General features: G+C 69.9%; 204 protein-coding genes, 1 tRNA gene and 1 pseudogene (1 of these 206 only partly in view). 143 read left to right on the top strand and 63 right to left on the bottom strand.

The genetic code is table 11. From position 1 onward, the window contains the following. The first annotated feature begins 112 nt into the window (after positions 1 to 112). On the top strand, positions 113 to 1,612 hold the full coding sequence (locus tag ACQG07_RS12700; protein ID WP_079002802.1) for a sensor histidine kinase: 1,500 nt from the start codon (positions 113 to 115) through the stop codon (positions 1,610 to 1,612). A gap of 77 nt (positions 1,613 to 1,689) precedes the next feature. On the opposite strand, the gene ACQG07_RS12705 is transcribed toward ACQG07_RS12700, so the two are convergent. Then, on the bottom strand, positions 1,690 to 1,938 hold the full coding sequence (locus ACQG07_RS12705) for a WhiB family transcriptional regulator (protein ID WP_056012627.1): 249 nt from the start codon (positions 1,936 to 1,938) through the stop codon (positions 1,690 to 1,692). Between the two features lie 193 nt (positions 1,939 to 2,131). On the opposite strand from ACQG07_RS12705, the gene ACQG07_RS12710 reads away from it, so the two are divergent. Continuing rightward, the gene (locus ACQG07_RS12710; RefSeq protein ID WP_137243338.1) at positions 2,132 to 2,557 is read left to right on the top strand and encodes a hypothetical protein; all 426 of its coding nucleotides are present in this window, start codon (positions 2,132 to 2,134) and stop codon (positions 2,555 to 2,557) included. A gap of 41 nt (positions 2,558 to 2,598) precedes the next feature. Here ACQG07_RS12710 and bcp read toward each other — a convergent pair whose 3' ends face one another. Genes bcp through aroA form a run of 3 tightly spaced genes read right to left on the bottom strand, consistent with a single transcriptional unit; the run spans position 2,599 to position 5,507 of the window. Then, the gene (gene bcp, locus ACQG07_RS12715) at positions 2,599 to 3,078 is read right to left on the bottom strand and encodes a thioredoxin-dependent thiol peroxidase (RefSeq protein WP_192006726.1); all 480 of its coding nucleotides are present in this window, start codon (positions 3,076 to 3,078) and stop codon (positions 2,599 to 2,601) included. 13 nt (positions 3,079 to 3,091) lie between these two features. After that, positions 3,092 to 4,153 carry a ribosome small subunit-dependent GTPase A gene (gene rsgA, locus ACQG07_RS12720; RefSeq protein ID WP_064295360.1) on the bottom strand — a complete coding sequence of 354 codons (1,062 nt, stop codon included), beginning with the start codon at positions 4,151 to 4,153 and terminating at the stop codon, positions 3,092 to 3,094. Between the two features lie 4 nt (positions 4,154 to 4,157). Continuing rightward, complete coding sequence (gene aroA, locus ACQG07_RS12725) at positions 4,158 to 5,507, bottom strand: 3-phosphoshikimate 1-carboxyvinyltransferase (RefSeq protein ID WP_426738462.1); 1,350 nt, start codon at positions 5,505 to 5,507, stop codon at positions 4,158 to 4,160. A 43-nt stretch (positions 5,508 to 5,550) separates the two neighbouring features. Between aroA and ACQG07_RS12730 the strand changes: the two genes are divergently transcribed. Further along, entirely contained in the window at positions 5,551 to 6,240 is a 690-nt protein-coding gene (locus tag ACQG07_RS12730) for a sigma-70 family RNA polymerase sigma factor (RefSeq protein WP_079707243.1), read from the top strand. Then, entirely contained in the window at positions 6,237 to 6,488 is a 252-nt protein-coding gene (locus ACQG07_RS12735) for a zf-HC2 domain-containing protein (protein ID WP_079707242.1), read from the top strand. The genes ACQG07_RS12730 and ACQG07_RS12735 overlap by 4 nt, the downstream gene beginning before the upstream one ends. A 16-nt stretch (positions 6,489 to 6,504) precedes the next feature. Here ACQG07_RS12735 and ACQG07_RS12740 read toward each other — a convergent pair whose 3' ends face one another. Further along, positions 6,505 to 8,208: a cation:proton antiporter gene (locus ACQG07_RS12740; RefSeq protein ID WP_085513347.1), complete on the bottom strand. Its 1,704-nt coding sequence runs from the start codon at positions 8,206 to 8,208 to the stop codon at positions 6,505 to 6,507. A 136-nt stretch (positions 8,209 to 8,344) separates the two neighbouring features. After that, positions 8,345 to 12,112 carry a multifunctional oxoglutarate decarboxylase/oxoglutarate dehydrogenase thiamine pyrophosphate-binding subunit/dihydrolipoyllysine-residue succinyltransferase subunit gene (locus tag ACQG07_RS12745; RefSeq protein WP_426738463.1) on the bottom strand — a complete coding sequence of 1,256 codons (3,768 nt, stop codon included), beginning with the start codon at positions 12,110 to 12,112 and terminating at the stop codon, positions 8,345 to 8,347. A 134-nt stretch (positions 12,113 to 12,246) separates the two neighbouring features. Between ACQG07_RS12745 and ACQG07_RS12750 the strand changes: the two genes are divergently transcribed. Then, positions 12,247 to 13,686, top strand: a complete 1,440-nt coding sequence (locus ACQG07_RS12750) for a GuaB1 family IMP dehydrogenase-related protein (protein WP_159879275.1) — start codon at positions 12,247 to 12,249, stop codon at positions 13,684 to 13,686. A 48-nt stretch (positions 13,687 to 13,734) separates the two neighbouring features. Beyond that, complete coding sequence (locus ACQG07_RS12755; protein WP_426738464.1) at positions 13,735 to 14,034, top strand: hypothetical protein; 300 nt, start codon at positions 13,735 to 13,737, stop codon at positions 14,032 to 14,034. 15 nt (positions 14,035 to 14,049) lie between these two features. Here the strand turns inward: ACQG07_RS12755 and ACQG07_RS12760 are convergent, their stop codons facing one another. Then, positions 14,050 to 14,895: a LysR substrate-binding domain-containing protein gene (locus tag ACQG07_RS12760; protein ID WP_124770211.1), complete on the bottom strand. Its 846-nt coding sequence runs from the start codon at positions 14,893 to 14,895 to the stop codon at positions 14,050 to 14,052. A 203-nt stretch (positions 14,896 to 15,098) separates the two neighbouring features. On the opposite strand from ACQG07_RS12760, the gene ACQG07_RS12765 reads away from it, so the two are divergent. From ACQG07_RS12765 to ACQG07_RS12775, 3 genes are all read left to right on the top strand, one after another. Then, a complete protein-coding gene (locus ACQG07_RS12765; RefSeq protein ID WP_274500958.1) occupies positions 15,099 to 16,412 on the top strand; it encodes an MFS transporter in 1,314 nt (437 codons plus the stop codon). 149 nt (positions 16,413 to 16,561) lie between these two features. After that, positions 16,562 to 17,881: a hemolysin family protein gene (locus ACQG07_RS12770; RefSeq protein ID WP_137243333.1), complete on the top strand. Its 1,320-nt coding sequence runs from the start codon at positions 16,562 to 16,564 to the stop codon at positions 17,879 to 17,881. Next, positions 17,878 to 18,927 (top strand): hemolysin family protein, encoded by a 1,050-nt coding sequence (locus ACQG07_RS12775; RefSeq protein ID WP_064295254.1) that lies wholly within the window; start codon positions 17,878 to 17,880, stop codon positions 18,925 to 18,927. The genes ACQG07_RS12770 and ACQG07_RS12775 overlap by 4 nt, the downstream gene beginning before the upstream one ends. A 77-nt stretch (positions 18,928 to 19,004) precedes the next feature. On the opposite strand, the gene ACQG07_RS12780 is transcribed toward ACQG07_RS12775, so the two are convergent. Beyond that, the gene (locus tag ACQG07_RS12780) at positions 19,005 to 20,081 is read right to left on the bottom strand and encodes an NADH:flavin oxidoreductase/NADH oxidase (protein WP_426738465.1); all 1,077 of its coding nucleotides are present in this window, start codon (positions 20,079 to 20,081) and stop codon (positions 19,005 to 19,007) included. A 140-nt stretch (positions 20,082 to 20,221) separates the two neighbouring features. Here ACQG07_RS12780 and ACQG07_RS12785 point away from each other — a divergent pair, with 140 nt between their 5' ends. The 7 genes from ACQG07_RS12785 (at position 20,222) to ACQG07_RS12815 (ending at position 27,278) form a co-directional block, all read left to right on the top strand. Beyond that, positions 20,222 to 21,085: an ADP-dependent NAD(P)H-hydrate dehydratase gene (locus ACQG07_RS12785; protein WP_426738466.1), complete on the top strand. Its 864-nt coding sequence runs from the start codon at positions 20,222 to 20,224 to the stop codon at positions 21,083 to 21,085. Positions 21,086 to 21,234: 149 nt separating this feature from the next. Next, complete coding sequence (locus ACQG07_RS12790) at positions 21,235 to 21,762, top strand: FMN-binding protein (protein WP_139382578.1); 528 nt, start codon at positions 21,235 to 21,237, stop codon at positions 21,760 to 21,762. 20 nt (positions 21,763 to 21,782) lie between these two features. After that, positions 21,783 to 22,670 carry an FAD:protein FMN transferase gene (locus tag ACQG07_RS12795; RefSeq protein ID WP_426738467.1) on the top strand — a complete coding sequence of 296 codons (888 nt, stop codon included), beginning with the start codon at positions 21,783 to 21,785 and terminating at the stop codon, positions 22,668 to 22,670. 58 nt (positions 22,671 to 22,728) lie between these two features. Continuing rightward, positions 22,729 to 24,270, top strand: coding sequence for an FAD-dependent oxidoreductase (locus ACQG07_RS12800; RefSeq protein ID WP_159879267.1), 1,542 nt, complete (start codon positions 22,729 to 22,731; stop codon positions 24,268 to 24,270). An 89-nt stretch (positions 24,271 to 24,359) separates the two neighbouring features. Beyond that, positions 24,360 to 25,589 carry a glycosyltransferase 87 family protein gene (locus tag ACQG07_RS12805; protein WP_426738468.1) on the top strand — a complete coding sequence of 410 codons (1,230 nt, stop codon included), beginning with the start codon at positions 24,360 to 24,362 and terminating at the stop codon, positions 25,587 to 25,589. Between the two features lie 2 nt (positions 25,590 to 25,591). Next, on the top strand, positions 25,592 to 25,900 hold the full coding sequence (locus tag ACQG07_RS12810; protein WP_079707231.1) for a thiamine-binding protein: 309 nt from the start codon (positions 25,592 to 25,594) through the stop codon (positions 25,898 to 25,900). Between the two features lie 76 nt (positions 25,901 to 25,976). Then, positions 25,977 to 27,278, top strand: a complete 1,302-nt coding sequence (locus ACQG07_RS12815; RefSeq protein WP_426738469.1) for an MFS transporter — start codon at positions 25,977 to 25,979, stop codon at positions 27,276 to 27,278. Positions 27,279 to 27,314: 36 nt separating this feature from the next. On the opposite strand, the gene ACQG07_RS12820 is transcribed toward ACQG07_RS12815, so the two are convergent. From ACQG07_RS12820 to ACQG07_RS12840, 5 genes are all read right to left on the bottom strand, one after another. Beyond that, positions 27,315 to 27,965: a response regulator transcription factor gene (locus tag ACQG07_RS12820; protein ID WP_056012577.1), complete on the bottom strand. Its 651-nt coding sequence runs from the start codon at positions 27,963 to 27,965 to the stop codon at positions 27,315 to 27,317. Next, entirely contained in the window at positions 27,962 to 29,194 is a 1,233-nt protein-coding gene (locus ACQG07_RS12825; RefSeq protein WP_192006704.1) for a hypothetical protein, read from the bottom strand. Before ACQG07_RS12825 ends, ACQG07_RS12820 begins: the two co-directional genes overlap by 4 nt. Next, positions 29,191 to 30,357: a sensor histidine kinase gene (locus ACQG07_RS12830; protein WP_137243324.1), complete on the bottom strand. Its 1,167-nt coding sequence runs from the start codon at positions 30,355 to 30,357 to the stop codon at positions 29,191 to 29,193. Before ACQG07_RS12830 ends, ACQG07_RS12825 begins: the two co-directional genes overlap by 4 nt. 80 nt (positions 30,358 to 30,437) lie before the next feature. Further along, positions 30,438 to 31,643 (bottom strand): homoserine O-acetyltransferase MetX, encoded by a 1,206-nt coding sequence (metX, locus tag ACQG07_RS12835; protein WP_274500778.1) that lies wholly within the window; start codon positions 31,641 to 31,643, stop codon positions 30,438 to 30,440. Positions 31,644 to 31,927: 284 nt separating this feature from the next. Next, positions 31,928 to 33,253, bottom strand: coding sequence for a bifunctional o-acetylhomoserine/o-acetylserine sulfhydrylase (locus ACQG07_RS12840; RefSeq protein WP_079707226.1), 1,326 nt, complete (start codon positions 33,251 to 33,253; stop codon positions 31,928 to 31,930). 204 nt (positions 33,254 to 33,457) lie between these two features. On the opposite strand from ACQG07_RS12840, the gene ACQG07_RS12845 reads away from it, so the two are divergent. Further along, complete coding sequence (locus ACQG07_RS12845) at positions 33,458 to 34,234, top strand: SDR family oxidoreductase (protein ID WP_426738470.1); 777 nt, start codon at positions 33,458 to 33,460, stop codon at positions 34,232 to 34,234. An 88-nt stretch (positions 34,235 to 34,322) separates the two neighbouring features. On the opposite strand, the gene ACQG07_RS12850 is transcribed toward ACQG07_RS12845, so the two are convergent. After that, a complete protein-coding gene (locus ACQG07_RS12850; protein ID WP_079707225.1) occupies positions 34,323 to 35,861 on the bottom strand; it encodes an MFS transporter in 1,539 nt (512 codons plus the stop codon). Between the two features lie 45 nt (positions 35,862 to 35,906). Here ACQG07_RS12850 and ACQG07_RS12855 point away from each other — a divergent pair, with 45 nt between their 5' ends. The 12 genes from ACQG07_RS12855 (at position 35,907) to ACQG07_RS12910 (ending at position 49,055) form a co-directional block, all read left to right on the top strand. Further along, a complete protein-coding gene (locus ACQG07_RS12855) occupies positions 35,907 to 36,404 on the top strand; it encodes a phosphoribosyltransferase (RefSeq protein WP_071262460.1) in 498 nt (165 codons plus the stop codon). A 40-nt stretch (positions 36,405 to 36,444) separates the two neighbouring features. Then, entirely contained in the window at positions 36,445 to 37,182 is a 738-nt protein-coding gene (locus ACQG07_RS12860) for a Type 1 glutamine amidotransferase-like domain-containing protein (RefSeq protein ID WP_064295268.1), read from the top strand. A gap of 3 nt (positions 37,183 to 37,185) precedes the next feature. Then, on the top strand, positions 37,186 to 37,905 hold the full coding sequence (locus tag ACQG07_RS12865; protein ID WP_426738471.1) for a uracil-DNA glycosylase: 720 nt from the start codon (positions 37,186 to 37,188) through the stop codon (positions 37,903 to 37,905). 65 nt (positions 37,906 to 37,970) lie between these two features. Next, entirely contained in the window at positions 37,971 to 38,552 is a 582-nt protein-coding gene (locus tag ACQG07_RS12870; protein WP_079707223.1) for a GNAT family N-acetyltransferase, read from the top strand. 86 nt (positions 38,553 to 38,638) lie between these two features. Beyond that, positions 38,639 to 40,069 (top strand): amidase, encoded by a 1,431-nt coding sequence (locus tag ACQG07_RS12875; RefSeq protein ID WP_137243320.1) that lies wholly within the window; start codon positions 38,639 to 38,641, stop codon positions 40,067 to 40,069. A gap of 73 nt (positions 40,070 to 40,142) precedes the next feature. Then, entirely contained in the window at positions 40,143 to 41,663 is a 1,521-nt protein-coding gene (locus tag ACQG07_RS12880; RefSeq protein WP_426738472.1) for an NtaA/DmoA family FMN-dependent monooxygenase, read from the top strand. A gap of 90 nt (positions 41,664 to 41,753) precedes the next feature. Beyond that, positions 41,754 to 43,376 (top strand): ABC transporter substrate-binding protein, encoded by a 1,623-nt coding sequence (locus ACQG07_RS12885; RefSeq protein WP_426738473.1) that lies wholly within the window; start codon positions 41,754 to 41,756, stop codon positions 43,374 to 43,376. 71 nt (positions 43,377 to 43,447) lie between these two features. Next, a complete protein-coding gene (locus ACQG07_RS12890) occupies positions 43,448 to 44,539 on the top strand; it encodes an ABC transporter permease (protein WP_426738474.1) in 1,092 nt (363 codons plus the stop codon). Next, a complete protein-coding gene (locus ACQG07_RS12895; RefSeq protein WP_124769613.1) occupies positions 44,536 to 45,408 on the top strand; it encodes an ABC transporter permease in 873 nt (290 codons plus the stop codon). The genes ACQG07_RS12890 and ACQG07_RS12895 overlap by 4 nt, the downstream gene beginning before the upstream one ends. After that, positions 45,405 to 47,123 (top strand): dipeptide ABC transporter ATP-binding protein, encoded by a 1,719-nt coding sequence (locus tag ACQG07_RS12900; protein WP_426738475.1) that lies wholly within the window; start codon positions 45,405 to 45,407, stop codon positions 47,121 to 47,123. The genes ACQG07_RS12895 and ACQG07_RS12900 overlap by 4 nt, the downstream gene beginning before the upstream one ends. Before the next feature lie 35 nt (positions 47,124 to 47,158). Beyond that, a complete protein-coding gene (locus ACQG07_RS12905; RefSeq protein WP_274500793.1) occupies positions 47,159 to 47,923 on the top strand; it encodes an SAM-dependent methyltransferase in 765 nt (254 codons plus the stop codon). Between the two features lie 175 nt (positions 47,924 to 48,098). Beyond that, positions 48,099 to 49,055: an oxygenase MpaB family protein gene (locus tag ACQG07_RS12910; protein WP_426738476.1), complete on the top strand. Its 957-nt coding sequence runs from the start codon at positions 48,099 to 48,101 to the stop codon at positions 49,053 to 49,055. Between the two features lie 5 nt (positions 49,056 to 49,060). Here the strand turns inward: ACQG07_RS12910 and ACQG07_RS12915 are convergent, their stop codons facing one another. The 6 genes from ACQG07_RS12915 to ACQG07_RS12940 all read right to left on the bottom strand — a co-directional run bounded on the left by ACQG07_RS12915 (position 49,061) and on the right by ACQG07_RS12940 (position 56,139). Next, the gene (locus ACQG07_RS12915) at positions 49,061 to 51,040 is read right to left on the bottom strand and encodes an invasin domain 3-containing protein (protein ID WP_426738477.1); all 1,980 of its coding nucleotides are present in this window, start codon (positions 51,038 to 51,040) and stop codon (positions 49,061 to 49,063) included. 163 nt (positions 51,041 to 51,203) lie between these two features. Next, complete coding sequence (locus tag ACQG07_RS12920) at positions 51,204 to 51,989, bottom strand: ABC transporter ATP-binding protein (RefSeq protein WP_426738478.1); 786 nt, start codon at positions 51,987 to 51,989, stop codon at positions 51,204 to 51,206. Next, a complete protein-coding gene (locus tag ACQG07_RS12925; protein ID WP_274500799.1) occupies positions 51,982 to 52,770 on the bottom strand; it encodes an ABC transporter ATP-binding protein in 789 nt (262 codons plus the stop codon). Before ACQG07_RS12925 ends, ACQG07_RS12920 begins: the two co-directional genes overlap by 8 nt. After that, on the bottom strand, positions 52,767 to 53,678 hold the full coding sequence (locus ACQG07_RS12930; RefSeq protein ID WP_192006688.1) for an ABC transporter permease: 912 nt from the start codon (positions 53,676 to 53,678) through the stop codon (positions 52,767 to 52,769). The genes ACQG07_RS12925 and ACQG07_RS12930 overlap by 4 nt, the downstream gene beginning before the upstream one ends. Next, on the bottom strand, positions 53,675 to 54,634 hold the full coding sequence (locus tag ACQG07_RS12935) for an ABC transporter permease (RefSeq protein ID WP_079707217.1): 960 nt from the start codon (positions 54,632 to 54,634) through the stop codon (positions 53,675 to 53,677). Before ACQG07_RS12935 ends, ACQG07_RS12930 begins: the two co-directional genes overlap by 4 nt. Continuing rightward, a complete protein-coding gene (locus tag ACQG07_RS12940; RefSeq protein ID WP_274500801.1) occupies positions 54,631 to 56,139 on the bottom strand; it encodes an ABC transporter substrate-binding protein in 1,509 nt (502 codons plus the stop codon). Before ACQG07_RS12940 ends, ACQG07_RS12935 begins: the two co-directional genes overlap by 4 nt. 273 nt (positions 56,140 to 56,412) lie before the next feature. Between ACQG07_RS12940 and ACQG07_RS12945 the strand changes: the two genes are divergently transcribed. Continuing rightward, positions 56,413 to 56,868, top strand: a complete 456-nt coding sequence (locus ACQG07_RS12945; protein ID WP_426738479.1) for an SIP domain-containing protein — start codon at positions 56,413 to 56,415, stop codon at positions 56,866 to 56,868. Between the two features lie 45 nt (positions 56,869 to 56,913). On the opposite strand, the gene ACQG07_RS12950 is transcribed toward ACQG07_RS12945, so the two are convergent. The 5 genes from ACQG07_RS12950 to ACQG07_RS12970 all read right to left on the bottom strand — a co-directional run bounded on the left by ACQG07_RS12950 (position 56,914) and on the right by ACQG07_RS12970 (position 62,563). Continuing rightward, positions 56,914 to 57,324 (bottom strand): Fe-S oxidoreductase, encoded by a 411-nt coding sequence (locus ACQG07_RS12950; protein WP_274500802.1) that lies wholly within the window; start codon positions 57,322 to 57,324, stop codon positions 56,914 to 56,916. Next, complete coding sequence (locus tag ACQG07_RS12955) at positions 57,321 to 58,736, bottom strand: dihydrolipoyl dehydrogenase family protein (RefSeq protein WP_426738480.1); 1,416 nt, start codon at positions 58,734 to 58,736, stop codon at positions 57,321 to 57,323. The genes ACQG07_RS12950 and ACQG07_RS12955 overlap by 4 nt, the downstream gene beginning before the upstream one ends. Continuing rightward, positions 58,733 to 59,593, bottom strand: coding sequence for an arginase family protein (locus tag ACQG07_RS12960; protein WP_064295283.1), 861 nt, complete (start codon positions 59,591 to 59,593; stop codon positions 58,733 to 58,735). Before ACQG07_RS12960 ends, ACQG07_RS12955 begins: the two co-directional genes overlap by 4 nt. A 79-nt stretch (positions 59,594 to 59,672) precedes the next feature. Beyond that, a complete protein-coding gene (locus ACQG07_RS12965) occupies positions 59,673 to 60,446 on the bottom strand; it encodes a PspA/IM30 family protein (RefSeq protein WP_064295284.1) in 774 nt (257 codons plus the stop codon). A 74-nt stretch (positions 60,447 to 60,520) separates the two neighbouring features. Next, on the bottom strand, positions 60,521 to 62,563 hold the full coding sequence (locus ACQG07_RS12970) for a TPM domain-containing protein (RefSeq protein WP_426738481.1): 2,043 nt from the start codon (positions 62,561 to 62,563) through the stop codon (positions 60,521 to 60,523). Between the two features lie 277 nt (positions 62,564 to 62,840). Between ACQG07_RS12970 and ACQG07_RS12975 the strand changes: the two genes are divergently transcribed. Further along, positions 62,841 to 63,587 carry a gamma-glutamyl-gamma-aminobutyrate hydrolase family protein gene (locus ACQG07_RS12975; RefSeq protein ID WP_411558568.1) on the top strand — a complete coding sequence of 249 codons (747 nt, stop codon included), beginning with the start codon at positions 62,841 to 62,843 and terminating at the stop codon, positions 63,585 to 63,587. A 185-nt stretch (positions 63,588 to 63,772) separates the two neighbouring features. Then, on the top strand, positions 63,773 to 64,603 hold the full coding sequence (locus tag ACQG07_RS12980) for a DUF3097 domain-containing protein (protein ID WP_071262446.1): 831 nt from the start codon (positions 63,773 to 63,775) through the stop codon (positions 64,601 to 64,603). A gap of 22 nt (positions 64,604 to 64,625) precedes the next feature. Here ACQG07_RS12980 and ACQG07_RS12985 read toward each other — a convergent pair whose 3' ends face one another. Then, on the bottom strand, positions 64,626 to 65,960 hold the full coding sequence (locus ACQG07_RS12985) for an aminotransferase class III-fold pyridoxal phosphate-dependent enzyme (protein WP_426738482.1): 1,335 nt from the start codon (positions 65,958 to 65,960) through the stop codon (positions 64,626 to 64,628). A gap of 159 nt (positions 65,961 to 66,119) precedes the next feature. Here ACQG07_RS12985 and ACQG07_RS12990 point away from each other — a divergent pair, with 159 nt between their 5' ends. Together ACQG07_RS12990 and ACQG07_RS12995 are read left to right on the top strand one after the other, a co-directional pair. Further along, positions 66,120 to 70,124: a Pls/PosA family non-ribosomal peptide synthetase gene (locus ACQG07_RS12990; RefSeq protein WP_426738483.1), complete on the top strand. Its 4,005-nt coding sequence runs from the start codon at positions 66,120 to 66,122 to the stop codon at positions 70,122 to 70,124. Next, positions 70,124 to 71,458: a M1 family metallopeptidase gene (locus ACQG07_RS12995; RefSeq protein WP_426738484.1), complete on the top strand. Its 1,335-nt coding sequence runs from the start codon at positions 70,124 to 70,126 to the stop codon at positions 71,456 to 71,458. Before ACQG07_RS12990 ends, ACQG07_RS12995 begins: the two co-directional genes overlap by 1 nt. A gap of 6 nt (positions 71,459 to 71,464) precedes the next feature. Here ACQG07_RS12995 and ACQG07_RS13000 read toward each other — a convergent pair whose 3' ends face one another. Further along, entirely contained in the window at positions 71,465 to 72,133 is a 669-nt protein-coding gene (locus tag ACQG07_RS13000) for a 4'-phosphopantetheinyl transferase family protein (protein ID WP_426738485.1), read from the bottom strand. 55 nt (positions 72,134 to 72,188) lie between these two features. After that, a tRNA-Arg gene (locus ACQG07_RS13005) sits at positions 72,189 to 72,263 on the bottom strand. A gap of 90 nt (positions 72,264 to 72,353) precedes the next feature. Here ACQG07_RS13005 and ACQG07_RS13010 point away from each other — a divergent pair. The 8 genes from ACQG07_RS13010 (at position 72,354) to prfA (ending at position 83,496) form a co-directional block, all read left to right on the top strand. Beyond that, positions 72,354 to 73,187 (top strand): transglutaminase-like domain-containing protein, encoded by an 834-nt coding sequence (locus tag ACQG07_RS13010; protein WP_086473968.1) that lies wholly within the window; start codon positions 72,354 to 72,356, stop codon positions 73,185 to 73,187. Between the two features lie 58 nt (positions 73,188 to 73,245). Continuing rightward, positions 73,246 to 74,916 carry an arginine--tRNA ligase gene (locus tag ACQG07_RS13015; RefSeq protein ID WP_064295369.1) on the top strand — a complete coding sequence of 557 codons (1,671 nt, stop codon included), beginning with the start codon at positions 73,246 to 73,248 and terminating at the stop codon, positions 74,914 to 74,916. A 103-nt stretch (positions 74,917 to 75,019) separates the two neighbouring features. Then, a complete protein-coding gene (locus ACQG07_RS13020) occupies positions 75,020 to 75,787 on the top strand; it encodes a DUF2993 domain-containing protein (RefSeq protein WP_426738486.1) in 768 nt (255 codons plus the stop codon). Between the two features lie 323 nt (positions 75,788 to 76,110). After that, the gene (gene lysA / locus ACQG07_RS13025; RefSeq protein ID WP_426738487.1) at positions 76,111 to 77,517 is read left to right on the top strand and encodes a diaminopimelate decarboxylase; all 1,407 of its coding nucleotides are present in this window, start codon (positions 76,111 to 76,113) and stop codon (positions 77,515 to 77,517) included. Further along, positions 77,514 to 78,833: a homoserine dehydrogenase gene (locus tag ACQG07_RS13030; RefSeq protein ID WP_079002763.1), complete on the top strand. Its 1,320-nt coding sequence runs from the start codon at positions 77,514 to 77,516 to the stop codon at positions 78,831 to 78,833. The genes lysA and ACQG07_RS13030 overlap by 4 nt, the downstream gene beginning before the upstream one ends. Positions 78,834 to 78,898: 65 nt before the next feature. Further along, positions 78,899 to 79,855: a homoserine kinase gene (gene thrB, locus ACQG07_RS13035; protein ID WP_124769594.1), complete on the top strand. Its 957-nt coding sequence runs from the start codon at positions 78,899 to 78,901 to the stop codon at positions 79,853 to 79,855. A gap of 232 nt (positions 79,856 to 80,087) precedes the next feature. Then, complete coding sequence (rho, locus tag ACQG07_RS13040; RefSeq protein ID WP_426738488.1) at positions 80,088 to 82,307, top strand: transcription termination factor Rho; 2,220 nt, start codon at positions 80,088 to 80,090, stop codon at positions 82,305 to 82,307. A gap of 109 nt (positions 82,308 to 82,416) precedes the next feature. After that, a complete protein-coding gene (prfA, locus tag ACQG07_RS13045) occupies positions 82,417 to 83,496 on the top strand; it encodes a peptide chain release factor 1 (RefSeq protein ID WP_071262434.1) in 1,080 nt (359 codons plus the stop codon). 65 nt (positions 83,497 to 83,561) lie between these two features. On the opposite strand, the gene ACQG07_RS13050 is transcribed toward prfA, so the two are convergent. The 3 genes from ACQG07_RS13050 to cysK all read right to left on the bottom strand — a co-directional run bounded on the left by ACQG07_RS13050 (position 83,562) and on the right by cysK (position 86,725). After that, entirely contained in the window at positions 83,562 to 85,118 is a 1,557-nt protein-coding gene (locus tag ACQG07_RS13050) for an ABC-F family ATP-binding cassette domain-containing protein (protein WP_191941413.1), read from the bottom strand. A gap of 92 nt (positions 85,119 to 85,210) precedes the next feature. After that, complete coding sequence (epsC, locus tag ACQG07_RS13055) at positions 85,211 to 85,777, bottom strand: serine O-acetyltransferase EpsC (protein ID WP_191941412.1); 567 nt, start codon at positions 85,775 to 85,777, stop codon at positions 85,211 to 85,213. A 9-nt stretch (positions 85,778 to 85,786) separates the two neighbouring features. Continuing rightward, on the bottom strand, positions 85,787 to 86,725 hold the full coding sequence (gene cysK, locus ACQG07_RS13060; protein WP_064295302.1) for a cysteine synthase A: 939 nt from the start codon (positions 86,723 to 86,725) through the stop codon (positions 85,787 to 85,789). A 163-nt stretch (positions 86,726 to 86,888) separates the two neighbouring features. On the opposite strand from cysK, the gene prmC reads away from it, so the two are divergent. Next, positions 86,889 to 87,797, top strand: a complete 909-nt coding sequence (gene prmC, locus ACQG07_RS13065; RefSeq protein WP_426738489.1) for a peptide chain release factor N(5)-glutamine methyltransferase — start codon at positions 86,889 to 86,891, stop codon at positions 87,795 to 87,797. A 185-nt stretch (positions 87,798 to 87,982) separates the two neighbouring features. On the opposite strand, the gene ACQG07_RS13070 is transcribed toward prmC, so the two are convergent. Then, on the bottom strand, positions 87,983 to 88,621 hold the full coding sequence (locus ACQG07_RS13070) for an HAD-IA family hydrolase (RefSeq protein ID WP_426738490.1): 639 nt from the start codon (positions 88,619 to 88,621) through the stop codon (positions 87,983 to 87,985). 125 nt (positions 88,622 to 88,746) lie between these two features. On the opposite strand from ACQG07_RS13070, the gene ACQG07_RS13075 reads away from it, so the two are divergent. The 16 genes from ACQG07_RS13075 (at position 88,747) to ACQG07_RS13150 (ending at position 103,721) form a co-directional block, all read left to right on the top strand. Then, a complete protein-coding gene (locus ACQG07_RS13075; protein WP_229939074.1) occupies positions 88,747 to 89,544 on the top strand; it encodes a glycosyltransferase family 2 protein in 798 nt (265 codons plus the stop codon). Next, the gene (locus tag ACQG07_RS13080; RefSeq protein ID WP_161578602.1) at positions 89,541 to 90,512 is read left to right on the top strand and encodes an NAD-dependent epimerase/dehydratase family protein; all 972 of its coding nucleotides are present in this window, start codon (positions 89,541 to 89,543) and stop codon (positions 90,510 to 90,512) included. Before ACQG07_RS13075 ends, ACQG07_RS13080 begins: the two co-directional genes overlap by 4 nt. A gap of 12 nt (positions 90,513 to 90,524) precedes the next feature. Next, entirely contained in the window at positions 90,525 to 92,345 is a 1,821-nt protein-coding gene (locus ACQG07_RS13085; protein WP_079002758.1) for a polysaccharide biosynthesis protein, read from the top strand. Further along, positions 92,342 to 93,328, top strand: coding sequence for an MraY family glycosyltransferase (locus tag ACQG07_RS13090; protein WP_426738491.1), 987 nt, complete (start codon positions 92,342 to 92,344; stop codon positions 93,326 to 93,328). The genes ACQG07_RS13085 and ACQG07_RS13090 overlap by 4 nt, the downstream gene beginning before the upstream one ends. 73 nt (positions 93,329 to 93,401) lie before the next feature. Beyond that, entirely contained in the window at positions 93,402 to 94,070 is a 669-nt protein-coding gene (locus ACQG07_RS13095; RefSeq protein ID WP_079707193.1) for an L-threonylcarbamoyladenylate synthase, read from the top strand. Next, positions 94,067 to 95,332 carry an MraY family glycosyltransferase gene (locus ACQG07_RS13100; RefSeq protein WP_426738492.1) on the top strand — a complete coding sequence of 422 codons (1,266 nt, stop codon included), beginning with the start codon at positions 94,067 to 94,069 and terminating at the stop codon, positions 95,330 to 95,332. Before ACQG07_RS13095 ends, ACQG07_RS13100 begins: the two co-directional genes overlap by 4 nt. Next, complete coding sequence (locus ACQG07_RS13105; protein WP_426738493.1) at positions 95,329 to 95,814, top strand: hypothetical protein; 486 nt, start codon at positions 95,329 to 95,331, stop codon at positions 95,812 to 95,814. Before ACQG07_RS13100 ends, ACQG07_RS13105 begins: the two co-directional genes overlap by 4 nt. Positions 95,815 to 96,089: 275 nt before the next feature. Further along, on the top strand, positions 96,090 to 96,869 hold the full coding sequence (gene atpB, locus ACQG07_RS13110; RefSeq protein ID WP_175117868.1) for a F0F1 ATP synthase subunit A: 780 nt from the start codon (positions 96,090 to 96,092) through the stop codon (positions 96,867 to 96,869). 46 nt (positions 96,870 to 96,915) lie between these two features. Continuing rightward, positions 96,916 to 97,149 (top strand): ATP synthase F0 subunit C, encoded by a 234-nt coding sequence (gene atpE, locus ACQG07_RS13115; protein ID WP_064295310.1) that lies wholly within the window; start codon positions 96,916 to 96,918, stop codon positions 97,147 to 97,149. Between the two features lie 30 nt (positions 97,150 to 97,179). Further along, the gene (locus ACQG07_RS13120) at positions 97,180 to 97,731 is read left to right on the top strand and encodes a F0F1 ATP synthase subunit B (RefSeq protein ID WP_064295311.1); all 552 of its coding nucleotides are present in this window, start codon (positions 97,180 to 97,182) and stop codon (positions 97,729 to 97,731) included. After that, entirely contained in the window at positions 97,731 to 98,528 is a 798-nt protein-coding gene (locus tag ACQG07_RS13125; RefSeq protein WP_071262369.1) for a F0F1 ATP synthase subunit delta, read from the top strand. Before ACQG07_RS13120 ends, ACQG07_RS13125 begins: the two co-directional genes overlap by 1 nt. Positions 98,529 to 98,637: 109 nt before the next feature. Next, complete coding sequence (atpA, locus tag ACQG07_RS13130) at positions 98,638 to 100,266, top strand: F0F1 ATP synthase subunit alpha (RefSeq protein WP_192006657.1); 1,629 nt, start codon at positions 98,638 to 98,640, stop codon at positions 100,264 to 100,266. Between the two features lie 3 nt (positions 100,267 to 100,269). Beyond that, positions 100,270 to 101,163 carry a F0F1 ATP synthase subunit gamma gene (locus tag ACQG07_RS13135; protein ID WP_064295314.1) on the top strand — a complete coding sequence of 298 codons (894 nt, stop codon included), beginning with the start codon at positions 100,270 to 100,272 and terminating at the stop codon, positions 101,161 to 101,163. 47 nt (positions 101,164 to 101,210) lie between these two features. Next, complete coding sequence (gene atpD, locus ACQG07_RS13140) at positions 101,211 to 102,677, top strand: F0F1 ATP synthase subunit beta (protein ID WP_426738494.1); 1,467 nt, start codon at positions 101,211 to 101,213, stop codon at positions 102,675 to 102,677. Between the two features lie 2 nt (positions 102,678 to 102,679). Then, positions 102,680 to 102,955, top strand: a complete 276-nt coding sequence (locus ACQG07_RS13145; RefSeq protein WP_064295316.1) for a F0F1 ATP synthase subunit epsilon — start codon at positions 102,680 to 102,682, stop codon at positions 102,953 to 102,955. A 4-nt stretch (positions 102,956 to 102,959) separates the two neighbouring features. Then, positions 102,960 to 103,721: a YaaA family protein gene (locus ACQG07_RS13150; RefSeq protein ID WP_426738495.1), complete on the top strand. Its 762-nt coding sequence runs from the start codon at positions 102,960 to 102,962 to the stop codon at positions 103,719 to 103,721. A gap of 10 nt (positions 103,722 to 103,731) precedes the next feature. On the opposite strand, the gene ACQG07_RS13155 is transcribed toward ACQG07_RS13150, so the two are convergent. Beyond that, on the bottom strand, positions 103,732 to 104,319 hold the full coding sequence (locus ACQG07_RS13155; protein ID WP_194645563.1) for a DNA-3-methyladenine glycosylase I: 588 nt from the start codon (positions 104,317 to 104,319) through the stop codon (positions 103,732 to 103,734). Further along, positions 104,316 to 104,864, bottom strand: coding sequence for a methylated-DNA--[protein]-cysteine S-methyltransferase (locus ACQG07_RS13160; RefSeq protein ID WP_228501987.1), 549 nt, complete (start codon positions 104,862 to 104,864; stop codon positions 104,316 to 104,318). The genes ACQG07_RS13155 and ACQG07_RS13160 overlap by 4 nt, the downstream gene beginning before the upstream one ends. Before the next feature lie 108 nt (positions 104,865 to 104,972). Between ACQG07_RS13160 and ACQG07_RS13165 the strand changes: the two genes are divergently transcribed. Continuing rightward, entirely contained in the window at positions 104,973 to 105,941 is a 969-nt protein-coding gene (locus ACQG07_RS13165) for an aldo/keto reductase (protein ID WP_426738496.1), read from the top strand. A gap of 9 nt (positions 105,942 to 105,950) precedes the next feature. Here the strand turns inward: ACQG07_RS13165 and ACQG07_RS13170 are convergent, their stop codons facing one another. Continuing rightward, on the bottom strand, positions 105,951 to 107,765 hold the full coding sequence (locus ACQG07_RS13170; RefSeq protein ID WP_079707184.1) for a BCCT family transporter: 1,815 nt from the start codon (positions 107,763 to 107,765) through the stop codon (positions 105,951 to 105,953). A 215-nt stretch (positions 107,766 to 107,980) separates the two neighbouring features. Here ACQG07_RS13170 and ACQG07_RS13175 point away from each other — a divergent pair, with 215 nt between their 5' ends. Next, on the top strand, positions 107,981 to 109,042 hold the full coding sequence (locus ACQG07_RS13175; protein WP_161578601.1) for a glycoside hydrolase family 6 protein: 1,062 nt from the start codon (positions 107,981 to 107,983) through the stop codon (positions 109,040 to 109,042). A gap of 55 nt (positions 109,043 to 109,097) precedes the next feature. Beyond that, positions 109,098 to 110,036: a response regulator transcription factor gene (locus ACQG07_RS13180; protein WP_371742739.1), complete on the top strand. Its 939-nt coding sequence runs from the start codon at positions 109,098 to 109,100 to the stop codon at positions 110,034 to 110,036. Between the two features lie 64 nt (positions 110,037 to 110,100). Here the strand turns inward: ACQG07_RS13180 and ACQG07_RS13185 are convergent, their stop codons facing one another. Continuing rightward, complete coding sequence (locus tag ACQG07_RS13185; RefSeq protein WP_426738497.1) at positions 110,101 to 110,478, bottom strand: hypothetical protein; 378 nt, start codon at positions 110,476 to 110,478, stop codon at positions 110,101 to 110,103. Continuing rightward, positions 110,475 to 111,971: a glycosyltransferase gene (locus tag ACQG07_RS13190; RefSeq protein WP_426738498.1), complete on the bottom strand. Its 1,497-nt coding sequence runs from the start codon at positions 111,969 to 111,971 to the stop codon at positions 110,475 to 110,477. Before ACQG07_RS13190 ends, ACQG07_RS13185 begins: the two co-directional genes overlap by 4 nt. A 199-nt stretch (positions 111,972 to 112,170) precedes the next feature. Here ACQG07_RS13190 and ACQG07_RS13195 point away from each other — a divergent pair, with 199 nt between their 5' ends. Beyond that, positions 112,171 to 112,809: a hypothetical protein gene (locus ACQG07_RS13195; protein WP_236555493.1), complete on the top strand. Its 639-nt coding sequence runs from the start codon at positions 112,171 to 112,173 to the stop codon at positions 112,807 to 112,809. A 19-nt stretch (positions 112,810 to 112,828) separates the two neighbouring features. Here ACQG07_RS13195 and ACQG07_RS13200 read toward each other — a convergent pair whose 3' ends face one another. The 3 genes from ACQG07_RS13200 to ACQG07_RS13210 all read right to left on the bottom strand — a co-directional run bounded on the left by ACQG07_RS13200 (position 112,829) and on the right by ACQG07_RS13210 (position 116,291). Next, positions 112,829 to 114,001, bottom strand: a complete 1,173-nt coding sequence (locus tag ACQG07_RS13200) for a diguanylate cyclase domain-containing protein (RefSeq protein ID WP_426738499.1) — start codon at positions 113,999 to 114,001, stop codon at positions 112,829 to 112,831. Then, complete coding sequence (locus ACQG07_RS13205; RefSeq protein ID WP_159879183.1) at positions 113,998 to 115,734, bottom strand: sensor histidine kinase; 1,737 nt, start codon at positions 115,732 to 115,734, stop codon at positions 113,998 to 114,000. Before ACQG07_RS13205 ends, ACQG07_RS13200 begins: the two co-directional genes overlap by 4 nt. A gap of 74 nt (positions 115,735 to 115,808) precedes the next feature. Further along, positions 115,809 to 116,291, bottom strand: a complete 483-nt coding sequence (locus ACQG07_RS13210) for an Lrp/AsnC family transcriptional regulator (protein ID WP_064295326.1) — start codon at positions 116,289 to 116,291, stop codon at positions 115,809 to 115,811. Positions 116,292 to 116,484: 193 nt separating this feature from the next. Between ACQG07_RS13210 and ACQG07_RS13215 the strand changes: the two genes are divergently transcribed. Both ACQG07_RS13215 and ACQG07_RS13220 read left to right on the top strand, forming a co-directional pair. After that, a complete protein-coding gene (locus ACQG07_RS13215) occupies positions 116,485 to 117,279 on the top strand; it encodes a PP2C family protein-serine/threonine phosphatase (RefSeq protein WP_229939081.1) in 795 nt (264 codons plus the stop codon). 91 nt (positions 117,280 to 117,370) lie between these two features. Then, entirely contained in the window at positions 117,371 to 120,421 is a 3,051-nt protein-coding gene (locus ACQG07_RS13220; RefSeq protein WP_426738500.1) for an FtsK/SpoIIIE domain-containing protein, read from the top strand. A 31-nt stretch (positions 120,422 to 120,452) separates the two neighbouring features. On the opposite strand, the gene ACQG07_RS13225 is transcribed toward ACQG07_RS13220, so the two are convergent. Continuing rightward, positions 120,453 to 121,457 (bottom strand): asparaginase, encoded by a 1,005-nt coding sequence (locus ACQG07_RS13225; protein ID WP_426738501.1) that lies wholly within the window; start codon positions 121,455 to 121,457, stop codon positions 120,453 to 120,455. Continuing rightward, positions 121,454 to 122,827, bottom strand: coding sequence for a 4-aminobutyrate--2-oxoglutarate transaminase (gene gabT / locus ACQG07_RS13230; RefSeq protein ID WP_426738502.1), 1,374 nt, complete (start codon positions 122,825 to 122,827; stop codon positions 121,454 to 121,456). Before gabT ends, ACQG07_RS13225 begins: the two co-directional genes overlap by 4 nt. An 82-nt stretch (positions 122,828 to 122,909) precedes the next feature. Between gabT and ACQG07_RS13235 the strand changes: the two genes are divergently transcribed. After that, complete coding sequence (locus ACQG07_RS13235; protein WP_086473942.1) at positions 122,910 to 123,392, top strand: OsmC family protein; 483 nt, start codon at positions 122,910 to 122,912, stop codon at positions 123,390 to 123,392. A 21-nt stretch (positions 123,393 to 123,413) separates the two neighbouring features. Here the strand turns inward: ACQG07_RS13235 and ACQG07_RS13240 are convergent, their stop codons facing one another. Next, positions 123,414 to 124,226 (bottom strand): lysophospholipid acyltransferase family protein, encoded by an 813-nt coding sequence (locus ACQG07_RS13240; RefSeq protein WP_159879177.1) that lies wholly within the window; start codon positions 124,224 to 124,226, stop codon positions 123,414 to 123,416. A 146-nt stretch (positions 124,227 to 124,372) separates the two neighbouring features. Between ACQG07_RS13240 and ACQG07_RS13245 the strand changes: the two genes are divergently transcribed. From ACQG07_RS13245 to ispG, 7 genes are all read left to right on the top strand, one after another. Next, positions 124,373 to 125,371: an FKBP-type peptidyl-prolyl cis-trans isomerase gene (locus ACQG07_RS13245; protein ID WP_426738503.1), complete on the top strand. Its 999-nt coding sequence runs from the start codon at positions 124,373 to 124,375 to the stop codon at positions 125,369 to 125,371. A 35-nt stretch (positions 125,372 to 125,406) separates the two neighbouring features. After that, the gene (locus ACQG07_RS13250; protein WP_079707173.1) at positions 125,407 to 126,486 is read left to right on the top strand and encodes a 1-deoxy-D-xylulose-5-phosphate reductoisomerase; all 1,080 of its coding nucleotides are present in this window, start codon (positions 125,407 to 125,409) and stop codon (positions 126,484 to 126,486) included. 85 nt (positions 126,487 to 126,571) lie between these two features. Beyond that, on the top strand, positions 126,572 to 127,906 hold the full coding sequence (locus ACQG07_RS13255; protein ID WP_079707172.1) for a M50 family metallopeptidase: 1,335 nt from the start codon (positions 126,572 to 126,574) through the stop codon (positions 127,904 to 127,906). Between the two features lie 120 nt (positions 127,907 to 128,026). Beyond that, positions 128,027 to 129,235: a sensor histidine kinase gene (locus tag ACQG07_RS13260; RefSeq protein WP_124769576.1), complete on the top strand. Its 1,209-nt coding sequence runs from the start codon at positions 128,027 to 128,029 to the stop codon at positions 129,233 to 129,235. After that, positions 129,232 to 129,891 (top strand): response regulator, encoded by a 660-nt coding sequence (locus ACQG07_RS13265; RefSeq protein ID WP_085513188.1) that lies wholly within the window; start codon positions 129,232 to 129,234, stop codon positions 129,889 to 129,891. The genes ACQG07_RS13260 and ACQG07_RS13265 overlap by 4 nt, the downstream gene beginning before the upstream one ends. 134 nt (positions 129,892 to 130,025) lie before the next feature. After that, positions 130,026 to 130,364, top strand: a complete 339-nt coding sequence (locus ACQG07_RS13270; RefSeq protein WP_274500841.1) for an SHOCT domain-containing protein — start codon at positions 130,026 to 130,028, stop codon at positions 130,362 to 130,364. A 76-nt stretch (positions 130,365 to 130,440) separates the two neighbouring features. Next, positions 130,441 to 131,601 carry a flavodoxin-dependent (E)-4-hydroxy-3-methylbut-2-enyl-diphosphate synthase gene (ispG, locus tag ACQG07_RS13275; RefSeq protein WP_064295337.1) on the top strand — a complete coding sequence of 387 codons (1,161 nt, stop codon included), beginning with the start codon at positions 130,441 to 130,443 and terminating at the stop codon, positions 131,599 to 131,601. A 45-nt stretch (positions 131,602 to 131,646) separates the two neighbouring features. On the opposite strand, the gene ACQG07_RS13280 is transcribed toward ispG, so the two are convergent. Genes ACQG07_RS13280 through ACQG07_RS13290 form a run of 3 tightly spaced genes read right to left on the bottom strand, consistent with a single transcriptional unit; the run spans position 131,647 to position 135,180 of the window. Then, positions 131,647 to 132,954 (bottom strand): DUF6716 putative glycosyltransferase, encoded by a 1,308-nt coding sequence (locus ACQG07_RS13280; RefSeq protein WP_426738504.1) that lies wholly within the window; start codon positions 132,952 to 132,954, stop codon positions 131,647 to 131,649. A 31-nt stretch (positions 132,955 to 132,985) separates the two neighbouring features. After that, positions 132,986 to 133,915 carry an N-acetylneuraminate synthase family protein gene (locus ACQG07_RS13285; RefSeq protein WP_426738505.1) on the bottom strand — a complete coding sequence of 310 codons (930 nt, stop codon included), beginning with the start codon at positions 133,913 to 133,915 and terminating at the stop codon, positions 132,986 to 132,988. Further along, entirely contained in the window at positions 133,912 to 135,180 is a 1,269-nt protein-coding gene (locus ACQG07_RS13290; RefSeq protein ID WP_192018564.1) for an acylneuraminate cytidylyltransferase, read from the bottom strand. Before ACQG07_RS13290 ends, ACQG07_RS13285 begins: the two co-directional genes overlap by 4 nt. A gap of 198 nt (positions 135,181 to 135,378) precedes the next feature. Between ACQG07_RS13290 and ACQG07_RS13295 the strand changes: the two genes are divergently transcribed. The 7 genes from ACQG07_RS13295 to ACQG07_RS13325 are packed head-to-tail and all read left to right on the top strand — an operon-like array spanning position 135,379 to position 142,708. Beyond that, complete coding sequence (locus ACQG07_RS13295) at positions 135,379 to 136,380, top strand: AAA family ATPase (RefSeq protein WP_064295340.1); 1,002 nt, start codon at positions 135,379 to 135,381, stop codon at positions 136,378 to 136,380. Positions 136,381 to 136,384: 4 nt separating this feature from the next. Further along, positions 136,385 to 137,275: a DUF58 domain-containing protein gene (locus ACQG07_RS13300; RefSeq protein WP_426738506.1), complete on the top strand. Its 891-nt coding sequence runs from the start codon at positions 136,385 to 136,387 to the stop codon at positions 137,273 to 137,275. Beyond that, on the top strand, positions 137,262 to 137,729 hold the full coding sequence (locus tag ACQG07_RS13305; RefSeq protein ID WP_079002737.1) for a hypothetical protein: 468 nt from the start codon (positions 137,262 to 137,264) through the stop codon (positions 137,727 to 137,729). The genes ACQG07_RS13300 and ACQG07_RS13305 overlap by 14 nt, the downstream gene beginning before the upstream one ends. Then, on the top strand, positions 137,720 to 138,718 hold the full coding sequence (locus ACQG07_RS13310; protein ID WP_137243278.1) for a vWA domain-containing protein: 999 nt from the start codon (positions 137,720 to 137,722) through the stop codon (positions 138,716 to 138,718). Before ACQG07_RS13305 ends, ACQG07_RS13310 begins: the two co-directional genes overlap by 10 nt. After that, the gene (locus ACQG07_RS13315; protein ID WP_159879161.1) at positions 138,715 to 139,755 is read left to right on the top strand and encodes a VWA domain-containing protein; all 1,041 of its coding nucleotides are present in this window, start codon (positions 138,715 to 138,717) and stop codon (positions 139,753 to 139,755) included. Before ACQG07_RS13310 ends, ACQG07_RS13315 begins: the two co-directional genes overlap by 4 nt. Continuing rightward, complete coding sequence (locus ACQG07_RS13320; protein WP_426738507.1) at positions 139,752 to 140,909, top strand: hypothetical protein; 1,158 nt, start codon at positions 139,752 to 139,754, stop codon at positions 140,907 to 140,909. The genes ACQG07_RS13315 and ACQG07_RS13320 overlap by 4 nt, the downstream gene beginning before the upstream one ends. Before the next feature lie 41 nt (positions 140,910 to 140,950). After that, positions 140,951 to 142,708, top strand: a complete 1,758-nt coding sequence (locus tag ACQG07_RS13325; protein ID WP_274500847.1) for a proline--tRNA ligase — start codon at positions 140,951 to 140,953, stop codon at positions 142,706 to 142,708. 47 nt (positions 142,709 to 142,755) lie between these two features. Here the strand turns inward: ACQG07_RS13325 and ACQG07_RS13330 are convergent, their stop codons facing one another. The 3 genes from ACQG07_RS13330 to ACQG07_RS13340 form a co-directional block, all read right to left on the bottom strand. Then, a complete protein-coding gene (locus tag ACQG07_RS13330; RefSeq protein WP_426738508.1) occupies positions 142,756 to 143,682 on the bottom strand; it encodes a hypothetical protein in 927 nt (308 codons plus the stop codon). A 99-nt stretch (positions 143,683 to 143,781) separates the two neighbouring features. Next, complete coding sequence (locus ACQG07_RS13335) at positions 143,782 to 144,462, bottom strand: response regulator transcription factor (RefSeq protein WP_274500850.1); 681 nt, start codon at positions 144,460 to 144,462, stop codon at positions 143,782 to 143,784. Then, positions 144,459 to 146,126, bottom strand: coding sequence for an ATP-binding protein (locus ACQG07_RS13340; RefSeq protein ID WP_426738509.1), 1,668 nt, complete (start codon positions 146,124 to 146,126; stop codon positions 144,459 to 144,461). Before ACQG07_RS13340 ends, ACQG07_RS13335 begins: the two co-directional genes overlap by 4 nt. Positions 146,127 to 146,375: 249 nt before the next feature. Between ACQG07_RS13340 and nusA the strand changes: the two genes are divergently transcribed. From nusA to rbfA, 4 genes are all read left to right on the top strand, one after another. Further along, entirely contained in the window at positions 146,376 to 147,377 is a 1,002-nt protein-coding gene (nusA, locus tag ACQG07_RS13345; RefSeq protein ID WP_079707160.1) for a transcription termination factor NusA, read from the top strand. Between the two features lie 5 nt (positions 147,378 to 147,382). Next, positions 147,383 to 147,652, top strand: a complete 270-nt coding sequence (locus ACQG07_RS13350; protein WP_137243273.1) for a YlxR family protein — start codon at positions 147,383 to 147,385, stop codon at positions 147,650 to 147,652. Between the two features lie 287 nt (positions 147,653 to 147,939). Then, positions 147,940 to 150,708, top strand: coding sequence for a translation initiation factor IF-2 (gene infB, locus ACQG07_RS13355; protein WP_159879153.1), 2,769 nt, complete (start codon positions 147,940 to 147,942; stop codon positions 150,706 to 150,708). Between the two features lie 118 nt (positions 150,709 to 150,826). Then, positions 150,827 to 151,264, top strand: a complete 438-nt coding sequence (gene rbfA, locus ACQG07_RS13360) for a 30S ribosome-binding factor RbfA (RefSeq protein ID WP_079707157.1) — start codon at positions 150,827 to 150,829, stop codon at positions 151,262 to 151,264. 135 nt (positions 151,265 to 151,399) lie between these two features. Here the strand turns inward: rbfA and ACQG07_RS13365 are convergent, their stop codons facing one another. After that, complete coding sequence (locus ACQG07_RS13365) at positions 151,400 to 152,284, bottom strand: A/G-specific adenine glycosylase (RefSeq protein ID WP_426738510.1); 885 nt, start codon at positions 152,282 to 152,284, stop codon at positions 151,400 to 151,402. 38 nt (positions 152,285 to 152,322) lie between these two features. Here ACQG07_RS13365 and ACQG07_RS13370 point away from each other — a divergent pair, with 38 nt between their 5' ends. The 19 genes from ACQG07_RS13370 to ACQG07_RS13460 all read left to right on the top strand — a co-directional run bounded on the left by ACQG07_RS13370 (position 152,323) and on the right by ACQG07_RS13460 (position 173,525). Then, complete coding sequence (locus tag ACQG07_RS13370; protein WP_071262341.1) at positions 152,323 to 152,997, top strand: uridine kinase; 675 nt, start codon at positions 152,323 to 152,325, stop codon at positions 152,995 to 152,997. A gap of 64 nt (positions 152,998 to 153,061) precedes the next feature. Then, on the top strand, positions 153,062 to 153,997 hold the full coding sequence (gene truB, locus ACQG07_RS13375) for a tRNA pseudouridine(55) synthase TruB (protein ID WP_426738511.1): 936 nt from the start codon (positions 153,062 to 153,064) through the stop codon (positions 153,995 to 153,997). Further along, positions 153,994 to 154,362 (top strand): hypothetical protein, encoded by a 369-nt coding sequence (locus tag ACQG07_RS13380; RefSeq protein ID WP_426738512.1) that lies wholly within the window; start codon positions 153,994 to 153,996, stop codon positions 154,360 to 154,362. The genes truB and ACQG07_RS13380 overlap by 4 nt, the downstream gene beginning before the upstream one ends. Before the next feature lie 91 nt (positions 154,363 to 154,453). Beyond that, on the top strand, positions 154,454 to 154,873 hold the full coding sequence (locus ACQG07_RS13385) for a hypothetical protein (RefSeq protein WP_426738513.1): 420 nt from the start codon (positions 154,454 to 154,456) through the stop codon (positions 154,871 to 154,873). Next, positions 154,870 to 155,802: a bifunctional riboflavin kinase/FAD synthetase gene (locus ACQG07_RS13390; protein WP_274500858.1), complete on the top strand. Its 933-nt coding sequence runs from the start codon at positions 154,870 to 154,872 to the stop codon at positions 155,800 to 155,802. Before ACQG07_RS13385 ends, ACQG07_RS13390 begins: the two co-directional genes overlap by 4 nt. Positions 155,803 to 155,903: 101 nt before the next feature. Further along, positions 155,904 to 156,611: a hypothetical protein gene (locus ACQG07_RS13395; RefSeq protein WP_426738514.1), complete on the top strand. Its 708-nt coding sequence runs from the start codon at positions 155,904 to 155,906 to the stop codon at positions 156,609 to 156,611. Continuing rightward, positions 156,608 to 157,843, top strand: a complete 1,236-nt coding sequence (locus ACQG07_RS13400) for an MFS transporter (protein WP_426738515.1) — start codon at positions 156,608 to 156,610, stop codon at positions 157,841 to 157,843. The genes ACQG07_RS13395 and ACQG07_RS13400 overlap by 4 nt, the downstream gene beginning before the upstream one ends. A 146-nt stretch (positions 157,844 to 157,989) precedes the next feature. Then, positions 157,990 to 158,991, top strand: coding sequence for a sugar-binding transcriptional regulator (locus tag ACQG07_RS13405; RefSeq protein WP_426738516.1), 1,002 nt, complete (start codon positions 157,990 to 157,992; stop codon positions 158,989 to 158,991). Continuing rightward, positions 158,988 to 160,010: a deoxyribose-phosphate aldolase gene (deoC, locus tag ACQG07_RS13410; RefSeq protein ID WP_426738517.1), complete on the top strand. Its 1,023-nt coding sequence runs from the start codon at positions 158,988 to 158,990 to the stop codon at positions 160,008 to 160,010. Before ACQG07_RS13405 ends, deoC begins: the two co-directional genes overlap by 4 nt. A 6-nt stretch (positions 160,011 to 160,016) precedes the next feature. Continuing rightward, entirely contained in the window at positions 160,017 to 161,513 is a 1,497-nt protein-coding gene (locus ACQG07_RS13415; protein WP_124769557.1) for an aldehyde dehydrogenase family protein, read from the top strand. Beyond that, positions 161,510 to 162,370, top strand: coding sequence for an aldehyde dehydrogenase family protein (locus ACQG07_RS13420; protein ID WP_274500859.1), 861 nt, complete (start codon positions 161,510 to 161,512; stop codon positions 162,368 to 162,370). The genes ACQG07_RS13415 and ACQG07_RS13420 overlap by 4 nt, the downstream gene beginning before the upstream one ends. Before the next feature lie 90 nt (positions 162,371 to 162,460). After that, positions 162,461 to 164,059, top strand: coding sequence for an SDR family oxidoreductase (locus ACQG07_RS13425; RefSeq protein WP_426738518.1), 1,599 nt, complete (start codon positions 162,461 to 162,463; stop codon positions 164,057 to 164,059). A gap of 9 nt (positions 164,060 to 164,068) precedes the next feature. Continuing rightward, the gene (locus ACQG07_RS13430) at positions 164,069 to 165,067 is read left to right on the top strand and encodes a malate dehydrogenase (RefSeq protein WP_274500863.1); all 999 of its coding nucleotides are present in this window, start codon (positions 164,069 to 164,071) and stop codon (positions 165,065 to 165,067) included. A gap of 82 nt (positions 165,068 to 165,149) precedes the next feature. After that, the gene (locus ACQG07_RS13435; RefSeq protein ID WP_137243265.1) at positions 165,150 to 165,374 is read left to right on the top strand and encodes a heavy-metal-associated domain-containing protein; all 225 of its coding nucleotides are present in this window, start codon (positions 165,150 to 165,152) and stop codon (positions 165,372 to 165,374) included. Next, positions 165,374 to 167,668, top strand: coding sequence for a heavy metal translocating P-type ATPase (locus ACQG07_RS13440; protein ID WP_426738519.1), 2,295 nt, complete (start codon positions 165,374 to 165,376; stop codon positions 167,666 to 167,668). Before ACQG07_RS13435 ends, ACQG07_RS13440 begins: the two co-directional genes overlap by 1 nt. Before the next feature lie 75 nt (positions 167,669 to 167,743). Next, positions 167,744 to 169,024, top strand: coding sequence for a GAF domain-containing protein (locus ACQG07_RS13445; RefSeq protein WP_426738520.1), 1,281 nt, complete (start codon positions 167,744 to 167,746; stop codon positions 169,022 to 169,024). A 114-nt stretch (positions 169,025 to 169,138) separates the two neighbouring features. After that, entirely contained in the window at positions 169,139 to 170,662 is a 1,524-nt protein-coding gene (exaC, locus tag ACQG07_RS13450) for an acetaldehyde dehydrogenase ExaC (protein ID WP_085513099.1), read from the top strand. Between the two features lie 121 nt (positions 170,663 to 170,783). After that, positions 170,784 to 171,176, top strand: coding sequence for a DUF779 domain-containing protein (locus ACQG07_RS13455; RefSeq protein WP_426738521.1), 393 nt, complete (start codon positions 170,784 to 170,786; stop codon positions 171,174 to 171,176). 165 nt (positions 171,177 to 171,341) lie between these two features. Further along, positions 171,342 to 173,525 carry a DEAD/DEAH box helicase gene (locus ACQG07_RS13460; RefSeq protein WP_426738522.1) on the top strand — a complete coding sequence of 728 codons (2,184 nt, stop codon included), beginning with the start codon at positions 171,342 to 171,344 and terminating at the stop codon, positions 173,523 to 173,525. A 57-nt stretch (positions 173,526 to 173,582) separates the two neighbouring features. Here the strand turns inward: ACQG07_RS13460 and ACQG07_RS13465 are convergent, their stop codons facing one another. Then, positions 173,583 to 173,849: a mycoredoxin gene (locus ACQG07_RS13465; RefSeq protein WP_274500871.1), complete on the bottom strand. Its 267-nt coding sequence runs from the start codon at positions 173,847 to 173,849 to the stop codon at positions 173,583 to 173,585. Positions 173,850 to 173,995: 146 nt separating this feature from the next. Between ACQG07_RS13465 and ACQG07_RS13470 the strand changes: the two genes are divergently transcribed. Continuing rightward, positions 173,996 to 175,024 (top strand): 6-phosphofructokinase, encoded by a 1,029-nt coding sequence (locus ACQG07_RS13470; protein ID WP_064294489.1) that lies wholly within the window; start codon positions 173,996 to 173,998, stop codon positions 175,022 to 175,024. A gap of 60 nt (positions 175,025 to 175,084) precedes the next feature. Here ACQG07_RS13470 and ACQG07_RS13475 read toward each other — a convergent pair whose 3' ends face one another. Then, a complete protein-coding gene (locus ACQG07_RS13475; RefSeq protein WP_426738523.1) occupies positions 175,085 to 177,187 on the bottom strand; it encodes a S9 family peptidase in 2,103 nt (700 codons plus the stop codon). A 76-nt stretch (positions 177,188 to 177,263) separates the two neighbouring features. Here ACQG07_RS13475 and ACQG07_RS13480 point away from each other — a divergent pair, with 76 nt between their 5' ends. From ACQG07_RS13480 to ACQG07_RS13495, 4 genes are all read left to right on the top strand, one after another. Then, positions 177,264 to 178,103, top strand: a complete 840-nt coding sequence (locus ACQG07_RS13480; RefSeq protein ID WP_426738524.1) for an aldo/keto reductase — start codon at positions 177,264 to 177,266, stop codon at positions 178,101 to 178,103. Between the two features lie 53 nt (positions 178,104 to 178,156). Next, positions 178,157 to 180,001: a DUF2207 domain-containing protein gene (locus ACQG07_RS13485; protein WP_426738525.1), complete on the top strand. Its 1,845-nt coding sequence runs from the start codon at positions 178,157 to 178,159 to the stop codon at positions 179,999 to 180,001. A 144-nt stretch (positions 180,002 to 180,145) separates the two neighbouring features. Beyond that, positions 180,146 to 181,324, top strand: coding sequence for an inorganic phosphate transporter (locus tag ACQG07_RS13490; protein ID WP_079707130.1), 1,179 nt, complete (start codon positions 180,146 to 180,148; stop codon positions 181,322 to 181,324). After that, positions 181,321 to 181,656 (top strand): peptidase, encoded by a 336-nt coding sequence (locus ACQG07_RS13495; RefSeq protein WP_079707129.1) that lies wholly within the window; start codon positions 181,321 to 181,323, stop codon positions 181,654 to 181,656. The genes ACQG07_RS13490 and ACQG07_RS13495 overlap by 4 nt, the downstream gene beginning before the upstream one ends. A 158-nt stretch (positions 181,657 to 181,814) precedes the next feature. Here the strand turns inward: ACQG07_RS13495 and ACQG07_RS13500 are convergent, their stop codons facing one another. Further along, on the bottom strand, positions 181,815 to 183,092 hold the full coding sequence (locus ACQG07_RS13500; protein ID WP_079707128.1) for a uracil-xanthine permease family protein: 1,278 nt from the start codon (positions 183,090 to 183,092) through the stop codon (positions 181,815 to 181,817). A gap of 135 nt (positions 183,093 to 183,227) precedes the next feature. On the opposite strand from ACQG07_RS13500, the gene ACQG07_RS13505 reads away from it, so the two are divergent. The 3 genes from ACQG07_RS13505 to ACQG07_RS13515 all read left to right on the top strand — a co-directional run bounded on the left by ACQG07_RS13505 (position 183,228) and on the right by ACQG07_RS13515 (position 187,339). Then, positions 183,228 to 184,679 (top strand): NCS2 family permease, encoded by a 1,452-nt coding sequence (locus ACQG07_RS13505; RefSeq protein WP_124769545.1) that lies wholly within the window; start codon positions 183,228 to 183,230, stop codon positions 184,677 to 184,679. A gap of 73 nt (positions 184,680 to 184,752) precedes the next feature. After that, positions 184,753 to 185,655, top strand: a complete 903-nt coding sequence (locus ACQG07_RS13510; RefSeq protein ID WP_191941368.1) for a phosphodiesterase — start codon at positions 184,753 to 184,755, stop codon at positions 185,653 to 185,655. Positions 185,656 to 185,860: 205 nt separating this feature from the next. Further along, the gene (locus ACQG07_RS13515) at positions 185,861 to 187,339 is read left to right on the top strand and encodes an aspartate ammonia-lyase (protein ID WP_159880323.1); all 1,479 of its coding nucleotides are present in this window, start codon (positions 185,861 to 185,863) and stop codon (positions 187,337 to 187,339) included. Positions 187,340 to 187,413: 74 nt separating this feature from the next. Here ACQG07_RS13515 and ACQG07_RS13520 read toward each other — a convergent pair whose 3' ends face one another. Continuing rightward, positions 187,414 to 188,316, bottom strand: a complete 903-nt coding sequence (locus ACQG07_RS13520) for a fumarylacetoacetate hydrolase family protein (protein WP_370281973.1) — start codon at positions 188,314 to 188,316, stop codon at positions 187,414 to 187,416. A 328-nt stretch (positions 188,317 to 188,644) separates the two neighbouring features. Between ACQG07_RS13520 and ACQG07_RS13525 the strand changes: the two genes are divergently transcribed. Then, positions 188,645 to 189,019 (top strand): FKBP-type peptidyl-prolyl cis-trans isomerase, encoded by a 375-nt coding sequence (locus ACQG07_RS13525; RefSeq protein ID WP_426738526.1) that lies wholly within the window; start codon positions 188,645 to 188,647, stop codon positions 189,017 to 189,019. A gap of 88 nt (positions 189,020 to 189,107) precedes the next feature. Next, positions 189,108 to 189,638: an adenine phosphoribosyltransferase gene (locus ACQG07_RS13530; protein WP_426738527.1), complete on the top strand. Its 531-nt coding sequence runs from the start codon at positions 189,108 to 189,110 to the stop codon at positions 189,636 to 189,638. 3 nt (positions 189,639 to 189,641) lie between these two features. On the opposite strand, the gene ACQG07_RS13535 is transcribed toward ACQG07_RS13530, so the two are convergent. Next, entirely contained in the window at positions 189,642 to 190,958 is a 1,317-nt protein-coding gene (locus ACQG07_RS13535) for an MFS transporter (RefSeq protein WP_426738528.1), read from the bottom strand. Positions 190,959 to 191,089: 131 nt separating this feature from the next. Here ACQG07_RS13535 and ACQG07_RS13540 point away from each other — a divergent pair, with 131 nt between their 5' ends. Both ACQG07_RS13540 and ACQG07_RS13545 read left to right on the top strand, forming a co-directional pair. Then, positions 191,090 to 191,521, top strand: a complete 432-nt coding sequence (locus ACQG07_RS13540; RefSeq protein WP_079707123.1) for a pyrimidine dimer DNA glycosylase/endonuclease V — start codon at positions 191,090 to 191,092, stop codon at positions 191,519 to 191,521. A gap of 84 nt (positions 191,522 to 191,605) precedes the next feature. After that, positions 191,606 to 191,887 (top strand): YdeI/OmpD-associated family protein, encoded by a 282-nt coding sequence (locus tag ACQG07_RS13545; RefSeq protein WP_079707121.1) that lies wholly within the window; start codon positions 191,606 to 191,608, stop codon positions 191,885 to 191,887. A gap of 37 nt (positions 191,888 to 191,924) precedes the next feature. On the opposite strand, the gene ACQG07_RS13550 is transcribed toward ACQG07_RS13545, so the two are convergent. Next, entirely contained in the window at positions 191,925 to 192,569 is a 645-nt protein-coding gene (locus ACQG07_RS13550) for a hypothetical protein (RefSeq protein WP_274500885.1), read from the bottom strand. Between the two features lie 168 nt (positions 192,570 to 192,737). Here ACQG07_RS13550 and ACQG07_RS13555 point away from each other — a divergent pair, with 168 nt between their 5' ends. Next, positions 192,738 to 193,778 carry an LLM class flavin-dependent oxidoreductase gene (locus tag ACQG07_RS13555; protein WP_064294475.1) on the top strand — a complete coding sequence of 347 codons (1,041 nt, stop codon included), beginning with the start codon at positions 192,738 to 192,740 and terminating at the stop codon, positions 193,776 to 193,778. A gap of 33 nt (positions 193,779 to 193,811) precedes the next feature. Here the strand turns inward: ACQG07_RS13555 and ACQG07_RS13560 are convergent, their stop codons facing one another. After that, positions 193,812 to 194,084, bottom strand: coding sequence for a protealysin inhibitor emfourin (locus ACQG07_RS13560; protein WP_064294474.1), 273 nt, complete (start codon positions 194,082 to 194,084; stop codon positions 193,812 to 193,814). 41 nt (positions 194,085 to 194,125) lie between these two features. Further along, on the bottom strand, positions 194,126 to 195,235 hold the full coding sequence (locus ACQG07_RS13565; RefSeq protein WP_426738529.1) for a M4 family metallopeptidase: 1,110 nt from the start codon (positions 195,233 to 195,235) through the stop codon (positions 194,126 to 194,128). 151 nt (positions 195,236 to 195,386) lie between these two features. On the opposite strand from ACQG07_RS13565, the gene ACQG07_RS13570 reads away from it, so the two are divergent. From ACQG07_RS13570 to ACQG07_RS13590, 5 genes are all read left to right on the top strand, one after another. Next, positions 195,387 to 196,550 carry an LLM class flavin-dependent oxidoreductase gene (locus tag ACQG07_RS13570; RefSeq protein ID WP_426738530.1) on the top strand — a complete coding sequence of 388 codons (1,164 nt, stop codon included), beginning with the start codon at positions 195,387 to 195,389 and terminating at the stop codon, positions 196,548 to 196,550. Beyond that, complete coding sequence (locus tag ACQG07_RS13575) at positions 196,547 to 197,176, top strand: FMN reductase (protein ID WP_274500890.1); 630 nt, start codon at positions 196,547 to 196,549, stop codon at positions 197,174 to 197,176. The genes ACQG07_RS13570 and ACQG07_RS13575 overlap by 4 nt, the downstream gene beginning before the upstream one ends. Positions 197,177 to 197,324: 148 nt before the next feature. After that, positions 197,325 to 198,113, top strand: coding sequence for a hypothetical protein (locus ACQG07_RS13580; RefSeq protein WP_426738531.1), 789 nt, complete (start codon positions 197,325 to 197,327; stop codon positions 198,111 to 198,113). A gap of 102 nt (positions 198,114 to 198,215) precedes the next feature. Beyond that, entirely contained in the window at positions 198,216 to 198,485 is a 270-nt protein-coding gene (gene rpsO, locus ACQG07_RS13585; RefSeq protein WP_056012204.1) for a 30S ribosomal protein S15, read from the top strand. A gap of 248 nt (positions 198,486 to 198,733) precedes the next feature. After that, positions 198,734 to 200,221, top strand: a complete 1,488-nt coding sequence (locus ACQG07_RS13590) for an amino acid permease (protein WP_071262327.1) — start codon at positions 198,734 to 198,736, stop codon at positions 200,219 to 200,221. Positions 200,222 to 200,365: 144 nt separating this feature from the next. On the opposite strand, the pseudogene ACQG07_RS13595 reads toward ACQG07_RS13590, so the two are convergent. Continuing rightward, positions 200,366 to 200,851: pseudogene (locus tag ACQG07_RS13595) on the bottom strand (DedA family protein); the annotation flags it as partial. Positions 200,852 to 200,968: 117 nt separating this feature from the next. On the opposite strand from ACQG07_RS13595, the gene ACQG07_RS13600 reads away from it, so the two are divergent. Beyond that, entirely contained in the window at positions 200,969 to 201,889 is a 921-nt protein-coding gene (locus ACQG07_RS13600) for an NADP-dependent oxidoreductase (protein ID WP_426738532.1), read from the top strand. Here the strand turns inward: ACQG07_RS13600 and ACQG07_RS13605 are convergent. Beyond that, positions 201,879 to 202,991 (bottom strand): acyltransferase family protein, encoded by a 1,113-nt coding sequence (locus ACQG07_RS13605; RefSeq protein ID WP_426738533.1) that lies wholly within the window; start codon positions 202,989 to 202,991, stop codon positions 201,879 to 201,881. The genes ACQG07_RS13600 and ACQG07_RS13605 overlap by 11 nt on opposite strands. Before the next feature lie 117 nt (positions 202,992 to 203,108). On the opposite strand from ACQG07_RS13605, the gene ACQG07_RS13610 reads away from it, so the two are divergent. The 6 genes from ACQG07_RS13610 (at position 203,109) to ACQG07_RS13635 (ending at position 211,067) form a co-directional block, all read left to right on the top strand. Beyond that, positions 203,109 to 204,191, top strand: coding sequence for an FUSC family protein (locus ACQG07_RS13610; RefSeq protein WP_426738534.1), 1,083 nt, complete (start codon positions 203,109 to 203,111; stop codon positions 204,189 to 204,191). Positions 204,192 to 204,492: 301 nt separating this feature from the next. Beyond that, the gene (locus tag ACQG07_RS13615; RefSeq protein WP_079707114.1) at positions 204,493 to 206,784 is read left to right on the top strand and encodes a polyribonucleotide nucleotidyltransferase; all 2,292 of its coding nucleotides are present in this window, start codon (positions 204,493 to 204,495) and stop codon (positions 206,782 to 206,784) included. 255 nt (positions 206,785 to 207,039) lie between these two features. Next, positions 207,040 to 208,188 carry a pyruvate dehydrogenase (acetyl-transferring) E1 component subunit alpha gene (pdhA, locus tag ACQG07_RS13620; protein ID WP_274500895.1) on the top strand — a complete coding sequence of 383 codons (1,149 nt, stop codon included), beginning with the start codon at positions 207,040 to 207,042 and terminating at the stop codon, positions 208,186 to 208,188. Then, positions 208,185 to 209,231 carry an alpha-ketoacid dehydrogenase subunit beta gene (locus ACQG07_RS13625; protein ID WP_192006578.1) on the top strand — a complete coding sequence of 349 codons (1,047 nt, stop codon included), beginning with the start codon at positions 208,185 to 208,187 and terminating at the stop codon, positions 209,229 to 209,231. Before pdhA ends, ACQG07_RS13625 begins: the two co-directional genes overlap by 4 nt. Beyond that, a complete protein-coding gene (locus ACQG07_RS13630) occupies positions 209,228 to 210,571 on the top strand; it encodes a dihydrolipoamide acetyltransferase family protein (RefSeq protein WP_274500897.1) in 1,344 nt (447 codons plus the stop codon). The genes ACQG07_RS13625 and ACQG07_RS13630 overlap by 4 nt, the downstream gene beginning before the upstream one ends. 118 nt (positions 210,572 to 210,689) lie before the next feature. Beyond that, a complete protein-coding gene (locus ACQG07_RS13635) occupies positions 210,690 to 211,067 on the top strand; it encodes a VOC family protein (protein WP_086473891.1) in 378 nt (125 codons plus the stop codon). Between the two features lie 15 nt (positions 211,068 to 211,082). Here ACQG07_RS13635 and ACQG07_RS13640 read toward each other — a convergent pair whose 3' ends face one another. Then, entirely contained in the window at positions 211,083 to 211,715 is a 633-nt protein-coding gene (locus ACQG07_RS13640; RefSeq protein ID WP_124769531.1) for a TetR/AcrR family transcriptional regulator, read from the bottom strand. A 72-nt stretch (positions 211,716 to 211,787) separates the two neighbouring features. Here ACQG07_RS13640 and ACQG07_RS13645 point away from each other — a divergent pair, with 72 nt between their 5' ends. The 15 genes from ACQG07_RS13645 to ACQG07_RS13715 all read left to right on the top strand — a co-directional run bounded on the left by ACQG07_RS13645 (position 211,788) and on the right by ACQG07_RS13715 (position 226,359). Continuing rightward, the gene (locus ACQG07_RS13645) at positions 211,788 to 213,428 is read left to right on the top strand and encodes a carboxyl transferase domain-containing protein (protein ID WP_426738535.1); all 1,641 of its coding nucleotides are present in this window, start codon (positions 211,788 to 211,790) and stop codon (positions 213,426 to 213,428) included. 4 nt (positions 213,429 to 213,432) lie between these two features. Further along, positions 213,433 to 215,544, top strand: a complete 2,112-nt coding sequence (locus ACQG07_RS13650) for an acetyl/propionyl/methylcrotonyl-CoA carboxylase subunit alpha (protein WP_426738536.1) — start codon at positions 213,433 to 213,435, stop codon at positions 215,542 to 215,544. Beyond that, positions 215,541 to 216,707: an acyl-CoA dehydrogenase family protein gene (locus tag ACQG07_RS13655; RefSeq protein ID WP_159879087.1), complete on the top strand. Its 1,167-nt coding sequence runs from the start codon at positions 215,541 to 215,543 to the stop codon at positions 216,705 to 216,707. Before ACQG07_RS13650 ends, ACQG07_RS13655 begins: the two co-directional genes overlap by 4 nt. A gap of 7 nt (positions 216,708 to 216,714) precedes the next feature. Beyond that, the gene (locus ACQG07_RS13660; protein ID WP_137243786.1) at positions 216,715 to 217,212 is read left to right on the top strand and encodes a MaoC family dehydratase; all 498 of its coding nucleotides are present in this window, start codon (positions 216,715 to 216,717) and stop codon (positions 217,210 to 217,212) included. Continuing rightward, positions 217,194 to 218,051 carry an HpcH/HpaI aldolase/citrate lyase family protein gene (locus ACQG07_RS13665; RefSeq protein ID WP_426738537.1) on the top strand — a complete coding sequence of 286 codons (858 nt, stop codon included), beginning with the start codon at positions 217,194 to 217,196 and terminating at the stop codon, positions 218,049 to 218,051. The genes ACQG07_RS13660 and ACQG07_RS13665 overlap by 19 nt, the downstream gene beginning before the upstream one ends. A 129-nt stretch (positions 218,052 to 218,180) precedes the next feature. Beyond that, on the top strand, positions 218,181 to 218,441 hold the full coding sequence (locus ACQG07_RS13670) for a hypothetical protein (protein WP_426738538.1): 261 nt from the start codon (positions 218,181 to 218,183) through the stop codon (positions 218,439 to 218,441). Positions 218,442 to 218,472: 31 nt separating this feature from the next. Continuing rightward, positions 218,473 to 219,024, top strand: a complete 552-nt coding sequence (locus tag ACQG07_RS13675; protein ID WP_274500906.1) for a hypothetical protein — start codon at positions 218,473 to 218,475, stop codon at positions 219,022 to 219,024. A gap of 40 nt (positions 219,025 to 219,064) precedes the next feature. Further along, complete coding sequence (locus ACQG07_RS13680; RefSeq protein WP_426738539.1) at positions 219,065 to 220,075, top strand: peptidoglycan-binding domain-containing protein; 1,011 nt, start codon at positions 219,065 to 219,067, stop codon at positions 220,073 to 220,075. Continuing rightward, on the top strand, positions 220,066 to 220,668 hold the full coding sequence (locus tag ACQG07_RS13685) for an ATP-binding cassette domain-containing protein (protein WP_426738540.1): 603 nt from the start codon (positions 220,066 to 220,068) through the stop codon (positions 220,666 to 220,668). Before ACQG07_RS13680 ends, ACQG07_RS13685 begins: the two co-directional genes overlap by 10 nt. Next, positions 220,665 to 221,744: a hypothetical protein gene (locus ACQG07_RS13690; RefSeq protein ID WP_426738541.1), complete on the top strand. Its 1,080-nt coding sequence runs from the start codon at positions 220,665 to 220,667 to the stop codon at positions 221,742 to 221,744. Before ACQG07_RS13685 ends, ACQG07_RS13690 begins: the two co-directional genes overlap by 4 nt. A 194-nt stretch (positions 221,745 to 221,938) precedes the next feature. Next, complete coding sequence (locus tag ACQG07_RS13695; protein WP_079002693.1) at positions 221,939 to 223,018, top strand: aldo/keto reductase; 1,080 nt, start codon at positions 221,939 to 221,941, stop codon at positions 223,016 to 223,018. 70 nt (positions 223,019 to 223,088) lie between these two features. After that, positions 223,089 to 224,456, top strand: coding sequence for a M16 family metallopeptidase (locus ACQG07_RS13700; protein WP_426738542.1), 1,368 nt, complete (start codon positions 223,089 to 223,091; stop codon positions 224,454 to 224,456). Then, positions 224,457 to 225,059, top strand: coding sequence for a histidine phosphatase family protein (locus ACQG07_RS13705; protein WP_071262315.1), 603 nt, complete (start codon positions 224,457 to 224,459; stop codon positions 225,057 to 225,059). It abuts the gene before it with no gap. Between the two features lie 47 nt (positions 225,060 to 225,106). Continuing rightward, a complete protein-coding gene (gene dapB / locus ACQG07_RS13710; RefSeq protein WP_194604657.1) occupies positions 225,107 to 225,925 on the top strand; it encodes a 4-hydroxy-tetrahydrodipicolinate reductase in 819 nt (272 codons plus the stop codon). 11 nt (positions 225,926 to 225,936) lie between these two features. Further along, positions 225,937 to 226,359, top strand: coding sequence for a hypothetical protein (locus ACQG07_RS13715; RefSeq protein ID WP_194718991.1), 423 nt, complete (start codon positions 225,937 to 225,939; stop codon positions 226,357 to 226,359). Positions 226,360 to 226,382: 23 nt separating this feature from the next. Here the strand turns inward: ACQG07_RS13715 and ACQG07_RS13720 are convergent, their stop codons facing one another. Both ACQG07_RS13720 and ACQG07_RS13725 read right to left on the bottom strand, forming a co-directional pair. Further along, positions 226,383 to 227,273 (bottom strand): TIGR01777 family oxidoreductase, encoded by an 891-nt coding sequence (locus ACQG07_RS13720; RefSeq protein WP_426738543.1) that lies wholly within the window; start codon positions 227,271 to 227,273, stop codon positions 226,383 to 226,385. A gap of 39 nt (positions 227,274 to 227,312) precedes the next feature. Then, positions 227,313 to 227,601 carry the 3' portion of an OsmC family peroxiredoxin gene (locus ACQG07_RS13725; protein WP_064294452.1) on the bottom strand. It continues 137 nt past the right edge of the window, so the window shows 289 of its 426 coding nt (coding positions 138-426); the start codon falls outside the window, past its right edge — the gene reads right to left on this strand; its stop codon occupies positions 227,313 to 227,315.

Below are 227,601 nucleotides of genomic sequence, written 5' to 3' on the forward strand. Positions count from 1 at the left end.
TAATTGTCGTCGGCAGCGTCAGATGTGTATAAGAGACAGCGCCTGCCTGACAGTGGTCGTCAGGGCACGCTCGGCGCACTCGGTGTCGGCCGGCCGAGCCTAGACTGGAATCGTGTCGACGCTCAGTGATCTCGTTCTCGCCCAGGGCCGCTCCAGTGCGGCCGACGTGGAGTGGCTGCACATGCTGCTCGCGGACAGCCAACTCCTCGCGGATCTGGCGTTCGCCGATATCGTCATCTGGGTACCGACCGATTCCGGCAGTTTCATAGCGGTCGCGCATTCGCGTCCGTCGAGTGCCGCGACACTCTTCTATCGCGACTTCGTCGGGCAATCCATCAAGCAGGAATGGCGCAAGCAGGTCACCGACTGTTTCGAGAGTGGACGGATCATCGAGTCGTCCGCACCGGACTGGTACGAAGAGACCCCGACCAGGGTTCGTGCCGTACCCGTCGCCCGGCGGATATCTCCGACCGAGACGACCAATGCCGACGGACCGATCGCGGTCATCACCCGCCACACCAATCTCGGTGAGGCTCGGACGCCCAGCCGCCAGGAACTCACGTTCAACGACTGCGCGAGCGACCTGTTCGAGATGATCGCGGTCGGCGACTTCCCGGATCTCGGAGCGCCGACCGGACCGCGCCGGGGCGCGCCGCGCGCGAGCGACGGCCTGATCCGTCTCGATGTCGACGGCACCGTCACGTTCGCCAGCCCCAACGCGCTCTCGGCCTTCAACCGGATCGGATTCGCCGAGGAACTCGAGGGCGAGTCGCTCGCGGACGTCACGACCCATCTGCTCTCCGGGACGGGGACCGTCACCGTCGACGAGTCCCTGCCACTCGTCGTCACCGGTCGGGCGCCGTGGCGGACCGACATCGAGGACAAGGGCGTGACGGTCTCCCTCCGGGCGATCCCGTTGCGGAGCCGCGGCGAGCGGGTCGGCGCGATCGTGCTCTGCCGCGACGTCAGCGAACTGCGTCACCAGGAGCAGGAACTCATCACCAAGGACGCGACGATCCGCGAGATCCACCACCGGGTGAAGAACAACCTCCAGACCGTCGCATCGCTCCTGCGGATCCAGGCCAGGCGGACGCACTCGGAGGACGCCCACGACGCCCTCACGCAGGCCATGCGGCGCGTGGCCGCCATCGCGGTCGTGCACGACACGCTGTCCGAGGGGCTCAATCAGAACGTCGACTTCGACGAGGTCTTCGAGCGCGTACTCCTGCTCATCGCCGAAGTGGCGAGCTCGCACAACACCACGGTCCGCCCGAAGTCCTCCGGCTCGTTCGGCGTGCTCCCGAGCGAGTACGCGACGCCACTCGCCCTCGCGCTCACCGAACTCGTCACCAACGCGGTGGAGCACGGCCTGAACGGCCGCGACGGCGACGTGGAGATCACGGCCGACCGCACGGACGAGCTGCTGAGCGTGCAGGTCCGCGACAACGGCGTGGGGCTCCCGGAGGGGAAGGTCGGGTCCGGTCTCGGCACCCAGATCGTGCGGACGCTCATCCAGGGTGAATTGGGTGGGACCATCGACTGGCACACGCTCATGGGGAGCGGAACCGAGGTCACGATCGCGATCCCGATGCGCTGGGTCGCCAAGAGCTGAGGTCCTGGTCGGTCACGAACGGCCGCAGACATGCGAGAACCCCGGGGCCGTTCGGCACCCGGGGTTCTCGTCTGCGACTAGGAGGCGCGGCGAGCGCGAGCAGCGCGACGCTTGAGGGCGCGACGCTCGTCTTCGCTGAGGCCGCCCCACACGCCGGAGTCCTGGCCGGTCTCGAGCGCGTACTGGAGGCACAGCTCCGTGACACTGCAGGTGGCGCACACGGCCTTCGCCTTGTCGATCTGATCGACCGCCGGACCGGTGTTCCCGACCGGGAAGAACAATTCCGGGTCGACGGTCAGGCAGGCAGCTTTATCGCGCCAATCCATAGGGGAGCTCCTTTTATTGCATGGTGAGATTTCTTCAACCGAGTGAGGGGTCTCGGGAAGCGAAAGCCGAAATGCGAGGGGGATGATCGTCCGGGATTCGGGATCTGTCCACACCCTCGTGGACCTCATGTCGGCCTCAAACATGGTTTCATATCGGTAAGAGCAAATCAATAGTCAAGTTTGGGTGAACCCTGTGAGTACCGATCGAAACGCCGCCTCCGCTCCGAACCCGGAGGAGCGTCGTCGTCCGGCGGTGCTGGCCTTCATCGTCCTGCTCGTCGCCGAGGCGCTGCTCATGATCGGGCTCTCGGCCTGGTTCCTCTTCGAGCTGGTCGCGGCGACGCCGGCCTCGTTCACGAGCGCGCTGGCGATCTTCGTGATCCTGCTCATCGCAACGGCGTTCGTCACGGCGCTCGCGCTCGGCGCGATCCGCGGACGGAGCTGGATCCGCGGGGGAGCGGTCACCTGGCAGCTCGTGCAGATCGCCGTCGCCGTCGGCGCGTTCCAAGGGGTCTTCGCGCAACCCGCGATCGGGTGGTTCCTGCTGCTGCCGTCGCTGGCCGTCCTCGGGCTCCTGTTCACGCCCGCGGTCGCCGCCGTGACCCGACGCGAGATCTGAGCGCAACGCGTCGGTCGTGATGGTCCAGCAGCGACGACGCGTCAGGCGTCGAGGCCGAGGGCCTTGCGGAGGCTCTTCACGTGGCCGGTGGCCTTGACGTTGTACCGGGCGAGGGTGAGGGTGCCCGTCTCGTCGATGACGAACGTCGAGCGGAGGACCCCCGTGACGATACGTCCGTACGAGTTCTTCTCACCGTAGGCTCCGTATGCCTGGTGGACCGTCAGCTCCGGGTCGCTGAGGAGCGGGAACGTGAGCCCGTCCTCCTCCTGGAAGGCCTTGAGCTTCTCGACGGAGTCCTTCGAGACGCCGAGCACCACGTACCCCGCACCGCCGAGCGATGCGAGGTTGTCGCGGAAGTCGCACGCCTGGGTGGTGCAGCCGGGCGTCATCGCGGCGGGGTAGAAGTAGAGGATCACCCGTCGTCCAGCGAAGTCGGACAGGGACACGCTGGCGCCGTCCTGGTCGGTGAGGGTGAACGCGGGGGCCGGGTCGCCGGCGGAGAGACGGAGGGGTTCAGGCATACCCCAAGCCTAGTCAGGAGTACTGGTCGGCTTTGATCGTCGCGAAGGTGCCCAGCAGCCGCTGGAGCGAGTCGAGGCGTGCCGGGCCGTTCTCCCCGAGCCGCCCCTCGGCGACGGCCTCGATGATCGCGCAGTCGGGGGCGTCGGGCAGATGGGTGCAGCCGCGTGGGCACTCGAGCGCGATCTCCGCGAGGTCGGTGAACGACTTCAGGATGTTGGCGGTGTCGACGTGTCCGAGACCGAACGATCGGACGCCCGGGGTGTCGATGACCCACCCGGATCCTCCGGGCGCCTCGATGCGCAGCGAGACGGTCGACGAGGAGGTGTGGCGGCCACGCCCGGTGACGACGTTCACATGCCCTGTGGCGCGCTCAGCGGTCGGGACGAGGGCGTTGACGAGGGTGGACTTGCCGACGCCCGAGTGGCCGACGAAGACCGTGTCGTGGCCGATGAGGGCCTCGGTGATCTCGGCCAGGGGGACGTCGTCCTCCCGGCTGCGGAACACGCGCAGGCCGAGCCCGGCGAAGTTCGCGAGGAACTCGTCGGGGTCCTGGAGGTCCGTCTTCGTGATGCAGAGGATCGGGGTGATCCCCGCGTCGTAGGCGGCGACGAGGTAACGGTCGACGAGTCGGGCCCGTGGTTCGGGGTTCGCCGCAGCCACGACGATGAGCATCTGGTCGGCGTTGGCGACGACGACGCGCTCCATGGCGTCGGTGTCGTCGCCACTGCGGCGGAGCAGCGTCGTGCGCGGCACGATCCGCACGATGCGCGACAGCGTGCCCTCGGCACCCGAGGTGTCGCCGACGACATCGACCCGGTCGCCGGTCACGATGGCCTGCTTACGGAGTTCGCGAGCGCGGGTCGACGTCAGGACGCGCTCCTCGGGCGTGCCTTCGTCGAGGAGCACGGTGTAGCGACCGCGGTCGACCGCGAGGACGCGTGCGGTCAGTGCATCGAGGTGCTCGGGCCGCGTCTTCGTCCGTGGGCGGTTCGCCTTCGGGTTCGGCCGCATCCTGATGCTCGACTCGTCGAGTTCCGGCTCGTCGTCGTCGACGCCGTCGTCCCACCAGCTCATCGGCTCAGCCCCCGAGCATCGCGTGCCACAGTTCGGTGAACTGCGGGAGCGTCTTCGCGGTCGTGGCGACGTTCTCGATGGTGACCCCGGGCACGACGAGACCGAGGATCGCTCCCGTGGTCGCCATGCGGTGGTCATGGTAGCTCGACCACTCGCCGCCGTGGAGGGGGCGCGGCTCGATGCGGAGACCGTCCGGCAGCTCCGTGACGGCGCCACCGAGCTTGTTGATCTCCGTCGCGAGGGCCGCGAGGCGGTCGGTCTCGTGGTGACGGATGTGCCCGATGCCCGTGATGGTCGACCGGCCGTCGGCGAGTGCCGCGAGCGCGGTGAGGGCGGGCGCGAGCTCACCGCCGGTGGTCAGGTCGAGGTCGACCGCGGTGATCCGCTCGCCGCCGGTGACGGTGAGGCGGTCGCCGTCCAGGGTGACCGTCGCGCCGAAGCGGGGCAGGAGGTCCGCCAGGTCGGCACCGACCTGGGTGGTGGAGGTGGGCCAGCCGCGGAGCGTGACGCTTCCGCCGGTGACGAGCGCCGCGGCGAGGAACGGTGCGGCGTTGGAGAGGTCGGGCTCGAGGTCGACGTCGAGCGCGGCGATCGTGCCGGGGGCGACGACCCACTCACCGACGGAGGGCTGTTCCACGGTGACCCCGCGGGCCGCGAGGGCCGCGATGGTCATCTCGATGTGCGGCAGGCTCGGCAGACGCTCGCCCTCGTGGACAAGGTGGAGACCCTGCTCGAAGCGGGCTGCGGCCAGCAGGAGGCCGGAAACGAACTGGCTCGACGACGACGCGTCGATCGTGAGCTTGCCACCCTTCACCGTGCCCGTGCCGTGCACCGTGAAGGGGAGCGCCTTCCGGCCGTCGTCGCTGATGTCGACGCCGAGCGCCTGGAGCGAGCCGATCATGGTGGCCATCGGCCGGTTCCTGGCCGAGGGGTCGGCGTCGAACACGGTCGGCCCGAGGGCGAGGGCGGCCAGCGGAGGAACGAACCGCATGACGGTGCCGGCGAGCCCGCACTCGACGGTCGTGCTGCCGAACAGCTCGCCCGGCGTCACGAGCCAGTCCTTGCCGAACGCGCCCGAGGCCGGGCGCTCGACGATGGTCGTCCCGAGTGCGCGGAGCGCCTCCACCATGTTGGTGCTGTCCATCGAGTGGAGCGGAGCACGGAGCAGCGACGGTCCGTCGGCCAGGGCGGCCAGGACGAGCTCGCGGTTCGTGAGGGATTTCGAGCCCGGGAGGGACACGGTCGCATCGACCGGCCCGTCCGCGACGGGCGCCGGCCAGGCGGCGTCGTCGTGCTCGGGTTCGGCATCGCCGTACACGTCGAAATCGGGTGCGGAATACGGATTGGTCAACATTGGTTCCAACAGTAGTCGGGGTCACGAGCAGAAGGAGGAACGGATGTCCACAGCGGTACTGGAACGACCGGTGACGGAGGCCGATCACGGTCGTCTGGCGCTGGCCGTAGACTGGCCGGTGATGACCTCCGTCGACCCAGAAGCCCTTCCGGCCGAGCCGGACCCCCGATCACTGTTCGAAGCACAGGCACTGCCGTTCATCGATCAGCTGTACGGCGCTGCCATGCGCATGACGAAGAACCCGTCGGATGCTCAGGACCTCGTCCAGGAGACGTTCGTCAAGGCCTTCGCCGCGTTCGCGCAGTTCGAACAGGGCACCAACCTGAAGGCGTGGCTCTACCGCATCCTCACGAACACGTACATCAACACGTATCGGAAGAAGCAGCGCGAGCCCTACCAGGGCACCATCGACGACCTCGAGGACTGGCAGTTGGGCGGCGCCGAGTCGATCAGCGCCACCTCCAGCCGCTCCGCCGAGGCCGAAGCGATCGATCACCTGCCGGACAGCGACGTGAAGAACGCGTTGCAGGCCATCCCGGAGGACTTCCGCCTCGCGGTGTACCTCGCCGACGTGGAGGGCTTCGCCTACCAGGAGATCGCCGACATCATGAAAACGCCCATCGGGACCGTGATGAGTCGTCTGCACCGTGGCCGACGACTCCTCCGCGACCTGTTGGCCGACTACGCCGAGTCGCGGGGGTTCACCGTGACGAAGCAGGGGAGCAAGAAATGAGCGACTGCGGCTGCGACAAGGCCAAGAAGGACCTCGAGGAGTACCTCCGTCACGAGGTGTGCACGACCGAAGCGGCCGACATCCGCGAGCACCTCGCGAACTGCCCGGAGTGTCAGAACGAGGCGCTCGTCGCCCAGACCCTCACGGAGGCCGTCCAGCGGGCGTGCAAGGAGACGGCACCCGAAGACCTGAAGAACCAGGTCCTGGCGTCGCTGCGGGCCACCCAGGCCACCCACGAGAGCGCCTGACGCCGGACCGACCGCATCAGCCTGCGCCGTCGAGTCGTGACTCCTCGACGTCCAGCATCCGCTGCGCCTTCGCCAGCACCTCGGAGGAGTAGCTGCCGGTCGCCCGCGCATCGAGGAGCGCATCGCGTTCGGCGTCGAGCACTCGGCGTCGCAATTGTCGGAACTGCTCGTGCGGGCCCACGCCGGCATCGGTGCGTTCCGCCGCCGACTCGACGCGGATGAGGCTGCTCGTGCGCACCCGGTCGACGACCGCGGAGTCGAACGGCTCCCCGCCGTCCGTGCGCAGCTGCGGGTCGTCGAGGGCGGCCACACCGACGGTCGAGATCTCCTCGACGAGACCGGCCAGCTCCGCCATCGCCGCCTGCTCGTCCGTCCCGCCGACCCGGGTCAGCCGGATGACGAGCGGGAGGGATCCGCCCTGGAGCAGGAGGGTGACGATCGCGACCGTGAAGGCGATGAGCACCAGCTCCGCCCGATACGGGGTGTCGAGTGGCAGCGACTGCGCGGCGGCGATCGTGACGACACCGCGCATCCCCGCCCAGGCGAGCACCGCGCCGCCCCGCCAGCCGAGTCCTTCACGTTGCAGGAAGTCCAGGTCGGCGCTCCGCCGGGCGATCGACCTCGAGAAGGCGGCTTTGCGCTTGGCCGATCGCGCGTTCTCCGTCGGATGCTCCTCGAGGCGTGCGGAGACCTGCTCCAGTCTCGGCCGCCGGGCGAGGGCCTCCCGTTCATCGCGTCGCAACGACCAGACGAGGACGCCGACGAACACGATGCGGACGACGATGAGGGTGATGGCGGTCAGCAACCCGAGGCCGATCGACGACCAGATGCCGAGGTCGTCCTGCTCCACCTGCGAGACGATGGCCTCGAGCTCGAGCCCCATGAGCAGGAACACGCCGTTCTCGAGGAGGAACTGCGTCGTCCGCCAGTTGATGCGCTCGCTGATGCGGTCCTGGGCGGTGAAGTACTTCGCGCTCTGATGCCCGGTGTAGAGCCCGGCGACCACGACCGACAGGACGCCTGAGGCGTGGAAGTGCTCGGCGGGCAGATACGCGATGAACGGCACGGCGAAGGAGATGACCGTCGTCAGGACCGGGTCGCCGAGGCGGGATCGGATCCGGACCGTGATGAACCCGACGACGATCCCGATCGCGATCGCGAGCGCCACGGCATAGGCGAAGTCGCCCAGGACACCCCACAACGAGACCGTCCCGGCGGTCGCGGCGATGGCGGAGCGCAGGAGGACGAGGGCCGAGGCGTCGTTTACGAGGCTCTCGCCCTCGAGGACGCTCACGAGTCGCGACGGCATGCCCAGCCGCTTGCCGATGGAGGTCGCGGCGACCGCGTCGGTCGGGCTGACGACGGCGCCGAGGGCGATGCCGGCGGCCAGGCTCAGGTCGGGGAGGATCGTCGACAGGATCCAGCCGATGAGGACCGACGACACCACGACGAGGACGACCGAGAGCCCGGAGATCGCCTTGAGGTTGCGGCGGAAGTCGACCAGCGGGACGTTGACGGCAGCCGAATAGAGGAGCGGCGGCAGCACGCCGGCGAGGATCCACTCCGGCTTTACCTCGACGTCCGGCACGAACGGCAGATAGCTGAGGGCGAGGCCGACCAGGACGAGGATGAGCGGGGCTGCCACGCGAAGCTTGTTCGCGAAGCGGGCCACCGCGACGATGGTCACCACCGCGACGACGGCGAGGAATGCGAAGTCCATGGCGTCAGCCTATTGGCGGTGGCTCACCGCCCACTCACGGATCGCTGTCGCCGTGCTGACCGCCCGCGTCCGGACGACGACGCAGACGACGACGACCGCCTGTCGGAACAGGCGGTCGTCGGTCGTGCGGCTGAGGTCAGAGCGACAGCGCGGTGCGGAGGAGCTCCGCCTGCTCGGCGGCGTGACGCTTCGCCGAACCCGTGGCGGGGGAGGCGGACGCGGTGCGCGACACGTTGCGGATCGTCCGACCCTCGAGGTGCTTGGCAGCCTCCAGGCAGATGAACGGCCACGCGCCCTGGTTCTCCGGCTCGTCCTGTACCCAGACCAGTTCGGCGTTCGGGTACTGCGCGACCACGGCGTTCAGCTCGGCCACCGGGACCGGGTAGAACTGCTCGACGCGGACGAGGGCGATCTCGTCGTTCGGCTGCTTCTGCAGCTCGCTGAGGAGGTCGTAGTGGATCTTCCCGGAGTGCAGGAGCACCCGCTTGACCGCGGCCTTGTCGGTGATCCGTGCGTCGTCGATCACCGGCTGGAAGCGGCCGGAGGTGAAGTCCGCCACCGGGCTGGTCGCGCCACGCAGACGCAGCATCGCCTTCGGGGTGAAGACGACGAGCGGCCGACGCGGGCGGGCGTACGCCTGGCGACGCAGGAGGTGGAAGTACGACGCGGGGGTCGACGGCCGTGCGACGGTCATGTTGTCCTCGGCGCAGAGCTGCAGGAACCGCTCGATCCGCGCGGACGAGTGGTCGGGGCCCTGGCCTTCGTAGCCGTGGGGGAGGAGGAGCGTGACACTCGACCGCTGCGACCACTTCTGCTCGGCGGAGGAGATGAACTCGTCGATGATCGTCTGCGCGCCGTTGGTGAAGTCGCCGAACTGCGCCTCCCACAGCACGAGCGCGTCGGCACGTTCGACCGAGTAGCCGTACTCGAAGCCCATGACCGCGTACTCGCTGAGGAGCGAGTCGTATATCCAGAAGCGGGCCTGGTTGTCGCTGAGGTTCGCGAGCGGCAGCCACTCCTGGCCGTTGACCCGGTCGTGGAGGACGGCGTGACGCTGCACGAAGGTGCCGCGGCGGGAGTCCTGTCCGGACATCCGCACCGGGGTGCCCTCGATGAGTACCGATCCGAGCGCGAGCAGTTCTCCGAAGCCCCAGTCGATGTTGCCGTTGCGGCTCATGTCGAGTCGCTTCTCGAGGAGCTGCTGCACCTTCGGGTGCACGGTGAACCCGGCCGGCTTGTTGTTGAACGCGTCGCCGATGAGCTGCACGACGCCTTCGGACACGCCGGTCGTCTCGAGTTCGCCGGAGTAGCCGTCCTCGTCGAGGACCTCGGTCGGGATCGGCGTCGGCGAGGTCTGCTCGGCGTGCGTCTCCATGAAGGCGCGTTCGAGGCGGTCCTGGAAGTCGCGGTGCGCGGCCTCGTACTCCTCCTCGGTGATGTCGCCACGGCCGACGAGCGCCTCGGTGTACAGCTTGCGGACGGAGCGCTTCGCCTCGATGAGGCTGTACATGAGCGGCTGCGTCATCGACGGGTCGTCGCCCTCGTTGTGGCCGCGTCGGCGGTAGCACACGAGGTCGATGACGACGTCGCGCTTGAACTCCTGGCGGTACTCGAAGGCGAGCTCCGCGACCCGCACGACGGCCTCGGGGTCGTCGCCGTTCACGTGGAAGATCGGCGCCTGGATGGTCTTCGCGACGTCGGTGTTGTAGATGGAGGAGCGGCCCTCGCCAGGAGGCGTGGTGAAGCCGACCTGGTTGTTGATGACGACGTGGACCGTACCGCCCGTGCGGTAGCCGCGGAGCTGGGACAACTGCATCGTCTCGAGGACGACGCCCTGCCCCGCCATCGCCGCGTCGCCGTGGATGAGGATCGGGAGGGTGCCGAACGCGCCGATCGGCCCGCGGTCCTGCTTCGCGCGGACGATGCCCTCGAGGACGCCGTTGACGGCCTCGAGGTGCGAGGGGTTCGCTGCCAGGTAGACCGGGATCTCGCGGCCGTCCTCGGCCTTGAAGGTGCCCTCGGTGCCGAGGTGGTACTTCACGTCGCCGGAACCGTGGCTCGCAGGGTCCTGCGTTCCCTCGAACTCGCGGAAGATCTGACCGTACGTCTTGCCGGCGATGTTCGTGAGGACGTTGAGGCGGCCGCGGTGGGCCATACCGATCGCGACCTCGTCGAGCTGGGCCTGCGACGCACCCTGGAGGATGGTGTCGAGGAGGGCGATGGTGGACTCGCCGCCCTCGAGGCTGAAGCGCTTCTGGCCGACGTACTTCGTCTGCAGGAAGGTCTCGAAGGCCTCGGCCTCGTTGAGCTTGCCGAGGATGCGCATCTGCTCGTCGTGCGTCGGCTTCTCGTACTTGCGCTCGACCTTGCTCTGGATCCACTTGCGCTGCGCGGGGTCCTGGATGTGCATGTACTCGATGCCCGTGGTGCGGCAGTACGAGTCGCGGAGGACGCCGAGGATGTCGCGCAGCTTGGCCGTGCGGGCCGAGCCGAAGGCGCCCGTGACGAACTCGCGGTCGAGGTCCCAGAAGGTCAAGCCGTGGGTCTCGATCTCGAGGTCGGGGTGCGAGCGCTGCACGTACTCCAGCGGGTCGATGTCGGCCATGAGGTGGCCGCGGACGCGGAACGCGTTGATGAGCTCCTGGACGCGGGCGGTCTTGTCGACGGCGTCGGCGAGGTCGACGCTGATGTCGGGCGACCAGTGGATCGGGTCGTACGGGATGCGGAGCGCGGCGAAGATGTCCTGGTAGAAGCTGCGGCTGCCGATGAGCAACTCGTGGACGACCTTGAGGAACTCGCCCGAGCCGGCACCCTGGATGACGCGGTGGTCGTAGGTGCTCGTGAGCGTGATCGTCTTGCCGATCGCCAGCTCGTTGAGCGTGCGCTCGGAGGCGCCCTGGAACTCGGCCGGGTACTCGAGGGCGCCGGCGCCGATGATGCAGCCCTGGCCCTTCATGAGACGGGGGACCGAGTGCACGGTCCCGATGCCACCGGGGTTCGTGAGCGAGATCGTGACGCCCTGGAAGTCGGCTCCGGTGAGCTTGCCCTTGCGGGCACGGGTCACGAGGTCCTCGTAGGCCGAGAGGTACTCGTTGAAGGTGAGGGTGTCGGCGCGCTTGATGCCCGGCACCATGAGGGCGCGGGAGCCGTCGGGCTTCGGGAGGTCGATGGCGATGCCGAGGTTGATGTGCGCCGGGGCGACGACCGTGGGCTTGCCGTCGGTCTCCTCGTAGTAGACGTTCTGGCTCGGGAAGTCCTTCAACGCCTGGATGAGGGCCCAGCCGATGAGGTGGGTGAAGCTGACCTTGCCGCCTCTTGCGCGCTTCAGGTGGTTGTTGATGACGATGCGGTTGTCGATCATCAGCTTCGCCGGGATGGTGCGCACGCTCGTCGCGGTCGGGACCGTCAGGCTCGCGTCCATGTTGGTGGCGAGCGACTTGGCCATGCCCTTCAGCACGGTGACCTTGTCGACGTCCTCCGGAGCGGGTTCGGTCTGGTCGCTCTTCGGCTGCTGGACCTGGTTCGGGCTCGTCATCGGGGCGTCGGCCGGGATCGGGGCCGGCTTCGCCTGGACCGAGGTGGTGCGGGCGACCGGCTGCGCGCCGATGACCTGGATCGGGGCCGTCGGCGGGTTGACCCGGGCCGCCTCGTCCGCCGCCGCAGGCGCTGGGGCCGACGCCGTGGCGCCGGCAGCTGCCGCACCGTCGTCCGACTGGCCGCCCGTCGTTCCCTGGGCTGCGCCGTTCACCGGCCGGTAGTGCTCGAGGATCGGCCACCAGGAGCGGTCCACGGAATCCTTGTCGACGAGGTACTGCTCGTACATCTCGTCGACGAGCCATTCATTGGCTCCGAATTCGTTCGTTGCGCCGTCATCGGCGCCCACTCCGGTCATCTGGCTCGACACCGTCGATCGCCCACTCTCTCCGTTGAATTCTCACTGTTTGCAGGCAGGGAACATGCCCGCACGATCCAGTCATCAAGCCTAAACCCATTCCGTCGCCGGTGCGGCTCGGACGCCGGTCGGGATACGGTGTTCTCATGCGGTTCATCGGTGAGATTCCCAGCCACGACCTGACGTACTCGGACGTGTTCCTCGTCCCCAGCCGCTCCGGGATCACGAGTCGACTCGACGTCGACCTGGCTCCGGACGACGGCACCGGCGCCACGATCCCGATCGTCTCCGCCAACATGAACTCCGTCACCGGGCCACGCCTCGCGGCGGCACTGGCGCGGCGCGGCGGACTCGGCGTCCTGCCGCAGGACATGCCGCTCCAAGAGCTCGACGCGGCGATCCGCTGGGTCAAGGAGCAGCCGGTCGCCTTCGACACCCCGCTGATCATGCGCGCCGATCAGACCGCGGCCGACGCCCTGCGCCTCATCCCCGCGGTCGCCGGTCACGGCATCGTGCTCCACGACGAGCGCGACGCCTTCGCCGGCTGCATCCCGGCCGCACGTCTCGCCACGGCGCTGCCCGACGCACGGCTCGGCGACCTCGCTCGCGGGTCGCTCGCCTCGATCGACGCCGACGACGTGACCGGTGGCCGGGCCGCGTTCGACCTCATGGTCGCCGCCGACCTCGAGTTCGCGCCCGTGCTGCACCACGGCGCTGTCGTCGGCACCCTCAGCCGGACGAGCGCGCTCCGGTCGACCATCTACACGCCGGCGCTCGACGCGTCGGGCCGACTGCGGGTCGCCGCGGCGATCGGCATCAACGGCGATGTCGCCGTGAAGGCGCGGGCGCTCGCCGCCGCCGGGGTGGACGTCCTCGTGATCGACACCGCCCACGGGCACCAGGAGGGCATGCTCCGGGCGATCGCGGCCGTCCGTGCCCTCGGTCTCGGCCTCCCGATCGTCGCCGGCAACGTCGTGTCCGCCGTCGCGGTGCAGGACCTCGTCGACGCCGGTGCGGACATCCTCAAGGTCGGTGTCGGACCCGGTGCGATGTGCACCACGCGGATGATGACGGCGGTCGGGCGTCCGCAGTTCTCGGCCGTGCTCGAGACGGCCGCGACCGCCCGCGCGCTCGGCGCGAAGGTCTGGGCGGACGGTGGTGTCCGCTACCCCCGCGACGTCGCCCTCGCCCTCGCGGCCGGCGCGTCCTCGGTCATGATCGGTTCCTGGTTCGCCGGCACGATCGAAGCCCCCGGTGAACTGCAGCGCGCCGCCGACGGGTCGCTCTACAAGGAGAGCTGGGGCATGGCGTCGACCAAGGCCGTGCACGAGCGCTTCGGCCGACTCGACCCGTTCGAACTCGCGCGGAAGACGCTCTTCGCCGAGGGCATCTCGTCCTCCCGCATCACGATCGATCCGCTCCGGCCCTCGGTCGAGGACCTCCTCGACATGATCACCGCCGGGGTGCGCTCGTCGTTCACCTACGCGGGTGCCGACTCGGTCCCCGGCTTCCACGAGCGCGCCATCGTCGGCGTCCAGTCGGCCGCCGGGTACGAGGAGGGCAAGGCGCTGCCCGTCTCCTGGTGAGCCGCGGTGCTGGTGCGGCTCGCACGACCGCGGTGGGATGATGGGCCCATGGTGGTGAACGGTGGGACGCACGGGTTCGGTGTCGGCATGCAGGTCCTCGTGCTCGTGGACCCGGGATCCGATCCCTCGACGGGGGAGCGTGCCTCCGGGGTCATCGTCGCACCCGGCCGCCAGCGTGCCGCGGCGTTCGTGTCGGTGTGGACCGAACAGCTGACGACCTGGATCGTCGAGTTCGACGAACCCTTCACGCCGTCCGACGGCAGCGGCCCGCACGAATCGGCCGAGGTCCGCGAGACCTACCTCATCCCCGCACCCTTCGCCGAGGCGTCGGAGTCCGTCGACGCCTGACCGCCGCGTGCTCGTTCAGGCGAGCGACCGGTCCATGATGGCCGAGGAGAGCGCCTCCACCGGGCCGGCCGCCGCCAACGGGTTCGCGAGCAGGGTGAAGTCGACGCCGCCCAGGGTCGGGAGTTCCAGCCGGTTGCTGAGCATGACGAGGTCGCTCGGGATCAGGCTGCGCGGGAAGACCGCGACACCGAGCCCGGCCCGCACCGCCGCGAGCACGCCGTTCACCTCACGGGTGCTGCAGGTGATCCGCCAGGTGCGCCCGGCGTCCTCCAGGGCGTCGATCGCCAGCTGCCGGGAGAGACTCGGGTCCTGATAGGCGATGAGGGGGACGGGCTGGCCCGGCTCGATCGTGGTCTTCTCGAGACCGACCCAGACCATCGAGTCGGTCCGCACGAGCTTGCCCTCGTTCTGGCCGGGGTGCATCTTGATGAAGATGAGGTCGAGGGCGCCCGCCTTCAGCCGACGGTAGAGCGGCCCGCTCTGGTTCACGGTGAGTTCGAGGTTCAGCTGCGGGTGACCCTGACGGAAGTGCCGCAGGATCCGGGGGAGCTGGGTCATCGCGAGGTCGTCGGCGGCCCCGAAGCGGAGGCGACCGCTCATCGCCGAGCCGGTGAAGTAGCTCTCCGCCGAGGCGTGTGCAGCGAGGATGGTGCGCGCGAACCCGGCCATCGCGTCACCGTTGTCGGTCAGGCGGACCGCTCTCGTGTCCCGGACGACGAGCCACCGGCCGGCAGCCTCCTCGAGCCGTCGGATCTGCTGACTGACCGTCGGCTGGCTCAACCCGAGCTGCGCGGCGGCGCGCGTGAAGTTCTTCGTCTCGGCGACGGCCAGGAAGGTGCGCAGCAGGGCGGGGTCGAACATGCGTGAGCCGATCATTCGGGAATCGAATAGGACTGATAGGGATCATCCTGCTCGGAAATGGTCGCGTCGGCAATAGCGTGGAAGGGAGCCGACGGCCTCCGCGGCTCCACCCATACGACACGCACTCGACATACGAAACGCTGGCCCTCTCCGTGACCCCTCCATCCGACACCGCCGTCGCTCCACCACCGCCCACCGCCCCCATGCCGATCGTGGGGGAGCGTCCCGCCTGGCGGGACACCTTCTCCTCGCTCCGCGTCCCGAACTTCCGACTCTTCACGATCGGGCACATCGTCGCGACGACCGCGATCGGGATGCAGCGCATCGCGCAGGACTGGCTCGTCCTCGAGCTCTCCGGCAGCGTCGCCGCCGTCGGGATCACGGTCGCCATGCAGTTCGCGCCCATGCTGCTGTTCGGACTGCTCGGCGGCGTGATCGCGGACCGCTACTCCAAGCGCGTGCTGCTCATGATCACGCAGTCGCTCGCCGCCGTCCTCGCGGTCGCGCTGTCGATCCTGACGCTCAGCGGCGCGGTCGAGGTGTGGCACATCTACGTCATCGCCTTCATGCTCGGTCTCGTCACCGTCGTCGACAACCCGGCGAGGCAGGTGTTCGTGAACGAGCTCGTGGGCCCGGCGAGACTGCGGAACGCCATCAGCCTCAACTCCGCCGTCTTCCAGCTCGGCCAGCTCGTCGGTCCGGCCGTCGGTGGTGTCCTCATCACCGCCGTCGGTTCCGGGTGGTCCTTCGCGATCAACGCCCTCGCCTGCTCCGGCGTCGTGCTCACCCTGGCGCTCATGCGTGTCTCGGAACTCGTCCCGACGCCGGTCGTCGCGAAGGCGAAGGGCCAGCTCAAGGAGGGACTCGGGTACGCCATGCGGAAGCCGGCCATCCGGTGGACGGTCATCATGGTCGCGTTCATGTCGGTGTTCGCGTTCAACCTGCCGGTCCTGCTCGCCGCCTACGCCTCGGACGTCTTCGACATCGGCGCGAGCGGCTACGGGTTCCTCAACGCCCTCGTCGCCGTCGGCGCGCTGACCGGTGCACTCGCGTCGACGCGGCGCGGGGGTGTGGACCTGCGCATCGTGATCGTCGCGGCGGCGGCGGTCGGCGTCCTGCAGGCGGCCGCCGGGGCGATGCCCGTGCTCCTCCCCTTCGCCCTCCTGCTCGTCGCGGGCGGGGTCGCGAACCTCCTCTTCATCACGGCGGCGAACTCACTCGTCCAGCTGTCGTCCAACATGGCGATCCGTGGCCGGGTGATGTCGCTGTACATCCTGGTGCTGCTCGGCGGACAGTCGATCGGCGGTCCGCTCATGGGGTGGCTCGTCGAGGTCGCCGGGGCACACGTGGGCATGATCGTCTCGGGTGGGGTCCCGGCGCTCGCCGCGGCGTGCATCGGCGTGCGGTTCCTCCTCCTGCGGCGTCGGAAGCGTCGCGCGGCCGAGGAGCGCCGGCGTCTCGCGGACGCTGAGAAGAACCCCGGAAATCCGGGGTCCACAGCCGCGGATGTCCGATAGACTCGTCCGCACAATGGACGACCCTCCTTCAGACAGATCCCCCGGCCACCATCCCAGCCCCGTGCTGACCCGATCACGGGCGACGACCGCCCACCCGGGCGACGGAACCCCCACTCCGGCATCGACCGCTCAGCACGGACGGGATCGTCATGTCTGAGTGGATCATGCTCGGCGTCGGCCTCGTACTGACCATCGGGACGGGCTTCTTCGTCGCCTCCGAGTTCGCGCTCGTGAACCTCGACCGCGCCGACCTCGAGGCCCGCCGCGACCGTGGCGAGACCCGCCTGACGATGACGATCGCAGCGCTCAAGATCACCTCGACGCACCTGTCGAGCGCGCAGCTCGGGATCACCCTGACCACGCTCCTCACCGGGTACACCATGGAGCCGGCGCTGTCGTCGATGCTCGCCGGTCCACTCGGCTCCATCGGGATCCCCGAGGGCGTCGTCGCCGTCGTAGCGACGATCGTCGCGATCACCCTCGCCACCCTGCTCAGCATGATCATCGGCGAGCTCGTCCCGAAGAACTTCGCGCTCGCGCTGCCCCGACAGACGGCCAAGTTCGTCGTCCCGTTCCAGACGGCCTTCACCTGGGTGTTCAAGCCCGCCATCGTCGTCCTCAACGGCAGCGCCAACGGCTTGCTGCGGTCGATGGGCATCGAGCCCAAGGAGGAGCTGTCGGGAGCCCGGACGGCCGAGGAGCTGTCGTCCCTCGTGCGTCGATCGGCGCTCGAGGGCACACTCGAGGCCGACACCGCGACCCTGCTCAACCGCACCCTCCGCTTCTCGAGCCACGATGCGTCGGACGTCATGACGCCCAGGCCGCGCATCGCGTCGATCCAGCGCGGCGAACCCGCCCAGGCGGTGCTCGCCCTCGCGAGGTCGACCGGCCACTCGCGCTTCCCGGTCACCGATGCCGACGTCGACGACATCACCGGTGTCGTGCATGTGAAGCAGGCCATCGCGGTCCCGCGCGACCGACGCGGCGAGGTGCCCGTCTCGGCCCTGCAGTCGCCGGCCCTGCGCGTCCCCGAGACGATGAAGCTGGACGTACTGCTCTCGCAGCTGCGCGGACGCGGCTACCAGATGGCCGTCGTGGTCGACGAGTACGGCGGCACCGCCGGCGTGACCACCCTCGAGGACCTCGTCGAGGAACTCGTGGGCGAGGTCGCCGACGAGCACGACCGTTCGCGTGCCGGGGTGGTCCGCGGACGCGACTCCACGACCTTCCCGGGCAGCCTCCGTCCCGACGAGCTCCTCGAGCGCGCCGGCGTGCGTGTCCCCGAAGACGGTCCGTACGAGACGGTCGCGGGCTACGTCATGAGCGAACTCGGACGACTCGCGGTCTCAGGCGACGAGCTCGAGCTCGAGGACGGCACGCTCCGCGTGGAGCGACTCGACGGCCGACGGATCGATCGGATCCGATTCACCCCGAGACCCGTCGTGTCGGAGGACGGTGGTGACGTATGAGCGACTGGGCAGGAATCGCCTGGCTCGTGGTGCTGCTGCTCGCGAACGCCTTCTTCGTCGGCGCCGAGTTCGCGGTCATCTCCGCGCGTCGGTCGCAGATCGAACCCCTCGCCGAGCAGGGGAGCCGGAGCGCCAAGACCGCGCTGTGGGCCATGGAACACGCCACGCTCATGTTGGCGACGAGTCAGTTGGGCATCACCGTCTGCTCGCTGCTCATCCTGAACGTCTCCGAGCCGGCGATCCACCACCTGCTGGAGGTGCCGTTGGCGCTCACCGGCTGGCCCGAGGAGACCATCGGTACGGTGGCGTTCATCATCGCGCTGCTGCTCGTCTCCTACCTCCACGTGGTCTTCGGCGAGATGGTCCCGAAGAACCTCTCCTTCTCGATCCCGGATCGTGCGGTCCTGCTGCTCGCTCCGCCGCTCGTCTTCGTGGCGCGCGTCTTCCGTCCGATCATCGTGTCCCTCAACGCGACCGCGAACGCCGTCCTCCGTCTGTTCCGGGTGGAGCCGAAGAACGAGGCTGCGAGCGCGTTCACGCTGGACGAGGTGGCGACCATCGTCGACCAGTCCACCCGCGAGGGTGTGCTCACCGACTCGACGGGTGCGCTCGTGGCGGCGTTCGAATTCACCGAGAAGAAGGTCCACGACGTTGCCCTGCCGCTCGGGAGCCTCATCACGCTGACGGAGGAGGCCACCCCCTCGGACGTGGAGCGCGCGGTGGCGAAGTACGGCTACTCGCGGTACGTGATCGTCGACGACGAGTCGGTGCCGATCGGCTACCTGCACCTGAAGGACGTCCTGCGGTACGACGACCTCGACGGCAGTGGCGACGAGGAGCGCCCGGTGCCCGCGAAGCACATCAGGCAGCTGGTGTCGGTGTTCGAGGACTCGGACGTCGAGGACGCGCTGACCACGATGCGCCGCTCGGGAGCCCACGTCGCCCGGGTGTTCGACGAAGCGGGCGCCACCACCGGGGTCCTCTTCCTCGAGGACATCATCGAGGAACTCGTCGGAGAGGTCCAGGACGCCACCCGGCGTCGCTGATCGGACGGCTGAGCGCTGACACGACGACGGCCCGCACGCGCGATCGCGTGCGGGCCGTCGTCGTGTCGGGGTCGCGCTCAGGAGCGCGGCTTGGCCCGCTCGTACTGGCCCGGCCAGGCCACCTCCACGCCGAGCTCCGTGGCGGCGCGCAGCGCGAAGTGCGGATCACGGAGCGCCTCGCGGGCGACCATGACCGCCTCCGCCTGCCCGTCGGCGACGATGGCCGCGGCCTGCTGGGCGTCGGTGATGAGCCCGACGGCGCTCGTGTCGACACCCGTCGACCCGATGTGCGCCGCGAACGGGACCTGGTAGCCGGGGGACAGCGGGATGCGGACGCCGCCGACGGCTCCGCCGGTGGAGATGTCGAAGAAGTCGGCGCCGCGCTCGGCGCACCAGGCGGCGACGGTCGCGGTCTGGTGTTCGTCCCATCCGTCGTCCACCCAGTCCGTGGCCGAGAACCGGACGAACAACGGCAGACCGGCCGGGAGGACCTCGCGCACCGCATCGACGACCCGCAGGAGGAGCTTGGCCCGGTTCTCGAGCGAGCCGCCGTAGCCGTCCTCGCGGTGGTTGACGAGCGGGGAGAGGAACTGGTGCAGCAGGTAGCCGTGCGCGGCGTGGAGTTCGATCACCTGGAAGCCGGCGTCGACCGACCGGACGGCCGCCGCCCGGAAGTCGTCGACGACGCGGTCGATGCCCTCATCGTCGAGGGCTTCCGGGACCGCGTAGCCCGGGAAGGCCTCGGGCGACGGGGCGACGGTCGACCAGCCGCCGTCCTCGATCGGGACGCTGCCCTGACCGTCGGTGCCCCAGGGGGCGAACGTGGAGGCCTTCCGGCCGGCGTGCGCGAGCTGGATGCCGGGCACGGAACCCTGCTCGGTGATGAACGCGGTGATCCGTCGCCAGGCGTCGCGCTGTTCGTCGTTCCAGATGCCTGCGTCCTGGGGCGAGATCCGGGCCTCGGGGCTGATCGCAGCCGCCTCCGAGATGACGAGGCCGAAGCCGCCCGCCGCGAACTGGCCGAGGTGCACGAGGTGCCAGTCGGTCGGGACGCCGTCCTGGGCGGCGACGCTGTACTGGCACATCGGGGCGATCCACAGGCGGTTGGGGATGGTGAGGTCGCGGATGGTGATCGGATCGAACAGCTGGGGCACGGAACTCCTCGGGTCTCGGGGCGACGGGAGTCGCCACCCGGCCCAACGTTCCGGAATGCGTTCGGATTCCCGCCTGCAGGATGACCGACGATGGACGGCTCAGCGTCAGTCCGCCGCGACGACTGGCCTAGGGTGATGGCATGGCCGAACCGCGACTCTGGACCCCTGCCGACGCACGCGACTGGATCGCCGTGCCCGACGCCGAATCGGACAAGTACTCCCGGGGCGTCCTCGGCGTCGTGACCGGGTCGGACCGCTACCCGGGTGCCGCCGTGATCGGCGTCGAGGCGGCGATCCGCACCGGCGTCGGCATGGTCCGGTACCTCGGTGCGGACCGACCGGCGAACCTCTTGCTGCAGCGCCGCCCCGAGATCGTGACGGCGGAGGGGCGCGTGCAGGCGTGGCTCATCGGCTCCGGCATGGACCCCGGCAAGCTGACCCGAGAGGAGAGCTCCCTGCTCGACGCCGCCCTGCACGGGGGCGAGCCGGTCGTCGCCGATGCCGGTTCACTCCGTCGCGTCGCCGCAGGTGCCCACCAGCGGGCGTTCGGTGTCGACGAGTCGTGGCGCATCGTGGCCACGCCCCACGTCGGTGAACTGGCGACCATGTTGAGCGGCCTGGGGAGCCCGGCCGAGGTCGAGGCCATCCGTGCCGACCCGGTGTCGTACGCGGCCGACGTCGCCGCCCGCCTCGGCATCGTCGTGGTGCTGAAGGGCGGCACGACCCACGTGGTCGCGCCGGACGGCGACGCCATCACGGTCTCCGGCGGATCGCCCTGGCTCGCGACCGCCGGCACCGGCGACGCCCTGGCCGGGATCATCGGTGCGCTCGTCGCCACGAACGCCGAGCGCGTGCTCGCCGACCCCGGCTGCCTGGCGAGTGTCGCCGCCAGCGGGGTGCTGCTGCACGCGGCTGCCGGGGATACCGCGGCGGCCGAGGGCCCGCTGGCCGCGCTCGACGTGGCCGAAGCGGTGCGCGGTGTCGTCGGTGGTCTCCTGCGCTGAACGATCGTTCATCGGTGGACGAAGGACAACTCCCAGAACGCTCATAGCTCGCCCATAGGGAAGCTCAGGACACTGGTGCCACCGCGGCGGAGACCTCGCCACGGCGGCCGCCGCACCGCGGCCCACACATCGCCCGAGGAGATTGAACGATGCGCAACCCCACCACCACCCAGCCTCCCGTCCGCACGCCACGCCTGTCCGTGGCGGCGAAGAAGACGACCTTCGCAGCCCTGACCGGCCTCACCCTCGTCGGCAGCCTGGCCGGTTGCTCGGCGGCCGACGCCGGCAGCTCGACCACGACCACGTCTCCCGAGACGAAGAGCACGGCGGCGCCGGAGGCGACCACCTCCACCGACGCTGCAGCGGGCTCCGGCGCCACCGACTACCAGGACGGCTCGTACACCGCGGACGGCAGCTACCAGTCGCCGAACGGCACCGAGTCGATCACGGTGACCGTCACCCTCGCCGAGGACAAGGTCACGGCGGTCGACGTCGTCTCGCACGCCGAGAGCGCGAACAGCAAGCGCTACCAGGCGGAGTTCATCTCCGGGATCGCAGCCGAGGTGGTCGGCAAGGACATCGACAGCCTCAAGGTCTCCAAGGTCGCCGGTTCCTCGCTCACGAGCGGCGGCTTCAACGCGGCCATCGACACGATCAAGACCGAAGCGAAGGGCTGAGCCGCGGGGCCGGACCGACGATGAGCGAGACGACACTGCGCTTCGAGGCGATCGGCACCGGATGGGAGCTCGATACGGCGCTCCCGCTCGAGCCTGAGACCGTTGAGGCCGTCGCCGCGTGCATCGACCGGTTCGACCTGACCTGGTCGAGGTTCCGGGACGACGCGTTCATCGCGCGGTTCGCCGCCGGCCCGGTCTCGACCGCCTTCCCCGATGACGCGCGCGAGGATGCGGTCGCACTGCTCGACACGTACCGTCGTCTGCACGATGCCACCGCCGGGGCCGTGACGCCGTTCATCGGCACCTCGCTCGAACGGCTCGGCTACGACGCCTCCTACTCGCTCGTCCCCCAGGGCCCGGCGGTCGCCGCCCCGCACTGGGACGACGTGGCCCGGTGGGACGGCGAGGTGCTCGAGACGAGCCTCCCGCTCGTGATCGACATCGGTGCGGCCGGCAAGGGGCGGCTCGTCGACCTCGTCGCGGACCTCCTCCGCAGCCACGGCCACGAGTCCTTCACGGTCGACGCCTCGGGCGACCTGCGTCACGAGCACGGGTCCCGCGCGGCGGACCCGCTCCGTATCGCGCTCGAGCATCCGTACGATCCCAGTAAGGCCATCGGGGTCGCGACGATCGACGACGGAGCCCTGTGCGCCTCCGCGACCAATCGTCGTGCCTGGGGCGACGGGCTCCACCACGTCATCGACGGCCGGACCGGCGAACCGACGAGGACCGTCGCGGCGACCTGGGTCACCGCCCCGGACGCTATGGTCGCCGACGGACTGGCCACCGCGCTGTTCTTCACCGACCACGAGACCCTGGCGGAGGCGTTCACCTTCGAGAGCGTCCGCCTGTTCACGACCGGTCTCACCGACCGGTCCGTCGGGTTCCCCGGCGAACTCTTCACCTGAGTCACGCGCCACAGGGCCTGAGCCCGGACGGCACCATCTCCCAGAAAGCAGACCGCACATGAACGGCCGCACCGGCTCCTTCTTCGGCACCGTCCTCGGGCGGGTCACCATGTACCGCCTCGTGACGCTGTCACTCGGCACCCTCGCGATCTACGCCTTCGTGCTGTCGCTGTTCGGGCAGGTGTTCTACAAGCCGCTCGAGCTCCTCGCCACCCTGGCAACGCTGCTCGTCGTCGGCTACCTGACGAACCGCCTGTTCGGCGCGCTGTTCCAGGTGCAGCCGCACAGCGAGTCGTCCGTCATCACCTCCCTCCTGCTGTTCTTCATCCTGTGGCCGACGAGCGAGCCCACCGCGCTGGCCTGGATCGCCCTCGCCGCCACGGTCGCCTCGGCGTCGAAGTACCTGCTCGCGATCCGGGGCCGACACGTCCTCAACCCGGCGGCCATCGCCGCACTCGTGATGAGTGTGCTGGCGAGCTACGTCACCCTCCCCGGCGTGTCACCGTCGGTCTGGTGGGTCGCCAACCCGTGGCTGCTGCCCGGTGTCGTCATCCTCGGCGGCCTCGTCCTCATCCGGACGAAGCGACTCACGATGGCACTCGTCTTCATCGTGCTCTCCTGGGCACTCGTCACCGTCCGGCTCGTCACCGGTGGTCAAGAGCTGGGACCGGCACTGCTGGCTCCGCTCACGTCCTACCCGATCCTCTTCCTCGCCGCGTTCATGCTCACCGAGCCGCTCACGCTTCCACCGCGGCGCTGGCAGCAGCTCGCCGAGGCGGCGATCGTCGCGGCGCTGTTCTCCATCCCGTTCACGCTCGGCCAGGTGGCGTCGACCCCCGAGCTCGCGCTCATCGTGGGCAACGTGCTGGCGTTCATCGTCGCCCGTCGTCGGGGGATGCGACTGACGCTCGAAGGCACCCGCGCGCTCACCCCGACGGCGGTCGAGTACCGGTTCAGCTCGAAGCGGTCGATCCCGTTCGCGGCCGGCCAGTACCTCGAGCTGTCGCTGCCGCACCGCGGAGCCGACGTCCGCGGCTCGAGGCGCGTCTTCAGCATCTCCTCGCCACCCGACGACGACCGTACGATCCGCGTGGCCATGCGTGTGCCCGAGCGGGCCAGTAGCTTCAAGCGGGCGCTGAACGCGCTGCCGGTCGGCGCGAGCCTCTCGGCGACCGGCGTGTGGGGCGACTTCGTCCTGCCGAAGGACACGAGCAAGCCGATCCTGCTCCTCGCCGCCGGGATCGGGATCACCCCGTTCGTCAGCCAGCTCTCCCGACTGCACCTCCGTGCCGACCAGCGCGACGTCGTCCTCGTCTACGTCGTGTCCGACCCGCAGGAGCTCGCCTACGCGGCCGAGCTCGAGACCTGGGGGACACCGGTGCTCGTCGTGGGACCGACGGACGACGTCCGGCTGCCGGACGGCTGGCGTGGTCTCGGACCCGGGCGCCTCGACCACGAGCGCCTCGCCGAGGCCGTCCCCGACCTTGCCGAACGAGAGGTCTTCATCTCCGGTCCGCCCGCGATGATCGAGGCCCTGAAGCCAGCCCTGCGCGGGATCGGCGTCGGACACGTCCGTACCGACGCCTTCAGCGGGTACTGATCAGCAGGCTCGCGGACCCGACCCGCTCGGGCGTCGAGCGAGTGGCGGACCGGTTCCATCGGCGGCACGAGCCTAGGATGGTCCACGTGATGCGGCGTTGGCTCCTCTGGTGCGGGTTCGGCCTCGTGCACCTCCTCGTCGGCTGGCTGTGCCTCGTGGCGGAGGGCCTCCCGCTCGGCGACGTGGTCCTCGTGTACCGGCCGTGGGTCGAACAGGCGACGTCCGGCGGCCCGATCCCCGCCATCGACGAGCCCTGGGTCTATCCGATCCTCGCGATCGTGCCGATGCTGATCCCCCTGCTGCTCGGCAGCGCCGGGTACGGCGTCGGCTGGCTCCTGCTGGTGACCGCGATGAACGCCGGGGCGTTCGCGGTCCTCCTCGGCAACGGCCACTCACGCCCACGGTTGATCGCGGCATGGTGGTGGCTCGCGTTCCTCCTCCTGCTCGGACCGATCGCGCTCGCCCGGATCGACTCCGTGACCGTCCCCATCGCGATCGTCGGGCTCCTCTGGGTCGCCGGCCGCCCGCGGGTCGCCGCCGTCCTCCTGACACTCGCCGCCTGGATGAAGATCTGGCCGGCGGCCCTGATCGGCGCGATCGTCCTGGCGCACCGCCATCGCGGACAGGTCCTGGTCGCGGCGGCGGCGACGTCGGTCGTGGTCCTCGGGGTCGGCCTCGTGCTCGGCGGTGCGAACGCCGTCAGCTTCGTGACGGAGCAGACCGGACGTGGTCTCCAGATCGAGTCGCCCATCGGCAACGCCTACCTGTGGCTCGCCGTCCTGGGTGTCCCGCAGAGCTTCGTCTACTACGACCGCGACATCCTGACCTTCCAAGTGACCGGCCCGGGCGTCGACACGGCGATCGCCGTCATGACCCCGCTCCTCGGCCTCGCCGTCGCCGGCGCGGTGCTCCTCGGGGTGCTCGCGGTGCGGTCCGGACGCCCCCTCGTGCAGGTGCTCGCGCCGTTGTCGCTCCTCTTCGTCCTCACGCTCATCATCTTCAACAAGGTCGGGTCACCGCAGTTCGCGATGTGGTTGGCTGCACCGGTGATCCTCGGGATCGTCCTGCAGCGTCGGCGCTTCGTCGCGCCGGCCGTGCTCGCGCTGATGATCGCCGCGCTCACGCAGCTCGTCTACCCCTACCTGTACCTGTGGTTGCTCAACGTCGACCCGGTCCTCGTGACCGTGCTGACGGTCCGCAACCTCGCCTACCTGGTCCTCGCAGGCTGGGCCGTCCACGCGCTGTTCACCCCGTCCCACCCCGACGAGGACGTCTCGTCGGTGTCCATCCCCGTCCCCGCTCGAACCCACAAGGAGTGACCATGCTCGTCGCCTTCTCCGTCGCCCCCAGCGGCTCCGGCAACTCGGACGGTTCCGTCCACGACGCGGTCGCCGCGGCCGTGCGGATCGTCCGCGAGTCCGGCCTGCCCAACCGGACCGACTCCATGTTCACGACCATCGAGGGGGAGTGGGACGAGGTGTTCGCGGTCATCAAGGACGCCACCGAGGCGGTCGGCGCCTACGGCAGCCGGGTCTCGCTCGTCCTCAAGGCCGACATCCGTCCCGGCTACACGGGTGAGCTGACCGCCAAGCTCGACCGCCTCGACGCCGCGCTCGAGAACGACGGCTGAGCCCACCCCCGAGCGGTCGTCCGGTTTCGCCGCTCGGGGACTCGAATCGATTCGAGGATTCCCGTACACTCGATCCATGCCCACCATCCTGGACGGGTCGACGCAGCTGTCGCCGACCCGTGTTCGTCTTGCCATCCTCGCGCTCGCCGTCGGGGCCTTCGGCATCGGTACGACCGAGTTCGTGGCGATGGGTCTGCTGCCGAACATCGCGACCGACCTCCTGCCCGAGCTGGCCGCTCGCAGCCAGGAGCAGGCGAACGCACAGGCCGCCTGGTTGATCACGGCGTACGCGCTCGGCGTCGTGGTCGGTGCGCCGACGATCGCCGCGCTCGTCGCGCGATACCGGCGCAAGACCGTCCTGCTCTGGCTGGGCGTCGCGTTCACCGTCGGCACGTTCGCGTCTGCGGTCCTGCCGAGCTTCGGCCTCGTCCTCCTGGCCCGGTTCGTCGCGGCCCTGCCACACGGCGCCTACTTCGGCATGGCCGCCCTCGTGGCCGCGAGTCTCATGGGGCCGGGGAAGCGCGGCAAGGGCGTCGCGCTCGTCATGACCGGGCTGACGATCGCCAACGTCGTGGGCGTGCCGTTCGCGACCTGGGTGGGCCAGGAGTTCGGGTGGCGCTCCGCCTACCTCATCGTCACCGGCATCTTCGCGCTCGCGACCGTGACCATCTGGTTCGCCGTGCCGGTGCAGGCGGGCAACCCGCAGCAGACGATGCGTCGGGAACTCCGTGTCTTCCGACGCGGCCAGGCGTGGTTCGTGCTCGGGTTCGGGTCCATCGGGTTCGGCGGGCTCTTCGCCGTCTACAGCTATCTCGCGCCCCTGGTGACCGAGGTCGCGGGGGAGTCGGCGACGCTCGTCCCGTGGGCGCTCGCGACCATGGGGGTCGGCATGACGATCGGCAACCTGGTCGGTGGGCATCTCGCGGACCGTGGGGTGAAGCGAGCCCTGATCGTCTTCTTCGCGCTCATGATCGTGGTCCTGACCGCCCTCGCGCTCACCGCGACATGGACCCCGACCATGTTCCTCTTCGTTTTCGCGGTCGGCTTCGCGTCGCAGGGCCTCGGTCCGGCCATCCAGACGAGGCTCATGGACGTCGCCGGCGACAGCCAGTCGCTCGCCGCAGCGCTCAACCACTCGGCGCTCAACATCGGCAACGCGCTCGGCGCCTTCCTCGGCGGTGTGGTCATTGCCGGTGGCCTCGGCTACCTCGCCCCGGTCTGGACCGGTGTGGTGCTGACCGTGATCGGCCTCGCGATCGTCATCACGAGCTTCTCCGTCGAACGCCGGCAGCTCCGGCGCGAACTCCTGCGGGCGAACGACGCCGAGGATCGCCGGATCGCGGACCGCAACCCGCCGACGGCACCGATCCCCGTCTGACCGACACCCGCGCGCTCGGGTCGGCGCACCGCGCTGCTAGTCGACGATGATGCCGTCGAGGATCGCCCGCTTGCGCAGGGCGACCTTCGTGCCGACGTCGATGCCGGCGTTGCGGTACTTCTCGCGGATGCGCTTGAGGTAGCTCTTCGCGGTCTCGTCGGAGATGCCGAGGCTCTCGGCGACCATCTTCACGGGCTCACCGGCGGCGTACAGCGCCATGACGCGACGCTCCTGCGCGCTGAGGCGGGGGCCGGTCCCGGAGGCGCCGCTCGCGAGGGCGAGGTCGAGCTCGGGGGAGATGTAGGACTCACCGCGTGACGCCGCACGGAGGGCGTGCACAATGGTCTCGGCGTCCTCGCTCTTCGCGAGGTAGCCCAGGGCACCGGCGGCCAATGCCTCTCGGACGACCGCCGGGTCGCTGTAGGTGCTCATGAGGACGGTCGTGACGCCCGTGGTCTTCAGCGTCGCGAGCTTCACGGCGACCGGGACGTTGTCCTTGAGGTCGACGTCGAGCAGCAGGACGTCGACGGGGAAGGCGGGGTGCGTCAGCAGCTCCGGCCAGGACGGGGTCACGACGACGAGTTCGATGTCGTCGGCGACGCTCCTGATCCATTCGGTGAGCGCACCGAGCAGCATCCGGTGGTCATCGACGATGCCGACCCTGATGCGAGACTCCTGTGACGTCATTGACGTTCCCCTTTCCGCTGGCCCGCAGCAGGATTGTCGACGGTGCTGTCGATCTCGATCCTGATCCGGGATTTCTGGTACGTGTCCGTGGAGCTGCCCACTCGTCCGAGCGCTTCCCACACCGCGGGATCCACCTTGGCGCGTTGCACTCCGACCGCTTCGAGGACGATCGGGATGACGAGCGCACCAGATCGGCCCGGTCGTTCGGAGCGGTCGACCGGTCCGAGCGTCAGCACAGCTCTGGCACTCTGCGCATCTGCTTCCCCGAGGAGCAACCATACTGCAGAGAGCAGTCCATCCCGCTGATCCGTTGCGAGATACGTCGCAAGTCGCTCGGGGTCGCGCAGGGTCGCGCGGTCCGACAACACGGACGACTCCTGGAACGCGTGCTCGAGCCAGGACTCCTTGCCCTCGGACATCAGATGACGTCGGAGCTCGGTCGCGAGGCGTGAGGCGCGCGCCGCGAGCTCGGGGCTGAGCGGGAGGTCGACCGAACCGTCGGCGACACCGACGAACAGCTCCTCCGCTTCGAGGTCGAGGGTGACGAGTTCCTCCGAGTCGAAGAACCCGAGTGCGTCCCGGACGCTCGCGACCGTGGAGGCGACCATGACCCGGTCGAGTTCGAGGCGGACGATCCGGCGGTACTGGGAGACGATCGCGCAGGCGATGAGCGGGGGGACGACGGCGACCGCGGCGAAGAGCAGCTCAGCCCCGAGCGTCGCGGTCTGGGTCCGCGTGACGGTGAGGATCGACCCCACGAGCATCAGCCCGAGCACCACGGTCGCGGCGGCGATGTCGCGGACCGGGCGGAGGGCGACGACCGCGAGCAGGACGCCGCCGACCGCCGCGGCCGCCGTCGGATAGACGCCAACGGCGTCGCGACTCCAGACGCTCGCCAGGTCGAGCGCGGCGACCACCACCAGCTGGATCAGGAGCGCGACGAACAGCCGGTCCGAGAGGTGGAACGCGGAACGGCGGAGCAGGAGGAAGGTCGACGCGATCGCCGCGGTGAGCAGCAGCCAGGCGACGACGCTGAGCAGTGGTCGCGGGTAGTGGTGGACCGAGCCGACGAAGCGGATCGCGGCGTAGACGACGAGGATGAGGCCGGACACCGACAGCCCGATGCCGAGCTGTGTCGTTCCGAGTGACGAGCGCTGCCGGTCGATGGCGCGCCGATGGCGGTAGCGCCGGGTCGGCCCGGTGGCCTCAACGAGGGCGTCGACACTCATGCTTGCGGGACCTCCAGGATGACGGTCGTCCCGGCCCCCGGGGCGGAGAAGACGCGCGCCTGCCCACCGACCTCCTGGATGCGCGCGACGACCGATTCCGCGACGCCGAGGTGGCCGTCCGGCACGGCCGACGGATCGAACCCGGTGCCGGTGTCGGTGATGAGGAGTCGGGCGGTCAGCTCGTCGATCGAGACCGTGACGTCGGCCGAGTCGACCCCGGAGTGACGCCGGACGTTCTCCAGGCACTCCCCGAGCGCGAGGAGGAACGCCTCCCGCACACGTGGGTCGAGGTTCGCCTGTCCACCGCCGTAGACGTTGACCGTGAGTCCGAGCCCGGCGAACCGGTCCGTCACGGCCTCGATGCCCTCGTCGAGGGTGAAGTCGGCACCGCGCTGGAGGATGTACGAGCCGGAGGAGACGGGGCTGAGCTCCTCGCCGAGGCGGAGGCTGCGGAGCAGATGCGCGTCGTTCCCGGCCTGCGAACGGAGGGCTGCGGCATCGACGCCGCGTCCGGAGTGGGCGAGCATCGTGAGGGTCGCGAGCGCAGTGTCGTGCAGCAGTCGTGCGTCCTGGCGTCGCTGTGATTCGGCCTGGCTCGCGAGCCGCTCGGCGTTGTAGGCGTTGCCGATGGTGTCGACCCGGCGGATGAGCCGCGGGATGCTCGTGTCGAGCCACCCGCCGAAGGCACCGATCGCGACCCACACGACCGCTGTCAGGCCGATGGTCGGGACCGTGAGCGCGGTGGGCCCGGTGACGACGATGATGGTGACCGCCGTCACGACGAACGCGGTCAGGAGCAACGGCCAGGTGCGCCGGAGCGGCACGAGTCGGGCCGCGACGGCGCCCATGCCGAGGGAGGTGATCGCGGCGATCGCGCTCGCGGAGCCGACTTGGCCGGTGTTCCCGTCGGACAGACCGATCACGATGACGACCCCGACACCGACCAGGAACACCAGCACCACCCACCGACGGCCGTCGTACTGCTCGGCGGCCACGTGCGTGAGCGCGAGGGCGGCGACGAGGACGAGGAGGACGGTGTACCGACCTCCCGAGACGACGCCCGGGACGCTGAGGATCATCGCGGCCGTGACGCACCCCGCGAGTCCGAAGAGACGCGTCGTACGCAGCAGCAGCCGTCGCTGGGTCCTCGCCACCCGATCCATGCTCACGCTCCTCTGAGGAGTCACCCTATCGGGTGACACGACCGCCGCGGAACGGGTGTCGGACAGACGGGGCGCGGCTGTCAGACGGCGAGGAGCCGGCTGAGATGCGGGGCGACCAACGCGTTCTCGATGAGGAAGCCGTCGTGCCCGAAATCGGACCGGAGGACCGCCGGCCGGGTGCCGTCGAGGTTCCCGGGGAGATGGAGGGCGATCTCCTCCTGCCCGCTGACCGGGAAGAGTCGGTCGCTGTCGATCCCGAGCACGAGCGACGGACCGGCGTAGGCCCGCAGTGCCGCACCGACGCCGCCGCGATCGCGTCCGACGTCGTGCGAGTTCATCGCCTCGACGAGGGTCACGTAGCTGCCGGCGTCGAAGCGTCGGGTGAACTTGTTGCCGTGGAAGTCGAGGTAGGACTCGACGGCGAAGCGTCCGCCGTGCCCGAGCGGGCTCACGCTCGACTGCCAGCTGCGTTCGAAGCGGGCGTTCAGCTCACCCGGGCTGCGGTAGTTGAGCAGGGCCATCCGGCGGGCGAGCGCGAGACCGCGGTGCGGGCCCTCGCCGTCCGGGGCGTCGTAGTAGTCGCCGCCCTGGAAGTGTGGATCCGTGCGGACCGCTTCGAGCTGCACGAAGTTCAGGGAGATCTGGTCGGCAGTCGTGACCGGGGGCGCGGCGATCACGGCCAGTCGGTCGACGAGCTCGGGGTGGGTGGCGGCCCACTCGAGGGCGTGCATGCCGCCCATCGACCCGCCGATCACCGCGGCCCAGCGGTCGAGTCCGAGGTGTCCGAGCAGTCGGTGCTGGGCCTCGACCTGGTCGCGGATCGAGGTGTACGGGAACCGCGAACCCCACTCGACGCCGTCGGGCGCGAAGGAGGAGGGGCCGGTGCTGCCCTGGCAGCCGCCGATCATGTTCGGCGCGACGACGAACCAGCGGTCCGTGTCGACGGCGAGTCCCGGACCGACGATGCCGGCCCACCACCCGGCGGTCGCATGCCCGTTGCCGGCGCCTCCGAGGACGTGGCTGTCTCCGGTGAGCGCGTGGAGGATGAGGACAGCGTTGCCGCCGTCGTCGTCGAGCGTGCCCCAGGTCTCGTAGGCGAGTCTGGCGTGCGGGATGCTCCCGCCGTGCTCGAAGTCGAGGCGGCCGAGCGGGGCGAAGAGCCGGTCGCCCGGCCGATCGCCGTCGCGCCAGGCGCCGCTCGAGGGCGGGTTCGCGAGCAGGGCGCCGACCTCGGCTTCGGTCACGAAGCGGGAGGGCACGCTGTCTTCCGGGGTCTGCCAGTCCATAGGTCTCCATTGTGGCGTGCCCTGGGGCGTCGACCGGCCGTGTTACGTCACCCGATCGATCGAGGTCGGCGCGGTGCGCTGGCGCGAGTGCGCTCCCCTCGGCTCCGGCGCACCGGAACGGGCTCGAGCGACGGGGAACCGGCCCGAGTGACGCGGGACCGGCCCGAGTGCGCAACGAACGACGCGAGCGCGGGTCTCTGGAGACCCGCGCTCGCGGTTGTGGGGTGCGCTCGCGTCAGCGCACCGCGCTGGCGCAACCCAGGAGGGGACGCCTCGGGACGGACTCAGACCCGGGCGGCCTCGACGACCTGCTTCGCGGCGGTCAGACCGGCCTGGAGGTCGGCCGTGATGTCGTCGATGTTCTCGAGTCCCACCGAGAGCCGCACGAGCCCGGGCGTGACGCCGGCCGTGAGCTGCTGCTCCGGGGTGAGCTGCGAGTGCGTCGTCGACGCCGGGTGGATGACGAGCGAACGGACGTCGCCGATGTTCGCGAGGTGCGAGAACAACTGCAGCGAGTTCACGAAGGCGCGGCCGGCGTCGACCCCGCCCTTCAGCTCGAAGGACAGAACTGCTCCGACACCCTTCGGGGCGTACTGGTTGGCCGCCGCGTACCAGGGGCTCGACGGCAGACCCGAGTAGTTGACGCTCGCGATGTCGGGGTGGGCGTCGAGCCACTCGGCGACCTGCTGGGCGTTCTGCACGTGGCGCTCGATGCGGAGGCTGAGCGTCTCGATGCCCTGGATGAGCTGCCAGGCGCTCGCCGGGGCGATGGCCGCACCCAGGTCGCGCAGGAGCTGCACGCGCGCCTTGATGATGTAGGCGAGCGAGTCGCCCACGGCGTCGGTGTAGACCGCGCCGTGGTACGAGGGGTCCGGCGTCGTGAGGCCCGGGAACTTGTCCGCGTGCCCGGTCCAGGAGAAGGTGCCGCCGTCGACGATGACACCGCCGATGACCGTGCCGTGACCGCCGAGGAACTTCGTCGCCGAGTGGACGATGATGTCCGCTCCGTGCTCGAAGGGACGGATCAGGTACGGCGTGGCGATCGTGTTGTCGACGATCAGCGGGACGCCGGCCTCGTGCGCGACGTCGGCGACGAGGCGGATGTCGAGGATGTTGATCTTCGGGTTGCCGATCGTCTCCGCGAAGAACAGCTTCGTGTTCGGGCGCACCGCACGCCGCCACTCCTCGGCGTCGTCCTGGTTCTCCACGAAGGTGGTCTCGATGCCGAGCTTCGCGAGCGTGTACTTGAAGAGGTTGTACGTGCCGCCGTAGATCGACGAGGACGACACGATGTGGTCGCCCGCCTGCGCGATGTTGAGGACCGCCGAGGCCTCCGCAGCCTGTCCGGAGGCGAGGAGGAGGGCGCCGCTGCCGCCCTCGAGCGCGGTCAGGCGCTCCTCGACGACGGCCTGCGTCGGGTTCTGGATGCGCGTGTAGATGTTGCCGAACTCCGCGAGGGCGAAGAGGTTCTTGGCGTGGTCGGCGTTGTCGAACACGTAGCTCGTCGTCTGGTAGATCGGCGTGGCCCGAGCCTTCGTGACCGGGTCGGGCGCAGCTCCGGAGTGGATCTGCTTCGTCTCGAACTTCCAGTCGTTCGTGGCATCGCTCATGGTGGATGGTCCCCTCTGCTCGGGTGGTCGGTGCTGCTCGGGTGATGGGTGCCGCCGGTGTGGCCGCTCGGTCCGACAGCGATGTCGCCGGGCGTGGCTCCGGGTGGTGCTCCGTCGTGACCCCGAGGCTACCGGCCCCACCTGCACGCGCCAACCACGCGGAAACACGGCGTAACGCCTCGGACCGGTGGCTACCCTGGAGGCATGACGACGAGACGTGTGGTGGTGACCGGTGCGAGTTCAGGGATCGGGGAGGCGACCGCGAGGCGATTCGCCGCCGACGGCTGGGACGTCGTGGCGGTGGCCCGCCGAGCAGAGCGGCTCGAGGCGCTCGTCGCGGACATCGGCGGTACGGCGGTCGTCGCGGACCTGACCGTGCAGGCGGACGTCGACGCGCTCGCCGCCCGGGTGGAGGAGCTCGGCGGCGCCCAGGCGCTCGTCAACAACGCGGGCGGTGCCTTCGGCCTCGCGTCCGTCGAGGACGGCGACGCGGAGGACTGGCGGCGTATGTTCGACATCAACGTCCTCGGCACGAAGCGCGTGGTCCAGGCGCTCCTACCGATCCTCCGCCGGAGCATCCCGGAGGGTGGTGCCGCCACCATCGTCGGTGTCACCTCGATCGCGGGCCACGTCGCCTACGTGGGTGGCGGCGGGTACAACGCGGCGAAGTTCGCCGAGCGGGCGCTCTTCGAGGTGCTCCGGCTCGAGCTCAACGGCGAACCGATCCGGGTGATCGAGGTGGCGCCGGGCATGGTCCACACGGAGGAGTTCTCGCTCGTGCGCTTCGGTGGCGACCAGGACCGCGCCGACGCCGTCTACGAGGACGTGCCGGATCCGCTCTCGGCCGACGACGTCGCCGAGGCCATCGTCCACGCGACCTCGCTGCCGCCGCACGTCAACCTCGACCTCATCACGATCAAGCCGGTCGCCCAGGCCGCCCCGTACCGCCTGGCGAAGGGGCCGTTGCGCGTCGCGGAGTAGACCCTTCGACAGGCTCAGGGACCGGTCGGGAGTTCAGGGACCGGTCGGGAGTTCAGGGACCGGTTGCAGTCAGGGACCGGGCGGGAGGTCAGTGACCGGTCGGGTGCTCAGCAGCGGGATCGATGCGTGGCCCGGGTTCCGCGTCGACCGGGGCCGCGTCCGCGAAGGCGAGTTTCGGGACGAAGCAGAGCAGGACGGCGGCGACGAGCGCGCCCGCCCCGCAGATCGCCCAGACCGTGAGGTAGCCGGACAGGCTCGACGCGCCGGCCGTGACGGCCTGCGCGGCGCCGGCGAACAGCACCACGCCGAAGACAGCCGAGGCGAAGGAGCCACCGATCGTCTTCGTCGTGTTGGTCAGTGCCGACGCGACGCCCGTCTGCCCGCGAGGTGCGGCGGCCGCAGCCGCAGCCGGCATGGCTCCGACGAGGGCACCGGAGCCGAGCCCCGCGATCGCCATGTTCAGGAAGACCTGCCACGTCTCGAGGTGGAACGGGAGGAACAGGAGGTACCCGACCGCGACGAGTGAGGCGGCGATGATGAGCGCGATCCGAGGCGTCGCCCAGCGCGATACGAGTGGGAACAGGAGCGCACCGACGATCATCGAGATCAGGTAGGCGCCGATGAGCGTGGAGATGTCGCCGGCGTCGAGCCCGAGTCCGTACCCGTTCTCCCGGGGTGTCCCCGCATAGGTGCTGAGCGGGGCCTGGGCGCCGAGCAGGCTGATCCCGATGAGCCCGGCGGTCAGTTGCACCGGCCACATGTTGGGTTGCCGGAGCACCCGGAGGTCGATCGCCGGGTCGGGCTGCCGCAGTTCATGTCGCCCGAACGGCAGGAACGCGAGCACGCCGATCGCGATGAGCCCCCACACCCACCACGTCTGCGGACCGTTGAGTCGCAGGAAGGTGAGCCCAGAGGTGATGAGCAGGAGCGCGAGGCTGAGGAGTACGAAGCCCGCGAGGTCCAAAGTCCTGCCCGGCAGGGGTTCGGACTCGGGGACGCCGAACAGGATGGCGAAGAAGACGAGGGTCACCGCGACGGCCGGCAGCATCATCGTGAGTGGAATGTCGCCGCCGAGGGCGGTGAGGATGCGTCCGCTCGACAGCGCACCGATGATGGCGCCGGCCTCGAGCGCCACGACGAGCAGCCCGGCGGCCCGGCGGGTCTGCGAGGCCCCGGTGCCGGAGCGACGGCCCCGCTCGAAGATGAGTGCGATCTCGAGTGGCAGCCACACGACGTAGAAGCCCTGCAGTGCCCAGGCCGCGAGGAACGACCAGAAGTCCCCGGCGACGACGAGCCACCAGCTGGCGCCGGCCGTCAACACGGTGGAGACGAGGAGGACCCGCTTGTGCCCGAACATGTCGCCGAGCTTCGCGAGGATGGGGACGACGAGCGCCGACAACAGCAGTTGCGCGGCCTCGAACCAGTTGAAGTCCGCGTCGTGGATGCCCAGGTGCTCGACGAGGTCCGGGATGAGCGGGACGTAGTAGCCCTGCAGGACGCCGCTCGTGATCTCGACGAGGAACAACCAGCCGATGAGTCCTGCGGTGATGCCGGCCGCCGACCCACGGATCGACGTCCGCCATCCGGTCGCCGAGGCTCCGCCGGTCGTCGTGCTGTCTCGCGCCATGTGGGGATGGTACAGGCGGCCCGGCCGGCAGGATAGCGTTGGAGGATGTCGACCGAGAACCCCAGCGCAGCGTCCCCGGAGCGAGAGGTCCTCGACTGGCCCACGTTCGGTGACGCGGCCCGCGAACTGTCCAGTGCGATCGTCGCGAGCGGGTTCCGGCCCGACTCCGTCGTCGCGATCGCGCGCGGTGGGCTCCTGCTCGCCGGTGCCATCGCCTACGCCCTCGACGTGAAGGCGTGCGGCGCGCTGAACGTCGAGTTCTACACCGGGGTCGACGCGCGTCTCCCCGAGCCCGTCGTGCTCCCGCCGCTGCTCGACGTGGCCGGGTTGCCGGGGAGCCGGGTGCTGCTCGTCGACGACGTGTCCGACTCGGGTCGCACGCTCGCGATGGTGCTGGAACTCATGCAGGCGAGTGGTGCGGAGGTCCGCACGGTGACGCTGTACGAGAAGCCGCAGACGGTGCTCCGCCCCGACTACGTGTGGAAGCGTGTCGACCGCTGGATCTCCTTTCCCTGGTCGACGCTGCCGACGATCACGGCCTGATCGTCCCCGCCTGATCCGGGGTGCCGGGTAGGGTCTCAGGGTGAGTGTTTTCCTCCTCGGCGGTCCGGCCGCCCCAGAGACCGAGTCGACCGTCTACGCAGCGTTCATCGCCGAGGCGGCCGCGCTCGCGGTCGTCGCCGGTCGGTTGGCCCCGCGCATCGCGATCGTCGTCGTGCACGACGGTGACGGGCTCGAGCAGTCCGCCGCCCTGGAACGTGCCGTCGCACGCTCCGGTGAGATCGAGGCGATCCGCGTGGTCGTCCGCGAGGGCGGCGTGGTCGCGCAGGCTCAGCTGGCCGAGGTCGACGGGATCGTCGTCGGCGGCGGACTGCCCTCGGCCTACGCGGAGGCGGTCGCGCCGGTCGCCACCGACATCCGACGCCTCGTCGCGTCCGGTCTGCCCTACCTCGGCATCTCGGCCGGCGCGATGATCGCCGCCGAGCACGCGATCATCGGCGGATGGCGTGTCGGCGAGGTCCCCGTGAGCCCCGAGGCGGCGTCCGAGGAACTCGACGAGGTCACGATCGGCGACGGTCTCGGGCTCGTCGACATCGCGGTCGAGGCGCATGCCGCACAGTGGGGCACCCTCGGGCGGCTCGTCGCCGCGACGGAGGCCGGGGTCGTCGACGGCGGGGTCGCGATCGACGAGAACACGGCGCTCGTCGTCGGGCAGGGGGCGCTCTCCGTCCTCGGTGGCGGCAGTGTCTGGCAGGTCTTCACCGCCGAGCACGGGGTCGTCGTCCGCACGATCGGTGCCGAGCAGCCGCAGCAGCAGTAGTCCATGACGAACGGGATCCTCGGCGGCACCCCGGCACAGCTCGCCGCGGCGGGGTCGATGGACGAGGGGTGGGCCGACGCGCTCGCACCCGTCGCGGACGACCTCGCGACGATCGACCACTGGCTCGCGGCGCAGACAGCGGCCGGTGCCCGATGGTTGCCGGCACCCGAGCTCGTCCTGCGGGCCTTCCGCACGCCGTTCAGCGCGGTCCGGGTCCTCATCGTCGGGCAGGACCCGTACCCGACGCCGGGTCATCCGATCGGCCTGTCGTTCGCCGCGGACCGGGAGGTCCGCCCGGTGCCGCGCAGCCTCGCGAACATCCATCGGGAACTCCGCGAGGACCTCGGTGTCCCGACGCCGGAACACGGCGATCTCAGTTCGTGGACCGGACAGGGCGTGCTGCTCCTCAACCGCGTCCTCACGGTCGAGGCGGGTTCCGCCGGGTCGCACCGCCGACACGGCTGGGAGGCGGTCACCGAACAGGCGATCCGCGCGCTCACCGCACGCCCCGCACCGCTCGTGTCGATCCTCTGGGGCAAGGACGCCGAACGACTGGCACCGCTGCTCGAATCATCGGGCGACCCCGACCGCCACGTCATCGTCTCGGCGCACCCGAGTCCGCTCTCCGCCTCGCGGGGCTTCTTCGGCTCGAAGCCGTTCAGCCGCACGAACGACTTCCTCGTCGCCCGCGGCGTGGACTCGATCGACTGGTCGCTCGACTGACGACCGGGTCGTGGCGTCGGCCGCAAGGGCTGTCCGCCGACCCTCCCCCTCGTTAGGCTTGGGGGATGCTGGAAGAGGAGTACGAGCCGAGGCGCCGGCTGCCGCCGCACCTGCGCAAGCCGCCGACCCCCGAGACGCCGTTCGCCTTCACGATGCGCGACGCCACTGCGGCCGACCTGCCCGACATCCGGGCGATCTACAACCACTACGTCGCCAACAGCATGGTCACTTTCGACGAGGACGCGATGACCCTCGCCGAGTGGCGCTCCAAGTTCGCCTACCTGCAGCGGCTCCAGCTCCCGTTCATCGTCGCCGTCAACCCGACCGGACAGATCCTCGGGTACGCGCTGTGCGCGCCGTGGAAGCAGAAGCGCGCCTACCGATTCACCGTGGAGAGCTCGATCTACCTCGGAGCGGCGGCGACCGGCAAGGGCCTCGGCACCGATCTGCTCGGTGAGCTCATCGAGCGCTCGAAGGCCGCCGGGCTCAAGGAGATGCTGGCCGTCATCGCCGACAAGGGCGCCGAGTCGTCGATCGCCCTCCACGAGAAGTTCGGGTTCACCGAGGTGGGCCGCATGGGCCGTGTCGGCTTCAAGTTCGGCCGCTGGATCGGCACGGTCCTCCTCCAGAAGTCCTTGAAGCGCTGAACCGGTCGACACCCTTCGACGGGCTCAGAGACCGGAACGGCCGGGGAACGGGGACCACAGGAGAGCGCCGCCTCTAGGCTGGTCGCATGGCGGAACTCCATGAGCTGACGGCGCTCGAGCAGTGGCAGGCGTTGCAGCGGGACGAAGTCTCACCGACGGAGCTCGCCCGGCACTACCTCGACCGCATCGAGCGCCTCGACGACGCGATCGGCGCCTTCACCTCGGTCGCCGCCGGATCGCTCGCCGAACGCGTGGAGGCGGTCGAGGCACTTCCTCGGACCGCACCGCTCTGGGGACTCCCGATCGGCGACAAGGACCTCGTGTCCCGTGCCGGTCAGCCCGTCCGCTTCGGGTCACGGCTCACCGCGGAGGTCGTGGCGACGACCGACGACGAGCTGGTCGGCGTCCTCGACCGGGCCGGAGCGGTGAGCCTCGGGAAGACCGCGACCCCGGAGTTCGGGCTCTACGGCTACACGGAGCCGCTCGACGGGGTGCCGACGCGGAACCCGTGGGCCCTCGACCGCGGAGCCGCGGGGTCGAGTGGCGGGGCCGCAGCCGCCGTCGCCGCGCGGCTCCTCCCGTTCGCCCCCGGCTCCGACGGTGGCGGCTCCGTCCGCATCCCGGCGGCCGCCTGCGGGCTCGTCGGCCTGAAGCCCACGCGGGGGCTCGTCCCCGCGGGCTCCGGTGTCGACCGACTCGCCGGCCTCGTCGTCCCCGGGCCGATCGCCCGGACCGTCGCCGACGCGGCGCTCCTGCTCGACGCGATGATCGAGCGCGTGCACGGACGCATCGACCATCACTTCACGCTGCGAGCACCCGACGCCGACGACGGACCCCTGCTCGGGCACGCCGTGCGCGGCGAGGGCCGGTTCCAGTTGGCGGTCCTCGACGGCTCACCCTGGGACAGCGCCTTCGAGCTGGCGGTGGACCCGGAGGCCCGCGCCGCCGTCGACGTCGCCACCCGGGCGTTCACCGCGATGGGGCACGGCCTGGAGGAGCTCACCCTTCGCGACGCCGAACGGTACCCGACCGACTTCACGACGATCTGGCAGGCCTCAGCGGCCGGTGTCCCGGCGTCCTCGGAGGCGGAGCTGGCGCTCCTCGAACCCATCACGAGGTCCCTCGTCGAGCGCGGTCGGGCGCTGCCGGCGACCCGGCTCATGGAGACGCTCGCCAGTCTCCACCGGTTCGAACGCAGCGTCCTCGCGCAGTTCGCGCCGTTCGACGCGATCATCACGCCGGCGCTCGCCCAGACACCACGGCCGATCGGGTGGTACGACCAGGACTCGCCCGAGCTGAACTTCGAGCAGCAGGTGCGCTACGCGCCGCACACCTCCTTCGTGAACGCGACCGGCCTGCCGGCCATCACGCTCCCGGTCCACGAGACGTCCGAGGGGCTGCCGATGGGCGTCCAGCTGATCGGGCGTCCCGGAGGCGAGGCCACCCTGCTCGCCCTCGGTGCGCAACTGGAGCGGCGACTGCGTTGGCAGGACCGCGTCCCGTCCGTCGCCCGCTGACCGATCGTCGCCCGGTGGCGTATGACGGGATGTGACACCGCGGCCGGACCTCGTCCCTCCCGCTGCGCCTAGGGTGCTGAGGCGGCCCGGTCCGGACGGACCGATCGCCGCTCCACCGGAGGAGTCGATCATCAGCGAACAGTCCAGCCCGACGCGGTCCAGCCCCAAGCAGCTCATCCTCAACCTGTTCGAGATGAACTGCGTGAGCCACATCACCCACGGCCTCTGGCGCCTGCCGGACAACCGACGCGACCAGTACACCGACATCCGGTACTGGACGACACTTGCCCGGACAGCGGAGGCGGGCGGGTTCGACGCGATCTTCATCGCGGACGTGGTCGGCGCCTACGACGTCTTCCGCGGCGGCCCGGCCGACGCCCTGCGTGAGGGCCTGCAGATCCCCAACAACGACCCGCTGCTCGTCGTCCCCGCGATGGCCGCCGTGACCGAGCACCTCGGCTTCGGCATCACCTTCTCGACGAGCTACGAGCCGCCGTTCGCCTTCGCGCGTCGCATGAGCACCCTCGACCACCTGACGAACGGCCGCGTCGCGTGGAACATCGTCACCTCCTACCTGCCGAACGCCGCACGGAACTTCGGCCTCGCCGAGGAGATCCCGCACGACGAACGGTTCGCGATCGCCGAGGAGTACCTGGACGTCCTCTACAAGCTCTGGGAAGGGTCCTGGGACGACGACGCCGTCATCCGCGACCGGGAGGCCGGCGTCTACTCCGACCCCGACAAGGTGCGGTACATCGATCACGTCGGGCGCTACTTCCAGGTCGCCGGACCGCACCTGTCCGAGCCGAGCGCGCAGCGGACACCGCTGCTCTACACCGCGACCGCCTCACCGGCCGGCATCGCGTTCGCCGGACGGCACGCCGAAGCCGTGTTCACGGGCGTGCGGGGTCCAGGTGGTGCAGGCCCCCTCCTGGAGCGGTTCCGTGCGGCAGCGGCCGACAACGGACGCGACGGGGCCGCGCTGAAGATCGTCGTCCAGGCCGCCGTCATCGTCGCGCGGACGCAGGAGGAGGCCGAGGCCAAGGCCGTGCAGTACCGCGAGCATGCGAGTATCGTCGGCCGGTTCGTGCACGCCGGGCTGCCGTTCGACCCGCTGGCCCACCCGGAGGACCGGACCGTCGCCGAGGCGCTCGCCGCAGAGGGGGTCCCGGCGGACGCCCTGCCGCCGCAGGTGACGGCCGGCACCGTCGGCGAGTTCATCGTGCGGGTCGGCAGCGACCTCGAACGGGACTTCTTCGCCGTCGGCACCCCCGAGGTCGTCGCCGACGAGATCGAGCGATGGTTGGACGAGGTCGGTATCGACGGGATCAACCTGCGGCAGTACCACAGCCTCGACACGCTCACCGATTTCGTCGAACTCGTCGTGCCGGAGCTGCGTCGTCGGGGACGACTGCGCGACGCGTATCGACCGGGGGAGACGCTCCGTGAGCGCCTGACGGGCGGAGCGGCCCGGCTCCCGGACGACCACCCGGCCGCCCGGTATCGCGGAGGACGGAACCTCGGCGACCAGCACGAGAGGGCGCTCGACGGTCACACGGCGTCATCGAGGGAACCCGCGGGAAACCTGTCGTAACAGAGCCGCGGGGTGGCCCGGTGTGCCGACCAGGATGGGCAACCACACCGGCACAGCACCGGACCACCCCGACCCACAGGAGTACCCGTCATGACCCGAACCACCAGACGGCGAGCACGACTCGCCGCCGCAGCCCTCGTCGCCGTGAGCATCGCGCTGACCGGCTGCTCGGCGGCGTCGGCCTCGTCCGACGCGGACGGTGGCAGCCTCACCTACCTCGACGCGGAGATCCCCACCTCGGCGCAGGTGCAGGAGGCGGGCACGTGGCAGACCCGTGCGCTCCAGCAGAACATCACCGACCGCCTGCTCTACCGGAACGCGGAGACGGGCGAACTCGAACCGTGGATCGCCGACTCCTGGACCGTCAGCCCCGACGGTCTCACGTACACCTTCGTGATCCGTGACGGCGTCACCTACAGCGACGGCACCGCCGTCGACGCCACGAGCGTCGCGAAGAACCTGAACTGGCAGTCGACCGGCGACGAGGCGAAGGGCACGACCCCGAACGCGCAGTTCCCGCCCGGTCTCGTCGCGACGCCGGACGACGCGACCAGCACCGTCACCGTCGTCCTCGCCGCACCCTACGCGCCCTTCCTCAACGTGCTCACCGGGTGGGGATCCGGGCTCGTCGCCGACGCCACGATCGACGCGAGCAAGGAGGAGCAGTCGAAGTTCGTGAACCTCATCGGCTCGGGCCCCTTCGTCGTCGCCTCCGAGACCTACGGCAAGGAGATCGTGCTCGACCGTCGTGAGGGGTACGCCTGGGCCCCGCCGTCCTCCCCGAACCAGGGCGAGGCGCACCTCGCCTCGGTCACGGTCATCCCCGTGCAGGAGGACAGCGTCCGGCTCGGCACCCTGAAGTCGGGCGAGGCCGACGTCATCCGCTACGTCCAGCCGAGCGAGGAGCAGGGGCTCGTCGACGCCGGCTACGACATCGTGTCCAAGACGGGTGTCGGTCTCAGCAACCAGTGGTTCCTCCGCAGCCAGGCGCCGTTCCTCGACGACGTCGACGTCCGCAAGGCGCTGCTGCACGCGATCGACCGTGAGCAGATCATCGAGACGCAGTACACCGACAGCTGGACGCCCGCGACGTCGGTCCTGTCGCCGGGCACCTTCGGCTACGTCGACGAATCGGCGAAGTTCGCCTACGACCCGGATGCGGCGAACCGCCTCCTCGACGGCGCCGGCTGGACCGAGCGCGACGCGGACGGCTACCGCACGAAGGACGGCGAGCGGCTCACGGTGAAGACCTACATCGACGTCTACGACAACACGGCGAAGAGCCTCTTCCAGCAGATCCAGAACCAGTTCAAGGACGTCGGGATCGAGCTGTCGCTCAACGAGCTCGACTACTCCACCTACTGGGCGACCGCGTTCGCGGACCCGGAGGTCGGGGCGCTCCGGGTCGGTTGGCCGCACCCGGACCCCTCGAAGGGCCTCAGCGAGTACTACAGCAAGGACGGCTCAGACCTCCTCGGTCTCGCCGGCTCCGACACGACCCTGCAGTCGCTGCTCGACGCGCAGAACGCCGCGACCGACGACGACACCCGTGCGGCGATCCTCGGACAGATCCAGGACCACCTGATCGACCAGGCCTACGTCGTCCCGATCCTCAACGACAGCCAGGTGTTCGTCACCCAGCAGCGGGTGAAGGGCTTCTCCCTCACCGACGGCGCCCTGCCGGAGTTCTACAACACCTCGATCGAGGACTGAGCGAGCGGGAGGGCCGTCGATCGGACGGCCCTCCCGTCTCCGGTCCCGTCCCTTCCGAGAGGAGGCCCCACATGTCCAACCAGCATCCGAACGTCAGCGCGGCGGACACGCGACGCCGGCAGTACCGCGACTACGTGATCAAGCGCGTCGCCCAGGCGCTCCTCGTCATCGCGCTCGTCTACACGCTCGTCTTCTTCACCCTCTTCGTCCTGCCCGGCGACCCCATCGAGAACAAGCTGACGAGTCCGCTCAACCCACTGCCCCCGTCCGCCGGCGAAGCACTGCGGGCGTACTACCACTTCGACCTGTCGCCGCTCGAGCAGTTCACGCTGACGGTCGGGCGGCTCCTCCACGGGGACCTCGGCTACTCGCTCGTGAGCGGTCGTGCCGTGTCGGACCTCGTCGCGCAGGGCTTCTCGGACACGATCGTGCTCGCGGGCGTGGCGTTCGTCATGACGATCGTGCTGTCGCTCGCGATCGCGCTCACCGCCGTGTACGCCCCCGTCAGCGCGATCAGGAGCATCGCGGCATCGGCGCCCATCGCCTCCATCTCCGCGCCGAGCTTCCTCATCGGCTTCGTGCTCCTCGCGATCTTCTCCTTCCAGCTCGGCTGGGTGTCGTCGGTGCGCGATCAGGGCTTCGTGTCCTACGTGCTCCCGGCGCTGACCCTGGCGCTCGCCGTCAACGGTCCGTTGACGCAGGTGTTGATCCAGGGACTCCGGAAGGCTGCGGACGAACCCTTCGTCACCGTGCTCCGTGCGAAGGGGACGAGCGAGGTCCGGATCGCCCTCGGCCACGTCCTGAAGAACGGTGCGATCCCGTCGATCACGATGCTCGCCCTCGTCGTCGGAGAGCTGCTGGCCGGTGCCGTCGTCGTGGAGGCCGTGTTCACCCGCACCGGCCTCGGATTCATCACCTTCGAGAGCGTGCGCGATCAGGACACCCCGGTGATCCTGGCCGTCGTCATCCTCATCTCCTCCATCTACGTCGGCATCGATCTCGTGACCGACCTCGTCTACCCCGTCCTCGACCCGCGCATCGTCCGCCCGGGGCATGGGCGGTCCCGACGCTCCCGCCTCGCCAGGCCTGCTGTCGCGACAGCGGCGGCGACGGGGACGGCGGTACCCGGCGGTATCCCGACGAAAGCGAGCGTGGACGCATGAGCCTCCGACTCCAAGCGGACCGCGACGTCACCGCGGCCGACGACGGACCGGACGCGTTCCGTCGACTCCTCGGCCGCCTCGGGGTCGCGGACGTCCTGGCGATCATCGTCGTCGGTCTCGTCCTCGTGTCCGTGATCGCACCCGGCCTCCTCACGCCGTACGACCCGCTCGAGCCCGACGACGCCAACGCGCTCGCCGCACCATCGGTCGCGCACTGGTTCGGAACCGACTCCCTCGGTCGCGACCTGCTGTCGCGGGTGATCCACGGCACCGGTCGGACCCTGCTCGGCTCGGCGGTCGCCGTCCTCATCGGTCTCGGCGCCGGCACGGTCCTCGGGCTCGTCGCCGCGTCGTTCGGCGGTCTCGTCGACGCCGTCATCAGCCGGATCGTCGACGTGCTGCTCTCGATCCCCGGGCTGCTCCTCGCGATGGTCGTCGTCGTGGCGCTCGGCTTCGGCACCCTGAACGCGGCCGTCGCCGTGGGGATCTCCTCGATCGCGGCGTTCACCAGGATCATGCGCTCCGAGGTGCTGACGGTGAAGGACCTGCCGTTCGTCGAGGCGAGTCACCATCTCGGCGGTTCGCGGGCGTACGTCCTCGCGAAGCACGTCTTCCCGAACTCGTACTCCGCGGTGCTGTCGCTCACGGCCCTCCAGTTCGGCCTCGCCATCATCTGGATCTCCTCGCTCAGCTTCCTCGGGTACGGAGCCCCACCGCCCGACCCGGAGTGGGGCCTGCTCGTCTCCGAGGGTCGTCAGTACGTCGTGTCCTCGCCGTGGCTCGTCGTCGTCCCGGGCCTCGTGATCGCCGTCACCGTGCTCGCCATCAGCCGTCTCAGCCAGCTCACCCGCGAGAGGACCACCGCATGAACCAGGCAGCCCTGCAGCACAGCTCACTCCACGTCGTCGACGCGGCTCCGGTGCCGTTGCTCGTTGACGGGCTCGCCGTCGGGTACCGGACGCGCGGCTCGAGGGGGCCGACCGACACGGTGCGCGACGTGTCGTTCCAGGTCGGCCGCGGCGAGACGGTGTCGCTCGTGGGTCAGTCCGGTTCGGGGAAGAGCACGATCGCCCGGGCGGTCGCGGGACTCCTCCCGGGCAACGGCTCGGTCACCGCCGGTCGGGTCGCGGTCGCCGGACACGAGGTCGCCGACTTCTCCCGGAAGCAGTGGCGCCCCCTGCGCGGCTCGACGCTCGGTTTCATCCCGCAGGATCCGCTGAGTTCACTCGACCCGCTGCAGCGGATCGGCGTGCAGATCGCCCAGGCGGTCCAGGTGGCGGGCGACACCCCGCGCTCGGAGGTCCCCGCGCGCGTGATCGAGTTGCTCGAGCACGTGGGCATCCGTCAGGCCTCGGCCCGCGTGCGGTCCTACCCGCACGAGCTCTCCGGCGGGCAGTTGCAGCGGGTGCTCATCGCGATCGCCATCGCGGCGAGGCCCAAGCTGCTCATCGCCGACGAACCGACGTCCGCGCTCGACGTGACCGTCCAGCGGCGCATCCTCGACCTCCTCGACGGCCTCCGGGAGGAGCTCGGGCTCGGGATCCTCTTCATCACCCACGACCTGGCGCTGGCGCAGGAGCGCAGCGACGCGATCGTGGTCCTGCAGGACGGGAACGTCCGCGAGTCCGGTCCGGCCGAGGAGGTGTTGCTCGCACCGCGGCACCCCTACACGGTGGGGCTGCTCTCGGACTCACCCGCATCGTCGCCGCTGCGCTACCGGGAACGCATCCGCGCTGCGGCCGAGCAGGTGCAGGCGGAGCAGCGCGGCGGGACGATCGTGCCACCCGCCGTGGTCGAGGTGTCGCACGTGTCGAAACGGTACGGGCGCGATCCCCAGACGCCGCCCGCACTTGACGAGGCTTCGCTCGTCCTCCGCCCGCGCTCGATCCACGCGCTCGTGGGCGAGTCCGGGTCGGGCAAATCGACACTCGCCCGCATCGTCGCCGGGCTCACCGCCTTCGACGACGGGTCGGTGCGGGTGGCAGGCCGGGAGCTGCCACGAGACAACGCCGTCGCCAACCCCTTCGCGCGCGACCTCCAGCTGGTCTACCAGAACCCGCTCTCGGCGGTCGATCCGCGGTACACCGTCGGACAGATCATCGAGGAGCCCCTGCGGATCCACGGGGTGCGGAGCGCCGCCGAACGCCGGCGCCGCGTCGCGACCATCCTCGATCAGGTGGCCCTCCCCACGAGTGTGCTGGGGCGTCGTGCACGGGAGGTGTCGGGCGGTCAGCGCCAGCGGGTCGCACTCGCGAGGACGCTGGTCCTCGCGCCGACGGTGCTCGTCCTCGACGAGCCCACCTCGGCGCTCGACGTCTCGGTGCAGGCGCAGATCGTCGAACTGCTCCTCGACCTCCGGGACGAGCACGCGCTCAGCTACCTGTTCATCTCGCACGACCTCGGTCTCGTCCGGCAGATCGCCGACGAGGTGACGGTGCTGTCGACCGGGCGCGTCGTCGAGTCGGGTCCGGCCTCGGCCGTCCTCGGGCATCCGCAGCACGCGTACACTCGGGAGCTGCTCGACGCGGTGCCGCGGTTCGACGTCGAGCGGCTCGATCCGAGCCGGTTCGAGGCCGTCGGATGAGCGCACCGACCACGGAGCCACGCACGGAGGAGACCATGTCACGATCGTTCGACGACCTCGTCGCCGAGGCCGACGCCGCCTCGGTCGACGGATGGGACTTCTCGTGGCTCGACGGCCGAGCCAGTGAGGCGCGCCCCTCCTGGCGGTTTTCGGAGCTGCTCGGGAGACGTCTGGCCGACGTCCCGTCCTCGCTCGATCTCGAGACCGGCGGGGGAGAGGTGCTCGACACGGCGCCGGTGCTTCCACCGCTCGCGGCCGCCACCGAGTCCTGGCCACCGAACCTCGCCCGAGCCGCCGCCCGCCTGCACCCGCGCGGGGTCGTCGTCGTTCGCACGGAGGAGGGTGCTCCACTGCCGTTCGCGGACGACTCGTTCGCGCTCGTGTCGAGCCGGCATCCCGTCGCTGTGGACTGGGCCGACGTGGCGCGGGTGATCGCGCCGGGAGGAGGCTACCTCGCCCAGCACGTCGGACCGGCGAGCGTGTTCGAACTCGTCGAGGCCTTCCTCGGCCCGCAGCCCGAAGCCGTCCGTCGAGCACGTCACCCTGATGACGAGGCCGACGGCGCCCGCGCCGCCGGACTCGAGATCGTGGAGCTGCGGACCGAACGGCTGCGGATCGAGTTCCACGACGTCGGTGCGATCGTCTGGTTCCTGCGCAAGGTGATCTGGATGGTGCCCGGATTCACCTCCGCGCGGTACCTCGACCGCCTGCAGGAGCTGCACCGTTCCCTGCAGGAGGACGGCCCGTTCGTCGCGCACTCCTCCCGAACCCTCATCGAGGCCCGCAAGCCCGCCCGGTGAGCAGCCCTGCCGAAGCGCCCTTCGACAGGCTCAGGGATCGGGACACCTCAGGGATCGGGACACCTCAGGGACCGGGACGCGTGCAGGACTGGAGCACGGGAGGCGGTCCTCCTACGGGCGGGTGACGCGCGATCCCGACGTAGGCTCGTCGTGACAGCGGGCGGAGGACGATCGAGTGACGGACAGCGGTACCGGGCGACGTCCTGTCTCCCGTCTGCGCACACGGTTGCTCGCCGGCCTCCGGGCGCGCATCCTCTCCGTCTTCGCCGTCGAGCAGGACCGTCCGCCGCAGTGGACGCTCGATCTCGAGGACGGAACCGACACCGGCCACTTCGCGCCCGAGTCTGCGGCCTGGGTCGTCCACGGCGGGGTCGAGACGATGGTCGCCGGTATCCGGGCGCTCCTGCTGCAGGCCGCCCACCCGGGCGCCCTGGCCGGTGTCCACGACTGGTCCCGATACCGGGAGGACCCCCTCGGTCGGCTCGACGGCACCATTCGTTGGATCTTCACCGTGACGTACGGCGATCGCGAGACGGCGCGGCGGACGAGCGACTACGTCCTGAAACTTCACGAGCGAGTGGTGGGCGAGTATCTTGACGCGCACGGAGTCGCCCGGCCCTACGCCGCCAACGACCCCGACCTCTTGCGCTGGGTCCACCTGGCCTTCACCGACGCCTTCCTGAGCGTCCGGCGGACCTGGGGTGGTCCGATCCCCGGCGGACCGGACGCCTACGTCTCCGACTGGGCGCTCGCCGGGGACCTCATGGGGGTCGTCGACCCACCGCGGTCCGCCGACGAACTGGCGGAACAGCTCCGGGGCTACCTCGATCGGGGCGAGCTCACCGGTGGTCCCCGGGTGACCGAGACCCTCACCTTCCTCCGCCGACCGCCGCTTGAGCGGTCGCTCCTCCCGGCCTACTCGGTCCTGTTCGCCGGGGCGGTCGCGACGATCCCGCCCGAATACCGACGCATCCTCGGGCTCCGCACCGCCCACCTCGGGCCGATCCCGCTGCCGGTCGTGCCGGCGACGCGCGTCGTCCTCTGGGTCATCGGGCTCGTCCTGCACGGTGAGTCCCCGAGTCAGCGGGCCGCCCTGCGCCGGCACCGGCGGGTCACGCGCGATGCCGGCTGAGGTAGTCAGGACCGATGGGCGGGTCGCAGTCGACGGATGATGAGGAGCGCTCCGCCGCCCAGGAGGGCGAGCAGGGCCGCCGTGATGGCGCCGATGGTCCAGCCGGTACCGGTATCGGCGAGTCCGTTCGACGCTGCGGACGTTCCGATTCCGCTTCCGTCTGAGCCAGAACCCGTGTCGCCCGAGCCAGAGCCCGTGTCGCCCGCGCCAGGTCCGCCGTCGTCGTCGCCGGGACCCTGGTCGACGACCGAGAAGGTCACGACGGCCGTCGCGTCACCCGCCACACCGTTGACGGAGAACGCGACCGTGGCTTCACCCGGGGTGGAGCCCGCAGTGAGCGTCGCGCCGTAGGTGCCGTCGCCGTTGTCGATGACCTCGGACAGTGCGCCGAGGGAGGCGCTCAGCACGACGGTGTCGCCGCCGACCTCCAGGGGGATGCCGTCGGACCCCAGCAGGGAGACGACGACCGAGGACTCGGAGGTCCCGTCGGCGGGTATTTCGACGGGCGTCGCCTCGATGGTCGACGAGGCCGCTGCGGCGGTGCGGATGTACTCGAACGCCTGAGGCGTCGTGTAAACGGGTGCCCCGCTCTGGACGCCGCTCGACCAGGCGGTCGTCACGATCACGTCGACGAGACCGGCAGCGTGGGGCGGGGTCATGGCGGCGACCAGGCCGGGGGACGGCACGGCGATGTCGGTTCCTGCGATCCCGTCGAATGAGACGCCGACCGGGCTGAGCGGGACCGTGTCAGACCGTGTCGGTGTCCGCTCGGTGTTCCCGTTCACACCAATACCGAGCTGGCCCGACTGGTTGTTCCCGAAGCCGAAGAGCTCGCCGTCCGTGGTCAGCGCGAAGGAGTGCGACCGTCCGGCCGCGACAGCGATGACCGGAGCAGAGGAGAAGCCGGTGATGTCGGTGGGCAGGGGTCGCATCGCGGTTGTACCGTCGCCGATCTGTCCATTGCTGTTGTAGCCCCACGTGAACACCCGGCCGTCGATCGTCCGAGCCAGGGAGTGTGCTTCACCGGTCGCGATCTCGTCGACGACGACGCCGTCCAATGCGGGCACCGGCGTCGGTTGCCGTCGCACAGTGTTCCCGTCGCCGAGGTTCGACCCGCGGCCCCAGGTCCAGACTGCACCGGCCTCGGTGAGGACGGTAGTGGCCTGGAAACTGGGATCGACATCCTTGACCGGGACGCCCGCGAGTGTCGTGACGTTCGTCGGGGTGGGCTGCCGCATCGCGGTACCCTCACCGACCTCGCCGTAGGAATTGTCGCCCCATCCCCACAGACTCCCGTCGACCCCGACGGCGAAGGAGGTGAGGTACTTCGATGCCACGCGGGACGCCGGCACCGGCAGGGGGACCTGGACCGGGAGGTTCTGTTGCTGCCGGTCGCCGGTCCCCAATTGATCGCCGAGTCCGGAGCCCCAAGCCCACACCGTGCCGTCGGACGCGACGGCCATTGAGTGGACGGACCCGGCTCCGACGTCGATGATGTCCCGGTCGGCGAGGGCGGTCACCTCGACCGGACGGGTCTGATTCGCCGTGTCGTCGATTCCCAATTGGCCCGATGAGCCGAGCCCCCAGGTCCAGACGGAGCCGTCGACGCCGCGGACGATGGCGAACCGGTCGCCGGCTTCGACCTCGGCGATCGGCGGGAGGCCCTCGACCCGGACGGGCGTGAGCTGCGCCCTCGTCGTCGTGCCATCGCCAAGTTCGCCGAGCGTTCCGTCGCCGAGGGACCAGACCGATCCATCGGAGTCCAACTCGAGGGTGAAGTAGAGCCCGGATGCGATGGAGGTCACGGTCGAGGAGACTCCTGGTGCCGGGGTCTCGATCCGTGTGCCTCCCGTGTCGGGTCCGCTCGCCGGCGTGACCGCCTGCGCGGCAATGGGGGTCAGAAGGGCCGCGGTCACGGTGGCGACGGCCGCTGTGGCAGCAGCACGACCGGCGAGGCGCGGACGGGGGAGAGTGGAGGTGCGCATGAGTTCCTGTCGGGGGAGGTGAGCGTTCTACCGCTTCGGATACCTCTAGTAAACCACAGATATATATTACGCTGACATGCTCTGGCATATTTCCAAGCTGAACGGCAGCGGTCGGCACGGACCCGTCCCTCCGGTCGCGGCGGCTCCGCCGCCCGCTCGCGCGTCAGAGGCGGGGGACCGAGGCGAGGAGCTGCGTCGTGTAGGGGTGCGACGGACGACTGAGCACCCGCGAGACCGGGCCCTCCTCGACGATCGCGCCGTCACGCATCACGACCACCCGGTCGCAGAGGTGCTGCACCACGCCGATGTCGTGCGACACCAGCACGATCGCCAGCCCCAGTTCCTCGCGGAGACGGCCGAGCAGCTCGAGGATCTGCGCCCGGACGGTCACGTCGAGCGCACTGAGCGGTTCGTCGCCGACGAGGAGGCGCGGGCGGTGCACGATCGCGCGCGAAAGCGCGATGCGCTGCCGCTGACCACCCGAGAACTCGTGCGGGAAGCGGTCGGCCGCGTCGGCCTCGAGCCCGACGAGCCGGAGCACCGCGCGGACCTTGGAACGGTGGTCGCCCTCGATCCCGAGCGCCGAGAGCGGCTCGGCGACGATCCGCCCGACGCTCATGCGCGGGTCGAGCGACGCGTACGGGTCCTGGAACACGACACCCGTCTGTCGACGGAACCAGTGCAGACTCCTGGCGCTCGCGGTGGCGCTGACGGGACGGCCGTCGAACGCCACGGACCCGGAGCTCGGGGTGTCGAGCGCGAGCAGGAGGCGGACGAGCGTCGACTTGCCCGACCCCGACTCACCGATGATGCCGACGGCCTCACCGGGGGCGACGACGAGGTCGCTCGGGTGGAGCGCGATGGTGCGGCTCGGGCGCTGGAAGAGCGACTCCCGCTGGTTGGTGTAGACCCGTCCGAGCCCCTGGGCGTGGAGCAGCGGCTCAGTCATCGTCCTCGCCCTTCCAGCTCATGGTCTTCGCGGCGGCCAACAGCCGCTGCGTCACGGGCGACACCGGCATCGACAGCAGTTGGGCCACCGGCCCGGCCTCGACGACCTTCCCCTGCGCGAGCACCACGGCGTCGCTGGCGATCCGGGAGAGGACCGCGAGGTCGTGGGTGATGAAGACGAGGGACGCCCCGGTCTCGCTCACGAGACGCTCGAAGAGGCCGAGGATCTCCGACTGGATGGTGACGTCGAGCGCTGTGGTCGGCTCGTCCGCGATGAGCAGGGAGGGTCCGCAGGCGAGGGCGATGGCGGCCGCGACCCGCTGGCGTTGTCCGCCCGACAGCTGGTGCGGGTACCGCCGGACGATGCGCTCGGGGTCGGGCAGACGGACCCGCGCGGCGAGTTCGACGGCCCGGTCGAGCGCTTCCCGTTTCGACAGCCCCTCGTGGATGCGCAGCGGCTCGCCGATCTGGCGTCCGATGGTGCGGATCGGGTTGAGTGCCGTCCGAGGTTCCTGGAACACGATCCCGATCTCACGCCCGCGGATGCGCGCGAGTTCGCGGTCGCCGCGGCCGAGGAGTTCCTCGCCCTGCCAGCGGATGCTGCCGCTCACCGAGGCGCCGTCGGGGAGCAGTCCGAGGATCGCCAGCGCCGTCAGCGACTTCCCGGATCCGGACTCGCCGATGAGGCCGAACCGTGCGCCCGCCGGCACGCTGAAGCTCACGCCGTCGACGACCCGGCGGCCACCGAGCGTGACGACGAGGTCCTGGACGTCGAGACTCATGCGGTCACCCCCTGGGGCGAGGTGGGGGTCGACGCGGGTCCGCGGCGACCGAGGGTCGGATCGGTCGCGTCCCGCAGGGCGTCTCCGAGGAGGTTGAGGGCGAGGACGGTGATGGTGATGGCGAGCCCCGGCCACAGCACCGACAGCGGGTGCACGGCGAGGTAGGTCTGCAGTTCACTGAGCATCCGACCCCAGGACGGGACACTGGAGGGGGCGCCGTAGCCGAGGTACGACAGGCCCGCCTCGGCGAGCACCGCGACCGCCATCGACCACGACAGCTGGACGATGAACACCGGTGCGACGTTCGGCAGCAGATGCCGCGTCAGGTTCCTCACCGGTCCGAGACCGGCGGCTTTGCCGGCGAGCACGTACTCGCTGTGCGAGACCCGGCGGATCTCGGGTCGGGTCACCCGGGCGATGTTCACGCCGAAGCTGATGCCCACCGCCCAGATGACGACCCACAGCGAGCCGCCGAAGACGGAGGCGATCATCATGGCGATGAGGAGGGTCGGGAACGCGATGAGGATGTCGATCAGCACCGCGACCGTCTCCCGGACCCAGCGCCGCGTGAGCGAACCGAGGGCGGCGAGGGCGACCCCGATGACCGTCGAGACGACTGCGGAACCGATCGCGACGGCCACGGTCACCCGCGCACCGACGAGCAGCAGGCTGAAGATGTCGCGTCCGACCTCGTCCGTGCCGAGCAGATGGGCCGGCGACGGAGCCAGCCACTTCGCGAACGGATCGGTGAGCTGGGGGTCGTACGGCGTCCAGAGAAAGGAGACGCCGGCGTTCAGGAGGAGCAGGGCGACCACGACGAGCCCGAACACGCCGGCCGGGCCGGACACGAGGGTGCGGAGTCCGCCTGATGCCGCGCGCCGACGCGGGTGATCCTGACGGGCAGTCATGTGGTCCGCTCCCGTTCTCGGAGTCGCGGGTCTGCGAGACGGTGGACGACGTCCACGACGGCACCGATCACGAGGACCACCCCGGTGAGGACGAGGAGCTCGCCCTGCACCTTCACGAGGTCGCGGTTGCCGACGTCGGCGACGAGCATGCGCCCGATGCCTGGCAGGGTGAAGAGCTGTTCGATGATGACGCTGCCGACGATGAGCCCGGCGATCTGGAGCCCGAGCACGGTGACGACCGAGAGGGCCACGTTCGGCAGCCCGTGGCGGATGAGTGCCTGCGAACGGGTCAGCCCCTTCGCCGCCGCCGTCCGGACGTAGTCCTGGCCGATCGCGTCGAGGGCGGCGGAACGGACGAAGCGCAGCAGGACCGCGCCCTCGACGACGCCGATCGTGAGTGCCGGGAGGAGGAGGGCGCGGATCGCCGCCAGCGGATCGTTCCAGCCCGCGCGCGGGAAGCCCTGCGCCGGGAGCCAACCGAGTACGACGGCGAAGAGGAGCACGAGCATCATGCCGGCCCAGACGACCGGGACGGCGGCGAGCCCCTGCGACGCGAAGGAGATGACGACGCCCGTCGCGCGGGTGCGCCGGACGGCCGCGAGCACCCCGAGCGGCACACTGAACGCGAGGGCGATCACGAGGGCCATGATGCCGAGCGGGACGGTCACCTGCGCCTTCTGGGCGAGTTCGCTGGCGACGGGGGTGCCCGTGATGAGCGAGTTCCCGAGATCGCCGCGGAGCAACCCGCCGATCCAGTCGAGGTACTGCAGGAGGACGGGCTGGCCGAGTCCCAATTGTTCACGGATCGCGGCGACCGCTTCGGGCGTCGCGTCCGTTCCGGCGATGACCTGGGCGACGTCGCCCGGGAGCACCCTGATGGTGAAGAAGATCAGGGCGCTCGCGGCGAGGAGCCCGACGAGGAGGAGTACCAGCCTCGTCAGGATGAACCGGGTCACCCGGTCACGGCGACCTTCGCCAGGTTGATGCGCGAGTTGACCGAGTCCACGGGGAAGCCGGTCACGCCGTCGCGCACCACCGTGAGGGTGATCGCGGTGTAGAGCCAGTCGGCGGCGTTGTCCTTCGACACGAGGTACGCCGCCTCCTTGAGCTTCTGGGCTGCGACGGCCGGATCGGTCGCCGCTACGGATTCAGCATAGAGCGACTGGACCTGCGCGTTGTCGTAGCCGAAGTAGTAGTTCGGGTTCGCCCAGTTCTGGAAGTCGCGTGCCTCGACGTGGTTCACGTAGCTGAGGTCGTAGTCCTTGTTCGTGTAGACGTCGTTCAGCCAGGTCGGGAACTCGACGCTCTTGACGGTGAGGGTGACGCCGATGGCTTTGAACTCGGACACCAGGACGTTGGCCACCGAGGTGCCGTAGAAGCTCGGGATCGTGAGCGTCAGGGACAGGTTCTCCTGGCCGGCCTGGGCGAGGAGCGCCTTCGCCTGTTCCGGGTCGTACTTCACGAGCTCGCTGAGGTTCTCGTAGCCCGGGTCGAGCTCGGGGATCGGTCCGTACTGCTCGACCGCGGCGCCGCCGACGGCCTCGACGATCGCGGCGTGGTCGATGGCGGAGCGGAGCGCCTGCCGGACGAGGGGGTCGTTCAGGGGAGCGCGCTGGTTGTTGAAGGCGAGGGTGTACTTGTCGGTCGTCTTGCCTTCGGTGATGCTGAACCCTTCGGCGCGGGTGATCTGGTCCTTGAGGTTCGCGTCGAGCGCCGTCTGCACGTCGAGTTCGCCGGCGAGGGTGGCGTTGACGGCGGAGGAGGCGTCGGGGATGTAGCTGAAGACGACCTCCTTGACCTTCGGAGCGTCGCCCCAGTACTTCGCGTTCCGGTCGAAGGTGATGCTGTCGCCCTGCTTCCAAGTCTTCAGGGTGAACGGCCCGGTGCCGTTGGCGGTCGTCGACAGGTCGTTGGTGGCGCCCGACTCCAGCACGAGTCCTGCGCGTCCGGTCAGGGTCCACAACAGGTTGGAGTCGGGCGAGGTGAGCTGCAACTGCACGGTCGAGTCGTCGACGGCCGTGATCGAGGCGACCTTCTGGAGCGCCACGTTGTCGACGAACGTCGGGTCCTGCTGCACCTGGGTGATGGAGTCGACGACGTCGGCCGCGGTCAGGGCGGCGCCGTCGTGGAAGGTCACGCCGTCGCGGAGGACGAAGGTGTAGGTGAGACCGTCGGCGCTGATGTCGTGGCTCTTCGCGAGCGTGTCGACGATCTGGTTGTCCTCGGTGCGGGACACGAGGCCCTGGTAGACGTTGTCGATGAGGATCTGATCGAGCGCGGCGCCGGAGGTGGTGCGGATGTTGAGGTCGGAGGGCTCCAGGACGAGACCGACCCGCAGGGTCGCGTCGGCGTCGGGCGTCGGCGTCGCGGCCGGGCCTGCGCAGCCGGTGAGGACGAGGGCGGCGCCGGTGACCGCGATCGCGGCGGTGAGGAGCTGACGACGCAGCTGACGATGACGCATGGAGGTCCTTTCGGGGATGCTGGAGTGGCCGGCATCTGGAGACGCACAACCGGTTCCGGGCAGCGGGCATTCCCGCCTAGGCCGCGTGAATACTGGACCGCGTCCGGAAAGCCGCATCGCTGGGGCTCCAGCGAGCGTACCCAGTCGACGTGTGTGGTGCCAGCCACGGTGTCAGGGGGCGTCACAGAGTGATCGGATCGTGATGTGCTCCGCCGCCTTGGAAGACCCGGGGCAGGGGATCGAAGTGAGCTTAGGCTCGCCTATACTGATCGCGTGAGCTATTTCGAGGATCCGGCGGAGTTCGCCGTCGCGGACGCACGCCACGTGCTGCTCGCGGGCGACGAGTCGTCGATCGGCGAGCTGGCCGAGGTCCTCGCGCTGCTCCCCATCTGCGCCCGCGGCCAGGTCTTCGTCGAGGTCGACGACGCCGCGTCGATCACCACCCTCGACTCGCCGGGACGCGTCGTCGTGACGTGGCTCGTCCGCGCAGCGCGTTCGGGGGAACCCGGAACGGGCAGCCGGTGCGCACACGGTCAGGCCGTCGCGCGAGCGACCCGGGCCTGGGCGAGCGAGATGCTCGACGTCGACGGACACGACGCGGCCGACTACCACGTGTGGATCGGCGGCGAGACGGAGCACCTCACGGGTCTCCGGAACGACCTCAGGATGACCCTGGCGAGCATCGGCGCACGTCAGCGCTCGAGCTCGGTCGAGCGCGCATCGCACTGACACGACCTCGCACCGGGCCGCACCGCACGGACGCCGCGACGCTCGTCAGCGGCGTTTCGGCAGGTAGCCTCCCGCTTCGAGACCGGCTTCGATCTCGAACCGGTTCCGGAGCGGATCACGACCGGCGATCGCGTACATCAGCGGGAAGAGCATGCCGTACCGCTGCCACTGCCGCTTGTGCACCGCCTCGTGTTCGAGCACCCGGGTCGACACGTTCCGGTCGGTGAGGTACACCCCGCCGACGCATGAACCACCTCGGCCGAACGTCCACGACGGCATCCCGCGGAAGACGATCATCCCGCCCCGCCGTTCGACCGGCCCGGTGCTCCAGACTGCGCCCCAGACGAGCCCGGTTAGCGTGGCGTACCAGTACCCGATCCGGCTGAGCGGTGAGTCGAGCCACGGGCCGCCGGAACGACGGCTCCGCGGCTGATCGACCTCGCCGGGACGGGTCACGCACCGCTCCGGTAGGTCTCGAGGAGCCGCAGCCAGATCTCACTCATCGTCGGGTAGGACGGCACCGCGTGCCAGAGGCGGTGCAGCGGCACCTCACCCACGACGGCGATCGTCGCCGCGTGGACGAGTTCGGCGACGTCCTGACCGACGAAGGTCATCCCGATGATCACGCCGCGCTCCTCGTCGACGACCATCCTCGCCTGCCCGGTGTAGCCGTCGGCGTGGAGGCTCGAGCCCGCGATGCCACCGAGGTCGTAGTCGACCACCCGGTGGTCGATCCCCGCCGCCTCGGCCTGCGCGGCCGTGAGTCCGACGGCGGCGACCTCCGGTTCGGAGAAGACGACCTGCGGCACGGCACGGTGGTCGGCGGTCGCCGCGTGGTCGCTCCACGGGCTGGTGTCGACGTCCTCGCCGTTCGCCCGTGCCGCGATGACCGCGCCCGCGGCGCGTGCCTGGTACTTGCCCTGGTGCGTCAGGAGTGCCCGGTGGTTGACGTCGCCGACGGCGTACAGCCAGTCGCTGCCGTGGGCGAGGAGCTGATCGTCGACCTCGATCCAGGCACCCGGTTCCAGGCCGACGGTCTCGAGCCCGAGGTCGTCCGTCCGTGGCGTCCGGCCGGTGGCCACGACGAGTTCCGCCGTCGTCACCGCATCCCGGTCGTCGAACTCGAGCGTGATGGCGCCGTCGGCGGCCCGGGAGACGGCGGTGGGGGAGGCGTGCACGATCGTCACGCCGAGCTCACGCAGGGAGGACTCGACAAGTTCGCCGGCGAACGGTTCGGTGTTGCCGAGCAGGCCACTGCGCGCGACGAGCGTGACGTCGACCCCGAGTGAGCGGTAGGCCGTCGCGAGCTCGACGGCGACGACGCCGCCACCGAGGAAGGCGACGGACGCTGGCAGGGTCTGGACGCTCGTGGCCTCGCGGCTCGTCCATGGCTCCACCGCCGCCAGCCCCGCAATGTCGGGCAGGAGCGCGGCGGATCCGGTGCAGACCGCGACGGCGTGCGTCGCCGTGAGCACGGTCGTCGAGCCGTCGGCGGCCGTCACGGTGACCTCGCGCTCGCCGGTCAGTCGACCGTGCCCACGCACCAGCTCGATGCCGGCGCCCTGGAGCCAATCGACCTGGCCGTCGTCCGACCAGTCGCTCGTGAACGAGTCCCGTCGCGCGAGGACCTTGAGCGGGTCGAGCGCGGTGTCCTCGGGGATGGCTCCACCCGTGCGCTTGGCGGCACGCAGGGCGGCGCCCGATCGGATGAGGGCCTTGGACGGCATGCAGGCCCAGTAGGAGCACTCACCGCCGACCAGTTCGCTCTCAACGATGACGACGCTCAGACCGCTCTTGTGGGCGTAGTCGGCGACGTTCTCGCCGACGGGTCCGGCTCCGATGACGACGAGATCGACGGTACGGCTCATGGGGTGACTCCTGTCGGGTTGGTGCTGTCGGGCTTCGGTTCGCGACTGATCGCGCCGATGATGCGGAGGATGGTGCCGAGGTCGTCGGCTGCGGCGTCGGGGGAGCCGGGGGAGAAGCCCGTGACGCCGGCCCCGGCGAAGCCGAACCGCGCGCGGAGCGCGGTGATGCAGTCCAGCAGGGTGCCGAGTTCGAGACCGAAGGGGACGGCCGAGCTGACGCCGGCGATGACGGCGGGGTCGAGGACGTCGACGTCCACGTGCAGGTAGACGCGGTCGGCGCCCGTCGCCTCGACGGCGGCGACCACCTCGGCGGCGCTCGTCATCACCGAGGAGACCATGGGGATGCCACGCTCCTCGATGTGGGCGAGTTCACCGTCGTCGAGGTCGCGCACCCCCACGAGGACGAGCCGGGCGGGATCGAGTGGGGCCTCGGGCAGGAGCATCGCGGCGCCTTCGCCGGTCAGTGCTCGGGCGACCATTCCGCTGAACGACCCGGACGGCGAGCTGAGCGGGGTGTTGAGGTCGCCGTGGGCGTCGAACCAGACGACGGCGATGCCGGGGTCGCGTCGGAGGGCCTCACCGACTGACGCGAGTTCGACGCCGCAGTCCCCACCGATGGTGATGACGGGCTCGTCGATCCCGACGAGCGCCTGACGTTGGAGTTCCGCGGTCGTCACGAGGGAACTGGCGCGCCGGATGTCGGTGTCGAGGGCCTCGCCGGCCTCCGTCGGCACGTGGACGAGTGTCGTGGCCGCCGTGGGCAGGTCGCCACGGATCGCCTCGGCTCCATCGATCAACTGCATGGCCCTGGACGAACCGGAGCCCTGCCACTGGGGGACGACGACGAACTTCGTCATGCGGTGCCTTCCTGGAGGTTGTGCGAGGGGGCGAGGGCGACGGGCCCTCGGGAGGTCCCGAGGGCCCGTCGGATCGGCACTACTGGCCGGCGTTCGGCGTGTACTCGGGGCCGGAGGACTCGATCGCGGGAGACGCGGAACCGCCGCCCTTCAGCGCGGCGAGGCGGGCCTCGACCTCGGTCAGCTCGCCGAGGTCCTCGAGGTCGTTGAACTGCGCGTCGAGACTCGAGGCGGCGAGCTCCTGCTGGCCGAGCACCTTCGCCTCCTCGCGGCGGATCTTGTCCTCGTAGCGGCTCAGGTCGCTCGTCGGGTCCATGATGTCGATGCTGCCGACCGCATCCGCGACCTTGCGCTGGGCCTCCGCGGTCTTGGCCCGGGCGACGAGCTCGCTGCGCTTCGTCTTCAGCTGCTCGAGCTTCGTCTTCATGCCGTTGAGGCCGTTCTTCAGCTGCTCGACGACCTTCGTCTGCGAGGCCAGCTGCGGCTCGGCCTGCTTGGCCTCGTTCTCGGCGCCGATCTGGCGCTGGAGCGCGATCTTCGCGAGGTTGTCGAACTTGTCGGCGTCCGCGGCGTTGCCCGCCTGACGGTATTCGTCGGCCTTGCGACTCGCGGCCAGCGCCTTGGTGCCCCACTCGGAGGCCGCCTCGACGTCCTGCTGGTGGTCCTGCTCGAGGAGCCGGAGGTTGCCGATCGTCTCGGCGATCGCGCTCTCGGCGTCGGCGATCGAGTTCGTGTAGTCCCGGACCATCTGGTCGAGCATCTTCTGCGGGTCCTCGGCGGAGTCGAGCAGCGCGTTGATGTTGGCCTTGGTCAGCTGGGCGATGCGTCCGAAGATGGACTGCTTCTCTGCCATGGTGTGGTTCCTCTCTCGTGTCCTGCTGGGTCGTGTCGGTCGGTGTCTGGTGATGAGGTGGGTGGTGCCGCGGATCAGAAGCGACCGCCGCCGCGTCGGGAACGGGTGCCGCCGCCACCGAAGCTGCCGGCGCTGCGTGAGCGACCGGAGCCGCCGCCGAACATGCCGCCGCCGGAACGGGACCCGCCGCCGCCGAGGACGGAGTTGATCAGGATGCCGCCGAGGACGGCACCGAGCATCCCGTTGCCGCCCTGCTGCCCCTGGCCGCCGCCGAACATGCCGTCGAGTCCGCCCGCCGACTGGCTCTGGAACTGCCCGAGGTCGGCCTGGGCGAGCTGCACCGCTTGACTCGCGAGCGAGTTGGAGCGCTGGGCGAGGGAGAGCGCCTGCGTCGGGTCGTTGGCGGCGAGGCCCTGGGCCTGCACGAGGGTGCGGCCGGCTTCGGCGAGGCGCGTCCGGGCCTCCGGGCCGACGGCTCCGCGCCGCGAGACGATGAAGTCCTCTGCAGCCGACACCTGCGCGCCCGCCGTCTGCAGGGTCTGTCCGAGGGCGGCTGCGGCGCGCTGTCGCTGCTCCGCCGCGGTGCGCACCCCTTGGAGAGCACCGTCGATCTGCGTGTTCGCCGCATCCAGGCGGGCGAGGAGGGCGATCGGGTTGTTCGGTGCGCCGAGCGCGCCGCGAACCTGGGAGACCGTCGCGGTGGTGCTCGCGACCGCCGCGGCGAGGGTGCCGGTCGGGTCCGGTTGGCCGCCAGCCGCGGCGACGTCTCCGTCCAATTCGGCCAGTCGGGCGGCGAGGTGCTGCTCGGCGGTCGTCAGGTCGGCCTGCAGCCGCTTCACGGCCCCGGTGAGCTGGGTGGCCTGGTCGAGCGCTTCCTCGGCGGCTCGGATGCCGACGGCGGCCTCGCCCGAGTCTCCGGCGGCGAGCCGTGCAGCTGCGTCCGAGATCGCCGCGGTGGCGAAGGCGAGACGCTCCGTCGCCTGCGCCGGGTTGTCGATCACGGTGATGAGGGCGTCGGGGCTGTAGCGCGTCTGCAGGGCGCGCACCGCGTCTTGCGCGGCCGTCACCGTCGGTCCGGCCGCGGCCGCCCTGGCTCGCAGCTCCTCGACCGCGGCGGGTGCGTTCTTCTCGAGCGCGCGGAGCTCGTCGAAGGAGGCTGCTTGTTCATCGAGCACGTGGTTCGCGTGCTCGCAGAGCCGGATGATCTGGAGGTTCCAGTCGCGCTGTTGCTGCTCGGTGTCCGGCTCGGCGTCGTCGAGCCGCTGCTTGAGCGCGAAGGCGTGTGCGAGGTCGTCCTTCGCTCCGGCGAGGGCGGCGGTGAACGCGGCCGTGGCCGGTTCGCCGTAGGAGGCGGTGGCGAAGCCGAGCTCCTCCTCGCTCGTCCGGACGGCGTCGTCGGTCTGGACGAGCGCACTGCCGGCGAGTCGTTCGAGCTCGGGGATCGGGGCGGTGGTCAGCGGGTCGACCGGTGCCCCCTGCTGGCCCGCGGTCACCGCGCCGTCGCCGTTCGCAGCGCGGCGTCGGCGGAGGAGGACGACCAGGAGGACGACGGCCACGACGGCGACGACCACGATCAGCAGGATGGTCAGCCACCCGGCCGAGCCCCCTGAGCCGCCACCGGTGCCTCCGATCGACCCGCCGCCGACGGCGGCGCCCAGGCCTTCGGCGGCAGCGACGCCGGCGCCGGCCCAGTCGTCGTCACGCAGCTGCGGCAGAATGCGCTGCTGCTCGATCTCGGTCAGCTGGTCACCGCTCACCGGTCCGCTGGAGTCGCCGGAGAGGTAGTAGGCGCGGTCCTCCGTCGCCACGGCCAGCAGGTACTGGTTCGGTCCGAGGTTGTTGTCCTTCGCGGTCCGGTTCGCCCAGGACTCGGCGTCACTCGGGTCGGTGAAGGTCGGTACGTAGACCACCCAGAGGTCGACGCCGTGATCCGCGGCCAGGTCGTCAACGGCCTTCGTGACCTCGGTGACCTCACCGCTGCTGAGGACACCCGCGCTGTCGCTCACGCGCCCGGCCCCGAGCTGCACCGGGCTCTCCGCCCAGGCGGCGGTGGCTCCCGCTCCGAGGAGCACGGCCACGCAGAACGCCCAGATCGATACCGCCCAGCGAACCCGCATCGGCCACCTCGTCACTCGTTCGGACCCTGGAGCCCCACCCCGCGGCTCGGTTCCGAGTCTAGGTCCGGGCCCTCGACATCTCTACAGCGGGCTCCCAGCGAGCGCACCGAACCAGAGCTGTGCTATACGGCGGTGGCGGGGCTTCGCCGACACCGACCGTGACGCTGTCACCGACCGTGACGGACTCTGTTACCGACCATGACGCGGCCACTCGCGCGAGGGCATCTGCCCGGCGAGACTGGTCGAGTCACCTCACGGAACCCCTGGAAGGAGCATCATGCAAGGACACGTCTCACCCATGCTGGCGCTCGTCGAGGTCACCAGGTTCCGTGAGGACGACCAGGCGTACCACGAGTACGTGCAGATCCTCGTCGGACGGACCATCGCCGCCGCCGAACGGGCCGGCTGGCGCGTGACCAGGTTGGCCGCGCACGACCTCGGCACCGAAGCACTCCTCGCCTCGACCGACGGGGCCTCCGCCGTCGTCATCATGGGTGGAGCCGACATCGATCCCGCCCAGTACGGCGGCACCGCCGGCTACCGCGCCGAAGGCCAGCACTTCCCCGAGGCCGACCGCGCCCAGCTCGCGGTCGCCCGTCGCGCCGCCGAGCGGGGCACACCGCTGCTCGGGATCTGCCGCGGACACCAGATCATCAACGTCGCCCTCGGTGGGACGCTCGTGCAGGACCTCGGTGAGCACAGCGCCCACCGCAACGAGGGTGTCCCGGTCGATGAGAGCATGACCCCGCACGAGGTCGAGCTCGACCCCTCGAGTGCCCTCGCATTCCGACTCGGTGCCCGTCACCTCCAGGTGCAGAGCGCCCACCACCAGTCGGTCGGTGAGCTCGGCGAGGGCCTGCGTGCCGTCGCCTGGGCCTCCGACGGCACCGTCGAGGCGATCGAGCACCGCACCCTGCCGATCACCGGCGTGCAATGGCACCCGGAGGACCCCGGCACCGTGGACGACCAGCTCGGGCTCCTGCTCGGCGGTCTCGCCCGCGAGGCTGAGCGCGCCGCAGCCTAGTCGGGGCGTGTCTCCGCACCGGGCGGCTTCGCATGCCAGGAGGACCTCCCGCTGCAGGCGACCCACCGCTCGACATGTCCCCGACTCAGGACGGCGTCGGCGTGTCGAGCCTGGATTGCGGCGTGTCGGCCGCGCCACGCCGAGGCCGTCCTGAGAAAGGTCGGAGGGTTGGTTAGCGTTGACGGGTGTTCGAAGACAGGTACGGTCAGGACGTCCTCGCGGGGGACTGGCGGAAGAAGAACCGCGTGGTGGCCCGTGAGGTCGAGGCGGTGACCGACCTCGTGGTCGAGGAACTCGGCGGCTTCTGCGGCGCGATCACGCGCGTCGAGGCGAAGACGGTCGAGCTCGAGGACTACCGCGGCAAGCGACGCGTGTTCCCCATGGGGGCGGGGTTCCTCCTCGAGGGTGAACCCGTCGTCCTCGTCGTGCCGAAGCGCGCACCGACGGGGCGGGCGCGCACCGCCTCCGGCTCCTTCGCGGTGGAGACGACCGCTCGGGTGGCTCGCGCGAGCCGCATCTTCGTCGAGGGTCGCCACGACGCGGAACTCGTCGAGCGGGTCTGGGGCGACGACCTCCGCGTGGAGGGCGTCGTCGTCGAGTACCTCGCGGGCGTCGACCACCTCGACGCCGCGCTCGCCGAGTTCCGGCCGGGCCCGGACCGCCGTGTCGGCGTCCTCGTCGACCATCTGGTTCCCGGCTCGAAGGAGCAGCGGATCGCCGACGCCGTCATGGCCGGACCGAACGGCCGGAACGTCCTCATCGTCGGGCACCCGTACGTCGACGTCTGGCAGGCCGTGAAGCCCGCCAGGGTCGGCCTGCGCGAGTGGCCGACCATCCCTCGCTCCATCGAGTGGAAGAAGGGCATCTGCCAGGCGTTCGGCTGGCCGCACGACTCGCAGGCCGACATCGCCCGGGCCTGGAAGCGCATCCTCGGTCAGGTCCGGACCTTCAACGACCTCGAGCCGGAACTCCTCGGTCGCGTCGAACAGCTCATCGACTTCGTCACCGTCGACTGACCCGCCCGCGCGACCGCCGCGGCTAGGAGGAGACCTGCCCCAGGGCGTCCTCGAGGACGGACACCGCGTCGCGGAGGAGCTCGTCGGACATGACCGCGCTCGGGAGGAGTCGCAGCACCGAGTCCCATGAGCCGGCGTCGAGCACGAGCACGCCCTGGGCGATCGCCGCGTCGATGACGGTCTGCAGTGCCGTGGGGTGCGGCTGCTTCGTGCCGGGGACGACCAACTCGACGCCGGCCATCGCACCGATGATCCGGACTTCGCCGACGATGTCGAACCGCTCGGCCCAGTCGCCCATGAGCGATCGCAGGGTCGCCTCCACCCGACGGGCCTCGCCCAGCAGGTCCTCGCGCTCGATGACCTCGAACGTCGCGAGCGCGGCCGCCGTGGACACCGGGTTGCCCCCGAAGGTGCCGCCGATGCCACCGGGCTGGACGGCGTCCATGATCTCGGCGCGCCCGGTCACGGCCGACAGCGGGAAGCCGCCGGCGATGCCCTTGGCGCTCGTGATGAGATCGGGCACGACGCCGTGGTGCTCGATCGAGTACCAGGCGCCGGTGCGGCCGATGCCGGCCTGGATCTCGTCGGCGACGAACACGATCCCGTTCTCGGTGCACCACTCGCTGATGCGCGCGAAGTAGCCGGGCGCGGGGATGACGATGCCGCCGTCGCCGAGGACCGGTTCGGCGAAGAACGCGGCGACCTCGCTCGCACCGATGTGCCGCTCGATGTAGTCGATCGTCACCTCGGCAGCCGCCGGTCCGTCGAGTCCGTCGCGGAAGGGGTAGGAGAGCGGGACGCTGTAGATCTCACCCGGGAACGGGCCGAACCCGAGGCGCTCGGGCGCCGGCCGGTAGGTCATCGCCATCGTCAGGTTCGTGCGTCCGTGGAAGGCGTGGTCGAGGGCGACGATCGCGCGACGTCCGGTGTACTTCTTCGCGATCTTCACCGCGTTCTCGACGGCCTCGGCACCGGAGTTCAGGAGGATCGAGCGCTTCTCGAAGTCGCCCGGCGTGATCTCGGACAGCTTCTCCGCGACGCGCAGGTAGTTCTCGTAGGGCGTCACGGTGAAGAGCGTGTGCGTGAGCTTCGTCGCCTGCTCGGCTGCGGCTGCGGCGACGTCGGGGTGGGCGTGCCCGATGGTCGTCACGCCGATGCCCGTTCCGAGGTCGATGATGTGGTTGCCGTCGACGTCCACGAGGATGCCGCCGGAGCCGTGGTCCATCCACACCGGCGCGAGGTTGCCGGCACCGCGTGACACCGCCCGGCGGCGCCGTTCCGTGAGGGCGAGCGATCGGGGGCCGGGGATGGCGGTCACGAGCTGGCGTTCCTGGGGCACGGAGTAGTCGATGGTCATGCAGGCCATGGTAGGCGCGCGTCCTCCGAGGATGCCTGGGGCCGACGGAGCGTCGCCGACGATTCCACGACATCTGGCGGTTGACTGGTGTTCACCAACCGTCCATGCGCGCTGCCTACCGTTGGCGGCGCTGAACAGCCGGACGACAGGGGATCGCGTATGGACGCCGACACCAGCACCGCCCTCCTCATCGAGCGGCAGCCCGCGCTGCTCGGTGGCGTGCGCGCACCGGCCGAGCGCACCCTCCTCGACGTCCTCCGTGACGTCGCCGCGTCGCACCCCGAGGCCTCGGCGATCGAGGACGCGGAGGGAGCGCTCAGCTACCGCGAGCTCGTCCTCAGCGCGGAGCGGGTCGCGGCCGGACTGTTCGCCGCCGGGGTCCGGCGCGGTGACCGGGTCGGTGTCCGGATCGCCTCGGGCACCCGCGACCTCTACCTCGGGATCCTCGGGATCCTGTTCACCGGAGCGGCCTACGTGCCCGTCGACGCCGACGACCCGGAGGAGCGGGCACGGCTCGTGTTCGGTGAGGCGGCCGTCGTCGGCGTCCTGGTCGACGGCGGTGTCTTCGAGCGTTCGCGCCGCGGAACGGAGGACCCGGCCGATGACGGCGTCGATCCCGAACGGGTGCAACTCGCGACGGGCGCGGCACCCCACCCGGGCACCCGGGCGATCCCGGTCCTCGAACCACCGCGACTCGACGACGACTCCTGGATCATCTTCACCTCCGGCTCGACGGGCACGCCGAAGGGCGTCGCCGTCTCGCACCGCTCTGCCGCCGCGTTCGTCGACGCCGAGGCGCGGATCTTCCTCCAGGCGGATCCCCTCGGCCCCGGTGATCGTGTGCTGGCCGGCCTGTCCGTCGCCTTCGACGCGTCCTGCGAGGAGATGTGGCTCGCCTGGGGACACGGCGCATGCCTGGTCCCGGCGCCGCGCTCGCTCGTCCGCAGCGGTATGGACCTCGGACCCTGGCTCACCGCGAAGGGCATCACCGTGGTGTCGACGGTTCCGACGCTGGCGGCGATGTGGCCCGCCGAATCCCTCGAGAACATCCGCATGCTCATCTTCGGCGGCGAGGCCTGCCCGCCGGAGCTCGCCGCCCGGCTGGCCGTGGACGGTCGCGAGGTCTGGAACACCTACGGACCCACCGAGGCCACCGTCGTCGCCTGCGCCGCGCTGTTGACCGGCGAGCAGCCCGTGCGCATCGGACTGCCGCTCGACGGCTGGGATCTCGCCGTGGTCGACGCCGAGGGCGTCCCGGTCGAGGAGGGCGGCGTCGGCGAGCTCATCATCGGCGGCGTCGGACTCGCCCGGTATCTCGACCCCGCCAAGGACGCCGAACGGTATGCGCCCATGCCGAGCATCGGGTGGTCGCGGGCGTACCGGAGCGGCGACCTCGTCCGCTACGAGGCCGCAGGACTCGTGTTCCAGGGGCGCGCGGACGACCAGGTGAAGATCGGCGGTCGGCGCGTGGAACTCGGAGAGATCGAGGCCGCCCTGCAGGCGCTGCCGGGCGTCTCGGGTGCGGCAGCAGCCGTCCAGCGCACCGTCGCCGGGAACGCCGTCCTCGTGGGGTACCTCGCGGTGCCCGACCGCGACGGGTTCTCCGTCGAGCGGGCGCTCGCCATCCTCCGCGAGCAGCTCCCGGCACCGCTCGTCCCGCTCCTCGCGGTCGTCGGCGAGCTGCCCACCCGCACCTCCGGCAAGGTCGACCGGGCCGCGCTGCCGTGGCCGCTCGACGCCGCCGACGGGGAGGACGCCTCGACCCTGTCGGGCACCGCCGCGTGGCTCGCCGAGCAGTGGACGGCCGTCCTCGGTGTCCGGGTCACGGCCGAGAGCGACAACTTCTTCAGCCTGGGCGGCGGGAGCCTGGCCGCCGCGCAGCTCGTCTCGCTCATCCGCACCCGAGACGCCGAGTTCACGGTCGCCGACATCTACGGCCACCCCCGACTCGGTGCGATGGCCGCCGAACTCGACGGCCGACGCCCCGAGCGTCGCAGCCGAGCGGCCGTCGCGGACCCCGTGCTCCCGACGCCGCTCGCGACCCAGTGGGCACAGACCCTCCTGGGTGTCCCGCTCCTCATCCTCGTCGGACTCCGGTGGCTCGTGTACCTGCTCGCCGGCAGTCGGGTCCTCGGCCTCGTCGCGGATGTCCCGTACCTCCCCATGGTCTCGTGGTGGTGGATCGCCCTCGGCTTCCTCGTGGTCATCACCCCGATCGGACGCATGGCGATCTCCGTGATCGCGGCGAAGCTCCTCCTCGTCGGCGTCCGCCCGGGCGACTACCCGCGCGGCGGCTCGGTCCATGTGCGACTCTGGCTCGCCGAACGCGTCGCCGACACGGTCGGCGCGGTGAGTCTCGCCGGAGCCCCCTGGATCTCGAGCTACGCCAGGGCGCTCGGCGCGAAGATCGGTGCCGACGCGGACCTCCACAGCGTGCCGCCGGTCACCGGGTTCCTCACCGTCGGGGCGCGCGCGTCGATCGAGCCCGAGGTCGACCTCCGCGGCTACTGGGTCGACGGCGACACGCTCCGACTGGGCCACGTCCACATCGGCGCCGAGAGCACGGTCGGCGCTCGCAGTACCCTGCTCGCCGGCACCCGGATCGGCAAGCGTGCGGAGATCGCTCCAGGATCGTCCGTTTTCGGCCGCGTCCCCTCCGGACACCTGTGGTCAGGGTCGCCCGCCGTCCGCGTCGGCAAGGCGAAGCCGGTGTGGCCGACCGAACGACCCCCGCGTCGCCGACGCTGGCTGTTCGCGTACGGCGCGGGATCGGCGCTGCTGTCGGTGCTGCCGTTCCTCGCCTTCGTGCTGGCGGCGGCGGTCGTGGCGGCCGGGGCGTCGGGCGCGACCAGTCTGCTCGAGTTCTCCTGGCGCGCGCTCCTCTGGGTGCCCGTCGCCACCCTCGTGTGGTTCGTCGTCCTGGCGATCAGCACGATCGGCCTGGTCCGGCTGCTCGGCCTCGGTCTCAGCGAGGGCTACTTCCCGGTGCGCAGTCGGGTCGGTTGGCAGGTGTGGGCCACGGAGCGGCTCCTGGACGCCGCGCGCACCCTCCTCTTCCCCCTGTACGCGAGCCTCTTCACGCCCGTCTGGCTCCGCCTGCTCGGGGCGAAGGTCGGGCGCAACGTGGAGGCGTCGACGGTGCTCCTCCTCCCGCGGATGACGACCGTCGGCGACGGTGCGTTCCTCGCGGACGACACGATGGTGGCCTCCTACGAGCTCGGTGGCGGGTGGATGCGGATCGCCGGTGCGTCCGTCGGCAAGCGCGCCTTCCTCGGCAACTCCGGCATGGCGGGCCCCGGCATGCACGTCCCCAAGAACGGCCTCGTCGCCGTGCTGTCGGCCGCACCGCGGAAGGCCAAGTCCGGCTCGTCCTGGCTCGGGAGCCCACCGATGCGGCTCCGGCGGCAGGTGTCCGACGCCGATCTCGACCGCACCTACGACCCGCCGCTCCGGCTCCGGATCGCCCGCGCGCTGTGGGAGCTCTGCCGCATCGTCCCCGTCATGGTGACGACGGGCATCGCGCTCCTGGTGCTCCTCGCCCTCGCCTGGTTCGCCGACACCTGGGGTCTCGGTGTCGCGATCGCCGTCAGCGGTGCCGTGCTCCTGGCCGCCGGCGCGGTCGCGGCCGGGATCACGACCGTCGCCAAGTGGGTCATCGTCGGCCCGATCCGCACGGGGGAGCACCCGCTCTGGTCCTCGTTCATCTGGCGCAACGAGGTGTCCGACACCTTCGTCGAGATGGTCGCGGCACCCTGGTTCGCGGCACCCGCCACCGGCACCCCAGCCCTCACCTGGTGGTTGCGCTCGCTCGGTGCCCGCATCGGTCGTGGGGTCTGGTGCGAGAGCTACTGGCTGCCGGAGGCGGACCTCGTCCGACTCGGCGACGGCGCGACGGTCAACCGGGGCTGCGTTGTGCAAACGCACCTGTTCCATGATCGAATCATGAGTATGGATCAGGTCGAACTCGCATCGGGCGCCACGCTCGGGCCGCACAGCGTCATCCTCCCCGGAGCGCGGATCGACGACGACGCGACGGTCGGACCGGCCTCGCTCGTCATGCGCGGAGAACGCGTCCCGGCGGGCACCCGGTGGAGCGGCAACCCGATCGGCCCGTGGCGCGAGGTGACGACGGCGGAGTACCGGGAGCCCCAGGTCGCGTCCTGATGGGGGAGGCTCTCGCCCGTCTGCGGAGCGCAGGCGACCCCTACACGCCCTCCAGCGGGAATCGTGGCTACCGCGTCGTACGGTACGAGCTCGAGCTCGACTACGACGTCGACCGCAACGCCCTGTCCGGGACGGCTCGGCTCAGCGCCGTCGCGACGGAGGAGCTCACGCGGTTCTCGCTCGACCTCGCCGCGCTGCGCGTCACCCGTGTCCAGGTCGACGGGGTCGAGGCGAAGCGGACGCACAGCTCGGGCAAGCTCACGCTGACGCCCCGGAACACCATCGCGGACGGCGCCGAGTTCTCCGTGGTCGTCCGGTACTCGGGTGCGCCCCGTCCCGTGCGCAGCCCCTGGGGCGAGATCGGCTGGGAGGAACTCGAGGACGGCGTCATCGTGGCGTCCCAGCCGTGCGGCGCATCGAGTTGGTTCCCCTGCAACGACCACCCCTCGGACAAGTCGTCCTATCGGATCAGTGTCACGGCGTCGTCGGCGTACACGGTCGTCGCCCCCGGAGAGCTGGTGTCGCGCGTTGCCCGCGCGAGCCGGACCACATGGGTCTACGAGCAGCCCGAACCGATGGCCGCCTACCTCGCGACGGTGCAGATCGGCCGGTACCAGCGGCTCGCCGTCAGCGCTCGGGTCGCGACGAGCACGGTGCCGGTCGTCGCACACCTGCCGCGCGACCTCACGGCGCGGTTCCGACACGACTTCGCCGAGCAGGTCGACATGCTGGCGTGCTTCGAGCGCGCCTTCGGACCCTACCCCTTCGGCAGCTACGGCGTCGTGGTCACAGACGACGTGCTGGAGATCCCACTCGAGGCGCAGGGGATGAGCGTGTTCGGCCGCAACCACGTCGACGGCGTCAGCGGTTCGGAACGGTTGATCGCGCACGAGCTCGCCCACCAGTGGTTCGGGAACAGTCTGACGATCGCCACCTGGCGGGACATCTGGTTGCACGAGGGCTTCGCCTGCTACGCCGAGTGGCTGTGGTCGGAGGAGTCCGGGGCCGAGACCGCCGACGCCTGTGCCCGGGCGCACTACGCAGCGCTCCGACGGGCACCGCAGGACCTCGTCGTCGGCGACCCGGGACCTGCGGACATGTTCGACGACCGGGTCTACAAGCGGGGCGCGATCGCCCTGCACGCCGTGCGCCGACTGCTCGGCGACGAGGCGTTCTTCGACCTCCTGCGTGACTGGGTGGCGTCCTTCCGGCACTCGAGCGTGTCGACGGACGACTTCATCCGGACGGTCGATCGACATGCACCGGCACCGGTCGAGCCGCTCCTCGACGCGTGGCTCTTCCAGGAGGCGCTCCCGCCCTTCCCCGTCGGCTGAACCGGGTCAGGGGAGCAGGAGGGCCGTCGCGACGACGAATCCCGGCGCGGGCTCCGGGTGGTCGATGACGAATCGGTGGCCCGCGGTCGCGGTGACGAGTGGTACGGCATCCCGCCCGAGGTCGATCGTCGCGGGATCGGTCGCGAGGCCCGTACCGAGGGCCTTCGTCACGGCCTCCTTCGCCGTCCAGCGCTCGGCGAGCGCCCGGAGGCGTCGTCGGTCCGGGAGCCGCTGCCACTGCTCCCGTTCCGCGGGGGTGAGAGCGACGTCCTCGACGCCGGCGAACCGGGCCGCGTCGAGCCGTTCGACGTCGACACCGACGGGGTGCTCGATCGACACCGCTACCGCGGAGGCGTCGGCGGTGTGGGAGACGCTCACGTGGACGGTCCGGTCTCCGAAGCGCACCCGTGGTCGTCCGTGAGCGAGACCGCAGTCCGGGCAGACCGCCGTGACCCCGATCTGCTCGGGGTCGGTGCCGATCGTCTCCGCGACGGTGCGCACGAGCAGTGCGCGACCGAACAGGAACCGACGGCCCGCGGTCGCGGACGAGGTGTCGAGGCGGTCACGGGCGGACGCGTCCAGCCGGGCCGCCGTGCCGGCGAGGTCGAGCTCAGCGGCGCTGGCCCAGCGCATGAAGCGGACCGTCGGCTGCGGGAGGGGATCGGGTCGATGCATGGCCCCCGCGTCCCGGAGTCGGAGCGATGCGAAGCAGGACCTCGCGAGATGGTGATGGTGCCCTCGACTGGATTCGAACCAGCGACTTCTTCCTCCGGAGGGAAGCGCTCTTCCGCTGAGCTACGAAGGCGGAACGTCTCCAAGCTACCAGAGTCGGGACCCACGCCGGTACCGGAGGCGTGCGGGATCCGCGTCGCCCGTCGCGTGGAACAATGAGGTCATGCAGCGCACCCTGACCGCGTCGCTCGATCTGCGGGTGCACGATCGAGCCGACCTCATCTTCTCCATCGCTGCAGCCGGCGGCACCCCGCTGGCGAGCGAGCGACTGCAGGTGCACTCCTCGGACGGCCCGTGCGCGGTCACCGAGATCGTGGGTCCGGACGACACACGACTCCACCGGGTCATCGCCGAGCCCGGCCGGTTGCAGGTCGACTACGAGGCGGTGGTCGTCGGGCAGGCCGTGCCGCGTCCCGTGGACGCCTTGGAGACCGTGACCTACCTCCGTCCCAGCCGGTACTGCGAGTCGGACGCGCTGTTCTCGCTCGCGCGTTCCGAGCTCGGCTACCTGCTCGAGCACCGTCGCCTGCACGAGGACGGTACGGTGTCCGGCGGTCTGCAGGTGCTGCCATGGGTGGCTGCCTGGGTCGGACGCCACCTCTCCTACGTCTCCGGCTCCACGACCGTGTCGGACAGTGCGGTGTCGACCCTCGCCGCGGGGCGTGGCGTGTGCCGGGACTTCGCGCACCTGACCATCGCGATGCTGCGGGCGCTCGACATCCCGGCCCGGTACGCCGCGGTCTACGCCCCGGGTCTCGTCCCCATGGACTTCCACGCGGTGGCCGAGGGCTTCGTCGACGGCGCCTGGCACGTGGTCGACGCGACGGGCCTGGCTCCCCGGCAGTCGCTCGTCCGCATCGCCACCGGACGCGACGCCGCGGACGTGGCCTGGTTGAGCAACCATCACGGCAACGTGACCGTCGAGGACATGCGGATCGACGCCCTGATCGACGTCCTGCCCGCCGACGACCCGGCGCAGGCGGTCGTGCTCGCCTGACGGTCGCCCCGAGGCCGCCGTGTCACCGGTGCGACGCGCCCGGGTAGAATCGCTCCTCGTGACTCCTGAAGACCTCGCCTCCGCCCTGCACGCCATCGTCGTTCCCATCGTCGAACGACGACGCGAGGCGGCGGGCATCACCGACGAGGTCGCGGTGTCGGTCGACGACGTGGTGCTGGAGCGTCCGAAGAACCGCGATCACGGCGACTGGGCCTGCAACATCGCGATGAAGCTCGCGAAGCGGGTGGGGGCGAACCCGCGCGAGCTCGCGCAGGAGTTCGCCGACGCGCTCGTGCAGGTCGACGGCGTCGCCTCGGTCGAGGTCGCCGGTCCCGGGTTCATCAACGTGCGCCTCGACGCCGCTGCCGCGGGTGCGCTCGCGAAGGTGATCGTCGACGCCGGTGACGCGTTCGGTCGCAACGACAGCCTCGCCGGTCAGACCATCAACATCGAGTTCGTCTCGGCCAACCCGACCGGCCCGCTCCACATCGGCCACACGCGCTGGGCCGCGCTCGGTGACTCCCTGGCCCGCGTCCTGAGCGCGTCCGGTGCGACGCTCGTCAGCGAGTACTACATCAACGACGCCGGCAACCAGATGGACACCTTCGCGGACTCGATCCTCGCCGCGGCCAAGGGGGAGCCGACCCCCGAGGGCGGCTATCCCGGGGCGTACATCGGCGACCTCGCGAAGACCGTGCTGGCCGAGATCCCCGACCTCCTCGAGCGTCCGGACGCCCGTGAGGTCGCGCGGGAACGCGCCTACGCCCTGCAGCTCGGTGAGATCCGCGCGTCCCTCGAGCGCTTCAACGTCCACTTCGACGTCTGGTTCAGCGAGCGCACGCTGCACGCGACGGGCGAGGACGGCACGAGCCTCATCGACCAGGCCGTGGACCGCTTGCGCGAGCAGGGGCACGTGTTCGACGAGGAGGGCGCCGTCTGGGTGCGCACGACGGACTTCGGCGACGACAAGAACCGCGTCATCCGTCGCTCCAACGGCGTCTACACCTACTTCGCCGCCGACGCCGCGTACTACCTGAACAAGGGCGACCGCGGCTTCCAGCACAAGATCTACCTGCTCGGTGCCGACCACCACGGGTACGTCCACCGGTTGAAGGCGCTCGCTGGCGCGGCCGGAGACGACCCGGACCGCGACATCGAGGTGCTCATCGGGCAGCTCGTGAGCGTGAACGGCGCCCGACTCTCCAAGCGCGCTGGCAACATCATCGAGCTGGACGACCTGCAGGCCTGGATCGGGACGGACGCCCTGCGGTACTCGCTCGGTCGCTACCCGGCCGATTCGCCGTTGGCCCTCGACCCGGAGCAGCTCCGCAGCCGGACGAACGACAACCCCGTCTTCTACGTCCAGTACGCCCACGCCCGCACGAACTCGGTGGCGCGCAACGCCGCCTCGGCCGGGGTCGACCGCAGCGCCTTCGCTCCGGAGCTGCTCGTCCACGAGACGGAGTCGGCGCTCCTCGGCGTCCTCCAGGAGTTCCCGCGGATCGTCGCGCAGGCCGCACAGCTGCGCGAGCCGCACCGCGTCGCCCGGCACCTGGAGGAGACCGCGAGCCTGTACCACAAGTGGTACGACAGCTGCCGGGTCGTCCCGATGGGGGAGGAGCCGGTCACCGACCTGCACCGCACGCGCCTCTGGCTGAACGACGCGACCGGCACCGTCATCCGCAACGGGCTGGCGCTCCTCGGCGTCTCCGCGCCGGAGCGCATGTAGCTTCCCCGCAGCGGGAGATCCGCGCGAGCGCAGGACGGTTCCTCGGGAACGGTCCTGCGCTCGCGGCGTCCTCCTGCCGACGACGGTTCGCTACCCTCGGAACATGAGTGAGCAGCAACCGTCGGGTAAGCGCAGGCGTCCCTGGCTTCCGATCGTCGTCGTCGTCGGGGTGCTCGTCGTCCTCGTCGGCGCGTTCCTGATCGCCGACACGATCGTGCGCGGCGTCGCCGAGGAGCGCGTCGCGACGCAGATCGAGCAGAGCCTGCCGGACAACGTCGACGCGGACGTCGCCGTGTCGATCGGCGGTGCCTCGGTCATCACCCAGTACCTCACCGGAACGTTCGAGCACGTCGACCTGCGTGCACCGGATGCGAGCGTCGACGGCGTCCCGCTGGACCTCCGCGTCAGTGCCGACCGGGTCCCCCTCGACCCGGAGCAGACCATCGGTCGGGTGGTGGCGACCATCAGGATCGACGCTGCCGGAGCGGCGGACCTCGCCAAGACGGCCGGGCTCCCGGGCACGCTCACCCTCGGCGACGACGAGATCGGGTACGCGGGTGAGGCGACCGTCCTCGGGTTCACCATCCCGTACGACTTCTCCGTGGCGCCGACCACCACGGCCGACCGCGTGAACCTCATGCCGACGTCGGTGAACGTCGACACCGGCCTCCTCGGCGTCATCGACCTACGGGCGCTCGTGACCGGCTTCCTGCAGGGCGACCCGCCGAGCATCTGCGTCGCCCAGTACCTGCCCGAGGGGGTCGACCTCGACGGACTCGCGGTGACGACTGAGGCGGCGACCGTCACGCTGACGTCGACGACGCTCCGCCTCGACGAGGCGTCGCTGCAGACGCTCGGCAGCTGCGACTGAACCTCACCCCGCCACCCGGCGGTGGAGGAGAGCGGGCCACCCGACGTCACGATGCTGCATGGGCACGCACGTCTCGCTAGACTTTCCACACACCCACTGCTCCGACCGGGCGGTGAGGTGTGCCGTCGGGCCTTGCGGCCCGTGTTCCACCACAGTCGTTCCAACCGAGCGACGATGGGTGCGGACGACCGGGATCACCAACCACCGGGCCGTGCGCATCCACCTTCTTCGGTGCTCTACAAATCGGTGCTTCAGGGGCCAAACCGGGTCCGCTCGCCCAACGAGAACCTCCTTTTCCGCTCAACAGGACTCAGGACACCCCCGTGGCCAGAAACCCCCTCGCCCCCGACTGGCTCGCCGAGCCCGTCGATCCGAACGCGCTCGATCCAGCCGTGTGGCCGGCGTCGGCCGCCCGCGACACCGACGGCCTCCTGCAGCTCGGCGGCGTCGACGTCCGCACGCTCCAGGAGCGCTTCGGCACGCCGCTCTACGTCGTCGACGAGGACGACGCCCGGGCCCGCGCCCGCACGCTGCGAGAGGCGTTCGAGCGTGAGGCGGCCGCCCGCGGCACGAGTGTCGCCGTCTACTACGCGGGGAAGGCGTTCCTCTCGGTCGAGGTCGCGCGGTGGATGACGGCGGAGGGCCTCCGCATCGACATCTGCAGCGGTGGAGAACTCGCCGTCGCACTCGCCGCCGGAACCGATCCGGCCCAGCTGGGCTTCCACGGCAACAACAAGTCGGTCGCGGAGATCGAGCGAGCCGTGGGCGTCGGGATCGGCGCCATCGTGCTCGACAGTCTCACCGAGATCGACCGCGTCGCCGCGGCGGCCGAACGCGCCGGCCGGATCCAGTCGGTGCGCCTGCGCGTGAACAGCGGCGTCCACGCCCACACGCACGAGTACCTCGCGACCGCCCACGAGGATCAGAAGTTCGGCCTGCCGCTCGAGGACGCCGTCGACGCCGTCACGCGCATCCGGGCCCACGCCTCGCTCGACTTCCTCGGACTCCACTGCCACATCGGCTCGCAGATCTTCGGGTCCGACGGGTTCGCCGAATCAGCCGCCCGCCTGCTCGCCGTGCACGCGCGCCTGCTCGAGGGCGGCCCCGTGCCCGAGCTCAACCTCGGTGGCGGCTTCGGCATCGCCTACACCAACGCCGACGACCCGACGCCGATCGAGCAGCTCGCGGCGGACATCCTCGCCGGTGTCCAGGCTGCGGCGGACCTCCACGGCGTCCGGATCCCGAAGCTCGCCTTCGAACCGGGACGCGCGATCATCGGCGGCGCAGGCATCACGCTCTACGAGGTCGGCACGATCAAGGACGTCGTGGTCGCCTGGAACGACGAGGGCGAGACGGCCGTCCGCCGCTACGTCAGCGTCGACGGCGGGATGAGCGACAACGCCCGGCCGTCGCTGTACGGCGCGGACTACACGGTCCGGATCGCCGATCGCGTGAGCGACGCGCCCCCCGCGCTCGTCCGGATCGCCGGCAAGCACTGCGAGTCGGGCGACATCGTCGTGAACGCCGACTACCTGCCGGCGGACGTCCGCGACGGCGACCTCCTGGCCGTCCCCGCGACCGGGGCCTACTGCTGGTCCCTCGCGAGCAACTACAACTACCTCGGTCGCCCGGCCGTCGTCGCCGTGTCGGGTGGCGCGGCCCGCGTCATCGTGCGGGGCGAGACCGAGCACGACCTCCTCAGCCGCGATGCGGGATTGGACACGGAATGATCGAATACCGCGGACTGAAGGTCGCCCTCCTGGGTGCCGGATCGGTGGGCTCGCAGGTGGCGCGTCTGCTGCTCGAGCACGCCGACGAACTGGCGTCCCGAGCCGGAGCGAGCCTCGAGCTCATCGGCATCGCCGTGCGCGACGTCGACGCACCTCGCGACGTCGACCTGCCGAAGGAGCTGTACACGACCGATGCCGAGCAGCTCATCCTGAGCGCCGACATCGTGATCGAGCTCATCGGCGGCATCGAGCCGGCGCGCAGCCACATCCTGCAGGCCATCAACGCCGGCGCCGACATCGTCACCGCCAACAAGGCGCTGCTCGCGACGCACGGCCCTGAACTGTTCGACGCCGCTGAGCAGGTCGGCGCCCAGCTGTACTACGAGGCGGCCGTCGCCGCGGCGATCCCGATCATCCGACCCCTGCGGGAGAGCCTCGCGGGCGACCGCATCAACCGGGTGCTCGGCATCGTCAACGGCAGCACGAACTACATGCTCGACCGGATGGACCGCTTCGGCGACACGATGGAGGACGCGGCAGCCGTCGCGAGCGAGCTCGGGTACCTCGAGGCCGACCCGACCCTCGACGTCGAGGGCTACGACGCGGCGCAGAAGGCGACCATCCTGGCGAGTCTCGCCTTCCACACCACCGTCCCCGTCGAGGCCGTCCACCGTGAAGGCATCACCGGGATCACGAAGGCGCAGGTCGACCTCGCCCGCAGCGAGGGCTACGTCATCAAGCTGCTCGCGATCGCGGAGCGGATCGTCGACGAGACGACCGGCGAGGAGGGCCTGTCCGCCCGCGTCTACCCGGCGCTCATCGGTCGGGAGCACCCGCTCGCCGCCGTGCATGGCGGCAACAACGCCGTGTTCGTGGAGGCCGAGAACGCCGGGAGCCTGATGTTCTACGGCGCCGGCGCCGGTGGCAAGGAGACCGCCTCCGCGGTGCTCGGCGATCTCGTCTCCGCGGCCCGTCGTCACGTCGCAGGCGGCCCCGGTGTCGGCGAGTCCACGCACGCCGACCTGCCGGTCCTCGAGATCGGCCGCGTCACGACGCGATACCAGGTCACCCTCGAGGTGGCCGACGAACCCGGCGTGCTCGCCGCGGTCGCTGGGATCCTCAGCGACGGCGGTGTCTCGGTCGAGACCTTCCAGCAGTCCGTGGCCTCCTCGGACGGGACGCTGTCGACCGCTACCCTGGTCATCGGCACCCACCGGGCGCTCGAATCGGCCCTCGCGGCCACGGTCGAGCAGCTCGCCTCGAACGCCCACGTCGAGCGGGTCGTGTCCGTGCTCCGGGTCGAAGGAGCCGAGTAGGTGCCGAACCGCACGACCACCGACCGCGTCGCTCGCCGACCTCTCACCAGATTGCAGGCATCCCTATGAGTCACACCGAACCGCTTGCGATCGGACGCACCGTCACCGTGAAGGTGCCGGCGACCACCGCCAACCTCGGCCCCGGCTTCGACACGCTCGGTCTGGCGCTCGCCCTGTACGACGAGCTGACCGTCACGGTCCGCGAGGAGCCGGGCGTGTTCGTGGAGGTCATCGGTGTCGGCGCTGGCGAGGTGCCGACCGACGCGTCCAACCTCGTGATCACCGCGATCGCACATGCTCTTCGTGCCTACGGCCACGACCTCCCCGGTCTCGACGTCGTCGCGCGGAACGTCATCCCGCATGGCCGCGGCCTCGGTTCCTCGGGCGCCGCGATCGTCTCCGGCATCATGGCGGCGAAGGGGCTCCTCGAGGGGCGGGTCGAGCTCGGTCCGGACGACCTCCTCCGGCTCGCGACGGAGATGGAGGGTCACCCCGACAACGTCGCTCCGGCGCTGTTCGGCGGCCTGACGATCGCGTGGACGACGGACGACGGCCCGCAGCACAAGAAGCTCATCGTGCATCGCGGGGTCTCGCCGCTCGTGCTCGTCCCCGAGCACACGATGTCCACGGAACTCGCCCGCAGCCTGCAGCCCGCTAACGTGCCACACGCCGACGCGGCGTTCAACGTCTCGCGTTCGGCGCTCCTCGTCGCCGCGCTCACGCAGAGCCCGGAGCTCCTGCTCGCGGCCACCGAGGACCGGCTCCACCAGAGCTACCGCGCCGCCGCGATGCCCGAGACGAACACCCTCATCACGGTGCTGCGCGAGCACGGGTTCGCCGCCGTCGTGTCCGGCGCCGGTCCGTCGATCCTCGTCCTCGCGGACGATCCCGGACGACGCCTCGAAGCCACTGCGCTGGTCGCCGAGCACGCCACCACCCCGTGGCAGTCGCTGATGCTCGCGGTCGACTTCAAGGGTGCTACAGTGGGAGGGCACCCGGCCCACCCCGCCTCTTCGGCGTAACCGGCTTCCGGGGCAATTCCGCACAATCATCGCTTTCGCACCAATTGATCGCGTCTGTTCGGGTCCCACCGTGTTTCCATCCTGCTGAGCAGCGCTCCGCCGGGTCGTCGCACCGGGCTATCCGCACAGGCTCTGCGTCGTGTGAACATCACCCACCCGCCGCACAGGATTCCGGTGCGATCGCCGCCTGCGCGAGACAGCTCTGTCTCGACGCAAGGGAAGGAAGACACACGTGACAGACGTCAACGAAGGCGCCTCAGGCGTCTCGCTGGATGCCGACCCGAAGACGCTCAAGGTCGCCGACCTGCAGCGTCTCGCCGCCGCTCTCGGAGTGGCCGGAGCTTCGAAGCTCCGCAAGGGCGAGCTGGTCGAAGCCATCCAGAACATCCAGAACAGCACCGACACCGACACCGACGCCGCGGCCACCGAGACCGCCGACGTGATCGAGTCGGTCTCCGCGCTCGAAGTCGCGCCGGAGGCGCCGGTGCAGTCCAAGCTGCCCGAGCTCGACCTCGCGCTCGACCAGGCCTTCGGTGCCGAGAAGGCGGCCCCGCCGGCGCGACGCAAGTCCCGCCGGGCCACGACGGCCACCGTCGCCCCGAACGCGACCCCGATCGTCGGCGCCCCCGTCGTCGAGGCACCGGCTGCGCCGGCTGCCGCACCCGCCCCGGTCGAGGCCGAGGCGCCGTCCGCTCCGGCCGACGCGGCTCCCGCCGAGCAGTCCGATGACGCTGCCGCGACCGCCGAGTCGCCGAGCGCCGACGAGACGACCCCCGAGCAGACGCCGAGGCGTTCGCGCGGCAACCGCCGTGGTCGCGGACGCGATCGCGACCGCAACGCCGACGACGCCGAGCAGAACACGGCTGAGCAGGTCACCGGCGAGCAGGCCGGCGGCGAGCAGAACCGCGCCGCACAGAACGCCTCCGAGCAGGACTCGAACGACGACGCCGCGAACACGGACGCCGACGACACCCAGGACGGCGAGCAGCAGGACGGCCAGTCGTCCGGCGGGCGCCGCGGTCGTGGCCGAGGCCGCAACCAGAACAACGGTGGCCAGAACAACGGCAACCAGAACAACGGTGGCCAGAACGCCGACGGCGGCCAGAAGGCCGACGCCAAGCAGGAGCAGCAGGGGCAGAACCGCGGCAACCAGGGCGGTCAGGGCAACCAGGGCGCACCGGGCGACGACTCCGAGGGTCGTGGCGGCCGCAGCCGCTACCGCGACCGCAAGCGTCGCGGATCCGTGCAGAACGACGACGTCGAGCCTGAGATCGCCGAGGACGACGTCCTCATCCCGGTCGCCGGCATCCTCGACGTCCTCGACAACTACGCCTTCGTGCGCACCTCCGGCTACCTCCCGGGCACCAACGACGTCTACGTCTCCCTCGGCCAGGTGAAGAAGTACCACCTGCGCAAGGGTGACGCCGTCGTCGGGGCCATCCGTCAGCCGCGCGACAACGACAGCAGCAGCCGCCAGAAGTACAACGCGATCGTCAAGGTCGACTCCGTCAACGGCCTGTCCGTCGACGAGGCCGGCGCCCGCGTCGAGTTCGGCAAGCTGACCCCGCTGTACCCGCAGGAGCGCCTCCGTCTCGAGACGGAGCAGACGAAGCTCACGCAGCGCATCATCGACCTCGTCGCACCGATCGGCAAGGGCCAGCGCGGCCTGATCGTCGCCCCGCCGAAGGCCGGGAAGACCATCGTCCTGCAGCAGATCGCCAACGCGATCTCGATCAACAACCCTGAGGTCCACCTCATGGTCGTGCTGGTCGACGAGCGTCCCGAAGAGGTCACCGACATGCAGCGCACGGTGAAGGGTGAGGTCATCGCCTCCACCTTCGACCGTCCGGCCGAGGACCACACGACGGTCGCCGAACTCGCGATCGAGCGCGCCAAGCGTCTCGTCGAGCTCGGCCACGACGTCGTCGTGCTGCTCGACTCGATCACGCGTCTCGGTCGTGCCTACAACCTGGCCGCACCCGCCTCGGGTCGGATCCTCTCCGGCGGTGTCGACGCCGCGGCGCTGTACCCGCCGAAGCGCTTCTTCGGTGCCGCTCGCAACATCGAGAACGGCGGATCCCTCACGATCCTCGCGACCGCGCTCGTCGAGACCGGTTCCAAGATGGACGAGGTCATCTTCGAGGAGTTCAAGGGCACCGGCAACTCGGAGCTCCGGCTCTCGCGCCAGCTCGCCGACAAGCGGATCTTCCCGGCCGTGGACGTCAACGCGTCCTCGACCCGCCGCGAGGAGATGCTGCTCGCCCCCGACGAGGTCAAGGTCACCTGGAAGCTGCGTCGTGCCCTCGCCGGCCTCGACCAGCAGCAGGCCCTCGAGGTCGTCCTCGGCAAGCTGAAGGAGACCACGTCCAACGTGGAGTTCCTCGTCCAGATGCAGAAGTCGATGCCCGCACCGACCTCGCACAGCCACGGACACGAGAACAACCACCGCTAGCGGTCCCGACCGACCCCATCCGTACCCGCGCCGCACTGGCATCGGGAACGGGTGGGGTCGGTCCCGTTTCGCCCCCGGTGCCGCATGATGGTGATGAAGGAAGAGAACGATGTTCGAATCAGTTGAGACGCTCGTCGCCGAGCACAAGGATCTCCAGGATCAGCTCGCCGACCCGGCGGTCCACGCCGACCCCGCACGGTCGAAGAAGATCAACCGCCGCTACGCCGAGCTGTCGAAGATCATCGCGGCCTACCACACCTGGCAGGCGACGCAGGAGGACCTCGACGCCGCCCGGGAACTCGCCAAGGAGGACGAGGCGTTCGCCGAGGAGGTGCCGGTGCTCGAAGAGCTGCTGGTGACCAACCAGGAGAAGCTCCGCCGTCTGCTCATCCCGCGCGACCCCGACGACGGCCGCGACGTCATCATGGAGATCAAGGGTGGCGAGGGCGGCGCCGAGAGCGCGCTCTTCGCCGCCGACCTGCTCCGGATGTACCTGCACTACGCGGAGTCCAAGGGGTGGAAGACCGAGCTCCTCGAACGCACCGAGAGCGACCTCGGTGGATACAAGGACGTCCAGGTGGCGATCAAGTCGAACGCGACCGACCCGTCGCAGGGGGTCTGGGCGCACCTCAAGTACGAGGGCGGCGTGCACCGCGTGCAGCGCGTCCCGGCCACCGAGTCCCAAGGCCGCATCCACACCTCCACCACGGGTGTCCTCGTCTTCCCCGAGGTCGATGAGCCGGAGGAGGTCGAGATCAGCCAGAACGACCTGAAGATCGACGTCTACCGGTCGAGCGGCCCCGGCGGTCAGTCGGTCAACACCACGGACTCCGCGGTGCGCATCACCCACCTGCCGACCGGCATCGTGGTGTCGATGCAGAACGAGAAGAGCCAGCTGCAGAACCGTGAGGCCGGTATGCGCGTGCTCCGCGCCCGCATCCTCGCGCGTCAGCAGGAGGAGCAGGCGGCACTCGACAGCGCGGCCCGCAAGACGCAGATCCGCACGATGGACCGCTCCGAGCGCATCCGCACCTACAACTTCCCCGAGAACCGCATCGCCGACCACCGGACCGGGTACAAGGCGTACAACCTCGACGGCGTCATGAACGGCGCGCTCGGCCCGATCATCGAATCGGCGATCACCGCCGACGAGGAAGCACGCCTGGCCGACATCGGCGACCAGGACTAGGACTCGTGAGCGCAGTCGTGGCCGTCATCCCGCTCGGATGACGACCACGACTGCGCTTTCGTCGTTCAGCCGATGCGCAGTCGCTTCGTCGCGACCTTGTCGGCGAAGAACCGGTCGTGGCTGACCACGACGATGGCACCGGGGAAGTGCACGAGTGCGCGCTCCATCACCTGCGTGCTCGCGAGGTCCAGGTGGTTCGTCGGCTCGTCGAGGAGGAGCACCGAAGCTCCGGAAAGCAGGCACTGGGCCATGGCGACGCGGGCGCGCTGCCCACCCGAGAGCATGCCGATCTTCTGTTTGAGGTCGGCGTCGGAGAACTGGAACATGCCGAGGAAGCGGTTCACCGACTTCTTCGTCGCTGCGAAGGCGAGGCTGTCGGGCATGGCGCCGACGGCGTGCGCGACCGTGTCGGTGAGGTCCAGCTCGTCGACCATCTGGTTGTAGGACGCGTATCGGACCCCGCCGGTCCACGTGACGTGACCGGCGTCGGGGCGTTCGTCGCCCTCGAGGATCCGGAGGAACGTGGACTTGCCCGCGCCGTTCGGCCCGTGGACGACGATGCGTTCGCGGCGGCCGATCTCGAGGTCGAGTCCATCGAACAGCGTGTGCTCGCCGTAGGCCTTCGTGAGCCCCTGGATCCGGCAGAGCGTGTCCTTGATGTGCAGGCCGCCGTAGATGTCGGTGATGATGTCGTCGACCGGACGCGGCGGCCTGGCCTTCTTGATCTTCGCCAGCTGCGAGGAGAGGTCCTTCTTCCCGGCGGCCTTGGCCGCCTCGCGACGGTCCGAGATGCCCTCGGCCTCGAAGGCGAGCAGTTCGGACTCGTGGACGAACTGCGCCTCGAGGCTCTTGAGCCGGAACTGCTTCTGGACGACGTACTCGTCGAAGCTGCCGGGGTACTCGTGGAGGTGGAAGTTCTCGACCTCGACGATGCGCGTGACCACGGCGTCGAGGAAGGTCCGGTCGTGCGAGACGACGATCGCCGCACCGCGGAACGAGCCGAACCAGGATTCGAGCCACTCGACCCCCGCGACGTCGAGGAAGTTCGTCGGCTCGTCGAGCAGCAGGACGTCCGGGCGCTCGAGGAGGATCTTCGCGAGCGCCGCGCGGTTGCGCCAACCACCTGAGAGCGAGTCGATGGGGAGCACGCGGCGAGCGGTGTCGAAGCCGAGCGTGGTGAGGGCGGTGTCGATGTGGCGCTGGTAGTCCCAGCCGTCCTGGCGCTCCATCTCCTCGAAGAGCTCGGCCTGCCGTTCGATGAGCTTCGTCATCCGGTCGAGGTCGTTCGGGTCGGCGGCGATCGCGGCGTCGATGGATGCGAGTTCCGCCTCGATGGCGTGGATGTGACCGAAGAGTCCTTCGAGGACCTCGGTGATGGTGGCGCTGCCGTCGAGCTCCGAGAACTGCGAGAAGTACCCGATCCGCGTCCCGTCCTCGATGGTCACGGTGCCGGAGTCCGGTTGGAGCTGGTCGAGCGCGAGCTTCAGGAGGGTGGACTTGCCGGAGCCGTTCCGGCCGATGAGCCCGACCCGGTCGCCTGGCTCGAGCCGGAAGAAGACGTCGCGGAGCACCGGGCGCTCCTCGAACCGGACGGTGACGTCGTGCAGGCGGATGAGACTCATGGGGACCTCTCGAGGAGCGGGGATGCGGGTGGGATGCGGGAGATCGTCGTCCGGGGGAGGCGTGGGCGACGGATCACCTCACCTCGCGCGGATCAGATGTGGTACTCGGGATCGAGCAACGCCAGACCGTGCGTGCCGCTCCCGCGCGGGCGCTCGACCGCCGGGACGCCGAGCAGCAGGCTGCGGGGTGGGCACGCCTTGGTGACGACGGCGTTCGCGCCGACGATGGTCCCCGCACCGATCAGGATGGGCCCGAGGATCTTCGCCCCGGCACCGACGGCGACGCCGTCACCGATCGTCGGGTGGCGCTTGCCGACGCCGCGGCTCTTCCCGCCGAGGGTCACGCCGTGGAAGATCATGACGTCGTCGCCCACCTCGGCCGTCTCGCCGATGACGACGCCCATGCCGTGGTCGATGAAGAACCGCCTGCCGATCCGGGCGCCCGGGTGGATCTCGATCCCGGTGAGGAACCGGGCGAACTGGGATCCGAACCGGGCGAGGGTGCGGAAGCCGCGCCGCCACAGGCGATGGTGTAGCCGGTACGCCCAGACGGCGTGCAGGCCGGAGTAGCTGAGTGCGATCTCGATGGTGCCGCGGGCCGCCGGATCGTGTGCGCGTGCGGCACCGATGTCCTCGCGGACCCGCGACAGCATTCCCATGCGTCGAGCCTAGTCGCGCAGGTCGTCGTACATCGTCGTCGACAGGTAGCGCTCGCCCGCGTCGGGGATGATGACGACGATCGTCTTGCCGGCCATCTCCGGCCGACGGCCGACTTCGAGGGCCGCCCACACCGCGGCGCCGGAGGACATGCCGCCGATGATGCCGTCGTCGGTCGCGAGGCGTCGTGCCGTCGCGTAGGCCGTGTCGGTCTCGACCGGGATGATCTCGCTGAACAACGAGGTGTCGAGGATGTCGGGCACGAAGTTCGGGCCGATGCCCTGGATCTTGTGTCCACCGGCGCGACCCTCGCTGAGCAGCGGGGAGTCCGCGGGTTCCACGGCGATGATCTGCACGTCCGGGTTGTGCTCGCGGAGCCAGCCGCCGACGCCGGTGATCGTCCCGCCCGTCCCGATGCCCGCGACGAACGCGTCGACCGTGCCGGCGGTGTCCTCCCAGATCTCGGGTGCGGTCGTCCGCCGGTGGATGGCGGGGTTCGCCTCGTTCTCGAACTGCCTGACCCAGACGGCGCCGGGGTTCTCGGCGACGATGCGCTGCGCCTCCTGCACGGCGTTCGCCATACCCTTGGTCGGATCGGTGAGGACGAGCTCGGCACCGTAGGCACGGAGGAGGGTCCGGCGTTCCTTGCTCATCGAGGCCGGCATCGTGAGGATGACCCGGTAGCCGCGCGCGGCTCCCACGAGGGCGAGCGCGATGCCGGTGTTCCCGCTCGTCGACTCGACGATGGTCCCTCCGGGCTGCAGCTGGCCCGAGGCCTCCGCCGCATCGACGAGTGCGATGCCCAGGCGGTCCTTGACACTCGATCCGGGATTGTAGAACTCCAGCTTCGCCAGGACGGTCGCGCCGACGCCTTCGGCGATGCGGTTCAGGCGGACGAGCGGGGTGCGGCCATAGGCCTGGGTGATGTCGGTGTAGACGGTGCCGGTCACGGTGTTCCTCTTCCTCGAACGGGGCTCGATTCAGCCTACGACCTGGTCGAACGGCGGGGTCCCGTGTGACGACGAGGGGTGCCGGCCCACGGCCGCACCGAGGCGGTGGGGTAGGCTCGGTGCGGCCCACCCGACCAGGCCACCCCAGATGATGACCTCGCTCATGCCCAGCACCCCTTCCGCCGCCGCCGCAGACACCCCGTCCGCCGGCCACCCTGCGACCGTCGAACTCGCGCGCCAACATGCCGTCGAGATCCTCACCCGCGCAGCCGTGCCGTCACCCGACGTCGACGCGGAGCTCCTCCTCGGACACGTGCTCGGCCTCGGTCGTGGTGCCGTGCAGGCCGCGGCGATCACCGGTCGCGTGCTCGATGCCGAGGAGCGCACCGTGTTCGCCGAGCTGGTCGAGCGTCGGGCCGCGCGCGAACCGCTGCAGCACATCACGGGTCGTGCCGCGTTCCGTTCGATGGAACTCGCGGTCGGACCAGGCGTCTTCGTGCCGCGCCCCGAGACCGAGTCGGTCGTGCAGTTCGCGATCGACGCGCTCCGAGCCGTTCCGATCCCTCGGCCAATCGGCGTCGACCTCGGCACCGGCAGTGGAGCGATCGCGCTGGCGATGGCGACCGAGGTCCCGAACGCGGCGATCTACGCGACCGAGAACTCGGTCGAGGCGTTCATCTGGGCGAGGCGGAACTTCGCCGAGTCCGGTGCCGACAACGCCACCGTCGTCTTCGAGCACCTCGCCGACGCCTTCCACGAGCTCGACGGCTCGGTGGACGTCGTGATCTCGAACCCTCCGTACGTCCCGGACGACGCGATCCCGCGCGATCCCGAAGTGCGTCTCCACGACCCCTCGGCCGCGCTGTACGGCGGACCGGACGGTCTCGACGTGGTGCGCCAGGTGTCCGCCACCGCGCAGCGACTGCTCCACCGGGGCGGCACGCTCGTCATCGAGCACGGTGAACTCCAGGGGCAGGCCATCCGCGAGCTGCTCACGGCCGACGGCTGGCACGCTGCGGCGACCCACCGCGACCTCACCACCCGCGACCGCACGACCATCGCGATCCGCTGACGCGTCGCGAGCCCGCGCTTCTCCGCTCCGTGGGCCCCTCTTCCGGTCCCTGAGCTTGTCGAAGGGCGAGTCCGAGCCGTGGATCCGCCGCCCTTCGACAAGCTCAGGGACCGGTGGTTCGGTTCAGGGAATCGAGGTTCGGTTCGGTTCAGGGACCGGTGGGACGTACCGCCCGGTGGGCCGAGTCAGGGTGTGGCCGCCACGAAGGCGTCGACCGCGGCGTCGAGTCCCGCGACGTCGAAGGCGCCTGAGGCGTCCTTCGTCAGCTGGAACGCGTGCATCCCCACGGCCTCGGCGCCCGCGCAGTTCGCCGCGGAGTCGTCGATGAGCATGGTGCGGCCGGGTGCGACGCCGTACCGGCTGAGCGCGCGGGTGTAGACACGGGGCTCGGGTTTCTCCGCTCCGAGGACGGCGGATACGAGGTCGTTCTCTCCGAGGAGGGCTGCGGCTTCGGGAGCCAGCCGCGCGAAGGAGTCCCGGAACGGGATCGGATTGTTCGACAGCAGGGAGACCGTGCCGAGGGTCGCGGCACGGGCGAGGGTGGCCAGGACGCCGGGAACCGGCGTCATCGCCGCCGCGCGGGCCTCGCGCCACTCCTCGAGGGACAGCGGGTACCCGGTGACCTCGGCGAACACCGCCAGATAGTCGTCGCTGGTGGGGTACTCGCCGATGTTGGCCGCGGCCTCATGCCCGCCGACCCACCACAGCTTCGCGAGCCGGTACTGGCTCACGCCCGTCAACCGGGAGAGCGCCGGGAGGCGTTTCCGGAAGTCGTAGTCGTACAGGGTCTTGTCGCAGTCGAAGAAGAACACACGCTCTGGCACCACTCCAGTATGCGGCCCCGGGCTCCCAGGACCGGACGCGGGCAGCACGTAGACTGACCAGGCGCGTCGGGCCCACGTCCGTCGTGCCTCGGCGGTGCCGTCCCCGCCGCCGGAGAGGGTGAACCGTGGACCGTCCAGTGACCGCCTGCATCGTCATGTACCGGAACGATCGCGACAAGCTGCGTGCGGCCATCGACTCGACCCTCGGGAGTCCGCTCGTCGAGACGCTGTACCTCGTCGACAACTCGCCGACGGACGAGCTCCGCGACCTCGCGGACGACCCGCGGGTCGAGTACCTGCACAACCCCTCGAACCCCGGCTTCGGCGCGGCCCACAACCTCGCGATCGCGAAGGTCCTCGGGCGTTCGAAGTTCCACATGGTGGTCAACCCGGACGTGTACTTCGAGCCGGAGGCGATCGAGCAGCTCCACGAGTTCATGCTCGAGCACCCCGAGGTCGGGCACGTCATGCCGAAGGTGCTGTACCCCGACGGATCCCTCCAGTACCTGGTGAAGCGGAACCCCTCCGTCTTCGACCTGTTCGCCCGCCGGTTCCTGCCCGGTCCGCTGAAGCCGCTCGTCGCGAAGCGCATGGCCCGCTACGAGTACCGCGACATCGACGAGAACCCGGCGCACGACTACAGCAAGACGATGTTCGACGTGCCCTACCTCTCGGGGTGCTTCATGTTCCTCCGGACCTCGACCCTGCACCGCGTCGGCTTCTTCGACGAGCGGATCTTCATGTACATCGAGGACGCCGACCTCACCCGACGCTTCCTCCAGGTGTCCCGGACCGCGTACTACCCCGGCGCGACGATCCACCACCACTTCGCGAAGGGCTCGCATCACAACCGGAAGCTGATGTGGTACTCGATCCAGGGGGCCTTCGTGTACTTCCGCACGTGGGGATGGTTCGGACGATGAGCCGGGTGCTCGTGACCGGTGCGACCGGCTTCATCGGGACGAACCTCGTCCCCGTCCTCGAGGCGGCCGGCCACGAGGTCGTGCCGTTCTCGTTGCGCGGGTGGACGGGGGAGCCCTTCCCCGAGGACGTCGATGTCGTGGTGAACCTCGCCGGGAAGGCGCACGACCTCGACGGCACCGCCTCTCCCGAGGTGTACCGCCGGATCAACACCGACCTCGCCGAACGCGCGTACGTCGCCTTCCTGGCGTCGGACGCCGCCACCTTCATCCAGCTGAGCAGCGTCGCCGCGGTGAACGAGGCGACGGTCGACGGCGTGCTCGACGAGTCCGCCGAGCCCCACCCGGTGACCCCCTACGGGAAGTCGAAGCTCGCAGCCGAGCGGCTCCTGCTCGCCGTCGAACCGCCCGCCGGTCGCCGGACGATCGTCCTCCGTCCGACGATGGTGCACGGGCCGGGGGACAAGGGCAACTTGCGCCTCCTGTTCGGTCTGCTGTCCCGCGGTATCCCGTACCCGCTCGACGCCTTCCGCAACGAGCGCAGCTTCGTGTCGATCCAGAACCTCACGTGGGCGATCACGAGCATCATCGACACGCCCGCCGTCACGACGGGTGTCTACCTCGTCGCCGACGACGAGCCCGTGTCGACGGGGCACCTCGTCACCCTCATCGGCGAGGTCACCGGTCGCCGGGTCCGTCGCCTGGCGCTCCCACCGGCCCTCGTGCGGTTGGCGGCCGCCGTCGGCGATCGCGTCCCCGCCGTGCCGCTCAACTCCGGGCGTCTCGCGAAGCTCACCGAGGACTACCGCGTCTCCGGAGCCCGACTGCTCGGTGCACTCGGGCACGAGCGCATGCCGACGGCGACGGACGACGGTCTCCGGTCCTCGATCGCAGCGCTCGCCGCGGAGCGCGGTGCGCCCGGCCCCGACGCGCAGTCCGTGCGCAGCCAACGCGAAGCCGGCGATCGGTAGGATCGACACGTTATGACCTCCACGCTCCCCGACGCCCCCCGTAGATGGACGCAGGCGCCCGGTCCTCGTTTCGCCGCGAAGACCGCCCTCGACGCACTGTGCTGGGTGCTCGCCATCGTGGTCGCCCAGCTCGTCCGGTTCGAGCTCGAGTACGAGCGCGTGGCCCTCGTGGGGACGGTCCTCCTGTGCGTCATCGCCGTGGTCGCCCAGCTCGTCGTGGCCTACCTGTGGAGCTACTACCACGGCCTGCACAGCTTCGGCAGCTTCTACGAGGCGAAACAGCTCATCGTCGTCGCGCTGATCGTCACCGCGATCCTCATCGCGGTCAACGCGGTGTTCGGCGTCGCGTGGGGGGTTCCACGGTCCACCACGGTGATCGCGTTCCCGTTCGCGATCGTCTTCATGGGCATCACGCGCTACGTCAAGCGACTCTTCGTCGACAGCCGCAGCCGGCCGATCGAGGCGCAGCGCGTCCTCGTCTACGGAGCCGGTGCGCTCGGGATGTCGATCATCCCTCGGCTCATGCGCGACCCGCAGTCGCCCTACCTCCCGGTGGGTGTCATCGACGACGACCCCTCGAAGCGCAACTTCCGCATCGCCTCCGTCGCCGTGGTCGGCACGGGAGCCGACCTGGTGGCGGCCGTCAAGCGCACCGGGGCGCAGGCGCTCATCATCAGCATCGCGGACGTCGACAACGACTTCATCCGCCAGGTCAGTGAGCGAGCCGACGAGGCGAAGCTCCGGGTGCTCGTCGTGCCGCCCATCGACACGATGCTGGCTCCCGGGACGGGCGAGAGCGCGCCGAGCCTGCGCGACCTCAACGTCGAGGACTTCATCGGCCGCAACACCGTCGACCTGCAGGTCGAGAGCATCGCGGGGTACCTCACCGGCAAGCGCGTGCTCGTCACCGGTGCCGGCGGATCCATCGGCTCCGAGATAGCCCGGCAGGTCAACCAGTTCGGTCCGGCGGAGCTCGTCCTGCTCGACCGCGACGAGACAGGGCTCCACACCACGCAGCTCTCGATCTCCGGACACGGTCTGCTCGACACCAAGGAGGTCGTGCTCGCCGACATCCGCGACCTCCCGTCGCTCATGGAGATCTTCGAGGACCGCCGTCCCGACGTCGTCTTCCACGCGGCAGCGTTGAAGCACGCTCCGATGCTCGAGCAGTACCCCGACGAGGCCTGGAAGAACAACGTCCTCGGCACCCTGAACGTGCTGAACGCGGCGCGGGCCGTCGGCGTCGGCACCTTCGTCAACATCTCGACCGACAAGGCCGCGAACCCGACGACCGTCCTCGGCTACAGCAAACGCATCGCCGAGAAGCTCACCGCCTGGATGAGCGCCCAGGAGACCGACGCGCGCTACCTCTCGGTCCGGTTCGGCAACGTCATCGGCAGCCGCGGCTCCGCCATCCCGGCGTTCACCGCCCAGATCGAGGCCGGCGGTCCGGTCACGGTCACGCATCCCGACGTCACCCGCTTCTTCATGACGATCCCCGAAGCGTCGAAGCTCGTCATCCAGGCCGGCGCGATCGGCGACCCGGGCGAGGTCCTCATCCTCGACATGGGCCGTCCGGTCCGCATCCTCGACGTCGCCAAGCGCATGATCGCCGCGTCCGGCAAGGACGTCGAGATCGTGTACACCGGTCTCCGGCACGGCGAGAAGCTGCACGAGGTCCTCATCGACACCGACGAGATCGCCGACCGCTCGAAGCACCCGAAGGTCTCGCACACGCGGATCCAGCCGCTCGACCCGGCACTGCTCGACATCGCCGTCTGGCGGGAGACGATCGCCGACGAGGGCGCCGGCACCCACCACCTGGTGCAATGACGGTTGCCATCCTGGCGGGGGTGCTCGCGCTCGTCGTGAGCCTGCTGTCCCAGCTCGCCATGCGCCCGATCCTCCTCCGTCGGGCGGTCGTCGACACCCCGAACCACCGATCCATGCACGTCACCCCGACGATCCGCGGGGGAGGGATCGGGGTCGCGCTCGCGGTCGCCGTCGGCCTCGGCACGGCCGCTGTCCTGCTCCACAGTCTGCCGCTCTGGATCGTCGCCGCCGTGTCGATCGTGAACGCGGCCATCGGAGCCGTGGAGGACGTCCGCGGACTCCCCGTCCGGGTGCGCTTCGGCTTGCAGGTCGTGCTCGGACTCGTGGCGACCTGGGTGCTCGTCGTCTCGATGGCCGCGAGTTTCTGGTGGATCCCGCTCGGGATCGTGGCGCTCGTCGCCTACACGAACATCGCGAACTTCATGGACGGCGTCAACGGCATCTCCTCGATGCACGGCACGGTCGTCGGCGGGTTCTACGCCGGTCTCGGCGCCGTGGCCGGTCTCCCGGGCGTCACGGCAGCCGGCCTCGTCGTGGCGGCCGCGTTCCTCGGGTTCCTGCCGTGGAATCTCGCTCGGCGCCGGATGTTCCTGGGCGACGTCGGCAGCTACCTGCTCGGCGGCTCCCTCGTCGCGGTCGCCATCTACGCGGCCTTCAGCGGCATCTCCTTCGTCGCGCTGATCGGCCCGGTCCTCGTGTACGTCGCCGACACCGGCACGACGATCATCGCGCGCTGGAGGCGGGGGGAGCCGCTGCACGAGGCGCATCGCAGCCACGTGTACCAGCGTCTCGCCGTCGGCGGACTCGGCCACCTCGGGTCCACCGCCGTCGTCAGCGTCGCGACCCTCGCCACCGGGCTCCTCGGGGTGGTCGTCGCGACGGGCGCCTGGCCCTTCCAGGTCTTCGCCGTCCTCGGCATCCTGCTCGTCCTCGCCGTCTACCTGTGCCTGCCAAGACTGCTCGGAAGACGCCCGAGGCTATGATTGAGCGTCGTCACCCCGATCATCCGGCCGACTGATCACCGATCGGCGGCCCCGTTCAGCCAGGACCCACCACATGCCGCAGACCTTCGATTGCCAGGATCACGCGCAGCTGCTCGCCGGGATGCGCTTGGCACGGACGGCCCTGGCGAGGGGTGAGCTGGTCGTGCTCCCGACCGACACGGTCTACGGGGTGGCCGCCGACGCGTTCTCACCGGCCGCGGTGCAGCGCCTGCTCGACGCGAAGGGTCGGACCCGGCAGTCACCGCCGCCCGTCCTCGTCTCCGGTGTGAACACGCTCGAGGCCTTGGCGGCGTCAGTCCCCGATGCCGTGCACCGGCTCGTCGAGGCGTTCTGGCCCGGCGGCCTGACCATCGTGCTCGAGGCCCAGCCGTCGCTCGCGTGGGACCTCGGCGAGACCGCGGGCACGGTCGCGCTCCGGATGCCGTCGAACCCGGTGACCCTCGAACTCCTGCAGGACACCGGCCCGCTGGCGGTCTCCTCGGCGAACCTCACCGGCCGACCGGCCGCCACGTCCGCCGCTGCCGCGCTCGAGATGCTCGGCGACTCGGTCTCGGTCTACCTCGACGGCGGCGAGAGCGGCGAGCAGTCGTCGACGATCATCGACGCGACCCGACTCGGCACAGCCGACGAACGGATCGTCGTCCTGCGCGACGGAGCCGTCTCCCGCGAGGCGATCCGCGGCGTGGTGGGCGATCTGCTCCCCGAGCCGCGCGAACCATGAGCCAGTTCTCCGGGTACCTCATCGTGCTCGTCGTGAGCGCGGGCATCACCTTCGGCTTCGCCCACCTCGCGCGGCGGGTCGGCGTGAAGTACGGTCTCCACCCGCCGATCCGCGAACGCGATGTCCACCAGACGCCGACGCCGCGGCTCGGCGGGGTCGCGATGTTCATCGGCATCCTGGTCGCGTTCGGCGTGGCCTGGCAGCTGCCGTTCTTCGACCTCGTGTTCGCCGATCCGGAGCCGGTGCTGGCGATCCTCGGTGCCGCCCTGTTCATCGTCGGGATCGGCGTTGCCGACGACCTGTGGGACCTCGACTGGATGATCAAGCTCGCCGCGCAGTTCATGGCGGCAGGGCTCGTCGCCTGGCTCGGTGTGCAGATCTACTCCTTGCCCATCGGTGGCCTGACGGTCGGCTCGTCGTGGGTGTCCTTCTCGATGACGGTCTTCGCCATCGTGCTCGTGATGAACGCGATCAACTTCGTCGACGGGCTCGACGGGCTCGTCGCCGGTGTCGCCATCATCGCGAACACCGTGTTCTTCGTCTACACCCAGCTGCTCGTGACCTCCACCGGGGCGAGCGACTACTTCAACCTGGCCTCGCTGATCGCCGCGATCCTCGTCGGTGCGTGCCTCGGCTTCCTCCCGCTCAACTGGCACCCCGCCCGATTGTTCATGGGCGACGCCGGCGCCCTGCTCGTCGGGCTGCTCATGGCGACCTCCGCAGCCGCCGTGACCGGCCAGGTCGACCCGGCCGCCCTCGGCCGCACGCAACTGTTGCCCGCGTTCATCCCGATCCTGCTGCCGTTCGCCATCCTCGTCGTGCCGCTCGCCGACTTCGTCCTGGCCGTCCTCCGTCGTCTCCGCGCCGGAAAGTCACCGTTCAGCGCCGACCGGATGCACCTCCACCACCGGCTGCTCGACCTCGGTCACAGCCAGGTGCACGCCGTCCTCATCTTCTACGGCTGGACGGTCGTCATCTCCGTCGGATGCCTGGCGTTCTTCGCTGCCCCGACGTGGCTGGCCGTCCTCTTCGTCTCCGTGGGGGTCGTCACCTGCACGGCGTTCACCCTCCTGCCGATCGGTCGCCGCAGGCGGGCCGACCGGCTCGCGCAGCGCGTTGCCGCCGGCACGGAGGGCGCTCCCGGGTCCGCGCTGTACGATCGGCTCGACGAGGCCTCCGGGCAGCGCGACCCCGAGGCGCCCGTGAGCGGCGACACCCTCGACACCCTCGACTCTCTCGCCAAGAAGGACCAGCACCCATGACTCCTCCCGCCCAGGCCGGCTCGCACGCGAGCGCCAACCGGGTCTTCCGCACGGCACTCCGGTACAGCGCGCTCCTCGCGCTCGTGATCGCCGTCGTCGGGGGAGTGGTCGGCTGGAGCGTCGACGGTTCCCGCGGGCTGACGAGTGCGCTCATCGGCACCGCGATGGCGCTCGTGTTCCTCGGCATCACCTCGGTGAGCATCCTCTTCGCCAACCGCTGGTCCGGCCAGGAGTTCTTCGTCGGCATCCTGTTCGGGGTGGTGATGGGCAGCTGGCTCGTGAAGTTCGTCATCTTCCTCGCGCTCGGCTTCATCCTGAAGGACCAGCCGTGGGTCAACGCACCGATCCTGTTCGGGAGCGTCATCGTGGGTGTCGTCGGATCGCTCGTGATCGACGCCGTCGTGGCTGCGAAGGTGCGGGTGCCCTACGTCTCGGACGACATCCTCCCGAAGGCGTCGCCGCAGGACTCCGACCAGGGCTGACGCCGCAGTCGCAACGTGGTCGCGCGGGAGCATGCCGGAACCGGTATTCGAGGCGCAGCCGAGGTCGCGGCTCGGAATATAGCCGTGGAATACCACCCCTGGGTTCGTCGGGGCACGGTTTCCTTGCTAGACTCGTCAACGAATCCTCCCACTAGCACCGCTTCGGCGTGCGGCGAGGAGACATCCCCCCTGTTCGTCGCCGCGAGAGCTCTGCTCCACGCCCCCGAAACTGGAGATACGTGCTGTTCGCTAACGCCGTGCACCTGATCGCACCGATGGCCGCCGAAGATGGCGAGTTCCACGGTCCGTCGATCGACGAGTTCTTCCCCGACATCATCCTCTTCGAGGGCACGCCCTTCGCGATCAACCGGGTCATCCTGATCCGGTTCATCGCGGTGATCGCGCTCCTCCTGTTCTTCTGGCTGTCGACGCGCAAGATGCGCCTCGTCCCCGGCCGCGCACAGAGCCTCGCCGAGATGGGGCTCGGCTTCGTCCGCGTCAACATCGCGGAAGACCTGCTCGGCAAGAAGGACGGCCTCCGGTTCCTGCCGATCCTGACGACCATCTTCTTCATGGTCCTCGCGATGAACCTGACGGGCATCATCCCTGGGCTGAACCTGGCCGGTACCTCCGTCATCGGTGTCCCGCTGGTGCTCGCGCTGGTGTCCTACGTCACCTTCATCTACGCCGGTATCAAGAAGAGTCCGGGCAAGTTCTTCAAGAACTCCCTCTTCCCCTCCGGGGTGCCGTGGCCGGTGTACATCATCGTCACGCCGATCGAGCTCATCTCGACCTTCGTCATCCGCCCGCTCACGCTGACGCTCCGACTCCTCATGAACATGATCGTCGGGCACCTGCTCTTGGTCCTGTTCTTCGCGGCAACCCAGTTCTTCATCGTGAACCTCGGCGGATGGTTCGCCCTCATGGGCGTCGGGACGCTGGCCTTCGGCCTCGTTTTCACCCTCTTCGAGCTCCTGGTCGCAGTTCTCCAGGCGTACGTCTTCACCCTCCTCACCGCGGTCTACATCCAGCTCGCGGTCGCAGAAGAGCACTAATCGAGCCCGGCACCCGCCAGGTCTCACCCAACGGAAGGAAACAAACGTGGACGCAACTACCGTTCTCGCCGCCCTTGAAGGAAACATCGCGACGGTCGGTTACGGTCTCGCAGCCATCGGCCCCGCCATCGGTGTGGGTATCGTCGTCGGCAAGACGATCGAAGGCACCGCGCGTCAGCCCGAGCTGGGTGGTCGTCTCCAGGTCCTCATGTGGATCGGTATCGCCTTCACCGAGGCGCTCGCCTTCATCGGCATCGCGACCTACTTCATCTTCGTCTAAGCCCCCTTTCACATCTCCGAAGGAGGCAAGATGTTTGATGCAGTGATCATCGCTGCTGAAGAGGGCGCTCCAACGAACCCTCTCATCCCAGCGGTCTACGACATCGTCTGGTCTGCCGTCGTCTTCATCATCATCCTCGGCTTCTTCTGGAAGCTGGTCCTGCCCAAGGTGCAGAAGCTCCTCGACGACCGCGCAGCGGCCATCGAGGGCAACATCGCCAAGGCCGATGAAGCGCAGAAGCAGGCCGAAGCGGCGCTCGAGCAGTACAACGCTCAGCTGGCCGAGGCCCGTCAGGAAGCCGGCCGCATCCGCGAGCAGGCTCGTGTCGAGGGTCAGACGATCCTCGCCGAGCTCAAGGAGCAGGCAACGGTCGAGGCCGCTCGCGTCACCGCGAGCGCTCAGGCACAGATCGAAGCCGAGCGTCAGGCGGCCGTCGTGTCGCTGCGTGCCGAGGTCGGCACGCTCGCACTCGACCTCGCCAGTGGCGTCATCGGCGAGACGCTGAACGACGACGCGAAGGCGACGGCGGTCGTCGACCGGTTCCTCGCGGACCTCGAAGCGTCGGAGAAGGCAGCCAAGTAATGGGAAGCGCGACCAGAGAAGCACTCGCCTCGTCGAAGGAGGCCCTCGCCGCCCTCGGCGCCGGGGCCGATCTGGCCACCGCGGACGGACTGTTCGCAGCGGGCCGGGCCATCGGCGGCTCGAGCCACCTGAGCGCAGCGCTCAGCGACCCCGCAGCCGACGCCGGTGCCAAGCGCACCGTCGTCGAGCGGATCTTCGGCACCCAGCTGAGCGCTCAGGCGCTCGGCCTGCTGCAGACCGTCGTCTCCGGCCGCTGGTCCAGCGAGGCCGACCTGCTCGCGGGCATCGAGGAGCTCGGCCTCCGGGCCGCCTCGATCTCCGCCGGCGCTCAGGGCGACATCGAGGCCGAGCTGTTCGAGTTCGGGAAGCTCGTGTCGAGCAACCATGAGCTCGAGCTCGCCCTCAGCAGCAAGCTCGGCTCGTCCGCTGCGAAGGGCGCCCTCGCGGCGTCCCTCCTCGCGGGCAAGGCGAGCCCGCAGACCGTCAGCATCGTCGGTCAGCTCGTGCAGCAGCCGCGAGACCGTCGGATCGGAGAACTGCTCCGGTACGCATCAGGCATCGTCGCCGACCAGCAGGGCCTCGCGGTCGCCACGGTCACGGCAGCCGCACCGATCGAGGCGTCGCAGCTCCAGCGCCTCGAGCGCCACCTCGCCACGGCCTACGGCCGTCAGGTGAAGATCAACCAGGTGATCGACCCCGCCGTCGTCGGTGGACTGCGCGTGCAGCTCGGGGACGACGTCATCGACGGCAGCCTCGCTGCCCGACTGAACGACCTCCGTCTGCAACTGGCCGGATAACGGCCCGTGCAGCGCGGGGACCGGCCCGACGGTCTCCACAACTCAAGACGTTGATCCTGACGGATCGCACCTCTCGGAACCCCCGGGTTCCACAACCAAAAGGAACATGATGGCAGAACTCACGATCAGCCCAGACGAGATCCGGGATGCTCTCAAGGACTTCGTCAAGGCCTACGAGCCCGGCACCGCCGCGGCCACCGAGGTCGGACGCGTGATCGATGCCGCTGACGGCATCGCCCACGTCGAGGGCCTCCCGGGCGCCATGGCGAACGAGCTCCTCCGCTTCGCGAACGGCACCCTCGGCCTCGCGCTCAACCTCGACGAGCACGAGATCGGCGTCGTCGTCCTCGGTGAGTTCGACGAGATCGTCGAGGGCATGGACGTCACCCGCACGGGCGAGGTCCTCTCGGTCCCCGTCGGCGACGGCTACCTCGGCCGTGTCGTCGACACGCTCGGCAACCCGATCGACGGCCTCGGCGAGATCGCCAGCACCGGCCGCCGCGCACTGGAGCTCCAGGCTCCGGGCGTCATGCAGCGCAAGTCGGTGCACGAGCCGCTCCAGACCGGCATCAAGGCGATCGACGCCATGATCCCCGTCGGCCGCGGCCAGCGCCAGCTCATCATCGGCGACCGCCAGACCGGCAAGACCGCCATCGCGATCGACACCATCATCAACCAGAAGGCCAACTGGGACTCGGGCGACGTCAACAAGCAGGTCCGCTGCATCTACGTCGCCATCGGCCAGAAGGGCTCGACCATCGCCTCCGTGAAGGGTGCGCTGGAAGAGGCTGGCGCGCTCGAGTACACGACGATCGTCGCCTCGCCTGCGTCCGACCCGGCCGGCTTCAAGTACCTCGCCCCCTACACCGGTTCGGCCATCGGCCAGCACTGGATGTACGAGGGCAAGCACGTCCTGATCATCTTCGACGACCTGTCGAAGCAGGCCGAGGCCTACCGTGCCGTCTCCCTCCTCCTCCGTCGTCCGCCGGGACGCGAGGCCTACCCGGGTGACGTCTTCTACCTCCACTCCCGTCTGCTGGAGCGTTGCGCGAAGCTGTCCGACGAGCTCGGCGCCGGGTCGATGACGGGTCTGCCCATCATCGAGACCAAGGCGAACGACGTCTCCGCGTACATCCCGACCAACGTGATCTCCATCACCGACGGCCAGATCTTCCTGCAGTCCGATCTCTTCAACTCCAACCAGCGCCCCGCGGTCGACGTCGGTATCTCCGTCTCGCGCGTCGGTGGTGACGCTCAGGTGAAGAGCATCAAGAAGGTCTCCGGAACGCTGAAGCTCGAGCTCGCGCAGTACCGCTCGCTCGAGGCGTTCGCGATGTTCGCATCCGACCTCGACGCGGCCAGCCGCCGTCAGCTCGCCCGTGGTGCCCGCCTCACCGAGCTGCTCAAGCAGCCGCAGTACTCGCCGTACCCCGTCGAGGAGCAGGTCGTCTCGATCTGGGCCGGAACCAAGGGCAAGCTGGACGACGTCCCGGTGGAGGACGTCCTCCGCTTCGAGCGCGAACTGCTCGACTACCTGGGTCGGAACACCGAGGTCCTCTCCACGCTGCGCGACACGAACGTGCTCGACGACGACACCGTCTCGAAGCTCGATGCCGCTGTCGACCAGTTCAAGCTCGAGTTCCAGACGGGCGAGGGCGCTGCCCTCGGTTCGGAGCAGGTCGAGGAGCTCCCGGTTGAAGACGTCAACCAGGAGAAGATCGTGAAGGGTCGCCGCTAGTCCATGGGCGCTCAACTCCGGGTCTACACGCAGAAGATCAAGTCTGCGCAGACGACCAAGAAGATCACGAAGGCGATGGAGCTCATCGCCGCGTCGCGCATCCAGAAGGCGCAGGCGCGGGTGGCGGCATCCGGACCCTATTCTCGTGCGATCACTCGTGCCGTGTCCGCCGTCGCGACGTACTCCAACGTCGACCACGTGCTCACGACCGAGCCGGAGAAGGTTGAGCGGGCTGCGGTCGTCGTGTTCGCATCCGACCGAGGCCTCGCCGGCGCCTTCAACTCGCAGGTCCTCCGTGAGGCCGCCGAGCTGACCGAGCTCCTGCGCAGCCAGGGCAAGGACGTCACGCACTACCTCGTGGGCCGCAAGGCCGTCGCTTACTTCACGTTCCGACGGATGCAGGCTGCAGGGGAGTGGGTCGGCAACACGGAGAACCCCGACTTCGCCACGGCGCAGGAGATCAGCGAGTCCATCCTCAAGGCGTTCCTCACGGACGCCTCCGAGGGTGGCGTCGACGAGATCCACATCGTCTACAACCGCCTCGTGAGCATGATGACGCAGACCCCCGAGGTCGTCCGTCTCCTGCCGCTCGAGGTCGTCGAAGGCGTCGAGGAGCCCACCGACACCGCTGTGCTGCCGCTGTACGAGTTCGAGCCGGATGCGGAGAGCGTGCTCGATGCACTGCTCCCGAACTACATCGAGAGCCGGATCTTCAACGCGCTGTTGCAGTCCTCCGCCGCGAAGCACGCCGCGACGCAGAAGGCGATGAAGTCGGCCAGCGACAACGCCGACAAGCTCATCACCGACTACACCCGCCTCCGCAACAACGCGAGGCAGGCCGAGATCACCCAGCAGATTTCCGAAATCGTTGGCGGCGCAGACGCGCTCTCGTCCTAGTCATCGCAACACGCACACGTATCTGTAGAGACAGAGAAGAGAAGAACATGACTCCCACCGCAACTGCCGAGCAGGGCGCTGCAGAGGTGAAGGCCGGCGCCGTCGGCCGCATCTCCCGCGTCACCGGCCCGGTCGTCGACATCGAGTTCCCGCACGACGCGATCCCGGGCATCTACAACGCCCTGAAGACCAGCGTCGTGATCGGCGAGCAGACGATGGTCCTCACGCTCGAGGTCGCACAGCACCTCGGTGACGACCTCGTCCGCGCCATCGCCCTGAACCCCACGGACGGCCTCGTCCGCGGCCAGGAGGTCACCGACACGGGTTCGCCCATCTCGGTGCCCGTCGGCGAGGTCACCAAGGGCAAGGTCTTCAACGTCATCGGCGAGGTGCTCAACGCCGAGCCCGGCGAGCAGATCGAGATCACCGAGCGCTGGCCGATCCACCGTCAGCCGCCGCCCTTCGACCAGCTCGAGTCGAAGACGCAGCTGTTCGAGACCGGCATCAAGGTCATCGACCTCCTGACGCCGTACGTCCTCGGCGGCAAGATCGGTCTCTTCGGTGGTGCCGGTGTCGGCAAGACCGTCCTCATCCAGGAGATGATCCAGCGCGTCGCGCAGGACCACGGTGGTGTGTCGGTGTTCGCCGGTGTCGGTGAGCGCACCCGTGAGGGCAACGACCTCATCCACGAGATGGAAGAGGCGGGTGTCTTCGAGAAGACGGCCCTCGTGTTCGGCCAGATGGACGAGCCGCCGGGAACGCGTCTGCGCGTCGCCCTCTCCGCGCTGACGATGGCGGAGTACTTCCGCGACGTCCAGAAGCAGGACGTGCTGCTCTTCATCGACAACATCTTCCGCTTCACCCAGGCCGGTTCCGAGGTGTCGACCCTGCTCGGTCGCATGCCGTCCGCCGTGGGCTACCAGCCGAACCTCGCCGACGAGATGGGTCTCCTCCAGGAGCGCATCACCTCGACGCGTGGTCACTCGATCACCTCGCTGCAGGCGATCTACGTCCCCGCCGACGACTACACCGACCCGGCACCGGCGACGACCTTCGCGCACCTCGACGCGACGACCGAGCTCTCCCGCGAGATCGCGTCGAAGGGTCTGTACCCGGCCGTCGACCCGCTGACCTCGACGAGCCGTATCCTCGACCCCCGCTACCTGGGTGCCGACCACTACCGCGTCGCCACCACGGTCAAGCAGATCCTCCAGAAGAACAAGGAACTGCAGGAGATCATCGCCATCCTCGGTGTCGACGAGCTCTCTGAGGAAGACAAGATCACGGTGTCGCGTGCGCGCCGGATCCAGCAGTTCCTCTCGCAGAACACCTACATGGCGAAGAAGTTCACCGGTGTCGAGGGCTCGACCGTCCCGCTGAAGGACACCATCGAGTCGTTCGACGCCATCGCCAAGGGTGAGTTCGACCACGTCGCCGAGCAGGCCTTCTTCAACGTCGGTTCCATCACCGACGTCGAAGAGAAGTGGGCTCAGATCCAGAAGGACAACGGCTAAGCATGGCTTCCGCTCCTCTGACCGTGAGCGTCGTCGCGGCCGACCACGAAGTGTGGTCCGGCCCGGCACGCCAGCTGATCGCGAAGACCGTCGACGGCGAGATCGGTATCCTGCCCGGCCACGAGCCGATGCTGGCCATCCTCGCCGCCGGTGAGGTCCGTGTCACGCTCGAAGACGGCTCGAAGATCGTCGCGAACGCTGAAGACGGCTTCCTGTCGGTCGAGAACAACACCGTCACCGTCGTGGCCGGCAACGCCACGCTCGTGACCAGCTCCTGATTCAGTGCTGATCCTCCTTCCCCCTTCGGAGACGAAGCGGGACGGCGGCGACGGACGAGCCCTGGACACCGCCCTGCTGCGGTTTCCAGGGCTCTCCTCGTCCCGGAATGATTGCCTCGGCGCCCTGGTGTCGCTCGCTGCCGATGAGGCCGCGACGGTGAAGGCGCTGAAGCTCGGCCCCAAGCAGCTCGGTGAGGTCCAGCGCAACCACGTGGCGGCGACGTCCGCGACGATGCCGGCGATCGACCGGTACACGGGGGTGCTGTACGACGCGCTCGAAGCAGCCACGCTCTCAGCGGACGCGCGACGCTTCGCCGCTGAGCACCTGGTCGTGCACTCGGCGTTGCTCGGCCCGGTCGGCGCGCTCGATCCCATTCCGGCCTATCGGCTCTCCCACGACTCCAGGCTCCCGGGGTTCGTGCTCAAGCGGCACTGGGCGGGGCCCGTCGCCCGCGAGTTGAACGTCGTCCCGGGTGTCCTGTTGGACCTGCGCTCGGAAGGCTACGCGGCGCTCGGGCCGTTGCCGGACCGCGTCGGGGCCGTCTACCTGCGTGTGCTCACGGTCGGCGACGATGGCCGCCGCCGCGCGCTCAACCACTTCAACAAGCAGGGCAAGGGCCGGTTCACCCGCGCGCTGTTGGAGGCCGGTGTCGACCACCCTGATGTCGACTCGTTGCTCGACTGGGCGCGATCGACCGGATGGGTGCTCGACGTCCACGCCCGTGCCGACGACGGTCGGGCGACCGAGCTCGCCCTCGTCGTCTGACCCCTCCGGATCAGGGAGCGCTGTCGGAGCGCCAGCAGCCGACGAGGTGGTCGTCGACGAGGCCTCCGGACTGCATGAGGGCGTACATCGTCGTCGGGCCCACGAAGCGGTAGCCGCGCTTCCGCAGGTGGGCACTGAGTGCGGTGGACTCGGGGGTCACCGCGGGGACCTCGGTCCACTGGGCGAACCGCGCGGGCCGTGGCGGGGGAGCGAAGCTCCAGAGGAGCTCGTCCAGGTCGTCGCCCAGCTCGAGGGCGGTGCGGGCATTGCCGATGACCGCGTTGATCTTCCCGCGGTGGCGGATGATCCGGGCGTCATCGAGCAGGCTCTCGACATCCGCCTCCGTCATGGCTGCGACGGCGTCGAGGTCGAAGCCGTGGAACCGTTCCCGGAACGCCGGTCGCTTCCGAAGGATCGTGATCCAGGAGAGCCCGGCCTGGAACCCTTCGAGACTGATCTTCTCGAAGACCTGCCGCTGTCCGTGGAGCGGCACGCCCCACTCCTCGTCGTGATAGCGCTGGTACTCCGCGTCCGTCCCGGCCCAGGCGCAGCGGGTCAGGCCGTCGGTGCCGACGATGGTCGGGGAGGCTGGACTCATCGGCGGTACGGGATCCCTTCGTGGTCGAGGAGCCAGCGTTTGGTGGCCGGTCCGTCTCCGCCAGAATAGCCCGTCACGATCCGCCCGGTTCCGAGGACGCGATGACAGGGGATGAGGAGCGCGATGGTGTTCGCCCGAACCGCCTGGCCGGCCGCCCGGCCGCCCTGCGGGGCACCGGCCGCGGCCGCAAGGGCGCCGTACCCGATGGTGTCGCCGAACGGCACTTCGCCGAGTGCCGACCAGACCGCCTGCTGGAACGGCGTGCCGGTCGTGACGAGCGGGAGGTCGAACACGGTGCGTCGTCCGCGGAAGTACTCGTCGATCTGCTCCGCGGCGTCGAGGAGGACCGCGGTGGGGCGTTCGTCCACCCCGTCGAGTGGGAGTCGCCCGTGGTGCTCGAAGCGCACGGCTGAGACCGCGTCGTCGACGGAGCGGAGCTCGATCCGCCCCACCGGTGTCGGCATCCTGAGGAAGCCCTCGGCGGTCGGGTCGGCGATGACGGAGCAGGGGAGTACGGGATCGGTGATGGTGAGGTGTGTGGTCATGCACCGAGCGTAGGAAGCCCGTGATCGGCGCGATGCGTCGCGTGGGCCTGGCCGCGGCGTCGGGGGCCGACGGGTGCCTGTGGAGGACGCTCGGGCTAGCCTGGATGCATGTCTGATCTCAACTATCGCCCACTCGGTCGCAGCGGCCTCCTCGTCTCAGCGGTCGGTATCGGCTGCAACAACTTCGGACGCGAGGGCACGGTCACCGCGAGCCTGGACGGCACGCGAGCCGTCGTCGACACGGCGATCGACGCCGGGGTCACCCTCTTCGACACCGCGGACATCTACGGCCGGGAGTACGGGCTGAGCGAAGAACTCCTCGGGCAGGCGATCGCCGGGCGGCGGGATGAGATCGTGCTCGCTACCAAGTTCGGCCATGTGGACTACGAGAGCCCGATTCCGAACTGGGGGGCCAAGGGCTCCCGTCGCTACATCCGGCTCGCGGTCGAGGGCTCGCTCCGCCGTCTGGGCACCGACTGGATCGACCTGTACCAGCTGCACACCCCCGACCCGTTCACGCCGATCGAGGAGACGATCGCGGCCCTGGACGAGCTCGTCCAGGAGGGGAAGATCCGCTACGCCGGCCACTCGAACTTCGCCGGTTGGCAGCTGACCGAGGCGGACTGGGCGGCTCGTACCGCCGGCCACCCCGCCTTCATCTCGGCCCAGAACGAGTACAGCCTGCTCGTCCGGGGCGCGGAGCGCGAGCTGTTCCCGGCCATGCGCGCCGCCGGTGTCGGCTTCCTCCCGTACTTCCCGCTCTACAACGGACTGTTCACGGGGAAGTTCTCTCGTGACGGCGGGCCGGCGGACAGTCGCATCATGCGCCAGCGCAAGCACCTGCTCGACACGGCACCTTGGGACGCGATCGAGGCCTACCAGGCCTTCTGCGACGAGCGCGGCATCTCCATGGTCGAGGCGACCTTCGGCTGGTTGCTCGCCCAGGACGGGCTCACGAGTGTCATCGCCGGCGCGACCACTCCGGAACAGATCCGCGCGAACGCCGCGGCCGGTTCGGCGTGGTCGCCGACCGCCGAGGAAGCGGCCTGGATCTCGGACCGCTTCCCCGTCGGTTGAGCCGTCCGGTCAGTCCTTCGAGCGGCGCTGCTCCGGGTCCTGCGTCTGCGGTTCCGTGGATGCGGCCGATGACCCCGGTGCGTCCGGGGACGCGAGCTGCCGGAGGTCGAGCTGGGCGGTCATCGTGCCGAAGTGCTCCGTGACCTGCTCCGAGACCTGATCCGACAGCTGTTCGCTCACGTCGGCTGAGACGCTCTCGGTGAGCTCTGCGGCGAACAGGCGGCGCTTCGCCCGCTGCTCCCGTCGCACCTCGATCCCGAATGCCTTGAACGACGAGATGCACATGAGGATGATCACGACGCTGAAGGGCAGCGCGGTGATGATGGCCGCCGTCTGCATCGATGCGAGACCGCCGGCAATCAGCAGCGAGATGGCCAGGAGGCTCGTCACGAGCGCCCACGCGATCCGCACCCGGTTCCGCGGTTCCGTGCCGCCGGTGGTGAGCATGCCCATCACGAGCGATCCCGAGTCGGCCGAGGTCACGAAGAACAGGAGGATGAGCAGCAGGGCACCGACGGTCGCGATCGATCCGCCGGGGAGCCCGGCGAGCATGTTGAACAGGGCGGTGTTGAGATCCACCGGGCCGTCGGCGCCGCTGAAGTCACGGCCCTCCAGCGACTGCATGATGGCGGTGCCGCCGAGCACGGCGAACCAGAGGAAGGTGACGAGGGTCGGGACGAGCAGGACGCCGAGCACGAACTGCCGCACGGTGCGTCCCTTCGAGATGCGGGCGATGAAGACGCCGACGAAGGGCGCCCACGACATCCACCAGCCCCAGTAGAAGGTCGTCCACGAGGACTGCCAGGCCTCGCCCGCAGCACCCTGGTACGCGGAGACGTTGAAGGTGAGCCCGACCACGTTCTGGAGGTAGGCGCCCATGGCCTGCACCCATTCGCGGAGGAGGAACAGCGTCGGGCCGGCGAACAGGACGAAGAACAGCAGCAGCGCCGCGAGGACGAGGTTGGTGTTCGAGATCCACTTCATGCCCTTGTGCACGCCGGAGACGAGGGAGAAGATCGTGACGCCGGTGATCACGAGGATGAGGATGACCTGCGTGACGATGTTCGGTTCGGCGATGCCCGTGTACCCGAGCCCCGCGGAGATCTGCAGCACACCGAGGCCGAGCGAGGTCGCGACGCCGAACACGGTACCGATGACGGCGATCGCGTCGATCGCATTGCCCCAGCCGCCCTGCACGCGCTTGCCGAGCAACGGCTCGATCGACCACCGGATCGACATCGGGCGCCCCTTGCGATGCACGGCGTACGCCAGCGCCACACCCACGACCGCGTAGATCGACCAGGCGTGGAGTCCCCAGTGGAGATAGGTCTGACTCATGGCCTGCTGGGCCAGGGACTGCTGGGAGCCCGTGACCCCGGGGCGCGGCTCGAGGAAGTGTGTGAGCGGCTCACCGACGCCGTAGAAGACGAGCCCGATGCCCATCCCGGCGGCGAACAGCATGGAGAACCAGGACAGGAGCGAGAACTCCGGTTCGTCGTCGTCCTTGCCGAGCTTGATGTCGCCGAACTTCGAGACGGCGAAGACGATCGCCACGATGACGAACCCGGCGACGAGCAGGACGTAGTACCACCCGAGGCCTCCGATGATCCCGGACTGGATGGCGTTGAAGACGGACTCGGCCTGTTTCGGGAGCAGGATCGAGAACAGCGCGACACCGAGGATGACCACGAGGGCCGGCCCGAGCACCCAGGGGATGACCTTCGCGGGGGCGTCACCAGCCGCCGCGTCGGAGGTGGGGATGGTCTTCGTGCTCACGTGTGCGCTCCTCGGGCCGTGCGGGCGACCCTGCGTCGCCACGATCATCAAGGGTAGGGAGCCGCGGCGATCCGGACAACGTTGCGCAGCGGGCCCTGGTGTGCAGTCCGGCGTGCGCGCTCGTCGACCGGCTGGGCGGTCCCGGACGCGTCGGTGCCTCTCGGACATCGCGCCCACCCCCACTCGGGGCACGGATTCGAGCGAATCGGCACCGTGGCGAGGCTTTGTCGGGCACAATTGCGGATGACCATGCAGGAGGATCCGTGCCGAGAACGCCCCGCGACCGACGACGTACCCGGACGGCCGTCGCCCTCGGCGTCGTCGCCGTCCTCCTCGCCGGCGGTGCGCTCGCGGTGTCGCTCGTGAGCCGCGTCCCGAACGCCGCTGCCGGCCCGTTCGACGGAGCGCAGTTGTACGTCGATCCGTCCTCGCTTGCCGCCCGAGCCGCCGCAGCCGATCCGGCGGCCGCGACCGAGGAACCGACGAGTTCCGCCACGGCCGGGACGAGCGGCGGTTCGAACGGCGACCCGAGCGACGTCGCCCAACAGCTCGCAGCGGCGGAGCGGCTCGCGGCGGAGCCGACCGCGATCTGGCTCGTGCCGGAGCGCTACCCGATCGGAACCGTCCGGGACACCGTCTCCGAGGTCGTCCGGTCCGCCGAGCGCTCCGGGTCCATGCCGGTCTTCACGGTCTACGGCGTGCCGGAGCGGGACTGCGGCAACCAGTCCGCCGGTGGGTTGTCGAGCGACGAGTACCAGGACTGGGTCGCCGAGATCGTCGCCGCCGTCGCGGATCACCGCGTCGCCGTGATCCTCGAACCGGATGCCGTCGCGCTCGCGCCGGACTGCGGTGACCGCACCGCGCGGATGCGGCAACTTGCAGCCGCGACCGAGCAGTTCGCGGACGCATCGGTCCCCGTGTACCTCGACGGCGGCCACTCCGACTGGCGACCGCCCGCCGAGATGGCCGAGCTCCTCCGGGAGGCCGGTGTCGCCGACGCAACGGGCTTCGCCACCAACGTCTCCAACTACAACACGACCGAGGACGAGATCGCCTATGCGGAGGAATTGAGCGGCCTCCTCGACGGCGCCCATTACGTGATCGACACCTCTCGGAACGGCAGTGGCTCGAACGGCGAATGGTGCAACCCGTCCGGCCGGACGGTGGGGCAGCAGCCCCTCACCGCGCAGGCCGAACACCTCGACGCGAACCTCTGGGTGAAAGCCCCCGGCGAGAGCGACGGAGCGTGCAACGGTGGCCCCCTTGCTGGGGTATGGTGGCCGGAGCAGGCCGTGCAACTGGCCAAGGGATTCAGCGCGTGGTGAGTCGGCAACGGCTACATCCGGCACGTCGCTGACGGGTGGAACGGGTAGGGGCATCGTGACCGAAGAGCTGAGCGAACGTCGGACCGCGGTCGTCATCGAAGACGACGCGGACATCCGCCAACTGCTCGAGACCGTTCTCGAGCAGGCCGGATTCGAGACCGTGTCCGCTGCGAACGGTCTGGACGGCGTCGAGGCGGTGCGGAGGCACAACCCCCTCGTCACGACCCTCGACGTCAGCATGCCGGGTATCGACGGCTTCGAGGCTGCCAAGCGCATCCGCGCCATCAGCTCCACCTACATCGTCATGCTGACCGCCCGAGGCGACGAGATCGACACCCTGCAGGGCCTCGACTCCGGCGCCGACGACTACATGACCAAGCCCTTCCGTCCGCGCGAGCTCCGTGCCCGCATCGAGGCGATGCTGCGTCGGCCTCGCGCGAACGGTGATGCTCCGGCCGTCGCCGCGGCGGCACCGGCGCAACCGGCTCCGACCGCGGTCGCGCCGGCTCCCGTCGCTCAGGTCGCGACTCCGCCGCTGCAGCAGCAGGTGTCGTCGCCCGACCCCACGATCGTCCACGAGACCGTCGCGCGTCATGCCGCTCCCGTCGGTCAGTCGGTCGTCCCGATCATCATGCAACCGGCTGCCGCAGCGCCCGACGACGGCGAGGGGTGGCTCGTCCACCGCGGTCTGAAGCTCAGCTCGGCCACCCGCATCGTCGAGGTCGACGGCACCGAGGTCGACCTCACGCGGAGCGAGTTCGACCTGTTGCAGGCACTGATGGAGTCCCGCCGTCGAGTGCGCAGCAAGGCGGACCTCGCGCTCATGCTCCGTGGCGAGAGCTACATCACGGCCTACTACGTCAGCGAAGCCGACAAGCGTGCGATCGAGGTGCATCTCGCCAACCTGCGACGGAAGCTCGCGGACAGCACCGTGGCCCCGCGGTTCATCGAGACGGTGCGCGGCGTCGGCTACCGCATGACCTCCGACGACTGAGACCACCGCGGTCCTGACCGCGACGGAGCCTCGCCGGCGACCAACGACGCCTGGTGGACGGAGCTCAGGATTCCGCTGCGTCTGCCGCGTCGAGTTCGAGCAGTCGTTCGCAGCTGCGGCGGCCGACCTCCTGGAGGGCGGTGTGGATCTCGCGTGCGCGTTCGAGTCGCCCCAGCTCGATCGCCTGGAGACCGGCACTCGCGAGTCCGGCCACCCCGATCACGCCCAGCATGACGCTGGAGGAGCGGATGCTGAGGAGGACGACCTTGGACTCGTCGGTGTCATGCGCGTCGAGCGCCGCTCCCAGACGTGCCAGACGGGTGGGCCACATCTCGACGTAGGTCTGGACGAACCGACGACGACTGCGCAGGTCGCCCGAGAGTTCTCGGAGCAACCTGCGCAGTTCGTCGGCGTCGACCGTGTCCGGGTCGGGGGACGTCACACGCGGTAGCCGCGCTGACGACGGATGAGCTTGCCGAACATGCTGAGCGTCTGCAGCACGGTGATGACGCCGAGGACCGGCCAGCCCGCCCAGAGGATCGTGGACTGGACGACGGGGGAGAGCTGGGTCCAGGCGGCGACGATCGCGATGATGGCGGCGAGGACGAACAGGAGCGGCGCGAGGTGCGCGTTGCCCGAGCCGCGTTCTGCCTTCGCCTGCTCGGCCCAGTTGTCGACCTTCTTGTTCGACGCGAACTTCGACCAGGCACGGATGAAGTGGCCCATGCGGATCCACATGTAGAACTCGGCCGGGAAGACGAGGACCGCGAAGAGGATGTCGCGGGCGTTCCGCTTCTTCATCGACAGCGCGATGCGCAGGTTGAGGAAGATCGCGACCAGCGGCGGGATGAGCCACACGGGGCTGAACACGAAGGCGTGGATCGACAGCGACCCGGCGAGCAGCACGACGAAGAGGATGCGCGTGACGATGTTGAGGAGCATCTCCGCGTTCTCGAGCCACCGCAGTCGGAGGTTCGGGTGGAACGGCTGCCCCTTGGTGTCGCCGCGCTGGCCGGGCCACATGAGCTCGATCGCTCCGTAGTTCCACTTGACCTGCTGGGCGTCGAGGGAGCGGACCGTGGTCATCCCACCGACGTCGGCACGGGCGCGGGCGCTGATCTTCGTGAGGTAGCCGGCGCTCTTGATCTGCAGCGACAGGAGCGAGTCCTCCACCTCGGAGTCCTTCACCCACGGGGTGGACTGGTGGTTCTGCTCCATGGCGTCGCGCAGGGCCTGGACGGAGAAGATCGAGTACTGCCCGCCGAGCACGGCCATGTTGCGGCCTCGGAGCATGTTCTGCATGTTGAACGCGGCGAACTGCGTGCGCTGGCCGGCGATGAGGAACGCCGGGACGAGCTGCTTCTTGAACGGCTCGTCGTCGATCGAGAAGATCGCGGAGATGCCGCCGATGCGACTGTCCGAGACGATCTCGGCTTCGAGCGACTCGATCGCGGTCGGGTCGGCGACCGTGTCACCGTCGACACCGAGCAGGTAGTCGTAGCCTTCGACGAGCGTGAAGCCGTAGTTGAGCGCGCCCACCTTCTTGTCGGGGTTCTTCCCGATGTCGTGGATGAACACCTCGGTGAACTGCTCGTAGCCGTCCTCGTCGACCCGGGAGTGCGGGCCGGCGTAGGGCGCGGCGACGTCGACCGACCGGTCCGTGGTGTTGTTGATGACCACGTGGATCACATCGGGCATCCGCGTCTGCTCGAGGAGGGACGCGAGCACCGCCGGCAGCGACTCCTCCTCGTTGTAGGCGGGGATGATGCACCCGATGGTCGCGCGGTACTCGGGGAGCGAGTTGACCGAGTCGATGAATTCGTTGGCATACGCTTCAAGTTCGGGCGCGAGAAGCGGCTGCGTCTGAATGTACCGAGGGTCAGGCTGCTGGGCGTTGGGCCGAGAGCTGTCCGGTCGCGCTTCGAGTTCTGACATCAGGGGTCCTGTTCCGAGTGGGTCGAGTGCAACGGTTCGCGCTGCAGTTGCAACTCTGCCGCGTTGGGCGCGGCTTTCGCGCGTGAATGCGATAGCGTCGGCTCAGGATTTCCTCAAGATTCGCGCTGGCCCCAGTTCGTGGGTCATACGGACCCTCGAGGGTCACTCGATCATCCCTCCGACACCCGCCAGGAGCCTCATGTCGAACCACCCAAGCCCGGTCCGGAACCGGCACGTCAGGCACGCCCTCCAGGCCGCGACCGCCGCCGCGCTCGTCCTCGGGCTGAGCGCCTGCGGGACGCCTCCGTGGGAGGAGCCGGGCGCGCAGCCGACCAGCTCGCCGCGCGTGTCGAAGACGCCGAGGCCGACGGTGAGTGCGATCACCAACGAACTCGCGAGCGGGAGTGCCAAGCACACGCTCACGGCGGGCTCCGCCACCCTCACGGTCGACTACTGGTCCACACTGTCGATGGACGCGTGGACCGCGGACGTCAACAAACCGGTGAGCTTCTCGCTCAGCGGCGTGCTCAACCCCGACGACCTCCAGGCGCTCTATCTCTCGCGGGTGACGCTCACCACGACCGTCCACGGACCGAAGGGGCAGCTGGAGTCGCCTGCCCCGTTCACCGACCAGTCGACGGTGGCACCGGGGTACCTCATCAAGGCGCCGTACAGCTACAGCCAGACGTTCGTCCTCCCCGAGGTGGACAGTGCCGCGACCGGCGTCACCTTGACGATCACCTACGAGCTGCTGGTGCAGGCGACGCCGACGTCCGCCGAATATGCGAAGCAGACTGCGGTGGACACCCTCACCATCGCGATCGCCCCGCCCGCCTGACCGAGCTCGATGCGATCCGTCAGCGGCCCGTCGGCGACGACGAGGCGAGGACCGTGCGGTTCCCGCCGGACGCTGCGGCACGCCGGCTGGCGTCGCTGGCGGCACGCGTGAGGACGGCGACGTCGTACCCGAGGTAGTCGGTCAGAGCGATCCCGATGCTCGCCGTCGGGCGCAGGCGCGGTGTGGTCTCGACGGGGTGGTCGAGCAGGCCGTCCTGGATGCCCTTGGCCGCCTGGAGCGCGACGTCGGCGTCCGTTGCGGGGGTCGCGATCAGGAGACACCCGGCGCCGTCCTCGCCGATGTCGGAGAGCGTCGGGCCGTACCGACGGACCGAGGAGATGAACCCCTCGGCGACCTCACGGCTGAACGCCGCTCCGAACGCCGTCTTCATCTCATCGAGGTCGTCGAGTCGGACGTGGAGGATCGCGAGCTGCTCGTCATGGAAGTTCGCCCGTTCCAGCCAGTCGTCGACGATCCGGACGAAGGACTCCTGGAGGAGGACGTCGTCACCCGTGTACGCGACGATGCTCCCGTGCCGTCGGCTCGCGGGTGCGGCGCGCTCGGCCCGCAGGACGGAGAGCACCACGGTCGCGACGATGAGGAGCGCGATGAGCAGCAGCGAGGCGGCCACGGTCCCGAAGAGCGTCGTGAACAATGAACCGTCCGACCCCTCCACGAGGAGTGCGATCAGCCGAGCGGCGAAGAACAGGGACGCGATGCCGAGCACGATGGTGAAGCCACGGGTGGTCGGGTTGTCCCGCATCGCGCCGACGAGCGTCTCAGCCGCGCCGAGGCCCGCGAAGAGGGCGATGCAGAGGAACGTCGCGGGCGCGCCCGCCCAGGGGCCTCCCGAGGGCCCGGCGGCGAGCGCGGCGACGATCGTGACCGCTGTCCCGATGAGCGAGACCCAGAGCAGACTCGATTTGCCGTTGAAGAGCCGTGCGCCGGACCACAGGGCGGCGATGCTCAGCACGTATCCACCGTTCCCGGCGGCGATCGCCCACCAGGCCTCCTGGCTGAGGGCGCTGACGACGTAGGAGAAGCTGGTGAACATCCCGGCCATGTAGGACACGGACCACACCCGCCCGCTCGCGTCGTCCTTCCGCATGAAGGTGTTGACGATGAACGTCGCGCCGCAGACGAAGATCACGAGCGCGTTGATCACCGCGACGGTCTCGCTGTCGAAGGTCATTCGGTCCCGCCTCTCGGAATACGGACCACCGCGGTCGTGCCCTCACCGAGCACACTGTGGACGGTGAGGTCGCCGCCGTGCAAGCGGACGATGTCCCGACTGATCGCGAGGCCGAGGCCGCTGCCGTGCACCGTCGAGTTGCGGACGAGGTCGGAGCGGAAGAACCGCTCGAAGAGCTTCGGTTGGTCCTCCTCGGAGATGCCGATGCCGGTGTCCCGCACGATGACCCAGGCGGTGTCGCCTTCCGCGGTGACGCCGACGCTCAGCTCGCCGCCGTCCCGGTTGTACTTGATGCCGTTCGAGAGCAGATTGTCGACGACCTGCCGGAGGCGGAACGGGTCGGCGAACAGCGGCACGGCCTCCTCGTCGTGGCGCACGATGGTGATGCTCCGTTCGGCGGCCACGTGCGCCAACGACTCGACCGAGCGGTCGACGATCTCCCGGAGCTCGCACTCGGAGCGTTCGAGCACCATGGTCCGGTTCACGTCGCGGGAGGCGGCCAGGATGTCCGCGATGAGTTCGAGGAGCCGATCGCCGTTCGTCTGGGCGATCGTGAGCTGCTTCGCGACCCGCGGTGGGAGCCCCGGGTCGTCGAGCGCGAGGTCGAGGTACCCGAGGATCGACGTCAGCGGCGTCCGGAGCTCGTGCGAGACGGAGGCCACGAGGTCGTCCCTGGCGCGGATCGCGTTGATCTCGCTCGTGACGTTACGCGAGACGAGCACCGTGCCGTCGTAGCCACCCTCGTGGTCGTAGAGGCGGCGGGAGGTGAGGGCGAGGGCGATCCGCTCGGTACCGGGGGCGCCGAGCCACACCGTGAGGTTCTCGAACTCCTCACCACGGCGTGCACGGATGTACGGCTTGTCCTGCGGCTGGAGGAGGGTCAGTCCGTCCTCGGCCCACACCGGGAGTGCGGGATTGACGTCGGACAGCTCGCCGACCTCGTCCTGCAGCCGAGTCTGGAACCGGTTGACCATCGCCCGGGCTCCGATGCGGTCGAAGCGGACGACGCCGAAGTTCACGGCGTTCAGGATCTCCGCGAGGCGGCTCTCCTGGTCCTGTGCACGCCCCAGGGCGGTCTCGAGCTGTCCGGCCTGCTTGTTCAGCAGCACGCGCTGCGCCTCCGTCCGCTTCGCGGTCATCGCGGTGGAGACGGCGACGAACGCGAGGACCGTGGGCAGGATGACGAGCGCCGGCAGGTTGGCGATGGTGATGTCCCCCGGGGTCATCGCGAGGGATGACCAGCTCGACGTGCAGACGAGCACGATGGCGGTCACGGCACCTGCGAGGCCGAAGGCCGTCGCCATCCAGATGGTCGGGAAGACCCAGAGGAGTCCCGCGCCGATCAGGGGTTCGCCTTGCCGGATGAGCGCGATGGCGATGATGTCGAGGATCGGGAGCGCGATGAGGAGCCGCGGCACCTGGTGCCACGGCACGATCGGCGCGAGCGCCGTCGCGATGAACGCCAGGATCACCCCGATGTAGAAGAGGACGGAGTTGTCGTCGACGCCCTGGAACAGGAGCGTGGCGAAGAGGATGGCGACGACCGCCAGGCCGAAGAGCAGCTGTGGGAAGGCGCTGTAGCCGGTCATCCGGCCGACGCGTCGTGGGACCTCGACCGCGTGCGGGCCCGTTCTCGTGGGCCCGGTGTCCGCGAGACCGGGTGCCGAGGCGGTGTCACCCGACGCCGACGGGCCGGACGGGGGAGTCCGTTCTCCGATCGGCTTCGCGGGCATGGGTTGAGCGTACCTCTGTCGGGGGTGGCGGAACGTGATACTGGGGACGGCTTGCGCCGGTGCGGGGATCCCCTCTAGCGGGTGCCCCAGTCGTAGAGCTGCTTGTGCAGGCGCAGGTAGACGAAGGTCTCCGTTCCGGAGACACCGTCGACGGTGCGGATCTCGTCGTTCAGCAGCGCGATCAGTTCCTCGTCGTCCTCGCAGACCACTTCGACCAGCAGGTCGAAGGAGCCGGCGGTCAGGACGACGTAGTCGACGGCCGACAACGCGGACAGGCGGTCCGCGACCACGCGGGTGTCACCGGTCACCCGGACGCCGATCATCGCCTGTCGGGTGAAACCGAGCTGCATCGGGTCGGTCACCGCGACGATCTGGATGACGCCGGACTCCGTGAGCTTCTGCACCCGTTGCCGCACCGCGGCCTCGCTGAGTCCGACGGCCTTCCCGATCTCGGCGTAGGAGCGGCGTCCGTCGGTCTGGAGCTGCTCGATGATCGCCTTCGAGGTGTCGTCGGGCGGCGCCGCCTTCGCCGGTGCATCGGAGCTCGCTCGTGTCATGCGTCGATCATGACAGCGTGGACGGGTCGCGGCAAGCGGATCCGTAGGACCGACCGACCCCGGCGCCCGGATCCGTCGTCGCCGATCCCCGGACGGAATCCGCCGAGCCGGGTGGGGCGGTCCTGCGGTCGGCCGGTACCGTACTATCGTCGAGGGTGCATCAGCCACCGCCAGCCGTATTAGAGGAGCAGACGTGACCGAGCACGGGCAACGGATCGTCACGCTGCCCGGCGGGCGTCGAGTCTCACTCGCGTGGGCCGGCATGACCGATGTCGGCAAGCGACGCGAGTTGAACGAGGACGCCTTCGTGGCGCTCCCTCCCGTGTTCGCCGTGGCCGACGGCATGGGTGGGCACTCCGCCGGCGAGGTCGCGAGTGCCGCGGTCGCGCACCGCCTGACCAAGGCCACCGAGGGAGCCGAGATCCTCACCGTCGACGGCCTCGTCGACGCGCTGCGCATGGCCGTCGCGGACATGATCGACACCGCGGAGGAGGGCGAACTCGGCATGGGCACCACCGTCACCGGTGTCGTGCTGACTGCCGACGAGGGCGAGGGTCGCGTCGCGGTCTTCAACATCGGCGACTCCAGGGTGTACCGGCTGCAGGACGGCGAGCTGGTTCAGGTCACCGAAGACCACTCGATCGTCCAGGAGCTGATCCGCGCGGGAGCGATCAGCCCGGAGGAGGCCGAGTTCCACCCGAACAGCAACATGATCACCCGGGCCGTCGGACCGTCGGACGACCCCGTACCTGACGTCGAGCTCTTCCCGATCGAGACCGGTGCCCGATGGCTCGTCTGCTCGGACGGGCTCACGAAGGAACTCACCGACCACGGGATCTGGTACTTCCTGACGGAGGGGGCCACGCCGGTCGACGCGGCCGAACTCCTCCTGCGTGCCGCCCTCGACAACGGCGGGCGCGACAACGTCTCGGTCATCGTGCTCGACATCGCGGCGGTCGACGAGAGCGTCGAGCAGCCCGCCTCCTGAGCCCGCTCCACAGCCGCTGCTCGCGCGGGCTTCGCGCCCGGTCGGATCGTCCCGTCAGCCGGTCAGGGCCGCAGGGTGCTCCACTGGAGCCATGAGCCCTTCGGACGTGACGCCCTCCGCGACCACCTCGCACCGGCCCGCGACGACGCCGGCCCGCCTCCGTGCCCCCAGCCCGCCGGCAGAGCCGCCCACCGGGTCGCTCCCGATCCTCGCAAGTCTCGCCCCGGTCGTCGGGTCGGTCGCCCTGTTCGCGATCACTGGCTCACCCGTGACCCTCGTCTTCGCCGCGCTCGGGCCCCTCATCGCCGTCGCCGGCTACATCGACGCACGCTGGACCAGACGTCGGCGCGGACGGCGGGCGCGCGCGGCGTATGACGCTGCGGCGCTGGAGCTGGAGCAGGACATCGCGCGAGCACACGCCGAGGAACGCGAGGAACTGCGAGCACTCCACCCTGCCGGTCGGCTCCTCGAGGTCATCGACGGACCCGATCGTGCCAGGTGGCGGGTACCGGAGGCCCGCCGCACGCTCGTCTGCGTCGGGCGAGGGGAGACGAGGAGTGCCGTCCGGGTGGACGCGGGGGCGGACGACGACCGATGGGAGTGGGCGGCACGGCTGTCCGAGGCGCCGGTCGTGGTCGACGCGGTCGAGGGGATCGGCATCGTCGGTGGGAAAGTGTTCGCGCGCGCGGTGGCCCGCAGCATCCTCCTGCAGCTCGCCCGACAGCTCCCGCCGCAGGCAGCGCAGTTCTCCGGTGAGCCCGCGGCTCCCGACGACCGCACCTGGGCGTTCCTCGAGGGCCTCCCGCACCGTGCGGTCTCGGACCCCGCCGACCCGATGCCCGGTGGGCGAACGGCGGAGCCGACCCTCGTCTCGGTCGTCGAACGCTGGGAAGCGGTCGGGTCCGCCGCGGGGCGCTCGGGAGGACGCCCGCCGATCGGCGGTGTGCTCGTCGCCCTGTCCGACACCGTCGAGCTCATCCCCACCCGCTGCCGACACCTGCTCGTCCTCGATACCGACGGGCAGACCGTCCTCGCCGACGGTACCGGCGCCTCCTCGTCCGTGCCGGTGTCGCCAACCCTGCTCGCGGAAGCCGAGGCGGAACACGTCGTCGGGGCGCTCACCGCCGCCGCACTCACGACGGGGGAGTCCCCGACCCTCTCGAGTCTGCCGACCGACGTCGCCTTCGCGCAGGTGCATCCGGTGCGGGGCCGTCGCCCGCCGGCGGGATCCGACTGGCGGCCCGATGCGCTCCGGGTCGCCATCGGCACCGGCGTCGAGGGCGTGCAGCTGCTGGACCTCGGAGCGGACGGACCCCATGCACTGGTCGGCGGAACGACCGGCAGTGGCAAGAGCGAGCTGCTCATCACCTGGATCACGGCTCTCGCCGCGCAGTGCTCGCCGCAGGAGCTCTCCCTGCTCCTCGTCGACTGCAAGGGCGGCGCCTCCTTCCAAGCGGTGGAGACCCTGCCGCACGTGGTCGGGATGGTGACCGACCTCGAACCGGGGGCGGCGGACCGCGTCGTGTCGAGTCTGCGAGCCGAGCTCCGCCACCGTGAGCGCGTGCTCGCCGCACACGGGGCGCGGCACCTGCTCGACCCCGTGCTCCTGCCGGAACATCGCCCGGCACGGCTCGTCGTCGTCGTCGACGAGTTCCAGGCGCTGCTCGACGCGAGCCCGCACCTCCATCAGGTGTTCGCCGACCTCGCGGCCCGCGGGCGATCACTCGGCCTGCACCTGATCCTCTGCAGTCAGCGACCTGCGGCGGTCGCCGCCGACGCCATCCTCGCGAACTGCACGCTCCGCCTCTCGCTCCGGGTCACCTCGCGCCCCGACAGCGCCGCGATCCTCGGTGTGCCCGATGCGGCCGCGATCCCGGCCGGAACGCCGGGCCGCTGCATCGTCTGGAACGGCGACCGACGACTCGTGTTCCAGTCCGCGGTCACCACCTCCGACGACATCCTCGCGGTCCGTGAGCGCTGGCGCGACGCGCCTGCACCTCGGCGACCATGGCTCGACCCCCTGCCGGCACGCCTGGCCTTGAGCGCCGTCTCTGCGATCGAGGCGGGACGTGCCGGAGGCTCGGAGCGCACCGGTGTCGACTGTCCTCCCGGGGAGGGCATCGTGTTCGGCCTCGCGGACCTCCCCGAGGAGCAGGCACAACGCCCCGCGGTGTGGTGTCCGGAGCACGACGGCTCGCTGCTGGTGCTCGGCACCGGACGTTCCGGTCGAACGACCCTGCTGGACACGCTCGAGGTCGGCGCGCGCGATCGCTTCCGCGTGGAGCGCGTCGGCCAGGATGCCGAGCAGGCCTGGGACACCGTCATGGCGCTGTCGGATCCGCTCCGCCCGACCGAGCGGACCCTCCTCCTCGTCGACGACGTGGAGTCGCTCCTCGCCACCGCCGGGGACGAGCACGGCGCCGCACTCCGCGATGCACTGCTCGGCCTGCTTCGAGACGGGGGACGCCGCGGCATCAGCGTCGTCCTCGTCGCCTCCCGGCTCGGCGGTGTGGTCCACCGGTTCTCGGCTCAGCTGGGCAGCACCCTGGTCCTCCGCCTCGCCGATCGGCAGGATCATCTCGTCGCCGGCGCACCCGCCTCCTGCTTCGATCCACGCCGACCCGCCGGCCGCGCGCACTGGCAGGACTCGGAGGTGCAGATCGCGCTCGCTCCACCGTCGCCGACGTCACCGTCCTCTGCGCCCGGGGTCCACCGCTGGCGGCCGAGCCCGGCACGCGCGACCGTCATCGTCACGCGCGCGACCGGAGCGGTCCGGGCGATGCTGCAGCGCTCGACCGGGACGGAGCGACGCGTGCGGCTCATCGAACCGGCAGCGCACCTGTTCCCGTCCGCACCGCTCGCGGGCGTCGCGGGCATCGAGAGCGACGTCCTGGAGGACGACGCCGCGATCGTCGTCCTCGTCGACCCCGAGACGTGGCTGTCGGGCCGGTTGGTCGTCGGGCGAGACCTTCCGCCGAGCACCGCCGGTGCCGACCTGGTGGTCCACAGCTGTTCCGCCGCCGACTTCCGGCAGGTGACCAGGAGCCGTGAGCTCCCGCCGCTCCTCGGCTATGCGAGCGGCCGTGCCTGGTGGTGGCGGGCCGGACAGGAGGCGATGCGTGTGGACCTACTCGGCTCCTGACCCGAAGCCGCCGAGGCTGTCGGCCGGGCGGTCAGACCGCGGTGACGGCGATCCGGCCGACAACGGCGGCTCCGCCGTGGATGGCCAGGTCGAGTTCCGGTTCGAGGGCGTCGACGGCGGCCGCATCGAGCGCTCCGACCGAGACGAGCAGCCGGAGGGCGATGATCGTCGAGGCCCGGAGCGAGCCGTCGAGGACCTTGAGCGCGACGGTCGCGCCGCCGGGTGCCGACATGACCATCACGCCTTCCGCACCGAGCTTCGCGAACAGGCCGAGGCGTTCGATGACGAGCGTGTTCGCCCGGCCGGGTCCGTCGAGTGCCCAGCCGTTGGCGAGCACCGCCGCCGTGAGCAGCCCTGCGTTCCGGTACAGGGCGAACGGCGAGGTGGGGGAGGAGTTGACGACGCGTCCGATGCCACGTGCGAGTCCGGTCAGGGAGATCGCGTAGACCGGCGCCCCGCAGCCGTCGACCCCGCTGGCGGCGGGCTTCTCGCCGGTGAAGCGCTCGACGGTGTCCCGGACGGCGAGCTGCAACGGATGGTCGGGCTCGAGGTACGTCGCCTGGTCCCACCCGTTCTGTGCGCAGGCGAGCAGCATGGCCGCGTGCTTCCCGGAGCAGTTCATGTACAGGGGGCTCGTGCCGAGGCCGTCCCGGACCAGCTCGTCGCGGGACGCGCGATCACCGGGCCAATCGGCCGGGCACTGCAACGCCGAGTCCTCGATCCGAGCCCGGCCGAGCATGCTGCGCACGACCTGGACGTGCTTGCGGGTCCCCGCATGGCTCGCGGTCGCGAGCACGGCCTGAGCGCCCTCGAGGGACACTCCGGCGTTCATGATCGTGATCGCCTGGAAGGGCTTGAGGCACGAGCGGGGGAAGACCGGTGCGTCCGGTGCTCCGAGGCTCGCGAGAACCTCGCCCTCCGGCCCGAGGACGATCGCCGATCCGGCGTGTCGTGACTCGATGAAGCCGCTGCGCTCGACGACGGCCAACTCCACCGCGTCCGCGACGCCGAAGGTCTGGGGGACCGCCGTGCTCACAGTGCTGCGAGCGCCTGATCGATGACCGTCATCGCGTCCGCGATGAGCTCGTCGGAGACGGCGAGGCTCGGGAGGAAGCGGAGGACGTTGCCGTAGGTGCCGGCGGTGAGGACGAGCACGCCCTGCTGCGCAGCGGCTGCGGCGATGGCGCTGACGGCGGCCGGGTGGGGCTCCTTCGTCGTCGAGGCCGTACCCGGCTGGACGAGTTCCATCGCGATCATCGCGCCGATGCCGCGGACGTCGCCGATGATGTCGTACTTGCCCTGGAGCTCGAGCAGCGCCGCCGTCAGGGTGGCACCGATGCGATCCGCTTCGGCCAGGAGTCCGCGGGACTCGATCGACTCGAAGACCGCGACCGACGCGGCACACGCGACGGGGTTACCGCCGAAGGTGCCGCCGAGCCCGCCGGGCTGGCTCGCGTCCATGATCTCGGCGCGCCCCGTGACCGCCGCGAGCGGCAGACCGCCGGCGATACCCTTCGCGCTCAGCACGAGGTCGGGGACGAGGCCGAAGTGCGAGCTCGCGAAGTACTCGCCCGTGCGCGCCATGCCGCTCTGGATCTCGTCGGCGATGAACACGACGCCGTTGGCCGTGCACCACTCCTGGAGCGCGGGGAGGTAGCCCTCCGCGGGGACGACGAAGCCGCCCTCGCCCTGGATCGGCTCGACGACGAGGCATGCGAGGTCGGGGGCACCGATGCGCTTCTCGAGGTAGGCGATGGTGCGGGCCGCAGCCGCAGCTCCGGACAGGCCGTCGTGGTAGGGGTAGGAGTTGGGGGCGTGGTAGACGTCGCCGGCGAACGGACCGTAGCCGGTCGCGTAGGGGGCGGCCTTGTAGTTCATCGCCATGGTCAGGTTGGTGCGACCGTGGTAGCCGTGGTCGAGCACCGCGACAGCCCGCCGACCGGTGTACTTGCGAGCGATCTTCACGCCGTTCTCGACCGCCTCGGCGCCCGAGTTCACGAGCACCGACTTCTTCGCGAAGTCGCCCGGGGTGTGCTCGGCGAGCAGCTCCGCGACGCGCACGTACTCCTCGTAGGGGGTGATCGTGAACAGGGTGTGCAGGACGTCGGCCGCCTGGTCCTGGACGGCGCCGACCACGGAAGACTCCGTGTGGCCGATGGTGGTGACACCGATGCCGGCACCGAGGTCGATGAACTGGTTGCCGTCGACGTCGACGACGATCGCGCCGTGCGCGCGCTCGATGTACACCGGGAGGACACTCGACACGCCATCGGACACGACGGCGGTCCGGCGGGCGTGCAGCGCCTGCGAGCGCGGGCCCGGGACGGCCGTCACGATGCGACGCTCCTGCGTCACGCTGGGGGCGGAGGCGGTCGTCTGGTCCGTGGTGTCGAGCGTGTCAGTCATAGTCCTCCAGCGTAGCGCGACCTCCCGACAGCGGGGCCGCGAACGCGGGCCGCGGCGGAGAGGCCAGTGGGATACTGGTGGCATGATCACGGGCCACCACGACTACACCATCGGCGTCCGCTGGGACGGAGACCTCGGGACGGGCACGAGCGGGTACCGGGACTACTCCCGGGAGCTCACGGTGACGGCCGCCGGGAAGCACGACCTCGAGGGCTCGGCGGACAAACCGTTCCGCGGCGACCCGGGTCGATGGAACCCCGAGGAGCTGCTCCTCGCGGCCCTCGCCCAGTGCCATCTCCTGTCCTACCTGCACGTCGCCGTGACCCTCGGTGTCGTGGTGACGGCCTACACGGACGACGCTGTCGGGACCATGGTCGAGGACGGCGCGGGCAGCGGTGCGTTCACGGAGGTGGTCCTGCGTCCGCAGGTCACGGTCGCCGATGCGTCGATGGTCGAGGCGGCGCGAGCCGGGCACGCCCGCGCGAACGAGCTGTGCTTCATCGCCAACTCGGTGAACTTCCCGGTCCGTCATGAGCCGACGATCGTGGTCGCGACGACCACCTGAGGAGTGGACCGACGCCGCGGCTCAGAGCCGTTCCGGGCGGAAGGCGCGCTTGATGCGCTCGACGGTGTCGGCGGGCGGCGACTCGTTGTAGGCGTTCGCGAGCTCCTGGCCGGTGAGGGCGTGGATCGCCGCCATGATCTCGTCCGTCGCCTTGCGTCTGGCGCGTCCTGAGGTCGCCGGGCCATGGTGGCTCACGTCGATGGGTTCGCCGAAGATCACCGTGACCGGTTTGAACTTCGGGATCGTGGTGCCGACCGGCATGAGGTCGTCGGTGCCGATGAGGCCCACCGGGACGACCGTCGCGCCCGTGGTGAGTGCCAGCCAGGCGACACCGGTCCTGCCGCGGTACAACCGTCCGTCGAGCGACCGGGTGCCCTCGGGGTAGATGGCGAAGGCCTCGCCGCTCTCCAGGATCCGGCGTCCCTGGTCGAGCGCCTCCTGCGCCGCCTGCCCGACGCCACGTTCGACCCCGACCGCGCCGATCGAGGTGAAGAAGGTGCGCGAGACCCAGCCCTTCAGACCGCGTCCGGTGAAGTAATCGGACTTCGCCAGGAACTGCACCCGTCGTGGCGCGCTGATCGGGATCGCGATGCTGTCGATGAACGAGAGGTGGTTGCTCGCCAGGATGACCGGCCCACGCTTCGGGACGTTCTTCCGGCCGATGATCTTGGGGCGGTAGAGCAGCTTCGCCGTCGTGTTCAGGACGGCTCGTCCGAAGTAGTAGACGACACCGGGTTTCGAGGGCGTGGACACCGTGTCGTCCGTCGACGGTTCGACCGTGGTCTGGTCGGAGGGTTCCTGGGCGCGTCGCTGCGTCTGCTCCTCATCGGCCATGCGCACGACTGTACCCGGCGACGCATGCGCGACCCGGCATACTCACGTGTGACCACCCACCGCGGATGTTCGGCGCGCTGTCAGCCAGCATGGAGCCTGGTGGGTGAAACTGGACCGACCCCTCAGCAACGACCGAAAGTTCCCCTGTGCGCAAGAGCCTCTGCCTTCTGGCCGTCATCGCGTCCCTCGTGTCGCTGACCGCGTGCAGTTCGGCGACGTCGCAGTCGCAAGCGCTTCCCAGTCCGGGGGAGTGCGCCGACACGAGCGCAGGCAAGGCGTCCAAGGCGATCAGCGTCAGTGGCGACTTCGGCTCGATCCCCGAGGTCACCTTCGCGAAGGGCACACTCGCCGCAGACACGACCGAACGCACGATCGTGGCCAAGGGCGACGGAGAGCGGGTCGATCCCGGCGACACGACGTTCGTCGAGATGTCGATCTACAACGCCGTGACCGGGTCGATCGTCGCGCAGACCGCCTACGGTGCGAGCCCGGCGACGGCGATCGTGGTCAACGACCAGAAGTACCTGAAGGGCCTCGTCCGCGCCGTCGAGTGCACGAACGTCGGATCCCGCGTCGCGGCGTTCGTCACGGCGGGCGACGGGTTCGGTTCCGCAGGGTCGAGCGACGGCACGGTCCAGGCCGACCAGCCGCTGGTCGTCGTGGCCGACGTCCTCAGCACGGTGCACAGCGACGCCAAGGCGGACGGCGTCCGGCAGGAGCCCGTCGCCGGGATGCCCGCGGTCGAGCTCGACACCGCCGGACGACCCACGGTCACCATCCCCGAGGAGCCCGCTCCGGCCGATCTCCAGGTCGCGGTCCTCAAGCAGGGCGACGGGGCGGTGGTGCAGCCCGACGCCGAGGTCATCATCAACTACCAGGGTGTGAACTGGCGGACCGGCGAGGTCTTCGACGAGAGCTGGGGCAACGGACCGACCAACTTCCAGCTGTCCGCCGTGGTGAAGGGCTTCTCGAGCGCCATCGCCGGCCAGCACATCGGATCGCAGGTCATCGCCGTCATCCCACCCGACCTCGGGTACGGACCGAGCGGCGGCAACAGCCAGGCGGGCATCGAGGCCGACGACACCATCGTGTTCGTCATCGACATCCTCGACGCGAGCAGCACCACGGCTCCCGCCGCGGGCTGAGCGGCCCGCACCGCCGCCGACGTAGACTGACCGCCGTGAGACGCGTCATCATCCTCGGATCAACCGGCTCGATCGGCACGCAGGCACTCGACGTCATCCGGGGTGACCGCGACCGCTTCGAGGTCGTCGGCCTGACGGCCGGCTCGAACGCCGAGCTCCTCGCCGAGCAGGCCGCCGCCTTCCACGTCGACGACACGGCCCTGGGCGCGGCCGACGCCGAGCGGCTCATCCGCAGCGTCGACGCCGACGTGGTGCTGAACGGCATCACGGGCTCCATCGGGCTCGGCCCGACCCTCGCGGCCCTCGAGACGGGCAGGACGCTCGCGCTCGCGAACAAGGAGTCGCTCATCGTCGGTGGCGACCTCGTCCGGCGGATCGCGACACCCGGCCAGATCGTGCCCGTGGACTCCGAGCATTCCGCGATCGCCCAGGCCCTCCGATCCGGCACCGCCACGGAGGTGCGACGGCTCGTCCTGACCGCCTCGGGAGGACCGTTCCGCGGACGGGACCGCGCGTCGCTCGCCGGCGTCACGCCGGCCGAGGCACTCGCCCACCCCACCTGGGACATGGGTCTCGTCGTCACGACGAACTCGGCGACCCTCGTCAACAAGGGTCTCGAGGTGATCGAGGCGCACCTGCTGTTCGACGTCCCATACGACCGCATCGAGGTGACGGTCCACCCGCAGTCGATCGTCCACTCGATGGTCGAGTTCATCGACGGTTCCACCATCGCCCAGGCCTCCCCGCCCGACATGCGGCTCCCCATCTCCCTCGGGCTCGACTGGCCCAACCGGGTCCCAGGCGTCGGCGTCCCGCTCGATTGGACCTCGCGCCAGCAGTGGACGTTCGAGCCCCTCGACCACGAGGCCTTCCCGGCGGTGCGGCTGGCCAAGCTCGTGGGCGGGCAGGGTCGCACCTATCCGGCCGTGTTCAACGCGGCGAACGAGGAGGCCGTTGCGGCCTTCCACGCGGGGCGGCTGGGCTACCTCGGCATCCTCGACACCGTCCGCGCGGTCGTCGACGACCACGAGGCGCCCGAGGGCGAGCTCACCCGGGAGGCGCTCGCGGAGGCGGAGCGCTGGGCGAGGGCTCGCGCGCAGCAGCGCATCGGCTGACCTGCCCGTCCATCGTCGGAAGCTTCCGAGCGGCCGTACAGCCGGCGTGCAGCCGGTGACCCGACCGCGCGAGTAGGGTTACGCCGTGGAATCCGTCCTCCTCTACCTCCTCGGCATCGTGATCGTGCTCGTGGGCCTCATCGTGTCCATCGGGCTGCACGAGGTCGGTCACCTCGTGCCCGCGAAGCTGTTCGGCGTGCGGGTAACCCAGTACATGATCGGCTTCGGTCGCACCATCTGGTCGCGCCGCAAGGGCGAGACCGAGTACGGCGTCAAGATGATCCCGCTCGGCGGCTACATCTCGATGATCGGCATGTTCCCGCCCAAGCAGCCCGGCGGTGCCGCCCGGAACGCCAGCACCGGCTTCTTCGACACGCTGGTCCAGGACGCGCGGGAGGCGAGTGCCGACACGATCGGCGCCGGCGACGAGGAGCGCACCTTCTACCGGTTGCCCGTCTGGAAGCGGATCGTCGTCATGCTCGGCGGGCCGTTCATGAACCTCGTCCTCGCCGTCCTGTTCATCGGTATCGCCGTGTCGGGGTTCGGCGTCCCGCAGCAGAGCAGCACGCTGACCTCGGTGTACGAGTGCGTGTTGCCGTCCACCAGCGACCGCCAGAGCTGTGCAGCGGGGGATCCGCAGGGTCCGGCGGCCGCCGCGGGTTTGAAGCCGGGCGACACGATCCTCTCGATCGACGGCACCCCGATCTCCACCTTCGCCGAGATCTCCGCGGCCGTGCAGGATTCGCCGGGCAAGCCGTTGGCCCTCGAGGTCGCCCGCGGAGAGCAGCGACTCGACCTCACCCTGACGCCGCTGCTGCTCGAGCGGGACGTCGTCGACGCCGAGACCGGCAAGATCGTCACGAACGCCGACGGCTCGGCGAAGACCCATGAGGTCGGCTTCGTCGGCATCACCCCGCAGCAGCAGATGGTGGCGCAGCCCGTCACCACGATCCTGCCGACCGTCGGCGACACGATCGCCCGGACCGCCAACATCATCCTGAACCTGCCCCAGCGACTCATCGACGTCGGGCAGGCCGCGTTCGGATCCGGCGAGCGCGACCCCAACGGGCCGATGAGTGTCGTGGGCGTCGGACGGGTCGTGGGCGAGGTGGTCAGCCTCGACGAGATCCCCGTCGCGTCGAAGGCGGCGACCGTGTTCGGCATCCTCGGGTCGCTCAACGTCGCGCTCTTCGTCTTCAACCTCATCCCCTTGCTGCCCCTCGACGGCGGGCACGTCGCAGCAGCGCTCTGGGAGGCGATCCGTCGCCGCTTCGCGAAGGTCTTCCGACGTCGCGACCCGGGACCGGTGGACGCGGCGAAGCTCATCCCGCTCACCTTCGGCGTGGTGATCGTCCTCGGCGGCATGAGCGCGCTCCTCGTGTACGCCGACATCGTCAAGCCGGTCAACCTCTTCGGCTAGGCCGACGCGACCGGAGCCCGCGGGACCGTCCCATCCCGGTACGGCCGTACTCCCCGGGGAGTACGGTGCAGGCTCCGTGCGGGCGACGCGGCGGCTCCGACCCGCGAGTAGCATGCAGGGATGGCATCGGTCGAGACGGGTTCGGCACCCTGGACGACGCCGAGCGATCGCCGACCCGGACGCCCCGTCTGGCGCCTCTGGGCGCCGGTGGTGGTGTCCTTCCTCGTCCAGGTGCCCGCGACAGCGGTGCTCGCCCTCCACGGTTCCTTCGGCCCGGGTGCCGGTGCCTCGGGGTGGTCCCGTTCCTCGGCAGTCCTCCTGGCACTCGCCGGCGTGCTCTGCCTGCTCGCTGCCAGGCGGTCGCCCGGGCCGACGGTCGCGGCGGTCGCCGTGCTGTCGACCGCCTCGATGCTGACGGGTCCCACCTGGGGCCCTCCCGCCGTGGCGCTGGCGTTCGCCGCGGGTTCCGGCATCGTCCGTGGGGCGCGCGGCTGGGCCTATCCGTCGCTGGGACTCGGGTGGGCGCTCGCCCTGACCGTCGCGCTCGCCGTCGGTTGGAAGGTGTCGGGCTTCCGTGTCGGGGCCACGACCGCCCTCGTCATCGTCGCCGTCCTCCTCGCCGAGGGACTCCGCACCCGGCGCGAACAGCTCGACGCGGATCGCCGGCGTCAAGGTGAACGCCGGGCATCCGCCGCGCAGGAGGAGCGCGTGCGCATCGCCCGTGAGCTGCACGACGTGGTCGCCCACTCGCTCGCGCAGATCACCGTCCAGGCCGGCATGGGCCTGCATCTCATGGACACCCAGCCCGAACGTGCCAGGGAAGCTCTGACGAACATCAAGGGGTCGAGCAAGGCGTCGCTCGACGAGGTCCGTGGCCTCCTCGACGTCCTCCGTGGTGCCGATGCGGCCCAGGATCCCACGACCGGCGCGCCGAGGCGACCGGGGCCGGATCTCGAGGCACTACCAGTCCTCGTCCAGTCCCTCCGAGACCAGGGCGTCGACGCGGTACTCGAGCTGCGCCTCGTCTCCACGCCCGGCGCGGCCGTGCAGCAGGCGCTGTACCGGATCGCGCAGGAGAGCGTCACGAACGTCCTCCGGCACGCGCAGGCCGGACGGGTCTCCGTCGAGCTCGTCGAGGTCGACGGCACCTATCGCCTGCTCGTGGAGGACGACGGGGTCGGTGCCCCACCCGGACCCGCGGAGCACGGCAACGGCCTCCTCGGCATGACCGAGCGCGCCGAGCTCCTCGGCGGCACCCTCGAGACCGGGCGGAGTCCGCTCGGCGGCTTCCGTGTCACGGCCCGGGTGCCGGTCCGAGGCGTCGCATGATCCGCGTGGTCGTCGCCGACGACCAGGCACTCATCCGCGGCGGGTTCCGCGCCCTCCTCGACGCGGAGCCCGACATCGCGGTCGTCGGTGAGGCGGCCGGTGGGGACGAGGCGCTCGTCGTCGTCCGTCGGGAACGCCCGGACGTGGTCCTCATGGACATCAGGATGCCCGGAGGGGACGGCCTGGCCGCAACCGAGGCCATCGTCGCGGATCCGGCGCTCGAGGCCACCCGCATCATCGTCGTCACCACCTTCGAACTCGACGAGTACGTCGCGCAGGCGATCCGGGCAGGTGCGAGCGGCTTCCTCGTGAAGGACACCGAGCCGGCCGAGCTCATCCGGGCCGTCCGAGTGGTCGCGTCGGGTGACGCCCTGCTGTCGCCCGGGGTCACGAGGCGGCTGCTCACCCAGGTCGCCGGAGCGATCGCCGCGCCGCTCGACGACGCCGTGATCGCCGGGCTCACGGAGCGCGAACGCGAGGTGCTGGGGCTCGTCGGACGCGGACTCACCAACGAGGAGATCGGAGGGGCGCTGTTCCTCAGCCCGCTCACAGCGAAGACCCACGTGTCGCGCATCATGTCGAAGCTCGCCGCGCGCGACCGGGTCCGCCTCGTCGTCATCGCCTACGAGACCGGGCTCGTCAGTCCCGGCGTCTGAGCGACCGGTGGTCGTACTCCCAGGGGAGTCAAGTGATCCGTCCCGTCGTCGGATGCCCTCGGCCACCATCCGGAGGAGGCTCGGGGTCGTGATGCGGACGACGGTCGTCGTCCGCCCGACGAACGGAGTCCTCCATGTCCACCTCCCTGATCGTGCTCGCCACGACCGCCATGCATCCCGGCGGTCCCGGGCCGGGGCTCCACCTCCTCTGGCTGCTGCTCATCCCCGCGTTCTGGATCGCCGTGATCGTCCTCATCGTCGCGCTCGTCGGTCGGCGGTGGCGTCGCCGAGCCTGGTCCGGGGCGTCCCCGGACGGCCACCAGGGTCCGCCGTGGGCCTGGCGCCAGGACGGGTCGCGGAGCGCCGAGCAGACGCTCGCCGAGCGTTTCGCCCAGGGCGACATCGACGACGTCGAGTACCGGGAACGGCTCGGCGTCCTGCGAGCGAATCGCGAGGCACCGCCCGCCCGTTGACCGTGGATCGCGACGTCCCAGCAGGCATTCAGCTCACGGGGAGCCTGCGGGGCGTCGCGCGCGTAAGCTGAGGCTCGTGGTAGCTATCAATCTGGGTCTTCCGTCGGTTCCCGAGACGCTCAGCCCGCGGCGCAAGTCGCGACAGATCAAGGTCGGCAAGGTGCTCGTCGGCGGCGATGCCCCGGTGAGCGTCCAGTCGATGACGACGACCCAGACGACCAACATCAACGCGACCCTCCAACAGATCGCCGAGCTCACGGCCTCGGGCTGCGACATCGTCCGCGTGGCCGTCCCGACCCGCGACGACGCCGAGGTGCTGCCGATCATCGCGAAGAAGAGTCAGATCCCGGTGATCGCCGACATCCACTTCCAGCCCGCCTACGTCTACGCCGCGATCGACGCGGGGTGCGCGGCCGTCCGGGTCAATCCCGGCAACATCCGGAAGTTCGACGACCAGGTCGGCGAGATCGCCCGGCGCGCGAAGGCCGCCGGCGTCTCCCTCCGCATCGGTGTCAACGCCGGTTCCCTCGACCCGCGGCTGCTGCAGAAGTACGGCAAGGCGACCCCAGAAGCGCTCGTCGAGAGCGCCGTCTGGGAGGCGAGCCTCTTCGAGGAGCACGACTTCCACGACTTCAAGATCTCCGTCAAGCACAACGACCCGGTCGTCATGGTGAAGGCCTACCGGCTGCTCGCCGAGCGCGGTGACTGGCCGCTGCACCTCGGCGTGACGGAGGCCGGTCCATCCTTCCAGGGCACGATCAAGAGCGCGACCGCCTTCGGCATCCTGCTCTCCGAGGGCATCGGCGACACCATCCGTGTCTCGCTCTCCGCGCCGCCGGCGGAGGAGATCAAGGTCGGGCTGCAGATCCTGCAGTCGCTGAACCTCCGCGAGCGCAAGCTCGAGATCGTCTCCTGCCCGAGCTGTGGGCGCGCGCAGGTCGACGTCTACAAGCTCGCGAACGACGTGACCGACGGCCTCGAGGGGATGAGCGTCCCACTGCGCGTCGCCGTCATGGGCTGCGTCGTGAACGGCCCCGGAGAGGCACGCGAAGCCGACCTCGGCGTCGCGAGCGGCAACGGCAAGGGCCAGATCTTCGTCAAGGGCGAAGTCATCAAGACCGTGCCGGAATCGGAGATCGTCGCGACGCTCATCCAGGAGGCCAACCGCCTGGCCGCCGAGATGCCCGCCGACGACACCTCCACGGGCGCACCGGTGGTGACGGTCGGCTCCAACTGAGCCTGGAGCGTCGCCCGACCGGTCTCCGGTCGAGCGGCGCTCCCGTCAGCGGGCCGTGCGGTGACGAGCCCCGTGCGGAGCGCGCACCGGCGTCTCCGTCTCGATCGGCGCGAGCCGACGGGAGGGGATCGGTTGGCGCTCGGCCGGCTGGACGCCACGAGCGCGACGGACCAGACGGCGAGCGATCTGCAGTGGCCGCCCGATGACGAAGGCGACCGTGCCCAGCGCGCTCGTGTCGGCCCGCCCGAACGCCCGACGCCGCTCCCAACCGGTGCGGAGCATGCCGCCGCGACTCTGTCGTGCCCGAGGACGGATCGGCAGGGTCCCGAGGTCGCGCGCGGCGAACGCCTCCTCCGACCGCTGGATCCAGTCGTCCTCTTCGGCGGGGTGGAAGTAGTTCTGCTGCAGCCAGTCCGGGTTCGGGTGCCGGAACCGGGCGGCCATGAGGTCGTCCTTGGAAGCCAACAGCCCGCTGCCCTCGAAGACGGTGTTGATGAGTGCCGGGTCCACACCGAAGTCGTCGAGCAGGATGACCGGGACCCCGGCCGCGATGGCCTCGATCGCGGCGGTGGAACTCACGGTGACGAGCCCGGCCGCGTGGCCGAGGTGGACCGCCATCGACCCGGTGGCGACCCGCAGGTTGTCGGGTGTCGGACCGGTCAGGAGGGTGTCGAAGGGGTAGTGCTCGTGATGGGTCTGCGGGTCGCCGGCGAGGCCGCGCACCTTGATCACGACGTCGAGGTCGCGGTGCCGGTTCGCGAGGGTCCGCAGCCAGGACAGGATCCGGAGCCGGTCGCCGCGATCGGCCGGGACGGTGGCCTGGGCGGCGAAGACGACCCGGGTACGCGGGGCGGGCTCGGCCGGTGACTCGGTCGCCGTGTCCGTCAGGAACGGCAGGGTCGCGAGCGCGAACGCCGGCTCGACCCCGTGCGTCAGCGCGAGTTCACGGTAGGCGGCGACCTCGCGGTGGCTGTGCAGGACGAAGACGTCCGCCTGCGCGCGGAGGAAGATCCCCTTCCACTTCGCCGGGATGGAGATGCCGGGGAGACCGGTGAGCAGCACCGGGCGGGTGGAGCGCCCGAGCGCGAGGAGTTCCGAGATGACGACCTCGGCGACCGGCCCACGCGTGGAGACGAACACGCCGTCCGGCTGCTCGGTCCGGATGAGGTCGACAAGTCCTCGGAGCGACAGGCGACGGACGGTCCGCCCCTCGAACGCCGTGTGGAGCAGGGCGATGTCCACCTGCCGGTCGGTGGCGGACACGTCGCTCTCGATGAGGACGAGGTCGACGTCCCAGCCGGTCGCGCGGGAGAGGGTGGCGGCGCCCCACTTCACGAAGGAGTCGGAGTCCACCACCCCGATCACCCGACGGCGGGGCCCATGATCAGGCATCGACCCTGCGCAGCTTCGCGAGTGGGGCGAGTTCACCGGGGAAGATGCGCTTGACGCCGTCACCCATGGCGGTCTCGATGACCCGGATGTCGCGGACGAGGTTCGAGAAGCCGTGCGGTTCGAGCGATGCGGCGTGGTCCGAGCCCCACATGGCACGGTCGAGCGTGATGTGGCGTTCCACCATCGTGGCCCCGAGGGCGACCGCGGCGAGGGAGATCTGCAGACCGGTCTCGTGGCCGGAGTACCCGATCGGCACACCGGGGTACCGGGCGGCGAGGCTGTCGATCATCCGGAGGTTCGCCTCTTCGGCGGGCAAGGGGTACGTGGAGGTCGCGTGCAGGATGACCAGCGGCGAGCCCCGGAGGATCTCGACTGCGCGGTCGATCTGCTCGAGCGTCGACATGCCGGTCGAGAGGATGATCGGCTTCCCGGTCGCGGCGAGACGGGTCAGGAGGCCCGAGTCGGTCACGGAGGCGGACGCGACCTTGTGCGCGCTGACGCCCAGGTCCTCGAGGAAGTCGACCGACGGTTCGTCCCACGGGGAGGCGAACCAGCTGAGGCCTCGCAGGGTGGCGTGGTCGCCGATCTCGATGTACTGCTCACGGTCGAACTCGACCCGGTAGCGGTAGTCGAGGTAGCTCATCTCACCCCACGGCGTCTGCCGCGGGACGTCGCGCATGTGCGCCGGCGTCGAGATCTCCGGCGAGCGCTTCTGGAACTTGACGGCCTGTGCGCCGGCGTCGGCGGCCACGTCGATGAGTCGCTTCGCGAGCTCCACGTCGCCGTTGTGGTTGAGACCGATCTCCCCGATGACGTACGCGGGGGCGCCGCCGCCGACGGGGATGCCGTCGATGCGCACGGGAGACGGCTGCGTCCGGCCGTCGAGGTCGGTGGTGTCGTTCGCGTCCTGGTGGATGCTCATGGTCGTGCTCCGTTCGATTGCAGCGTGGACAGCTTCAGGGGGTCGAGGGTCGCGCGTGCGGCGAGGACGAGGTCGGCGAGTTCGCGGACGGCTCCGTCGCCGCCTCGGCGTTCCAGGACGAGCCGGGAGACGGCACGGGCCTCCGGGTGCGCATCGGCGACGACGACCGGCCAGCCGACGATCTCGAGGGCCGGGATGTCGTTGACGTCGTTGCCGAGGTACGCGATGCGGTCGAGTGGGACACCCTTCGCCGTGGCCCAGTCGCGGAGTGCGGTCGCCTTGTCGGCTGAGCCGTACACGACGTCGACGCCGAGTTTGGCCGCGCGTGCGGCGACGATCGGGACCCGCTCGGTCGACAGGATCAGGAACGGCAGCCCGGCCTCGCGCAGCTGACGGACGCCGAGGCCGTCACCGCGATGGACGCTCACCCGTTCGACTCCGTCGGCGTCGATGCTGGCGCGGTCGTCGGTGTGGACCCCGTCGAAGTCTGTGACGACGGCGTCGACGTCGAGGTGGTGCTCCGAGCGTTCTGACCCCGATGGGATCCCCAGCTGGCGTTCGGCGAGTCCGGCGATCGCCTCCGCGACGAGCAGATCCTCCGGCTCGTCGATGTCGAGTGCGGCGAAGGACCTGGTGACGGCCGGCGCGATCCGGCCGAAGAAGCGGTGCCGGGCCTCGAGGAAGCCGTCCGTGTCGAAGACGTAGAACGAGCCGGTCTCGCGGTACTGCGGCGCGCGGTCCTGCCGTCGGGGACGCTCGCGGTGGTCGTGACCGATCCCTCGGGCACCCTTCGTCTTCTCCGTCCAGAGGAAACCGTGGTCGAGCACCGCGGCGAAGACGGAGTCCGCCCGCCCGGAGGAGACCAGGGCGACGGCGTCGTCGAGTGCTTCCACGTCGAGGAAGGGCGACGTCGCCTGCGCGAACACCGTCACGGGGGTCAGCTCGCCGCGCTCCGCGAGGACGCCGAGCGCGTGGAGGAGCGCGGCCTCGGAGGAGGTGCTGTCCTCGGCGAGTTCGGCCGGCCGGTCGATGACCTCGGCACCGGCGGCGACGGCGGCGGCGGCGAGGTCCGGGTGATCGGTCGTGACGACCACGCGCGAGACGCCACCCGACCGCAGCAGACCCTCGACCGATCGCGCGATGAGGGTGCTCCCGCGGACGGTCCTGAGGTTCTTGCGGTGGATCCCCTTCGAACCGCCCCTGACCGGGACGATCGCCGTCGCGCCGTCGGTCTCCGGGTGCCTCCCGTGCGCTGCAGATGTCATCGATCCACGGTAGGAAGCGGCGGTGGACGCGAGGGGGACGGCGGGCGAACGGCGGCCGACGCCCTGGTGGCCATCCGGTGGCCGAGGCGTCCGAGCTCCGGATCTTCACACGTAGACTGTTCGGACCGCCGGGTTCCACCAGGCGGATCCGCGTTCGACGGTCATCCGTCCGGACCGCCAGCCTCGCCAGGGAGACCAGTGACCGTGACGCCGAGCACCCCCATCGCGCCAGCCGAGCTGCAGCGGGCCCGCAGCATCCTCTCCGAGATCGTCGGTGCCTACGACGCGAAGGTGGTCGGCCAGCAGGGCCTGCGCACCACCCTGCTCGCGGCACTCGTCTCGGGCGGGCACGTCCTGCTCGAGAGCGTCCCAGGACTCGCGAAGACGACCGCGGCGGAATCGATCGCCCAAGCGGTGAACGCCTCGTTCAAACGCATCCAGTGCACCCCCGACCTGTTGCCGAGCGACATCATCGGCACCCAGATCTACGACGCCCGCACCGGCGCGTTCCAGACCCAGCTCGGTCCCGTGCACGCGAACTTCGTGCTCCTCGACGAGGTCAACCGGTCGAGCGCGAAGACCCAGAGCGCGATGCTCGAGGCGATGCAGGAACGCCAGACCTCCATCGGCGGTACGCACTATCCGCTGCCGAAGCCGTTCTTCGTGCTCGCCACGCAGAACCCCATCGAGCAGGAAGGCACGTACCACCTGCCCGAGGCGCAGCTCGACCGCTTCCTCCTCAAGGAGGTCCTCGACTACCCGACGATCGGCGAGGAGGCCGAGATCGTCCGTCGGGTGAACTCGGGTCTCTACGAGACCGACCAGGACCGCCCGGGGGTGAGCCTCGAGGACGTCCTGTTCCTGCAGTCCCTCGCCAAGCGGGTCTACCTCGACGCATCGATCCTCAACTACATCGTCCAGACGGTCTACGTCACCCGCCATGCGAGCGACTACCTGCCGCCGAAGCTCGCGAGCTACATCGAGTACGGGGCGAGCCCGCGCGCCAGCATCGCGTTCAGCACCGTCGCGCGGGCGCTCGCGATCCTCGCCGGCCGCGACCACGTCATCCCCGAGGACGTCAAGGGCTACCGCCACCAGGTGCTGCGGCACCGCATCATCCTGAACTTCGAAGCCGCGGCCGACGACGTCTCGCCCGAGACGATCATCGACGCCGTCTTCGGAGCGGTCCAGGCGCCGTAGGCCCGTGTCAGCCCCGCTGCTCCACCGGGTGAAGTCCAAGCTCTTCATCCACGCCCACCGCCGCGTGCGGGGGATGCTCGACGGCGAGTACCGTTCGGTGTTCCAGGGGAGGAGCCTCGACTTCGACGACCTCCGCGAGCACACCCCGGGCGACGAGATCAAGGACATCGACTGGAAGGCGACGGCCAGACACGGTGCTCCACTCGTGAAGCGCTACATCGCCACGCGGAAACACCAGGTGCTGTTCGTCGTCGACACGGGTCGTGATCTCGCGGCGCTCGCCGAGGGTGGGAGCACCAAACGCGAGGTCGCCATCCTCGCGGTCGGCATCCTGGGATACCTCGCGATCCGGCACGGCGACCTCGTCGGTCTCGTCGCCGGCGACGCCGCCGCACCGGAACTCGTCCGACCCGCCGGCACCGAATCGGCACTCGAGCGCCTGCTGCAGCACATCGACCGGCGTGCGTCGCTCGCGGCACCCCAGAGCGATCTCGACGAGTTGCTCGGCTACGCGGCACGGTCGGTCAAGCAGCGCTGTCTGCTCGTGATCGTCTCGGATGACGAGGAGATCACGCCGAAGCGGTCGGAGATCCTCCGCCGCCTGCACGTCCAGCACGAGGTGCTCTGGATCTCGGTCGGCGACGCCGACCTCATGCGGGCGGAGTACACCGGTCGGGCGATGGTCGACGTCGCCGACGAGCGGTCCCTGCCGGCCTTCATCCGGTCGGACGACGCGCTCCGTCGTGAGTTCACCGAGGCCGTCACCAGCGCCACCGCCCGACACCTCGACCAGCTCGAGGAACTCGGCATCAGCGGTCAGCGCGTGACCGGAGCCGACGACGTCGTCCCCGTCCTCTTCCACCTCCTCGAGGCCCACCGACATGCCCGGCGATAACGGCTACTACGCACCGGTCCAGTACACGCTGCTCTGGCCGGTGCTCGGACTCGTGCTCATCGCGCTCGTGATCGGGTGGTACGTCTGGATGCTCGCCCACGTGCGCCGTCGCGCGCGCGGGAGCGCGCCGCGCCCGGCGCCGCAGCCGTCGCCGACCGTCCTGCGCGACCGCTACCTCGCACTCATCGGCGAGATCGAGCGCGAGCACGGGGACGGCGCCCTGAGTACGCGGCGCGCCCACCAACGGCTCGGCGCGATCCTCCGGATGTACGCGCACGAGTCCAGCGGCGTCCGCGCCCAGGTCATGACCCTCGCAGACCTCGATCGCGCCGGACTCGCGCCACTCAGTCGTGCCGTGTCGGCCTACTACCCGGTCGAGTTCCGCGAGGCCGAGACGGGCAGCGTCGCCGAGGCCGCCACGCTCGCCCGCCAGGTGGTGACGACGTGGAGCTGATCTACTGGTGGATGCCGCTCGTCTGGCTCCTCGCCGTGGCCGCGGTGGTCGCCGTCGTCGTCCTCGTGGCCCGCACCGGGCGGCGCCGGAAGGCGAACGCCGAGCCCCTGTGGGTCGCGCACTCCGAACGGCTCACCGCGCTCCCCGGTTACCGTCGCGCGCTGTCGCGGTACCGGCGCCTCATCATCGCGACGATCGCCGCGCTCGGGGTGCTGCTGCTCGCCGGCACGGCCCTCGGGTCACGCGTGGTGAGCACGACGGTGTTCCAGCCCGAACTGCGCAACCGCGACATCGTGCTCTGCCTCGACGTGTCCGGGTCGATGACGGAGTACGACGCCGCGCTGGTCGGGGTGTTCGAGAAGCTCGTGCAGCGGTTCGACGGTGAGCGGATCGCGCTCGTCCTGTTCAACGCGTCCGCGACCACGTACTTCCCGCTGACGAGCGACTACGACTACGTGGCAGCGCAGCTCGACCACCTCGTCGAGGACCTCACCTCGCCGGAGAGCGACTACGAGTACTGGAACGGCACCGATCTCGGGAACGGCTCGTCCCTCATCGGCGACGGTCTCGGGTCCTGCGTCATGCGGTTCGACCAGGTCGGCGAGGAACGGTCGCGCTCGATCGTGCTCGCGACCGACAACTACGTCGCGGGCGAGCCGATCCTCACGCTCAAGGAGGCCGGCGCCTACGCGAAGGCGCAGGACGTGACGGTGTACGGGATCAACCCCGGCGACGTCTCCAGCAAGGACTACCTCGACGACCTCGCCGCGGAGATGGACGAGGTCGTGACGTCCACCGGCGGGGACTACTACGCGCTCGCCGATCCCGGCGCGGTCGGCGGCATCGTCCAGCAGATCACGGCGGAGCAGACGAAGACGCTGAAGGGCGCCAAACAGCTCGTGCAGGTCGACGAGCCGTTCGTGTTCGTGCTGGCGGCGTTCGGCGGCCTCGCGGCGCTCATGCTGCTCGCCTGGAGGTTGCGCCGATGACCATCAACCCCGTTCTGCCGATCTGGGCCGTCGCCGTGCTCGGCACCGTCCTCGCGGCCTTCGCCGTCTGGCAGTTCCTCGCCGGGGTGCGGCGGCCAGGAGCCTGGCATTGGATCGCCCGACTGGCCATGGTCGTCGTGCTCGTGATCATCGCCCTCCGACCGACCATCCCCGGCAACCATCGCCCACCGTCCGCGATGGGCGACCTCGACGTCTACTTCGTCGTGGACACGACGAGCTCGATGGCTGCCGAGGACTGGCCGGACGAGACCGCGTCGGGGACGGACGAGAACGGCGCCCCGAAGCCGCCGACCCGACTCGACGGTGCGAAGGCCGACATCACCGGTATCGCCGACCGGCTGGCCGGTGCCCGATACGCCCTCGTGACGTTCGACGCCGTGGCCGTCCAGCGCATGCCCCTCACGACGGACGCGACGGCGCTCCGGTCGGCTGCGGAGGCGATGACGCAGGAGATCACCACCTACTCCCGCGGCAGCAGCATCGACGCACCGGTGGAGTTCATGACCACGCTGCTGACCCAGGCCGAGGAGCAGGAGCCGGGTCGGAACCGGATCATGTTCTACCTCGGTGACGGCGAGCAGACGAGTGGCGCGGCCCCCGGGTCGTTCGAGAGCATCGCACCGCTCATCGGCGGCGGTGGCGTGCTCGGCTATGGGACCGAGGCCGGTGGGACCATGCGCGAGTTCTCCGGGTACCAGGACGGCAGCGTCCGCTACATCCAGGACTACTCGACCGGTGAGCCCGCCGTGTCCCGGCTGGATCCGGGCGCACTCGAGACGATCGCGTCGCAGCTCGGCGTCGAGTCGGAGATCAGGACACCGGGTGCGTCGCTCGACGACGCACTCGACGGCCTCGCCGTCGGCGGCGTCACCGTCGAGGATGAGGTGGACATCCGGCGCACCGATGAGCTGTACTGGGTGTTCGCGCTCGGGTTCGGTGTGCTGCTCCTCACCGAGCTCCCCGGCCTGGTCGGCGCGCTGGGCGAGCTCCGACGGACGAAGGGTGGGCAGGCATGACCCTCTTCGATGATCGGACCCGCACCGACCGGCCCGACGATGCGCCGCGCAGCCCTGAGCCACGGCCACGACTCGAGGAACCGCGGCGTCCGCCGCTGGCCCCGGCCGAGGTTGCCCGGTTGCGCCGTCGGCTGTTCTGGTGGTCCCTTCCGCTGGTCCTCGTCGCCCTCGTCGTCGGGGTCAAGTTCGTGAGTCTGCCGGTCGTCGCGCAGTCGGCGATCGCCGAGTACCGCGCCGAGGACTACTCCGGGGCGCAGTTGAGCGCGGGCCACCTCTTCACGGCGAACGTCGTCGAGCCGTGGATCGCCTGGTTCGACCGGGGCACCGCGGCCGCGGCCGGACAGGACTGGGTGCAGGGGACCGACGACCTCGGCAAGGCGCTCGAGCTCGCGCCGACGGAGGAGACCGCCTGCATCGTCCGGGTCAACCTGGCGCGCGCGTACGAGACCCAGGCAGACGAGTACGTGAAGGGCCAGTTCTTCCAGGGCGCCATCAACCTCTACGACACCGCGAAGCGCATCGTCGACGAGGGCGAGGGCTGCTTCGAGGGGGAGTCCCAGGATCAGAACGAGGACCCGCAAGACTCTCAGGACCCGCAGGACCCCCAGGACCCGCAGGACCCCCAGGACCCCCAGGACCCGCAGGACCCGCAGGACCCCCAGGACCCGCAGGACCCGCAGGACCCCCAGGACCCCCAGGACCCGCAGGACCAGGGTGATCAAGGTGGTCAAGGAGGTCAGGACGACCAGGGCGGTCAGAGTGACCAGGGTGACCAGGGTGACCAGGGTGACCAGGGCGACCAGGGTGACCAGGGGGACCAGGGCGGAACCGGGCAGCAGCCCGACGTGATCGATCCGAAGGGTACGCCCGGTGAGAACCTGCAGGACACCGGCGATCGCATCGACCGCAAACGTCAGGATGCGACCGACCAGCGCGACCGGTCCGGCGGGCAGGGCCAGCAGGATCCTTCGAACGGGGGACAAGGCGACGGCGACTCGAGCGGCTCGAGCGGTACCGGTGACAGGGAGGTCGACGGGAAGGTCGACAAGTTGAAGGACGCCGGCCAGGACGCCCAGCAGGACAAGTCGACCGAGGACGCCAAGAACCGCGGTCGGAACAACGACAACGGGAACTTCGCCGATCGCCCCTGGTAGCGGTTCCGGGCGGCCTGCGTGTGACGGACTAGCATGGACAGGTGGTTACGCGCCTTTCGAATTACTTCCTCCGTACGCTCCGTGAAGACCCTTCCGACGCGGAGGTGACGAGTCACCGCCTGCTGGTGCGGGCGGGGTACATCCGACGCCAGGCGCCGGGTGTCTTCGCCTGGTTGCCGCTCGGGTTGCGGGTGAAGAACAAGATCGAGGCCATCGTCCGCGAGGAGATGGCGAACGCCGGCGCGTTCGAGGTGCACTTCCCCGCGCTCCTGCCGCGCGAGCCCTACGAGGTCACCGGCCGATGGGAGGAGTACGGCGACGCCCTCTTCCGCCTGCACGACCGCAAGGGTGCCGACTACCTGCTGGCGCCGACGCATGAGGAGGTCTTCACCCTGCTCGTGAAAGACCTGTACTCCTCCTACAAGGACCTGCCCCTGTCGATCTATCAGATCCAGGACAAGTACCGCGACGAGGCCCGTCCCCGGGCAGGCCTCCTGCGCGGTCGTGAGTTCACCATGAAGGACGCCTACTCGTTCGACGTGTCCGACGCCGGGCTCGACGCGAGCTACCAGGCGCAGCGCGACGCCTACGAGCGCATCTTCACGCGGCTCGGCCTGGAGTACGAGATCGTGCAGGCCGACGCCGGCGCGATGGGCGGTTCGCGGAGCGAGGAGTTCCTGCACCCCACCGCGGTCGGTGAGGACACCTTCGTGCGTTCGGCCGGCGGGTACGCCGCCAACGTCGAGGCTTACACCACCGAGGTCCCGGAGGCCCGCCCCATCGAGGGTCTGGCACCCGCGACGGTCTTCGATTCGCCGAACACCCCGACGATCTCGACGCTCGTCGACCTCGCCAACGAGCGACACCCGCGCGACGACGGACGGGCCTGGACGGCCGCCGACACGCTCAAGAACGTCGTGCTGGCGCTCCAGCACCTCGACGGCACGCGCGAGCTGGTCGTCATCGGCCTGCCGGGCGACCGCGACGTCGACCTCAAGCGCGTCGAGGTGGCCTTCAGCCCCGCGGAGGTGGAGGCCGCGACCGAAGCGGACTTCGCCGCGAACGCCGGGCTCGTCAAGGGCTACATCGGACCGTGGTCCCCGCAGGGGCCCGTCCTCGGTGAGGAGTCGGCAACGGAGATCCGGTACTTCCTCGACCCCCGGGTCGTCGACGGCACCGAGTGGATCACCGGCGCGAACGTCGATCAGCAGCACGTCTTCGGCCTCGTCGCCGGGCGCGACTTCACCGCCGACGGCTTCGTCGAGGCGGCGGAGGTCCGCGCCGGCGACCCCGCGCCCGACGGCTCCGGACCGGTCGAGCTCGCTCGAGGCATGGAGATCGGACACGTCTTCCAGCTCGGGCGCAAGTACGCCGAGGCGCTCGGACTGAAGGTGCTCGACGAGAACGGCAAGCTCGTCACGGTGACCATGGGCTCCTACGGCATCGGGATCACGCGCATCCTCGCGATCATCGCCGAGGGCAACAACGACGAGCGCGGTCTCATCTGGCCGAAGGCCGTCGCCCCGTTCGACGTGCACGTCGTCGCAGCAGGACGCGACGCGGCGATCTTCGAGGTGGCCGAGGAACTCGTGGCCTCGCTCGAGGCGAGCGGGAAGGACGTCCTCTACGACGACCGCACCGGCAAGGTGTCCCCGGGTGTCAAGTTCGGCGACGCCGAGCTGATCGGCGTGCCCGTCGTGGTGGTCGTCGGTCGCGAGGCCACCGAGGGCTTCGTCGAGCTCTGGGACCGGGCCGCCGGCACGAAGGACCGGGTCGCGATCGCCGACCTCGCCCTCTGAGCCGCGAGAGCGCAGTAACGGTCGTCTTCCGCAGGGAATGACGACCGCTACTGCGCTCTCGCTGCGTGGAGGTGCCGGATCCGCCTGAGGAACTGCTGTCGGCGGGCGAAGAGGTCGTCGGCAGTGACGCGGATCACCCGCCACCCTGCATCTTCAAGCAGTTCCCGCCGATGGATGTCGTCCCGGAACCGGTGGCGCTCGGTCCGGTGGAAGTCGCCCTCGTATTCGTACAACAGTCGCGCGCGGGTGTCCGCGAGGTCCGGGTGGAGCGTCAAGCCCCCGTGATCGACGACGACGGGGTGTCCGACGAGCGGCTCGGGAAGCCCCGCTTCGACGACCGCGAGGCGGAGGAGCGATTCGGGACGGGAGTCGACGCCGGCCCTGACGCGTGCTGCGGCCCATCTGAGCGCAGCTGCTCCGCGTCGTCCTCGGTGCTCGAGGGCCGCCTGCCGGAGATCGGCGACGGACGCGAGCACATCGGTCCGATCCGTCCCCGTCCGCACGCCGGACACGATGCGGTCCCCGACGGCGACGAGTTCCTCCTGTGGCAGGACATCCGCGAGCGAACGCCAGGTGTCGAGTGCGGCGGTCACCGGGTGCCCATGGGCGAAGGCGACGACGGTCTCGGGAGCCAGGCGATGGCCGACGATGCCACGCGCTCGGGGAGGTGTCGTCCCGTCGCGTGCACCGACATGGAGCTCCGGCGCGGAGGCGACCCGGGGTGGGAGGGGCAGGTCGAGGAGCAGGGCCGCGGTGACGTGGCTGAAGACCCGCGAGCGTCCGAGGAGCGGTTCGTACGCCCGACACCGTCCGCGCACGGTGTCGAGATCGACGCCGACCGTCCGCACGCCGCGATGCGGGGCCGAGAGATCCCGCCCCCGCAGACGTCCGATCGACTGGCCGTGCAGTCCGACGTCGTCGGTCGTGAACGCGCGGCCGACGAGATGCGCGGGCAACGGTCGAGGGGGTCGCATCCCCATACCTTCGCAAGCCGGCGGAATCCTGCCCCAGCGTTGTCCACAGCCGCGCGCGAGAGCGCAGTAACTGTCGTCATCCGTGGGGAATGACGGCCGCTACTGCGCTCTCGTGCTGAGGCGGTAGCCGGCTCCGCGGACCGTCGCGATGGCGTCCTTGCCGATCTTGTTCCGGAGATACCGCACGTAGACGTCGACGACGTTCGAACCGGGATCGAAGTCGTAGCCCCAGACCCGGCTGAGGAGTTCCTCCCGGCTGAGGATCTGGTCCGGGTGGCGGAAGAACTCCTCGGCCAGGGCGAACTCGCGGGTGGACAGCTCGACGGGCACCCCGTCGACGAGGACGCGCCGTTCGCGCAGCTCGAGCTCCAGATGACCGATCGACAGCCGTTCCTGGACGGCGGTGGTGGACGCCGGTGCCCGCTCCGCCAGGCGTCGGCGGATCCTGGCCAGGAGCTCCTCGAACCGGAAGGGCTTCGACATGTAGTCGTTCGCCCCGCCGTCGAGGCCCGCCACGAGGTCTCGCGCGGAATCGCGGGCGGTCAGGATGATGACGGGGAGCTCGCTGCCGTCGTCGCGGAGCCGTCTGAGCACCTCGAAGCCGTCGACGCCGGGGAGTCCGATGTCGAGGACGAGCAGGTCGAAGTCGCCGCTCTCCGCCAGCTCGACGACCTGTGATCCGTCGACCGTCACGTCCGCCGTGTGGCCGGCGGCACGCAGGCCCTTGCTCACGAACGCGGAGATCCGCGTCTCGTCCTCGGCGACCAGGATCCGGCTCATGCGTGGTCCTCCGGCGCACTCCGCCGAGCCGAGGTGTCGACGAGGTCCGGGAAGTCGTCCTCAGGGGACGGTGCTCGCGAGCGTGGTGGTGCGTCGTTCGCGGGGCGTGCATCGCCGGGTGTCGGCCCGGCCTGCATCGCCGCGGTCGTCTGAGCCTCAGCGGCGTCCTGAGCAGCTTGCGCCTCTCGCAGCGCGATCGCCTGGGCCATCGCGCTGCGGGGGATCGCCGCGGTCTCGTCCGGGTCGAGGTCGAGGTCCGCGTCGGACCCCTCGTCGTCGTCCGCCACCGCGAGCGGCAGTCGGATGCTGAAGAGGGAGCCGGCCTGCTGCGTGTCCTCGACCTCGGCCCACCCGCCGTGTGCCGCGGCGATCGCCTGCACGATCGACAGGCCGAGGCCGGAGCCTGCGACACCCCGTCCACCGCTCACCCGGGTGAACCGGTCGAAGATGCTTTCGCGGAGCGCCTCCGGCACCCCGGGCCCGTCGTCGGCGACGGAGAGCACGAGCGCCGGGTCGTCCGACTCGTCGAACCGGCTCGAGATCACGATCGTCGACCCGGCCGGGGAGTACTTCGCGGCGTTGTCCGCGAGCTGCAGCCAGGCCTGGGCCAAGCGCCCGGCGTCGACGTCCGCGGTGAGTGCGGCCTGCTCGCCCAGGGTCCACTCGTGTTCGGTCGAGATCGCCGTGGCCTTCTCGTGGACCGAGGCGGTGAACGCCTCGATGTCGACCGGTTCCCGGTCGAGGGTCGACGCGAGTCCGGCCGTCGAGAGTTCCGTGATGTCGGCGACGAGGGAGCTCATCCGGTCGAGTTCGTCGAGGGCGAGGTCGCGGGTGGCGGCCACCTCCGCGGGGTCGGACGGATCAAGGAGCTCGAGGTGTCCGCGCACGATGGTCAGCGGCGTCTTCAGCTCGTGGCCGACGTCGTCGAGCAGCTGGCGTTGACTGGTGAAGGCCTCGTCGAGCCGGTCCAGCATGCCGTTCACGGTCGTGGTGAGCTCCGAGACGTCGTCGCGACCGACGACCGGGATCCGCTCGTCGAGGTCCGACTCGGTGATGCGGGCGGCGGCGTCCCGCAGCAGTCGGATCGGGTGGAGCAGTCCACCCGCGAGCTGCCAGCCGACGAGGCCGAGCAGGAGCAGGCACACCACGGCGACGACGATCTCGACGGCGAGGATGCCTCGGGACTCCGCGAGTGCCGCGTGCACGTCGGTGGCGATGACGACGTGGGCGACGTTCGGGTCGCCGACGACCTGCACCGGGATGATCGCGTACCGCACGGTGCGGTCACCGGTGGCCTCGCCCGTGACGACGCCGCGGGACGACCGCGCCGTGATGGTGTCGAGCAGCTGCGGGTCGTCGTCCAGGCGGAACGCGGACGGGGCGCTGGGCGCGACCGTCGAGCCGTCGGCGCGCACACCGATGGCGGTCTCGTCCTCGGCGAAGATCCAGCGTCGCATCACCGCGTCGACGGCCGCGTCGCTCGTCGCCGGGGCGTCGGCGGAGTCGCCTGAACCGACCACCATGAAGGCGATGAGCTCGGCGCTGTGCGCCAGGCGGGCGTCGATGGTCGCAAGGGTCTGCTGCCGGCCGAGCGTGTAAGTGGAGACGCCCACGAGCGTCATAGCGAGCGTCGTCGCGAGCAGGATCGCGACGAGGATCCTCACCCTCGTGCTCCGCATGACGTTCCGCAGCTCGCCCAAGACCATTGGCCAATCATGTCACCCGCCCCGAGACGCGGTCGAGCCGGGGGCGGGACCCTCGAGGACGCGCGGGGGCTTCCCAGCTGGGTGGATGACGTACCCCTCGGCATCCGGTACCGTAGACAGACGGGTTCGGCAGCACGGCAGCAGCATGCCCGTCGTGCCGCTGCACGTCTTGCCGCGGCACCACCAGTTGAATAGAGGAGGCCATCGATGGACATCGATCTCGGTTTGTTGAAGTCGATCGAACGCGAGAAGGAGATCCCGTTCGAGGAGCTCGTCGTGATCATCGAGCAGGCCATCCTGAGTGCGTACCTGAAGAGCACCGAGGGTACCGACACCACGGCGCGCGGCGACGTCCCGGCAGCGCGGGTCCAGCTCGACCGCAAGACCGGCCACGTCGGGGTGTTCGTGCCCGAGTTCGACGACGAGGGTGTCCTGATCGGTGAGGCCGAGAGCACGCCGGACGACTTCGGCCGCATCGCCGCCTTCGCCGCGAAGCAGGTCATCTTCCAGCGGCTCCGCGACATCCAGGACGACGCCGTCCTCGGTGAGTTCAAGGGTCGCGAGGGCGACATCATCGCGGGCGTCATCCAGCAGGGCCCGAACCCGCGCATGATCCACGTCGACCTCGGCACCATCGAGGCGATCCTCCCGCCCGAGGAGCAGGTGGCCGGTGAGGAGTATCCGCACGGTGCGCGCATCCGCGTGTACGTGACGAGCGTGACGAAGGGCCTCAAGGGTCCGCAGATCACCGTCTCGCGCACCCACCCCGGACTCGTACGGAAGCTGTTCGCCTTGGAGGTCCCGGAGATCGCCTCCGGCATCGTCGAGATCGTCTCGCTTGCTCGCGAGGCCGGACACCGGACCAAGATCGCGGTGAAGGCGAACGACCCGAGCATCAACGCCAAGGGCGCCTGCATCGGTGAGCTCGGGCGTCGTGTCCGCGCGGTCACCGACGAGCTGGGCGCCGAGAAGATCGACATCGTCGACTACTCGCCCGACCTGCCGACGTTCGTCGCGAACGCGCTCTCGCCGGCCAAGGTCACGAGCTCGTACGTCATCGACCAGTCACTGAAGGCCGTCCGGGCGCTCGTGCCGGACTACCAGCTGTCGCTCGCGATCGGCAAGGAGGGGCAGAACGCCCGTCTCGCCGCCAAGCTCACCGGCGCCAAGATCGACATCCAGCCGGACTCGATCCTCGAATCGGACTGAGCCGGATGGAACCGGTGCGGACCTGCGTCGGCTGTCGCCGTCGCGAGCCGCGCTCGGCATTGCTGCGCGTCGTCGCGGTCGAGGGGGCGCTCGTCCCCGACGCCGCGACGCGCCTGCCGGGCCGCGGATCCTGGGTGCACCCGACGTCTGCGTGCGTCGACCAGGCGGTGCAGCGTCGGGCGTTCACGAGGGCGCTCAGACTGACCACGGGACCCGACGCGTCGGCGGTCCGGGCCTTCGTGTCGACGGAACCGGCCGCGCCGACGGCTGAATGACGTCGTCGGGCTCGAACGACCGGCTCACGATCCGGTGGTGAGCCCGCACCCAGGGTCGGGGTGTACGATGGTGAGTGCACGCGAGAGCGCTCCGGCGCACACCGTGCTTCCCACCGCAGGTATCAGGCCCGGATCCCGGGCCTCCATCCTGCTGCCGCCCCACCCGGGTGCGGCATTCCGAGAGAACAGGCTGAACGGCTAATGGACAACTCATGAGCGGCTCGAAATGAGCACCGTCCACCACTAACGCTTGCCCCTGCCTGGGTGCAAGCTCAGACAGGAGAATTGTGGCTGCAAAACCACGTGTACACGAGATCGCATCCGAACTCGGAGTAGACAGCAAGATCGCCATGGCGAAGCTCAAGGAATTGGGCGAGTTCGTCAAGGGACCGTCTTCCAGTATCGAACCACCGGTGGCCCGCAAGCTGCGCGCCGCCCTCGAGGCCGAGGGCGCGAAGGCGTCAGCCGCCCCCGCCGCCCCGGCGAAGCGACCGGCCACGCCCGGCGCTCCCACCCCGGGTCCCGCCGCACCCAAGGCTCCGGCCCCCGCGGCACCCGCCCCCAAGGCCGAGGCGCCCGCTGCGCCTGCGCCGAAGCAGGCCGCCCCAGGCCCGAAGGCTCCGGCCGCCCCCGCCCCTGCGGCGGAGGCACCCGCAGCTGCTGCTCCGGCGGCACCGTCCGCACCCGCTGCTCCGGCCTCCGGCGACTCGCCCTCCGGCGACGCCGCGAAGCCGGGCGGCCCCCGTCCCGGTGCTCCGCGTCCGGGTAACAACCCGTTCGCGTCCTCGCAGGGCATGGGCCAGCGCCCGACCGGCACGCCGCGTCCGGGGAACAACCCGTTCGCAGCGGCTCAGGGCATGGGTCAGCGTCCGAACCCCAGCAACATCCCGCGTCCGCAGGCTCCGCGCCCCGGCTCGCCCCGTCCGGGCGTCGGCCAGGGTCAGCGGCCCGGTGGTCCCGGTCGTCCGGGTGGCGCAGGTCGTCCCGCCGGTGGCGGCGGCTTCCGTCCCGGTGGCGCCGGTGGCGGTTTCCGTCCCGGTGGTGCCCCCGGTGGTGCACCCGCCGGTGGATTCGCGGGTCGCCCCGGTGGCGGCGGCGGTCGTGGTCGCGGACCCGGCGGTGGTACCGCAGGTGCCTTCGGTCGCGGTGGCGGCAAGAGCAAGGCACGTAAGTCGAAGCGGACGAAGAGGGCCGAATTCGAGCTGCGGGAAGCCCCGTCGCTCGGCGGCGTGAGCGTCCCCCGCGGCGACGGCAACACCATCATCCGTCTGCGTCGTGGCGCGTCCATCTCGGACTTCGCCGACAAGATCGACGCCAGCCCCGGCAACCTCGTCACCGTGCTGTTCCACCTCGGTGAGATGGCGACGGCGACGGAGTCCCTCGACGAGGCGACCTTCGACGTGCTCGGTTCCGAGCTCGGCTACAAGATCCAGATGGTCTCGCCCGAGGACGAGGACCGGGAGCTCCTCGAGGGCTTCGACATCGACCTCGACCAGGAGCTGGAGGACGAGTCCGACGAGGACCTCGCCATCCGTCCTCCCGTGGTCACCGTCATGGGTCACGTCGACCACGGTAAGACGCGCCTCCTCGACGCCATCCGCAACGCGAACGTCGTCGCCGGCGAGGCCGGTGGCATCACGCAGCACATCGGTGCGTACCAGGTCGTCGCGGAGCACGAGGGCATCGAACGTCCGATCACCTTCATCGACACCCCGGGTCACGAGGCGTTCACCGCCATGCGTGCTCGTGGTGCGCAGGTCACCGACATCGCGATCCTTGTGGTCGCGGCCGACGACGGCATCATGCCGCAGACGGTGGAGGCCTTGAACCACGCGCAGGCGGCCAACGTGCCGATCGTCGTCGCGGTCAACAAGGTGGACAAGCCCGACGCCAACCCGGCCAAGGTGCGCCAGCAGTTGACCGAATACGGCCTCGTCGCCGAGGAGTACGGCGGAGACGTCATGTTCGTCGACGTCTCGGCTCGTGCCGGCACCGGCATCAAGGACCTCCTCGACGCCGTGCTGCTCACCGCGGACGCCGGTCTCGACCTGCGCGCCAACCCGAACAAGGATGCACGCGGTGTGGCCATCGAGGCCAAGCTCGACAAGGGCCGCGGTTCCGTCGCGACCGTCCTCATCCAGTCCGGTACGCTCCGCGTCGGTGACGCGATCGTCGCCGGTACGGCCTACGGCCGCGTCCGTGCGATGGTCGACGAGAACGGCGACACCGTCGCCGAGGCGGGTCCCTCGCGTCCCGTCCAGGTGCAGGGCCTCTCGAGTGTTCCTCGGGCCGGCGACACCTTCCTCGTCACCGAGGAGGACCGCACCGCGCGTCAGATCGCCGAGAAGCGTGAAGCCGCGGAGCGCAACGCCGCTCTGGCCAAGGCTCGCAAGCGCATCTCGCTCGAGGACTTCACCCGTGCACTCGAAGAGGGCAAGGTCGAGTCGCTCAACCTCATCATCAAGGGTGACGTCTCCGGTGCCGTCGAGGCGCTCGAGGAGTCGCTGCTCAAGATCGACGTCGACGACAGCGTCCAGCTGCGGATCATCCACCGCGGTGTCGGTGCGGTCACCGAGTCCGACGTCAACCTCGCCACGATCGACAACGCGATCATCATCGGGTTCAACGTGCGCCCCGACCCGAAGGCCCGCGAGCGTGCGGCCCGTGAGGGTGTGGACGTCCGGTTCTACTCGGTCATCTACAACGCACTCGAGGACGTCGAGCAGAGCCTCACCGGCATGCTCAAGCCCGAGTACGAAGAGGTGCAGTCCGGTGTCGCAGAGATCCGCGAGGTGTTCCGTTCCTCCAAGTTCGGCAACATCGCGGGTGTCATCGTCCGCTCGGGCACGATCACGAGGAACGCCAAGGCGCGGGTCATCCGCGACGGCGTCGTGGTCGGCGACAGCCTGGCGATCGAATCGCTGCGTCGGTTCAAGGACGACGTCACCGAGGTGCGTACGGACTTCGAGGCCGGTATCGGTCTCGGCAAGTTCAACGACATCCAGATCGGTGACGAGATCGAGACGATCGAAATGAAGGAGAAGCCGCGCGGCTAGTCCGCTCGGCCGGTCCCCGTCGTCCTCCTCCGGGAGGGCGGCGGGGATTCCTGCTTGTATTGTGTGTGCAGCATCCGTCGGGCGGCCCTCCGCCCGACGGTCATCAGAGGAGGACGAGATGGCAGAGAACCCCAGGGCCCGTAAGTTGGCGGACCGCATCAAGGAAGTCATCGCCAAACGGCTCGACAAGGGCATCCGCGACCCGCGGCTCGGCTTTGTGACGATCACCGACGTACAGGTGACCGGCGACCTCCAGCACGCGAACGTGTTCTACACGGTGTACGGCTCCGACGAGGAACGCGCCGACACCTCGGCCGCGCTCGAGTCCGCCAAGGGCCTGCTGCGTGCCGAGATCGGCCGCAACATCAACACCCGGCTGACCCCGAGCCTCGATTTCTTCCTCGACGCGATCCCGGAGAACGCGCAGCACATCGAAGACCTGCTGCGTGAGGCGAAGAACCGCGACACCGAGGTGGCCGGGCTTGCCGCCGGTGCCGCCTACGCCGGCGACGAGGACCCCTACGTCAAGCCGCGCGACGTGGACGCCGAGGACTAGCCACCTCGCACCAGCCCTTCGACAGGCTCAGGGACCGGGATTCCGTCATCCGGTCACTGAGCCTGTCGGCGTGCGCCCTTCGACAAGCTCAGGGACCAGGTGGGGCTCAGGGACCGGGTGGGGCTGAGGGACCGGTCAGTCGTGGGGGAGCGTGTACCCGCCGTCGACGCGCACCGCGAGACGGTCGGCGACCAGTCCGGCGAGTGCGCGGTCGAACTGCTCGCCGTCGGGCCAGAGCGCCCGGAGCTCCTCGTCCGTCAGTGAGCGGTGGGTCGAGCGGAGCTCGGCCATGATGATGCCCCGGACCTGTCGGTCGCTGCCCGCGAACTGCTTCTGCTTCGTCTTGACCGGTCCGTCGTAGGCCGGGTATCCCGCCGCGCGCCACGCGCACACCTCGCGGAGCGGACACTCCTCGCACCGCGGTGCTCGAGCCGTGCAGACCACCGCGCCGATCTCCATCAGCCCGGCGTTGAAGACGGCTGCCTCCGAGCGGGACTCCGGCAGGAGCGCCTCCATGGCGGGGAGGTCCGCCTTGGCGTTCGGTGGGCCGGGCTCGCCTTGGCCGCGGACAGCTCGGGCGATGACCCGTCGGGTGTTCGTGTCCACCACCGGGTGCCGGTCCCCGTAGGCGAAGACGGCGACGGCGCGGGCGGTGTAGTCGCCGATGCCGGTGAGCGCCAGGAGCTGGTCCACGTCCGACGGGACGACGCCGTCGTGCCGTTCGGCGATCTGGGTGGCCGCCGCATGGAGCCAGAGCGCTCGGCGCGGATAGCCGAGCCTGCCCCAGGCACGGACGGCCTCTGCCGGTGGTTCGGCCGCCAGGTCGGCGGGCGTCGGCCAGCGCCCGAGCCACTCCTCGAGCCGCGGGATCACCCGGCTGACCTGCGTCTGCTGGAGCATGAACTCCGACACGAGCGTGCCCCAGGCGGGGAACCCCGGGCGTCGCCACGGGAGGTCGCGCGCGTTGGTGCGGAACCATCCCGTCACGAGCGGGGCGAGGTCGGAGGGTTCGGGCGGCACCGCACCAGCCTACGATCCGCGCGGGTAGGCTCGGCGCCATGAAGCTCGTCACGACACCACGGATCGAGTTGCTCCGGCAGCTGCGAGACCAGTTCCAGCGGGACTACCCACGAGGCCGCACCCTCATCGCGGTGGACGGCGTCAGCGGCTCTGGCACGGCGGCGTTCGCCGACGGACTGGCCGAGGTGTTCGACGAGGCCGGACGCGCGGTGTTCCGCGCCTCGATCGACGACTTCCACCGTCCTCGCGAGGAACGGTACGCGCGGGGGCGGGACTCGGCCGAGGGCTACTGGCTCGACTCGTTCGACTATTCGCTGTTCCGCCGGGTGCTCGTCGAGCCCTTCCGCCTGGCGGGTAGCGCCGGCTTCCAACTCGTCGGGTTCGACGAGCAGCGCGACGTCGGCGCTCCCTTGCGTTGGACGACCGGCCCGCAGGACGCCGTCCTCATCGTCGACGGCGTCTTCCTGAACCGTCCCGAGCTCCGCGGCCTCTGGCATGCGTCGGTCTGGCTCGACGTCCCGATGGCGACGGCCTACGAGCGGCTGCACGAGCGCCTCGGCGTCGACGCCGACCCGACGGCGCCGTCCAACGCGCGCTACGTGGGCGGGCAGGCGCTCTACCGGAAGGACGACGACCCGACCGCGCGGGCGACCGCCCTCGTGGACAACACGGACGAGCGGCACCCACGGCGGATCTTCGCCGACTTCTGCTGAGCGCCGCCGCCCAGGTGTGCTCCGGCCGCCCGGCGGTGCCGACCGCCGCTGGTACCGTTGCAGGGTGGTCGAGAACAGCACAGCAGCACCCGGGTCGGCGTCCGCCCGTCCCGGTATCCTCCTCATCGACAAGCCGCAGGGGCACACCTCCCACGACGCGGTCGCCCGGGTGCGACGGCTCGCCGGTACACGCAAGGTGGGGCACGCGGGAACGCTCGATCCCATGGCCACCGGGCTGCTCGTGTTGGGCACGCGCTCGTCGACCCGACTGCTGACGTTCATCGTCGGTCTCGACAAGGAGTACACGGCGACCATCCGCCTCGGCGCGGCGACCTCCACCGACGACGCCGAAGGTGAGGTCACCGAGCGCGCCGACCAGGCCGCGGTGGCTGCCGTGCACGACGACGCGATCATCGCCGCGATCCGTCCACTGACAGGCGACATCGAGCAGGTGCCGAGCACGGTGAGCGCCATCAAGGTGGGCGGGAAGCGCGCCTACGCCCTGGCCCGCGAGGGGATCGAGGTGGAGCTGAAGTCCCGTGCGGTCACCGTCAGCGCGTTCGACGTGCTGGCGATCCGTCGGGATGGAGCGGCCGTCGACGTCGACGTCCGGGTCGTCTGCTCCTCCGGCACCTACATCCGCGCCCTCGCCCGCGACCTGGGGGCATCCCTCGGCGTCGGCGGCCATCTCACCGCGCTTCGCCGGACCCGGATCGGACCCTTCGACGTCACGGACGCATCGACGATCGACGACCTCGACGTTGAGACGGCGCTGTTGCACCCGGCCGACGTCGCGAAGCGCCTGTTCGGTGCCCTCGAGCTCACGGAGCAGGAGGCGGTCGACCTCGGCCACGGGAAGCGGCTCGAACGCGAGCTGCTGGCCGGCCACACCGGTCCGATCGCCGCCGTCGCGCCGGACGGCCGACTGGTGGGGCTCGTCGAGCGCCGTGGCGGTTCGCTCAAGTCGGTCGTGAACTTCCCGGCGGAGGAACCGGCATGATCGAGTGGTTCACCCTCGCCCAGATCGCGGTCGCGGTCGTGGCCGGGCTCCTCTGCATCGTGCTCGGGTTCGCCGGGCGCGCGCCGAACGACCTGACGATGGGGGCGACGGCACTCGTCGAGGTCCTCCTCATCGCGCAACTGGTGGTGGCGATCGCCGCGCCCGCGTTCGGGAACACCGCCACGGGGAGTGTGCCCGAGTTCTACACCTACCTCGTCTCCGCGATCATCCTGCCGATCGCCGGCGGGTTCTGGGCGCTCGTCGAGCGCACCCGATGGTCGACGGTCGTCCTCGGCGTCGTCTGTCTCGCGATCGCGGTGATGCTCTACCGCATGGAGCAGATCTGGACCGTCCAGCTCGGCTGACCGACGGCGGTGGAGGACGACGGCACCGCAGCTCGCGTGACCGTCGCGAAGTGTCTGGGCGAGGGCCTGCGTCGCATAGAATCGTCGGGTCATGCCTCTCCCCCCCACCGCTCCAGCCCGCCCACGCGTCCGTGGTGTCGGGGTCGTGCTCGTCGCCGTCTACGGCATCCTGGCGCTCGCCGCCACCGGCCGGTCCGTGGTGCAGATCACGACCAAGTTCGACGAGGCGCCACTGGCCTATCTGCTCTCGGCCGTCGCCGCGGTGGTGTACATCCTGGCGACCGTCTCGCTCGTCGCTCCAGGCGCCGTCTGGCGGCGGATCGCCTGGGCCACGATCTCCTTCGAGCTCGCCGGGGTCCTGATCGTCGGCTTGCTGAGCCTGCTCGATCCCGAGCTGTTCCCCCACGACACGGTCTGGTCCGGCTTCGGCCGCGGTTATGTCTACATCCCGCTCGTCCTCCCGGTCCTCGGACTGTGGTGGTTGGCCGGACATCGGCGTACCGACAAATGATCACGTTCACCGAGCTCGAGCAGGTCCCCGACGCGTTCGGACCGTCGGCCGTCACCATCGGCAAGTTCGACGGCGTCCACACGGGTCACCGCGCGGTCGTCGCCGCGCTCCTCGAGGAGGCCGCGGCAGCCGGTCTCAGCTCCGTCGCCGTCACCTTCGACCGCAACCCGCTGAGTCTCATCAACCCCGACCGCTGCCCGGCGTCGCTCGTGAGCAACGAGCAGAAGCTCGGTCTCCTGGCGGACGCCGGGGTCGACGCGGCCCTGCTGCTGCGCTTCGACCAGACACTGGCCCAGCTCACACCGGAGGAGTTCGTCACCTCGATCCTCGTCGGAGCATTGCACGCCAGGACGGTGCTCGTCGGCGAGGACTTCCGTTTCGGCCATCGCGGCCTCGGAACGGTCGCCACGCTCGAGTCGTTCGGTGAGGTCTACGGCTTCTCCGTGCGCGTCGTCGACGACGTCCGTCCCGGCGGCGGGCGTCGGGTGTCGTCCACCTGGATCCGCGAACTCCTCGAGGAGGGTGACGTCCGCGAGGCGTCGCGACTCCTCGGTCGTCCGCCCGGCGTGCGGGGCGTCGTCGTCCACGGTGCCAAGCGTGGCCGGGAACTCGGCTTCCCGACCGCCAACCTGTCTCCCGATTCGCAGGGTCTCATCCCCGCGGACGGCGTGTACGCGGGTTGGCTGTTCTGGCGAGGACGCCGGTATCCGGCGGCGATCTCGGTCGGGAACAACCCGACCTTCGACGGCGTCCCGCAGAAACAGGTCGAGGCCTACGTCCTCGACGAGACCGATCTCGACCTCTACGACGACGAGGTCGAGGTGCAGTTCGTCGAGCGCATCCGCGGGATGGTCGCGTTCACCGGGATCGAGCCGCTCATCGTGCAGATGACCGACGACGTCGAGCGCGCGCGCCGGATGCTGTCCTAGCCGACGCGCCGCGTCTCGGGGTGTCTCCGACTCGCATGGACGTGCCGATCGATAGGCTGGTGAACGCCCGTTCGGGCCACATCACCCGGGGGAATCCAACCATGCACTCACGTCTTCGTGTCCTGCCTGCGCTCATCGCGGGTCTCCTGCTCCTGGTCGGCTGTGCGCCGCAAGCGGCTGCGCCGAGTGCCAGCCCGACGACGACCGCAACGTCGTCCACACCCACGGTGGCACCCGCGCCGGTGGCCTCGCGCGTCGTCATCGGCGCGGAGACCGTGGAGGTCGTCGCGGAGGACGACACGCTGATCGCCTCTGCGCGCTACTTCGACCCCGCCGCATCGCTCGTTGCAGCCCTCACGGCCGCGTTCGGCGCAGACCCCGTCGTCTCGGCCGATCCCGCTGGGAACGAGACTCCACCCGGTACCCGCCACACCTGGGGTGGCCTGGCCGTCGTCGAGAGCGACGTCGAGCAGAGCGAGCCGTACACCCCTGCGACGGTCGTGTTCGTCGAGTCCGCCGAGGAGTCGGGTGTCCGGATCGAGGTGGTCGGTGGCTACGCTGTGGGCGACGACACCGAAGCCGTGGCTGCGGAGGTCTCGGGTGCCGAGGGAGCCGCACCGGAGGATGTCCAGCGCTACACCCTGCCTGACGGTACGCCAGGGGTGTTCATCCGGGCCGACGTCACGCCCATCCCGCCGGTGGGGGACGAGCCGGGAGTCGAATCCCGGTCCTGGGCGGTCGGCGTGATCGGTTCGGACGCCGCACCGATCGAGCGTGTCGTGGCGCCGTCGCCGAACTGGGGCGCGTGACTCCCGAAACCCCGCCCCTGTGGCGGGGGAGGGCCCTCGCGCTCGTCGGTATCGTGCTGGTCGCGGCGAACCTCCGCACGGCCGTCACCTCGCTGTCGCCGATCTTCGCCGAGATCGACGGCGACATCGGCGTGGGGTCGGTCGGGCTGGGGCTCCTCGGGATGCTGCCGCCACTGTGCTTCGCCCTGTTCGGCGTCTTCACCCCGCGACTCGTGCGTCGGCTGCACCTCGAGCCGGTACTGCTCATCGCGCTCGGGTCGATCGTCGCCGGACACCTCATGCGCTCGCTCGCCCCCGACTTCGCCGTCCTCGCGATCGGGAGTGCGCTCTGCTTCGCCGGGATCGGCATCGGCAACGTCGTGCTCCCGCCGCTGGTCAAGAAGTACTTCCCCGACCGCGTCGGCCTCGTCACCTCCCTCTACGCGACGGTCCTGTCGGTCAGCACGTTCATCCCGCCACTGATCGCCGTACCGGTCGCCGATGCGGCGGGGTGGCAGGTGTCGCTCGGTGTGTGGTCCATCGTCGCCATGCTCGCCGTGCTGCCCTGGATCACGCTCATCGTCCGGGAGCGTCGGGATGCCCGGGCCGCCGCCGCGACGGACCCCGAGATCGAGGAGGTGCCCCGCGCCGGTCGCGTCCTCGTCCACCGCTCGCCGATCGCGTGGGCCGTCGCGGCGGTGTTCGCCACCTCCTCGCTGAACGCCTACGCGATGTTCACCTGGCTCCCCACCATCGTCGGTGACGTCGCCGGCGTCACCCCGGCCCAGGGTGGCCTGCTGCTCTCGCTCTTCTCCGCGATGGGTGTCCCGGCGAGCCTGATCGTCCCGATGCTCGTCGCGAGGCTGCGGAACGTCGCCGTCCTCGTCTACGTCGCGAGCGCGTGCTTCGTGCTCGGCTATCTCGGGCTGCTCCTGTGGCCGGCGACGCTCACGTGGCTGTGGGTGCTGTTGGCCGGGCTCGGCCCGCTGCTGTTCCCGCTCGCCCTCGTGCTCATCAACCTGCGGACGGCGACCCACGAGGGCGCGGTCGCCCTGAGCGGCTTCGTGCAGAGCGTCGGCTACACCCTCGGCGCACTCGGCCCCCTGGTCGTGAGCCTGCTGCACGCCGTGACCGGATCGTGGACCGTCCCGCTGCTGCTCCTGCTGGCCACGGGCGCGCTGTGCGCCATCGCCGGCCGAATCACCGGCCGGCCGACGACGATCGAAGCGGACCTCGCAGCACGCGGTCGGTGACCGGTCTCGTCCAGACCTCCTGACGGATCCCCGGCGACGATGCGCATCCGCGCACCGGCCACTGCTCATCTGAGCATGGGTGCCAACAGGCGTTGTCCGGGTGGTGGTGGCGTCCTAGGCTGGAGACGATCCGGAGGAGGCCCGAGGTGATCGAAAGCGACGAGCTGCTCGCGGTGCGCGCCGCGGAGCTGTACTACGACGAGACGAAGACCCAGGACGAGATCGGCGCGCTGCTCGGCATCACGCGGTGGAAGGTCGGTCGGCTCCTCGCCCAAGCCCGCGAACTCGGCTACATCCGCATCGAGATCGTGCACCCGCGCGCACGTCGCCTCCCACTCGAACGGGCGCTCCGCGAGCGCTTCGGACTCGCGGACGCGGTCGTCGTGCCGAGCCCGAGCGACAGTGCCGACCTCCACGAACGCGTCGCACACGCGGCGGCCGACTACCTCGGCGCCATGCGACCGGTACCGCGGACGCTGGGCGTGAGCTGGGGGAGGACGCTGCGCGACATCGCCGACCACCTGTCCGACGGCTGGGCGACGGGGCTCTCCGTCGTGCAGATCAACGGCGGAGTGAGCCTCAACCAGCGCGTCGGCACCGCGGCCGCCACGGCTGCACGGATCGCCGAGAAGGGCCGCGGCGACGTCACCCTGCTCCCGAGCCCGGCGATCTTCGAGCGCCTGGAGACGAAGCTGAGCATCGAGTCGGACCGCACCGTCGCGGAGGTGCTCCGCACGGCCGCAGCGGCCGACACCTACCTGTACGGTGCCGGCGTGGCCGGACCCGACTCCGCCCTCGTCCACAGCGGATACCTCACGGCCGCGGACGTCGACGTCCTGGTCGCACGCGGTGCCGTCGGCGACGTCGTCGGGCGCTACATCGACGCCGAGGGCATGATCGTCGACCCCACACTCGACGAGCGCACGGTCGGGCTCGGACTCGAAGCGCTCCGGCGTGCCGGTCGCAGCATCGCGGTCATCGCCGGAGCCCAGAAGCACGCCGTCGCGAGAGCCGTCGTCAGCAGCGGCCTCTGCACCGTGCTCGTCACCGACGAGGCGACCGCGGCGGCACTGCTCGCCGACCACGAACCATCATCCGCCAAGCAGCACACCCCGGAGCAGGATCTGCTCGGAAGGAACGCACCATGACCACTCCACCAGGCGACCTCGTGGCGAAGCCGACGGCGCTCGAACTCGTCGACGGCCCCGTCACCGACGCCAGCCTCAGACGCTACCTCGACGGCCTCGCGGGCGTCGACGCCGTCGGGCTCGAACAGCGCGCAGCGGACCTCGGCACTCGCTCGATCAAGACGACGTCGAAGGCCTGGGCCCTCGACCGCATCATCGAACTCATCGACCTCACCACCCTCGAGGGCGCCGACACCCCCGGCAAGGTGCGCTCCCTCGTGGCCAAGGCGATCACCCCGGACGCCGGGGATCCGTCCACCCCGCGCGTCGCCGCGGTCTGCGTCTACGGCGACATGGTGCCGTACGCCGTCGAGGCGCTCGGCGCGGCGCACACGCAGCCTGGTGCGGCACACGACGCCGGCGGGATCAACGTCGCGGCGGTCGCGACGGCCTTCCCGGGCGGACGTGCTTCCCTCGCGGTCAAGCTGGCGGACACGGCCGACGCCGTCGACGCCGGAGCGGACGAGATCGACATGGTCATCGACCGGGGTGCGTTCCTCTCCGGTCGGTACGGTCAGGTCTTCGACGAGATCGTCGCGGTCAAGGAGGCCTGCCGTCGGAGCGACGGCACCTCGGCGCACCTCAAGGTCATCCTCGAGACCGGCGAGCTGAACACCTACGACAACGTGAAGCGCGCCTCCTGGCTCGCCATCCTCGCGGGCGGCGACTTCATCAAGACGTCCACCGGCAAGGTCGCGCCCGCCGCGACCCTCCCGGTGACCCTCCTCATGCTCGAGGTCGTCCGCGACTGGCACCGCCTCACCGGTGAGCAGATCGGTGTGAAGCCCGCCGGCGGCATCCGTTCCTCGAAGGACGCGATCAAGTACCTCGTGACCGTCGCCGAGACGGTCGGCGAGGAGTGGCTTCAGCCGCACCTGTTCCGCTTCGGTGCCTCGAGCCTCCTCAACGACGTGCTCCTGCAGCGTCAGAAACTCACCACCGGCCACTACTCCGGCCCCGACTACGTCACCATCGACTAGGACATCATGAGCTTCCTCGAATACGCACCAGCCCCGGAGTCCACCTCCGTTCTCCACCTCCGTTCCGAGTACGGCCTCTTCATCGACGGCGAGTTCACCGAGGGCACGGGCGGGACCTTCCAGACGATCTCACCGAGCACCGAGCAGTCGATCGCGACGATCTCCGCGGCGAGTGACGCCGACGTCGATCGCGCCGTCACCGCCGCGCGGCGTGCCTACGACCGCGTGTGGTCGAAGCTGTCGGGCGCCGACCGCGGCAAGTACCTCTTCCGGATCGCGCGCCTCGTCCAGGAGCGCGCCCGCGAGCTCGCCGTGGCGGAGAGCCTCGACAACGGCAAGCCGATCAAGGAGTCCCGCGACGTCGACGTCCCGCTCGTCGCCGCCTGGTTCTTCTACTACGCCGGTTGGGCCGACAAGCTCGACTACGCGGGCCTTGGCGCGAACCCCCGTGCCCTCGGCGTGGCCGGGCAGGTCATCCCGTGGAACTTCCCGCTCCTCATGCTCGCGTGGAAGGTCGCACCGGCGCTCGCCGCCGGCAACACGGTCGTCATCAAGCCGGCCGAGACCACGCCGCTCACGGCACTCATCTTCGCCGAGATCCTCCAGCAGGCCGAGCTGCCGGCCGGTGTCGTGAACATCGTCACGGGTGCCGGAGCGACGGGGGCGGCGATCGTGCGCCACCCCGACGTCAACAAGGTCGCCTTCACCGGGTCGACCGCCGTCGGGCGCGAGATCGCGAAGACCATCGCCGGCAGCGACAAGCGCCTGACGCTCGAGCTCGGTGGCAAGGCCGCGAACATCGTGTTCGACGACGCACCGATCGACCAGGCCATCGAAGGCATCGTCAACGGCATCTTCTTCAACCAGGGTCACGTCTGCTGCGCCGGATCCCGGCTCCTCGTCCAGGAGAGCATCCACGACGAGGTCGTCGACCGCTTGAAGAGCCGTCTGCAGACGCTGCGCGTCGGCGACCCGCTCGACAAGAACACGGACGTCGGCGCGATCAACTCGGCCGAGCAGCTCGCCCGTATCCGCGAGCTCTCGGACATCGGCGAGCTCGAAGGCGCCGAACGGTGGAGCCCGGACTGCGAGTTGCCCGAGAACGGGTTCTGGTTCGCGCCGACGATCTTCACGAACGTGTCCACCAGCCACCGGATCGCCCGCGAGGAGATCTTCGGGCCGGTCCTCTCGGTCATGTCCTTCCGGACGCCCGCGGAGGCCATCGCGAAGGCGAACAACACCCCGTACGGACTGTCGGCCGGGATCTGGAGCGACAAGGGCAGCCGGATCCTCGCGGTCGCGGACAAGCTCCGCGCCGGCGTCATCTGGGCGAACACCTTCAACCGGTTCGATCCAGCCAGCCCGTTCGGCGGGTACCAGGAGTCGGGGTACGGCCGCGAGGGTGGTCGCCACGGGCTCGGCGCCTACCTCGCGCCGGCCGGTTCCGCAGTGTCCGCCCCCACCGCAGCTCCCAAGGCTGCCAAGAAGGGAGCCCAGCGATGAGCCGGCTCACCATCCCGAAGACCTACAAGCTCGCCATCGGCGGCAAGTTCCCACGCAGCGAATCCGGAAGGACGTACGAGGTGACGAACGCCAAGGGGGAGTTCCTCGCGAACGCATCGCTCGCCTCGCGGAAGGACGCCCGCGACGCGGTGGTCGCCGCACGATCGGCACTCGCCGGTTGGTCGGGTGCCACCGCCTACAACCGCGGGCAGGTGCTCTACCGCATCGCCGAGCTGCTCGAGGGTCGGCGGGCGCAGTTCATCGAGGAGATCGTCCAGGCCGAAGGCGTCTCGCAGGCGAAGGCCGCAGCACAGGTCGACGAGGCCATCGACCTCTGGGTCTGGTACGCGGGCTGGGCGGACAAGTACGTCCAGGTGGTCGGGGGAGCGAACCCCGTCTCCGGTCCGTACTTCAACCTCTCGGTTCCGGAGCCGACGGGCGTCGTCGCGCTCATCGCGCCGCAGGACTCGTCGCTCCTCGGATTCGTGAGCGTCGTCGCTCCAGCGCTGGTCGCGGGGAACACGATCGTCGTGATCGCGAGCGAGCGCCTGCCGCTCTCGTCGATCAGCCTCGCCGAGGTGCTCGCCACGAGTGACGTCCCCGGCGGCGTCGTGAACGTGCTGACCGGATCGCCGGCTGAGATGGCTCCGTGGCTCGCATCGCACGCCGACATCAACGCGATCGACCTCGCCGGCGCCGGCGAGCTCGACTGGATCGAGCTCGAGGTCCTCGCGGCCGAGACGCTCAAACGGGTGGTCCGCCCGAACGGTTTCCGGGGCTCGGTCCCCGCGAGTCTCGACCGGATCACCGCGTTCACCGAGGTGAAGACCGTCTGGCACACGAAGGCGCTCCTGTAGCGACTCGTGGCACCCGCGTGGTGCTTGCACAGCGGCGCCCGGCTGTACAGCCGGGCGCCGCTGTCGTCGACGGGTCGTAACGTTGCACCCATGACCGATTCATCGACTCCGAAGCGCGTGCTCGTCACGGGTGCCACCGGCTACATCGGCGGGCGGCTCGTGCCGCGGCTGCTGGAGGCCGGGTACACGGTCCGGGTGCTCGTGCGCTCGCCGCAGAAGCTCACCGACGTGCCCTGGCGCGATCAGGTGGAGGTCGTCGAGGGTGATCTCGGTGACGCGGCCCAGGTCGCATCGGCCTGCGTGGACGTCGACGTCGTCTACTACCTCGTGCACTCCATGGGTGGCAAGGGTGACTTCGAGCAGACGGAGCTCGACGCCGCGGAGCACGTGGCCGCCGGCGCTGCCGCGGCAGGGGTGTCGCGCATCGTCTACCTCGGTGGCCTGCACCCCGAGGGCGTCGAGCTGTCGAAGCACCTGCGGTCCCGCACCGAGGTCGGGCGGATACTGCTCGCCTCGGGCGTTCCGACGATCGTCCTGCAGGCCGGCGTGGTCATCGGTTCCGGATCGACCTCCTTCGAGATGATCCGCCATCTGACGGACATCCTGCCGTACATGCCGGCGCCGCGCTGGGTCCGGAACTTCATCCAGCCGATCGCGGTCCGTGACGTCCTGCACTACCTGCTGGCGAGCGCCGAGGTCGACCGCGACGTGAACCGGGCCTTCGACATCGGCGGCCCCGACGTCCTCCGGTACGGACAGATGATGAACGGCTACGCGGTCGAGGCCGGCCTCCCGCAGCGCCCGATCGCGCCGCTCCCGGTCCTCACCCCGTGGTTGGCCTCGCAGTGGGTGAACCTCGTGACCCCGATCCCGCGCCGGCTCGCGTCGCCGATCATCGAGTCGCTGCTCGTCGACTGCGTCATGGGCGACCACGACATCGACGCGGTCATCCCGCCGCCGGAGGGCGGTCTGACGGGGTACCGACGCGCGGTGCGCCTCGCGCTGCAGCGCATGCGCGACGGTGAGGTCGAGACCTCCTGGCGGAACGCGACCGTGGACGGCGCGCCGAGCGACCCGCTGCCGAGCGACCCCGACTGGGCCGGACACACCGTCTACATCGATCTCAAGGAACGGAAGACCTCCGCGGGGGCCGACCGGCTCTTCTCGGTGATCGAGTCCATCGGCGGCGAGAACGGGTGGTACTCCTTCCCGTTGGCGTGGGCGATCCGTGGCTGGATGGACAAGCTCGTCGGTGGTGTCGGGTTGCGACGTGGTCGCGACGATCCGCAGCACCTGAGCGTCGGGGACGCCCTCGACTTCTGGCGCGTGGAGTACCTCGAACGGGGTCGGATGCTTCGCCTGCGCGCCGAGATGCGCGTGCCCGGTCTCGCGTGGCTGGAGATGAGCGCGACCCCGGTCGGGGACGGCTCGGTCTACCGGCAGCGCGCCGTCTTCTTCCCGAAGGGGCTCGGCGGACGCCTCTACTGGTTCGCGATCCTGCCGTTCCACGGGATCATCTTCAACGGGATGGCGAACCGCATCACGGAGACGGCCGTCGCGCTGCCGTCCGAGTCCTCGGCCCAACGGAAGAGCCGGGTGGGGCCGGTGTCCCCGGAGGAGCACGAGGCGGTCGACTCCGCCGAGGCGGACATGCAGGCCTCACGACCCACCCCGGAGGCCGCGGAGTAGCGTGGGCGTATGAGCGAACCCACCGTCGTCACCGTCACCGGAGCCGGAGGCCAGATCGGCTACTCCCTGCTCTTCCGCATCGCGTCAGGTCAGCTGCTGGGGCCGGACCGGCCCGTCGTCCTGCGCCTGCTCGAGATCCCACAGGGTCTCGGAGCGGCCGAGGGGACGGCCTTGGAACTGCAGGACTGCGCGTTCCCGCTCCTGGCCGGGGTGGAGGCGACGACCGAGATGTCGCGCGCCTTCGACGGGGTGGACGTCGCCCTGCTCGTCGGTGCCCGTCCACGTGGTCCGGGCATGGAACGAGCCGACCTCCTCGCGGCCAACGGCGGGATCTTCGCACCGCAGGGCGCGGCGATCGGAGCCGGTGCGGCCGACGACGTGCGCGTCCTGGTGGTCGGCAACCCGGCCAACACGAACGCACTCATCGCGCAGTCGGCCGCCGCCGGGGTGCCGGCCGAACGGTTCACCGCCCTGACCCGACTCGACCACAACCGCGCCGTCGCGCAGTTGGCCGCCAAGACCGGCGCAGCCGTGTCCGAGATCGACGGAGTCGTGATCTGGGGCAATCACTCGGCGACCCAGGTGCCGGACCTCTCCCACGCGACGGTCGGTGGTCGTCCGGCCCTCGAACTCGTCGACGAGGAGTGGATCGCCGACGAGTTCATCCCACGGGTTGCGAAGCGCGGTGCGGAGATCATCGCGGTCCGGGGCTCGTCGTCCGCCGCCTCGGCCGCTGCCGCCGCCATCGATCACGTGCATGACTGGGTGAACGGCACGGCGACCCCGGGCCGGCCGGAGCGCTGGACGTCCGTGGCGCTCCCCTCGGAGGGCTGGTACGGCGTGCCGGAGGGGCTCGTGAGTTCGTTCCCGGCCCGCTCGGTCGACGGACGCTGGGAGGTCGTCGAGGGGCTCGACATCGCGCCCGTCTGGCAGCGGCGTATCGACGCCTCCGTGGCGGAACTCGAGGAGGAGCGGGCGGCGGTGCGGGCGCTCGACCTGCTCGGCTGACCCGGCGATCGCGTCCCGCGGACGGTTGCAAGGGGTACCCCCTGGGGGTATAGTGAGGGCTCCGATCCACTGAGGAGGACGCATGTCCGAAACCACCGCAACCACCACCTACCGGGTCGACGGCATGACCTGCGCGCACTGCGTGTCCGCCGTCACGACCGAGCTCTCCGCGCTCTCCGGCGTCGACGGGGTCGCCGTGGATCTCGACGCGGGGACGGTCACGGTCTCGGGCGCCTCGTCGGCCGACGAGGCGGCCATCGGTGCCGGCGTCCAGGAGGCCGGCTACACCCTCGTGGGTCGTCGCTGATGAGCGCGCCACTCATCCAGCTCGACCTCGACATCGAGGGCATGACCTGCGCGAGCTGTGTGGCACGCGTCGAGAAGCGGCTGACCGCGCTCGACGGTGTCGAGGCGCAGGTCAACCTCGCGACCGAACGGGCGACGGTGACCGCGCCCTCCTCCGTCACCGCGGACGAGCTGGTCGCGGCCGTCGCGAAGGCCGGCTACACGGCGACGGTGCGTCCGCCCGCTGACGAACGCGCCGCGGCGGACCGGGAGCAGACTCCGACCTCGGGAACGACGTCCGACCCCTCGGCGACCGTGACGACGCTGCGCACCCGCCTCCTCGTCAGCGCGGTGCTGGCGCTGCCCGTCGTGCTGCTCGCGATGATCCCCGCCTGGCAGTTCGACCACTGGCAGTGGCTCTCCCTCACGCTCGCGACGCCGGTCGTCTTCTGGGGTGGGTACCCGTTCCACCGGGCGACGTTCGCGACGCTGCGGCACGGCTCGGTGACGATGGACACCCTCATCACGCTCGGGACGGGGGCCGCGTACCTGTGGTCCGTCTGGGCGCTCTTCTTCGGCATGGCCGGGATGACGGGCATGCGGCACGAGTTCACCTTCTTCGCACCCGACGCCGACCCGTCGAGCGCGCTGTACCTCGAGGTGGCCGCCGGCGTGACCGTCTTCCTGCTCGCCGGCCGTCTCATCGAGCAGCGGTCGAAGCGTGCGGCAGGCGAGGCGCTCCGGGACCTCATGACGCTGGGCGCCTCCGAGGTCTCCGTGCTCCGGCACCGTGCGGCGGACCCCTCTGACCTCATGGCGCCCACCCGGACCGAGGAACGGATCCCGATCGAGCAGCTGCTCGTCGGAGACCACTTCCTCGTGCGTCCCGGTGAGTCCGTCGCCACCGATGGAATCGTCGTCGAGGGGGCGGCGAGTGTCGACGAGAGTCTCGTCACGGGGGAGTCCGTCCCGGTCGAGCTCGTAGCCGGCTCGAGGGTCATCGGTGGCACGATCGCGCGCGGCGGCAGTCTCGTCGTGCGGGCGACGGCCGTCGGCGCCGAGACGCAGCTGGCGCGCATGGCGCAAGCGGTCGAGGCGGCGCAGCTCGGGAAGAGCCGGGTCCAACGGCTCGCCGACCGCGTCTCGAGCGTGTTCGTCCCGGTCGTCCTGGTGATCGCCCTCGGCACCGCCATCGTGTGGGCGCTCACCGGCTCGACCTTGGAGGCGGCGTTCACCGCCGCGGTCGCCGTCCTCATCATCGCCTGCCCGTGTGCGCTGGGGCTCGCGACCCCGGTGGCCCTCCTCGTCGGGACGGGGCGTGGCGCGCAGCTCGGTATCCTCATCGCCGGACCGGAGGCGCTCGAGCGGGCGAGCGGCATCGACCGCATCCTGCTCGACAAGACGGGTACGGTCACGTCCGGGCGGATGAGTGTGAGGGAGGTCTGGGCGGCCGGCGCGACGGACGAGGTGCTCGCGCTCGGCGCAGCGCTCGAAGCGGCCTCCGAGCACCCCATCGCCGAGGCCATCGTCGCGGAAGCGACCCGCCGCGATGCAGCTCGTCCGGTGGTCTCGGACTTCGCGAGCCTCGAGGGTCTCGGCGTCACCGGCACGATCAACGGAGGAACCGTGCTGGCCGGACGTCCTGCCTTCGCGGAGGACCAGGGCTTCCGCATCGGGCCGGACGCGGCGAGCGCCCTGGCTGCAGCCGCGGAGCGTGCGAGCACCGTGGTGGTCGTCGCCTGGGACGGCGAGGTCCGCGGCGTCGTCGAGGTCGCCGACACCGTGAAGCCGGAGGCCCGCGCCGCCATCGGACGTGCCGTGTCCCTGGGGATGACACCGGTACTCCTCACCGGCGACAACGCGGCCGTCGCAGCGCGGGTCGCGGGCGAGGTCGGGATCACCGAGGTGATCGCCGACGCGAGCCCCTCCGACAAGGTCGCCGCCGTCGAACGGCTCCAGGCGGCCGGTCACCGCGTCGCCATGATCGGCGACGGGGTGAACGACGCAGCGGCGATCGCCACGGCCGATCTCGGGATCGCCATGGGGACGGGTACGGATGCGGCCAAGGGCGCAGCCGACCTCAGCATCGTCTCCGGTTCCCTCGCCACGGCGATCGACGCCGTCCGGCTCTCCCGGCGGACGCTCGGGATCATCCGCGGCAACCTGTTCTGGGCGTTCGCCTACAACGTGGCGGCGATCCCGCTCGCCGCGCTCGGCCTCCTCAACCCGATGATCGCGGGTGCGGCGATGGCGTTCTCCAGCGTGTTCGTCGTGCTCAACAGCCTGCGCCTCCGCCGGTTCCGTCCCGCCGCCTGAGGTTACCCGTCGACCGGTGGGCTGCGGCGGATACACTGTCCGCAGAACCGGTCGACGTGGATGGGTGGTGGTGAGGTGTCCAGTCCGTGGCTGGCGGCCCCGGCGCGTGCCGAAGCGCAGCGCGGACTCGTCCGACGGCTCGTCCGCGAGTCGTGGGAACGGTCGATGGGCCGTCACCTCGACCCGGACAACCTCATGCCGGAGCTCGCCTTCGACGAGGACGAGTTGCGCGACCACCGGCTCGGGCACCCGCTCGCCGGCGTCCTCCCGGTGATCACCAAGCTGCTGGTCAACGACGCGGACGACGACTCCGGCATGCTCGTCGCGGTGGGCGACGCCATGGGCAGACTGCTCTGGGTGGACGGCGACCGTCATCTGCGGCGACGGGCGGAGGGCATGCTCTTCGTCGAGGGTGCCGGGTGGTCGGAGCGGGAGGTGGGGACGAGCGCCCCGGGCACCGCGCTCGAACTCGACCACGGTATCCAGATCCACGCGGCCGAGCACTTCAACCGCCTCGTGCACCCGTGGAGCTGCACGGCGGTCCCGGTGCACGATCCCGAGACCCGGCAGATCATCGGCGTGATCGACATCACCGGTGGCCCGCAGGCGGTCGCCTCGCATGCGCTGCCGCTCATGGAGGCGACCGCCGCCGCCGTCGAGTCCGAGATCATGGTGCAGCGGCTGCGCGCGGTCGCCGACCGCCGGTTCGCCGGTCGTCCACGCACGGACACAGCCCGCCGGACGACCACGGTGCGGCCCGGCCTGCAGGTGCTCGGCCGTGACACCGGCCTGCTGGTCGGACACGGGGCGAGTCGCCCGACCGAGCTCAGCCGACGGCACGCCGAGATCCTGACCCTGCTGGCCTGGCACCACCAGGGCCTGAGCGCCGACGCGCTCGCCGGGCTGCTCTACGACGCGGACGAGGCCGCGGTCACCCTCCGGGCGGAGCTGGTCCGGCTGCGGAAGGTGCTCGGCGGGACCGCGCCGACACTCGTGCCGGCCTCGCGGCCGTACCGGCTCACCACCCCGCTCCAGCTCGACGCCCACCAGGTGCTGTCCCTCCTCGACCGCGGCGCCCACCGCGCAGCGCTCGCCGCGTACCCGGGCCCGCTCCTGCCGGACTCCACCGCCCCCGGTGTCGTCGACCTCCGCGACCGGGTCGCGACGCGCCTCCGCGAGGCGATGCTGACCGACGCCTCGGCGGACCTGCTGCACGACTACACCCGGACCGCGGCCGCGCCCGACGACGTCGAGATCCTGCACGCCTGCCTCCGACTGCTGCCGCCGCGGTCACCGAAGCGCGCCGGCCTCGTCGCCCGCATCGAGGCGATCGACGCCGAGCTCTCGGCGTCCTGACGGCCGATCCGGTCCGCGGTCCTCGACGCAACCTCCTGCAACCTCCGGCCGACTAGCGTCGACGGCACGCACCTGAGCGGTGCGACACCGACAACGTCGTCGACAAGGAGTGACATGACCGTCTACGCCAACCCGGGTACCGAAGGTGCCGTGTTCAGCTACGCCCCCCGCTACGACCACTTCATCGGTGGCGAGTACGTCCCGCCCGCGAACGGGCAGTACTTCGAGAACCAGACCCCGGTCACCGGAGCCGTGTTCACCGAGATCGCCCGAGGCACCGCGGCCGACGTGGACCGAGCGGTCGAGGCGGGATGGAAGGCGTTCCCCGCCTGGTCGAAGACGAGCGTCGCCGAGCGCGCGGTGATCCTCAACCGCATCGCCGACCGCATGGAGGAGCACCTCGAGGAGATCGCCGTCGCCGAGAGCTGGGAGAACGGCAAGCCGGTCCGCGAGACCCTGGCCGCCGACATCCCCTTGGCGATCGACCACTTCCGCTATTTCGCGGGGGCGATCCGCGCCCAGGAGGGCGGCATCTCGGAACTCGACCACGACACGGTCGCCTACCACTTCCACGAACCGCTCGGCGTCGTCGGACAGATCATCCCCTGGAACTTCCCGATCCTCATGGCGGTGTGGAAACTCGCACCGGCGCTCGCCGCAGGCAACTGCGTCGTGCTGAAGCCGGCCGAGCAGACCCCGGCGTCGATCCACCTCATCGTCGACCTCGTGAAGGACCTGCTGCCGGCCGGCGTGCTCAACGTCGTCAACGGTTTCGGCATCGAGGCCGGCGCCCCGCTGGCGTCCCACCCGCGGATCCGGAAGATCGCGTTCACCGGTGAGACCACGACCGGTCGCCTGATCATGCAGTACGCGAGCGAGAACCTCATCCCGGTGACGCTGGAGCTCGGCGGCAAGAGCCCGAACGTGTTCTTCGAGGACGTGGCGCGCGAGCACGACCAGTACTACGAGAAGGCGCAGGAGGGCTTCAGCATGTTCGCCCTGAACCAGGGCGAGGTCTGCACCTGCCCGAGTCGGGCGCTCGTCCAGCGTTCCATCTACGACGGCTTCGTGGGCGACGCGCTGACCCGCATCGGCAAGATCAAGCAGGGCAACCCGCTCGACACGGACACGATGATCGGTGCCCAGGCGTCGAACGACCAGCTCGAGAAGATCCTCTCCTACATGGACATCGGCAAGCAGGGCGGCGCGAAGCTGCTCATCGGCGGCGAGCGAGCCGACCTCGGCGGTGAGTTGAGCGGCGGGTTCTACGTCCAGCCGACCGTCTTCGAGGGGACGAACGACATGCGGATCTTCCAGGAGGAGATCTTCGGGCCCGTGCTCGCACTCACGAGCTTCGCTGACTACGACGAGGCGATCTCCATCGCGAACGACACCCTCTACGGCCTCGGCGCCGGTGTGTGGAGCCGTGAGGCGACGACGCTGTACCGGGCCGGGCGGGCGATCGAGGCGGGACGCGTCTGGTCGAACACCTACCACCAGTACCCGGCGCACGCGGCGTTCGGCGGGTACAAGCAGTCGGGGATCGGCCGGGAGAACCACAAGATGATGCTCGACCACTACCAGCAGACGAAGAACCTGCTCGTGAGCTACGCGGAGGGGCCGATGGGCTTCTTCTGATCCACATCCCGGTCCCTGAGCCCCCACCCGGTCCCTGAGCTTGTCGAAGGGCGCCCTTCGACAGGCTCAGGGACCGGCGGAGGGGCAGGGCCGGATAAACGCCACGACGAAGGAGGACACCATGACCGGACGGGTCGACGTCACCGACGCTGCGGCCGCACTGGTGCGGGAGATGACCGCGCTGCACGGACCGCTCATGTTCCATCAGTCCGGCGGATGCTGCGACGGGAGTTCGCCCATGTGCTACCCCGTCGGGATGTTCCGCACGGGCGCGGTCGACGTCCTGCTCGACACGCTCGACGTGCCCGGGCTCGACGCGCCCGTCGAGGTCTACATGTCGCGTTCCCAGTTCGAGTACTGGAAGTACACGCACCTGACGATCGACGTGGTGCAGGGGCGCGGCAGCGGGTTCAGCGTCGAGGCCCCGACGGGGCAGCGGTTCCTCATCCGTTCCCGCATGCTCGACGACACCGAACTGGAGCGGTTCGGACTCGTCGACAGCGCGCCGGACTGAGCGCTCGCGACCGATGCGGCCGATGGCGTAGACTGGGCACACGCCCGTCGGGCGCCCGTGTCGGTCTCGTGCAACGCTCTGTTGCTCCACGACGACCAGTCGGGCCCGACGCCCGTCTCTTCCGGCCCCTCGGCCGATGAGGCTCTTCGACTGCTCAGGAGGAGCATGCCGCACACCGGCCAGCAACGCCGTTCCCAGGGGCGTTCCAGCACCCGTTCATCTGGCCGCTCGAACCCCAGAGGGTCCTCGTCGCGTCACGACGACGACGCGCCGATCATCCCCATCCTCGCTCGCAAGGTGCGCGAGGTCGAGGCGAAGGCGCAGAAGGGCAAGGTCGGGCCAACCAACCGGACCAAGTACCAGGTCATCGCCTTCCTCGTCCGTGAGGAACGCGCCAGGGTCAAGGCCGACACGAGCTACAGCGACGCCACGCGGACCGAGCTCCTGAAGCGCCTCGACGGTGTGGCGACCATCCTCGCCAAGACGGCGGCGCGCGACACCTCGCTCATCCAGCTCCTCGAGGCCGACGCCGCGACGAGCCCCGTCGCGCAACGGCTCCGGCGCGACTGGCTCCTCGAGTCGGGCGCCGAACTCAGCGCCGACGAACTCATCATCACCGTCGAGAAGCCCGTCGTGGAATCAGTCGTCCCGGCCGAGCTCGCCGAGAAGCAGGTCATCCCGCAGTCGGTCAAGGCACGTCAGTTGGCCAATCCGTTCCTCGCCCCGGACTTCAGCCAGGCGGCACCGCAGCCGACCGTGCGTCGACGACTCGACAGCTGGGAGCTCATGGGCCCCCTGTACAAGGCGTTCGAGCTCGGTTCCGGCGGGGGAGCGGCCTCGATGGACCTGCCCGAGGCCCCGAAGCTCGACCGGCTCTCGCCGCGCGGCCTCGAGGTCATGAAGCACCAGGCGCGCTTCGTCGAGAGCGTCCGTGAAGGACACCGTTCCTTCCTGCTCGCCGACGAGCCGGGCCTCGGCAAGACCGCGCAGTCGGTCCTCGCCGCCTCGGTCGCCGAGGCGTACCCACTCCTCGTCATCGTCCCGAACGTCGTCAAGATGAACTGGGCGCGCGAGGTGGAGCGCTGGACGCCGCACCGACGCGCCACGGTCATCCACGGCGACGGCCAGGCGCTCGACGCCTTCGCCGACGTCATCATCGTGAACTACGAGGTCCTCGACCGCCACCTCGCCTGGCTCGGGACGCTCGGCTTCCGCGGCATGGTGGTCGACGAGGCGCACTTCATCAAGAACCTCCACTCCCAGCGCTCGCAGCACGTGCTGTCGCTCGCAAACCGGATCCGGAAGGCGACGCCCGGTCAGGACCCGCTGCTGCTCGCGCTGACGGGTACGCCGCTGATCAACGACGTCGAGGACTTCAACGCCATCTGGCAGTTCCTCGGCTGGATCAAGGACGGCAAGCCGACCGCCGAACTCATGGAGCGGCTCGAGGACACCGGCCTGACCCCGGCCGAGCACGCCTTCTACGCCGCCGCGCGGTCCGCCGTCATCGACATGGGCATCGTGCGCCGCAAGAAGCTCGACGTCGCCAAGGACCTGCCCGCCAAGCGCGTCGCCGACCTCCCGGTCGAGCTCGACGACGAGGCGATCCGGTCCATCCGCGACGCGGAGGCCGAGCTCGGGCAACGGCTCAAGTCCCGCTACGTGCGGGTCCTGGAGTCGCGTGGTGAGCGCGTCGACGCGCTGCACGATCCGAACACCGACCTCATGCGCATGGTCGCCCAGGCCGAGCTCGACGAGTCCAAGGCCGCCGGTGGCACGGAGAACGTGTTCACCATGATCCGCAAGATCGGTCAAGCGAAGGCCGTCCTCGCCGCCGACTACACGGCGCAGCTCGCGAGGTCTGTGGGCAAGGTCGTGTTCTTCGCGAAGCACATCGACGTCATGAACGCGGCCGAGCAGTTGTTCGCGGGTCGCGGCTTGAAGACGGTGTCGCTCCGCGGCGACCAGACCGCGCAGGCGCGTCAGGCCGCGATCGACGCGTTCAACACCGATCCGGAGGTCGCGGTCGCCGTCTGTTCGCTCACCGCCGCCGGCGTCGGCGTCAACCTGCAGGCCGCCTCCAACGTCGTGCTCGCCGAGTTGTCCTGGACGGCCGCCGAGCAGACCCAGGCGATCGACCGCGTGCACCGCATCGGTCAGGAGGAGCCGGTCACCGCCTGGCGCATCATCGCCGCGCACACGATCGACGCGAAGGTCGCGGAACTCATCGACAGCAAGCAGGGCCTGGCCGCTCGCGCGCTCGACGGCAGCGACCAGGACGTCGCGTCGGTCGACTCAGTGCAGCTGAACGCCCTCGTCCACCTGCTCCGCGAGGCGCTGGGCGCCTGACGTCCGGTTCGTCCGACCGGGTGACCACGGGTCGCCCGGCCGGACGTCGTCGGCTGGTCAGACGCCGAGTGCCGCCTTCACCTGAGCGAGCGACGGGTTCGTCGCGGTCGAGCGGTCGGGGAAGATCACCGTCGGGACCGTCTGGTTGCCGCCGTTCAGCGAGGCGACGAGGTCGGCGGTCCCCGGGACCTGCTCGATGTCGACCTCGGTGAACGGGATACCGGCTGCGGACAGCTGTTGCTTCAGTCGGGCGCAGTACCCGCACCAGGTCGTGGAGAACATCGTGATGCCGCCATCGGCGGGCAGGTAGTCGTCGGCACTCATCCCAGCAGCCTAACCCCGGTGGACGAGGCACCGACCCTCTGGGCCGGAGGACCGTCCGCGCCGGATGAAGCACCGTCGGCGAGACGGTATTGTCGGGGATGACTCCCGGCACCTGAGGTGCCCCGATCCCCATGAGGACTGTTGATATGAGAATTGGTGTGCTCACGAGCGGCGGCGACTGCCCCGGCCTGAACGCGGTCATCCGAGGAGCGGTCCTCAAGGGGACGAAGATCCACAACCAGGAGTTCATCGGCATCCGCGACGGCTGGCGAGGAGTCGTCGAGGGCCTGACGATGCCGCTCGACCGCCACAGCGTGCGTGGTCTCGCCAAGCAGGGTGGCACCATCCTCGGCACGAGCCGCACCAACCCGTTCGAAGGACCGCACGGCGGCCCGGAGAACGTCCAGCACACCATGGACCGGCTCGGCATCGACGCGCTCATCGCCATCGGCGGAGAGGGCACGCTCGCCGCGGCGAAGCGGCTGACCGACGCCGGCCTCAAGATCGTCGGCGTCCCGAAGACGATCGACAACGATCTCGACGCCACCGACTACTCCTTCGGCTTCGACACCGCCGTCGAGATCGCGACCGAGGCCATCGACCGTCTCCGGACGACGGGCGAGTCCCACAAGCGGTGCATGGTCATCGAGGTCATGGGCCGGCACGTCGGCTGGATCGCCCTGCACGCCGGTATGGCGGCGGGTGCCCACGCCATCCTCATCCCGGAACAGCCGCAGTCGATCGAGCAGATCTGCGAGTGGGCGGACAGCGTCTACCAGCGCGGTCGCGCCCCGATCATCGTCGTGTCCGAGGGCTTCACGCTCGACACCATGGAGACCGCGCACTCCGAGAAGGGACTCGACGCGTTCAACCGTCCCCGTCTCGGCGGCATCGCCGACGTGCTCGCACCCGAGATCGAGCGCCGCACGGGCATCGAGTCCCGCGCGACCGTGCTCGGCCACCTGCAGCGCGGTGGCGTCCCGAGCGCCTACGATCGCGTGCTCGCCACCCGCCTCGGTATGGCCGCCATCGACTCCGTCATGGCCGGCGACTGGGGCACGATGATCGCACTCCGCGGCACCGAACTCGTCAACTGCCGCTTCGAAGAGGCGCTCGGCAAGCTGAAGACCGTGCCGCAGGAGCGCTACGACGAAGCGGCGATCCTCTTCGGCTAGACACCCGCCGCACCGACGACGCCCCTGCTCCGGATGGAGCAGGGGCTTCGTCGCTTCGGATCAGGCCGGATCGGTGTCCGTGAGTTCGAGCACATCGAGCAGCCAGGCGAGTTCCTCGGCGCGCTCACGCCACGCGTTGTAGCGGCCGCTCACCCCGCCGTGCCCGGCGCTCATCTCGATCTTCATCAGCGCCGGTGCACCGGCGTCCCGCAGGCGGGCCACCCACTTCGCGGGTTCCACGTACAGCACGCGGGTGTCGTTGAGGCTCGTCGTCGCGAGGATGCGAGGGTAGCGCTTCGCCGGGTCGACGTTCTCGTAGGGGCTGTACGCCTTCATGTACGCGTAGACCTCGGGGTCGTGGAGCGGATCGCCCCATTCGTCCCATTCGATGACCGTCAGGGGGAGCGATGGGTCGAGGATGCTCGTCAGCGCGTCGACGAACGGGACGCCGGCGAGGATGCCGGCGAAGCGGTCGGGAGCACGGTTCGCCACGGCGCCCATGAGGAGGCCGCCGGCGCTGCCGCCCTCGGCGACGAGCCGGGCAGGCGTCGTCCAGCCCTCGCGGATGAGGTGGTCGGCCACGTCGACGAAGTCGCTGAAGCTGTTCTGCTTGTGGAGCTTCTTGCCGTCCTCGTACCAGTGGCGCCCGAGTTCGCCGCCGCCGCGTACATGGGCGATCGCGAAGGTCACGCCGCGGTCGAGCATCGACAGCCTCGCGATCGAGAAGGACGGGTCCATGCTGGCCTCGTACGAGCCGTACCCGTAGAGGTGGAGCGGCCCTGGCCCCTGGACACCGACCCGGCGCACGATGGAGATCGGCACGCGGGTCCCGTCCACGGCAGTCGCCCACTCCCGGAACTGCTCGTAGTTTGCCGGGTCGTAGTCGCCGAGGACCGGCTGCTGCTTGCGCACGAAGCGTTCGCCGGACCGGACGTCGAGTTCGAGCACCGTGGACGGCGTCACGAGGGACCCGTATCCGAACCGGAGCATCGGTTGAGCCCACTCGTTGTTGCCGTGCCAGCCCACGGTGGACAGCGGTTCGTCGAAGGCGATCTCGTCGATGTCGCCACTCGTCGGGTCGAGCAGGCCGATACGCGTGAGGCCGTCGCGCCGATAGGAGACGGTGGTCACGGCCTCGAACGCCTCGACGTCCTCGAGCCGGCGCTCGCTGCTGTGCGCGACGACGACCCGCGCCGTGCCGAGCGGATCCGAGAGTGGCACCTCGACGAGCTCGAAGTCCGGCGCGTCCCGGTTGTGCAGGATGAGCAGCCGGTCTGCGCCGTCGGCCACCCGGTGTTCGACGCTGTACTCGACGCCGTCGGTCCGCGGCCAGACGACCCGCGCCTCCTCGGACAGTGCGTCGGCGGGGACGAGCCGGGTCTCGCTCGTGACCGAGGAGCCGGCCTCGATCAGGAGCAGCGCGCGGCTGCGGGTGAATCCGGCGCCGACCCAGAACCGCTCGTCGGGCTCGTGGAAGAGGACCGTGTCGTCGTCCTGGGACGTCCCCACCCGGTGCAGGTGCACGGTGTCGGGGCGCCAGCTCTCGTCGACCGTCGTGTAGACGATGGCGGTGCCGTCGGGGGAGAACTCCGCCCCGCCCGCGGTCCCGAGGAGCTCGTCGTCGAGGTCGACGCCACTCGCGAGGTCCCGGACACGGACGGTGTACCGCTCGTCGCCTTCGACGTCGACGCCGTAGAGCAGTCGCGTGCCGTCGTCCGACACGTCGAAGCTGCCGAGGGAGAAGAACTCGTGGCCCTCCGCCTCGACGTTGGCGTCGAGGATGATCTGCTCGCCGGGGGCCGCGCCGCCCTCGGGCAGGGTCGGCGGCGTCCAGTCCTCCGGGTCGGCGACCGGGATGCGGCACTGGATGCCGTACTGGCGGCCTTCGACACTGCGGCCGTAGTACCACCACGCACCGGAACGGGTCGGGACCGAGAGGTCGGTCTCGAGCGTGCGACTCTTGATCTCCTGGAAGATGCGCTCGCGCAGTCCGGCCAGATGGGCCGTCTCCTGCTCGGTGTAGGCGTTCTCCGCCTCCAGGTGCGCGATCACCTCCGGTGACTCCTTCTCACGGAGCCACTCGTACGGGTCCACCACGGTGTCGCCGTGGTGGGTGCGTTCGGTCGGTCGGGTCTGGGCACGGGGGGCAGAGAGCTTCGCCATGGTCCAACGCTAGTCGAGGCGCGCCCTCCCAGCCCGCTCGGAGCCATCCGAGGGCCGCCGGGTCTAGCGTGGGGTGATGACGACCATCCCAACATTCGCGCTCAACGACGGTTCGAGCGTCCCCGCGATCGGTTTCGGCACCTACCCCCTGCGAGGCCGCGAGGGCACCGACGCCACGCTGTCCGCCATCGACGCAGGCTACCGACTGATCGACACCGCCGTGAACTACCGCAACGAGGACGCCGTCGGCGCCGCGGTCCGCGAGACCGACGTCCCCCGTGACGAACTCGTCGTCGCGACGAAGCTGCCCGGCCGCGACCACGGCTTCGAGGAGACCATCACCTCGTGCCGCGGATCCCTGGCCTCGCTCGGCCTCGACCACATCGACCTGTACCTCATCCACTGGCCGAACCCCTCCGTCGGCCGCTTCGTCGAGTCGTGGAAGGCCATGATCCAGCTGCAGCGCGAGGGCCTCGTCCGCAGCATCGGCGTCTCGAACTTCACCGAGGAGTTCCTGACCCGCCTCGCCGACGAGACGGGTGTGCTGCCGGCCGTCAACCAGGTCGAGCTGCACCCGTACTTCCCGCAGGAGGAGCTCCTCGCCTTCCACCGCGAGCACGGCATCGTCACCGAGGCGTGGAGCCCGCTCGGCAAGGCACAGGCGTCGTTCGCCGAGGAACCCGTCGCAGCGGCCGCCGCGGCGCACGATGTCTCACCCGCGCAGGTCGTCCTCCGCTGGCACCACCAGCGTGGCGTGCTCCCGATCCCGAAGTCCGCCTCCCCGGAACGCCAGCGCACGAACATCGACGTCTTCGGCTTCGAGCTCAGCGACACCGAGGTACAGGCGATCACGGCACTCGGGCGGACCGACGGCAGGCTCTTCGACGGCGACCCCAACACTCACGAGGAGATGTGAGTCCCGGCGGGCGCGTCCGCGCGCCCGCCGGCACCCCTCCTAGACTTGGCCGGGTGAAGCCCAGACGTCGTCGCCTGTCCCCGGTCCGTGCCCGCTCGTCGCGGGTGCTCCTCGTCGCCCTGGCCCTGGCGGTGGGTGCACCACTCATCGCGACCCTGGCGAGCACGCCGCCCGCCGCGGCCGACGCTCGGACCGACGTGTCCGACTTCACCTTCGCGTCCTTCGACGGCGACTACACCCTGAGCCGTGGCGGCGACGGTCAAGCCGAGCTGCGCGCGGTCGAGACCTTCGTCGCGGAGTTCCCCGACTCCGACCAGAACAAGGGCATCATCCGAGCGATCCCGGACGAGTTCGACCGGGCACCACTGCACACGGAGATCGTCTCGGTGACCGACGCCGACGGTGCGCCCGTGGAGTGGGAGACCGACCGCGACGGTGACTTCCTCGAGCTGTCGCTCGGGACGGACGACTACGTGCGCGGCACGCAGAGCTACGTCATCACCTACACGCAGCGCGGCGTCGTCGGCGCCTATCGCGACACACGCTCCGACGAGTTCTACTGGGACGCGCCCGGGACCGGCTGGGACCAGCCGTTCGCCGACGCCAGTATGACGGTGCGGGTCGCGCCCGACATCGCCGACGCGCTCACCGGTGACGGCGCCTGCTACCGCGGGGATCCCGACGACAGCTCGCCGTGCGACCTCTCCCAAGCGGAGGACGCCGACGGAGACGTCTTCACGACCTCCTCCGTCCCGCTGCAGGCCCGGCAGACGCTGACGGTCGCGATCGGGTTCGAACCGGGCACGTTCGTCCAACCGGCCCGTCCCGGCGAGGCGCCGGTCTTCTCCATCGTCCCGATCGTCCTCGGCGCGCTGTCGGCCGCGGGGCTCGGAGCACTCCTGTGGATCCGACTGCGCTTCTGGCGGGATCACCCCGGTCGTGGCGTCATCGTGCCGCAGTACTCCGCCCCGAAGCAGATGAACCTCCTGCTGGCGGGCGACCTCGCCGGTCGCGCCGCCTCGTCGATGGCCGCCGAGATCGTCAGCCTCGCCGTCCGCGGCAAGCTCCGGATCGTGGACGGACCGGGCAAGAAGGACTACTCCCTGCAGTACCTCGACGACAGCGCGACGGATGAGCAGGAACGGCGCGTGCTCGCCGCGCTCTTCCCCGACCGGAACCGACCGCGGGAGATGAAGGAGGTCGACCCGGCGCTCGGCAAGGCGGTCACCGCGGAACTCGCGGCCGCCAAGCGGAACGCCCTCGACCTCGGCCTCCGACGCTCGGTCTCCTCCGGGCGGGCGTGGATCATCGTGGGGGCGCTCGCCGTCCTGGGCGTCGCCGGGATCGTCTTCTTCGGGGTCGCCTACTCCCAGCGAGCGGACAACGGCTGGTCGGTCGCCGCGCTCTTCGTGACCGGGATCGCGCTGCTCGCCGGGATCGTGTTGGCCATCGCACCGAAACCGCTCACCGCCACAGGTGCCGATGCGCGGGACGAGTTGCTCGGCCTCCGCGACTACCTGGCGCTGGCGGAGCAGGACCGCTTCCGCATGTTGCAGAGCCCCGACGGTGCCGAACGGGTGGACCTCGGCGACCCCGGCCAGCTCGTCCGGGTCACCGAACGGCTCCTGCCCTTCGCCGTGCTCTGGGGCGTGGAGCGCGAGTGGGCCAAGGAACTCGGTATCCGCTACGAGCAGGCCGGGAGTGCGCCGTCGTGGTATGCCTCGAACACCCCGTTCCAGGCGGCGATGTTCGCGAACGCGTTCTCCGGCTTCTCCGGATCGGCGTCGAGTACGTCGGCGTCCTGGTCGACCAGTGGGGGAGCGAGCTCGTCCGGCGGCTCGACGGGCGGCGGCTTCGCCGGCGGCGGCGGAGGCGGCGGAGGCGGCGGAGGGCGCTGATCGGCGTCGAGTTGACCTCGACCGGGCAGGGTGTAAGGATCGTGTACGGCGGGTGAACCGCCCGTATCCAGCACGTGAATTCCCCCCAAACATCTCGTCGGGGAGCACTGTGTCCGTATTCGCTCCGCCTCGAGAAAGACACCAGTGGAACTCGTTACCCTGACTGTCGTGCTGGTCATCGCACTGGCACTGTTCTTCGACTTCACGAACGGGTTCCACGACACGGCGAACGCCATGGCGACCCCGATCGCCACGGGCGCCCTCAAACCGAAGACCGCCGTGCTGCTCGCCGCGATCCTCAACCTCGTCGGTGCGTTCCTGTCCACGGAGGTCGCGAAGACCATCTCGGGCGGGCTCATCCGAGAGGGCGAGGGCGGCATCCGGATCGGACCGGAGCTGATCTTCGCCGGACTCATCGGCGCGATCGTCTGGAACATGCTGACCTGGCTCCTCGGCCTGCCGTCGTCCTCCAGCCACGCGTTGTTCGGCGGGCTCATCGGCGCGGCGATCGTCGGCGCCGGCTTCGGCTCGATCGACTTCGGTGTCGTCCTCTCCAAGGTCATCCTCCCGGCGTTGATCGCCCCCGTCACGGCGGGTCTGGTCGCCTACTCGGCGACGAAGCTCGCCTATCGGATCACGCGCCGCTATGACGGCAAGCCCGACGGCCGCGACGGGTTCCGGTACGCGCAGATCTTCTCCTCGTCCCTCGTCGCCCTCGCGCACGGTACGAACGACGCACAGAAGACCATGGGTGTCATCACGCTCACCTTCATCGCGGTCGGGGTGCAGGCGGTCGGGACCGGCCCCGAGCTCTGGGTCATCGTCGTCTGCGCCCTCGCCATCGCGCTCGGCACCTACATGGGCGGCTGGCGGATCATCAAGACCATCGGCACAGGGCTCACCGACGTCAAGCCGGCGCAGGGCTTCGCGGCCGAGACGAGCACCGCCGCCACGATCCTCGCGTCGAGCCACCTCGGCTTCGCCCTCTCCACCACGCAGGTCGCCTCCGGCTCCGTCATCGGCTCCGGCCTCGGGCGACGCGGATCGAAGGTGCGCTGGGGGACCGCCGGGCGCATCGCCCTCGGCTGGTTGATGACCCTGCCCGCGGCCGGCATCGTCGGGGCACTCGCCGCCGCCGTCGCCCACCTCGGCCTCGTCGGCATCATCATCGACGCCGTGGTGGGGGTCGGTGTCATCCTCACCATCTTCCTCATCTCGCGCCGGAACCAGGTCGACCACAGCAACGTCGTCAGTGAGGTCGCCGACTCCGGTCGTGCGGTCAAGATCAAGCGCAACCCCAAGCCCAAGAAGGTGAAGAAGTGATCGACTGGGCAGCATTCCTGATCGTCTTCGCGACGTCGCTCATCGGTGCGACCGCGATCGTCAGTCTGTACTCCCTCGGGCTCCGGCTCCTGACCACCGCCGGGCGCGTGCCCGTGGTGGCGCCGGCCGAGTTCACCGATGCGATCACGGTCATCACGCCGGAGGAGGCCGCGAAGGCGGCGAAGCGGGCCGCGAAGGCCGCTCGGAAGAACCCGTTGACTCCGGCGCAGCAGAACCTGGCCCGCGCCGGTGCCTACGCCTGCTTCGCCCTGTGTGCGGCGGCGGTCCTCTTCGGCATCTACCTGATCGTGCCGTTCTTCCACCAGGGCTGACCCCTGGGGTTCGCCAGCGCACCGCGCTGACGCGAACCGCACCTACCCGGCGTGAGCGCGGGTCACACGCGTGGGCGCGGGGCTCCAGAGACCCGCGCTCACGCGTACGATCGGCGCTGACGCCAGCGCACCGCGCTGACGCAGCCGCACCGGATGGGTCAGGCGGTCTTCCGCCAGCGACCGATGGTCGTCATCACGTGGTAGATGACGATCGCGGCGATCGTGCCGAGCGCGATCCCGTTGAAGCTGACGTCGCCACCCGCCACCCAGGTGAAGTCCGCGATGCCGATGATGAGCGCCGTCGCCGCGGTGAACTGGTTGACGGGCTTCGAGAAGTCGACCTTGTTGTCGAGCCAGATCTTCACGCCGATGATCCCGATGAGTCCGTACAGGGCCGTCGTGACGCCGCCGAGGACGCCCGCCGGGATGGTGTTGATGACCGCACCGACCTTGGGGGAGAGGCCGAGGAGGACCGCGAACAGACCGGCGACCCAGTAGGCCGCCGTGGAGTAGACCCGCGTCGCCGCCATGACGCCGATGTTCTCGCCGTAGGTCGTCGTGCCCGAACCGCCGCCGAAGCCGGCCAGCATCGTCGCCAGACCGTCGGACAGGAGCGCGCGACCGGTCTGCTTGTTCACCGAGGCGTCGGTCATCTGCGCGACGCCCCGGATGTGCCCGACGTTCTCGGCGATGAGGACGAGCACGACGGGGAGGAACGCCGGGAGGACCGCCCAGACCGCCGGGTTCGAGATCGGGTTGTCCGCGAGGTGGAACTCGGGGAGGCCGACCCACGCGGCGTCCGCGATCTTCGAGAAGTCGATCTCCTGACGGATCGCCGCGACGATGTATCCGACCACGACACCGATGACGATCGACAGTCGGCCGAGGATCCCGCGGAAGACGACGGTCGACAGGATGACGGCCGCGAGCGTCACGAGGGCGGTGATCGGAGCCGCCACGAAGTTGTTCTTCGCGGCGGGGGCGAGGTTGAACCCGATGAGCGCGACGATGGCACCGGCGACGACCGGCGGCATGAGCGCATCGATCCACCCGGTGCCCGTCACCTGCACGATGACGCCGACAAGCGCCAGGAGGAGGCCCACCGCGAGGATGCCGAAGAGGGCGCTGCCCATGCCCTGGCTCGCGACCGCGGCGGAGATGGGGGCGATGAAGGCGAATGACGAGCCGAGGTAGCTCGGCACGCGGTTCTTGGTGATGACGAGGAACAGGATGGTGCCCACACCCGAGAAGAACAGCGTCGTGGTGGGCGGGAACCCGGTCAGCACGGGGACGAGGAACGTGGCGCCGAACATCGCGACGACGTGCTGCATGCCGAGGCCGATGGTCCGCGGCCAGGTGAGCCGTTCTCCGGGGCCGACGATCGCGTGGGTCGGGACGTGCTTGCCGTCGCCGTGCAGAGTCCAGGGCAGCGCCATGTGAGCTCGATTCCGTGAGGAGGGTGCTGGGTAAGGGGTCCAGCCGATCGTAGCGGCACCCTCGCATCCCGGTCGTCGCGGGGCGGTCCGCCGTGCCGGTACGCTGGTTGCTTCGATGCAGACCCAGGAGGTCCAGTGACCACGACGCCCACCGCTCCGCGCTCGTTCCGAGAGCGTCTCGACGGTTTCTTCGAGATCAGCAAGCGCGGTTCGACCGTCGGAGGCGAGGTGCGCGGCGGCCTCGTGACCTTCGTCGCGATGGCCTACATCGTCATCCTCAACCCGATCATCCTGAGCGGCTCGGCCGACGTCACCGGTGGCGAGCTCGGCTTCGCCCAGGTCGCCGCCGTGACCGCCCTGACCGCCGGCGTCATGACGATCCTCTTCGGTCTCGTGGCGCGGCTGCCGTTCGCCTTCGCGGCCGGCCTCGGCATCAACTCGTTCCTCGCGGTCAGCGTCGTCGGTCAGGTCACCTGGGCCGAGGCGATGGGCCTCGTCGTCATCAACGGGCTCATCATCGTCCTGCTCGCGGCGACCGGACTCCGCGCCATGATCTTCAACGCGGTGCCCATCCAGTTGAAGATCGCGATCACGGTCGGCATCGGCCTCTTCATCGCCTTCATCGGCTTCGTCGACGCCGGCTTCGTCCGCTCGACGGGCGCCGGTTCGCCGCCCGTCGGCCTCGGGATCGAGGGCTCGGTCGCCACCGTGCCGACCGCCGTGTTCGTCATCTCCCTGCTGCTCACGGGTGTGCTCGTCGCGCGCAAGATCAAGGGTGCCCTGCTCATCGGCATCGTCGCCTCCACGATCATCGCCATCATCGCCGAGGCCGTCTTCAAGGTCGGCGCCTCCAACGGCGGCGAGAACCCCGGTGGCTGGAACCTGAGCGTCCCGACCCTGCCCACCCAGGTCGTCGGGATCCCCGACCTCAGCCTGCTCGGCCAGGTGAGCTTCGGCGGCTTCGAGCGCATCGGCGTCCTCGCCGCGCTCATGCTCGTCTTCACCCTCGTGTTCACGAACTTCTTCGACGCCATGGGCACGATGACCGGGCTCTCGAAGGAGGCCGGTGTGGCGGACGCCAAGGGCGACTTCCCGCGACTCCGCTCGGCGCTCATCGTCGAGGGTGTCGGCGCGGTCGCCGGTGGCGCGACCTCGTCCTCCTCCTCGACCGTCTTCATCGAATCCGGCGCGGGCATCGGCGAAGGGGCACGGACCGGCCTCGCGAACCTCGTGACCGGTGCGCTGTTCCTGCTCGCCATGTTCTTCACGCCGCTCACACAGATCGTGCCCTCCGAGGTCGCCGCCGCCGCGCTCGTCATCGTCGGGACGCTCATGATGTCGCAGATCAAGGACATCGTCTGGACCGAGTTCTCGGTCGCGCTCCCGGTGTTCCTGACGGTCGTCGTCATGCCCCTGACGTATTCGATCGCCAACGGCATCGGCGCCGGCTTCATCGCCTGGGTCGTGCTCCGCTCCCTGTCCGGGAAGGCGCGCGAGATCAGCCCGCTGCTGTGGGTCGTCGCAGCCGGGTTCCTCGTCTTCTTCGCCCGCGGACCCATCGAGCAGCTCCTCGGCGTCGCGTCCTGACCGTCCGCGGTCGGCCGCCCTCGGGTGGTCGACCGCGGCGGAGCACGTCGGCGGTGGCTCCTAGACTCGGACCATGACTTCCGACGTCCGTTTCGGTCAGTACCCGGCTCCCGACAGGGTCATCGTCCATCTGAGCGACCCGCACCTCCTGGCCGACGGCCGACGCCTCTACGACGCGGTCGACGTGCAGGCCAACCTGGAACAGGCCCTCCGTCAGATCGAGCGGATGCAGCTCCGGCCCGACGCGATGGTGTTCACGGGCGACCTCGCGGATCTCGGAGAGGCCGACGCGTACCGTCGGCTCCGGGAGCGGGTCGAGCCCGTCGCCGAGCGACTCGGCACCACCATCGTCTGGCTCATGGGCAACCACGACGAACGGTCGGTCATGCGGACTGAGCTCCTCGACCTCCCGGCAGGGGAGCAGCCGCTCGACGCCGTCTGGGACTTCGGCGGCTTGCGCGTCATCGGCCTCGACTCGACTGTCCCGGGGTGGCACCACGGTGAGCTCGAGGACAGCCAGCTGCAGTGGCTGGAGTCGGTGCTGGCCACGCCGGCGCCGCTCGGCAGCATCCTCGCCATGCACCACCCGCCGGTGCCGTCGAGCATCCCGTTCTTCGACATCCTCGAGCTCCGCGACCAGCACCGGCTCGAGGCCGTGCTGCGCGGGAGCGACGTCCGGGCCATCCTGGGCGGCCATCTGCACTACTCCACCTCGAGCACCTTCGCCGGCATCCCCGTCCAGGTCGCCAGCGCGAGCTGTTACTCGATGAACCTCTCGCTCCCGTCCGTGGAGGTGAACGGGATGTTCGGCGGTCAGTCCTTCAACCTCGTGCACGTCTACGACGACCGCATCACCCACTCCACGGTCCCGCTCGGTGACTACACCACCGCCGACACCTTCAGTGCGGCGTTCATCGACCGCATGGCCGCGCTGAGCCCTGCCGAGCGGCTGGAGGCGTTCTCGCGCAAGCGCTGAACCGCAGGCACGGAACCGCAGGCACGGAACCGCAGGCACGGAACCGCAGGCACGGAACCGTCTCGGGTCCAAGACACCGCAGAGGCATCGCGGATCGTACCCGGCTACGCTGGAAGGGACATCCACCCACCAGGCAACGGAGCCACGAGTGACGATCAGCACCACCAGCAGCAGCATCCCCACCACCCTTGGAGCAGACGACGACATGGCGGACAGGACGAACAGCGACGAGACTCGGACGGAGTCGGATTCACTCGGTTCGATGGAGATCCCGGCCGACGCGTACTGGGGCATCCACACGGCACGCGCGCTCGAGAACTTCCCCATCACGAAGCGTCCGATCTCCGTCTACCCCGACCTCGTCGTCGCCATCGCGAGCGTCAAGCAGGCCGCCGCCCGCGCGAACGCCGAGATCGGGGTCCTCGACCCGGCGAAGGCGAACCTCATCGACCGCGCGTGCCAGATCATCATCGACGGTGACTTCCACGAGGAGTTCATCGTGGGCGTGATCCAGGGCGGTGCGGGTACGTCGACGAACATGAACGCGAACGAGGTGATCACGAACATCGCGCTCGAGCTCGCCGGTCATGCCAAGGGTGAGTACCAGTTCCTGCACCCGCTCGACGACACCAACCGGTCGCAGTCCACCAACGACGTCTACCCGACCTCGATCAAGATCGCGCTCGCGTTCTCGCTGCAGTTCCTCCTGACGGAGCTCGGCCTGCTGCGCGACTCGTGCAGCGCGAAGTCCGTCGAGTTCTCCCACGTCCTCAAGGTCGGGCGCACGCAGCTCCAGGACGCCGTCCCGATGACCCTCGGGCAGGAGTTCCACGGGTTCGCCACGACGCTGAACGAGGACTACGACCGCCTCCACGAGACCCTCTGGCTGCTCGCCGAGGTCAACCTCGGTGCCACCGCGATCGGGACGGGGATCACCGCCGACCCGCGCTATGCGGAGGCCGTCGTCCGTCACCTCAACCAGATCACGGGCCTCGCGCTCACCACGGCACCCGACCTCATCGAGTCGACGAGCGACGCCGGCGGGTTCATGTCGTTCAGCGGCACCCTGAAGCGGAGTGCCATCAAGCTCTCCAAGATCTGCAACGACCTGCGTCTGCTGTCGAGCGGTCCGCAGGCCGGCCTCGGCGAGATCAACCTGCCGCCCCGACAGGCCGGATCGAGCATCATGCCGGGCAAGGTCAACCCGGTCATCCCGGAGGTCGTGAACCAGGTGGCGTTCAGCGTCGTCGGCGCCGACATGACGGTCACGATGGCGGCCGAGGCCGGGCAGTTGCAGCTCAACGCCTTCGAACCGGTCATCGCCCACTCGCTGCTGCAGAGCATCGTCTGGATGGCACAGGCGTGCAGGACGCTGCGGGTGAACTGCATCGACGGCATCACGGCGAACGAGGAACGGCTCGAGGTGATGGTCGGTGCGTCCGTCGGCGTCATCACCGCCCTGACCCCGTTCATCGGGTACCAGTCGGCTGCGGCGCTCGCGAAGACCGCGCTGCTCACGGGCCGCAACGTCGCGGACCTCGTGGTCGAGGCCAACCTCATGACACGCGACGAGGTGACGAAGCAGCTCTCGCCCGCGCGGCTCTCGGGGATCGAGGCCATCACCTCGGCCATCCCGATCATCGACCTGCCGATCCCGGGAGCGGACTCCGACCCGAGCCGCTGACCGACGCGGCTGTACACGACGAAGCCGTCCGGACCAGGGTCCGGACGGCTTCGTCGTGTGCTGTGGGGGAGTCGCTACCCGGCGGTGACCGTGCAGTGCGTCGTGAGCGATCCGACGCCTTCGACGGACACAGTGACGGTCGCGCCGTCGGTCAGGAAGACCTGCGGGTCGCGCGAGTATCCCGCGCCGCCCGGGCTGCCCGTCGAGATGAGCGTTCCGGGCAGGAGGGTCGCGGAGCCCGACAGGTGTTCGATGAGCGTCGCGACGCTGCGGACCATGTGACTGGTCGAGGAGTCCTGGAGCGTCACGCCGTCGAGGACGGTCGAGATGTGGAGGTCCTGCGGGTCGGGGATCTCGTCCGCGGTCACGACGACCGGGCCGGTCGGGGTGAACCCGTCGAAGGACTTGCAGCGCGACCACTGTGCCTCGGAGTACTGGATGTTGCGGGCGGTGATGTCGTTGACGACGGTGTACCCGAACACGTACCCGAGCGCATCGGCCGCATCGACGTCGCGAGCGGCCCGGCCGATGACGACACCGAGCTCCGCCTCGTAGTCCACCTGCTCGCTGATCGCCGCCGGCCAGCTCGTGGTGCCTTCGTGACCGGTGAGCGAGTTCGCCCACAGGCCGAAGATGGTGGGGGCGTTGTCGGTCTTGAGGTTGAGCTCCTGCGAGTGCGCCGAGTAGTTGAGCCCGACCGCGAGGATCGTCGGCGGACGGAGGACCGCGGACGCGTGGACGAGCCCGTCGAGGGGTTCTCCGCTGACACCGTGGGCGAGCGACGTCTCGACGAAACTCCGCACGCGGTCCAGCTCGGCGGGGCCGCGCTCGATGAGCTCCTGGAGGTCGCGCGGGGCGTCCTCGAGGATCTCGTCGAGGAACACCGCCCCGGTGTCGCTGATGACGGCGAGTCGGACCCGCGGCTCTGCGGGGGTACTCGGCTGGTGGTCTGTGGCGACGAAATGGGCGAACTTCACCCGTCTACGGTATCGCAGGCGCGTCGGGCGCGGGCGTTGTGGACATACCGGTCCGAGCTGCGGATGCCCGGACACGACGGAACGGGATGCGAGGCGGATCCCCGGGCGACGGCCCCGGACAGACTCATCGCCCGGTGCTGCGGCAATGCCTGCGAGTCGCCCGGGCGATGAGTTGGTCTGTGCCTCCAGCATGCACCCGGGTGCCACGGCCCGCAACCCCCAAGTACCGGGCGCAGCGCCACGACCACCCCACCCGGCGTCGGACCGGGCGTCACGCGCTCAGCGAAATCCGCGTGAACCGATCAGACGGAACTGCTTGGATGGAGTCATGACCGATTCAGCACGCATCAAGCCCGAGGTCGACGCCCCCACGGGCCCGGCCCCCACCGAACTCGTCATCGAGGACATCTTCCTCGGCGAGGGCGACGAGGCCCAGGCCTCCTCGACCGTCGACGTCCACTACCTCGGCGTCGGCTACGACTCCGGCGAGGAGTTCGACTCCTCCTGGAGCCGCGGGCAGTCCATCAACTTCCCGCTGCGCAACCTCATCCAGGGCTGGCAGCACGGCATCCCCGGCATGAAGGTCGGCGGCCGTCGCAAGCTCACGGTCCCGCCGGAGCTCGCCTACGGTCCGGCCGGCAGCGGCCACCAGCTCTCCGGCCAGACGCTCGTCTTCGTGATCGACCTCCTGGGCGTCAAGTAACCATCCGCAGGTCACCCCTCGTCTCTCTCGACCGACGCGTCGCTGAGGCGAGGGGTGTCGCATGTCTCCCAGACCGAACGAGGACCACATGACCACCGCAACCCAGTACGTCGACCGCCTGACGGCGACCATTCCGGACTTCCCGACGCCCGGCATCCTGTTCCGCGACCTGACCCCGGTCTTCGCCGACGCCGACGCCTTCCGCGCGATCATCGACGAGCTGGCGGGGCGCTTCGAGGGTCGCTTCGACGCGGTCGCCGGTGTCGAGGCCCGCGGGTTCCTGCTCGCCGCGGCGGTCGCGTACGCGACGCACACGCGGCTGGTCCCCATCCGCAAGGCGGGCAAGCTGCCGGGTGAGGTGCTCCGCGAGGACTACGGCCTCGAGTACGGCGCCGCCGCCCTGGAGCTGCGCACCGAGCAGCTGCCGGCCGGGACGCGCGTGCTCATCCTCGACGACGTGCTCGCGACGGGCGGCAGCTGCGGTGCGGCGGTCAACCTCATCGAGCGCGCCGGATACGAGGTGGCAGGGCTCGGGCTGGTGCTCGAGCTCGAGGGACTGCCCGGCCGAGCCTCGCTCAGCGGTCGCGACGTCTTCTCGATCGCCACGGCTCCCGCCTAGGCGCTACGGCGTCGGCGTCCGGGCGTCGTAGCGGCGGAAGGCCCCCTGGACGCGGACGAGCGTCCAGACGAGCACGACGACCAGGAGTCCGCCGGCGAGCGCCGGTACCCAGAGCGCGAAGGCCGAAGCCGCGAGGCCGATGTAGAGGTCGCCGACGCGGGGTCCGCCGGTCACGACGACGGTGAAGACGCCCTGCAACCGACCCCGCACGGCATCGGGCACGGCCGCCTGGAGGATCGTCATCCGGAAGATCGAACTGATGTTGTCGGCCGCTCCGGCGACGGCGAGTGCGATCGCCGCGATCACGATGGCGGGCAGGTTCGCATCGGCGGCATCGTGCGTCGCCGTTCCGGAGAACGTGACCCACGCGAGGACCGCGCCGAAGCAGGCGATGGCGAGCCCGTAGACGATGATGGCCCGCTCGATGGCGCGGCCCTGACGGTCGATCCGGCCGAGTCGTCCGGAGACGAGGCTCGACAGCAGGGTGCCGACCGCGCCGGCTGCGGTCAAGACCCCGACGGTGATCGCGCCGCCACCGAGCAACAGGGTGCCGACGGCGGGGTAGAGCACCCGTGGGTTGCCGAACGTCATCGCGACGATGTCGACGATGAACGTCATCCGGACGTTGGGGGCCGTCCGGAGGAAGGTCCAGCCGTCGACCAGGCTCGCGAGGCCCGGAAGTCGACTGACGCCGCCTTCGGGCAGGATCTTCGGCAGCGACGCGATCCCGAGGAAGGCGGCGACGAACAGCACGACGTCGATCGTGTAGGTCCAGCGGAATCCGACACTGGCCACGAGGACGCCGGCGAGTGCGGGACCGACCGTCACCATGACCCCCGCGGCGATGCCGGACAACGCCGCGGCGGACGGCAGGAGGCGGGCCGGCAGCAGCCGGGGGAGGATCGCCTGCCGCGTCGTCCCGACGATGGTCGTCGACACGGCGTTGATCGTCGTGAGGAGGTACAGCGGCCAAACCAGCTCCGAACCGCTCCAGGCGAGCACCGCGATGATCGCCGTGGACACCCACGTGACCACGGCGGCCGTCAGGGCGACCGTGCGTCGGTCGAACGCGTCCGCGAGCATGCCGCCGTAGAGCCCGAAGCAGATCATCGGGATGAGGGCGATGACGCCCACGAGCGAGACGGCGAACGTCGACGCGGTGAGGTCGTAGACCTGGAGGCCGACGGCGACGATGGTCATCTGGCCGCCGATCCCGGTGATCGCCCCGCCGATCCACAGCCGGGCGAAGGCCGGACTCTCCCGGAGTGGACTCAGATCGACGAGGAGCCCGCGCCGCCCGGATCCGGGTGCAGCGCTCACCGGGGCATCGGGTGACGGGATGGAGCGCGCTCAGACATGCACCTCAGCCTACGCGCGTCGCGGCAGGGTGCCGCGGCGAGGGCAGGGGCTGCCCGGAGTCGGTTGTCAGCGCCCTCGGGCAGGATGGAGACATGCGTCTCTGGTCGATCCATCCCCGGTACTTCGACGCCCAGGCGCTGACATCGTCCTGGCGTGAAGGGCTGATCGCCCAGCGGGTCCTGCAGGAGCCCGGATCGAGCCTCCGTGCACACCCGCAGCTCCAGCGCTTCCTCGAGGCCGACGAACCGTTGGAGGCGATCGCGGCCTACCTCAACGGTGTCGCCGACGAGGCGCAGGAGCGCGACATCGTCTTCGACCGTGCGCGTGTCGTCGCCTCCGGCGTCCTCCCGGAACCCCTCGTCGTGACCGACGGCCAGCTCGACTACGAATGGGGCAACCTGCGGCGACACCTGCTCGGACGCAGCCCGGACGTCGCGTCCCGATGGGCGAAGGTCTGGCGACCGCAGCCGCACCCGGTGTTCGTCGTCGTCGGTGGTGGCGTCGCCTCATGGGAACTCGCCTGAGGTCCTGACGGCCCGAGGACCCTGCCGAGGTCGGTCAGGACCGAGCTGCTCGACGGCTGCCGTCCGACCCACTACCGTTGCCGCATGGGCAGACACGCTGATGTGGGAGCCGCGCCGCTCTCGGCGACCGGCACGGTGGTGCGGCTGCGGCCGGACCTCGAGGAGGCGATCGACGACGCCGGTCGATTGTCGTTCTTCCGCGGCCTGCCGAACAGTGCACAGCGGGAACTCGCGATGTGGGTGGAGCGGTCCGACGACGCGCACCGGGATGCACGGATCGAAGCGGTCATCGAGTTGCTCGCCCAGCGGGCCGTGGAACTCCGGACGGCCGCTCCTGCGCGTACCGCGGGTGGTCAGCGGCGCTGACGGACACGCGTCAGCGCTCCAAGGGTGCCGGTAGGGCTCAGAACCCGAAGTCGCCGCCGCCACCGAAGTCGCCGCCGCCACCGACGTCGCCGAATCCACCGTCACCCCAGCCACCGCCGTCGGCGGAGGTGTCGGCTGCGGAGGCGTCTGTCGCCGCGCCGTCTCCCGCCCCGGCCTCGGCACCGCTCTGATCGGCGCCACCGGCGTCGGCTGCGGGATCGGTCCCGACGGTGTCCGGGATGAACGCCTGCGCGATGGCCGAACCGACCACGACACCGGCGATGGTGCCGAGCATGGAGCTGGCGAGCATGCCGCCGAAGCCCATCCCGCCGCCCTGCGGACCGAGGTTGCGCTCGAGGGTCCCGGGCTGCCGCACCTCGGCCCGGGTGGCCGAACGCGCGAGGGCCTTGGGGGAGTCGTCTGCCGGTGCCTCACCGGTCGGGGCGTCCTCCGACAACTGTCGGTACAAGATGCCCCGCTGCTCGGGGGTGAGCTTCGTGAAGGCCTCTTCGTGGACCTGTTCGATGGTCTCCGGCGGCGCGGTCCGCAGGAGGTAGCGGTAGCGTTCGACGGCGATCTCGTCCTCCGTCCGCGCGCGGGCCGGAGCCGGGTTCCCGCCGGCCGTCGCCTGGACAGGTCCATCGGACTCGGGGCGTCCGAGCAGTCGATCGAGGAATCCCATGCTGTGCTCCTTCACGGTCGCGGGCGTCCAGCGTACGCGTCAGGTGTGGCATCTGGCTTGGATCGCCCTGGGAATCCACTGCGGTCGCCGAGGCGGAATATGTCAGGCCGTCCGAACGCTGCACCCTGATGCGTCTGTCGCCGTTCGGCAGCGCGACGAAAGGTGACCATGCGACTCTCGATACTGGATCTCATCCCCGTCCGCACCGACCAGGACACCGCGGCTGCCCTCGCAGCGACGATCGCCCTGGCGAAGCGCGCCGACGAGCTGGGGTACCACCGGTATTGGGTGGCCGAGCACCACAACATGCCGTCCGTCGCATCGACGAACCCCGCGGTCGTCATCGGCATCCTGGCCGCCGCCACGCAGCGGATCCGGGTCGGCTCCGGCGGCGTGATGCTCCCGAACCACGCGCCGCTCGTCGTCGCCGAGCAGTTCGCGCTCCTCGAAGCCTCCGCGCCCGGTCGCATCGATCTCGGCCTCGGCCGGGCACCGGGCAGCGACCCCGTCATCTCCGCCGTGCTCCGCCAGTCCGGCAACACGAGCGACGTCGACCGGTTCCCGAACAACGTGCAGGACATCGTCGCCCTCCTCGGCGTCGACGGTGCGAGCGTGCGGATGACCTCCGGCGAGGAGTACGCCCTGCGGGGAACGCCGAAGGCCGGCAGTGTGCCGGACGTGTGGTTGCTCGGTTCGAGCGACTACTCGGCGGCGCTCGCCGCAGCACTCGGACTGCCCTACGTCTTCGCGCATCACTTCTCCGGCCAGGGGACGGCTCGGGCCCTCGAGCTCTACCGGTCGAGTTTCCAGCCGTCCGCACATCTCGACGCGCCTCGCACCTTCCTGACCGCGAACGCCGTGGTCGCCGACACGGCCGCCGAGGCGGAGGCGTTGGCGCTCCCCAACCTGCAGCAGATGGCGAGACTGCGTTCCGGCAAGCCGCTCGGACCCATCGCGACCGTCGAAGAGGCCGCCGCGACCGAGCAGAGCGATCTCGAGCTCGGTTTCGTCGAGCAGATGCGCGCTGCCTGGATCATCGGCGACGCCGACCAGGCTGCGGCGGAGCTGCAGGGTCTCGCCGACCGCTTCGGTGTCGACGAGGTCATGGTGTCGCCCGTCGGGTCGGCACGGGAGGGCACACCGTCGAACTCGGCGCCCGCACGTGAGCGGACGATCGAACTGCTGGCGGAGCGCTTCCCGCAGCACTGACGCCGTCGGCGTCACGAGACTGGCGAGGAATCGTCAGTCGCGTGGCGGCTGGACGGCGCGCACCCGTTCGACGAGTTCCTGCCAGGGACCGGTGAGCTGCTGCTCGCCGAGGGTGGCCTCCTTGGGTGCGCATCTGATGCGGTAGACGTACCGATCCGGGACCGGTGGTCCTTGTGGGGTGTCGTCCCACGGGAGGCGGTCGAGCAGGACGATCCACCGGTCGACGTCGGGCTGCTCGTCGACGACGACCTCCCAGCGTCGGGTGAGACCGGCTACACCGCCGCTCCTCGTCACCGTGACCTTCATGCCGCGATGCTACTCCGCGAGCCCGGGCGCTGCCACGACGCTCAGGCGGACGGCTCGATACCGACGAGCGCCCACGCCTGCCCGACCGCGGTGTGCTCCTCTGAGTCCACACCGAACCTGGCGGCGGCGGCAGCGATCGTCGCCGCGGCGAAGGTCGCGAAGTCGGCGCGCTCCGACAGGCCACCGACGAGGGTGTCGTACCAGATGAGCCCCGCACGCTCCCAGGCGTTGCCGCCGAGGGCGACGGCGAGCGTCGCGAACGCCCGGTTGGGGATGCCGGAGTTGAGGTGGACGCCTCCGTTGTCGTCGGTCGTCTCGATGTAGTCGTCGAAGTGCGCCGGCTGCGGGTCCTTGCCGAGGACGTCGTCGTGGTAGGCCGTGCCCGGGGCGAGCATGGAACGCAGTGCGTTGCCCTCGACCTCGTCCGTGAAGAGCCCTTCGCCGATGAGCCAGGACGCCGATGCCGCGTCCTCGCCGCGCGCGTGCTGTTCGACGAGGGCGCCGAAGACGTCGGACACGTGTTCGTTGAGCGCTCCGGGCTGCCCCTCGTAGACGAGGTTCGCCGTGTACTGCGTCACGCCGTGGGCCAGCTCGTGGCCGATGACGCTCAAGGAGCTCGTGAAGCTGCGGAAGACCTCGCCGTCGCCGTCGCCGAAGACCATCTGCTCGCCGTTCCAGAACGCGTTGTCGTAGTCGTCGCCGTAGTGCACCGTGGCGAGCAAGGGCAGCCCGCGGCCGTCGATGGAGTCGCGTGCGAACGCCTCGGCGAAGAGGGCGTGGGTGTCTCCGAGGCCGTCGTAGGCGGCGGAGACCGCGGCGTCGGTGGTGGCTGGCTCACCCTCCGAGCGGACGAGCGTGCCCGGGAGGGTCTCGGTCCGCCGGGCGTCGTGGATGCTGCGCTGCGGGGCGCTGACCGGACGCTTGCCAGCCGTCGCGCTGCGCACAGGGCCGGTGGCCCGCTCCGAGCCGGGTTCGGGGAAGCGGTATGGTCGCGTGGCGAGCAACGAGTACCGCGCGGCACTGGCGGCACGCGCCAGCTGCGGAGCGTCGAGTTCGGCGATGCGCTCGAGCAACCAGGGTGGGACGATGCCGCACACGTGCCGCGGGGCCGGTGTCGGCATGCTGGACGAAGGGTTCGGTGAGCCGTTCATGCGGTGATCCTGCCATAGCCCGCCGACACGGCGTACGGCTCGCGCGGCGCGCTGTGGACAGGATGCCGAACGGGCCGGGAATAGCGCGGGTGTGAACGCCGTTGTCCTGGATATCCATGCAAACGCATGAAAGAACGAGTGGGAGCGCATGATGCAATTCGGAATCTTCACGGTGGGGGATGTCACCACCGACCCGACCACCGGGATCACGCCCACCGAGCACGAGCGCATCGAGGCGATGGTCGCGATCGCTGTGAAGGCTGAGGAGGTCGGTCTCGACGTCTTCGCGACCGGCGAGCACCACAACCCGCCCTTCGTCCCGTCGAGTCCCACGACCATGCTCGGCTACATCGCGGCGAAGACCACGGACCTCATCCTCTCGACGAGCACGACGCTCATCACCACGAACGATCCGGTGAAGATCGCCGAGGACTACGCCATGCTGCAGCACCTGGCCGGCGGCCGGGTCGACCTCATCATGGGCCGCGGCAACACGGGGCCCGTCTACCCCTGGTTCGGCAAGGACATCCGTGAGGGCATCAACCTCGCGATCGAGAACTACGCGTTGCTCCACCGCCTCTGGCGAGAGGACTACGTCGACTGGCAGGGCCAGTTCCGCACTCCGCTGCAGGGCTTCCAGTCCACGCCGCGACCGCTCGACGGTGTGCCGCCCTTCGTGTGGCACGGCTCCATCCGGAGCCCCGAGATCGCCGAGCAGGCGGCCTACTACGGCGACGGCTTCTTCGCGAACAACATCTTCTGGCCGAAGGAGCACTACATGCGCCTCATCCAGCTGTACCGTCAGCGGTTCGAGCACTACGGGCACGGTACGGCAGCGCAGGCGATCGTCGGACTCGGCGGTCAGGCGTTCATGGCGAAGAACTCGCAGGACGCCGTCGCCCAGTTCCGGCCGTACTTCGACAACGCCCCGGTGTACGGTCACGGGCCGACGCTCGAGGACTTCACCGAGCAGACGCCGCTCACCGTCGGCAGCCCGCAGCAGGTCATCGACCGGTACGCCGGGATGCGCGAGACCTTCGGCGACTACCAGCGTCAGCTGTTCCTCATGGACCACGCCGGGCTCCCGCTCGCGACGGTGCTCGACCAGCTCGAGATCCTCGGCGGCGAGGTCGTGCCGGTGCTGCGCAAGGAGTTCGCGAAGGACCGTCCGGCCGACGTGCCGGAGGCGCCGACGCACGCGTCGATGGTCGCGGCCGCTGAGGCGGAACTCGCTTCGCGCTCCGGTGCGGTCGAGACGACCCGGGTCGCGTCCGGTTCGGCGTTCAGCGCGGCGGCGGTCGGGGCGACCCGATGACCGCGAAGCGCACGCTCGCCGTCGTGTCCGCCGGCCTCAGTCAACCGTCGTCCACACGCCTCCTCGCCGACCGCCTCCGCGACGCCACTGTGGCACGCCTCGAGCAGGACGGGTACGAGGTCGAGACGACGTCGATCGAGTTGCGCGACCTCGCGCAGGACATCACGAACAACCTGCTGACCGGGTTCCCCAGTCCACGGTTGTCCGAGGCGATCGAAGCCATGACCGCCGCCGACGGCGTGATCGCGGTGACGCCGATCTTCTCCTCCAGCTACTCCGGCTTGTTCAAGTCGTTCTTCGACGTGGTGGAGCCGACCGCCTTGACCGGGGTGCCCGTCGTCCTCGGTGCGACGGGTGGGTCGGCCAGGCATTCGCTCGCCCTCGAATACGCCGTGCGTCCCTTGTTCGCCTATCTGCGGGCGGTGACCGTGCCGACCGCCGTGTTCGCGGCCTCCGAGGACTGGGGGTCGGGCGACGCGCAGGTCGGCGCCCTGCCGGCGCGGATCGACCGCGCGGCCGGCGAGTTGAGCGCACTCGTGGCGGCCTCGGACCGTTCCGGGCGCCTGGACGACCCGTTCGCGCTCGATCGCCCGTTCTCCGAGCTGCTCGGCGGTCTCGGGGCCTGATCGGACGACTCCGTCCGATCGCCCCGATGCGGGCGGGGATCGGCGGGTGCGGTCCCGGCCTCCGTCGTTCCCAGGCTCGGCGCCCCGGTCTTTGGGATACTGGTGGCGTGCGTCGCCGTCCGGCGTCGCCGGAGGGAGTGGTGGCCAGGTGATCCCCGGAGCGCGTCGACTCGGTTCGCTGCTGCAGCGTGCCGCTCGTACCGCGGCGCTCGCCGTGGTGGCGGTGTCGATCGGCGCCGGATCCGTCGTCCTGCCGCTCGCCGCATCCGCTCCCGCGTCGGCCGCCGGCACCGGCACGATCGAGAGCCCGACCGACGGCGACACCGTCTACCGCGTCGACTACACCCTGGACGGCGAGCAGGTCAGCGGATTCGACGTCACCGGCACCGCCGACCCGGGTGCCGACGTCGTGCTGTCCTACTGGCGCTCGATCGACCTCTACGACTCGGCGAAGGCCTGCTTCAGCAGCTCCACGGCCGATGATGCGTCGTGCGACCTGCAGTCCACCGGCGGGACGGGGGCGACCGAGTTCCGCTTCGACGGGCAGCCGATCGAGATCGGGAGCGACGGCGGATGGTCCACCAGGATCAACATGACCCAGTGGCTTCGCGGAGCGGACGCGGGGGAGTACGACATCACCCTCGCCCTCGTGTCGACGAACGCCGACGGCGGGGCCACGCTCGGCGACCCGGTCCGGCTCGTCTACGACTCCACGACGACCGCCGAGGCGGCGGAGGCGGCCGCTGAACCCGCGCCGAACGCCGGTGCCGGACCGCCGCTCTGGGTCTGGCTGCTCCTCGCCTTCCTGATCCTGGACCTCATCGCGCTCGCCCTCATCCTCGTGCTGCGTCGCCGACGCCGGGTCGCAGCCAGCGAAGCGGAGGAACGGGCCAACACGAAGCGACGCTCGACGCACCGCGAACCTCCCACGCTCTGAACCTGCTAGAATCACAAGGTTGCCGTCGAACGGCCGCGGATCAAGAGAGCCCACGCATCAGGCGACGGGCACCGCGCAACGAACAGAGAGGGGATCACCACTATGGCGCTTGAAGGAGACCGTAAGAAGGCGATCATCGAAGAGTACGCAACCCACCCAGGTGACACCGGATCCCCCGAGGTCCAGGTGGCGGTCATGACCCGCCGCATCAAGGACCTCACCGAGCACCTCAAGGAGCACAAGCACGACCACCACTCGCGTCGTGGCCTGCTGCTCCTGGTCGGACAGCGTCGCCGCCTCCTCGGCTACCTCCAGGCCGTCGACATCGAGCGCTACCGCTCGCTGATCGAGCGCCTCGGACTCCGCCGCTAGGCAGCACTCTGAACCCTCCGCCAGCTCACGCGACCCACGGTCCCTGAGCCTGTCGAAGGGCGCTGACACCGCGAGCTTCTTCGTGACGGGCCGTCATCCTCCGGGATGGCGGCCCGTCCGTGTTCGATCAGGAACGCTGCAGCCGGAGAACATCCCGCCTGCGACTCGACCTCAGCCTGCTCATCTGGCAAGGTCGAGAGTCGGCTTCGAGCGAGGCCACGAGGTACCGCACCACGGCAAGGAGCACCATGAGCATCTGGCGGACGAAGAGCATCGAGGACTCCCTCGCGGATTCCAGCGTCGAAGGGCGCAGTCTGAAGCGCACCCTCGGCACCTGGGACCTCATGATCATGGGTGTCGCGGTGGCGGTCGGCGCCGGCATCTTCTCCGTGGGCGCCAAGGCCGCGGGCAACTACGCGGGCCCGTCCGTGTCGCTCGCGTTCATCCTCGCGGCCGTCACCTGTGCCCTCGCCATCATGTGCTACGCGGAGTTCGCCTCCACGGTGCCCGTCGCCGGCTCCGCCTACACCTTCACCTACGCCACCCTCGGTGAGCTCCTCGCGTGGATCATCGGATGGGACCTCATCCTGGAGATGCTCACGGCGGCCGCCGTCATCGCCAAGTACTGGGGCATCTACCTCAGCAACGTCTTCCTGCTCTGGGGCTGGGACGTGCCGAGCGAGCTCGACGTCTTCGGGCTCAAGGTCAGCTGGGGCGCGTTCGTCATCGTCGCGATCTTCACCACCCTGCTCGTCCTCGGGACGAAGCTGTCCTCGCGTGTCGCGAGCGTCTTCACGATCATCAAGGTCGCGATCGTCATCTTCGTGATCGTCGTCGGCGCCTTCTTCGTCAAGGCCGCGAACTACACGCCGTTCATCCCCGACGAGGTCCCGACGAAGGGCGGGGCGTCCGACGCCTGGTCGCAGTCGCTGTTCTCCTTCATGACGGGGGCAGCGCCCGCGCAGTACGGCGTCTTCGGTCTGCTCGCCGGTGCCTCACTCGTCTTCTTCGCATTCATCGGGTTCGACGTCGTCGCCACGAGCGCGGAAGAGGTCAAGAACCCGCAGCGCAACCTGCCGCGCGGCATCTTCGGTGGCCTCGCCATCGTGACCGTCCTCTACGTCGGCGTGAGTCTCGTCCTCACCGGCATGGTGCCGTACACGACGCTCGCCGAGGCTGAGGACCCCTCACTCGCGACGGCGTTCATCGCGGTGGGCGCGGACTGGGCGGCGCAGGTGATCTCGATCGGCATCCTCGCCGGCCTGACGACCGTCATCATGGTGCTCCTGCTCGGCCTCGCCCGCGTGGTCTTCGCCATGAGCCGCGACGGCCTGCTTCCGCGCTCGCTCAGCGTCACCTCCGAGAAGCGCAAGACACCCGTGCGGGTGCAGCTCATCGTCGGCGCGCTCGTCGCGCTGATCGCCGGCCTGACCGACGTGGGCATCCTCGAAGAGATGATCAACATCGGGACGCTCTCCGCGTTCGTGCTCGTCAGCATCGCGGTGATCGTGCTGCGGAAGAAGTACCCGAAGCTGCCACGCGCGTTCCGCGTCCCGTGGTCGCCGTTCCTCCCGATCCTCTCAGCGGTGCTCTGCGTCTGGCTCATGCTCAACCTGACGACGCTCACCTGGGTGCGGTTCCTCGTCTGGCTGGCGCTCGGCTTCATCATCTACTTCGCCTACAGCCGCCGGCACTCCATCGTCGGCAAGAAGGCGCGGGGCGAGCTCGTCGAGTGACGCCAGTGTCCGTCGCCGTCGTGCGGCCAAGGCTGCGCTGATGCGGTCGACGGTCACGCCCAGGCCGACGGCGACGACGATCGAGACGGCGGTCGCGAGTACCGGCTGATCCGGGAGGAACCGGCCGACGACGGCTCCGACGCCCACGTTCCACAGTGCCCAGGCGAGCCCTGCGAGGACGGTGATCGGAAGATACCGACGGGGGCGGAGCCCACTCGCCCCTGCGACGAGGTTGACCGCGATGCGCGCGAACGGGATGTAGCGCGCGGTGAGGATGGCTGCAGCGGCGCGGCGCTCGAGCGCGACGCCCGCACGTCCGATCGCGCCCGCGACCCGCGGGCGCCGCATCCAGGCGAACCGTGTGGTCCCGATCCGTCGTCCGAGGAGGTAGCAGGACACGTCGCCGGTCACGGCGCCCGCCCAGGCCACGCCGATGAGGAGGGCGAGGTCCGGCGAGCCGCTCGACGCCGAGATCGCTCCGAGCGCCGTCACCGCGGTCTCGCTCGGCAGGACGACCAGGAAGGCGTCGGCGACCGTCAGCAGGTACAGCGCCGGGAACACCCAGCCCGACGCGGCGATCTCGAGCAACCACGCCGTGATCGCCGTCTGCAGCTCATCGACCCATGCCATGCCCGTGATTCTCGCTCGGCCGGGTGAACGGCGCGTGACGTCCCCTGCGGCCAGGGTGGTCCTCGCCCGGGAAGCGTGTGAGCATGGAGGTCGGCGGAAGCCGGCGGAGGAGGCATCATGGCGAGGTTCGTGCGGTTCGACCGGTTCGGTGGTCCCGAGGTGTTCCACCTCGTCGAGGGCGACATCCCGGTGCCCGGCCACGACGAGGTCCGAGTCCGTGTCCTCGTCGCAGGGCTCAACCCCGTCGACCACAAGCTCGCGGCATCACCCGAAGCGCTCGCCTCCTTCGGACGGGACGTCCCGAGCGGGAACGGCAACGACTTCGCCGGGGTGGTGGACGGCGTGGGGAGCGGTGTCCAGGGATTCGCGACGGGCGACCACGTGTACGGCGGACACCGGTTCCACGCGCAGGCGGACTTCCTCATCGCTCCGGCCGGCATCCTCCATCATGTGCCGGACGGGCTCACCATCGAGCAGGCCGGCGCCCTCGACATCGCGGGACGCGCGGCGATCGCGTCGGTCGCAGCCGTCGGCGTCCAGCAGCCGGACACGGTGCTCGTGAGTGCTGCGGCCGGCGGGGTCGGCGTGCTCGCGGCACAGCTCGCCAGGCGGACGGGCGCGGTCGTGCTCGGCACCGCCGGCGCCGCCAATCAGGAGTTCCTCCGCGGTCTCGGCATCATCCCCGTCCAGTATGGCGACGGGCTGCGCGAGCGTGTCCTCGAGGTGGCCCCTGGCGGGATCACCGCCGTCATCGACACCCACGGCCGGCCGACCCTCGAGCTGGCGCGCGACCTCGGCGTCGCGCCGGAGCGGGTCAACACGATCGCGGACCGACCGTTCGCCGCCGAGCACGGGTTCCGGGGCGTCGGCGGACAGGACGCGACGCTCGACGAGCTGGCCGCGCTCGGCGAGTCGATCGCGCGTGGTGAGATCGTCCTCCCCATCGACAGCGTGTGGCCCATCGAGCGGGTCGTCGACGCCTACCGTCACCTCATCGACGGTCACGTCCGTGGGAAGGTCGTCCTCGTCACCTCGTGATGTCGCGGCGCGACCCGGTCGGGTCGCTCCGCGGGGGCTCCGGGTCGAAGGCCCGCTTGCGGCTGAAGATGAACGCCGCCCGGGGTTCGATGAGTGGTCTCGTGATGCGCCGCACGGGTCCGCTGGAGAGCACGATGACGATCAGGACCGACAGCACCAGCAGGCCGACGAGCACGAGCTCCGGGTTGCCCGTGTCGGAGAGGACGCCCGACTCACGCAGGGGGTAGAGCACGAAGGAGTGCAGCAGGTAGACGTACATCGTCGACTGGCCATACCGGGTGATCCACGACTGGCCGCGGGGGACGAGCACGAAGAACGCCGCGGTGAGGACGACGGCCAGCAGGATCGCCGCGAGTCGCACCAGGCCGCCCGTCCCGTCCTCGTTGCCGAGCGCGGTGTACCCCCGGTCGTAGAAGAACCAGTAGCGCAGGTCGATGCGCCGCCACAGGTCGATCCCGACGACGAGGACGACCGCCCACACGATGAGGACGGCGGCGGCGGCGATGCGGATCCACCAGGCCCCCGTGCGGACGAGACGCCAGCGGTCCACGAGCCGCCACCGGTTGATCTGCCACCCGAGCACGAAGAACGGGAGGATCCCGAGTGCGCGCGAGAGCGAGAACGTGCTGTCGACGTTGTCGAGGTAGCCGACGCCGATCGAGATCACCACGCTCCAGAGCAGCGGCCAGCGCAGGAGCGCGAGATAGGGCAGGACGAGGCGGAAGATGCCGAGCGCGAGGAGGAACCAGAGGGTCCACGACGGTTGGGTCGGGTTGAACGCGCGCTTGCCCTCGACGAGGAACTGCACGAGGGACCAGATCCCCTCCATGATCAGGTAGGGCAGGAGGATGTCCGTGATCACCCGACGCATCTGTCGTCGTCCGGGAGGGGCCGACTTCGAGAAGTACCCGCTGATGATCGCGAACGCCGGCATGTGGAAGGCGTAGAGGAACAGGTACACGACGAGCGCGGGGTCGGACTCGGAGGTCAGGCGCTGGATCGCATGGCCCATGACCACGAGCGTGATGCACGCGAAACGGGCGTTGTCCCAGAACGGGACCCGCTGCTTCGGGCGAGCGGCTGCCGGCGCGGGATGCGTCAACGTCACCTCCTGGGGTTCGCACCAGCGTAGCCCGGGGCGGCCCGCGCGATGACGGGGCCCGGGCGCCGGGCTCAGGATGGCGTAGCGTTGGATGGTTGCACGAGAGCGGAGGACCGGATGGCTGAACGCGGTCTGAAGACCTCGCTGATCAGCTTCGCGCCGTCGCCCAAGCGCTGGCCGGCCGCCCTCACGGCTGCGATCGCGATGGCCGTGCCGGTCGCGGTCGCGACGTTCTTCGGACTCACGCCGCTCGGCCTGCTCACCGGCCTCGGGGCGTTCACCGCGCTCTACTGCGCGCCGCTCAGCCGCCGGGACCGTCTGCGGGTGCTGCCGCTCATCGGAGCAGGACTCGTCACGGCCGCGGCGCTGGGTGTCGCGATGTCGGGTTCTCGGCCGCTGACCGCGATCGGCCTCATCGTCGTCGGGTCGGTGGTGATCTGGCTGGTGCAGGGCATCGTCCTCGGCCCTCCGGGCGCGCTGTTCTTCATCCTCGTGTTCGGCATCGCCGGCCACCTGACCGCGCCCGTCCCGATCGGCGGCGCCGGGCTCGACGGCGGACTGGTCATCCTGCTCGTGGCGGCCGGTTCCGCCTTCGCCTCGCTGGTGGTCGTCGCGCCGTTGCTCGTGCCGGCGGTCCGCCGCGGCGCGGGGAAGCCGACGCCGATGCGGGTGCTGTTCCCCGAGTACCGGCTGAGCGCGACCGACCGCCGGATTGCGAAACGCCTCACGGTCGCGCTCGCGATCAGTGCGGTCCTCGGAGCGGTCCTCGGCCTCGGTCACGGGTACTGGATCGCCGGGTCCGCCGTCGCGATCCTCAGCGTCGGGCACTCGCGCACCCTGAGCGCGACACGCGGCGTGCACCGCGTGCTCGGGACGGTCGTCGGCGCCGGGATCTTCCTCGCCGTGGCCTCGCTCCAGCCGCACGGCTACACCCTCGCGCTCGTGCTGGCCGCCCTGCAGTTTACGATCGAGCTCGTCGTCATCCGGCACTACGCGTTGGCGCTCGTCTTCATCACGCCGCTCGTGCTCATCATCAGCACGTCCTCGTCGACGCAACCGGTGCTCGCGATCGTGGGGGAGCGCGTGCTCGACACCCTCCTCGGAGCGGCCGTCGCGATGGTCCTCCTGCTCGTGTCGTGGGGACGCGACCGCCGGCGCGCGGCGTCTCCCGACGCCCCTGGCACCCCGCCCATCACCTGAGGATCCGTGTCGTTCCGGGGATCGCCGAACCCCCCTCTGCTAGGCTGACCGACGGCGGACCGTGATGGTCCGCTCCGCGCACAGCCAGCCGACAGGAAGCTGGTCCTCGGTGGTGTATCCCTCGCGATCCGCGGGTGGTGTTCTACTGGTGGCCAGCCAAGTCCCGGAAGACCGGGCGGCTTGAGCAAGTACTGCGGCTGTGTTGCGCGCTGCATCATGCACGACCGCGCTCGACGGCGCGTCCATTCGGGACGCGCGGCCCGTCACTCGACGGGAGCGCACACGTACGAAGGAGAGACCTGTGGAAGGTCCAGAAATCAAGTTCGCCGAGGCCGTTCTCGACAACGGCAAGTTCGGCAAGCGCACGGTCCGGTTCGAAGCCGGCCGCCTCGCGCAGCAGGCACAGGGCGCGATCGCCGCGTACCTCGACGAGGAGACCATGCTCCTCTCGGCCACCTCGGCCGGAAAGCACCCCAAGGACAACTTCGACTTCTTCCCCCTCACGGTGGACGTCGAGGAGCGCTCCTACGCCGCCGGCAAGATCCCCGGTTCGTTCTTCCGTCGTGAGGGCCGCCCCTCGACCGAGGCGATCCTCGTCTGCCGCCTCATCGACCGGCCGCTGCGCCCGTCGTTCGTCACCGGCCTCCGCAACGAGGTCCAGATCGTCATCACCGTCCTCTCGATCGCTCCGGGTGAGTTCTACGACGCCCTCGCGATCAACGCGGCGTCGATGTCCACCCAGATCTCGGGTCTGCCGTTCTCCGGTCCGATCGGCGCCGTCCGTCTCGCGCTGATCCCCGGCCAGGCCGGCGAGGCCGACCAGTGGGTCGCCTTCCCGAAGGTCGACCAGCTCGAGGAGGCCGTCTTCGACATCATCGTCGCCGGTCGCATCGTGACCGACGCCAACGGCAACGAAGACGTCGCGATCATGATGGTCGAGGCGGAAGCCACCGAGAACAGCTGGAACCTCATCAAGGGCGGCGCCACGAAGCCCGACGAGGCGGTCGTGGCTGCCGGTCTCGAGGCCTCCAAGCCGTTCCTCAAGCAGCTCGTCAAGGCGCAGAGCGAACTCGCCGCTCAGGCGGCCAAGGAGATCGCGGCCTACCCCGTGTTCCTCCCGTACACGCAGGAGAGCTACGACGCCGTCGCCGGTCTCGCACACGACGAACTGGTGAACGTCTACCAGATCGCCGACAAGATCGAGCGCCAGAACGCCGACGACGCCCTCAAGGACCGCGTCAAGGCTGAGATCACCGAGCGCGTCGAGGCCGGTTCGCTCGACGCCGAAGTGCTCACCCAGTTCTCGGCGGCCTACAAGTCCGTCTCGAAGGTCGTCATGCGCGGTCGTGTCCTCCGCGAGGGCATCCGCATCGACGGCCGTGGCCTGACCGACATCCGTCCGCTCGACGCCGAGGTGCAGGTCATCCCGCGCGTCCACGGTTCCGCGATCTTCCAGCGCGGCGAGACCCAGATCCTGGGTGTCACCACGCTGAACATGCTCAAGATGGAGCAGCAGATCGACTCGCTGTCGCCCGTCACGAAGAAGCGCTACCTGCACCACTACAACTTCCCGCCCTACTCGACCGGTGAGACCGGCCGGGTCGGTTCGCCGAAGCGTCGCGAGATCGGGCACGGCTTCCTCGCCGAGCGCGCACTCGTGCCGGTGCTGCCGAGCCGCGAGGAGTTCCCCTACGCGATCCGTCAGGTCTCCGAGGCCCTCGGGTCCAACGGTTCGACCTCGATGGGTTCCGTCTGCGCCTCGACCCTGTCGCTGCTGAACGCCGGTGTGCCGCTCCGCGCACCCGTCGCCGGTATCGCCATGGGCCTCATCTCCGACGTCGTCGACGGCGAGACCCGCTACGCGGCGCTCACCGACATCCTCGGCGCCGAAGACGCCCTGGGCGACATGGACTTCAAGGTCGCCGGTACCTCCGAGTTCGTCACGGCCATCCAGCTCGACACGAAGCTCGACGGCATCCCGACCTCGGTCCTGACCGGTGCGCTCCAGCAGGCCAAGGACGCCCGCACGACGATCCTCTCCGTGCTGAACGCGGCGATCGACGCTCCTGACGAGATGGCGCCGACCGCACCTCGCGTCATCAGCGTCCAGATCCCCGTCGACAAGATCGGCGAGCTGATCGGCCCGAAGGGCAAGACGATCAACTCGATCCAGGACGAGACCGGCGCCGACATCTCCATCGAGGAGGACGGCACCGTCTACATCGGCGCCGTCGACGGTCCGTCGGCCGAGGCCGCTCGTGCCCAGGTCAACGCGATCGCGAACCCCACCAACCCGGAGGTCGGCGAGCAGTTCCTCGGAACCGTCGTCAAGATCGCCGCGTTCGGCGCGTTCGTCTCGCTGCTCCCGGGCAAGGACGGCCTGCTGCACATCTCCGAGGTCCGCAAGCTCGCCGGTGGCAAGCGTGTGGAGAACGTCGAAGACGTGCTCGGCGTCGGCCAGAAGATCCTCGTCGAGATCACGAAGATCGACGACCGCGGCAAGCTCTCGCTCGCTCCGGTCGTCGCCGATGAGGCCGACACGCACGGCAGCGACGCTGCCAGCGAGGGCCCTGAGGCCCCGGCCGAAGGCTAAATCTCGGTCGAACGGTCGTTTGCTCGGGAGGCGACTCCAGAGCAGGCCCCGGCCGAAGGCTAAGCCTCAAGCTGCACCCGAACGCCCGTCCCGCCTCTGCGGGGCGGGCGTTCGCCGTTGCGCGGAGTGTCGACGGTTGAGCGCCAGGGTGATCCGGCGTAGCCTCGGACCACCTCGCGATGACGCGAGGGCACGGCATCGCTCACGAGGCACCGCCGTGAGGTCACCGAACTCAAGGCGGCGTGCATCGTGTCGATGGAGACTCACACCCAATTCCCGCAGGATTCCGACGAGCGGGGCGGTGATGCACGCGAACCGGTCTCGGTCGACCACGGGTGCGTCCAGCTCCTCGATCCGGACGGCGTCCGTCAGGAGGACGCCCTCTACGACCTCTTCGTCGCCGACCTCGGTCACACCGAGCTGCTCGCGCTCTACGAGGACATGGTCGTCACGCGTCGCATCGACACGGAGGCGACGGCTCTGCAACGGCAGGGCGAGATCGGTCTGTGGCCACCGTCGCTCGGGCAGGAGGCCGCCCAGGTGGGGTCTGCGCGGGTCCTGCGGCGCGGGGACTTCGTCTTCACGAGCTACCGCGAACAGGCCGTCGCCTATTGCCGTGGCGTCGAACTCGACCAACTGATGGCGATGTGGCGGGGGACCGCGCTGTCGGGCTGGGACCCGTTCGCGGTCGGCATGGCGACGCCGGCGGTCATCATCGGTGCCCAGACGCTCCATGCGACGGGCTATGCGATGGGCTGTCAGCGCGACGGGTCCGACGCGGTGGCCGTGGCCTATTTCGGCGACGGGGCGACGAGTCAGGGCGACGTGAACGAGGCGCTGGTGCTGGCCGCGAGCTTCCAGGCACCCGTGGTCTTCTTCTGCCAGAACAACCAGTACGCGATCTCCGAGCCCGTCGGGCTGCAGGCCCAGCGCCCCATCGCGGACCGGGCACCGGGCTTCGGGGTGCCGAGCATGCGGGTCGACGGCAACGACGTGCTCGCCGTGACGGCGGCGATGCGGATCGCCGTCGACCGCGCACGTTCCGGTGGTGGGCCGACCTTCATCGAGGCCGTCACCTACCGCATGGGACCGCACACCACCTCGGACGATCCGACGCGGTACCGGGACGAGAGCGAGGTCGCGTCGTGGCGTGCAAAGGATCCGATCGCCCGTCTCGAGCGTCTGCTGGAGTCCGAGGGGGTCCTCGACGAGACGGCCCGAGCCCACGTCGCGTCTGTCGCCGACTCGGCTGCCGCCCGGGTCCGTGCGGGGTGCCTCGCCTTGCCCGCACCTGACCCGCTCTCGCTCTTCGACGAGGTCTACGCCACCGCCCACCCCGGGCTCGAACGGCAACGCGAGGAGTACCGCTCGTACCTCGCGATGTTCGACGGCGGTGCCAGATGACCGCGCTCACCCTCAGCAAGGCGATCAACACCGGACTGCACCACGCCCTCGCCGATGACGACCGGGTCCTGTTGCTCGGCGAGGACATCGGCAGGCTCGGTGGGGTGTTCCGGGTGACCGACGGCCTCCAGGCGGAGTTCGGCGCCGATCGCGTCGTCGACATGCCGCTGGCGGAGTCGGCGATCATCGGAGCGGCGATCGGTCTGGCGTTCCGAGGCTTCCGCCCGGTCTGCGAGATCCAGTTCGACGGGTTCATCTATCCGGGCTTCGACCAGATCGTCGCGCAGTTGGCGAAGCTGCACTACCGGACGAAGGGGGCCGTGCGGATGCCGGTCACCATCCGGGTGCCGTACGGCGGAGGCATCGGCGCCGTCGAGCACCATTCCGAGTCCCCCGAGGCGTACTTCGCGCACACGGCGGGACTGCGTGTGGTGACGTGCTCGGACCCCCAGGACGCGCACACCATGATCCGTCAGGCGATCGCGTGCGACGACCCGGTGCTGTTCTTCGAACCGAAGCGGCGGTACTGGACGAAGGGTGAGGTCCTCGACGACCTCCCCGCCGATCCGCTCGCGTTCACCCGTGCGCGGACCGTTCGCGCCGGCACGGACGCGACGTTGGTCGCCTACGGTCCGCTCGTCCAAACGGCGCTCGAGGCTGCGGAGGCTGCGGCCGACGAGGGTGTCGACCTGGAGGTGATCGACCTCCGATCCCTCGCCCCCTTGGACGTCGACGCGGTCGCCGCCTCGGTCGAGAAGACCGGGCGACTCGTCATCACGCACGAGGCGCAACGCTCCGGAGGGGTCGGAGCCGAGCTGGCGGCCTCGATCACCGAACGCTGCTTCGACCTCCTCGAAGAGGCCCCGGTGCGGGTGACGGGGTTCGACACCCCCTACCCCGCGTCGGCGCTCGAGGACCACTTCCTCCCGGACCTCGACCGGATCCTGGACGGGGTGGATCGCGCGCTGGGGCGTCGGTCCTCGGCCTCCGCTGTGGGCAGGGCCGATGCCCGGCCTGTGACCGGTGGGGAGGGACGGCGATGAAGCGGTTCTCCCTACCCGATCTCGGTGAAGGTCTGACCGAGAGCGAACTCGTGTCCTGGCGCGTCGCCGTCGGCGACCACGTCGAGCTCAACCAGGTGATCGCCGAGGTCGAGACCGCGAAGGCGCTCGTCGAACTGCCCGCGCCGACCGCCGGCGTGGTCACGAGGCTCCACGTCGAACCGGGGACGACGGTCCTCGTCGGCGAAGCGCTCGTCGACTTCGCGCCCGATGGTGAGACCGCTCCGCCCCCGTCGGTCCCCGAGGCCGACCGAGCGGAGGTCGACCGTCCGAGTGGGGCGGCGGACCGCGAGCCGGTCCTCGTCGGCTACGGCCCTCGCACGGCGAGCGGTGAACGGCCACGGCGTCGTGCCCGGTCCGCCGGCGATGACACACCTGCCCCGGCGCACACCGCCCCGGTGCCGGAGCGTTCCCGGCCCCGCGCGACACCGCCGGTCCGGCGACTCGCGCGCGATCTGGGCGTCGACCTCGGAACGCTCGTCGGCACCGGCGTCGGTGGTCGGATCGCGCGTGAGGAGGTCGAGCGCGCCGCGACCGGCCTGAGTGGGCAGCTGCCGGAGCGTGCTCGCGGAGCGGGAGCGGCACCTGCCGGGACCCCAGAGGCGCCGGCCACGGCGGCCGACGGGTCGGTGCGTCGGCCGATCACGGGGGTCAGGCGCCGGACCGCCGAGGCGATGGTGAGCAGCGCGTTCACGGCTCCCCACGTCACGGAGTTCCTGACGGTCGATGTGACGCCGACGATGTCGCTGCTGGACGCGCTCGCCCGCTCGCCTCGGACCGGGGACCACCGGGTCAACATCCTGACCGTCCTCGCCAAAGCGGTGTGCATCGCCGTCAGACGCACCCCTGCGGTCAACGCGAGTTGGGACGAGGGTGCCGGGGAGATCGTCGAGTACGGACACGTCGGACTCGGGATCGCGGCAGCGACGCCGCGGGGACTCCTCGTCCCGAACATCGCACGGGCCGAGGAGCTCAGCCTGTTCGAACTCGCGGACGCCGTGGCGGACCTCGTGCGCACGGCCCGCGAGGGACGCACCGCTCCGGCGGAACTGCGAGGGGGGACGATCACGATCTCCAACGTCGGCGTCTTCGGCGTCGATGCGGGGACGCCCATCCTGAACCCCGGTGAGGCGGCGATCATCGCGCTCGGTGCCGTCCGTCGCCAGCCGTGGGAGTTCGAGGGGCAGGTCGCGCTGCGACACGTCGTGACGCTGTCGCTGTCGTTCGACCATCGGCTCATCGACGGAGCGCAGGGGTCCCGTTTCCTCGTCGACCTCGGGACGATGCTCTCCGATCCGGCGATGGTCCTGACGATGGTGTGATCGTCGAGTCCAGGCCCTCGCGCTCGCCGGCCCCGGCGGCCGTTCGGGCCTGGACGCGACGGCCGCGACGTGGCATCGTGCATCGTGTACGCATCGGGAATCAACAAAGGAGCGGCTCATGGTCACCTACACGGATGTCTTCAGCGGGTTCTCGGTCGACGACATCGACGCGGCGAGGGCGTTCTACCGGGACGTCCTCGGTCTCACGGTCACCGACAACGCCATGGGATTCCTGGACGTGGCGCTGCCCGCCGGCGGGTCGGTGCTCGTCTACGGGAAGCCTGACCACACACCAGCCTCATTCACCGTGCTGAACCTCGTGGTCGACGACATCGACACGGCGGTCGACGAGCTGCAGGCCCGCGGTGTGGTGACGAAGCTCTACCCCGACGACGTCCTGCCGACGGATGCGAAGGGGATCATGCGCGGGAACGGCCCGGACATCGCCTGGTTCACCGATCCAGCGGGGAACGTCCTGTCCGTGCTCGTCGACTGAACCTGTCCCGCGTCCTCACGCGGCGAGCAGGGCGGCCAGTGCCATCCGCTCGAGCGTCGAGCGCACCGCCTCGCGGTCGGGTGTCCCGGCCTCGTTCCTGCCCAGGGAGGTGCTGTGGGACGTGGAGTTGATCAGTCCGAATCCCGCGAGCGCGCGGACCCGCAGTTCCGCCGCGGGGATCGTGGGATGGAGCGTCGTGAGGACGTCCACCCACCGCTCGACGTACCGCCGCTGGAGGGTGCGGACCGCGCGGCGGTCGTCCGGTGCCAGGCTGTCGAGGTCGTGGTCCTGGATGCGGATCACGTCGGGGTCGTCGAGGGCGAAGGCCACGTGGAAGGTGACCAACGAACGCAGTGCCCGATCGCTGTCCGGAGCCTGCTCGACCTCGCGGGTCCCGCCGTCCAGCAGATCCTGACTGACGCCGACGAGGAGTGCTGCGAGGACGGCCTGCTTGCTCGGGAAGTGGCGGTAGACGGCGGGTCCGCTCATACCGACGGCCGTTCCGAGGTCCTCCATCGACACCCCGGCGAAGCCGCGCTCGGCGAACAGCCCGGCCGCTGACCGCAGGAGGGCGGAGCGACGTGCCGCTTTCGCCTCCGAGCGCCCGAGGTGCGGCGGGTTCGGGGACGGTGTGTCACGACCGGTCATCGGATCTCCTCGGGGTGGACTTTTTCAGTTAATGAACTGTAACCTCTCTTTCAGTGAGTGGTGAGTAACTGAATGCACTCACGGTCGACGACGACAGGAGCCCGAGTGCCCACCCTCACGAGCGGTGCCGATCCCACCTCAGCCCGATTCCGCGAGCAGGAGGCGGCGCAGCGGGAGCTCGTGACGGTGCTCGAGCAGACGATGGCGACCGCGGCCCTGGGCGGACCGGAGGCGTCGCGGGCGCGGCATGTCGCCCGGGGGAAGCTGCTGCCGCGCGATCGGGTCGACCGTCTGCTCGACGAGGGGAGCCCCTTCCTCGAGATCGCGCCCTTGGCCGCGCACGGCATGTACGACGACGCGACTCCCGGCGCCGGGGTCATCGCTGGGATCGGCCTCGTCCACGGACGACACGTGCTCGTCGTGTCGAACGACGCGACCGCGAAGGGTGGCTCGTACTTCCCGATGACGGTGAAGAAGCACCTCCGGGCCCAGGAGATCGCGGCCGCGAACCGGCTGCCCTGCCTGTACCTCGTCGACTCCGGGGGAGCGAACCTCCCGACGCAGGACGAAGTCTTCCCGGATCGGGACCACTTCGGTCGGATCTTCTTCAACCAGGCCAGGATGTCGGCGGCCGGCATCCCGCAACTCGCCGCCGTACTCGGGTCCTGCACCGCCGGAGGCGCGTACGTCCCCGCCATGAGCGACGAGAACGTGATCGTCCGCGGTCAGGGCACGATCTTCCTGGGCGGTCCACCGCTCGTGAAGGCCGCGATCGGCGAGGTCGTGACGCCGGAGCAACTCGGCGGCGGCGACCTCCACGCCCGGGTGTCGGGGGTCACGGACCACCTCGCCGACGACGACGCGCACGCGCTCGACATCCTCCGGGATGCGGTCGCGACGCTGCCGGCGGCCCACCCGCGCGCGTGGGAGGTGCGTCCCAGTGTGCCGCCGGTCGTCCCGGAGGCAGAGCTGTACGGCGTCGTGCCGGCGGAGCTGCAGACGGCCTACGACGTCCGTGAGGTGATCGCGCGGCTCGTCGACGGCAGTGACTTCTCGGAGTTCAAACGCGAGTACGGCGACACCCTCGTGACCGGGTTCGCGAGGCTGCACGGGCACCCCGTCGGCATCATCGCGAACAACGGCGTGCTCTTCAGCGAGTCGGCCCTGAAGGGCGCTCACTTCATCGAGCTCGCCGACCAGCGCGGCATCCCGTTGCTGTTCCTCCAGAACATCTCGGGCTTCATGGTCGGCAGTGACGCCGAGGCCGGAGGCATCGCCAAGCACGGCGCGAAGATGGTCACCGCGGTCGCGACCACTCGGGTGCCGAAGCTGACGGTCGTGATCGGTGGTTCGTTCGGCGCCGGCAACTACTCCATGTGCGGCCGCGCCTACGATCCCCGGTTCCTCTGGATGTGGCCGGGCGCGCGCATCTCCGTCATGGGGGGACAACAGGCGGCGAGTGTCCTCGCGACCGTCAAGCGCGACCAGCTCGAGGCTCGCGGTGAGGTGTGGACCGCCCAGGCGGAGGATGACTTCCGGGCGCCGATCCTCGCCGACTTCGAGGAGCAGGGCAACCCGTACTACTCGACCGCGCGGCTCTGGGACGACGGCATCATCGATCCCGCCCAGACCCGCACGGTCCTCGGACTCGCGCTCGAGGTGTGCTCCCGCGCGCCCCTGCCAGAACCCGGCTTCGGCCTCTTCAGGATGTGACGGCATGACGATCCAGACACCGAACCGGCCGGGCCACGCATCCGCGCGTCGCTTCCGCTCCGTCCTCATCGCGAACCGCGGCGAGATCGCCTGTCGCGTGATCCGCACGCTCACAGCGATGGACATCGAGAGCATCGCGGTCTTCAGCGACGCTGACCGCGACGCCCCGCATGTCCGGCTCGCGGACCGCGCCGTCCGTCTGGGACCCGCGCCGGCCTCGGACAGCTATCTCGACGTCGACGCCGTCGTCCGAGCCGCCGTCACGACCGGGGCCGAGGCGGTGCACCCGGGCTACGGCTTCCTGTCCGAACAACCCGCGCTCGCGAGGGCGCTCGCCGCTGCCGGGATCGTCTTCATCGGACCGGACGAGCGCGCCCTGGTCCTCATGGGCGACAAGATCCGGGCGAAGGAGCACGTCGCGGCTCGAGGCGTCCCGATCATCGAGGGCGTCGCCGACGCCTCGCTCGACGACGACGCACTCGTCCGTGCCGGCGTCGCCATCGGCTTCCCGCTCATCGTCAAGCCGGCGGGTGGTGGCGGCGGCAAGGGGATGCAGATGGTGGAGTGCGCCGAGGAGCTCCCATCGGCCATCGCCTCCGCGCACCGGGTGGCCGAGGCGGCCTTCGGCGACGCCACGCTCCTCCTCGAGCGGTTCGTCACGAGACCCCGGCACATCGAGGTGCAGGTGCTCGCGGACGCCCACGGTGCGGTCGTGCACCTCGGGGAGCGTGAGTGCTCGCTCCAGCGTCGGCACCAGAAGGTGGTGGAGGAGTCCCCGTCGCCGCTCATCGACGACCGGCAGCGGGCGCGACTCGGCGAGGCGGCCTGCACGGTCGCCCGGAGCGTCGGCTACCGAGGGGTGGGGACCGTCGAGTTCCTCGTCGCCGACGACCGACCCGACGAGTTCGCCTTCCTCGAGATGAACACGCGGTTGCAGGTGGAGCATCCGGTCACCGAGCTCGTCACGGGGCTCGACCTCGTGGAGTGGCAGGTGCGCGTCGCCGCCGGGGAACCGCTGACGATGACGCAGGACGACGTCGTCCTGCGTGGTCACGCCGTGGAGGCGCGGCTGTACGCGGAGGACCCGTCGAGCGGCTTCCTGCCCCAGACCGGGGTGCTCGAGCGGGTGCGTCTGCCGCACGGGCCGGGCGTCCGCGTCGACGGCGGCATCGTCACCGGGCAGTTCGTCGGCCCCTGGTACGACCCCATGCTCGCGAAGATCGTGTGCTGGGCCGACGATCGCGAGACCGCGCTCCGGCGACTCGACGCAGCGCTCGCGGCGACGGTGGTCTTCGGTGTCCGCACGAACCTCGGCTTCCTCCGGCGGCTCCTCGCCGACGAGGACGTCGTCGCGGGACGACTGCACACCGGTCTCATCGCCGACCTGCTCGACGACAGCCCGTCCGCCGCGACGTCCGAGCGGGTCCTGACCGCAGTGGCGCTCGCCGAAACGGACGACCGGCGATCCGAGGCCGCAGCGCGGACCGTCGGACTCGGGACGCCGTGGTCGGATCCGGGTGGGTGGCGCCTCGGCGCGGCAGCACCGACGCGACAGCACCTGCGTCGTGAGGACGGACGCATCGTCCGCATCGAGGTGCGTGGGTCGAGCGACGACGCGAGCGTCTCCGTCGATGACGCGGCACCGACCCGGGCCGCGGTCCTCAGCCGGTCGGACGGCACCCTGCGGTTCGAGCACGACGGTGTCAGCACCCCCTTGGAGACCGTCCGCGTGGGGGACGAACGATGGATCGCGCTCGACGGTGCCATCAGTCTGGTCGAGGTGGTCCCGCGTGGGGCGCTCCCAGCCGGCGGGGATCCGACTGCGGCCGGTGCGGTCGATCCGGAGGTGCGGACGCCGATGCCCGGCACCGTCACGGCCGTGCACGTCACGAGCGGCGACGCCGTCACCGCCGGTCAGCCGCTGGTCACCGTCGAAGCGATGAAGATGGAGCACCTCCTCACCGCCACGACCGACGGCACGGTCACCCTCCACGTCGCCACGGGTGGCACGGTCGCCACCCGTCAGTCGGTCGCGACGATCGCCGCAGACCCCGTCGCAGCACACCTCAACGCAGCCCCAACCGATGCAGCACCCACGAACGGAGCATCAGCATGAACACCGAGCTCAGCCCCGAGCACCAGCGGATCGTCGACACGGTCAAGGCGTTCGCCGACGAGGTCGTCGCGCCCGCCGCCTATCAGTACGACACGGAACGGCGTCTGCCGTACGACATCATCGCGCAGATGGGGGAGCTGGGACTCTTCGGGCTGCCGTTCCCGAAGGAACTCGGCGGCGGGGGGATGGACTACTTCGCGCTCTGCCTCGCCGTCGAGCAGCTCGGACGCGTCGACCAGAGCATCGGCGTCACCCTCGAGGCCGGCGTCGGCCTCGGAGCCATGCCGATCTACCTGTACGGCACCGACGCCCAGCGCGAGGAATGGATCCCGCAGCTCGCGAGCGGGCAGGCGCTCGCCGCGTTCGGCCTCACCGAGGCGCGTGCCGGCAGTGATGCAGGCGCGACGGAGACCACCGCCGAGCTCGTCGACGGTGAGTGGGTGATCAACGGCACGAAGCAGTTCATCACCAACTCCGGGAGCGAGATCACCAGTCTCGTGACGGTCACGGCCGTCACGGGGGAGCGGGTCCGATCCGACGGCCGGGTGACGAAGGAGTTGTCGTCGATCCTCGTGCCGGTCCCGACGCCGGGCTTCACCGCGCTACCGCCCTACGACAAGGTCGGGTGGCACACCTCCGACACCCACCCGCTGCGGTTCGAGGACGTCCGCGTGCCGGAGGGCAACCTGCTCGGCGAACGCGGGCGCGGGTACGCCAACTTCCTCACGGCGCTCGACGGTGGACGGATCGCCGTGGCCGCGCTCGCCGTCGGAGCGGCCCAGGGCTGCCTCGAGGAGGCGATCCGCTACGCCAAGGAGCGGGTCGTGTTCGGTCGGGCGATCGGTGACAACCAGTGGATCGCCTTCCGGATCGCGAAGATGCAGGCTCGGGTCCACACCGCCAGGCAGGCCTACTACGACGCCGCGTCGCGCATGCTCCGGGGAGCGCCCTACAAGATGGAGGCCTCCATCGCGAAGATGGTCGCCGGGGAGGCCGCGATGGACAACGCCCGTGACGCGACCCAGATCTTCGGCGGCTACGGGTTCCTCAACGAGAACCCGGTGGCGCGGCACTACCGGGACTCGAAGATCCTCGAGATCGGTGAGGGCACCACTGAGGTGCAGCTCATGATCATCGCCCGCGAACTCGGCTTCGCGTCGTGAGCTCATGATGACCGACTCATCCGAGACGTCGTCCGGCCCCGTGATCGAGCAGCGAGGTCTGTACTTCGAGGAGTTCGTGGTGGGTGCGACCTACCGCCATCGCCCCGGGCGCACCCTCACGGAAGCCGACAACGTCCTGTTCTCGACCCTCACGATGAACGGGCAATCACTGCACGTGGATGCCGCGTGGTCTGCGACCGGGCCCTTCGGGGAACGGCTCGTGAACTCGATGCTGACCCTCTCGACGCTCGTGGGGCTGTCGGTCGCGCAGCTCACCGAGCAGACGATCGTCGCGAACCTGGGCTTCACCGACATCGCCTTCCCGAACCCGATGCGCCACGGCGACACGCTGTACGCCGAGACGCTCGTGACGGCGAAACGGTTGTCGTCGTCAAGGCCGGGCGAGGGTGTCGTCACCCTGCTCCACACGGGTCGGAACCAGGACGGCGTCGTCGTCGCGACCGCGACCAGGAGCACGCTCGTCCAGTGCTCGGGTGCATCGTGACCGGCGCCGCGGCGTTCGACCTGGGGCCGGCGATCCTCTTCGTCCCAGCAGACCGTCCGGATCGCTTCGCGAAAGCGGCCGAGCGTGCGGATGCCGTCATCCTCGATCTCGAGGACGCCGTCGATGCGGCGCGCAAGGCGATCGGTCGCGTAGCGATGGTGGAGCATCCGTTGGACCCGCTCCTGACGATCGTGCGGGTGAATCCAGCGGATGGCCCGGACTTCGCGGCCGACGTCGCCGCCGTGGCGACAACGGCTTATCGAACGGTGATGCTCGCGAAGACCGAGAGCGTCGCGCAGCTCGACGACCTGGCCCGCGCCCTGCCGGGGGTCGCGATCGTCGCGCTGTGCGAGACGGCCGCCGGAGTCGTGCGCGCCGAATCGATCGTCGCGCACGACTCGGTCGTCGCCGTGATGTGGGGCGCTGAGGACCTGGTGGCGTCACTCGGCGGCACGAGCAGCAGGCGCGCTGACGGACGCTACCGCGACGTCGTGGGCGCCGCTCGATCGCACGTCCTGCTCGCAGCGGGGGCCGCCGGTGTCGCCGCGATCGATGCCGTCCATCTCGACCTCAATGACCAAGCGTCGCTCGCGGTAGAGGCAGAGGATGCGAGTGCGGTCGGCTTCGTCGCGACGGCGTGCATCCATCCCGCGCAGGTCCCGATCGTCCAGGCCGCTTACCGTCCGGACCCCGAGGCAGTGCGCGCGGCGAGGGAGCTACTGGCGGCTGCCGCCGACCGCATCGGCGCCTTCCGGCATGCCGGGCGCATGGTCGACGAGCCGCTCCTCAGGCACGCACGCGCACTTCTCGCGCGTGCCGGGGAGGTTTCTGGGAGCTGACCCTTACCCCGTCCCCCGAAACGCCGACTGCTCATATCTTATATTTTGGATATGTTGGACCTGGCTCGAAAGCGGGCAGCCGGCGGCCTATCTCAGCAGGCTGCCGTTTCAGGAACAACGGGGGTTGAGATGAAAAAGAAGCTGTTCGGTCTGGTCGCGATGGCGGCTCTGGTCACGGGCGTATCGCTGACTGCTGCGGCTCCAGCGCAGGCTGCCTCCAGGGTCGACAATCTGAGCATGTGGCCGGGGAAGAACGCCACGTGCCTGAATATCGTGCACGTTTCGTTCGGGTCGAGTACACATCTCGGGAATCCCGCTCGCGCCGGGCAGTGGTCCAAACAGCAGCTGTGTTGGGATGGTGCGACGGGTTACTCCTACCGCAATGCGTAGGCTTTGGACCGTCCCCCTATTCGCAGCGCTCATGTTGTTTGCGTCGAACGGGTGCGCCGCAGACTTCGGACCGTCAGACATCGTTGCCGGGAGTGCCGGAGACGTGCCGGAGTTCACGGGACCGTGGGCGTCGGAGTTCGCGGACACATATCGAGCTGGCAGTGACGTTGTCCGAGCGATCCTCGAGGATGGTGCGATCTCCGACGCCGAATGGGCGGAGACCAGCGACGCGTTTATCGGCTGCATGCAGGACAGGGGAGTGAGGGTGACGCTCGACGATGCGTACGGCGCGATCGCGCTCCCAGACATGCCGAAGCCGGACGCCGCTTCGGACGCAGCGCTGGACGCGTGCACGCCGGACTTCTACGCGGTCAGCAGTCTGCGCCGCGATCTTGCCCGCAATCCCGATGCGAGCGATGAAGACGCCATTATCGCGGCATGTCTGGTCGAGGCGGGGCTCGTCGAACCCGGGTACTCCGGCGAGGACCTCGCCTCAGATGCGAAGCAGGAATCGCTCCCATTCGACAACGATGACCCAGTGTTCGGGTCCTGCATCCGCGACCCATTGGGTCTCCTTGAATGACGACCGCGCTCGTCGTCGGCTTCCGCCGTCCGTGTGGCTCATGATCCCCTCGCTGCTCGTGCTGGGAGCACTCCTCGGGGTGACGGTCGTCGGGGTCGCTCATCCCGAGGCTGCGCCGCCGGCGATCGGCGGGGCGGTCCCGGTAGGCGAGGTACCCGTGACCAGTACGAAGTACCTCGACGTACGCAGCGTCACGCTCGCTTTTGAGACCCAGTCGCAGGGTGAGATCGTCACGCCGGTAGGCGGATTCATCACGCGGACGAGCTGCGCAGTCGGCGGCGAGGCGCAGTCCGGTGAATCGGGCATAGCGATCAACGGGCGGTCCCTGGTCTACCTCGCGTCGGGCGCGCCGCTGTGGCGGGACCTCGGACAGGACTCCGTCGGAACCGATGTCAGAGGCCTCCAAACCGAGCTGAATCGACTGGGCTACTCGCTGGATGCCGACGGCGAGTTCGGCCCTCTGACCCTGCGCGCGGCTCGCGACCTCGCGGAGCGCAACGGCGTGGACAGCAGCGACTGGAGCGTCATACCTCGGGAGGCTTTCGTCTGGATCCCCGCACCTGTGACGGGGATCACGAGCTGTCCGACAGTTCTCGGTGCATCCGTCGCGCCGGATGACGCGCTGTTCGTTGCGCCGCCGGTCATCGCCAGTGCACGTGTCGCCGCGCTACCTGACACGCTCGCTCCTGGCCCACGGGTCATCGTCGCGGGCGAAGTCCGGGTTGCGGTGGACGATCAGGGGGCCATCGCGGATCCTGCAGCCCTTCACGAGCTCGGCCGGTCGTCTGAATTCGCAGCGTGGGTTGCAGCGGACGATGGCACGGACTTCATCGTCGACCTTGAGCTCGCATCGCCGGTGACGGTGACCACCGTGCCACCCGCTGCGGTCTTCGGACTAGACGGTTCGACGGGGTGTATCTCCAGTGCCGGTCACACCGTCGTCGTCGAGGTCGTCGGATCAGGTCTCGGTCAGAGCTACGTCGTTGTGCCAGCAGACGCCGAGGTCGTGGTAGTCGACGTTCGGCTCCCTCCCGGTCGACCATGCGGTTGACGGCCGAGGGCCTGTCCCTGCGCTTCCCACAGGGCGACTGGCTGTTTGAAGACCTCTCGTTCCGCTTGGTACCGGGGTGCGTGTACGCGGTGACCGGGCCATCCGGTTCGGGCAAGAGCACGTTGCTCAGTCTGCTCGCAGGCTGGCTGCGCCCGACGAAGGGTGTGATCGTGCGCGAGGACGTCGCGGTGACCAGTTGGGTGTTCCAAAATCCGCACGGAGTTGCGAGACGGACTGTTCTCGACCACGTCGCGCTCCCTTATCTCGCGCGCGGCGCGGATCACGACCATGCTTGGCAGAGCGCGTTCGCCGACCTCGAGACGGTGGGTCTCGCCGCAGTCAGCCTGCGTCAGTTTCGACACCTCTCGGGCGGGGAAGCGCAGCGCCTGATGCTCGCCCGCGCACTTGCGACGCATCCCCACCTGTTGCTAGTGGACGAGCCGACCGCTCAGCTGGACCAGCGCACGGCCGTGTCGGTGAACGAGGCGATCGGGTCGATCGCATCCGACGGGACCATCGTCGTCATCGCGACGCACGATGAGCGCACGCGCGATGCATGCACTGACGAGATCGCACTCGGTGCAGCGCGATGAGGTGGGCATCGACCCTCCGAGAAGCAGCGCTCGACGTGCAGTCCGGCACGACGAAGGCGACGATGCTCGGTTGTGTGTTGTTCGCCATCGTCCTTGTGCTGGGCTTGGCTGAGATCGGCACGATGTCCCAACTCCTGACTGCTGCCGACGTCTACCGACGTGCGGGTGGGGCGACCCTGGTCTACATCGCCCCCCAACAGATCGACGGGCCAGCCTGCGACCGGCTCACGACGATCCCAGGCATCGACGCTGCGGGAGCCATGAGGCCGTCGACTGAGAACGAACGCCTGCTGGCGCTTCCGAGTTCGTCCGTACCGACGTTCGAGGCCAGTCCGGGTTTCTCCGGTTTCGTTGCGCTCGATACGCCGCGCCCCCACCGTGGCGTGCTCGTCTCGGCCGCGCTCGCAGATGCCCTCGAACTCGATGCCAGTGACAAGCTCCCGTTGATGAGCGGCACGGTCGAGGTCGGAGCCGTTTTTACCTCCGCGGAGGACGGCCGCCGGCCTGGCCTCGGATACGCGCTCATTGCTCCGACAGCGGCGATCGGACCGTTCGACGAATGTTGGATCGACACCTGGCCGCAGTCGCAGTCGTCGACCGATGCGCTGCGCACCGTCCTCCTCCCAGGGGCTGGGGCAACGGATGCATCGCCGCCCCGGCTCGCGCAGCTCAACAGCACGCTCGGCGCTCACTTCGACGGCGCCGCGCGGTACGCCGAGCGTCTCTCTCGATTCGCGCCGCTCGTCGGAATCGTCATCGCCGCCGCAATCGGGTTCGTCGCGACCCGAACCCGCCGCATCGAATTGGCATCCGCGCGTCATGCAGGGGTGCCGGTCGGGTCCCAGGTGCTGCAACTCGTCTGCGAAACACTCTGCTGGGCCGTCGGCGCTGCAGTGATGGCGGTGTCCGCCATCCTGCTGCTCCTGGAGATCGCGCCCCAGGAAGGCCTTGGAGTGGTCGCTGGGATCGCGATCCGACCAGCCGTGGTCGCCGTGCCCGCCGTCCTGTGCGGAGTGATCGGCGGGGTGGCGCTCACGAAGGAGGAGCAGCTCTTCCGGTACTTCAAGGAACGGTGATGTCGCCCCGTTGAAGGGCCGCCCCGGGTGGAAAGGGGAATCGTTACGAATCAGTTGCCACCCGGTCGTGATGTCGTCCGGCCGAAGTCGCCGGTCTCCTCTAGCCTGGTGAGCAAGCACCGGCCCGTCGCTCCACGCACGGATCCCGACGGTGCAGCGCGTCACCGGTCGGCGGACCGAGAGAGGGGCAGGGGATGCCACACCTCTGGCGCTCGTCGAGCACCCGTGGCAGTTCTCTCGTCGGCGGAGCAGCGGACGGCGTCGACGACGACGCGAGTCGGCGTCCCGAGCAGCTCGTCCCGCACCCGTCCTTCCCGACGCCCGTCCAGGACCCCGAGCCCTCCGAGGCACCGAGGCGCACGATCGGCGACTCCGAGTTGTCGGTCTTCCCGGTCGTGCTCGGCGGCAGCGTGTTCGGGTGGACGGTCGACCCCGACACGACGTCGGACATCCTCGACCGGTTCCACGACTCCGGCGGCAACATGGTGGACACCGCCGACAGCTACGCGGGCGGACGCAGCGAGATCCTCATCGGCAACTGGATGCGGAAGCGCCGCAACCGGGACGACATGGTCGTCGCGACGAAGATCGGCCGGCACCCCGACTACCCGGGTCTCGGCTCGGTGAGCATCATCCGCGCGGTCGAGGCGGCGCTCGAACGGTTGCAGACCGACCACATCGACCTGCTGTCCTTCCACGACGACGACCCGAGCATCCCGTTGGCCGACAGCCTCGGGACGGTCGACTGGCTGATCGAGACCGGCAAGGTCCGCTACCTCGGCACCTCGAACACGACCCCTGAACGGCTGATGGAGGCGCGGATCCTCTCGGCGAGCGGCTTCACCCAGTTCGTCGCGCTCGAGACGCACTACAGCCTCATGCACCGGGAGCCGTACGAGAGCACCCTCGCGCTCGTCGCGACGGCCCAGCACCTCGGTGTCCTGCCCTACTTCGCCCTCGCGAACGGGTTCCTGACGGGCCGCTACCGCACTCGTTCCGACCTCGACCCGAGCACCCGCGGCAGTCGCGCCGCGACCCATCTCCACCGCCGCGGACTGCGGGTCCTGCACGTCCTCGACGAGATCGCGGAGGAGAACCGCTGCACGGTGGCCTCGGCCGCGCTCGCCTGGGCCATGTCACGTCCCGGCGTCGTCGCGCCCATCGCGAGCGCGTCCCAGCCGGCTCACGTCGACTCGCTCATCGCGGCCGCTGACGTGCGGCTGAGCCGCGGGCAGATCCTCGAGCTCGACCGCGTCTCCGGTCGCTTGCGCTGAGTCGACCGGCGGTCGCCTGCGCACGGTCGCTCGCGCGCGACGCCCGGGAACCTGACGTATGGTTGGGGTGATGAACGCCGCCGTCGACTTTCCGCTCACTCGTCCCGAGCTCGCGTTCACCGCATCCGGGGACGCGCTCGTCCGCCGGACGGTCCTGCCCAACGGGCTGCGCATCCTGAGCGAACACATGCCGGGCAGCCGTAGCGCGACGATCGGCTACTGGGTGGCCGTCGGCTCCCGCGACGAACAACCGGCGACCGCCGATCGACCGGCGACCTTCGGCTCGACGCACTTCCTCGAGCACCTCCTGTTCAAGGGCACGCCGTCGCGTTCCGCCCTCGATATCGCGGTCGCCTTCGACGCCGTCGGCGGCGAGCACAACGCGCTCACGGCCAAGGAGCACACCTGCTACTACGCCAAGGTGCGCGATCGCGACCTGCCGATGGCGGTGGACGTCATCACCGACATGCTCACCTCCTCGCTGCTCGACCCGAAGGAGTTCGAGAACGAACGCGGCGTCATCCTCGAAGAGCTCGCGATGATGGACGACGATCCGGGGGACGTCGCCAACGAACGGTTCTTCGAGCGCGTGCTCGGCGAGCACCCCCTCGGGCGTCCCATCGGCGGTCACCCGCAGTCGATCGTCGAGGTCGGCCGGGACGCCGTCGTGGCGCACTACCGAGCCAACTACCGCGCGAACGACGTCATCGTGACGGCGGCCGGCGCGGTCGACCACGACGCGCTCGTCGCCCAGGTGTCCGAGGCGCTCGTGCATGCGGGCTGGCCGGCGGACGCGGTGGCCGCACCGGTCGCGCGTCGGACGCTCGCTCCTGCTGCCATCGTCGGCGGCTCGCCGCTCTCGGTCGTACACCGGCCCACCGAGCAGGTCCACCTGCAGATCGGCGGAGCGGGCCTCATCGCGGGCGATGAGCGACGATTCGCCATGAGCATGCTCAACTCCATCCTCGGTGGCGGCATGTCCAGCCGCCTGTTCCAGGAGATCCGCGAACGGCGCGGGCTCGCCTACTCGGTGTACTCGTTCGCCGGCAGCTACTCGGACGCCGGCGTCTTCGGCCTCGCTGCCGCCTGCTCCACGGCGAAGGCGGCGACCGTCGCCGAGCTCATGCTCGCCGAACTCCACCGGCTCGCCGAGCACGGCGTGACGGACGAGGAGTTGTCGCGCGCGCTCGGCCAGCTGAGCGGCGCCTCGGCGCTGGCGCTGGAGGATTCGGACTCGCGGATGAGCCGCCTCGGTCGAGCGGAGCTGACCCTCGGCGAGTTCATCGACCTCGACGAGAGCATCCGTCGCCTGCAGTCCGTCGGTCAGGACGACGTCCAGCAGCTCGCGCAGCACCTCGCCGCGCAGCCCATCACGGTGTCGGCGGTCGGAGCCGTCGACGAGGACACCTTCGCTCCGATCATCGCGGGGGTGCGTTGAATGTCCCATTACCTGTATCTCGTCAGACACGGCGAGCAGCAGCATGCTGAGCACGGCTTGCCCGACGGACCACTGTCGGCACGCGGTCGGCGTCAGGCACAGCTGCTCGCGGAGCGCCTCGGTGGTGTCCCGATGACCGCGGCGTGGCACTCGCCGTTGCAGCGTGCCGCGGAGACCGCCCAGATCATCGCCGAGCGGATGCCGGCCGTCACACCGGAGCCGTCGTCACTGCTCTTCGACTGCGTCCCGAGCGGTCGGACACCGGAGACGCCGTCGGCGTTCGACCCCTTCTTCGGCTCGATCACCGAGGCGGAGATCGAGGCGGGCGAAGCGCAGATGGCCGACGCCGCCGCCGAGTTCCTCTCGCCGAAGCGCGGTGACCATCACGAGCTGCTCATCACGCACAACTTCGTCATCGGGTGGCTCGTCCGCGAGGCGCTCCAGGCGCCCGCATGGCGCTGGGTGAGCATCAACCAGGCCAACGGCGGACTGACGGTGCTGCACCAGCGCGCCGGGCGTCCGTGGAGCCTCATCACCCACAACGACCTCGCGCACCTCCCCATGGAGCTCCGCACGGGTCTTCCCGAGCCGCACATCGTCTAGCCGGGCGGCCCGCCTCCTCCCGGACGGGCAGCACGTAAGCTGAGGGCATGACGACACGAGTGGCGCTGGCCGGCGCGAGCGGCAAGATGGGCCGACTGTTCACCAGCATCATCGGTTCACTCGACGACTTCGAGCTGGTCGCGTCGCTCGGTTCGTCGAGCGAGCTGAGCGAGATGGACGGGGCGGACCTCGTCGTCGACGTCACGGTCCCGGGTGTCAGCCAGCGGATCGTCGACCACGCCGTCGCTCAGGGCATCAACGTGCTCGTCGGGACGAGCGGTTGGTCGGCCGAGCGTATCCAGCGACTCGACCGCCGGCTCGCCGAGCTGCCCGAGCAGGGCGTCGTCATCATCCCCAACTTCTCGCTGGGGTCCGTCCTGTCGACGAGTCTCGCGACCGTCGCGGCCCGCTTCTTCGACTCGATCGAGATCATCGAGTCCCACCGCGACACGAAGGTGGACTCGCCCTCCGGGACCGCCGTGCGCACCGCCGAGCTGATGATGGCCGCGCGTGGCGACCGTGGGCCCGTCGCCGCTCCGCACACCGACCAGCGGGCGCGGGGACAGCAGGTCTCGAGCATCCCGATCCACAGCCTGCGGCTCCAGGGCGTCGTCGCCCGCCAGGAGGTCGTGTTCGGTGGCGTCGACGAACTCGTCACGATCACGCACGACACGATCTCGCCCGCGTCCTACGAGCGGGGCATCCGGCTCGCCCTCGTCGCCGCCCGCGACGCCCGGGGGGTCACCGTCGGTCTCGACAGTCTGCTCGACCTCGGACTCGATCGCCCTGGGCCGGCGGGTCGGCGGGCCGCCCAAGGGGCGCCCGAGCACGTCTCCGGCCAAGCCGCGGCGGCCAGCGCCCTGTGAAGACCCGCGTCATGGTCGCGATCATCGCGGCCCTGCTCGTCCTCTACATCGTCCTCGTCGGGTACCGTGCCGTCGTCCTCCTCGGCACGGGCGAGCCTGTCGGCATCGCCATGGGTGCGGCGCTCATCGTCCTGCCGATCCTCGGCGTCTGGGCGCTCTGGCGCGAGATCGCCTTCGGGCTGGGCGCCGAGCGACTCGGAGTCCGCCTCGAGGCCGAGGGCGGCCTTCCGCCCGAGCAGGTCGAGACCCGCGAGAGCGGCCGGCCGATGCGTGATGCCGCAGACGAGCTGTTCCCGAAGTACCGCGACGCGGCCGAGGCCGCTCCAGACGACTGGCGGTCCTGGTACCGCCTCGGACTCGTCTACGACGGTGCCGGAGACCGCCGCCGCGCACGGCAGGCCATCCGACAGGCGATCCGGCTCTCGCGGAGCTGACCGGAGCGGCGGCGTCCCGTCGTTCAGTCGCGAGCGAGTGCTTCGGCCAACGCCTGCTCGACGGTCGGCGTGCTGAACGTGAAGCCGTCGTCCAGGAGCCGACGAGGTTCGACGCGCTGATCGCTCAGCAGCAGTCCGTCGGCGGCGTCGCCGAGGAGCGCCTTGAGGGCGAACTTCGGGACGCGGAGCAGATAGGGCCGGTTCATCCGTCTGGCGAGCTCGAACATGAGGTCGTCGGCGCGGGCGGCCTGCGGACCGCACAGGTTCACCGGTCCGGAGAGCGTCGAGGTCAGGAGGTGGGTGATCGCCCGGACCTCGTCCTGCAGCCCGATCCACGGCCAGAACTGGCGGCCCGAACCGAGCGGACCGGCGACCCCGAACCGGGTGAGCGGTGCCAGCGGCTTGAGCACGCCTGCCAGGTCGACGACGATGCCGTTGCGGAGCAGCACGGTGCGGACGGCGTCGGGCGCCGCGAGCGCCGAGTCCTCCCAGGCGACGACGACATCGGCGAGGAATCCGGTCCCTCTGGAGGAGTCCTCCGTGAGGGTCTCTCCCGGACGGTCGCCGTAGTACCCGACCGCCGAACCACTGAGGAAGGCGGCCGGTGGCTGTTCCACCCGGTTCATGGCGTCGACGAGTGTCCGGGTGGCGCTGAGTCGTGACCAGAGGATCGTGGATCGGTAGGCCGCCGTCCAAGGCAGCTTGCCGAGGGAGGCGCCGGAGAGGTTGACGACCGCATCGGCGCCGCTCAGGACCGCCGGATCCAGTACGCCTGCCAGCGGATCCCACTCCGCTTCTCCGGCACCACGCGCCGGACGTCGTACGAGCCGGACGACGTCATGGCCGTCGGTCTCGAGGGAGCGCCCGAGCGCCGTTCCGATGAGCCCGGAGGCTCCGCCGATCACGATGCGCATGCGCGTCGCCTTCCTGGTCGTGCTGCTGGACGGTGGTGGTTACGCGAGGCTGGCCTCGAGGGTGATCGGGATGCCGGCGAGCGCCTGTGAGACCGGGCAGCCGTCCTTCGCCGCCGTGGCGATGCGCTCGAAGTCGGCCTCGGAGATGCCGGGCACGACCGCGCTGACGAGCAGGTGGCTGCCGGTGATGCCGGTGCCGGGGGTGAAGGAGACCGCCGCGGTCGCCTGGATGCGCTCCGGCGGGAATCCGGCGCTCGTGAGCTCGTTGGCGAACGCCATCGAGTAGCAGGAGGCGTGTGCAGCCCCGAGCAGTTCCTCCGGGGTCGTC

The organism is Plantibacter sp. 2H11-2 (genome assembly GCF_050031945.1).
In the GTDB taxonomy this organism is placed as follows: domain Bacteria; phylum Actinomycetota; class Actinomycetes; order Actinomycetales; family Microbacteriaceae; genus Plantibacter; species Plantibacter auratus.

What these genes read in the sequence shown, in the direction of transcription:
- ACQG07_RS12705 (WP_056012627.1), bottom strand. Translation starts at nt 1,938, where the DNA reads ATGGATTGGCGCGATAAAGCTGCCTGCCTGACCGTCGACCCGGAATTG.
- bcp (WP_192006726.1), bottom strand. Translation starts at nt 3,078, where the DNA reads ATGCCTGAACCCCTCCGTCTCTCCGCCGGCGACCCGGCCCCCGCGTTC.
- rsgA (WP_064295360.1), bottom strand. Translation starts at nt 4,153, where the DNA reads ATGAGCTGGTGGGACGACGGCGTCGACGACGACGAGCCGGAACTCGAC.
- aroA (WP_426738462.1), bottom strand. Translation starts at nt 5,507, where the DNA reads ATGTTGACCAATCCGTATTCCGCACCCGATTTCGACGTGTACGGCGAT.
- ACQG07_RS12730 (WP_079707243.1), top strand. Translation starts at nt 5,551, where the DNA reads ATGTCCACAGCGGTACTGGAACGACCGGTGACGGAGGCCGATCACGGT.
- ACQG07_RS12735 (WP_079707242.1), top strand. Translation starts at nt 6,237, where the DNA reads ATGAGCGACTGCGGCTGCGACAAGGCCAAGAAGGACCTCGAGGAGTAC.
- ACQG07_RS12740 (WP_085513347.1), bottom strand. Translation starts at nt 8,208, where the DNA reads ATGGACTTCGCATTCCTCGCCGTCGTCGCGGTGGTGACCATCGTCGCG.
- ACQG07_RS12750 (WP_159879275.1), top strand. Translation starts at nt 12,247, where the DNA reads ATGCGGTTCATCGGTGAGATTCCCAGCCACGACCTGACGTACTCGGAC.
- ACQG07_RS12755 (WP_426738464.1), top strand. Translation starts at nt 13,735, where the DNA reads ATGGTGGTGAACGGTGGGACGCACGGGTTCGGTGTCGGCATGCAGGTC.
- ACQG07_RS12760 (WP_124770211.1), bottom strand. Translation starts at nt 14,895, where the DNA reads ATGTTCGACCCCGCCCTGCTGCGCACCTTCCTGGCCGTCGCCGAGACG.
- ACQG07_RS12765 (WP_274500958.1), top strand. Translation starts at nt 15,099, where the DNA reads ATGCCGATCGTGGGGGAGCGTCCCGCCTGGCGGGACACCTTCTCCTCG.
- ACQG07_RS12770 (WP_137243333.1), top strand. Translation starts at nt 16,562, where the DNA reads ATGTCTGAGTGGATCATGCTCGGCGTCGGCCTCGTACTGACCATCGGG.
- ACQG07_RS12775 (WP_064295254.1), top strand. Translation starts at nt 17,878, where the DNA reads ATGAGCGACTGGGCAGGAATCGCCTGGCTCGTGGTGCTGCTGCTCGCG.
- ACQG07_RS12785 (WP_426738466.1), top strand. Translation starts at nt 20,222, where the DNA reads ATGGCCGAACCGCGACTCTGGACCCCTGCCGACGCACGCGACTGGATC.
- ACQG07_RS12790 (WP_139382578.1), top strand. Translation starts at nt 21,235, where the DNA reads ATGCGCAACCCCACCACCACCCAGCCTCCCGTCCGCACGCCACGCCTG.
- ACQG07_RS12795 (WP_426738467.1), top strand. Translation starts at nt 21,783, where the DNA reads ATGAGCGAGACGACACTGCGCTTCGAGGCGATCGGCACCGGATGGGAG.
- ACQG07_RS12800 (WP_159879267.1), top strand. Translation starts at nt 22,729, where the DNA reads ATGAACGGCCGCACCGGCTCCTTCTTCGGCACCGTCCTCGGGCGGGTC.
- ACQG07_RS12805 (WP_426738468.1), top strand. Translation starts at nt 24,360, where the DNA reads ATGCGGCGTTGGCTCCTCTGGTGCGGGTTCGGCCTCGTGCACCTCCTC.
- ACQG07_RS12810 (WP_079707231.1), top strand. Translation starts at nt 25,592, where the DNA reads ATGCTCGTCGCCTTCTCCGTCGCCCCCAGCGGCTCCGGCAACTCGGAC.
- ACQG07_RS12815 (WP_426738469.1), top strand. Translation starts at nt 25,977, where the DNA reads ATGCCCACCATCCTGGACGGGTCGACGCAGCTGTCGCCGACCCGTGTT.
- ACQG07_RS12820 (WP_056012577.1), bottom strand. Translation starts at nt 27,965, where the DNA reads ATGACGTCACAGGAGTCTCGCATCAGGGTCGGCATCGTCGATGACCAC.
- ACQG07_RS12825 (WP_192006704.1), bottom strand. Translation starts at nt 29,194, where the DNA reads ATGAGTGTCGACGCCCTCGTTGAGGCCACCGGGCCGACCCGGCGCTAC.
- ACQG07_RS12830 (WP_137243324.1), bottom strand. Translation starts at nt 30,357, where the DNA reads ATGGATCGGGTGGCGAGGACCCAGCGACGGCTGCTGCTGCGTACGACG.
- metX (WP_274500778.1), bottom strand. Translation starts at nt 31,643, where the DNA reads ATGGACTGGCAGACCCCGGAAGACAGCGTGCCCTCCCGCTTCGTGACC.
- ACQG07_RS12840 (WP_079707226.1), bottom strand. Translation starts at nt 33,253, where the DNA reads ATGAGCGATGCCACGAACGACTGGAAGTTCGAGACGAAGCAGATCCAC.
- ACQG07_RS12845 (WP_426738470.1), top strand. Translation starts at nt 33,458, where the DNA reads ATGACGACGAGACGTGTGGTGGTGACCGGTGCGAGTTCAGGGATCGGG.
- ACQG07_RS12850 (WP_079707225.1), bottom strand. Translation starts at nt 35,861, where the DNA reads ATGGCGCGAGACAGCACGACGACCGGCGGAGCCTCGGCGACCGGATGG.
- ACQG07_RS12855 (WP_071262460.1), top strand. Translation starts at nt 35,907, where the DNA reads ATGTCGACCGAGAACCCCAGCGCAGCGTCCCCGGAGCGAGAGGTCCTC.
- ACQG07_RS12865 (WP_426738471.1), top strand. Translation starts at nt 37,186, where the DNA reads ATGACGAACGGGATCCTCGGCGGCACCCCGGCACAGCTCGCCGCGGCG.
- ACQG07_RS12870 (WP_079707223.1), top strand. Translation starts at nt 37,971, where the DNA reads ATGCTGGAAGAGGAGTACGAGCCGAGGCGCCGGCTGCCGCCGCACCTG.
- ACQG07_RS12875 (WP_137243320.1), top strand. Translation starts at nt 38,639, where the DNA reads ATGGCGGAACTCCATGAGCTGACGGCGCTCGAGCAGTGGCAGGCGTTG.
- ACQG07_RS12885 (WP_426738473.1), top strand. Translation starts at nt 41,754, where the DNA reads ATGACCCGAACCACCAGACGGCGAGCACGACTCGCCGCCGCAGCCCTC.
- ACQG07_RS12890 (WP_426738474.1), top strand. Translation starts at nt 43,448, where the DNA reads ATGTCCAACCAGCATCCGAACGTCAGCGCGGCGGACACGCGACGCCGG.
- ACQG07_RS12895 (WP_124769613.1), top strand. Translation starts at nt 44,536, where the DNA reads ATGAGCCTCCGACTCCAAGCGGACCGCGACGTCACCGCGGCCGACGAC.
- ACQG07_RS12900 (WP_426738475.1), top strand. Translation starts at nt 45,405, where the DNA reads ATGAACCAGGCAGCCCTGCAGCACAGCTCACTCCACGTCGTCGACGCG.
- ACQG07_RS12905 (WP_274500793.1), top strand. Translation starts at nt 47,159, where the DNA reads ATGTCACGATCGTTCGACGACCTCGTCGCCGAGGCCGACGCCGCCTCG.
- ACQG07_RS12915 (WP_426738477.1), bottom strand. Translation starts at nt 51,040, where the DNA reads ATGCGCACCTCCACTCTCCCCCGTCCGCGCCTCGCCGGTCGTGCTGCT.
- ACQG07_RS12920 (WP_426738478.1), bottom strand. Translation starts at nt 51,989, where the DNA reads ATGACTGAGCCGCTGCTCCACGCCCAGGGGCTCGGACGGGTCTACACC.
- ACQG07_RS12925 (WP_274500799.1), bottom strand. Translation starts at nt 52,770, where the DNA reads ATGAGTCTCGACGTCCAGGACCTCGTCGTCACGCTCGGTGGCCGCCGG.
- ACQG07_RS12930 (WP_192006688.1), bottom strand. Translation starts at nt 53,678, where the DNA reads ATGACTGCCCGTCAGGATCACCCGCGTCGGCGCGCGGCATCAGGCGGA.
- ACQG07_RS12940 (WP_274500801.1), bottom strand. Translation starts at nt 56,139, where the DNA reads ATGCGTCATCGTCAGCTGCGTCGTCAGCTCCTCACCGCCGCGATCGCG.
- ACQG07_RS12955 (WP_426738480.1), bottom strand. Translation starts at nt 58,736, where the DNA reads ATGAGCCGTACCGTCGATCTCGTCGTCATCGGAGCCGGACCCGTCGGC.
- ACQG07_RS12960 (WP_064295283.1), bottom strand. Translation starts at nt 59,593, where the DNA reads ATGACGAAGTTCGTCGTCGTCCCCCAGTGGCAGGGCTCCGGTTCGTCC.
- ACQG07_RS12965 (WP_064295284.1), bottom strand. Translation starts at nt 60,446, where the DNA reads ATGGCAGAGAAGCAGTCCATCTTCGGACGCATCGCCCAGCTGACCAAG.
- ACQG07_RS12970 (WP_426738481.1), bottom strand. Translation starts at nt 62,563, where the DNA reads ATGCGGGTTCGCTGGGCGGTATCGATCTGGGCGTTCTGCGTGGCCGTG.
- ACQG07_RS12975 (WP_411558568.1), top strand. Translation starts at nt 62,841, where the DNA reads ATGCAAGGACACGTCTCACCCATGCTGGCGCTCGTCGAGGTCACCAGG.
- ACQG07_RS12985 (WP_426738482.1), bottom strand. Translation starts at nt 65,960, where the DNA reads ATGACCATCGACTACTCCGTGCCCCAGGAACGCCAGCTCGTGACCGCC.
- ACQG07_RS12990 (WP_426738483.1), top strand. Translation starts at nt 66,120, where the DNA reads ATGGACGCCGACACCAGCACCGCCCTCCTCATCGAGCGGCAGCCCGCG.
- ACQG07_RS12995 (WP_426738484.1), top strand. Translation starts at nt 70,124, where the DNA reads ATGGGGGAGGCTCTCGCCCGTCTGCGGAGCGCAGGCGACCCCTACACG.
- ACQG07_RS13000 (WP_426738485.1), bottom strand. Translation starts at nt 72,133, where the DNA reads ATGCATCGACCCGATCCCCTCCCGCAGCCGACGGTCCGCTTCATGCGC.
- ACQG07_RS13010 (WP_086473968.1), top strand. Translation starts at nt 72,354, where the DNA reads ATGCAGCGCACCCTGACCGCGTCGCTCGATCTGCGGGTGCACGATCGA.
- ACQG07_RS13020 (WP_426738486.1), top strand. Translation starts at nt 75,020, where the DNA reads ATGAGTGAGCAGCAACCGTCGGGTAAGCGCAGGCGTCCCTGGCTTCCG.
- ACQG07_RS13030 (WP_079002763.1), top strand. Translation starts at nt 77,514, where the DNA reads ATGATCGAATACCGCGGACTGAAGGTCGCCCTCCTGGGTGCCGGATCG.
- thrB (WP_124769594.1), top strand. Translation starts at nt 78,899, where the DNA reads ATGAGTCACACCGAACCGCTTGCGATCGGACGCACCGTCACCGTGAAG.
- prfA (WP_071262434.1), top strand. Translation starts at nt 82,417, where the DNA reads ATGTTCGAATCAGTTGAGACGCTCGTCGCCGAGCACAAGGATCTCCAG.
- ACQG07_RS13050 (WP_191941413.1), bottom strand. Translation starts at nt 85,118, where the DNA reads ATGAGTCTCATCCGCCTGCACGACGTCACCGTCCGGTTCGAGGAGCGC.
- epsC (WP_191941412.1), bottom strand. Translation starts at nt 85,777, where the DNA reads ATGGGAATGCTGTCGCGGGTCCGCGAGGACATCGGTGCCGCACGCGCA.
- prmC (WP_426738489.1), top strand. Translation starts at nt 86,889, where the DNA reads ATGCCCAGCACCCCTTCCGCCGCCGCCGCAGACACCCCGTCCGCCGGC.
- ACQG07_RS13080 (WP_161578602.1), top strand. Translation starts at nt 89,541, where the DNA reads ATGAGCCGGGTGCTCGTGACCGGTGCGACCGGCTTCATCGGGACGAAC.
- ACQG07_RS13085 (WP_079002758.1), top strand. Translation starts at nt 90,525, where the DNA reads ATGACCTCCACGCTCCCCGACGCCCCCCGTAGATGGACGCAGGCGCCC.
- ACQG07_RS13090 (WP_426738491.1), top strand. Translation starts at nt 92,342, where the DNA reads ATGACGGTTGCCATCCTGGCGGGGGTGCTCGCGCTCGTCGTGAGCCTG.
- ACQG07_RS13095 (WP_079707193.1), top strand. Translation starts at nt 93,402, where the DNA reads ATGCCGCAGACCTTCGATTGCCAGGATCACGCGCAGCTGCTCGCCGGG.
- ACQG07_RS13100 (WP_426738492.1), top strand. Translation starts at nt 94,067, where the DNA reads ATGAGCCAGTTCTCCGGGTACCTCATCGTGCTCGTCGTGAGCGCGGGC.
- ACQG07_RS13105 (WP_426738493.1), top strand. Translation starts at nt 95,329, where the DNA reads ATGACTCCTCCCGCCCAGGCCGGCTCGCACGCGAGCGCCAACCGGGTC.
- atpB (WP_175117868.1), top strand. Translation starts at nt 96,090, where the DNA reads ATGGCCGCCGAAGATGGCGAGTTCCACGGTCCGTCGATCGACGAGTTC.
- ACQG07_RS13120 (WP_064295311.1), top strand. Translation starts at nt 97,180, where the DNA reads ATGTTTGATGCAGTGATCATCGCTGCTGAAGAGGGCGCTCCAACGAAC.
- ACQG07_RS13125 (WP_071262369.1), top strand. Translation starts at nt 97,731, where the DNA reads ATGGGAAGCGCGACCAGAGAAGCACTCGCCTCGTCGAAGGAGGCCCTC.
- atpA (WP_192006657.1), top strand. Translation starts at nt 98,638, where the DNA reads ATGGCAGAACTCACGATCAGCCCAGACGAGATCCGGGATGCTCTCAAG.
- ACQG07_RS13135 (WP_064295314.1), top strand. Translation starts at nt 100,270, where the DNA reads ATGGGCGCTCAACTCCGGGTCTACACGCAGAAGATCAAGTCTGCGCAG.
- atpD (WP_426738494.1), top strand. Translation starts at nt 101,211, where the DNA reads ATGACTCCCACCGCAACTGCCGAGCAGGGCGCTGCAGAGGTGAAGGCC.
- ACQG07_RS13145 (WP_064295316.1), top strand. Translation starts at nt 102,680, where the DNA reads ATGGCTTCCGCTCCTCTGACCGTGAGCGTCGTCGCGGCCGACCACGAA.
- ACQG07_RS13155 (WP_194645563.1), bottom strand. Translation starts at nt 104,319, where the DNA reads ATGAGTCCAGCCTCCCCGACCATCGTCGGCACCGACGGCCTGACCCGC.
- ACQG07_RS13160 (WP_228501987.1), bottom strand. Translation starts at nt 104,864, where the DNA reads ATGACCACACACCTCACCATCACCGATCCCGTACTCCCCTGCTCCGTC.
- ACQG07_RS13165 (WP_426738496.1), top strand. Translation starts at nt 104,973, where the DNA reads ATGTCTGATCTCAACTATCGCCCACTCGGTCGCAGCGGCCTCCTCGTC.
- ACQG07_RS13170 (WP_079707184.1), bottom strand. Translation starts at nt 107,765, where the DNA reads ATGATCGTGGCGACGCAGGGTCGCCCGCACGGCCCGAGGAGCGCACAC.
- ACQG07_RS13190 (WP_426738498.1), bottom strand. Translation starts at nt 111,971, where the DNA reads ATGTCAGAACTCGAAGCGCGACCGGACAGCTCTCGGCCCAACGCCCAG.
- ACQG07_RS13195 (WP_236555493.1), top strand. Translation starts at nt 112,171, where the DNA reads ATGTCGAACCACCCAAGCCCGGTCCGGAACCGGCACGTCAGGCACGCC.
- ACQG07_RS13200 (WP_426738499.1), bottom strand. Translation starts at nt 114,001, where the DNA reads ATGACCTTCGACAGCGAGACCGTCGCGGTGATCAACGCGCTCGTGATC.
- ACQG07_RS13205 (WP_159879183.1), bottom strand. Translation starts at nt 115,734, where the DNA reads ATGCCCGCGAAGCCGATCGGAGAACGGACTCCCCCGTCCGGCCCGTCG.
- ACQG07_RS13210 (WP_064295326.1), bottom strand. Translation starts at nt 116,291, where the DNA reads ATGACACGAGCGAGCTCCGATGCACCGGCGAAGGCGGCGCCGCCCGAC.
- ACQG07_RS13220 (WP_426738500.1), top strand. Translation starts at nt 117,371, where the DNA reads ATGAGCCCTTCGGACGTGACGCCCTCCGCGACCACCTCGCACCGGCCC.
- gabT (WP_426738502.1), bottom strand. Translation starts at nt 122,827, where the DNA reads ATGACTGACACGCTCGACACCACGGACCAGACGACCGCCTCCGCCCCC.
- ACQG07_RS13235 (WP_086473942.1), top strand. Translation starts at nt 122,910, where the DNA reads ATGATCACGGGCCACCACGACTACACCATCGGCGTCCGCTGGGACGGA.
- ACQG07_RS13240 (WP_159879177.1), bottom strand. Translation starts at nt 124,226, where the DNA reads ATGGCCGATGAGGAGCAGACGCAGCGACGCGCCCAGGAACCCTCCGAC.
- ACQG07_RS13260 (WP_124769576.1), top strand. Translation starts at nt 128,027, where the DNA reads ATGGCATCGGTCGAGACGGGTTCGGCACCCTGGACGACGCCGAGCGAT.
- ACQG07_RS13265 (WP_085513188.1), top strand. Translation starts at nt 129,232, where the DNA reads ATGATCCGCGTGGTCGTCGCCGACGACCAGGCACTCATCCGCGGCGGG.
- ACQG07_RS13270 (WP_274500841.1), top strand. Translation starts at nt 130,026, where the DNA reads ATGTCCACCTCCCTGATCGTGCTCGCCACGACCGCCATGCATCCCGGC.
- ACQG07_RS13285 (WP_426738505.1), bottom strand. Translation starts at nt 133,915, where the DNA reads ATGAGCATCCACCAGGACGCGAACGACACCACCGACCTCGACGGCCGG.
- ACQG07_RS13290 (WP_192018564.1), bottom strand. Translation starts at nt 135,180, where the DNA reads ATGACATCTGCAGCGCACGGGAGGCACCCGGAGACCGACGGCGCGACG.
- ACQG07_RS13305 (WP_079002737.1), top strand. Translation starts at nt 137,262, where the DNA reads ATGCCCGGCGATAACGGCTACTACGCACCGGTCCAGTACACGCTGCTC.
- ACQG07_RS13315 (WP_159879161.1), top strand. Translation starts at nt 138,715, where the DNA reads ATGACCATCAACCCCGTTCTGCCGATCTGGGCCGTCGCCGTGCTCGGC.
- ACQG07_RS13320 (WP_426738507.1), top strand. Translation starts at nt 139,752, where the DNA reads ATGACCCTCTTCGATGATCGGACCCGCACCGACCGGCCCGACGATGCG.
- ACQG07_RS13330 (WP_426738508.1), bottom strand. Translation starts at nt 143,682, where the DNA reads ATGCGACCCCCTCGACCGTTGCCCGCGCATCTCGTCGGCCGCGCGTTC.
- ACQG07_RS13335 (WP_274500850.1), bottom strand. Translation starts at nt 144,462, where the DNA reads ATGAGCCGGATCCTGGTCGCCGAGGACGAGACGCGGATCTCCGCGTTC.
- nusA (WP_079707160.1), top strand. Translation starts at nt 146,376, where the DNA reads ATGGACATCGATCTCGGTTTGTTGAAGTCGATCGAACGCGAGAAGGAG.
- ACQG07_RS13350 (WP_137243273.1), top strand. Translation starts at nt 147,383, where the DNA reads ATGGAACCGGTGCGGACCTGCGTCGGCTGTCGCCGTCGCGAGCCGCGC.
- rbfA (WP_079707157.1), top strand. Translation starts at nt 150,827, where the DNA reads ATGGCAGAGAACCCCAGGGCCCGTAAGTTGGCGGACCGCATCAAGGAA.
- ACQG07_RS13370 (WP_071262341.1), top strand. Translation starts at nt 152,323, where the DNA reads ATGAAGCTCGTCACGACACCACGGATCGAGTTGCTCCGGCAGCTGCGA.
- ACQG07_RS13380 (WP_426738512.1), top strand. Translation starts at nt 153,994, where the DNA reads ATGATCGAGTGGTTCACCCTCGCCCAGATCGCGGTCGCGGTCGTGGCC.
- ACQG07_RS13385 (WP_426738513.1), top strand. Translation starts at nt 154,454, where the DNA reads ATGCCTCTCCCCCCCACCGCTCCAGCCCGCCCACGCGTCCGTGGTGTC.
- ACQG07_RS13390 (WP_274500858.1), top strand. Translation starts at nt 154,870, where the DNA reads ATGATCACGTTCACCGAGCTCGAGCAGGTCCCCGACGCGTTCGGACCG.
- ACQG07_RS13395 (WP_426738514.1), top strand. Translation starts at nt 155,904, where the DNA reads ATGCACTCACGTCTTCGTGTCCTGCCTGCGCTCATCGCGGGTCTCCTG.
- deoC (WP_426738517.1), top strand. Translation starts at nt 158,988, where the DNA reads ATGACCACTCCACCAGGCGACCTCGTGGCGAAGCCGACGGCGCTCGAA.
- ACQG07_RS13415 (WP_124769557.1), top strand. Translation starts at nt 160,017, where the DNA reads ATGAGCTTCCTCGAATACGCACCAGCCCCGGAGTCCACCTCCGTTCTC.
- ACQG07_RS13420 (WP_274500859.1), top strand. Translation starts at nt 161,510, where the DNA reads ATGAGCCGGCTCACCATCCCGAAGACCTACAAGCTCGCCATCGGCGGC.
- ACQG07_RS13425 (WP_426738518.1), top strand. Translation starts at nt 162,461, where the DNA reads ATGACCGATTCATCGACTCCGAAGCGCGTGCTCGTCACGGGTGCCACC.
- ACQG07_RS13430 (WP_274500863.1), top strand. Translation starts at nt 164,069, where the DNA reads ATGAGCGAACCCACCGTCGTCACCGTCACCGGAGCCGGAGGCCAGATC.
- ACQG07_RS13435 (WP_137243265.1), top strand. Translation starts at nt 165,150, where the DNA reads ATGTCCGAAACCACCGCAACCACCACCTACCGGGTCGACGGCATGACC.
- ACQG07_RS13440 (WP_426738519.1), top strand. Translation starts at nt 165,374, where the DNA reads ATGAGCGCGCCACTCATCCAGCTCGACCTCGACATCGAGGGCATGACC.
- exaC (WP_085513099.1), top strand. Translation starts at nt 169,139, where the DNA reads ATGACCGTCTACGCCAACCCGGGTACCGAAGGTGCCGTGTTCAGCTAC.
- ACQG07_RS13455 (WP_426738521.1), top strand. Translation starts at nt 170,784, where the DNA reads ATGACCGGACGGGTCGACGTCACCGACGCTGCGGCCGCACTGGTGCGG.
- ACQG07_RS13460 (WP_426738522.1), top strand. Translation starts at nt 171,342, where the DNA reads ATGCCGCACACCGGCCAGCAACGCCGTTCCCAGGGGCGTTCCAGCACC.
- ACQG07_RS13465 (WP_274500871.1), bottom strand. Translation starts at nt 173,849, where the DNA reads ATGAGTGCCGACGACTACCTGCCCGCCGATGGCGGCATCACGATGTTC.
- ACQG07_RS13470 (WP_064294489.1), top strand. Translation starts at nt 173,996, where the DNA reads ATGAGAATTGGTGTGCTCACGAGCGGCGGCGACTGCCCCGGCCTGAAC.
- ACQG07_RS13475 (WP_426738523.1), bottom strand. Translation starts at nt 177,187, where the DNA reads ATGGCGAAGCTCTCTGCCCCCCGTGCCCAGACCCGACCGACCGAACGC.
- ACQG07_RS13480 (WP_426738524.1), top strand. Translation starts at nt 177,264, where the DNA reads ATGACGACCATCCCAACATTCGCGCTCAACGACGGTTCGAGCGTCCCC.
- ACQG07_RS13500 (WP_079707128.1), bottom strand. Translation starts at nt 183,092, where the DNA reads ATGGCGCTGCCCTGGACTCTGCACGGCGACGGCAAGCACGTCCCGACC.
- ACQG07_RS13510 (WP_191941368.1), top strand. Translation starts at nt 184,753, where the DNA reads ATGACTTCCGACGTCCGTTTCGGTCAGTACCCGGCTCCCGACAGGGTC.
- ACQG07_RS13515 (WP_159880323.1), top strand. Translation starts at nt 185,861, where the DNA reads ATGGCGGACAGGACGAACAGCGACGAGACTCGGACGGAGTCGGATTCA.
- ACQG07_RS13525 (WP_426738526.1), top strand. Translation starts at nt 188,645, where the DNA reads ATGACCGATTCAGCACGCATCAAGCCCGAGGTCGACGCCCCCACGGGC.
- ACQG07_RS13530 (WP_426738527.1), top strand. Translation starts at nt 189,108, where the DNA reads ATGACCACCGCAACCCAGTACGTCGACCGCCTGACGGCGACCATTCCG.
- ACQG07_RS13540 (WP_079707123.1), top strand. Translation starts at nt 191,090, where the DNA reads ATGCGTCTCTGGTCGATCCATCCCCGGTACTTCGACGCCCAGGCGCTG.
- ACQG07_RS13545 (WP_079707121.1), top strand. Translation starts at nt 191,606, where the DNA reads ATGGGCAGACACGCTGATGTGGGAGCCGCGCCGCTCTCGGCGACCGGC.
- ACQG07_RS13550 (WP_274500885.1), bottom strand. Translation starts at nt 192,569, where the DNA reads ATGGGATTCCTCGATCGACTGCTCGGACGCCCCGAGTCCGATGGACCT.
- ACQG07_RS13555 (WP_064294475.1), top strand. Translation starts at nt 192,738, where the DNA reads ATGCGACTCTCGATACTGGATCTCATCCCCGTCCGCACCGACCAGGAC.
- ACQG07_RS13560 (WP_064294474.1), bottom strand. Translation starts at nt 194,084, where the DNA reads ATGAAGGTCACGGTGACGAGGAGCGGCGGTGTAGCCGGTCTCACCCGA.
- ACQG07_RS13565 (WP_426738529.1), bottom strand. Translation starts at nt 195,235, where the DNA reads ATGAACGGCTCACCGAACCCTTCGTCCAGCATGCCGACACCGGCCCCG.
- ACQG07_RS13570 (WP_426738530.1), top strand. Translation starts at nt 195,387, where the DNA reads ATGCAATTCGGAATCTTCACGGTGGGGGATGTCACCACCGACCCGACC.
- ACQG07_RS13575 (WP_274500890.1), top strand. Translation starts at nt 196,547, where the DNA reads ATGACCGCGAAGCGCACGCTCGCCGTCGTGTCCGCCGGCCTCAGTCAA.
- rpsO (WP_056012204.1), top strand. Translation starts at nt 198,216, where the DNA reads ATGGCGCTTGAAGGAGACCGTAAGAAGGCGATCATCGAAGAGTACGCA.
- ACQG07_RS13590 (WP_071262327.1), top strand. Translation starts at nt 198,734, where the DNA reads ATGAGCATCTGGCGGACGAAGAGCATCGAGGACTCCCTCGCGGATTCC.
- ACQG07_RS13600 (WP_426738532.1), top strand. Translation starts at nt 200,969, where the DNA reads ATGGCGAGGTTCGTGCGGTTCGACCGGTTCGGTGGTCCCGAGGTGTTC.
- ACQG07_RS13610 (WP_426738534.1), top strand. Translation starts at nt 203,109, where the DNA reads ATGGCTGAACGCGGTCTGAAGACCTCGCTGATCAGCTTCGCGCCGTCG.
- pdhA (WP_274500895.1), top strand. Translation starts at nt 207,040, where the DNA reads ATGGAGACTCACACCCAATTCCCGCAGGATTCCGACGAGCGGGGCGGT.
- ACQG07_RS13625 (WP_192006578.1), top strand. Translation starts at nt 208,185, where the DNA reads ATGACCGCGCTCACCCTCAGCAAGGCGATCAACACCGGACTGCACCAC.
- ACQG07_RS13630 (WP_274500897.1), top strand. Translation starts at nt 209,228, where the DNA reads ATGAAGCGGTTCTCCCTACCCGATCTCGGTGAAGGTCTGACCGAGAGC.
- ACQG07_RS13635 (WP_086473891.1), top strand. Translation starts at nt 210,690, where the DNA reads ATGGTCACCTACACGGATGTCTTCAGCGGGTTCTCGGTCGACGACATC.
- ACQG07_RS13640 (WP_124769531.1), bottom strand. Translation starts at nt 211,715, where the DNA reads ATGACCGGTCGTGACACACCGTCCCCGAACCCGCCGCACCTCGGGCGC.
- ACQG07_RS13645 (WP_426738535.1), top strand. Translation starts at nt 211,788, where the DNA reads ATGCACTCACGGTCGACGACGACAGGAGCCCGAGTGCCCACCCTCACG.
- ACQG07_RS13650 (WP_426738536.1), top strand. Translation starts at nt 213,433, where the DNA reads ATGACGATCCAGACACCGAACCGGCCGGGCCACGCATCCGCGCGTCGC.
- ACQG07_RS13655 (WP_159879087.1), top strand. Translation starts at nt 215,541, where the DNA reads ATGAACACCGAGCTCAGCCCCGAGCACCAGCGGATCGTCGACACGGTC.
- ACQG07_RS13660 (WP_137243786.1), top strand. Translation starts at nt 216,715, where the DNA reads ATGACCGACTCATCCGAGACGTCGTCCGGCCCCGTGATCGAGCAGCGA.
- ACQG07_RS13670 (WP_426738538.1), top strand. Translation starts at nt 218,181, where the DNA reads ATGAAAAAGAAGCTGTTCGGTCTGGTCGCGATGGCGGCTCTGGTCACG.
- ACQG07_RS13675 (WP_274500906.1), top strand. Translation starts at nt 218,473, where the DNA reads ATGTTGTTTGCGTCGAACGGGTGCGCCGCAGACTTCGGACCGTCAGAC.
- ACQG07_RS13680 (WP_426738539.1), top strand. Translation starts at nt 219,065, where the DNA reads ATGATCCCCTCGCTGCTCGTGCTGGGAGCACTCCTCGGGGTGACGGTC.
- ACQG07_RS13685 (WP_426738540.1), top strand. Translation starts at nt 220,066, where the DNA reads ATGCGGTTGACGGCCGAGGGCCTGTCCCTGCGCTTCCCACAGGGCGAC.
- ACQG07_RS13690 (WP_426738541.1), top strand. Translation starts at nt 220,665, where the DNA reads ATGAGGTGGGCATCGACCCTCCGAGAAGCAGCGCTCGACGTGCAGTCC.
- ACQG07_RS13695 (WP_079002693.1), top strand. Translation starts at nt 221,939, where the DNA reads ATGCCACACCTCTGGCGCTCGTCGAGCACCCGTGGCAGTTCTCTCGTC.
- ACQG07_RS13700 (WP_426738542.1), top strand. Translation starts at nt 223,089, where the DNA reads ATGAACGCCGCCGTCGACTTTCCGCTCACTCGTCCCGAGCTCGCGTTC.
- ACQG07_RS13705 (WP_071262315.1), top strand. Translation starts at nt 224,457, where the DNA reads ATGTCCCATTACCTGTATCTCGTCAGACACGGCGAGCAGCAGCATGCT.
- dapB (WP_194604657.1), top strand. Translation starts at nt 225,107, where the DNA reads ATGACGACACGAGTGGCGCTGGCCGGCGCGAGCGGCAAGATGGGCCGA.
- ACQG07_RS13715 (WP_194718991.1), top strand. Translation starts at nt 225,937, where the DNA reads ATGGTCGCGATCATCGCGGCCCTGCTCGTCCTCTACATCGTCCTCGTC.
- ACQG07_RS13720 (WP_426738543.1), bottom strand. Translation starts at nt 227,273, where the DNA reads ATGCGCATCGTGATCGGCGGAGCCTCCGGGCTCATCGGAACGGCGCTC.